The sequence below is a fragment of the Novosphingobium sp. FG90 genome (assembly GCF_057808725.1).
Genome location: NZ_JBMDIO010000002.1, coordinates 1 through 225,604, shown reverse-complemented (window position 1 = coordinate 225,604; position 225,604 = coordinate 1). Strand labels below are relative to the sequence as shown.

Genomic DNA, 225,604 nt, shown 5'->3' with positions numbered 1-225,604 from the left:
TTGCGGATCGCGCGCGGTCTTGAGGTCGCTGGCGAGGTTGGCGGTGCCGCTCTCGGCCGGCTTCTTCTCTTCCGACTTCGGAGCCTCTTCGACCTTCTCGGCGGCCTTAGGCGCTTCGACGGCGGAGGCATCCTCGCCCTCGCCTGCCAGCATCGCGATCACGGTGCCGACCTTCACGCCCTCGGTGCCTTCGGCAACGAGGATCTTGCCAACGGTGCCTTCGTCGATGGATTCGAATTCCATCGTCGCCTTGTCGGTCTCGATTTCAGCAAGGATGGTGCCCGAGGAAACCTCGTCGCCTTCCTTGACCAGCCACTTGGCCAGCTTGCCCTCTTCCATCGTCGGGGAGAGAGCGGGCATCTTCAGTTCGATCGCCATCTCAGTAGCTCTCCACCAGGACGTCGGTATACAGTTCGGGAGCGCTGGGCTCGGGCGAATTCTCGGCGAAGTCGGCGGATTCGGCGACCTGCGCGCGGATGCGCTTGTCGACTTCCTTGAGGCTTTCCTCGGTCACGCCCATGGCAATCAGTTCGGCCTTGGCGTGGTCGATCGGGTCGCGCTTTTCGCGCACGCCCTGGACTTCCTCGCGGCTGCGATACTTCGCAGGGTCCGACATCGAGTGGCCGCGATAGCGGTACGTGTTCAGTTCCATGAGAACCGGGCCGTTACCGGCGCGCACGTATTCCAACGCGATCTCGGCCGACTTGCGGACTTCGAGAACGTCCATGCCGTCCACCGACATGCCGGGGATGCGGAACGCGGTGCCGCGGCGGTGGAAGTGCGTCTCGGCCGAGCCGCGCTTGACCGCGGTGCCCATGGCGTAGCCGTTGTTTTCGATCACGAAGATGATCGGCAGCTTCCAGAGAGCCGCCATGTTGAAGCTCTCGTAGACCTGGCCCTGGTTGGCCGCGCCGTCGCCGAAGTAGGCCATCGCGACGCCGCCGTCTTCACGGTACTTGTGCGCGAACGCCAGACCCGCGCCGAGCGAGACCTGCGCGCCGACGATGCCGTGGCCGCCGTAGAAGCGGTGCTCCACGGAGAACATGTGCATCGAGCCGCCCTTGCCCTTCGAGATACCGGCTTCGCGGCCGGTCAGCTCGGCCATGATGACCTTGGGATCGATGCCGTAGGCGAGCATGTGGCCATGGTCGCGGTAACCGGTGATCACCGAGTCCTTGTCGTTGTCGAGCGCGGACTGCAGGCCCACGGCGACAGCTTCCTGGCCGATGTAGAGGTGGCAGAAGCCGCCGATCAGGCCGAGGCCGTAAAGCTGGCCGGCCTTTTCCTCGAAGCGGCGGATGAGCAGCATCTGCTCATAGAAATGCAGGAGCTCTTCCTTGGAAGGCTTGTAGCGCTTGTCCGCGTCCAGGGCTTCCTGGAGGCTGTGGAGCGCGAAATCCTCTTCTACGGCAGCGGTTTCGGCTACCGGGGTCTTTGCTTTGGGCAACGGGTGCTCCCCATCGTTGGTGCGATCGTTTCAGTCCGGGCGGTATAGGAAGGACGCAGCCAAAGCGAAAGCGAAGAGGCTCGAAAACGGCCTCCGAACGTGGACTTTTTTGCAACGAGGTTTGCAAAAAACGGCATAGCGACATCTCTCCAACGAGAGACAACGCGCAAAACCTCAGGGGAGTTGCATCACCATTTCGTCAGGACGCGCAACGTTCAGGTTGCTGCGAACGAGTTCGCCCGCCAAATCCGGATCCATCTTCCGAGGGTCGAGCAGCGCGACACGATTCTTGAGGTGATCGCGGTCACCCTTCAACTGCTCCAGCTGCGCTTCACGCTGTTCGAGTAGGTGCTGATTCTCACCCCAGGCGAGAAGACCGCTAGGCCCCGCGACGCACCACAGACCCATGAGAACGAGCAACGCAAGGGCAAGGCCCTTAACGAGACGCTCTTTGGCTATATTGGTATCCTGTCGCACGGTTCGCATATGTCGCTTGAATCACATGTGATTCGGGGTTGCAAGCCCAAACTCTAAAGGATTCCTGCGGTTTGCGACAGGTGGAGGAGAAGTGCCGGAAACGTGCTGGCAAAGTTTTCGTGTTGATAAGTTTTACGGAGCGTCAAGTGTGTTCAAGGCGACATTTGACGCAGGGGTTTACCACCCCTGCACCCGGTATACCGTCGAGGTCACGCGCGGCGCATCCTCATAAGCAACGGAGAGCCGGAAGACATATAGCCTGCGGCGCAGTCTGCGCTGACCCGGCTGCGCGCACAACGACGACAGTATGGGGGTCTGGGGCAATGGCCCCAGATTCCTTCTCTTGATCTTGTTCCGCTTTCTCGCCGACCCTGCTAGGCGCTCGCCCCATGTTGAGCATTCGCGATATCACCGTGCGCCTTGGCGGCCGCACCATCCTCGACGGCGCATCGGCCACGCTGCCGCAAAACGGCAAGATCGGTCTGATCGGCCGCAATGGTGCGGGCAAGTCAACACTGGTGAAGACCATCATCGGCGAACTCGATCCTGATGGCGGCTCGGTCGAGATGCCGCGCCGTTCGCGTCTCGGCTACATTGCGCAGGAGGCACCCAACGGCATCCGCACGCCGTTCGAGGCGGTGGTAGAGGCCGATACCGAGCGCACCGCACTGCTCGCCGAGGCCGAGACCTGCACTGACCCGAACCGCCTTGGCGACGTGCATGAACGCCTGATCGCGATCGACGCCTACACCGCGCCGGCCCGCGCCGCCCGTATTCTCGTCGGCCTCGGGTTCGACGAGGAGATGCAGGGGCGTCCGCTCGACAGTTTCTCGGGTGGCTGGAAGATGCGTGTGGCGCTGGCCGCGCTGCTGTTCTCCGAACCCGACGTCATGCTGCTCGACGAACCGTCGAACCACCTCGATCTCGAAGCGACGTTGTGGCTGGAGAACTTCCTCAAGAGTTACCCCAAGACGCTGTTGGTCATCAGCCACGAGCGCGACCTGCTCAACACCGTGGTCGATCACATCCTGCACCTGCAGCAGGGCAAGCTGACGCTCTATCCCGGCGACTACGACAGCTTCGAGCGCATCCGCGCAGAGCGTGCCGCTCAGGCCGCCGCTGCACGCGCCAATCAAGAAGCGCAGAAGAAGAAGCTGGCGGATTACGTCGCGCGCAACTCGGCGCGTGCCTCCACCGCAAAGCAGGCGCAGTCGCGCGCCAAGATGCTGGCGAAGATGCAGCCGATCGCGGCGATGGCCGAGGACAGCTCGCTCAGCTTCAACTTCCCCAGCCCTGATGAACTGCGCCCGCCGCTCATCACGCTCGATCTTGCGGCAGTCGGCTATGTCGAGGACAAGCCGATCCTCAAGCGCCTCAACCTGCGCATCGATCCCGAGGACCGCATCGCGCTGCTAGGCCGCAACGGCAACGGCAAGACCACGCTTGCGCGCCTGCTGGCACGGCAGCTGGAGCCGATGGAGGGCGAGATCAACTTCTCGCCCAAGATCCGCATCGGCTACTTCACGCAGTATCAGGTGGAGGAACTGCCGTCCGATTCCACGCCGCTCGAACTGATGACGCGGGCGATGGAGGGCAAGCCGCCGGTGGCAGTGCGCGGACAGCTCGGCCGCTTCGGCTTCTCGGGCGACCGCGCCACGGCGGAGACGCGCACGCTTTCGGGCGGCGAGCGCGCCCGCCTCGCGCTCGCTCTGGTGACGCGCGACGCACCGCACATGCTGATCCTCGACGAGCCGACCAACCACCTCGACGTCGATGCGCGTGAGGCGCTTGTGCAGGCGCTCAACGACTTCGAAGGCGCGGTGATCCTCGTCAGCCACGACCGCCACATGGTCGAACTGGCCGCCGACCGGCTGGTGCTGGTCGATGGCGGCACAGCGGCGAACTACGACGGCTCGATGGAGGACTACATCGACTTCGTGCTCGGCCGGAACCAGCCCAAGGCCGAGGTATCCACCAAGGTCGGGGATGCTCCTGCGAAGAAGTCCGGCGCCATCGCGCGCGAGGAGCTGAAGGCGCTGCGCAAGAAGGTAACCATTGCTGAAACCCGCATGAAGCGGGCTCAGGCGGAGGTGGACGCGCTGCTCGACGCGCTCGCCGATCCGGCTTCGGCCAAGGGCGACCTCAAGGGGCTGGCGATCGGCGCCCTGGGCCAGCGTCATGGTTCGGCCGCAGCGGCGCTCGAACTGGCCGAGACCGAATGGCTCGAAGTTCACGAAGAACTCGAGGCACTGATGGGGCGCGGAAAATGAGCGTCGCCTTCCGACGCGATGGCGATGAGGAACATCTCGAACCCAAGTTCGAAGTGCCGATCCCGCCGGGACCGAACCTCGTCACGGCGCATGGCCGGGAACTAATCCTCGGCAGGATCGCGGAGCTGGAAACGCAAGTCGGCTCACTGACCGAGGAGACCGCCCTCGCCTCTGCCAGCCGCGATCTGCGCTACTGGCGCGCCCGGCTCGATACGGCGCAAGTGCAGCCGGTGCCGGAAGGCGACATCGTCCGCTTCGGCAGCCGGGTACGCTTCATGCTCGGCGGAAAGGTGCGCGAGATCGTCATCGTCGGCCATGACGAGGCCGACCCTGCTCAGGACCGCCTCGCGTTTGCAGCCCCGCTGGCCAAAGCGCTGCTAGGTGCCGAGACAGGCGACTTCGTGGACTTCAACGGCCGCGAGGAAGCGATCGAGGTACTGGAAGTACGGGCGGCCTGAACCATCCCCCGGATAAAGTCCGGGACGATGGAAACTCAGCGAACCCAGTCCTTCTCGGGGATACCCAGCAGGCGCAGTACGCTCGTGAGATCACCGCGATCGATCCAGCCGTTCGAAGCCGCCCGCGCCTTGGGCTTGGCGTGGTAGGCAATGCCGTAAGTCGCCGCTTCCAGCATCGGAATGTCGTTGGCGCCATCGCCTGTCGCGAGGCTGGTGACGCCCTCGCCCACCGCTTCGAGTTCGGCCAGCAGCGTCGCCTTCTTCACCGACGAATCGACGATGCCGCCGATGAGGCCGCCGGTCAGCTTGCCGTCCGCCACCTCCAGGCGATTGCCCACCACGTGCTCGAACCCCAGCATCTCGGCAACCGGATCGGCGAAGTGATGGAAACCGCCAGTCACCAGCACGGTGCGGCAGCCCAGCTTCTTGAGAGTCTCGACCAGCACCTTGGCACCCGGCATAGGCTTGATGCGGGTGGCGAGGCATTCGTCGATGGCACTGGTGGACAGGCCCTCGAGCAGTCCGACACGCTCACGAAGGGCCTGCTCGAAATCGAGTTCGCCTTGCATGGCGCGTTCGGTGATCTCGGCGATACGCTCCTTGAGGCCCGCGAAGTCGCCGAGTTCGTCGATGCATTCCTGCCCGATCATGGTCGAATCCATGTCCGAGATGAACACGCGCGGCACCACCGGTTCGTCAGCGGTGACGAGGCCATCCGTCTTGCCGAAATGACCGTCGATCGCCGCGCGCAGGACTTCGGCGTCATCGTCGGGCGAATCGATCTGCATGGTCTGGCCACAGAAATCGAGCATCGCGGCATCCGCAATTCGTACACCGCCTTTCGCCATCTGCGCTTTCGCGGCTTCGAGACTGGTCGAAAGATGATCGGGTTCTGCTATCAGGCGGGCAATGAGCACTGCGAATTTCCTTGATACGCCATTCGATATTTCAGCCGGAGACCGGCCGCCGCTGGCGCTCATCGCAGGGCCGACCGCCAGCGGCAAGAGCGATTGTGCGGTGGCGCTGGCGCAAGAACTCGAACGCCGGGGCCGCCGCGCCGTGATCGTCAACGCCGACAGCTCGCAAGTCTACTGCGACCTGACGATCCTGAGCGCACGGCCGACACAGGAGGATATGGGCGGGATCGAACACCGCCTGTTCGGCGCCTGGGACGGCGCGCAAAGCTGCTCTGCCGCCGACTGGGCACGCGCCGCCACCACGGCCATCGGCGAAATCCATGCCGAGGGCGCAGTACCGATCCTGGTCGGAGGCACCGGGCTCTATATCCGCACCCTTCTCGATGGCATCGCACCGATCCCGATGATCGATCCCGAAATCCGCGAGGCGGTTCGCACCTTGCCCGTCGCAGAAGCTTATGCCGCACTCACGCTTGAGGATCCTGAACGTGCAGCCCGGCTTGCCCCCGCCGACACCACCCGTGTCGCTCGTGCATTGGAAGTGGTGCGCTCCACCGGCTACGGCCTCGCCCACTGGCAGGCCCGCACCGAAGGCGGGATCGCCGGCCGGGTGGCACTCCACCCCGCGATCCTGCTCCCCGAACGCGAATGGCTCTACGCACGCTGCGACCTGCGCTTTCAGCGGATGATCGAACGTTGTGCCCTCGCCGAAGTAGAAGCGCTGCTCGCCCGCGATCTTGACCCCGCTCTGGCGGTGATGCGGGCCATCGGCGTGCCGGAACTTGTGGGCGTGATCCGAGGCGAATGGCCGCTCGAAACAGCGATCGCGCGAGGGTCGCAGGCGACGCGCAATTACGCCAAGCGCCAATTTACTTGGCTGAGGCATCAACCTCCTATCGATTGGCATCGCGTTCAATTTGAAAATTTCAACACAAACACTGTAAATGATATTTTATTGCGTTTTCCGGGTTGACCTCACATATCCACATGCCTAGAGGCCGATCCTACCTGCTGATGGAAGTTATGCAGGGAGGAGAGGAGACGACCCGGTACGGCCAAGCCGTCGTGCCGGGTCGAATCATTAGGGAGGCAGCCGGAAATTCCGGCACTCCCCGGCAAAGCGAATTTGAGAAGGAATGTGTTGTGACTGAAGAGCGCAGCGGCGCGAGCATCCTGGTCGAAAGCCTGGTCAAGCAGGGGGTCGAGTTCGTATTCGGCTATCCCGGCGGTGCCGTGCTCCCGATCTACGACGCTCTCTTCGGTGACGAACGACTTAGGCACATTCTCGTCAGGCACGAGGCCGGCGCGGCACACGCAGCCGAAGGCTACGCCCGCTCGACCGGCAAGCCCGGCGTCGTGCTCGTCACGTCCGGGCCCGGCGCGACCAACGCAATCACCGGCATTGCCGATGCGTTTCTCGATTCGATTCCGCTCGTCGTCATTACCGGCCAGGTTCCTACCGCGCTGATCGGCTCGGATGCGTTTCAGGAAGCCGATACCGTCGGCATCTCGCGCCACTGCACCAAGCACAACTATCTGGTGAAGGACCCCGCGGACCTCGCCGCGATCGTCGACGAAGCGTTCCAGATCGCCACTACCGGCCGCCCAGGCCCGGTGCTGATCGACATCCCCAAGGACGTCCAGATCGCAATGGCCGCCTGGAACGACGGTCCGATCCAGCGCAAGCAGCGCTACAACCCACGCACCGAGGGTTCTTCGGACGAGATCTCGCGCGCAGTGCAGATGCTGGCGAATGCCAAGGCACCGGTCTTCTACACCGGCGGCGGCGTCATCAATTCCGGACCGCGCGCAACCGCACTGCTGCGCGAGCTTCAGGAGAAGACCGGCGCGCCCGTCACCTCGACACTGATGGGTCTTGGTGCCTTCCCGGCGGACCATGTCGACTGGCTCGGCATGCTGGGCATGCATGGCACGTTCGAAGCCAACATGGCGATGAACCAGGCGGACCTGATCGTCTGCGTGGGCGCCCGCTTCGACGACCGCGTGACCGGCCGCCTCGATGCCTTCGCGCCGAACTCGGAAAAGATTCACATCGACATCGATCGTGCCTCGATCAACAAGACGGTCCAGGTCGACCTGCCCATCATCGGCGATTGCGCGACCGTTCTCGACCAGATGCTGACCGAATGGGGCACGCGCAAGGGCCAGGACCTTTCCGGCTGGAAGGCCCGCGTCGATGGCTGGCGCGAGCGCAAGAGCCTCGCCTACCCGTCGAACGCGCAGGCGATCATGCCGCAGCTTGCGGTCGAACGCCTGTACGAACTGACCAAGTCCAAGGACCCGGTGATCTCCACCGAAGTCGGCCAGCACCAGATGTGGGCAGCGCAGTACTTCCCGTTCTTCAGCCCCAACAAGTGGCTGACCTCGGGCGGTCTGGGCACCATGGGCTACGGCCTGCCCGCCGCGATCGGCGCGCAGTGCGGCAACCCGGACAGCCTCGTCATCGACATCGCCGGCGACGCCTCGATCCAGATGAACATCCAGGAACTCGGCACCGCCACCCAGTACCGCCTGCCGGTGAAGATCTTCATCCTCAACAATGAGTGGATGGGCATGGTCCGCCAGTGGCAGGAGCTGACCTACGAGAGCCGCTATTCCAATTCGTACTCGGACAGCCTGCCCGACTTCGTGAAGCTGGCCGAAGCCTACGGCTGGAAGGGCATCCGCATCGAGAACGAAAGCGAACTTGATGCGGGCATTCAGGCTATGATCGACCATCCCGGCCCGGTCATCGTCGATTGCCTGGTCCACAAGGAAACCAACTGCTTCCCGATGATCCCCTCGGGCGCGGCGCATACCGACATGATCCTCTACGGCGACAGCGTCGCCGGCACGATGGACGACGAAGCCAAAGCGCTGGTCTGAGGACAAGAGACGAACCATGATGCACATCCAGCATGAAGCCGAGGAACGGCACGTCCTGACCGTCACGGTCGACAACGAGGCGGGCATTCTCGCCAAGATCGCCGGCCTGTTCACCGCACGCGGCTACAACATCGACAGCCTCACCGTGGCCGACATCACCGACAACCATGCGGTGAGCCGGATCACGATCGTGACGCACGGCCCGCGCAGCCAGATCGACCAGATCCACGCGCAGCTCGAGCGTCTGGTGCCGGTGCACAAGGTCGTCGATCTCACCGAAGTCGGCCCGCATGTGGCGCGCGAACTCGCGCTGGTGAAGGTTGCCGGCGTGGGCGAGAAGCGTGTCGAGGCGCTGCGTATCGCCGACGTGTTCCGCGCCCGCCCGGTCGATACCACGACCGAGAGCTTCATCTTCGAGATGACCGGCGCCCCGGACAAGATCGACAGCTTCGTGGCGCTGATGCGCGACCTCGGCCTCGTCGAGGTCGGCCGCACGGGCATCGTCGCCATGGCCCGCGGGCCTGAAGAAGCCTGAATTTCAATATTGCGTCGGCCCGTTCGGGCGGCGCTTGGACAATAACCGTCCCGGTCCGCCGGGATGACGGAAGGAAGAACGATGAAGGTCTATTACGACGCCGATTGCGACATCAACCTGATCGCCGAGAAGAACATCGCGATCCTGGGTTACGGCAGCCAGGGCCATGCCCATGCCCAGAACCTGCGCGATTCGGGCGTCAAGAACGTCGCCATCGCGCTGCGTGACGGTTCGGCCACCGCCAAGAAGGCCGAAGCCGCCGGCTTCAAGGTCATGTCGAACAAGGACGCGGCCGCATGGGCCGACGTCATCATGATCCTCGCTCCCGACGAGCATCAGGCCGCGATCTACGCCGCCGACATCCATGAGAACCTGAAGCCCGGCGCCGCGCTTGCCTTCGCCCACGGCCTCAACGTCCACTTCGGCCTGATCGAGCCGCGCACCGACATCGACGTGTTCCTGATCGCGCCGAAAGGCCCGGGCCACACCGTCCGCAGCGAATACCAGCGTGGCGGCGGCGTGCCCTGCCTGATCGCGATCCACCAGGACACCACCGGCAACGCGCAGGACATCGCCCTCGCCTACGCTTCGGGCGTCGGCGGCGGCCGTTCGGGCATTATCGAGACCAACTTCCGCGAGGAATGCGAAACCGACCTGTTCGGTGAGCAGGCCGTGCTCTGCGGCGGCGCCACCGCGCTGGTCCAGGCCGGCTTCGAGACGCTGGTGGAAGCCGGCTACGCTCCCGAGATGGCCTACTTCGAGTGCCTCCACGAGCTGAAGCTGATCGTTGACCTGATGTATGAAGGCGGCATCGCCAACATGCGCTACTCGATCTCGAACACCGCCGAATACGGCGACATCAAGACCGGTCCGCGCATCATCACCGAAGAGACCAAGAAGGAAATGAAGCGCGTTCTGGAAGACATCCAGTCGGGCCGCTTCGTGAAGGACTTCGTGCTCGACAACCGCGCCGGCCAGCCCGAGCTGAAGGCTTCGCGCCTTGCCGCCAAGCGTCACCCGATCGAGGAAACCGGCGCCAAGCTGCGCGCCATGATGCCCTGGATCGGCGCCAACGCCCTGGTCGACAAGACCAAGAACTAAGGTTCTAAAACAGATCCTTGCGGCGGGCGGGTGGTCGAAAGGCCGCCCGCCCGTTTTGCTTTGGCTCACCGTTTCCGCCGCGTCGGCGCATGGAAGTCCGGCGGCTTTCCCGCCACCCAGCGCACGAAGCGCGCGATCTCCTCCACCTCCAGCAATGCCGCGCTTTCCGGCTCCATCCGCGCCAATTGCGCATTCGTCAGAGCCGCATGGATGGTCCGGTGACAGATCGGATGGAGCGGCACCGTCTTGCGCCCTCCCCGGCTTTTCGGCACAGGATGATGCCATTCCACCTTGCGTCCCAGCGGCCTCGCGCAAAGCACAGCATGTGCGATCGCCATCGTCCACTTCGCCCTCCGGTGCAGCGCATTAGTAAGTTATCAAAGTTTCAACCTTAACACCGGCTTCATTAGGCATGGATCGCCCCCTTCCAAGGGCGGCGCTTGAGGTTGACGGTTTCATGACGGCATTCGGTCGGCGCAACGGCATCGGTGGTATCGGTCAGGGCGCGCGCCCCGCTTTCGGCGTGGCCAAGCCGCTCAAGAGCGGAGGCGACGTCGCCACAGCCATTCCCGGCTCGGCGCCCGTTCCCGGCGAACCGTTCCCCTCCATTCCCGGCGACTCGCTTGCCCCCTCGCGCGACGATGCCATGTCGCGGCTCGCCGACCGCGCCAATGCCGTCCACGCCGAGTCCGAGCAGAACGGCTTCGAAGCCTCGATCCACAAGATCAAGGAACAGGTCCTGCCGCGCCTGCTCGAGCGCGTCGATCCCGAAGCCGCCGCCACGCTGACCAAGGATGAACTGTCGGAGGAATTCCGCCCGATCATCATGGAAGTCCTCGCCGAACTGAAGATCACCTTCAACCGCCGCGAACAGTTCGCGCTGGAAAAGGTGCTGATCGACGAACTGCTCGGCTTCGGGCCGCTCGAAGAGCTTCTGAACGACCCCGACATTTCCGACATCATGGTCAACGGCCCCAACCAGACCTACATCGAAAAGAAGGGCCGCCTCCAACTCGCGCCGACCAAGTTCCGCGACGAGCAGCACCTGTTCCAGATCGCCCAGCGCATCGTGAACCAGGTCGGCCGCCGCGTCGACCAGACCACGCCGCTGGCCGACGCCCGCCTCAAGGACGGCAGCCGCGTCAACGTGATCGTGCCGCCGCTGTCGCTTCGCGGCACGGCCATCTCCATTCGTAAGTTCTCCGAAAAGCCGATCACCATCGACATGCTCAAGGACTTCGGTTCGATGAGCGAGAAGATGGCGACCGCGCTGAAAATCGCCGGCGCCTGCCGCATGAACATCGTCATCTCGGGCGGTACGGGCTCGGGCAAGACGACGATGCTCAACGCGCTGTCGAAGATGATCGACCCGGGCGAGCGCGTGCTGACGATCGAGGACGCGGCCGAACTTCGCCTGCAGCAGCCGCACTGGCTGCCGCTGGAAACCCGCCCGCCGAACCTCGAAGGCCAGGGCGCGATCACCATCGGCGACCTCGTCAAGAACGCCCTGCGTATGCGCCCCGACCGCATCATCCTGGGCGAAATCCGCGGCGCCGAGTGCTTCGACCTGCTCGCCGCCATGAACACCGGTCACGACGGTTCGATGTGCACGCTCCACGCCAACAGCCCGCGCGAATGCCTGGGCCGTATGGAGAACATGATCCTGATGGGCGACATCAAGATTCCCAAGGAAGCCATCAGCCGCCAGATCGCCGAGTCCGTCGACCTCATCGTGCAGGTGAAGCGCCTGCGCGACGGTTCGCGCCGCACCACCAACATCACCGAGGTGATCGGCATGGAAGGCGACGTCATCGTCACCCAGGAACTCTTCAAGTTCGAATATCTGGACGAGACCGACGACGGCAAGATCCTCGGCGAATTCCGCCCCTCGGGCCTGCGTCCCTACACGCTGGAGAAGGCCCGTCAGTTCGGCTTCGATCAGGCCTATCTCGAAGCCTGCCTGTGATCGCCTGAGCCCCGGCGGATCACGCCGGGGTTTACACGAAACGGGCAGTGAAACACCTGTCACCTTAGGTGCCCGGGCCATCGGTGCGCCCTGCCCGATCAAGCTGCGCGAGGAACGACAAAAGCCCGCGATTATCAGGCTTTAGTTCTGTCGCGACATGGCGACCGTAGTACATCCGCACCTTCAGCAGACCGAACCGCGCCCGTACCGCGCGCTCCTCTGGTGTGACCTTTCGTTTGACCGGCGGCTTGCCTGTCACCTTGTCCCAAGCGGCAGCGAAACTGCCCGCACCGGGCTTGCGACGAAGGCGATAGGCCGTCTCGCGCGAGAGGCCCACGCGCGCGGCCGCCTGCTCGACCGAGCCGGTCTCGGCCAGAGCGCCGAGAAACGCCGCCTGCCGCGCGGGCGTCCAGCCATCACGGCGCGGCCGGACGGGTACGGGCGCGAAAGCGGGGACGCGGATATGACGGGGGCGTGGCGGATGAGGTTTCATCCGCCAGTTTGAACCGGAATTTGGCGATGTAGGAAAGTGGCTCTTACACCATCATACTCACTCAAACCTCGTCATTGCGAGCACAGCGAAGCAATCCAGGGCGTTTTACGCGGCCCTGGATTGCTTCGCTGTGCTCGCAATGACGAATGGAAGGAGAGGCACCTGGGGGTTGTGCCTCTCCTCCCCTTCTCGCTTACTGCTTCTCAAAAGCCGCCGTGATCGCGATCTGCGTCTCATCGCTGACCAGCGGGGCGTACTTGGTGACGCCGAACTCGGTGCGCTTGATCGTGCCGACGGCGTTGAAGCCCAGCGTGTAGACCTTCTTCATCGGGTTGACGTTGGCCGCCTTGAAAGTCGCCTTCAGCGTCACCGGCTTGGTCACGCCATGCAGGGTCAGGTTGCCGGTCACGTCGGCGGTGCTCGCGCCGGTCTTCACCACCTTGGTCGAGACGAAGCGCATGGTCGGGTAAGTGGCGGCGTCGAACCAGTCCGCGCTCACCAGTTCCTCGTCGAGCGTCTTGTTTGTGGTGGAGACGGAGGCTACCGGCACCGAGACGTCGAGCTTGGCCGAGGCGAGGTTCCTGGGATCGAGCGACAGCGTGCCGGTCGCGCCCGGCAGCGTACCGTAGAACTCGCTGATGCCGAAGTGATCCACCGTGAAGCGCACCAGCGTGTGCGCGCTGTCGAGCGCATAGTTGCCCGCCTGCACGGCGGCAGGATCGGTATCGGCCTGCTGCGCGACGATCGGCGCGGCCACAACGAGAGACGCAGCGGCCAGCGCCGACGCAAGGTAACGGTTCATTCGAATTCTCCGAAGGGGAAAGCGGGAAGGATCAATGCTCGCGCGTTGATCTCATTGCCGATCCCTTGCGGCCAGCCCGATAAAATCGATCCACTTGTTCAGGTTTGTCGAACAAGCGAAGGATGGCTTCATCCGCCCAGCCACTCGCGCGCGGACAGCCCCAGCAGCAGAACGGCGGCGAACAGCGCGAAGAAAAAGATCGGCGTCCAGGGCATGAAGCCCACGCGCTCGATGTCCTTGCGGCGATGGCGCCGGTGGTCGCCCAGCCAGGCGATCACCGCGATCAGCGCGGCGAGGCTTCCGCAGATGGTCATCAAAACCCGAGAATCATCCATGCCCCGCCTTGCCCTCGCGCGAGGCGGAGTTAAAGCGCCGTTTCGTGACCGCAGCCTCCATCCGCAAAGACCGCCCGATGCTTGCCATCGCCCTGCGCCTCGCCGCGATGGTGATGCTCTCGACGATGTTCATGCTCGTAAAGCTCGCGGGCGAGGCGGGCGTTTCGCTCCCCGAACTGGTGTTCTGGCGGCAGGCCATGGCGGTGCCGATCATCCTCGGATGGCTTGCGGCTACCGGCGGGCTCGGCCTGCTGCGCACCCGCCGCATGAGCAGCCACGCCATGCGGGCCACGAGCGGCACGGCGGGGCTGTGCTGCAATATCGGCGCGGCCACCCTGTTGCCGCTGCCGGTAGGAACGACGCTGGGGTTCACGACACCGCTCTTCGCCGTGCTGATCACCGCGCTGGTGCTGCGCGACAAGGTCGGGCGATGGCGCTGGACGGCCGTGGTGCTCGGCTTCGTAGGCGTGCTGGTGATCGCGCAGCCGAGTGGCGAGCCGGTCCCGCCGCTGGGGCTGGCGGCAGGACTTGGCGCAGGCCTGATCGTCGCGATCGTCAGCTTCCAGATCCGTGACCTCTCGCGCACCGAGGCGCCGATCGCCTGCGTCTTCTGGTTCGCCTTCTACGGCTCGCTGTTCGCGGCGATCCTGCTCCCGTTCTACGGCACCGCGCATGGCGCCTACGAGTGGCTGCTACTCTTCGCGATCGGGCTGGCGGGGACGCTGGCGCAGTTCCTGATCACCTCGGCCCTGCGCTTCGGGCAGGTCGCAACGGTGGTGGTGATGGACTACACCGCGCTCATCTGGGCGACGCTCTACGGCTGGACGATCTGGGGCCATGTCCCCTCCGCCGCGATGGGACTGGGCGCTCCGATCATCGTCGCGGCGGGCCTGATCATCACCTCGCGCGAGCATTTCCTTGCGAAGCATGTCTCGCCCACATCGGCGATTGACGAGAGTGTGACGGAAGAGGCCGCGCGTCGGGAGAAGCGGGGAACCTGATCTGCCTACGTGTGTTCACCTCGATGCGCGGCGTGGCAAGCACCCGTCGCACCGAAAAAAGGAACACCAAAATGGTCAAGAAGCTCGTTCTCGCCCTCGTCGCAGGCGGCATCGTTTTCTCCGCCGCTGCCTGCAACACTGTAAAGGGTGCCGGCCGCGATGTGGAGTCGGTCGGCAAGGCCGGCGAAGACGCCATCAAGTAACGCGCTCTGCGGGCGGGCTCCAAGCCACCGACCGGAGCCTGCCTGCATCCGTCTCACGAACGCTTTTCCCGATCCGTTTCCTGCGCTAGTCGCAGTGGACAACGAAGGAACAAGCATTCGATGACCAGCAAGATTCTCGCCGCCATCATTCTTGGCGGCGTACTTTTCTCCACCACTGCCTGCAACACGGTCAAGGGCCTCGGCCGCGACATTGAGTCGGTCGGTCAGGCGGGATCGAACGCGATAAACTGAGCGCCTCAGGCGTCGAAGATGTGGTTCGCCACCATGTCACGCGCCCGCAGCCACAGCACGAGCCGTAGCGCGACTATCATGCCGAGCGCGAAGCCCAGCGTCGCGTCCATCATCAGAAGGGCATTGCCCACCGGATGACCTGACGCCTGCGTTCCGCCCCCCTGGAGACCACTGCCAGGCAGGATCACACGGCGCGCAATGAACACCGCGACGATCAGCAGGATCGCCAGCGGCGACTGGCGCATCATCACGCGCGCCTTCTCGCCCTCGCCGTCGATATGCAGGTGCATCAGCCGCGCCCGCTGCGCGCCGATCGCGCCGCCGACGACCACACCGGTCGCCAGGCATAGCCATCCGAGCCCGCTGGGTGGCATCCCCGCCAGAGCCAGCGACACCGCCAGCACCACGATCACCGGCATGATCCACAACAGGGGAAGGCGCAGCGGCCGGGCCTTCTTCATCCGCATCATGCGCAAGGCCATGATACCGACGAAAATCGCCAGCGGCAGATACGTGACGAGGCCGCGCCCACCTTCCCCCATATGCGTCAGCTTCCTCCGATTTCGCTCAGCGACGGCGTGCCCGGAACGCCCGGTTCACCCTGCCACACAAGCACAGGCTTGCGCGCGGCGAGCGTTTCGTCAAGCCGTCTGCGCGGCGCGAAGTGCGGCGCGGAGTGCAGGCTTTCGTCGCCCGCCTTGGCCCGCTCTGCCAGCGAACGCAGCGAGGCGATGAAGCGGTCGAGGCCCGCCTTGCTCTCGGTCTCGGTCGGCTCGACCAGCATCGCGCCCTTGACCACCAGCGGGAAGTAGACCGTCATCGGGTGGAAACCCTCGTCGATCAGCCCCTTGGCGATGTCGAGCGTCGAGAAGCCCTCGGCCAGCCCGGCGTCGCTGAACAGCGCCTCGTGCATGCACGGGCCGCTGTCCGCGAACGGAGCGGGGAGCAGATCCTCGCACGAACGCAGCACGTAGTTGGCGTTGAGCACCGCGTCCTCGGCGACCTGACGCAGACCGTCCGCGCCGTGGCTGAGGATGTAGGTCAGCGCGCGGGTGAACATGCCCATCTGGCCGTGGAAGGCGACCATGCGGCCGAACGCTTGCGCGTGGCCCTCACCCATGTTCTCTTCTTCGACGAGGTGGATCGAACCGTCGCTCCCGCGCGTCACGAAGGGCAGCGGAGCGAAGGGCGCCAGTGCTTCGGACAGCACCACCGGACCGGCACCAGGACCGCCACCGCCATGCGGGGTGGAGAAAGTCTTGTGCAGGTTGATGTGCATGGCATCGACGCCGAGGTCGCCCGGGCGCACCTTTCCGACGATGGCGTTGAAGTTCGCGCCGTCGCAGTAGACATAACCGCCCGCCGCGTGGACCGCATCGGCAATCTCGCGCATGTCGGGCTCGAACAGGCCGCAAGTGTTGGGGTTGGTGATCATCACGCCCGCGACGTTCGGGCCGAGCTTGGCCTTCAGCGCCGCCACGTCCACGCGACCCGCCGGGGTCGCGGGGATCGATTCCACCTTGAAGCCCGCGAAGGCGGCGGTGGCGGGGTTGGTGCCGTGGGCGCTTTCGGGCACCAGCACGACGTCGCGCGTCTCGCCGCGCGCGTCCAGAGCGGCGCGGATGCAGAGCAGACCGCACAATTCGCCATGCGCGCCCGCCTTGGGGCTCATCGCCACCGAGGCCATGCCGGTCAGCGTGATGAGCCAGTCGGCCAGTTGCTCGATGACCTCAAGCGCGCCCTGCACCGTCGTCTGCGGCTGCATCGGGTGCACGTCGGCGAAGCCCGGCAGGCGCGCCATCTTCTCGTTGAGGCGCGGGTTGTGCTTCATCGTGCACGAACCGAGCGGGAACGGCCCGAGGTCGATCGCGTAGTTCTGGCGCGACAGGCGGGTGTAGTGGCGCACCGTCTCCGGCTCGGTCAGGCCCGGCAGCGCGGGCGCGGACTTGCGCAGGAATTTGCCAAGGCCCGCAGCGGGGGCACGGCTAGGTTCATCGATATCGACGCCGCACTTGTCGGCGCTGCCCAGTTCAAAGCTCAGAGATTCTTCGAGCATCAGGCCATAATCACCTGAGGACGTTGCGAACTTTGCTTCGCCAGCCTCACCCATGGAGGGGCGCCAGCCGGATGCGTTGGGGGCGTTCATGCGCTCGCTCCTGCAAGAACGGCTTCCAGCGCGGTGGCGAAAGCCTCGATGTCTTCGTCGGTAGTGGTTTCGGTCGCGGCGACCAGCAGGCCGTTGTGAAGGCCGTCGGCGACCGGGAACAGGCGGCCCAGCGACACGCCGCCGAGCACCTGACGGTCCGCCAGTTCGCGCACCACTTCGCGCGCGTCGCGCGGCAGGATCACCGTCGCCTCGTTGAAGTAGGCGGTGTTGAGGATCGTGACGCCCGGAACCTTGGCCAGACGCTCGAAGGTCTGCTGCGCGCGGGCATGGTTCACGGCGGCGAGACGGGCCAGGCCCTCACCGCCCAGCAGGGTCAGGTGAATGCTGAAGGCCAGCGCACAAAGCCCTGAATTGGTGCAGATATTGCTCGTCGCCTTTTCGCGGCGGATATGCTGCTCGCGGGTCGAGAGGGTCAGCACGAAACCGCGCTTGCCCTCGGCATCGACGGTCTGGCCACAGAGGCGACCCGGCATCTGGCGCACGAACTTCTCGCGGCAGCCGAACAGGCCGAGGTACGGGCCGCCGAACTGCAGGCCGACGCCGATCGACTGGCCCTCGCCCACGACGATGTCCGCGCCCAGAGCGCCCGGCGCTTCGATCACGCCCAGCGCCACCGGCTCGGTGACGACGGCGATGACCAGCGCGCCCACAGCGTGCGCGGCTTCGGAGATCGCCGCGAGGTCGGGGATGCGGCCCATGACGTCGGGATACTGGACGACCACGCACGAAGTCGTCGCGTCGATCGCCGCGATCACGGCAGCGTCATCGGGATCGGCAGTCAGTTCGGGGGCGAGGCTGACGATGTTGTCCTTCGTGAACTTCGCCATCGTCCGCACGACTTCGCCGTAATGCGGGTGCAAACCGCCCGACAGGACACTGCGGCCCTTGCGGGTGATGCGCGCGGCCATCAGGATCGCTTCCCAGCACGCGGTCGAGCCGTCGTACATCGAGGCGTTGGCGATGTCGGTGCCGAACAGGCGCGCCACCTGCGTCTGGAACTCGAACAGCACCTGCAGCGTGCCCTGCGCGATTTCCGGCTGGTAGGGCGTGTAGGCGGTCAGGAACTCGCCGCGCTGGATCAGGTGATCGACCGAGGCCGGAACGTGGTGGCGATAGGCACCGGCGCCGAGGAAGAACGGCGCGGTCCCCGCGCTCAGGTTCTTGGCAGCGAGCGCGGACATGTGGCGCTCGACCGCCATTTCGCTGGCGTGAGCGGGCAGGCCCTCGATGGGACCGGCAAGCCGGGCCTCGGCGGGCACGTCGATGAACAGGTCATCGATCGTGGCGGCGCCGATGGTCTCCAGCATGGAGGCGCGGTCGGCCGGGGTCAGGGGAAGGTAGCGCATGAGGGCGTGTCTCTCATTCGGTGCTTTGCGGACGCTGCCGCAGCTTTTCCCTCCTGCGTCACCCTGAACTTGTTTCAGGGTCCATTTCGCCATTCACACGGTGGCCCGATCGGCGCGATGGACCCTGAAACGAGTTCAGGGTGACGAGGTGGGTGGGGCGAGGACAAAGCCTCGCCCCCTTACAATCACAGGCTGTCGACGTAGCTCTTGTACGCGGCCTCATCCATCAGCGCGCCGAGTTCGGCGGCGTCGGAGAGGGTCACGCGGAACAGCCAGCCACCGCTTTCGGCTTCGGTGTTCACCAGTTCGGGCTGGTCGGCCAGCGCTTCGTTGACGGCGGCGATGGTGCCCGAAACCGGGGTGTAGACGTCCGAGGCGGCCTTCACCGAGTCGACGACCGACACCGAATCGCCCTTGCCGACCGACGCGCCCTCAGCAGGCAGATCGACGAAGGTGATGTCGCCAAGCTGGCCCTGGGCATAGTCGGTGATGCCAACGGTGCCGAGGTCACCTTCGACCTCGATCCACTCATGGTCTTCGGAGAAATAGCGGGTCATGGAAAAGCTCCTCAGCGGTGATAGCGGTGTGGGACGAAGGGCATCGGCACGACCTTGGCGCCCAGCTTCTTGCCCCGCATCTCGATGGTAAGTGCAGTGCCCTCTTCAGTGAGGGCGGTGTCGACGTAAGCCATGGCGATCGGCTGCTGCAGCGAGGGTGAGAAACCACCCGAAGTCACTACGCCAACTTCCTGATCATCCTTGAAAACCTTGGCACCCTCACGCGCGGCCATGCGGCCCTCCAGCACGAAGCCGATGCGCTTGCGCGGCGTGCCCTCGGCGAAGTCCTTGAGGATGCGGTCCGAACCAGGGAAGCCGCCTTCGGTGCGGCGGCGCTTGTTGACCGCGAACTTGAGGTCGGCGTCGATCACGCTGGTTTCCGGCGACAGGTCGTGGCCATAGAGCGGCAGGCCCGCCTCCAGACGCAGGCTGTCGCGCGCACCGAGGCCGATGGGCTTCACCTCAGGCTCGCTGCAAAGCAGGTCGGCGACCATCGCGGCGGATTCGCCCGGAATGGCGATCTCGAAACCGTCCTCGCCGGTGTAGCCCGAACGGCTGATCCAGGCATCGACGCCGCCCAGCTTGAACGCGGCGCCCTTCATGAACTTGAGTTCGGACAGCGGCGTGTCACCCTCGACATGACGCTCCAGCGCAGCGAAGGCCTTCGGTCCCTGCAGCGCCAGCAAAGCGCTTTCATCGAGGTGGTTGAGCGTCACGTCATCCGGCAGCAGCTCGCGCAGGGTGCCGATATCGTCCCACTTGGTCGCGCCATTGACGACGAGGTAGAAGCCGGTCGCCCAGCGGGTCACCATCAGGTCGTCAAGGATGCCGCCGTCGTCGTCCAGCAGCAGCGAATAGCGCGGCGCGCCAACCTTCAGCGTCCCGAGATCGATGGGCAGCGCGGCTTCCACTGCGGCTTCGACCCCGGCGGTCACGCCCTCTTCGCTGGAGATGTAGACCTGGCCCATATGGCTGACGTCGAACAGACCCGCGCTCTCACGGGTCCAGAGGTGCTCGGCCATGATGCCCTCGTACTGGACGGGCATCCAGTAGCCGGCGAACTCGACCATGCGGCCGCCCTTCTCGCGATGCCAGGCATCGAGCGGGAGGGTCAGCGTGGCGATCTCTTCGACAAGATCGTCATCAGAAACAGGATATTCGCTCAAGACACGACTCCGCGAGCAGACATGGTACACCAATAAGGTGCCCCCTCTGTCACGGAAACCTGAGAGCTTCCCCCGCGTCATCCCCAAAGGGACGGGCCGGGTTACACCGTCGGCGGCCACGACCGGATGGGCGGGGCACTTTCCAGAGGCTCGCTGTCGACGCTGCGCGGTCCTTTTGCCTGAGAGATTCCGGGGCGGTTGCTCCTTCGGCGCCTCTTACCCGACGAATCGGTCCGAGGTCTCTCCCGCGCGTGTCAGCGAGTGAGCCGAGCCTTGGGTGACGGGCCGAAGTAAGTCAACGCAAGGTTTGGCCAATTCGGCAACTATTCCCCGGCAAGCCGATGTTGTCCGCAAGCTCAGCCCGCAGCCACCTTCAGCGCATCGTGTTCGTGAACATGGCGCCCCTCAGCCTGCTCCCGCACGAGGCCGAGGATCGCCCGCGCCACGTCACGTCCACGGATGGACCGAAACCGGCGCCACGAACCGTGCAGCACCAGCACATCGACGACCGGCGCGACCATCTGCCAGCCCGCTTCCATCGGACGGCGCTCGGCACGCTCGCCTCGCAGCAGGCTGGGGCGCAGCACATCGAGCCGCCGGAAGCCGATGCGGCCCAGCGCCTCTTCCGTCTCTCCTTTGACCGAGAGGTAGAAGTTGCGGCTTTCCCGATCCGCCTCGACGGAGGAGACCACGATCATGTGTTCGATCCCGGCTGCCTGCGCCGCCTCCGCGGTGAAGCGGACGAGGTCATGGTCTATCGCGCGGAACTGTTCCCGGCTGCCGGCCGCGGCGATGGTCGTTCCCAGCGCACAGACCAGTACGTTGGCCCGCGCCGCGCGGATCAGTTCCGGCCAGTCGATCGGCTCACCGACCAGCATCTCCATGCGCGCACCGGGCGGCAGCACCGCCTCGCGTCGCCCGACCCCGATGATGCGAACATCCTCGCGCCCGACCGCCTCCGCCATCAAGGCGGAGCCGACCAGCCCGGTCGCCCCGACCAGGCAGATCCGTGTCACCCCTCGCGTCACTTTCAGGCCCTACACATTGCTCAGGCCTTCGGGCGTGCGGCCATAGATCTCGGCATGGCGCGCGATAGCGAAGCGATCGGTCATGCCGGCGATGTAGTCGGCGATGTGGCGGCTGCGTGCAGGCTCGTAGCGCGGCATCGTATCGATCCAGCTCTCCTCCATCAGCACCGTCTCCTGCGAATAGGCAGAATAGAGTTCCGCCAGCAGCGCCCGCGCGCGCTTTGCCGTCTCGAGCTGTTCGGGGTGATAGTAGAGCTTGTCGTACATGAAGCGCTTGAAGGCGCGCTCCCCCTCGGCCATCTCGGGCGAGAACGCCACCAGCGCCCTGCCCGCATTGCGGACTTCACCGAGGCTGCCGATGCCGACGAGATTCTTCTGCGTCTGCGCGACGAGGTCGTTAACCATGACGCCGATCTGGCTGCGGATTAGTTCGGCAAGCTGGCGGTCGATTGGCACGCCCGGATAGCGGCGCTCCACCTCGTTCCAGTGATCGACGACGAACGGGTGCGCGAGCAGTTCGTCGAGATCGAGGAACCCCGCCCTCAGGCCATCGTCGATGTCGTGGTTGTCGTAGGCGATGTCATCCGACAGCGCGGCGACCTGCGCCTCCAGCGATGCATGGGTGCCAAGGTCGAGATTGTATGCCGCGTCGAGTTCAGCCAGCGCCCAGGTCGGTTCGGCCACCGGCCCATTGTGCTTGGCCAAGCCCTCCAGCGTTTCCCAGGTCAGGTTGAGGCCATCGTGCTCGCAGTACGGACTGTCGAGCCGCATCAGCGTGCGCAAGGTATGGGCATTATGGTCGAACCCACCGGCCTTGTGCAGCGCGGCGTCGAGCGCGTCCTCGCCCGCATGGCCGAACGGCGGATGGCCGATGTCGTGCGCCAGCGCCAGAGCCTCCGTCAAATCCTCGTCGAGACCGAGGATACGCGCGATGACGCGGGCGATCTGGGCCACTTCGAGGCTGTGAGTCAGGCGCACGCGATAGTGGTCGCCGTCGGGCGCGACGAACACCTGCGTCTTGTAGCGCAGGCGACGGAACGCGATCGAGTGGATGATCCGGTCGCGGTCGCGCTGGTAAGGGCTACGCGCGCCCCGGGCGATGCCGTTCTCGATCGAGAATTCGCGCCCGCGCGAACGGGACGGGTCGGAGGCGTAAGGAGCAAGTGTCAAACGGAACTCCGCGAGAAAGGCGACGACAGGACTGTCGCCGCGTGCCCTAGCGGGAGAGCCCGGTGCTGCACAAGAGCAGCGAAGTAGCCGTCACCTTGACCACGCGCCGATCATCGATTCTACCCGCGGCCTCGACCATCCCCTCCGGCGTGCGCGCCGCATCCTGCAGCGCGGTGAGCTTCTGGATTTGCCGCAGCGAGAGCTTGCGCACGAGGCGCTGCCCCATGCAAGCGGCCGCCCGGTCGCTGAGCCCCGCCGCGGCGAAGGCAGTACGCACGCGGTACTCGGCGTACCAATGGGCACCGAACCACGTGGCGATGCACAGGACGGCGATGAAGGCGGCGGTTTTGATGAGGCGGATCATGGGACGGGCGTTTACACCGTGGAAGGCCGTAGAGAAACACTCGCCGTGCCAGGAAGAAGCGGTCAGGGGGTTACCATCCCTGACTCCGTATGAGTCCAGGCCCCACTCATGCTGAGTTGTCGAAGCATAGAAGTCTCGCGCCACGTCTCGAAGCCTTCGACAGGCTCAGGCTGAGCGGTGTTCGGAGGTCTGATTTGGGTGGCAAACGAACCTGTCCCGATTGGGTTCGTCATCCTGAACTTGTTTCAGGATCCATCGGGCAGTTGGGGCCGTCGCTGGAAGGTCAGAACCGCTCGTCGATTTAGCCGCTCGTGAACTAAGCAATCGGCCGTCACCCTGAAACAAGTTCAGGGTGACGGCCGATTTGGGTGGAAAGTTACCGTTCATCCTCCCTGTTCCGAAGGAATGGGGAGGTGGCAGCCCGCAGGGCTGACGGAGGGGTTTTCTCCCCCTCCACCACTCGCTACGCGAGCGGTCCCCCTCCCCATCGCTGCGCGACAGGGAGGATAAGGCAAAGTCAGCAACGGGGCGTTAGCCGCCGCTCCCAGACTCCATCGCATCGCCAACGAACGATCCAGTCCTTACTCTGCCAGCGCCTTATTGATGTCCTCCACCATCTTCTTGGCGTCGGCGAGGAGCATCATGGTCTGGTCCATGTAGAACACGTCGTTATCGACGCCTGCATAACCCTGTCCACCCATCGAGCGCTTGATGAAGAAGATGGTCTTGGCCTTGTCGACGTCAAACACTGGCATACCGTAGATCGGGGAGGTCTTGTCGGTCTTTGCAGCCGGGTTCACCACGTCGTTGGCGCCGATGATGAAGGCGACGTCGCACTGCGCGAACTCGCCGTTTATGTCCTCAAGCTCGAAGACTTCGTCGTAGGGAACGTTCGCCTCGGCCAACAGGACGTTCATGTGGCCGGGCATGCGGCCTGCGACCGGGTGGATCGCGTACTTCACGCCGACGCCGTGCTTCTTGAGCTGGTCCGCCATCTCGCGCAGCACGTGCTGGGCTTGCGCCACCGCCATGCCGTAGCCGGGGATGATGATGACGTTCTCGGCCTCCTTCATGAGGAACGCCGCATCCTCGGCCGAGCCGCGCTTCCATGGGCGTTGCTCCCGCGCCTCACCGCCGCCCGCGCTTGCCTCCGCACCAAAGCCTCCGGCGATGACCGAAAGGAAACTGCGATTCATCGCCTTGCACATGATGTACGACAGGATCGCGCCCGATGAACCGACCAGAGCGCCGGTCACGATCATCGCGGTGTTGTGCAAGGTGAAGCCCATCGCCGCCGCCGCCCAGCCCGAATAGCTGTTGAGCATCGAGACGACGACCGGCATGTCCGCGCCGCCGATCGGGATGATCAGCAGGAAGCCGATCGCGAAGGCCAGCCCGACGATGATCCAAAACAGGGGGTTCTCCCCCGGTCCCGCCGCGCCGGAGTGCGCGAACAGCGCCGTCAGCACGAGAATCGCGCCCAGTGTACCCAGATTGATGACATGACGTGCGGGCAGCAGGATCGGCGACCCGCTCATGTTGCCGTTGAGCTTGGCGAAGGCGATCACCGATCCGGAGAACGTGATCGCACCGATGGCCACGCCCAGCGCCATTTCCACCCGGCTGACGGGCAGGATATTGCCATCGGCACCGAGGATGCCGAACGCCTCGGGATTGAGGAACGCGGCGGTGGCCACCAGCACGGCGGCGAGCCCGACCAGCGAGTGAAACGCGGCGACAAGCTGCGGCATGTCGGTCATCTTGATGCGCCGCGCGGTGGTGATGCCGATGACCGCACCGATCGCGATGGCGGCGAGAATCTCGGCCAGCGACGCGAAATCGGGATAGGACGTGTCCCACGAAGGCAGCGCCGCGTGCCCTGCGAGCGGGATCATCGGGACATGCGTCACCAGCGTGGTGACCACCGCGATGCCCATGCCGAGCATACCGTAGCGGTTGCCCCTGCGGCTGGTCGCGGGCGATGACAGCCCCCGCAACGCGAGGATGAAGCAGACCCCGGCGATCAGGTATGCGACCGCAACCCATGGACTGACCGCAGAATTGACGGAGTGCGCCTCCATCACTTGCGGTCCTTCTTCTTGTACATGGCCAGCATGCGTTCGGTCACGGCAAACCCGCCGAAGATGTTGACGCTGGCCAGCACGACCGCGCCCAGCCCCAGCCATTTCCCGATCGGCGACCCCGAAGCCGCACTCGCCACAAGCGCGCCCACTACGATCACCGAGGAGATGGCGTTGGTCACGGCCATCAGCGGCGTATGCAGCGCCGGCGTCACCGACCACACGACGTAGTAGCCCACAAAACAGGCCAGCACGAAGATCGAGAGGATCGAGACGAAATCCATGCTAGCTGCCCTGTTCCTGCAACCTGGCCTGCAATCTGGGATGCACGACCTGCCCACCGCGTGTCAGGCGAATGGCGTCGCCGATCTCCTCGTCGAGCACCGGCCCGCCCTGTTCCTTGTCCCAGAAGGCCGAGACGAAATTGAACAGGTTTCGTGCGTAGAGCGCCGATGCGTCCGCAGGCAGATGCGCGGGCGTGTTGGAATAGCCGATGATCCTGACCCCGTGCCGCTCAACCACCTGATCCGCGACGGTGCCCTCGACATTGCCGCCCTGCGGCGCGGCGAGGTCGAAGATCACGCTGCCCGGCTTCATCGAAGCGATCTGCGCGTCGGTAACCAGACGCGGCGCAGCGCGGCCGGGGATCAGCGCGGTGGTGATGACGATGTCCTGCCTGGCGATGTGGCTCGATACCAGTTCGGCCTGCGCGCGCTGGTATTCCTCGCTCATTTCGCCCGCATAGCCGCCCGAGCCCTCCCCTTCGATCCCGGCCACGCTCTCGACGAAGATCGGCTTGGCGCCGAGTGACTGGATCTGCTCTTTGGTGGCCGATCGCACGTCCGTCGCGGAAACCTGCGCGCCCAGCCTGCGCGCGGTGGCTATGGCCTGCAGGCCCGCAACGCCGACACCCATGACGAAGCACTTGGCCGCACTGATCGTGCCCGCCGCCGTCATCATCATCGGGAAGGCGCGACCATAGGCATCGGCCGCCGCGAGCACCGCCTTGTACCCGGCGAGGTTGGACTGGCTGGAAAGTACGTCCATCGACTGCGCCCGAGTGATGCGCGGCATGAACTCCATCGCCAGCGCCTCCAGCCCGACGGCGGCGTAGCCGTCAACGCGGGCACGCTGTCCGAAAGGATCGAGAATCGCGACGACCCATGCTCCGGCAGCCACATCGCCCAGCAGCGAGGGGTCAGGCCCCTGCACCGCGAAGACGATCTGCGCATCCGCAAGAACCGCATCCAGCGCGCCGACTTCTGCACCGGCCGAGCGATAATCCTCGTCGGAAATGCTCGCCGAAAGCCCTGCCCCGCTCTCCACCGCCACGGTCGCGCCAAGCGCCGAGAGCTTGCGAACCGTCTCAGGCGTCGCGGAAACCCGCGTTTCGCCCGGTGTGCGCTCCGCGAGGACCGCGATCCGTCGCTTGAGGGTCAAACCGGCGCCCCGCTCAGGAGGCGATCAGGCCGACGACCAGGGCGGTAATGACGATGATGACCCCGGTGCTCCAGGTCGCGGCCTTGATGAAGCCGTTGTAGGTCTCGGTAGCGGCCTTGATGTCGTTGCCCGAAGCCATTGTCTCTTTACCCCAAAACTGTTTGCTTTCCCGCAGACACTAACCGCGCTGCTCCCGCCGCTCAAGTACCAAGAAGGTCCATGGCGGCGTCACTAACCGATCATGAAGGTCCGCTTCCGCGCGATCCAACCGCAGCCTTAATCGGCTCTTTACCGGTTTGCCGTAAGTTCAAGTTCCAGAAAGCCAAGAGGCGACACGAAGCGACGACACCATGGCGGACCTTGACCAGCGCCTCCTCATGCTCATCGACGATGAGCCGGCCCAGAGCCGACTGATCTCGGCCCTCGCCTCGCGCGAGGGGTGGCGCACCCTGATCGTGCGCGATGCCGAGACGGCGATCGCCACGCTCGGCACCCGGCAGGGCATGCAGCTATCCGCCATCATCCTCGACCAGTGGGTGCCCGGCGACGACGCCTGCGCGCTGATTTCCGAGCTCAAGGCCCGCCGCCCGGCGCTGCCGATCCTGATGCTGACTGCCAGCACATCGCCGCTGCTGGCGGTGGAGGCGATGCGGGCCGGGGCAACCGATTATCTCGTCAAGCCCGTCGCGCCCGACCGGCTGATGCATGCCTTGCGCTCGGCGACGACCCGCGAGGCGCCACGCGACGAACTCGCGCCGCTGACCGAGAAGATGCCGTCCAATCCCGATTTCGAATCGATGATCGGCGCGGCGCCGAACTTCCGCAAGGCGCTCGCCGTCGCCGCCAAAGCCGCACGTGGCCACTCTCCAGTGCTGATCGAGGGCGAAAGCGGATCGGGCAAGGAAATGCTGATCCGCGCGATGCACGCAGCGAGCCCGCGCTCGCGCATGCCGCTCAGGATCATCAATATCGGCGGCGTGCCCGCCAATTCCATCGAGTCTGTCCTGTTCGGCCACGAAAAGGGCGCTTTCCCCGGCGCGTTCGACCGCCAGATCGGCGCTCTTCAGCATTGCGACGGCGCCACCCTTGCCCTCGACGAGATCGACCGCCTGCCCGAATCGGTGCAGGAGCGCCTGCTGGAGGCAGTGAAGAAGGGTGATTGTCGCCCTATAGGCGCCCGCCATTCGTTCCGTGTCGACGTGCGCCTGATCGCGGCGAGCAACCTCCCGCTGGCCGATCTGACCGACCAGGGGCACTTCATGCCCGAATTGCTGGCCGCCCTGTCTCCCACCAAAGTGCTGCTGCCGCCACTGCGCGAACGGACCGGCGACATTCCCGCCCTCACCCGCTTCTTCCTCGCCCGCATCGGCGAGCAGCCCGGGCTGCGTGAACTCGGAATCGCCGACGGCGCGCTCTCGTTGCTGGCCGCCTACGACTGGCCAGGCAACGTCCGCCAGTTGCAGGCGGTACTGTTTCGCGCCGCGGTATTCTGCGACGGGGATGCGCTCACCTCCGAAGATTTTCCGCAGCTCCTCAACATATTGGGCACAGGCTTATCCACAGCCCCGCAGATGCCGGAAAGCTCCGGCGTCATGCTCTACACTGCCGACGGCAACTTGCGGCCGCTGGACGAGATCGAGGCCGACGTCATCCGCCTCGCCATCGGCCTTTATCGAGGTCGCATGACTGAAGTGGCGCGTCGGCTCGGCATCGGACGCTCCACGCTCTACCGGAAGCTGTCCGAGCTGGGCATCGACAACGCCGCCTGACCCGTCCAGACTTCCCCGCACAATATCAGCCAAGGGGGAGAGATGGACGTGCAAACGGTGGAGCGCCTCGCTGCGATCGAGGCTATCAGGCAAGTGAAGGCCCGCTATTTTCGCGGTGTCGACGACCGGAACTCGGCACTCGTCCGTTCGATCCTCGCTGAAGACTGCCTGCTGGACTATCGCGGCTGCTGTACCGATCCTGCCAGCGGCGTCGACCACCTGCCCGCAATGAACAGGGTGATGGAAGGCCGCGCCAGCTGGCCTGACGCGCCGAAGTCTGACGGGCCACACATGATCACCATACATCAGGGCCACGACCCGGATATCAGCATAGAAAGCGACACCTCGGCCAGCGGCATCTGGGCCTTTACCGACCGATTGTTTCTGCCGCCGGGCGGTCCTTTTACCCGGCTTACCGGCTGGGGACGCTACCACGAGACTTACGTGCGGGACGACGAAGGCTGGAAGCTGCGTACAACCCGTATCGAACGACTCCGCGTCGAGGTCGCGTGACGGGCTTCGACGACAGGACGGCGCTCGTCACGGGCGCGGCATCCGGGATCGGTGCAGCCTGCGTGAAATGGCTGGCAGCGCAGGGCATCGGCCGGCTGGTGCTCGTCGATCTCGACGGGCCGGGGCTCGATGCGCTGACACCAAAGTGTCCCTGCACCAAGTTCGTCGGGAACGTCGCCGACCCCGCGCTCTGGCAGGAGGTCGCGGCGGCATGCGAAGGGCTCGAGCTTGCGGTGCTGAACGCGGGAGTTGCGGCATCCGGCTCGATCGTCGATCTGGATTTCGCGCAATGGCGACGGGTCATGAGCGCAAATCTCGATGGCATGGCGCTGTCGCTGCAATGTGCGATGCGTGCCATGGAAAGTGGCGGCAGCATCGTGCTCACCGCCTCGGTCAGCGGCGTTAAGGCAGAGCCGGGCACGGCCGCCTATGCCGCCAGCAAGGCCGGAGTGATCCAACTGGCAAAAGTCGCCGCAAAAGAAGGCGCCCCGCTCGGCATCCGGGTCAACGCCATCGCGCCGGGCGGGGTCGATACGCCGATCTGGGATCAGGTTCCGGCATTCTACGACCTTGCCCTGCAGCAGGGCAGCCGCGATGCGGCGATCTCCGCCATGGGCAAGATGGCGACGCCGCTGGGCCGTTACGCGCGAGCGGACGAAGTCGCCGCGCAAATCGGGTTCCTGCTGTCGGATGCCGCTGCGACGATCACCGGGACTGTGCTTGTCAGTGATGGCGGCTATTCGCTTTAAGGGTGCAGGGAAGCCCAGGAGAATAGTGCCAATGAAAAACGGGGCCGCACCGTCAGGCACGGCCCCGGCTTCTGTCCGGGAGGACTTTCCGAGAGTCAGAGGCCCTCGATCATGACCGACGGGATGCGATAGCCACGCTTCGCCATGGCCCTGGCATAAGTGCCGCGCTCGTGGCGCAGTTCGCTGCCATATTCCTCCCAGGCGTCGCGCTGGTCCTCGATGTCGCTGGCCTTGCGCAGATCGGTAGCCAGCTCCTTCTGGCTCTCGTTCACATTGGCGCGATAATTGAACCAGTGCTTGCCCTCGATGCCGCCGATCGGCGTCTGGATGATGCGGTTCTCCTCGACGCGGGCGACGCGCTCCTCGTACATCGCCGGCACGACAGCCATGGCCGAGACAGGAACGATGGCGAGCGCCACTGCAGCGGCGCGAATGATGGTGGTCTGCTTCATGGGTGAATCCCCTTTGTCGCTTTCCAGTGCGAAGCGGAATTGCCTCACGCTCGATGGGACAAACGGTCACAAATGCAATTTTCGTCAGCCGAAGGGACGAATTGAGCCTCCAACGGGACGTTTTGCAGTGCAGCGGCCCGTTGTGATGACGGGGTCACACAACGTCGCCCAGTCGTTCATCCGGCGGAAATCCGCAGTTCATCTGCGGTCCAGATTTGTAACGCTCAATCCGGCAATTGCGAGAAGTCGGTCAGCGCCGCATCGCGCAGGCCGCGCCAGACGCGGACCGCCTGCACCGTCTCGGGCACGTCATGGACCCGCAGGATGTGCGCACCGGCATCCATCGCCTTGACCGCCAGCGCCACCGAACCGCCAAGGCGCTGGTGCGCAGGAGCCTCGTTCGAGAGTGCTCCGATCATCCGTTTGCGACTGACACCGACCAGCAGCGGCTGGCCGAGCGCATGGAACAGCGGCAGCGCGTTGAACAGCGTGAGGTTCTCCGTCAGGCTGAGGCCGAAGCCGAAGCCGGGGTCGATAATGATCCGGTCAGCAGCAATGCCCGCCGCCACGCAGGCGTCACGGCGCGCCTCCAGCCAGTCGAACACGTCGAGCGCCACGTCGTCGAAGTCCGCGCCAGAGTGCAGGTCGTCCGCCTTGCCCGGCGCATGCATCAGCACCACCGGCACACCTGAGACGGCCGCGAGTTCGAGGCTACGGGGATCGTAGCGCAAGGCCGACACGTCGTTGATGATGTGCGCCCCGGCCGCCAGCGTCGCTTCCATCACGCCCGGACGGCGCGTGTCGACGCTGATCGCCGCCCCCATCGCCGCCAGACGCTCGACCATCGGGACGACGCGCTTCAGCTCGTCGCCTTCCCATACCGCAGCCGCGCCGGGCCGCGTGGATTCACCGCCGAGATCGATGATGGCCGCGCCCGCCTCGAGCATGGCCGAGGCATGGGCCGCCGCGACTTCGCGGTCGTCCATGAACTTGCCGCCATCGGAAAAACTGTCGGGCGTCATGTTGAGGATGCCCATGACCTGCGGCTGCTCGAGCCGGATCGTGCGCGCACCGCACTGGATCGGCGCATGGACCTTGCGCAAGTTGGCCCATTGCGCCTCGGCCACTGCACCAAGATCCGCCGGAAGCGCCGCCAGCGCGGCCGGCATTTGCGCGGCGGAAACCCGCTCGCGCGAGAGGACACGGCCACCTTCCCGCACGATAATGGCAAAGCGGCTCGCCCAGACCATTGCCCCGCCGAGACGGACAGCCTCGCCCTCCTCGCTCTGCGGGCTGTCGGCGAGGGCGATCGGGCGGATATAGAGCTTGCGGGTCATGACGGCGCCTTAGCGCGGGTTCGGCCGAGGCAGAACCAGTTTTCAGAGCAGGCTGAACCTGCCCCCGAAACTTCGTCATCCTGAAACGAGTTCAGGATGACGTCGGGATTAAACGCTGGCCGGCGCTAGCTTTCCGATCCGAGCGGCCACCGACTCCAGCCGCATCATGATCTCGCGGTCGCGCTCACGAGCAGCCGATTGTTCAGCCTGAAGCTTCTTCAGATGCTCAAGCAGGAGATTTTCGACGTTTTCGGTCATAGCCCGATAAATAGCATCAACCGTTTGCGTCCGCTACCTCACGGCTCCGTGGCGAGCAGGTAGAGTTGGCGGATCGCGTCGATCGGCTTGATCTGACCTTCGTGTTCCAGATGCCAGTACGTCCAGCCGTTGCACGACGGCGCACCCTGCAGGTCCTTGCCGACGCCATGGATCGAGCCGTTGACGTCGCCCGCCACCAAAGAGCCATCCGCACGCACGGTGGCAACATGGCGGCGCTTCTTGTCGAACAGTTCCGTACCGGGCTGGATCCAGCCGGTCTCGATCAGCGTGCCGAACGCCACCTTGGGCGCGGTGCGCTTGGACTGCATGGTCTTGAGCGCGCTCTCGTCGAGCGGCAGCGCCATCTCAATGCGCTCCAGCGCGGCTTCGCGGTAGTCGCTCTCGCGCTCGCAGCCGATCCACTCGCGGCCCAGGCGCTTGGCGACGGCGCCTGTGGTGCCGGTGCCGAAGAACGGGTCGAGCACGACGTCGCCCTTGTTGGTGGTCGCCAGCATCACGCGATAGAGCAGCGCCTCGGGCTTCTGGGTCGGATGGACCTTGCGGCCGCCCTTCTTCAAACGCTCGGCGCCGTTGCAGATCGGCAGCACCCAGTCGGAGCGCATCTGCAGCTCGTCATTGAGCGTCTTCATCGCACGATAGTTGAAGGTGTACTTCGACTTCTCGCCCATGCTCGCCCAGATCAGCGTCTCGTGCGCGTTGGTGAAGCGGGTGCCCTTGAAGTTGGGCATAGGGTTCGCCTTGCGCCACACGATGTCGTTGAGGATCCAGAACCCCATGTCCTGCATGATCGCGCCGAGGCGGAAGATGTTGTGGTAAGAACCGATCACCCACAGCGAACCCTCGGGCTTGAGCACGCGGCGCGCCTCGGTCAGCCAGTCGCGGGTGAACTGATCGTAAGTCGCGAAGCTGGAGAACTTGTCCCAGTCGTTCGTCACGGCATCGACATGGCTGCCGTCGGGACGCGCGAGGTCGCCGCCCAGCTGCAGGTTGTACGGCGGATCGGCGAAGACCATGTCCACGGAAGCGTCGGGAATGGTGCGCATCGCCTCGATGCAGTCACCCGTCAGGATGCGGCCGAGCGGAAGCAGCTCCTTCGGGGTAGGCGCAGGTGCCCGTGCCCGAATGCGTTCCTTGACCAAGATCTGACCCATGACTGCTCCGCTGAGATAAACTGTGGATATGGACCCTAAGTGATTCATCCGGGACTCGCCGTCAAGGCGCGACTCGTGGTGAATCCTCGTGATTCAGGTGTTCAGCGGAGAGGAACAAAACGAATCCTCCACCACATCTAGAGTCATCGCGAATCGGCATGACTCAAGATGTGGTGGGTGTGGCCATCGCGACTCGTGGATAACTTTTTGTCACATAAGGAAATCGCACAGTTCGGTTTTATGCAACAGCCATCCGATACGTTGCATTTGCAGCAATCACGCCAAGCGACCAAATGACCCTCGATGCTGCAGCGCAGCAAGTCCATTCATCGAAGGTCGCTACAATGTTTTCGCTTATCTCGCTCTATTTCTCGTACCGTCGCGACGTGCTCCTCGCCGAGCGCTATGTTGCCGGCGTCGCCGAGAAGGTTGCCCAGGAAACCGTTGCTCCGGCAGCAATCGAAATCGAAGCGCCGAAGCCCGAGACTCTCCCGCTCGCGGCCTAAAGCAGTATGAGTTGAGCCACTGGCGCGAAGCTGCGCCGATGGTGCGGGGTCGGTCCATGCTCCCGCAGCGCAGCAAGATGCTGCGGCGTGCCGTAACCGGCATTGCGCTCCCACCCGTAATGCGGATGCGCCAGCGCAAGTTCGCGCATCAGGCGGTCCCGATGCTCCTTGGCAATGATCGACGCCGCCGAGATGCATGGCTCGATCGCATCCCCGCCGACGATCGCGCGTGCATTCCAGCGCCATTCCTCGCGGCGGCCATGCGGCGTCATGTTGCCATCGACCAGCACCTCGCCCGGCTCTTCGCCCAGGATGGCGCATAGCGCCGCCACCGCGCGCGTCATCGCCAACATCGTCGCCCCGAAGATATTCAGGCGATCGATCTCCTCCACATCCACGACGCCGACTGCCCATTGGCATCGCCGCTTGATGGTTGCCTCCAGTTCGGAGCGACGGAGCGCGGACAGCTTCTTGGAATCATCCAGACCGGAGGGACGCGGCTTGCACAGCACGACTGCGCCTGCGACAACCGGCCCTGCAAGCGGGCCACGACCGGCCTCGTCGACACCGATCACGTAACGTTTCGTTGCCGAAGGCACGTTCGGGGAACTCGTGAAAGGTGCAAGCATTGGGCCTGGCATGTTCGCAAGACGTCTCCTTATCGCCCTATCGCCGCTGGCGATGACGCTCGCAAGCTGCGGTAACGCCAGTACCGGGGAAAAGGCACCTGCTGCCGAAACCGGAACGCCCTTCAAGGTTGAGACGCTAGCGCAGTTCGATGAACCATGGGCCATGGCCTTCGACCAAGGCACCGGAACGCTGGTCGTCACTGAAAAGAAGGGCACGATCCGCCTGCGCACGCCGGACGGCCGCATTGGCGAGGTCAAGGGCGCACCAAAGGTCGATTACGGCGGTCAGGGCGGCCTCGGCGACTTCATCTTCGCACCCGGGCAGACCGGCGCCACGTTCGACCGCCGGGTTGTGTATCTCAGCTGGGCAGAAGCCGGACCGCAAGATACGCGCGGCGCGGCCGTGGGCAAGGCGGACCTCGTTTGCGCCGCCCCCACCCAATGCGCGTTGCAGAACCTCAAGGTCATCTGGCGTCAGACTCCGAAGGTCGCAGGACGCGGCCACTATTCGCACCGGCTACGCTTTTCGCCCGACGGCAAGTACCTGTTCGTGGCATCCGGAGAGCGGCAGAAATTTACGCCCGCGCAGGATCTCGGCACTAATCTCGGCAAAGTCGTGCGCCTGCTGCCGGACGGTACACCGGCCCCTGGCAATCCCTTCGCCGGCAAACCCGCACCCACCAACCAGATCTGGTCCTATGGCCATCGCAACATCCTCGGCCTTGCGTTCGATGCCGAGGGCCGGTTGTGGGACCTTGAACACGGCCCGGCTGGCGGCGACGAGCTGAACCTCGTCACACCCGGCGCCAATTACGGTTGGCCGTTGGTGTCGGATGGCGACCATTACGATGGCCGTTCGATCCCGCGCAACGCGACGCGACCCGACTTCGCGCAGCCAGCGATCAGCTGGAATCCGGTGATCGCGCCGGGAGACTTCATCTTCTACAACGGCGATCTGTTCCCGGCATGGAAGGGGCAGGCGATCATCACCGGCCTTGTCGCCACCGGCCTTGTCCGCGTCTCGATCGACGGAAACAAGGGCACAGAGGAAGCCCGTTATCCGCTGGACAACCGCATTCGCGAAATTCGGCAAGCGCCGGACGGCTCGATCTGGCTGCTTGAGGATGGCGAGGGTCCCGACAGCGGGCACCTGCTCCGGCTCACCCCGTCGAACTGAAAACCCGAATTGAATCGACAAATCGGCGCGCCACTCCTATCGCGCGCGCGCCATGACCCAGACCCAGTCCAAAGCCGCCACCATCATTCCGCTCGACAACGTCGATCCCGCGCTCGTCGAGGACTTGCTCGACGCGGCCTTCGAGCCGGAGCGCCACAAGCGCACCGCCTACAAGGTCCGCGAAGGCACCGACTGGCTGCCCGCGCTCAGTTTCGCCGCGCTCGACGCCAGCGAGATGCTGGTCGGTACGATCCAGTGCTGGCCGGTCGCGCTCAACACGCCGGAAGGGCGCCCCGTCCCGATGATCATGGTCGGCCCGGTCGCCGTGATGCCCGGACATCAGGGCATGGGCTACGGTCAGGCACTGATGTCGACCAGCATGGCCAGCATCGACGACCGCGCGCCGCTGCCGCAGGTCATGATCGGCGATCCCGAATACTACGGCCGCTTCTGGGGCTTCTCCAACGAGGGCACCGAAGGCTGGGACCTGCCCGGCCCGTTCGAGCGCCACCGCCTGCTGGTGCGCTGCGCCAACATCGCGGTGCTCCCCGAGCGCGGCATGCTGGGACCGTGGCTGCGCTGAACGGGCGCTTGCCTTAGAGGGCTTCGACAAGCTCAGCCTGAGCGGACTTGAGAGTTTTACACTACCCCCGCTCACCCTGAGCTTGTCGAGGGGTCGCCACTGACCTTACCACACCGCGAACCACACTGGACCTTGGCGCGCGAAGCCCTATCTGGCATCGCGAACCGATGCCTTACGAACCGCCTCCCGAACTTGCCGAGCTGAACCTCGACGAAGTGGCCGCGCTTGTCGCCGCGCGCAAGCTCCCGCCGGTCGATCAGTGGTCGCCTGCCGAGACCGGCGACAGCGAGATGCGCATTGCCGCCGATGGCCGCTGGTTCCATCAGGATGGCGAAATCCGCCGCCCGGCCATGGTCCGCGCCTTCGCCTCGCTTCTGACCTGCGATGACCAGGGGCAGCACTGGCTCGTTACCCCCGCGCAAAAGCTCTCGATCCAAGTCGAGGACGCCGCGTTCATCGCCATCGACGTCAAGCACGAAGCCGACGCCCTTGTCTTCCGGCTCAACACCGACGACCTCGTCATCGCCGGGCCGGAACACCCGATTACCGCCGAAGGCGACGCCGAGACGCCGGCGCTCTACGTCGCGGTCCGGCACGGGACCCGCGCCCGCCTCAACCGCAGCACTTATGCGCAGCTGGCCGAGATCGCCCTGGAAAGCGACGATCTTTCCGTGACCAGCCAGAGTGCCCGATTCTGGCTGGTTCCGGCATGAGTGCGCTGTTCGATCAGGTGTCGTGTCGTCTCGAGGCGGGCCACGCCGCCACGCCGCCACGCCTGTGGAGCGATCCGCGCATCCACGACATCGCCAGCTTCAAACCCGCAGCCGTGCTTGTCGCCATCACCGAGCGTGAGCGACCGGGCATGCTGCTGCTGCACCGTCCCTCCACCATGCGCGCGCATCCCGGCCAGATCGCCTTTCCCGGCGGCCGCCTCGACCCCGGCGAAGACGCGGTCGAGGCCGCGCTTCGCGAAGCGAACGAGGAACTCGGCATCCAGCCCGGCGACGTGCGCGTCATCGGCACCAGCGACGTCTACCGTACCGGCAGCGGCTACGAGATCACCCCGGTCGTCGGCATCGTTCCACCCGACCTCGAAATTCGGCCCAACCCCGCCGAAGTAGCACAGTGGTTCGAAGTGCCGGTCGAGTTCGTCCTCGACCCCGCCAACCAAACGACCCGCAACGTCGAGTTCGAAGGCCGCCGCCACAGCTTCATCGAGATCGTCTGGAACGACAGCCGCCAGGACCACGTCATCTGGGGCGTCACCGGGGCGATCCTTCACAACCTCGCCGGTCGCCTGAACTGGCGCGAAAGATCCCCGAATGCCTGAAATTTTGCCAAAATCCCTAAGCGCCCCGTGGATGCACCGCGAAGACCTTGCCGGACTCGTCGCCGCGCTGGGAGAAGGCAATGCCCGCTATGTCGGCGGAGCCGTGCGCGACACGCTGCTGGGCCTGCCGGTCAAGGACATCGACATGGCCACGGTGCTCCTGCCCGAAGCGGTGATCGAGCGACTGAATGCCGCCGGCATCCGCAACGTCCCCACCGGCATCGAGCACGGCACCGTCACCGCCGTTCTCCCCCACGGCCCGGTGGAAATCACCACCCTGCGCCACGACGTTTCCACTGATGGCCGCCGCGCGACGGTCGCCTTCGCGCAGGACTGGCGAGAGGATGCGGCACGCCGGGACTTCACGATCAATGCGCTCTACGCCGATCCGCGCGGCGGCGAGGTCCACGACTGGTTCGACGGCCTCACCGACCTATCGGTCCGCCGCGTCCGCTTCATCGGCGACGCGCGCGAGCGGATCCGCGAGGATCACTTACGCATCTTGCGCTATTTCCGCTTTCAGGCCCGCTTCGGCTCCACGCCCGCAGATGCCGAGGCGGAAGCCGCCTGTTCGGAACTGGCCGCGACGCTCAAGGGCCTCTCGCGCGAGCGGGTGGGCATGGAGACGATGAACCTGCTGGGCCTCCCCAACCCGGCGCCGACGGTGCAGCGGATGCACGATCTCGGCGTACTGCAGGTCATCCTGCCCGAAGCCGATCCCGATGCCCTTGCCGCGCTTGTCGTGGCCGAGCGGGCGCAAGGCATCGCGCCCGAGGCGATCCGTCGGCTGGCCGCGCTGCTCCCCGCGCAACCGGCACTGGCGGAACAAGTCGCCGCGCGCTTTCGCCTCTCCACCACGCAAAAGAAGCGACTCGCCCTTGCCGCCGCGCGCGAAGAATCGCCTTCTGAACCGCGTGCTCTCGCCTATCGTCTCGGCCGCGATGCAGCGCTCGACCGGTTACTGATTGCCGGAGCCGACGTCTCCCCGCTCACGGGTTGGGACGTGCCGACGATGCCGCTCAAGGGCGGCCAGATCGTCGCGCGGGGGGTCGGCGCGGGGCCTGACGTGGCGCGCATCCTGCGCCGGGTCGAGGATCGCTGGATCGCCGAGGGATTCCCTGAGGGCGAGCGCATCGATGCCCTGCTCGACGAAGTGCTGGCGGAAGCGCGGGCGTGAACCTTCCCGATCTCATCGGCTTCCTGATCGGTCAGCCGCTGCTTTCGTTGACGATCGCGGCAATCCTGCTGGCGGTGGCAGCCGGGATGGTCGGCGCGGGCAATCCCCGCCTCGGGCGCGTGATGCGCAACTGCGCTTACCTCGGCCTGATCGCGGCGCTGCTGCTGACCGTGGCGGAACTGGCCGGACACAACGGACGGTCGGAAGCGGCGCTCTGGCTCGACGCCACCCGCCCGGCCGAGATAGTCGGAAAGGAAACCGTCATCGCCATGCGCGCCGACGGGCATTTCTGGGTGGAGGCGCAGGTGAACGGCGAGCCGGTCGAATTCCTGATCGATACCGGCGCGACGTACACCGGCATCTCGCAGCGCGTGGCCGAGCGGGTCGGCATCCAGCCCGATCCGGAAGATCGCGGCATGATCCTCGATACCGCCAACGGCTCGATCGTCGCGCGGCGGGGTACGGCCAATGTGGTGCGCTTCGGCGGCATCGAGGCGAATGCCCTGACAGTCGCCATCGGTCCCGACACCGAGGTCGACACCAACGTCATCGGCATGAACCTGTTGTCGCAGCTGGCCGCGTGGCGGGTCGAGGGTCGGCGGCTCATCCTGACGCCAAAGCCGAAGTGACAGTCAGCGTCGCGAAAGCCGCCGTGTGATAGAGCTGCCGCCATGGACATTGCCGAGATCCTGAAATTCCTTGCCGGGCAGCCCCTGCTGGCCCTCGCCTTTGCGGGCATCGTCGCGAGCATGGCCGGCGGAATGTTGCGGCCCCCGCTTCCGCTGCTGGGCGGCTTGCTGCGCGGGGTGGGAAATCTCGGCCTGCTCGCCGCGATGCTGCTGACGATCGCTCAGGTGACGCGCCTGACCACCGGTGCGGACTTCGCCCTTCCGCAGCTGGGCATTGAACGCCAGAGCCTCGCGGGCGGGGAGACGCGCGTGCCGATGCAGCCGGACGGCCACTTCTGGATCAGCGCCACGGTCAACGGCGTGAAGCGCGATTTCCTCGTCGATACCGGTGCCACGCTGACCGCGATCTCGCCCGCGACGGCGCAGGAGGCGGGGCTCAAGGCCAATCCGCTCAACCGCTCGGTGCTGATGCGCACGGCAAACGGGACGGTGGAAGCGCAACTGGCGGTGATCGACGAATTGAGAATGGGCAATGTCGTCGCGCGCGAGATCGATGCGGTGGTGGCGCCGGGGCTCGGCGACGCCAATGTCATCGGCATGAACCTGCTGTCGCGGCTTTCCAGCTGGCGAGTGGAGGGCAAGACGCTGATCCTGGTGCCGCATCACCCGCAGGATATGGAACAGAGCTGATTTGCGCATGCCTGCCGGGGCTTCGACAAGCTCAGCCTGAGCTTGTCGAAGCCCCGGCAGCATATACTACCCCTGGAACTTGTTGTCCCGCGGGAACCCGTTCGGCGGCAGCCGCCCGGCCGCACCGCGCGCGACCTTCCAGAGCGCCATGTCCTTTTCGGTGCGCGTGCGACCGCTCTCGCCGCCCATGGTCCACGAGAGGCCGTCCTCCAGCCTGAGCGTGGTTACGTCGGCCATGCCGCCATCGCGGTAGCGCTGGAGCGAGACCCCCTGCCCCTTGGCCATGACCGGCAGTTCCTCGAGGCTGAAGATCACCAGCTTGCGGTTGTCGCCAACCACCGCGACATGATCGTGCTCGGCGGGAATTTCGCGCACGACGGTCAGCGTGACGCCGGGCTTGGTGGACATGACCGCGCGGCCCTTGCGGGTTTCGGCGAGCAGTTCGTCCATCTCCGCCGCGAAACCGCGCCCGAGGTTGGAGGCGAGCAGCAGTTGCCCCTTCGCCTTGTACGGAATGGCCGCGACGATGTGGGCGTCGGCGTCGATATCGACCATCGTGCGGATCGGTTCACCGAAGCCGCGCGCGCCGGGTAGCTTGTCTGCGCCGAGCGTATAGAAGCGTCCGTTGTCCAGTGCGATCAGGATCTTGTCCGTCGTCTGCGCATGGAAGGCGAAGGCGGGGCCATCGCCTTCCTTGAACTTGAAGTCGCCATCCAGCGCCACATGGCCCCTGGCCGCCCGGATCCAGCCACGCGCGGAGAGGATCACCGTGACCGGCTCCTTCTCGATCATCGCATCCATGGAGAACTCAACGGTCTTGGTCGCCTGCGCGATCGTCGTGCGGCGGCGGCCGAGCACGGTGTCCTCGGCGTAGTCCTTGCGCAAGGTGGCAAGGTCGCGCTTGATGCGGGTGCGCTGGCGGGCTGGGCTTTCAAGCAGCTTGTTGAGGTCGTCCTGCTCCTTGAGCAGTTCCTCGTGCTCCTTGCGCAGTTCCATCTCCTCCAGCTTGCGCAAACTGCGCAGGCGCATGTTGAGAATGGCTTCGGCCTGGCGGTCGGTCAGTTCGAACTCGGCGATCATCACCGGCTTGGGCTCATCCTCGGTGCGGATGATCTCGATGATCCGGTCGAGATTGAGGTAAGCGATGATGTAGCCCGCCACCAGTTCGAGGCGCGAGGCGATCTTTTCCAGCCGGTGCCGGGTACGGCGCAGCAGGATGTCGATCTGGCTGTAGACCCACTCCGACAGCAGCAGCTTGAGCCCCAGAACGCCCGGTGTGCGGTGAGAATCCAGCACGTTGAGGTTGAGGCTGAACCGGCTTTCGAGGTCGGTCAGCTTGTAAAGGCTTTCCTTCAGCAATTCCGGGTCGACGTTGCGGCTCTTGGGGACGAGGACGAGGCGGATTTCCTCGTCGCTCTCGTCGCGAATGTCCTCGAGGATCGGCAGCTTGCGATCGCCGATCAGCGCGGCGATCTGCTCGATCAGCTTGCCCTTCGGCAGCATGTAGGGAATCTCGGTGACCACCAGTTGCCACTGGCCGGAGCCCAGCTTTTCGATGCCGGTCTCTTCCCACGCCCCGTCCGCACCGCGCCCGGTCGAGAAACGCGCTCGCACGCGAAAACCGCCCTTGCCGGTCTCGTAAGCGTGGCTGATCGCCTCGGGACTATCGACTACGAGACCGCCGGTCGCGAAGTCGGGGCCTTTGAAGACCTCCATCAACTGCGCGTGCTCGGCATGGGGATTGTCGATCAGCAGCAGCGTGGCGTCGATGATCTCAGCGACGTTGTGGCTGGGGATCGAGGTCGCCATGCCGACCGCGATGCCAGTGGCACCATTCGCCAGCAGGTTCGGGAAGATGCCGGGGAAGATGTCCGGCTCGCTCTCCTCACCATTGTAGGTCGGGATGAAATCGACGGTGCCCTCGTCCAGCCCCGCCATGAGCTGGATCGCGGTCTTGGTCAGGCGCGCTTCGGTGTAGCGGTAGGCCGCCGCGTTATCGCCGTCGATGTTGCCGAAGTTGCCCTGCCCCTGCACCAGCGGATAGCGCAGCGAGAAGTCCTGAGCGAGGCGCACCATAGCATCGTAGACCGAGGCGTCGCCATGCGGGTGGTACTTACCGATGACGTCGCCGACGACGCGAGCAGACTTCTTGTAGGCACTGGCCGGGTCCAGCTTGAGCTGGCGCATTGCCCAGAGGAGGCGGCGATGCACCGGCTTCAGGCCATCGCGCAGATCGGGCAGCGAGCGCGCGGTGATGGTGGACAGCGCGTATACAAGATAGCGCTCGGACAGCGCCGCATCGAAGGGCGCATCGACGATGGCGTCGAAAGGATCGGATTCGTCGTCTGTCGTGGTCACCATGGTGGCCGAACCCTAGCAGCGCCGGTGCCCACGCCAAAGCCGATTTCAGCCGTTTTCCAGAACTTGCGACTGCGATAGCCTCGATCGCGAATCGCGGGAGTTCCAAGAGGATGAAGATGCGTCGTTCGTTGCTGCTGCCGATCCTGCTCGCCACCACCGTTTCCGGCTGCGGGAGCGAACCCGCTTCCGAACAACAGGCGACCACAGTCGACATCCGCGAGGAGCCGCCGACACCCGCCCAGGCGGCCGGGGAAGGCAAGAAGTCTGAAGCCATCTCCGTCAGCGCACCGAACGCCCCGCGCATCGCCTATGTCTATGAATACGGATACCGCCTGCCCGCAGACCGCATAGCCGAAGTCCAGCGCAAGCAGGCCGACATGTGCGAGCGTCTGGGGCCGACGCAGTGCCAGATCCTCGACATGAAGCAGGGCAGCGCGGAGGGGAACTACGCTTCAGGCTCGCTGTCGCTGGCAGTCGCCGCGCCGCGTTCGCGCGCATTCGGCGCGGAACTGGGCCGGGTGGCGGGGAGTGCCGGTGGATCACAGGTTTCCGGCGGCATTTCCGGCGAAGACTTGTCGAAGCAGATGGTCGATACCGAGGCCCGCCTTCGCGCCCGCACCGTGCTGCGCGACCGGCTGATGGAAGTGCTCGCCACGCGCAAAGGCACCGTCGCCGAACTGGTCGAGGCCGAGCGCGGCGTCGCGCAAGTGAACGAGGAAATCGATCAGGCACAAAGCTGGTTGGCGGAAATGCAGAACCGCGTGAACTTCAGCCGCGTGAACCTGACTTACGAAGCCGGATCGCCCGCCAGCGGCGGTTTCCTCGCGCCGATCCGGGGCGCACTGGGCAACGTCGGCTCGGTACTGGGCACGATCGTCGCCATGCTTATCATGCTGGGCGCAGTAGCGATTCCGCTGGGTGTCGTCGGCCTCGCCATCCGCTGGGGCGTGCTGTACTGGCGGAGGCGCTCTCCGACCGAGTGACGCGGATCAGCCGATCTGCATGTCCCTGACGACGCCGGGGATGCGTACCGCGATACCGTTCAGCGCGTCGGTCAGCTGTATCTGACAGGACAGGCGGCTGGTGCGCGTCACCCCGGCGGCAAGGTCGAGCATGTCTTCCTCGTCATCCGAGGCGGGGATCAGCTTGTCGAACCAGTCGGGCGAAATGATCACGTGGCAGGTCGAGCAGGCCATCTGGCCCTCGCACGTTCCTTCGAGCGGCATCCCGGCGTTCTGAGCCACTTCCAGCAGGCGCGATCCCGGCTCGGCCTGCGCCGAGACCCGTGATCCGTCGATATTCACAAACAGGACGTCAACCAAGTCATACTCCCTGCGCCGCCGCAGCGGCATCTATTCTGGCGCAGGCATCCTCAATTTCCCTTGGGGTACTATATCGCCCGAATCCCAGACGGATAGAGCTTTTGGCGTCCCTATCCGAAAGACCCAGTGCCTGCAGTACGTGGCTTGGTCTACCCGATCCGCTGGCGCAGGCCGAGCCTGCCGAAAAGGCGAGGTCACGCAGGTCGGACATCAGCCGCGCGACGTCCAGACCGTCTAGGCGCACGTTGAGATTGCCGTGCCAGCGCTGCGTCACCGAGCCGTTAAGTGTCCATCGCGAAAGGATTTCCTTCGCCCGGTTCCACAGGCAGGCGACGTGAGCGGCGTCCTCCTCCATGCGTTCGCTGGCCAGCTTCGCGGCCGCGCCGAAGCCTGCGCAAAGCATCGGGCTCAGCGTTCCCGAGCGCAGTCCCTGCTCCTGCGCGCCGCCCCTGATCAGGGGTGCGAGGTCGAGCCCATCGCGCACCCACAGCGCCCCGATACCCTTCGGACCGTGGAACTTATGGGCACTCAACGCTACCATAGAGGCACCCAAGGGCACCCTGAGCTTGCCAACGCCCTGCACCGCATCACACAGGAACAGCGCACCGGCAGCCTGCGCACGCTCGGCGAGACGGTCGACCGGCTGGACGGTTCCGATCTCGTTGTTGACCTGCATGACAGCGACTAGATCGGCATTTCCGATTCCCGCCTCGCCATCGACGAGGCCCTCGCCATCGACCGGCAGCACCGTCAGGTCGGCATCGACATTGCGCGCCGTGTCGAGCACCGCTGCATGCTCGATCGCCGAGACCGCGAGGCGCCGCGCGCCGCTGCCGAGGATCGCGAGGTTGATCGCCTCGGTCGCGCCGGAGGTGAAGATCACTCGCCCGCCCGGCGGCATCAGCGCGGCGACTTGCGCGCGGGCGACCTCGACTGCGGCAGCGGCGGCGCGACCCGGCCGGTGGGGGCTATGCGGGTTGGCGAAGCCGCCCGCGCCGCGCTCCCACTCCGGCCCGGCGAGCCACGGCAGCATCGCCTCGCGCGCTTCCGGCGCGAGTGGGGTGGTCGCCTGATAGTCGAGGTAGATCATGCGTTCACCTCGGCCCAGGCTTGGGCGAAGGCGTCCAGTTCCTCCGGCGTCGTGTTCCAGCCCAGCGAGATGCGGACGGTGCGCTTCGCCGTATCCGCATCGATGCCAAAGCCCTGCAGCACCCGGCTCTGCTTGAGCGTGCCCGAGGAACAGGCGCTCCCGGCGGAGATCGCGAACCCCTTGGCATCCATGCGGATCAACATCGCCGTCGCGGAAATCTTCGGCGCGGCAACGGCAAAGATGTGCGAACACTCCAAGCCGGGCTGGATCACTTCGCCGTGATCGTAGAGCCGACTCTTGAAGTCGAAGCGCTGCTCCGCGCTGGTGGCCCAGCTTTCGATGCCTCCCGCTTCCAGCGCCGCTGCAAAGCCCAGCGCACCGGGCAGGTTCTCGGTCCCGGCGCGGTAGCCGCGCTCCTGACCGCCGCTGGGCTCGATGATCGCGAAGTCGCGGACCAGCAGCGCGCCGATGCCGATCGGGCCACCCAGCTTGTGCGCCGAAAGCACGATCATGTCGGCGTCGGGGAGAACCGCCTTCCCGGCAGACTGCGAGCAATCGGCAAGGAACAGTCCCCCGATCTCGCGCACCTGCTCTGCCAGCGGGTTGCCCGCATAAGGCAGCAGCACCGTTCCGGTTTCCGAATTGATCGACTGCACCGCCACCACTGCCCGTCCCGGCCGGGCGAGCGCCGCCGCAAGCGCATCGCCATCCACCTCGCCGCCGGTCACCGGCAACTCCTCGGCATCCGGCGCCGCGCGGAACACTGCGTCATGCTCCACCGCCGAGACGAGCCGCCGCTCCGCCTTGGCCCGGCCGAGGCCCAGCGCCAGCGCCTCGCTCGCGCCCGAAGTGAAGATCACCTCTCCCGGCCAGCCCAGTGCCGCCTTCACCCGCGCGCGGGCATCCTCCAGCGCCGCGCGGGCGGCGCGGCCCGCCGCGTGGGGGCTCGACGGATTGGCCCAGATCGCCGCTCCCTCCAGCCAGGCATCGCGGGCAGAGGGCATCATCGGCGTCGTCGCCGCATGGTCGAGATAGATGTTCGGGAGGGCCATTGCGTGCGACGTTGCTTGCGAAGTTGTTTTCGGGACGAATATTTCTATATAGCCAACCTTCCTCTTTTCCACTCCCGCGACGGATCGCTGCACAGGCGACTCGCGGGAGTTTCAACAAGTCAGGCCGCAAACACCCATGCCCGCAGTCATCTTCCCCGGTCCCGAAGGTCGTCTCGAAGGTCGTTTCCAGCCCGCAACGCGCCCGCGTGCGCCGGTGGCGATGATCCTCCACCCGCACCCGCAGGCGGGCGGCACGATGAACGACCGCATCACCCAGCACCTCTACAAGACCTTCGTGGCGCGCGGTTTCGCGACCCTGCGCTTCAACTTCCGCGGCGTCGGCCGCAGCCAGGGCAGCTTCGACAACGGCATCGGCGAACTGTCGGACGCAGCGGCGGCGCTCGACTGGGTGCAGTCGATCCACCCCGAAGCCTCGACCACCTGGATCGCGGGCTATTCGTTCGGCGCGCTGATCGGCATGCAGCTGCTGATGCGCCGTCCGGAGATTCGCGGATTCATCTCGGTGGCACCGCCCGCGAACATGTACGACTTCTCGTTCCTCGCGCCCTGCCCGGCCTCGGGCATCATCATCCAGGGCACCGGCGATACGGTCGTCACGCCCAACGCGGTGCAGAAGCTGGTCGACAAGCTGCGCACTCAGAAGCACATCACCATCCACCATGACGAAATCCCGCGCGCGAACCACTTCTTCGAGCACGAGACGCCGGAACTGATGCGCTCGGTCGACAACTACCTCGACATGCGCCTCGCGCCGGATTGCCCGATCAAGTGACGTGAGGCCGTTGGCGCCCGCAAAGCGGGCGCTTACGCTCTTGCGTCACCCTGAACCTGGTTCAGGGTCCATTGTGCCTGTTCTTCAGGTCTGTGAGTGAGGCACGATGGATGCTGAAACAAGTTCAGCATGACGATGATTTGTATAACAGGCGTCGGAGCATCACTCCGGCGCCTGTTCCTTTTTGGCCTCGCTCGACAGCGACCGGCCGTCGCGCCCCGGCAGCGTCCAGATCGCGATGTTGACGACCATCACCCCCGCCAGCACCAGCATAAGCGTCGCCTGCTTGCGATAGCCGCCGCGCCGCAACAACGCGATCGCTCCCAGCACGAGCGCGATGACGGTAAGCACGAGAAGCGAGAGCGCGATGTCCATGGTGCTGTCCTATAGCAAGATGGCGCGAAGGCGAACCGTGTAGGGAGGCGAATGGGGCCGCCCGTCTTTCCTTCTCTTCGTCACCCTGAACTCGTTTCAGGGTGACGGCGGCGTAACGGAAACGGGATTTACGATACTCCGGCGGCGAGTGGAAAGCCCCTCCCCGCTCAGCATGAGCGGCGTGCTCGAAACAATACCTCCGGTAGTTTGACACCCTTGAACCGCCTCGCCATCGTTCAGCTATGAACCACTCCCCCCACTCGATCTCCCGGCGCGGCACGCTCCAGATGCTCACCGCCGGAACCGCCGCCCTTGCCCTCCCGATGCGCGCGCTGGCGGCGACTTCGCCCAGTGCCGCCGCACTGCTCGACGAGATCGCGTGGAGCCTGCTCGACCACGTTCCTGAAACCGCCACCGGGCTCGGCGTCGATACCGGCGCTCATGCCGCCTTGCGTTCGCGCATGGAGGACCGCTCGCAGGCCGGGCGGGATGCCTATGCCGCCACCTTGCGCAAGGGCCTCGCCCGGATCGAGGCGTTCGACGCCAAGGGGCTCGACCACTCCACGCGCACCAGCCTCGCCGTCGTGAAAAGTGCGTTCGGCATCGCGCTGGAAGGCTTCGCGCTGCCTTATGGCGACGTCGCGGTGGGCGGCTGGCGCAACACGCCTTACGTCGTCATCCAGAACGTCGGCGCCTATCTCGACGCCCCGCGCTTCCTTGACGCCGACCATCCCGTCAACACGCCTGCCGACGCCGATGCGTGGATCGCACGCCTTGCACAGCTGGAAGACCAACTCGACGGCGAACGCGGCAGGATCGCTGATGCCGCCGCGAAGGGTCTGGTGCCGCCCGACTTCCTGCTCGACCGCGCCATCGCGCAGATGACCAGCACGATCGCCGACGCGCGCAAGGACGGCGGCAGCCTCGCCGCCTCGATCGCCGGGCGTACGGGCAAGATGAGCGGCACTTGGGCCACCGATGCCCGCCGCATCATCGCCGCCGACGTCGTACCTGCGCTGGAGCGCCAGCTTGCCGAACTCCAGCGCCAGCGCGGGCTCGCGAAAAGCGATCCCGGCATGCGCGAAAGGCCGCATGGGGCTGAATATTACGCCTGGGCACTGCGGGCGAGCACCACGACCCGCGTCCCGCCCGAGGAAGTCCATCAGCGCGGTCTGCAGGAACTTGCCGAACTGCACGCGCGGATGGACCCGATCCTCAAGTCACTCGGCTATACCACCGGCACCGTCGGCGCCCGGATGACCGCTCTCGGCGAAGACAAGCGCTTTATGTTCGCCGAGGGCGATCCCGGCCGCGGGGAAATCCTCGCCTTCATCCAGAAGCGCATCGACTGGATTCGCGCGCAGATGCCGCGCGCCTTCCGCGAACTCGTGCCCGGCAATGTCGAGGTGCGCCGCCTCCCTCTGTCGGAGGAACCCGGCGCCCCGACCGCTTATGGCGGCGCCGGCTCGAAGGACGGCACCGTGCCCGGCAAGATGTGGATCAACTTGCGCACCACCGACCTCCATCGCAAGTACGACCTGCCCACCCTCGTCCATCACGAGGCGATCCCCGGTCACGTCTGGCAGGGCGAATATGCCAACCGACTGCCGCTGATCCGCTCGATCCTGGCGTTCAACGCCTATTCCGAAGGCTGGGCGCTCTACGGCGAGCAGCTGGCCGACGAACTCGGCGCCTATGACGACGATCCGGTCGGGCGGCTCGGCTACCTGCAGTCGCTGGCGTTCCGTGCCTGCCGCATGGTGGTGGATACCGGGCTCCATGCGAAGGGCTGGAGCCGCGAGGAGGCGGTGCGTTTCTTCATGGAGAAGAACGGCAACAAGCGCGAGGAAGTGGTGAACGAGGTGGACCGCTACTGCTCATGGCCGGGTCAGGCCTGCGGCTACAAGATGGGCCACTCGCAGATCGTGGCGCAGCGAAAGCGCGCGCAGGATGCGCTGGGCGCCGCCTATGATCTGCGCGATTACGACCAGACGATCGTGGACGGTGGCAACGTCCCGCTCGACGTCCTGGCCCAGAACGTCAGCGAATATATCGCCGCGAAGAAGCGGTAAATACGGTGCCCTCCCGGAAGGAATCCGGGAGGGCTCGTGAGTTCACGACTTGCCGAACAGGCCCTTCGCCATGCCGGCGAGGTCGTCCATGACGCTGCCGTCGCCGTCCTTGTCGAAGAAGCTGGCCGCCTTGCCGGGGTCGGAGGCGATCGCGCTGGCGAACTGGGTCAGCGAACCCTCGCCGCCGATCTGGCTGATCAGCTGCTGGATCGTGCCGACGTCGAGCCCGCTGCGCTCCGCCGCGAGCTGCGCCGTGTCGCCGTCCTGCTGGTGCGCGATGCCGAGCGCGGCGATCGCCTTTTCCGCCACCGCCGGGTCGAGCCCCAGCTTGGTCGCGAGGTTGGTCACGTCCGCATGTTCACTGACCTGGCCGAGGATGCCGTCGAAAAGTCCCATGTGTCTCACTCCAATGATGGACCCGTTGAATATGGGACCACGGCGTGACGAACGGAAGGCATGAAATGTCCCCATTCGCCGCACCTGTCCCCGCACGCCTGCCTGCCCTTTCGCGGGGATAAGGTGCAAGGCACGCAATTGACGAATAGGGCAGCGGAGGATAGCGCTCCTAGTCACACTTGCGTATGGTTGGGGGCAGCCTGAGCCGGGGTGTATTCTGACGCTGTGGGCGCGAGAGCCCGACAAGGACTAACGCATGAGCCTGACGGCTGCCGCTGTCGCGGTGATGATAAGCTCGGTCGCCCCCGAGGCCGGTGTTCCGGCCACGACCCCGGTAACGACCGAAGCGACGACCGTTTCCCAGCCCGCCACGGATGCGGCCGCCGACGTACAGGCAGCGCCCGCGCAGCCCACGACTGACGCCGCTGCGCCCGCCGAGCAGGCTGACGCGCCTTCCGATCCCGCGCAGACCGGCAACGAAATCATCGTCATGCCGCGCAAGCCCCCGCCGCCGGGCGACCCGCTGGAGCGCATCAACGAAAAGTCGTTCCAGACCGTGCAGGCGGTCGACAAGGCCGTGCTCGAACCTGTCGCCAAGGTCTACAACAAGGGCCTGCCGCGTCCGGTCCGTCAGGGCCTGCGCAACTTCTTCTCGAACCTGACCGAGCCGGTCGTGTTCGTCGCCTACCTGCTGGAGCTGAAGCCCGGCAAGGCCGCCGAGACGGTGGGCCGCTTCGCGATCAACACCACGATCGGCGCGGCGGGCTTCATCGACATGGCCAAGCGCAAGCCGTTCAACCTGCCTTACCGCCCGAACGGCCTCGCAAACGTACTGGGCTATTACGGCGTCGGGCCGGGTCCGTATTTCTACCTGCCGATCGTCGGCCCAACGACGCTGCGCGACATCATCGGCGACACCGTCGACCGGGCGCTGCTGCCCGCCGTCGTGGGCTCGCCGTTCAACAAGCCCGAGGTCGTGATCCCCTCGACCATCCTCAGCCAGCTGGGCGAACGCGCCGCCTTCGACGACGAAATCCGCCGCATCCGCGAGGAAGAGAACCCCTACGCAGCCTATCGCGAACTCTACCTGCAACAGCGCAAGGCGGAGATCGAGGCGCTGCACGGCCGGGTCACGCCGGGCGTCGTGCCGGTCTATGGCCCCGGCATGAAGACGGCTGGCAAGGCGAAGTCTGCGGACCAGGCCGCACCGGAAACCCCGGCTGCCGAAGCGCCTGCTCCGGAGGCAAGGGTGCCGGAAGCCGCTGCTCCGACGACGACCACGCCGGAGGTTTCCGCACCTGCTCCGTCCATCGTGCCGGAACCCGTGCAGCCTTAGGCCCCAGCCTCGTCATTGCGAGCGTAGCGAAGCAATCCAGGGCGGCGTTCAACTGCCCTGGATTGCTTCGCTACGCTCGCAATGACGAACGGTGGGTTGACGCGCTTAGAATCAGATCGAGGCTTCGGCGTAAAAAGGCCCCGGAACCGCAGTTCCGGGGCCTTCTTCATGCATCACCGCCAGCCTCAGGCCGCGACGGGAGCCGCCTTGCGGACGCCCTCGTCGACATGCTCCTCGAACTGCTCGAAGTTGTCGATGAACTGCTTCACAAGCGTCTGCGCGGTCTTGTCGTACTCGGCGCCGTCCGCCCACGCACCGCGCGGGTCGAGCAGCTTGGTATCGACACCCGGCACTTCCACCGGAACCTCGAAGCCGAAGTTCGGGTCTTCGCGGAATTCCGCATCGTTGAGGCTGCCGTCGAGCGCAGCATTGAGCAGCGCGCGGGTCGCCTTGATCGGCATGCGCTTGATGCCTTCCATGGTCGCCTTGCCGCCCGACCAGCCGGTGTTCACCAGCCAGCACTTCACGCCGCCCTTGGCGATGCGCTCCTTGAGGAGATTGCCGTAGACCGAGGGATGACGCGGCATGAACGGCGCACCGAAGCACGTCGAGAACGTCGCTTCCGGCTCGGTTACGCCGATCTCGGTGCCCGCGACGCGCGCGGTGTAACCCGAGAGGAAGTGATACATCGCCTGATCGGGCGTCAGCCGCGCGATCGGAGGCAGCACGCCGTAAGCGTCGGCCGTGAGGAAGATCAGGTTCTGCGGCACCGGCCCGAGGTTCTTCTCCGAGCAGTTCGGAATGAAGTCGATCGGGTAGGAACCGCGGCTGTTCTCCGCCAGCGCATTGTCGTCGAGGTCGATCTTGCGGGTTACCGGGTCGATCACGACATTTTCCAGCACGGTGCCGAAGCGGCGGGTGGTGGCGTAGATTTCCGGCTCGGCCTCTTCGGACAGGCGGATCATCTTAGCATAGCAGCCGCCCTCGAAGTTGAACACGGCAGTGTCCGACCAGCCATGCTCGTCATCGCCGATCAGCGTGCGGCTAGCGTCGGCCGAAAGCGTGGTCTTTCCGGTACCCGAAAGTCCGAAGAACACAGCCGTATCGCCGTCCGGCCCGATGTTGGCCGAGCAGTGCATCGGCATCACGCCCTTCACCGGCAGCAGGTAGTTGAGGATGCCGAAGACCGACTTCTTCATCTCGCCCGCATAAGCGGTGCCGCCGATCAGGATCAGCTTCTCGGTGAAGTTCACCGCGATCACCGTCTCCGAACGCGAGCCGTGGCGCGCGGGATCGGCGCGGAAGCTCGGCAGGTCGATGATGGTGTATTCCGGTGCGAAGCCCTCCAGCTCCGTCGCGGTCGGACGCACCAGCAGCGTCTTGATGAACAGGTTGTGCCAGGCGAACTCGTTGATCACGCGAACGTTGACGCGGTGTTCCGGCTGCGAACCGCCGAACAGGTCGGCGACATAAAGCGTGTCCTTCTCACCCAGCGCCGCGAGGAAATCCTCTTTCAGCGCCGCGAAATGCTCGGGCGTCATCGGCACGTTGGTCTTGCCCCACCACACGGTGCTTTCCGTCTCGGCGTCCTTGACGATGAACTTGTCCTTCGCCGAGCGGCCGGTGTGCTTGCCGGTGGCGACGACGAAAGGACCGTCAGCCGAAAGCACGCCTTCCCCGTTCTTCACCGCATGCTCGACCAGAGGGGCCGTACCGAGGTTCGCGAAGATCTGGGCCTTCGTCTCTATGCCCTGTTTCGAGAGCGGATGGTTAAGGGTGGTCAATGTCATCTCCTCCAAAAGATGGCGTCGTTACGGGTATTCCCGCTGACGCTAAGTCGATTCCTGCGCAAGAATCGTGCCGCCGACTAAGCGGTGGTCTCTTTTCCGTCAAATTGACTTCAATTGGAACCATCAAGGGTTATTGGACCTTACATTTAATCTCCGCAGCACGAGAATTTGCCATGCGCAGGCAGAGCGGCTAGTCAGGCTCGCCCATGCAGCAGAAAGCACCGTCGCCGCGTCCATGGCCGATCCTTTGAACGCTCCTGCCGACGACACGCCGATGCTGCCGACCGCGGCCCCTGTCGCCACACCACGCCAGCAGACGATCGCGCTCGTCGATGACGACCGCAACATCCTCACCACGCTATCGATCAGCCTCCATGCAGAGGGGTTCGCCACGCGCGTCTACGCGGACGGCGAAACGGCGCTGAAGGCCCTGCTCGAGAACCCGCCCGACCTGGCGATCTTCGACGTGAAGATGCCGCGCATGGACGGCCTGGAACTGCTCAAGGTGTTACGCGCACAATCGTCGCTTCCGGTGATCTTCCTGACATCCAAGGACGAGGAGCCGGACGAGGCGCTGGGCCTTGCGATGGGTGCCGACGATTACATTGCCAAGCCCTTCAGCCAGCGCCTGCTGGTCGCCCGGATTCGAGCAATCCTGCGCCGCAGCGAACTGGCCAAGGCCGCGCCCGAGGAAGCCTCCGGCGCAGACATGCCCGAACCCGTCGTGCGCGGCAGGCTTGCGCTCGATCCGGCGCGCCATCAGGTCACCTGGGACGGCAAGCCCGTCTCGCTCACCGTCACCGAATTCCTGATCCTCGAGGCCATGGCCCTGCGCCCGGGCGTGGTAAAAAGCCGCAATCAGCTGATGGACGCCGCCTACAGCGACGACGTCTACGTGGATGACAGAACCATCGACAGCCACATCAAGCGCCTGCGCCGCAAGTTCCGCGCCGTCGATCCCGAATTCGGCGCGATCGACACGCTTTACGGCGCCGGCTATTCCTTCGCCGATGGCTGAGCGATCGCGCTCACGCCGGCGGCGTCCGGTGCGGCTGCTCCTGTCCTGGCGGGTATCGCTGACCGCGCGCATCCTTGCGGTCAACTTCATCGCGCTAGCCCTGCTCGCGGGCAGCCTTTTCTATATCGACAGCTACCGCAACGAACTGCTGGCCGAGCGCTATCGCCTCGCGAAGTCGGAAGCGGAGATCACCGCCGACGCACTTGCCGACGAAAACCCCGCCGGGCGTCTCGCGCTGATCGCCCGCATCGGTACCGAACAGGATTTGCGCCTGCGCCTGTTCGACACCAGCGGCGAACTGGCCGGCGACAGCTTCAAACTGGCTCCGCCGTCCTATCGCCTGATCGACCCGGCCTCCGAACCGTGGCTGCAGGATGCCGCGCGGATGCTCGACCGGGGAATGGACTTCATCCTCGGCGCCCCGGAAATCGCCGACTACCGCGACCCTGCCGACACCAGCGCGCGCGGCTGGCCCGAAGTGCGCGCGGCGCTGGTCGGCCGGGAAACCTGGATCAACCACAAGGCCGCGCCGGACCGAACCCCGGTCATCATCGCCGCCACCCCGGTCGGCACCGATGGCTCCGCGCTGCTGGTGACCCGCAACGCCCGCGACATCACCGAGAACGTGCGGATGGCGCGCCAGACCCTCGCGATCATCGTCGGCGGCGCGCTGGGCGTCTCGATCCTGCTCTCGCTGTTCCTCGCGCGCACCATCGTCGAGCCGCTGCGCAAGCTGGTGCGCGCCGCCGTGCGCGTGCGCCTCGGCCGCGACCGCAGCGTCATCGTCCCGCGCCTGCCCGACCGCCGCGACGAGATCGGCCTGCTCGCCCGCGCCATCTCCGACATGAGCGGCGCCCTGCGCCAGCGCATCGACGCGGTCGAGAGCTTCGCCGCCGACGTCGCGCACGAACTCAAGAACCCGCTGACCTCGCTGCGCAGCGCGCTTGAGACGCTTGAACGTGTCGATCAACCCGACTTGCGCCGCCAGCTCCTCGGCATCGCCCAGGACGACGTGCGCCGCATCGACTTTCTCGTCACCGAGATCGCCGACGCAAGCCGCATCGACGCCCAACTCAGCCGCACGACGTTCGAGCCCGTCGACATGGGCCGCCTCGTCCAGAACCTCGTCGCCGAACGCGACCAGCGCGGCGTCAACGGCTCCAGCCCGGTCATCGTGACGATCGAGGATGCGGAACTGACAGTCCCCGGCGACCCGCCGCGCCTCGAACGTGTACTGCAGAACCTCATCGACAATGCCGTGTCGTTCTCGCCCCCGGACGGCGCCATCGAGATCACCCTGTCGCAAGACGACAACCGCGTGAAGATCGCCGTCGCCGACCACGGCCCCGGCATCCCGGAAGGCTCGCGCGAGCGCGTGTTCGAACGCTTCCACTCCCTGCGCCCGTCGCGCGAGGAATTCGGCACCCACAGCGGCCTCGGCCTCGCCATCGCACGAACCATCGTGGAGGCCCACTTCGGCCGCCTCGTCGCCACCGACCGCACCGACGGCCAGCCCGGCGCACGGCTCGTCATCTCGTTGCCGCGCTGGGAGAACGAGGCATGAGCGCCCAGGCCCGCCAATCGACCTGCGTTGCCATCGGCAACCGCGCCGTGCTGATCGAAGGCGCTCCGGGCTCAGGCAAATCCAGCCTCGCACTGGCCCTGATAGATCGGGGCGCAATGCTGATCGGCGACGATTCCGTGATGCTCGAAGCCCGTGACGGGCGCTTGTTCGCCAGCCCCCACCCCCGCACGCGCAGCCTGCTGGAAGTCCGCAACCTCGGCCTGATCCCGCACGGCTGCATCGAAAATGTCCCGGTGGCCCTCGTCCTGCACCTCGACGACTCTGCCCCTCGCTACATCGAAAGTCCCGAGAGCATTACGATCAGCGGTATCGAGATGCCTCTCATCCGCCTTGCCCCGCACGACACGGTCCTCGCGATCAAGACGGAGCTTGCCCTGAAACACTACGGATTGCCCGGATAAAACCCCTCGCACGGCGGGGAAGACCTTTTGGCCCCTTCCCTTTCCCGGCGGCAGGGCGCAGATAGCGCTGATGGGGACCAAAGTGGGAAATCCGCAGCGCTTGCTGCTGGTTACGGGCATGCTGGGCGCGGGCAAGACGACGGCCTTGCGCGTGTTGGAAGACCTCGGCTGGGAAATCGTCGACAATTTCCCGGTCCGCATGCTCGAAGCGCTCATCGACGGCGCCCCCGAAGGCGATCCCACCCCGCTCGCCATCGGCTTCGATTCGCGCACGCGCGGCTTCGACCCCGAGCGCGTGATCGCGCAGGTGAAGAGCCTCAGCGAACGCCGCGACCTCGAAATCACGACGATGTTCCTCGACTGCTCCAGCAAGGAACTGGAACGCCGCTACAACGAAACACGCCGCCGCCATGCCCTTGCCGCCGATGCGCCGGTCTCCACTGGCATCCGGGCGGAGCGTGAATTGCTCGCCCCGCTGCGTCGCTGGGCCGACCTGCTGATCGAGACCACCGAGTTCACCTCGAACGACCTGCAGCGGACGATTCGCGAACGTTTCGCCGAGAGCACCACCGACGAACTCACCGTCACCGTCTCCAGCTTCGGCTTCTCGCGCGGGATGCCGCCTGTCGCCGATCTGGTCTTCGACATGCGCTTTCTCGACAACCCGCACTGGGATGCCGAACTGCGCCCGCAGACCGGACAGGACGCTCCGGTCGGCGATTATATCCGCAAGGACCCCGCATGGGACGAGGCCTTTGCCCGCATCCGCGACCTCATCCTGCTGCTGCTGCCCCGCTACCGGGCGCAGGGGAAAGCCTACGTGCACATTGCCTTCGGCTGCACCGGAGGGAAACATCGTTCGGTATTCACGGCAGAACAGATCGCAGCGGTCTTGCGTCAATCGGGATTTTCGCCCACATTGCTGCACCGCAACCTGGGCTCACGGGCGGCGGATCTTCTCGAAGGGGGTCTGCGGCGTGGAAAATAGAGACATGAACCGGGTGCGATTGCAGGAATTTCGGAGCGCACTCCCGGCATGATCGGCATGATTCTGGTTACTCACGGCAATCTCGCCGAGGAGTTCGTACACGCGATGGAACACGTCGTCGGCGATCAGGCCGATGTCGAGACCGTCTGTATCGGCCCGAACGACGACATGGAACGCCGCCGCTCCGAAATCGCCGACGCTATCGTGAAGGTGGACAGCGGCGAAGGCGTGATCATCCTGACCGACCTGTTCGGCGGCACGCCCTCCAACCTTGCGATCTCACTGATGCAGGCTGGCAAGGTCGAGGTGATCGCCGGTATCAACCTGCCGATGCTGATCCGCCTCGCCAAGGCGCGCGGGTGCATGCCGGTGCGCGAAGCGGTTGCCGCCGCGCGCGATGCAGGTCGCAACTACATCACGATCGCCAGCGAATATCTGGGGCAGGACGCATGATCGACTGCCGTGATTCTGTGCTGATCGTCAACAAGCGCGGCCTGCACGCCCGTGCCAGCGCGAAGTTCGTCGGCCATGTTGCCGATCTGCCCCCTGCGGTCTCCGTCACCGTCAGCAAGGACGGCATGTCAGCGGCGGGCGGCTCGATCCTCGGCCTCATGATGCTGGGCGCCGCCAAGGGCGACACCATCGAGATCGCCTGCTCGGGCGACGGTGCCGATACCGCACTCGCGGTGCTGGCGGGTCTGGTGCGCGACGGCTTCGGCGAAGAGTGAGCACGCAAGAGACGCCGGGCGGCATCGAGCGCCGCACAATCACCGGCTTTTCCAACCCCCTCGTCAAGTTCCTGCGCTCCCTGCGCGACAAGAAGCACCGCAAGCGCGAGAAGCGCTTTCTGGCCGAAGGGCTGCGCCTGCTGACCGACGCGCGGGAATGCGGCGTACTGCCCGAAATGCTGGTCATGGCCATTGGCCGCGACCCCCATCCGCTGCTCGACGCTCTTGAAACGGCGGTGGCCGCTGCCGGCGGCGAAATCGTCGAGATGGACGTGGAAATCCTCGCCAAAGTGACCGGTAAGGATAACCCGCAGGCCGTCGCGGGCGTCTTCACCGAATTCGACACGCGCCTCGCCAATCTCGACCGGGCAAGCTCGCCGATCTGGCTGGTGGCGCAGGCGCTGCGTGATCCGGGCAATCTGGGCACCATGCTGCGCACCGGCGACGCCGTGGGCGCGGGCGGGCTCATCCTGATCGACGATTGCGCCGACCCCTTTTCGGTCGAGGCCGTTAGGGCCAGCATGGGCGCGATCTTCACACAGAAACTCGCGATCGCACGCTGGGACGAATTCCAGGCCTGGCTGCGTGACGGCAGCGGCCAGCTCGTCGCGGCCTCGCTGCGCGATCCAACCGACTACCGGCAGGCGCCTTATACCGCGCCGTGCTTCCTTATGGTCGGCAACGAATCGCAGGGACTTCCGGCAGATTACGAGCAGGCCTGCGACCTTCGCGTAACCATTCCGATGCTGGGCCGCGCAGACAGTCTGAACGCCGCGGTCGCCGGCGCGGTTCTGGCTTATGAGGCCCTGGCCCACTTGCGCAGTTCCTGAGGCCCGGCGTTCATCCCATCCTCACCTGTCCGGCGTAAGACTGGGCAGGTCATGCGACGACTCGCGCTTTTTCTCTGCCCGGCGCTGCTGGCCGGATGCTCCGATGCCGGAGACGGCTCGCACCTTGCCAAACGCGGCCCAACGGCGGAAAGATGGGCAGGTACTCAGTGGCGCTTCGCCCTCATCGACGGACGCGGTCCGGAAAATGCGGGCGCCCAAGTGTCCTTCGAGGAAAAGCACATTATCGTGCAGGCCGGGTGCAACCGGCTTCAGGGACCATGGCGGCTGGATGCGGGCCGCCTGATCGCCGGGCCTTTTGACCAGATCGAAGCCGCGTGCCCGAATTCATCGTGGGAACAGGGCAATGCCGTGAGCGCCCTCCTCGCCGCAACCCCGCGTGTGACGATCGACGGCAATCGCATGATCCTGCAGTCGAGCGGCCATATGGCGGAACTGACACCCGCAGCCGATTGAGGCTCACCTCAGCGCCGACCCCGCCTCCACAACGGCTTACTCCGCTGCTTCGGCAGCTTCCTCGCTGCGATCCTCGATCTGCGCACCGACATCCGCATAACGCGGTGCCGCTTCGATGGAGGGCACGTCGTCGGAAATCTCGCGCTTGCCGATCTTGATGTGCTTTTCGCTGAGGCGACGGGCACGGCTCATCACATTGCCCTCATAAGTGCGGGCGAAGTCGTTGAAACTGTTTACCGCACGGCCCATGTGGACGCCGACCTTGGAGAGGTCGTCCTGCGTCTTCGCCAGGCTGTCGTAGAGATCGGCCCCCAGCTTGCCGATCTCCCGAGCCTCGCGAGCGAGCCCTTCCTGCTGCCAGACCTGCGCGATCGTGCGGGCAATGGCGACGAGGTTGGTCGGGCTCGCCAGGAGCACCTTGCGATCGAAGGCGAAGTCCCAGAGGCCCGAATCGTGGTCTAGGGCCGCTGCGATGAAGTGTTCGCCGGGCACGAACATGATGACGTAGTCCGGCGCATTCTCGAACTGGCTCTGGTAGCTCTTGGCGCCGAGTGTCTGGATGTGGTTGCGCATCGATGCCGCGTGCTGGCCCATGAAGGCCAGACGCCCCGCCTCGTCCTCGGCCTCGAAGGCGTCCTGATAGGCGTTGAGCGAGACCTTCGCGTCGATGACCAGTTGCTTGTTGCCGGGAATGCGCACGATCGCGTCGGGGCGCAGGCGACCATCCTCGGTGTTGATCGACTGTTCGGTCTCGAAATCGGTGTGCTCGGTCAACCCGCACTGTTCAAGCACGTTCTTGAGTTGCTGTTCGCCCCACCGGCCGCGCGCCTTGGGAGCATTACGCAGCGAATTGCCGAGCCGCACGGCCTCCGCACGCACCATTTCCTGCCCGACCCGCAGCGCCTCGATCTGACCGGTCAACTGGCCGAAGGCATCGACGCGCTTGGCCTCGAGCGATGCGACCTGCTCCTCGTAGCTCTTGAGACGCTGCCCGACCGGGGTGAGGATCGAATTGAGCCGTTCCGCGCTGGCTTTCTCGCTCTGCTCGAAACGTTCCCCCGCACGGCGCAGGAAGGCCTCCTGCGCGCCTGCCAGCACTTTCGCGCCGGCATTCTCGAACTCCTTGCGCAAGGCTTCCTGCGCTTCGAGCAGGAGGCGCTTCTGCTCGTCGAAGTTCGCGGATTTTTCACGCAGAGTGGAAAGTTCATCCGACAGGCTGCGCTGTTCGCGCAAAAGCCCATCCACCCGGGCCGCATTCTCGGCACGGGCCTTTTCCAGAGCCTGCGTCAGGTCTGTTCGGGTACGCTCCACAGCGGCAACGCCGTCATGGCGCAGGCGCTCGGTCAGGGCTTCATGATCGACACGCGCGCGCTCGAGCGCCTGTTCCAGAGCGTCCGCACGCCCGGCCCGCTCACGCGCGGCTTCGAGATCGGCGAAAGCCCTCAGGTAACGGGCATCGCCTTCGCGCGCCTCACGTTCCCGGGTTTCCGCTTGTGCGCGCCATTGCGCAATCGGGCGGGAACCGAAGAACCAGCCTGCTGCAAGGCCGATGACGAGGGCGAGAATCGTGGCGACGACAAGTTCCATTGCCCCAGCCTACCGGAACATTTCAGGAACTCCAGCCCTCGACGCGCATTTTCCACCGGGACGCGGAACGCCCTCGGAAAATCAGGCGGCCTTGCGCAGCTTTTCAAGCTTCTTGAGAGCCATCTGGCGCTTGAGGCGCGAGAGATGGTCGATGAAGAGGATGCCTTCGAGGTGGTCCATCTCATGCTGCAGGCAGATCGCCATCAGGCCATCCATCGCCTCTTCGTGCACGGCGCCGTCGAGGTCCTGCCAGCGGGCACGGATGGTCGAGGGACGTTCCACGTCCGCGAAGATCTCAGGCACCGAAAGGCAGCCTTCCTGATAGACGATATGGTCTTCGGAAGGATCGAGGATCTCGGGGTTGATGAAGATCCGCGGTTCCTTCTTCGTCGGCTGGTGCGTGTGGTGGTGGCCACCATGCGCAGTGCAGACTTCAGGCTCGGCGTCCTCGTCATCGGGCTGGAGGTCGATCACCAGCACGCGCAGCGGCACGCCGACCTGAATCGCCGCAAGACCGATGCCGGGGGCATCGTACATCGTCTCGAACATGTCCTCGACGAGCGTCCTGAGCTCATCGTCGAACTTTTCGACAGGGACGGACACCTGCTTGAGGCGCGGATCGGGAACTTCGAGGATTTCGCGGATAGCCATTTGCGCCAGATAATCGCGAAACCGCGATTTCGCAAGGATCAGGCGCCGATCAGAATAATCGCCCGCAACAACCGACTGAACAATCGGCTGAACAATCGCCTGGGCAACCGCGCAGCAATCGCTTCAGGCGACCGGGCGGCGCGCGCGTATGGCCTGCGCCAGCGTGCCCTCGTCCAGATAGTCGAGTTCGCCACCGACCGGCAGGCCGTGGGCAAGCTGCGTCACCCGGACGGGAAAACCTTCCAGACGCTCGGCGATGTAATGCGCGGTCGTCTGGCCTTCCAGAGTCGCGTTCATCGCAAGGAGGACTTCGTCGATCCCGCCTTCCCCGATCCGGCGCAGCAGACCGTCGATGGCGAGGTCTTCGGGACGAACGCCGTCCAGAGCCGAGAGGCGCCCGCCGAGCACATGGTATCGGCCGGTGAACAGCCGCGCGCGGTCGAGCGCCCAGAGGTCCGCGACTTCCTCGACAACGCAGATCGAGCGCGCATCGCGGCGCGCGTCGGCGCAGATGCCGCAAGGATCGGTGGTATCGACGTTGCCGCAAGTCCGACACTCGACCAGTGCCTCGCGCACGGCGTCGAGCGCCTCCAGAAGTTGCACCAGCGCGGTTTCGCGCCGCTTGATCAACCAGAGCACGGCACGGCGCGCCGAGCGCGGGCCGAGGCCGGGCAGGCGCGACAGGGCTGCGGTCAGCGTCTCGATCTCTTGCGATGCCATGGATCGGGAGATAGGGCCTGCGCCTGATCTTAGAAAGCCCGCTCAGGAGTTCCCCACATCATGCGTATCATCTTCATGGGAACGCCCGATTTTGCCGTCCCCGCACTGGTGGCGCTGGTCGAGGCGGGACACGAGGTCGTGGCCGCCTACACCCAGCCTCCGCGCCCCGGTGGACGGCGTGGCAAGGAGCTTACCCCTTCGCCGGTGCATCGCGAGGCACAGGCGCGCGGTATCGAAGTTCGCCATCCGGTGTCACTCAAGGGAGCGGACGAGCAGGCGGCCTTCGCCGCGCTGGACGCAGATGTGGCAGTCGTCGCGGCCTATGGGCTGATCCTGCCGCAGGCGGTGCTTGACGCACCGCGTCTCGGTTGCCTCAACATCCATGCCTCGATCCTGCCGCGCTGGCGCGGTGCCGCACCGATCCAGCGGGCGATCCTCGCCGGCGACCCGACGACCGGGATCACCATCATGCAGATGGAAGCCGGGCTCGACACCGGACCGATGCTGGCAACGCTGCGCACCACGATCAATCTGAAGACGGCCGGGGAACTGACCTGCGAACTTGCCGACAAGGGCGCGCGACTGCTGGTCGGAACGCTGCGCGACTTCGCCGTGCACCGCGCGGTGAAGCAGCCGGAGGACGGGGTGACTTACGCCCGCAAGATCGACAAGGTCGAAGCGCGACTCGAATTCACGGCCAGCGCAGTTGATGTGGAGCGACAGGTGCGCGCTTTCATGCCCGCACCCGGTGCATTCTTCGAACTGGACGGCGAACGCTACAAGGTGCTGGCCGCCCGGATCGTCGAGGGCAGTGTAACCGGAGAGCCGGGACGCACGCTGGACGACGCCCTGACGATCGCGTGCGGCGATCAGGCGCTTCAGGTCACGCGAATCCAGCGCGCGGGCAAGCCGGCCATGGACGTGGCGGACCTGCTTCGCGGGCGGCCGATCCCGGCAGACACGCAACTGGGCTGAGTTCAGACCTTCTCCGGCATCCGGCGCAGCGGCGGCGCTTCGTCAGCCCACCGGGCATGGCCTTCGCGCAACGTCGCGGCAGTTTTCTCCCACGCGCTGAGCGGCTTGTCCCTGACGCGGATGTTGAAGCGGTCGGTCGTGCGGAATTCGAGGACTTCCGCGCCTTCCGGCCCGGCAGTGTACGCATAGGGCACTTCGGCCCCGACGTAGAAGCCGTCACCCGCCGCCAGTGTCTCCGTGCCCATCCGGATCGAGCCGGCGACGATGTAATAGAGGCAATCGCAGTCGTGGCTGTGGAGCGGCAGCGGAAACCCGCTCTTCACCCATAACCGCGCCAGGCTCATATCCTCGCGGCGATAGGGAACGTCGGCATATTCCCCCCTCACCTGCATCGCCTCCATTAGCAGCGGCTGGGCGGCAGCAAGATTGGGCGTATCGCCTTCGTAAGTCATGCAATCGCACTCTTCCAGCGCGGGGGCATCGGCGCCGCGGAAGATCTGGAAGCGGGGCTCTTTCTTCTCGGCCATGACAGGCTCCTTTCCCGATCGACGGATGGTGCCACCGACATGACGGCGCGCCAAGTGCCTCAACACCATTGCACGCCGCCGCCAGTCCTGTATCGGCTGGGCGAAATGACCCGATTTGCGCTTACTCTCGAATTCGACGGCGGCCCGTTCATGGGGCTGCAGCGCCAGTCGCACGGCCCCTCTGTGCAGCAATCGGTTGAGGATGCCGCCTTCGCAGTCACCGGCGAGCGCGCCATCATGCACGCAGCCGGGCGCACCGATGCCGGAGTCCACGCGCTCGGAATGCGCGCGCATATCGATATCGCGAAGCCGTTCGAGGCGTACAAGCTGCTGGGAGCGCTCAACGACAGGCTGCGCCCCCATCCGATCGCGGTCCTGTCATGCGAGGTCGTCCCGGACGACTGGCACGCGCGCTTTTCCTGCGTCGGCCGCGCCTATATCTACCGCATCGCCAATCGCCGCGCGCCGCTCACGCTGGAGAAAGGCAAGGCTTGGATGGTGCCCAAACCGCTCGACGCGGAGGCGATGCACCATGCCGCGCAGACGCTTGTGGGGCTGCACGATTTCACCACGTTCCGCTCCACGCATTGCCAGTCGAGTTCTCCGCTCAAGACGCTCGATCGCCTAGAGGTGCGGCGCGAGGGCGACATGGTGCTGATCGAGGCCGAGGCGCGCAGCTTCCTGCACCATCAGGTCCGCTCGATGGTCGGCTGCCTCGCGCTCGTCGGCATGGGGCGGTGGAGCGAGGAGGACCTGCGCGAGGCGCTGGAGGCGCGCGACCGCAAGCGACTTGGCCTCAACGCCCCGCCGGACGGGCTCTACTTCGTCCGGGCGATATACCCGGACGAGTAAGCCTCAGGCAGTCTGGGCTTCGTAGACTTCGCGTTCCTTGCCGATCAGGATGTCGGCAAGGAACCAGTAGGCTTCGCCCCACGCAGCCAGCACTTCGTCAGTAGCAGCATCGCCCACGACGTCGCGGATCGCCGGCAAAAGCGCTTCGGCAACAAGCGGGTAGTGCTCAGGCCGGACGCCGGTTTCCACATGGCGCTGGACCATCCGCGCAACCACCGGCGTCAGGTTCTGCAGCTTGTCCACGTTCTGCGCATAGCCGAGGATCGCCGCCGCCAGCCGGCGCGGTTGCTCGCCCGATTCCTGCGCGGCCTGATCGAACAGTGCGCGCACCTCTTCATCGACGAACAGCCGCTCGTACATGCGGGTGGTGATCGCGACGCCGTGCTCCTGCAGCACGGATGCGGTGGCCTTGACGATTGCGATGGTCTGTTCGGAAAGCGGAGCTGCCATGGATCTCACCCTTTAAAGATGCATAATATCTACATCTATAGTGATGAGAGGTGCCGCGCAAACACAAAAAAGGGCGCGCTCATCGAGCACGCCCTTTTCAGATTCATGGAAAAATCGTGGTGCCGGATCAGGCCTTGGCGACGACGCTTTCCGGAAGATCCTGCCCGAAGACACGCTGGTAGTATTCGGCCACCAGCATCCGCTCGGTCTCGTCGCACTTGTTGAGGAACGAGAGACGGAACGCGAAACCGACGTCCTTGAAGATCGCCGCGTTCTGCGCCCAGGTGATGACCGTGCGCGGGCTCATCACCGTGGAAATGTCGCCGTTCATGAAGCCCTGGCGCGAGAAGTCCGCAACCTTGACCATGTTGGCGATCACCGACTTCTCGATCTGCGGCACCTTGGCGGCAACGATACCGGTCTCGGTCGCGGCGGGCAGGTAGTTGAGCGCCACGACGAGGTTCCAGCGGTCCATCTGGCCCTGGTTGATCTGCTGGGTGCCGTGATAGAGGCCCGAAGTATCGCCAAGACCCACGGTGTTGGCGGTCGCGAACAGGCGGAAGTGCTTGTCCGGGCGGATCACCCGGTTCTGGTCGAGGAGGGTCAGCTTGCCCTCGGTTTCGAGGATGCGCTGGATCACGAACATCACGTCCGGACGTCCCGCGTCGTATTCGTCGAACACCAGCGCGACCGGGTGCTGCAGCGCCCAGGGCAGCAGACCCTCGCGGAACTCGGTCACCTGCATGCCGCCGCGCAGGACGATGGCGTCGCGGCCGATCAGGTCGATGCGGCTGATGTGGGCGTCGAGGTTGATGCGGATGCACGGCCACTTGAGGCGCGCCGCGACCTGCTCGATGTGCGTCGACTTGCCGGTGCCGTGGTAGCCCTGCACCATGACGCGGCGGTTGTAGGCGAATCCCGCAAGGATCGCGAGCGTGGTGTCCGGATCGAACACGTAAGTCTCGTCAAGGTCGGGCACGCGCTCGTCGGCCACGGAGAAGGCTGGAACCTTCATGTCGATATCGATCCCGAAGGTCTCGCGCACGTCGAGTTCGATGTCGGGAGCGGCCAGCACGGTGGCGTCGCGATTCTCGGTCTGGATCTTGCTGTCAGTCATTGCAGGCACTCGCGTAAAGGAGGCGGCGCTGCATCGCAATAAGCTTTGGGCGACTTCGTGCGCTCAACTCGCGCATTTGGGAGGGAGGCTGAACAGATCGACGAAGCGCTGGACCAGCGACGCATCGCCCTCGATCCGCAGTGCCTGAACCTCTTCGCGCGGCCACTTGCCGTAGAATACCGCAAGGAATGGGAAGCCGCCCTCGGCCGCGAAGACCAGATCGGGTTCCACATCGCCGTCGCCGGACGGACGGATGGCCAGTTCGGCCTGCACCAACCGCCCGGTGAATTTCCTGAGCCCCACCTCGAAGCTCACCGTCAGCGCCAGATCGCCGATCCGCTCGGGATGGATCATCGTGCGCAACGAGAGCATCAGCGAGACTGGCGTGATCGGCAGCGTGGGGTCGTGGAGCGTCGAGCGCACCGCCCATCGCCCCAGTTCCTGCATCACCGGCTCCAGCGCCAGCCCCCATTCGGTGAGTCGATAGACCTGCACCGAAGCGGGCAGCGGCAACACTTCACGCGCGACGATGCCCGTCCCTTCGAGGCTCTCCAGCCGCTCGGTCAGAGTCTTGGCGCTCAGGCCCGGCAATTCGGCGCGGATCTCGGAGAAACGGCGCGGTCCGAGCATCATCTCGCGTATGATCGGTAGCGACCAGCGTTCGCCGATCAGTTCCATCGCGAAGGCCGCCCCGCAGGCATCGCCATACCAGCGGCCATGTGCGCGTTTCACACTGTCCGTCGTGCTTTCCGAACGTATGGTTTCTTTTTGTGACTTCATGGTTGCATTTAGTTACCACTAGGGTCAGGTTCGGGCAAGAGGCGATTCGCCCTTCTGAAGGAGAGAGCAGATGGCACGCATGATCTTCGTGAACCTCCCCGTCACCGATCTGGAGCGCTCCAAGGCGTTCTACACCGCGCTCGGCTTCACCAACGAGCCGCGCTTCACCGACGACACGGCGGCCTGCATGGTGTGGTCGGAAGCCATCTTCGTGATGATCCTGACGCACGACAAATGGCGCACCTTCACCGACCGCCCGATCCCCGACACCGGCTCCAGCGAAGTGGCGCTCTGCCTTGCATGTGAAAACAAGGAAGAGGCCGCAGAGATGAAGGCCAAGGCTGCGGCGGCAGGCGGCACGCCCGACATCAATCCGCCACAGGACTATGGCTTCATGGTCAGCCACGCCTTCACCGACCTCGACGGCCACGTCTGGGAGACGATGTGGATGGACCCTGCCGCCGCCTCGGGGGAAATGGAAATCCCAACCACGGCGTGACATAAGGAAACGGGAGAGGGAGAAGACGATGCCTATCGATCCGACCTCACAGATTGAAATCACCGCTTTCGAATGGGTGCCGTCCTTCGCGCAGGGGCAGGTACGCGACTTGCGCCCGCGCTGGGCCTGCGAGGAATACGCCTTGCCCTACAAGGTACGCCTGATCAGCGCGATCGAGCGTCCCGAATGGTACTATGACGACCAGCCTTGGGGGCAAGTGCCCTTCGTCCGTGACGGCAACGTGGGGATATTCGAAAGCGGCGCCACGCTGATCCATCTCGCCGAGAAGGCGGCCGCACTGCCTCCGACCGGCTCGCAGGAACGGGCAAAAGTCCTGAGCTGGCTGCTCGGCGCGTTCAACTCGATCGAGCCTTTCGTGATGGAGTTCGTCAACTGCACGTTTTTCTCGCGCAAGGAGGACTGGGCACCGCTGCGCCGCCCTTCCCTGACTGCCGCGCTGGAAGGCCGCCTCAAGCGCCTCGAGACGGCGCTGGGGGATAGCGAGTGGCTGGCCGGGGATTTCTCGATCGCGGACATAGCGATGGTGACGATCCTGCGCGCCATCCCTGACCCGACCGTGCTTGCGCCGACGCCCTCGCTCGCGGCGTATGTCGAGCGCGGCACGGCTCGCCCGGCGTTCCAGCGCGCGCTGGAAGCGCAACTCGCGCCATTCGCGGAGCACGATCCCAAGAATAAAGCCAAGGAAGGAGTCTGACATGACCTACGTTGAAGGTTTCGTGATCGCCGTCCCCAAGGCGAACAAGGACAAGTTCATCGCTCACGCCGAGATGGGCGACGCGGTCTTCATGGAGCACGGCGCCACCCGCGTCCTCGAATGCTGGCAGGACGACGTGCCCGAAGGCAAGCAGACTGACTTCTTCCGCGCGGTGGAATGCAAGGAGGACGAGGCGGTGGTTTTCTCTTGGATCGAATGGCCCGACAAGGCGACCCGCGAAAAGGGCATGGCGGCGGTCATGGACGCGATGAACACCGACCCGCGCATGGACCCGGAGAAGAACCCCATGCCCTTCGACGGCATGCGCATGATCTACGGTGGCTTCCAGCCCGTCGTCACGCTGGGAGGCTGAGCCATGGGCAACCCTGTAGGCAGCTTCATCTGGTATGAGCTGATGACCAGCGATTCCGACGCCGCATCCGCGTTCTACGGCAGCGTCGTCGGCTGGAAGATCGGCGCCAACGTCATGCCGCAAGCGGGCATGGACTACCGCATGATCGAGCGCATCGATGGCGGCGGCGCGGGCTGCGGCTATACCGGCGGCGTCTTCGCACTCGACGACGAGATGATCGGCCAGGGCGCGAAGCCCGGCTGGATGGGCTACATCTACGTTCCCGACGTCGATTCCAAAGTGGCCGAGATCACGGCCGAGGGCGGCTCCGTCCACGTCCCCGCGACGACCATGGAAGGCGTCGGCCGCTTCGCCATGGTGACCGATCCGCAGGGCGCGGCGTTCTACGTTATGACGCCGGAGCCGCCCGCCGACGATCCCGACGCCACCAGCGACGTGTTCAGCGTGGACAAGCCGCAGACGGTGCGCTGGAACGAACTCGTGACGCCGGACGACGATGCCGCGGTAGCCTTCTACACCAGGCACTTCGGTTGGACCCAGCAGGGTGCGATGCCGATGGGACCGCTCGGCGACTACCGTTTCCTCCAACTGGAGGACGTGCAGATCGGCGCGGTGATGAAGCAGGCCGATTTCATGCCGGTTCCGGGCTGGACCTACTACATCGGCGTGGACGATATTGACCGCGCGCTGACCGCAGTAAAAGACGGCGGCGGCAAGCCTATGGGCGATCCGCAGCAGATCCCCACCGGCGAATATACCGTCCACGCCTTCGATCCGCAGGGTGCCTACTTCGGCCTCGTCGGACCGCGCAGATAACCGGGCGGGCGGTGATTGACGCCGCCCATTCGTTCCATCAATGTTCCACCCTCATCTAAGGGAGAATCCCGATGGCCGACTACACCTTCTTCACCAACCCGATGTCGCGCGGACAGATCGCCCGCTGGGCGCTGCACGAGGCCGGGGCGGACTACGAACAGGTTCTCATCGACTGGAAGGACAAGCCCGCCGCGTTCCTAGACGCCAACCCGATGGCCAAGGTGCCGACGCTGATCCACCATGCCGACGACGGCGACCGGGTGATCACTGAAGCCGCCGCGATCTGCCTCTATCTCGCCGAGATGAACCCGGAAGCGCACCTGCTCCCCAACGACGGCGAGATGGCGGACTACTATCGCTGGACCTTCTTCGCCTCCGGCCCGATCGAGCAGGCGATCACCTCGCGCGCGCTCAAGTTCGAGCCGACCCCGCAGCAGGAGATGATGGCGGGCTGGGGCAGCTTCGAGCGCACCCTCGCCGCGATCGAGGAAAAGCTGGCCGAGGACGACTGGGTCTGCGGCACACGGTTCACTATGGCCGACGTCTATGTCGGCAGCGCGATCGACTGGGGCATGACCTTCGGCATCATCCCGCCGCTGCCCCCGCTCGTCGCCTATGCCGAACGCTGCCAGGAGCGCCCTGCCTACCGCACGGCCAAGGGCATCGACGGCAAGCTGATAGAGGAGATGAAGAAATGACGGCCAAGAACCGGATCTGCCTCTGGTACGACGGCACCGCCGAGGACGCCGCGAACTTCTACGCCACCGTATTCCCAGACACCCGCGTCGATTCCGTACAGCGTGCGCCAACGGACTATCCGGACGGGAAGGAAGGTAACGTCCTCGTCGTCGAGTTCACGGTGATGGGGATCGAGTGCATCGGCCTCAACGGCGGCCCGCAGTTCCCGCAGTCGGAGGCGTTCTCGTTCCAGGTCGCCACCGACACCCAGGAGGAGACCGACCGCTACTGGAACGCCATCGTCGGCAACCGCGGGGCGGAAAGCATGTGCGGCTGGTGCAAGGACAAGTGGGGCCTCAACTGGCAGATCACCCCGCGCGCGCTCACCGATGCCATGGCGAACCCTGATCGCGCCGCAGCCAAGCGGGCGATGGAAGCGATGATGACGATGCGCAAGATCGACATCGCCGCGATCGAGGCGGCGGCGAAAGGCTGATGCTAGCTCTCTACGGCCACCCCTTCTCGTCCTACACCTGGAAGGCGCAGATCGCTCTGCTGGGATCGGGGCTGGAGCATGAGTTCCGCATCGTCGACGGCGATCACCTCGATCACGGCAGGATCGTCGCCATGGCCGGACCAGCGGGCAAGTTCCCGGTCCTGCAGGACGGCCAGAACCTGATCTTCGAGGCGACCTCGATCATCGAGCACCTGCAACTGCATCATGTCGAACCGGATGTCTTGCTGCCCTCCGATGCCGAAGCGGCGATTGGCGTCAGGATGCTTGACCGGGTGTTCGACAATTACGTCATGGGCAACATGCAGGAGGTCGTGAACGAATACATTCGCGATGCCGCAAAGCCAGACATGACCCGCATCGGCGAAGCGCGCGAACGGCTGGAACGCAGTTACGCATGGCTTGAGGGCTGGCTTCAGTACTACCCGGCGCAAGGCCAAGTGACGCTGATCGAGTGCGCGGCCGCGCCTTCGCTGTTCTACGCCGACTGGGTGCATCCCGTCGCCGAGACATTCCCGCACCTGAAGGAATGGCGCGCCCATCTGCTCGCCCTGCCACCCGTCAGCGCCTGCGTCGAGGCCGCCCGCCCCTACCGCGCGTTCTTCCCTCTGGGCGCGCCTGACAGAGACTGAAAGGAGAGGATTGATGAGCAACGAACTGTCCGTCACGCGCCATATCGCCGCGCCGCCTGCTAAAGTTTGGGATGTCATGGTCAATCGCCAGAACGAATGGTGGTGCCCTACTCCATGGCGCGCTGAGGTCGACGAACAGGACAGGCGCCCCGGTGGCGTCTGCAAGATGACCATGTATGGTCCCGACGGCGAAGTCATGCCTCAGAACGGCATCTACCTCGCCTACGACGAGGGCCGTCGCTTCGTTTCCACAGATGCCATCGTGGACGATTGCCAGCCGAGCGGCCCCTTCATGATCGGCATCTGGGAAATCGCGCCCGAAGGCGAAGGGACTCGTTACACCGCCACCGCCCGCCACTGGAGCGCGGAAACCTGCAAGCAGCACGAGGACATGGGCTTTACCGATGGCTGGGGCGCATGCGCTGACCAGTTGGCGGCGATCTGCGAAGGCGAAGGCTGAGCCTGCATCGTCCCGGACCTGATCCGGGACGAAAGTTCTTACCCGAAAGCCGCCGCGTTTTTCAGCAACTGATACGCCTCGACCACACCCTGCAAGCGGGCGGCATGGCTGTGATCACCGCCGTTATGATCGGGGTGATACTGCCGCAGCAGTCGCGTGTACCGGAGACGCAGCGTCTTGCGGTCGATATCGCCATCCAGCCCGAGCAACTCCAGCGCCCGCCTTTCGTTCGGCGTGAACCGCGCATTCTCAGGTTTCAGATCGGCCTGCCGCCGCTTCACATGCGCCCGCGCCCGTGCCTGTATCGCCTCCAGCGGGTCGGAGAAGTTCGCCCAGTGCGGCGCGTTGTCCACGCCGGCATCGGGGCGAAACGCACGGTTCTGCGTCTCCCAACCGTAAAGCGGCGACTGGGCGCGCATGATCTCCTCGGCTTCCATGCCTTCGAAGTAATCGTAGCCCGAATTGAACTGGCGCACATGCTCGAGGCAGAACCAGCGGTAGTCGCCCGGCCCGTCAAATCCCGAGGGGCGACCGCCCGGTGCACGGAACTCACCTGCCTCCCGGCAACCCGGCCAGGTGCACTCGCGCCCCGTCGATTCGAACCTTCCATGAAATCTATGCTGTCTCACCGGCTTTCAGATGGGACATCGATCGCCTAAATGGAACCCCATGTCCGGACCACTCGAACAGGAAATGCGGCAGTTGCTGACCGCCGCCTTCGCCCCCACGTCGCTCGACGTCGTCAACGATTCCGCCAGCCACAGCGGCCACATGGGCGATGACGGCAGCGGCGAATCGCACTTCACGATCCTGATCGAGAGCCCGCAGTTCGCCGGTGTCTCGCGCTTGCAGCGCCAGCGACTGGTCAACGCGGCGCTGGGCGACATTCCCGGCAATCGCGTGCATGCGGTAGCCATCAAGGCCAGCGCGCCGGGGGAGTAAGCGCGCAAGCTCGTAGACATGCGCCCGTCATCCCAGCGAAGGCTGGGATGACGGGGTTTCGTTGGGATGACGGCGTTTTGCATCGCCGTTCACTCAGGGCAAACACCCCAGTTGCCCTTTCAGCGCCGCCCGACTAAGGCGCGCACCATGCCGACACCTTTGACTTTCGCCGTGCCCAAGGGCCGAATCCTCGACGAAGCGCTGCCGCTGATGGCGCGCGCCGGTGTGATTCCCGAGGCGGAATTCCATGACAAGAAGTCGCGCGCGCTCTCCTTCGCCTGTGAAAACAGCGACATGCGCCTCATTCGCGTGCGCGCTTTCGATGTGGCGACCTTCGTTGCGCATGGCGCCGCACAAGTCGGCATCGTCGGCTCTGACGTGGTGGAGGAGTTCGCCTACTCCGATCTCTACGCGCCCGTGGACCTGAACATCGGCCACTGCCGCCTCTCGGTCGCCGAAAAGGTGGGCGAAACCGGCGGCACGCTGCCATCGCACCTGCGCATCGCCAGCAAGTACCCCAACCTCACCCGCCGCCACTTCGAGAAGCTGGGCGTGCAAGCAGAGGTGGTGAAGCTGAACGGCGCGATGGAACTGGCCCCCTGCCTCGGCCTGTCGAGCCGGATCGTCGACCTCGTCTCCACCGGCCGCACGCTCAAGGAGAACGGGCTCGTCGAAACGAGCCGCATTCTCGACATTTCCGCGCGCCTGATCGTCAATCGCGCCGCCCTCAAGACCGACGAGCGCGTTGCCGCGCTGGTCGAGGCGTTCCGCGCGCTGGTTGCCGGGAAGGAAGCTGCCTGATGCTGCGCCTGTCCAGCACGGACGCCGGTTTCGCGGAGGCCTTCACGCGCGTCGTCTCCGACCGCCGCGAGAGCGCGGTGGACGTGGCCGCTGACGTCGCCGCGATCCTCCGGGACGTGCGCAAGCGTGGTGATGCCGCATTGGCTGAACTCACCACGAAATTTGACGGCCACGATCTCGACCAGACTGGCTGGAACGTCGATGCCGCTACCTGCAAGGCCGCCTTCGACGCGCTCGCCCCTAATCTTCGCTCGGCGCTGGAACTCGCGGCGGAGCGCATCCGCGCCTATCACACCGCGCAGCTGCCCGAGAATCGTGACTACACCGACGCCGCCGGTGTGCGCCTTGGCGCGACATGGAACGCGGTGGACGCGGCCGGCCTCTACGTTCCCGGCGGGCGAGCGGCCTATCCGTCCTCGCTGCTGATGAACGCGATACCCGCCAAGGTTGCGGGCGTGGAGCGTCTGGTCGTCGTCACCCCAACACCCAAGGGCGAGGTCAATCCGCTCGTCCTCGCCGCCGCGCACCTTGCGGGCGTGGACGAAGTGTGGCGCGTGGGCGGTGCCCATGCTGTCGGCGCGCTGGCCTATGGCACCGACCGCATCGCCCCCGTCGATGTCGTGACCGGCCCCGGCAATGCCTGGGTGGCCGAGGCCAAGCGCCAGCTCTACGGCGTGGTCGGCATCGACATGGTGGCGGGACCGAGCGAAATCCTCGTCATCGCCGATGCGAGGAACGAGCCGCGCCGCATCGCCGCCGACCTGCTCAGCCAGGCCGAGCACGATCCGACCTCGCAGTCGATCCTGATCACCGACGACGCGGCTTATGCCGACGCCGTAGCCGAAGCAGTCGAACTTGAACTCGGCGCGCTCGCCACCGAGAAGACCGCGCGCGAAAGCTGGAACGTCAACGGCGTCATCATCGACGTCGCCAGCTTCGACGAAGCCCCCGCCCTCGCCAATGCGCTGGCGGCCGAACATGTCGAGATCGCCACCGACGATCCCGAAAGCCTGATGCGTCGGATCCGCCACGCCGGTTCGGTGTTCCTCGGCCGCATGACCCCCGAGGCGGTCGGCGATTACGTCGCAGGGCCGAACCACGTGCTGCCTACCGGGCGCCGGGCGCGGTTCTCCTCGGGGCTATCCGTCCTCGATTTCATGAAGCGCACCAGCTTCATCCAGCTCGACGCTGCGGCGCTGGAGGCCGTCGGCCCCGCCGCCGTCGCCCTTGCCGAAGCCGAAGGGCTTCCCGCGCACGCGCGCTCCATTTCCGTAAGGCTGAACTCATGAGCAATTCCAAGCAGAAGCGCGCCGCCGCGCGCCTCGCCGCCGTCCAGGCACTGTACCAGTTCGACATGGAGGGCACCCCGATGGCCTCCCTGCTCGACGAATTCCACCGCCACCGCCTTGGCATGGAGATCGACGAGGCGCAGTTCGCGCAGGCCGAAGTCGCGTTCTTCGACGACGTCGTGAAGGGCACCATTGCCCGCCGCGACGAGATCGACGAACTGCTCGCCTCCAAGCTGACCGAGGGCTGGTCGCTTGGCCGTCTCGACAAGACGATGCTGCAGATCATGCGCGCGGGCGCCTACGAACTGCTGGCCCGCGCCGACATTCCTACCGGCGCCGCGATCAGCGAGTACCTCGACGTGTGCCACGCCTTCTTCGACCCGCGCGAGGCGAAGTTCCTCAACGGCGTGCTCGATTCGGTGGCGAAGTCGGTCCGCTAAAGCGTTTTCTAATCAGATGGGATCATCCTGATGACTCGGAAAACGCAACCGACAAGTAACGCAGGCATGATCCCCGGATGACCGGCGAGCATGCCTTCATCCACGCCCTGCGCGCGATCGCCACTGATCCGGCCGCGCGCAGGTTGGCAGACGACGCAGCCGTGCTCCAGATCGGTGGGGAGGCGCTGGTCCTCACGATGGATACCGTTGTCGAGGGCGTCCATTACCTGCCCGGCGATCCGCCGGCGGACATCGCGTGGAAGCTGGTGGCGGTAAACGTCTCCGACCTTTCCGCCAAGGGCGCGACGCCGGTCGGTTGCCTCTATTCGCACGCGCTGGGTGATGCCGGGTGGGACACCGCGTTCCTCGCCGGGCTGGACGAGGCCTGCCGCCGCTTCGCCATCCCGCTGTTGGGCGGCGACACCGTGCGCATGCCCGATGGCGCAGCCCGCAGCTTTTCCCTCACCGCTCTCGGCACCGGGCAAAAGCATTACCCCGTGCCCTCGCGTAGCGCCGCAAAGCCCGGCGACCGGGTGTGGGTGAGCGGGACCATCGGTGACGCCGGACTTGGCCTTGCTGCCGCACTGGGTCGGCTTGAAGGCCCGGAAGCCGCCATCTCGGCGCTTCTCGCACGCTATCGGCGCCCCTCGCCCGAGCCCCTGCTCGGCGAGGCGCTTGCTCCGCTGGTCCGTGCAATGATGGATGTCTCCGACGGGCTACTCGTGGACGCCTCGCGCATGGCCGAGGCGAGCGGTGTGGGCATTGCACTCGACGCCGCGGCCGTGCCCCTTTCCCCAGCACTGGTCGCCATTGCCGGGAAAACGGTAGACGCGCGAATGGCCGCGATGACGGCCGGGGACGACTACGAACTGCTGTTTACCGCACCACCAGAGCATACCGCGCGCATCCTCGAAGCAGCCAGCGCGCTGGACCGGCAGGTCACGCCGATCGGCTCGGTGAACGATGGGTCTGGCCTGTCCCTGTCGCTTGATGGCAGGCTGCTGCCGCTGCCCGAGCGCCTCGGCTACCAGCACTAAGCTGGCAGCTGCCCCCTTCAAGATTGCAAGCGGTACGGAGTCATCCCCGCTTGCCACCTATTCGGCTTGTCTATAGCCCTAGTCGTCGCGAGCGGGAAAACCCGCCGCTACAACATATTGGGAAGGGGACGTCTTCGTGGATCCAGTCACGATTTCAATAGTCCTGGGGCTTCTTGCCATCATTTATGGCATCATCACCAGTCGCCAGGTGCTCAGTTCTCCCGCAGGCTCCGAAAAGATGCAGGAGATTGCCGCCGCCATTCAGGAGGGGGCGCAAGCCTACCTGAAGAGGCAGTATTCCACCATCGCCGTGGTCGGCGTGATCGTCGCGGTCATCCTCGCCTTCACGCTCGGGGCCATTTCTGCCACCGGTTTCGTGATCGGCGCGATCCTGTCGGGCCTGGCCGGGTTCATCGGGATGAACATCTCGGTACGCGCGAACGTCCGTACCGCCGCAGCCGCGCAGAAAGGTCTGCAGGACGGCCTGACGCTGGCGTTCCGCGCGGGTGCCATCACCGGCATGCTGGTGGCCGGTCTCGCGCTGCTCGCGATCGCGGTGTTCTACTGGTATCTTACCGGCCCCGCCGGACATACCGTGGGCGCAGAGGACCGCACCGTGGTCGAGGCGCTGACCGCCCTCGCCTTCGGCGCCTCGCTGATCTCGATCTTCGCGCGTCTGGGCGGTGGCATCTTCACCAAGGCGGCAGACGTCGGCGCCGATCTGGTCGGCAAGGTGGAAGCCGGCATTCCCGAGGACGATCCCCGCAACCCCGCCGTCATCGCCGACAACGTGGGCGACAATGTCGGCGACTGCGCCGGCATGGCTGCCGATCTATTCGAGACTTACGTAGTAACGGTCGGCGCGACGATGGTGCTGACCGCACTGCTGCTCAAGGGTACAGACAGCCTATCCATGATGATGGCCCTGCCGCTGCTCATTGGCGGCGTCTGCATCGTCACCTCGATCATAGGCACATACTTCGTGCGTCTCGGCGGTTCGAAGAACATCATGGGGGCCATGTACAAGGGCTTCCTGGTGACAGCGGTGCTGTCGATCCCGGCGATCTGGTGGGCCGTCTCCCATGCCCTCGGCGATATGAAGGCCGTCATCCCGGGGGCCGACTTCAACGGGCGCACACTGTTCTACTGCGCGCTCGTCGGTCTGGCCATCACCGGACTAATCATCTGGATCACCGAATACTATACCGGGACCGATTACCGTCCGGTCCGCTCGATCGCCAAGGCTTCCGTCACCGGGCACGGGACCAACGTGATCCAGGGCCTCGCGATCAGTCTCGAGGCGACGGCGCTCCCGACCATCGTGATCGTCGCGGGCATCATCATCGCCTACCAGCTGGCAGGACTGCTGGGGATCGCCTATGCCGCCACCGCGATGCTGGCGCTGGCCGGCATGGTCGTGGCGCTGGACGCCTATGGTCCGGTGACCGACAATGCAGGCGGCATCGCCGAGATGGCAGGCCTCGACGACGCGGTGCGCGAAAAGACCGATGCGCTCGACGCCGTGGGAAACACCACTAAGGCCGTCACCAAGGGGTATGCCATCGGCTCGGCCGGCCTCGCCGCGCTGGTGCTGTTCGCGGCGTACACCACCGACTTGCGTGAGTTCTTCCCCTTGCTGGACGTCGATTTCAGCCTGGAGAACCCATACGTCATCGTCGGACTGCTGCTCGGCGCACTGTTGCCATACCTGTTCGGCGCGATGGGCATGACCGCCGTGGGCCGCGCCGCAGGCGATGTGGTCGTCGACGTGCGCGAACAGTTCCGCGAGAAACCGGGCATCATGACTTACGCGGAAAAGCCCGATTACGCGCGCACGGTCGATCTCGTCACCAAGGCGGCAATCAAGGAAATGATCGTGCCTTCGCTGCTGCCCGTGCTCGCACCGATCGTCGTCTACTACCTGATCGGCTGGGTCGCCGGGCCGGAGAACGGCTTTGCGGCGCTCGGGGCACTGCTGCTGGGCGTGATCGTCAGCGGGCTCTTCGTGGCGCTGTCGATGACTTCTGGCGGCGGTGCATGGGACAACGCCAAGAAGTTCATCGAGGACGGCAATCACGGCGGCAAGGGGTCGGAAGCGCACAAGGCCGCCGTCACCGGCGACACCGTGGGTGATCCCTACAAGGACACCGCCGGGCCTGCCGTGAACCCGATGATCAAGATCACCAACATCGTCGCGCTGCTGCTGCTTGCTGCAATGGCTGCGGGATAAAGGGGCGAGCGCCGTGCGGGTCACGATCCCGTACGGCGCCAGGCCGTTAGCGTTTCCTTGATTTCTGCCCGCTAGGCCAAGCCACGAACGCGAAACGTTCCGGAAACAGGGATTCGCTCTGCAAGTGGCTGGCGAGGCACACCGCAAATACGCTTCCTCGGCGCTCGTCGCCGATGATGTCGCTGCGTGCTCGCCGTCGGGCGACCTCGTGGCCCTGCCCTGGCGTGCTCTGGAGAGCGAGGTCGATGCCTGGGATCGGCTCGCGCGCAATGCCAGCGAGCCCAACCCTTTTTTCGAAAGCTGGTATCTTCTCCCGTCGCTGCGCCACCTTCCCGAAACGGAGAGCGTAACCATCCTGCGATACGAGCAGGACGGCCGACTGGCGGGGCTTCTGCCGGTCGTCCACTCCCCCCGCTACTATCGCTGGCCGGTTCCGCAACTGTCGAGCTGGCTGCACGCCAACTGCTTTTGCGGCGTGCCGCTGGTCGCGACAGGCGCAGAAGTGCCATTCTGGCAGGCCGTGCTGCGCTGGGCGGATGCACGGCCGGGTTCGGCGCTGTTCATGCACTTGCGCGGCATGATCCTGGACGGCCCGCTGCACGCCGCTCTGGAAGCCGTGGCAGCCCAGGACGGGCGACAGGTCGAGACAGTCCACCGCGAGGCCCGTGCGATGCTCGCCTCCGACCAGTCGCCGGATGCGTATCTGGAAGGCGCCCTGTCAGGCAAGAAGCGCAAGGAACTGCGGCGTCAGGCCAATCGCCTGGCGGAGGAAGGCGCTCTGAACTTCGAGCACCGCACCGACGAAGGGGACGTGGCGCAGTGGTGCGCTGATTTCCTGGCGCTGGAAGCGGCGGGCTGGAAAGGCCAGGCGCGCTCTGCCCTGGCAAGTTCCGAAGCGACGGAGCGCATGTTCCAGGAAAGTCTGGAAGGCGCCTCCGCGCGGGGAAGACTCGAACGGCTGTCCCTCATGCTGGATGGACGTCCCATCGCGATGCTCGCCACGTTTCTCACCGCGCCGGGCGCCTATTCATACAAGACCGCGTTCGACGAGACCTATGCGCGCTTTTCGCCGGGCGTGCTGCTCCAGCGCGAGAACCTTGCCATGCTGGATCGTCCCGATATCGCCTGGACCGACAGCTGCGCCAGCGCCGATCACCCGATGATCGACCACCTCTGGCGCGAGCGCCGGGGGATCGGGCGGCTCTCCATCGCCATCGGCGGGCGTCTGCGCCGCGCCGCCTTCCGTCAGTTCGTGCGCGCGGAAACCGCACGCCATCCCGCCGGACACAAACCATGATCGCGCCTGCTCCACTCCACCCCGGCTCTGTGTTTTCGACTGCCTCGCGCGGCGTTTTCGCATCGAACTACCCGGAAACCCCGCATAAACTGCTTCACGCCCTTGGCGCGCATCCGCTCATGGAACTGGAGGCTCTCGCCCGGTTGGCGGAGGGGCTTCCTGCTGCCTCGGTCGAATACAATGCCAGCGACCAGCCCATCGGCCTCGAAGGCAAGCCCGCCCCAACCGGCATTCCAATCGGCGAAACCATCCGCCACATCGAGACGACCCGCTCGTGGGCCGTGCTCAAGAACGTCGAACAGGACCCCGCTTATGCGGCCCTGCTCGCCGCGCTTCTGCAGGAAATCCGGCCGGCCATCGAAGCGCGCACCGGCCGCATGCTCAAGACGCAGGCCTTCGTCTTCGTGACCAGCGCCGGAGGTGTCACGCCCTATCACTTCGACCCCGAACACAACATCCTGATGCAAGTACGCGGGTGCAAGGTGATGACGCAGTTCCCTGCGGGCGACCCTAGCTTCGCACCGGACGAGGTGCACGAAACCTACCACACCGGCGGCGGCCGCGAGTTGAAATGGCGTGACGACATGCTCCAGGGTGGTCGTGAGTACCCGTTAGGGCCGGGTGAGGCGCTTTACGTGCCGGTGATGGCTCCGCATTTCGTCCGCAACGGATCGGAACCATCCGTCTCTCTCTCGATAACCTGGCGGTCGGAATGGAGCTTTGCGGAAGCCGACGCGCGGGCGTTCAACGGGTTGCTGCGTCGCTGTGGCCTGAAGCCCACCGCACCGGGCCGCTGGCCGACAAGGAACCACATGAAGGCGACAGGCTGGCGCATCGCCCGCAAGCTGGGGTTGTGAACCCCCGCCATCGTTCCCTCCGATCACTGTAGCGAAAATCGCCGGTTTATTATTGCGATCAATTCGCATTAACACGGGTGTCTGAAAGGACCGCCCGATGACCCGCGATTTCGCCAAGACCTTCAGCTTCCTGTCCCTGCACTTGATGGTGGGCTTCGCAGTCGCCTATCTTGTTACCGGATCGGTCAAGATGGCGGGCGGGATCGCGTTGATCGAACCCATGGTGAACGCAGTAGTGTTCTTCTTTCACGAGCGTGCATGGCAAGGCGGCGCATCTTTCACCGGCATACTGACGCACCGCCACGCTGCCGGCTGACAAAGTTCAAAAGCGTCGGGTCGTTTCCTTGCGCAAGTCATGAACCCGCCCGCCGCGATGCTCGATCACCGGGCTGAAATTCTCCGGCTCATTGACGAGATCGTCGAATAGCGCGCGATAGTGGATCATCGCCCGGCGCAATTCCTCTGTCCCCGCCTCGCCGCGCGCATGGCTGGCGGCGATGTGATGGCCGGTACGATAATGCGCGACGACCTCTCCATGATCGACCGACAGGTCCTCGTAGCGCTGGTCGAAATCCGCCACCGGATAGCCGCGGGCGTTCATCACGTCGGCAAGCAGCACATCGGCCCGTTGTACCGCTCCGGCAGGGTCATCTACGAACTGGGCTTGCACCTCCAGCCAGGCGCGGACGAAGACCTCGCGCTGTGCGGGCTGCAAAGCGTGAATATCGAAACCCTCGACGCGCTTCCGGCGCTCGTCGAGTACGGTCTCGGCCTTGTGCGTACTGCCTGACTGATCAACGGTACGATCGTACTCGTCACCAAAGCGATCGCGCAGGCGGGCCGAATGGCGCCTGCGCATGACCGTTACCGCCATGCCGGCAATGATGGCCAGCACGACAAGCCCGGTGGCTATGGCGAGCGGACTAAGTGTAACCACGTTGAATCTCCCGTTTCCCACCTCCGTCCTACGGAAACTTGAACCGGGGAGATGACCTTCAGTTGCGCGGTCCGCCGCAGGTGACGCGCCGGTCGTCTTTTTCGGTCAGCCGTTCGGGTGATAGAAATCGTAGATCGTCTGCGCGACCGCGACGCTGACGCCCGGCGCGCGGCGCAGGTCGTCCAGGCTTGCCGCGCGCACCTTGCTCGCGGTGCCAAAGTGCAGCAGCAGCGCGCGCTTGCGGGCCGGGCCGATACCGGGAATCTCGTCCAGCGGGCTGGCGGTGATCGCGCGGCTGCGCTTGGCGCGGTGGGCGCCGATGACGAAGCGATGGACCTCGTCGCGCAGGCGCTGGAGGTGGAACAGCACCGGCGAGTTCACCGGCAGCATCTTCTCGCGCCCGTCAGGGAAGTGGAACACCTCGCGCCCCTCGCGCCCGTGATGCGGCCCCTTGGCGATGGCGATGAGGTTGACGTCCTCGATGCCGAGTTCCTCCAGCGCGTCCTTCACCGCGTTCATCTGGCCCTTGCCGCCGTCGATCAGGACGAGATCGGGCCAGGTGCCGCCGGTGCGCTCGGGGTCTTCCTCCTGCACGCGGCCGAAGCGGCGGGTCATGACCTCGCGCATCATCGCGTAGTCGTCGTCGGTCTGCGCGGACTTGATGTTGAACTTGCGGTACTGGCTGGTCTGGAAGCCCTCCGGCCCCGCCACTACCATCGCGCCCAGCGCCTTGGTGCCCGAGATATGGCTGTTGTCGTAGACTTCCACCCGCTGCGGCAGGTCCGGCAGTTCGAGGAAGTCGGCCATCTCGCGCCAGACTTTCGCCTGCGTGCCGCGCTCGGCCTGGCGGCGGTCGAGCGCTTCCACCGCGTTGCGCGTGGCCTGCATCATCAGGTTACGGCGGTTGCCGCGCTGGGGGACGGAGATCTCCACCTTGCCGCCCGCGCTCTCGCGCAGGGCTTCGGCGATGAGGTCGGCCTCGGGCAGTTCGCGGTCTACCAGGATGCAGCGTGCGGGCGGCACTTCCTCGTAGAACTGCGCGAGGAACGCCTGCATCACCTCTTCCTCGCTCAGCCCCTCGGTGTGGGTCGGGAAGAAGGCGCGGTGGCCCCAGTTCTGGCCGCCGCGGATGAAGAAGGCCTGCACGCCGACCTGCCCGCTCTTGCTGGCCATCGCGAAGATGTCGGCATTGTCGAGCCCTTCCGCGTTGATCGCCTGGCTGCCCTGGATGAAGGTCGCCGCGCGCAGGCGGTCGCGCAGCATCGCCGCGCGCTCGAAGTCGAGGTCGGCGGCGGCTTCGGCCATCTGCGCCTCGATCTTGCGCTGCACCGCGTTGGACTTGCCGCCGAGGAAGTCCTTCGCTTCCTGCACCAGCTCCTTGTAGCCCGCCTCGTCGATGCGATCGACGCAAGGGGCCGAGCAGCGCTTGATCTGGTAGAGCAGGCAAGGCCGGTCGCGCCGGGCGAAGAAGCTGTCGGTGCAGCTGCGCAGCAGGAACAGCTTCTGCAGCGCGTTGATCGTGGTGTTCACCGAACCAGCGCTGGCGAAGGGGCCATAGTAATTGCCCTTCATCCGCCGCGCGCCGCGATGCTTCATGATGCGCGGGAACTCGTGGTCGGTGCGCAGCAGGATGAAAGGGAACGACTTGTCGTCACGCAAAAGCACGTTGTACGCGGGCCGGAAGCGCTTGATGAGCTGCGCTTCCAGCAGCAGCGCCTCGGCTTCCGAATTGGTCGTGACGATCGTCATCGAGCGCGTCTGGCTGACCATGCGCTGCAGGCGGCCGGGCAGGCGCTCCCACTGGGTGTAGTTGGCGACGCGGTTCCTCAGCACCCGCGCCTTTCCGACATAGAGCACGTCGCCGCGCGCGTCCTGCATGCGGTAAACGCCGGGCTTAGCGGGCAGCGTGCGCACCGTATCGCGGATGACCTCCACGCCCGCCTGCAGGTCGGGCTGGTCGGAACCGCGCACGGTGTAGGTCGCCCGCTCCTCATTGAAGCGTTCGAGCTGGTTGGGCTGCTCAGGAGTACCGGCTGGTGTTCTCGCCATTTTCGGCAGATAGGACATGAGTGACCGGATCGGTAGTCCCCGACCCGGCCCTATCCGCAGGATCAGAACATCTTGCGGAAATCGATCCCCAGCACGCGGCCCTGCGGCTCGCGATAGGCGCGCTGGTAGGCAATCGGGGTGCTCCCGTTCTGATCGGTAACCTTCTGGCGCGAATCCAGCAGGTTGTCCGCTCGCAGCGAAAGGCGCGATCCCTTGAGGAACGGCATCTTGGCGACGAGGTCCTCATTGCGGCCAAGATCCGCGAACAGCCGCAGCGACACGTCGAACGTGCTGCCGAACCGCAAGTCCTGACTCCCCGGAGCGCCCGAACCATCGACGCGCGCCGGGGCGTTCCATTCGGCCTTCAGGCGCAGACCGTAGCCGTTCTTGAACAGACCGCCCTCCGCCTCGATCGTGTGGCGCGGCGTGCCGCCCGCTGTGGCGGAATCGCCGCCGAGCTGATCCAGTACCGGCACGCCCGGCGCGATGAGGATCGTGTCGGTAAAGCGCCAGGTATGATAGACGGAGAGGTTCCAGCGGCTGCCGTTGCGACCACCCGGAGGGCCGAAGCCGCCGCCTCCTCCCGGACTGCCCATACCACCCGGACCACGACCGCCCTGCTCCGAGCGCGTACCGCCCGCACCACCTGCCCCGGCATTGGACGCCATCGGCGGTGGACCACCGAATGCGCCCGGCGGTGGGAACATGGGCTGCTCGCCTTCGGCGCGGGTCGTGCCGGGGGCTGGCGTCGGCGCGTTGCAGAACCGTTCGCGCAGTTCAGCCAGCCTGGCCGGATCGACCTTGCCGTCGGCACCCATGATACGCTCGCGCATACGGTCCGGCAGGCTCGCGACGTCGGGCGGACCGCTGCCGCCTGCACAGAGCGCCGTGCGGATGCGTTCGAAACGCTCCGGATCCATCGGCCCACGGCCGCCGCCCGCACCGGGCGTAGCGCCCGGTCCATCGGCGGAACAGGCCCGCTGCCTGAACTCGGCCAGCTTGGCCGCGTCGATCTTGCCGTCGGCGCCGGAGAGGCGATTGCGCAGCCCTTCGGGCAACGTCGCCGGATCGGGATCGCCGGCACCCGGCGCGCAGAGTTTCTCGCGGATCGCGGCAAAGCGCGAAGGATCGAAGTTGGGTCGTCCCGACTGGCCTGTCGCCTGGCCTGTCGCCTGCCCCCCCGCCTGTCCGCCATCGAGCACCTGGCCTCCCGCCATGGGACCGTTGGGGCCGGTGACCGACTGTACCGGCGCAGCGCTCATCCGCGCCGAGCCCCCTTCCGTTCCGCCTCTACCCGACGAAGCGGACGAACCGCCCAGGCTACCCGAAATGTTGAAGCCCCACCGCATCGACGAGGACTTCACTTCGTCGAACGTCACCGCACGCCGGTCTATGCGCGTCAGGTTGCCGTCCGCATCGCGCGTCACGCGGTCGGGGAAGGCATCCTCGATCGCCGAGGTCAGCAGCGGGAACGACTGCGTGACGTCGCTCGACCGGTTGCGGAAATATTCGACGATGAGGTTCGATCGCTGCAGGAACGGCAATTTCCACTGAGCCGAGATCTTCCAGTCGCGCTGGGTTTCCTTCTTGAGATCCGGATTGCCGCCGGTCACCGTGGTGACGAGCGCCGTGCGCGAATTGGTGAAGTCGTAGACCGCGACGTTGTACGTCTCGACGCTCGGAGCGGCGAGCTGCGTCAGCTTCGGCGCGGCCTGATCGACGATATAGCTGGCCTGCAGCATCAGAGTGCTGGTGGGCGACCAGGTCACGCCCGCGCTCCAGTCCTTGAGCGTGCCGAAGTCCGACAGGTGATCGAGCCCGCCGCTGAAGTTCAAGGTAATGTCGCCCACCGCGCCGAGGAAGTCCTCGCCCTTGCTGGTCAACGGCAGCGCGAGGTTGACGCCCCCCAGCACGTCGCCGCGCCTGAGCGTCACGTCGCCCACCGTGGTGCGCGTATCCTCGCTCATGGAGCGGTCGTAGTCGTAGCCCGCCTTCACGGTCAGGTTCGCCTCGCCCGCAGGCATGCGGAAGGGCTTGCCGGAAAGCGTGACGAGGTTCGACAGGGTCAGCTGGCGCGTCGTCGCCACGTCCACTCCGGCGCCTGGCACATCGGGCAAGGCCCCGGTGATGGAAAGCGCCCCGGAAGCGACCTCGGCCTGCAGGTCGCCGTACTGCGCCTCGCCGCGGCGGCGATCCACGCGGGTATTGTTGTCGGTATAAGTCGCATTGGCGGTGGCGCTCAGTTGCCACTCGCCGACCATCGTGCTGTAGCCCAGCCCCCCCTCGAAAGTATCGGTGATCGAGCGATTGGTCAGGGGGTCGGGCAGCGTACGGCGCAGTTCCTGGCCGTCGTAAGTCAGCGGAACGGTATCGAGCCCGGATAGCGACAGCGTGTTCGAGCGCGTATAGCCGCCCGTCACGGTGATCGCGCCGGCCAGGCCCTTTTCGCCCAGCCCTTGCGTCATCGTGCCTTCAAGCGTCAGTTCGTGGTCCTGCGCGGCAAGACTGCGGTAGCGGGCCGGATCGGGATCGCCCGCGACCTGGGAGACGCGGGATGCGTCCTGCGTCACGCCGCGCTCGGCTTCCGTCAGCATGCCCGTATTGTCGAGCTTGCCGTTGATGTTGTAGCGGCGCGGCCCGGCGATCTTGAACAGGCCGCCTTCCAGCTCGTAATTGTCGTAGCCGCCGCGCGTCGGACGATTGTACTCGCCCGACGTCGTCACCGCCTGGAACTGATCCTTGAGGATGATGTTCACGACGCGCTGGTTGGCCGAATAGCCAAAGCGCAACGCCACTTCCTCAGGCAATACTTCCACCCGGCGGATCGCCTCTGGCGGGATGCCGCGCATCTCGCGGAAGCTGGAGATGCGCTGGCCGTTGAGCAGCATGACCGGACGCCCGTCCCCACGCCCGCGACCACTTCCGGTCTGGGGGGAGATCGCGTCGAGCAGTTCCTCGATCGAACTTACGCCGTAGGAGGCGATGTCGGTCTCGTCAAAGACCTCGATGGGCTGCTGAGGCACGTCGATCGAGCCGATGACACGCGGCGCCGTGACGAGAATCTCGTTGCCGTGAACTTCCAGAGGATCGTCCGGATCCTTGTCATCATCCTTGATGACCGGCGCATTCGGTGCGTCGGCCGCCCCTTCCGCTGCCGACGCGAGCGTGGGCATGGCGAGGCACGCCACAAGGCTGATCAATGGTAAGGAACGCAAGTGCAGTCTCCGCCAACGTGCAATTGTGAAATAGTGATGTGTTCCTTCCCCTCCCGCGCTATTGCCTTGGCCTCTGGCGGACCACAAGCAGCGGCGCGGTATCATTTTGTCGCAACCGTCTTGCGCGGCGATGAACCGGTAACCTGAGCCATTGCCCGGATGATCGCGAAGGGCTTGCCGACGACACGCCTGGCGCTCCACTGGAGGCAATGCGGCCACACGATTGGCAAAAATGCCGCCAAGGCTTCCATTTTCGCGGAGTCGTGGCTATGTCGCGCCCCGATGACAAACCAGAACAACGGAAACTGATCGCCGATGGCGAAAGAAGAACTCCTCGAAATGCGCGGCCGCGTGGTCGAACTTCTCCCCAACGCGATGTTCCGCGTCGAGCTGGAGAACGGCCACGAGATCCTTGGCCACACCGCAGGCAAGATGCGCAAGAACCGCATTCGCGTGCTGGTAGGCGACGAAGTGCTCTGCGAGCTGACCCCCTACGACCTCACCAAGGGTCGCATCACCTACCGCTTCATGCCGGGCCGTGGCGGTCCGGGCCAGTTCGGGTCCTGACCTGAACATGGTGGATTCGTCGGCGGGGCATGAGCCCCCTCGACTCATTCTCGCCTCCGCAAGTCCGCGACGCCGCGAACTGCTCTCTCGCATCGGGATGAGCGATTTCGCGGTGGAGGCTGCAGATATCGACGAAACCCCGCACCCCCGCGAGGTGCCGCGCGAGTACGCACGGCGCATGGCTCGGGAAAAGGCGCTTGCGCTGGCGGTTGGCGATGCCCCGGGGGCCACTTTCGTTCTCGCTGGAGATACAGTCGTCGCCTGCGGCCGCCGCGTGCTGCCCAAGGCCGAGGACGAGAAGACCGCGCGGAAATGCCTCTCCCTGTTGTCAGGCCGACGCCACCGCGTACTTTCCGCGATCGCCCTTCGCGGGCCGGACGGCAGGCTGCACGAGCGGCTGAGCGAAACCGTTGTCCGCTTCAAGCAACTCTCCGAAGACGAGACCGAAGCCTACATCGCCGGCGGTGAGTGGGAAGGCAAGGCAGGCGGCTATGCCATCCAGGGCAGTGCCGAAGGACTGATCGCGTGGATTTCCGGCAGCCACTCAGGCGTGGTCGGGCTCCCCCTGTTCGAGACGCGCGCGCTGCTGAAAGGCGCCGGCTTCCCCCTTGGCTGAATGGCTGATCGAGGACGGGATCGGCGAAGCCCGCGCGATTCTCGTCGAGAACGGCCACGTACTTGCCGCCAGACTGCACTGGCCGGGGCCGCTCGCCGCCGGCGAAGTTGCCGACGCCGTGCTCGTATCGCGCCGCGCCGGCTCCGCGCGCGGGACCGTCCGTTTCGATTCGGGTGAGGAAGCCCTTGTCGATGGCCTCCCCAGGTCCGCAAGTGAAGGCGCGCGCCAGCGGGTGATCGTCACCCGTGCCGCAATGGCAGAGACAGGCCGCCACAAGCTCGCCCAAGCGCGCGCGAGCGATCTTGCACCCCGGCCTGCGCCAAGCCTTGCCGAAGCGCTGCGCGTAGACGGGTTGCCGGTCAGGAAAGTGCGCCGCTTCCCCGACGACCCGTGGCCCGAAATCGTGGCCGAAGCGCTGGATGGCGTGATCGCGTTCGACGGTGGTTCACTGGTAGTCACTCCGACCCCCGCGATGACACTGATCGACATCGACGGCACGCTCCCCCTCGCCGCGCTCGCGCTCGCGTCCGTGCCCGCGATCGCAGATGCGGTCGGACGACTCGACCTTGCCGGGTCGATCGGCATCGATTTCCCCTCGCTGGAGCGAAAGGAAGACCGCCGCGCGGTGGATGAAGCGCTGGCCGGTGCGCTAGACCACTGGCCCCACCAGCGCACGGCGATGAACGGCTTCGGCTTCGTCCAGCTCGTCGCGCGGCTGGAACGCCCCTCGATCCCGCAGCGTGTGCGCGCCGCGCCGGCTGCCGCCGCCGCGCGCCTGCTGCTGCGAAGCGCGGAGGGCGTCATGGAACCGGGCGCATTGCTGCTGACGGCCCACCCTGCCGTTCGCGCCGCGACCACCGAACCATGGCTCTCCGAACTTGCAAGGCGCACCGGGCGCACGATCCGCTGGACCGAAAGCCGCGCGCTTGCACCGACGGCGGGATTCGCGCAGGCGGTGCCGCTATGACCCTTTCCGAACGCAAATGCCCCATCTGTCGCAAGCCGCGCGTCGCCGAGCACGCACCGTTCTGCTCCAAGCGCTGCCGCGACCGCGATCTCCTGCAATGGCTTGAAGACGGCTACGCACTGCCCGGCCAGCCCCACGATCCCGAGGACTTCGTCGGGCAGGAAAAAAACAATCCACAGGACGATTGAAATTTCTTCGTCATTTAGGACTTGCCAAGGTCGGCCACCTTCTTCATAGGCCCGCCCACACCGCTCGCCGGTCTCTTCCAGAGGCCGCCGCCGAACGAGTGCCCGAGTAGCTCAGTTGGTAGAGCATGCGACTGAAAATCGCAGTGTCGGTGGTTCGAATCCGCCCTCGGGCACCATTTCTTCCAGAAGTGGCGCAAACCCTACCGTTCCGTCGCAAAGCTCTGTCTCGAACGGTCGTTGCTACACTGAACTGCTACACACTCCCCCCCAGATTGCCGCGCTCAACCCAGTAGGGAAGCCATATGAAGGCGGTCGAGGCTGCTACACAAAACTGCTACACAGACTGCCGGTTGGTCTGATCATTCGCGACCGTCGATTTTATTATCGTCGTCGAGTGCCAGCGGATGTTCGCGAGCGAATCGGTCGCTCAGAAATTTGGCAATCCCTGCGCACAGACAGCTTGGAAGCCGCCCTTCGACGGCTACCAAGAATTGTAGGCCAGATTGAGTCGACCTTTGAAAGCGCGCGGCGAGGCTTAGGCCTCCCATGGGACGAGATGCTGCTGATTGGCGGCCAGAGCGCCTTTCTAAAGCGAAATAGCGATGGGATTGACATCGCCCCCGTAAAAAGTCCTGAGCCGCCCCTGCTGACGCTTGGAGAGGCCTACGACCGATATCTTTCCGATCCTACCCAGCCGTGGTCCCCTCGAACTCGGGAATCGTATGAGACTGGGCGACGGACTGCTGTCGCGGTGATCGGGGCGAACGTCGCAATCTCCGCCTTGTCGCGCGCCCAATGTCGCGAGTATATTGACGTTCTGCGCTTCTTACCGCGCAATGCCTCGAAGCGATTCCCTCGACTCAGCTTACGTGAAGCGGCGAACCTCGGTCGGTCCAATGACGAGGCTGACCTGATCAGCGCGGCGAACGCAAACGCGCTCCTGACCGCCTTTTCCATTTTCCTGAACTGGGCGGTGAACGAAGAGCTTATCGCAAAGAATCCGCTGAGAGGACTCCGCCTGCCGGATCGCACCTCGAAGAAGGAAAAGCGTTCATCGTTTTCGACCAACCAACTCCGCACCATCTTTGCTGCACCATTGTATGTCGGCTGCCTCGACGGTGAACGCGGCTATGCCGTTCCGGGCGACGCCCGCCCCCAAAATGCCCGGTATTGGATACCGCTCATCGGTTTGCACACCGGCATGCGCCTTAACGAAATATGCCAATTGGATGTGACCGACGTTCGCTGCGTCGAAAGCATTTGGTGTTTCACCGTTTCTGAAGCGTCAGAATCGGGCGCGAAGGACAAGGGGCTTAAGACAAGAGCCAGCGAGCGCGTGGTCCCCCTGCATCAAAACTTGATTGAACTTGGTTTCTTGAAGTTCGTCGCCGACCGGAAACATTTCGGGCATTCGAAACTCTTCTATGAGATTGCGCCCGGACCGAAAGGAATTCGCGCTGTTGCATTCTCCAAATGGTTCACTCAATTTCTCCGCAAATGCGGCGCGGACCGCCCCCGGACGTGTTACCATTCGTTCCGCCACAATTTCAGGGATGCGCTTCGCAGCGCAAAAGTGCCTCATGACATCTCGCTCGCTCTAGGCGGCTGGAGTGGCGGTTCTGGAAGCCGAAATTCGTCGGAAAACTACGGCAATGGATACGCCGCGCCAACATTGCAGGCTGCAATAGACGCGAAAATCAGATGATAAATATATTGAACGTTCTGCCTGACGTTGGGTTGGAGATTTAATCTTGGTGTAGTGAACGCTATTCCGAGCGAGGCTCTCTATGTCAGGCAGGGCATAGAGAGCCTTTTTTGTGAAACCAATATTTTCTTTTTACTATTCTGCTCGAAATACCGAAGTTCTGCTAGGGCAAATGTCTTTTCAGGAATGTGGCGAGATTCTGGAAGAATTCTCTCACAAGACGGTGCTCCGGAACGACAAACTCGATCACGTCGGGCTAACGCCAGCCTATGTCGATGGCACACGCGCCAACGGCAATGTTCGGCAGGTCTTCGGTATTTGTGCCGACGTGGACATTGGTCCCACCGATCCTCGATATCGGACCTTCCATCAGATGACCGCTTGGCTTCGGGGCGAAGGTTTTGAATTCACGGCCTTTACGACAACGAAATGTCGGAAATCCCACCATCGGTACCGGATCATTCTTCCCTACGAATGCCCAATTGAGCCCCAGCATCATCTGGCGGCGTGGCTAGCTGTGAACGACAAACTCGGCGGCGTCATTGATGCAGGCACGAAGGACCCGGCACGGCTCTCGTTCTTCCCGGCGCAATGGGACGGGGATTACGAGTGTCCGCGAACTCGCACGCTGACGATATTCAATGACGGCTTCAATGCATTTGAAATGAGCGAAGGGGCTCCGGTCCTGAGCGCCTCGGAGTTGCAGGACCTTCGTGTTGACGTGACCCCGCCGCCAAAAGCGCGCGCTATTGTCCGGAAGAGTGCAAGCGCGCTCCCTGCGGTCCGTATCGCAACGCCTGACATTGACTTCGCGCCAAGCTTTCAGGCCGTTCTCGCCGATTGGGATCGTAGTCCCTTTCTCACGGATCGCATCCGCGCGATTGCCGACACGGAGGGGCAGCGGGACTATCGCTTCCTCTGTGCCGTAGCGGTCCGGGCAGCATCACGCTCAATGCCGGTTACCGAAGATATCCTCGTCGAACTCGGGGAAACGTTTTCATATCGCGCCCTACTTCGACCTCCACCGGCAGACCTGCGCAGACAGGCGCGCAATGCCCTCGAATTCGCGGCTCTCAACGCCGCCGATCCGCGCCATCCGGAGGATGGCCTGCGCCAGACAGATTCTGGTGATCTCAACCCACGTTAGGATTTGAATGAATTATGATGAACGAAATTTTCGCCCTTTATGCCGACACGGCCAAGGACAAACTTAACCTCCACGAGGTTTTCAAACTGCTCGAAACTGACCAAAAACCAATAATTCTTCGAAACTGGGCGGCCTCCAAAGGCTTCTCGGATCGCGAATTTGAGCGCGCTGTCCGCTCTTTCGCGCAGGTCGAAGCTTTGGGTGTGAAAGCCCGGAACCCAGAGGAATTCGTGCGGGCCTTCATCGCGAAGAAGAAGATTGCGATGGATTTCGATGGCATGCTGAGCGTCCCCGCCGCCGGGCTGGCCACCGACTATACGGTCGCAAACCTGATCAATGACATCATCTCCACCAACTATACCCTCGACGCCGGATTCAAGGAATCGGCGCTCAGGATTGAGGTGGAACGCTGGGCAAAGGCTGAGCGGGATCGTGTGTTGAACGATGTCTGGGCGGTGATCGATGCCCCGGACGCGCCGCGATACGAAGAAGAATGGCTAGCCTTTGCTACCGCGATGCTCGATCAGTCCGACGAGGATGCGACGCCTTGCTACGTCGTCGGTGCATGGAAGTCGCTGATCTGGCAGACAAAACGTAAGATGAAGGGACTGCCCGTCTATGACCACCTCATGCTCGTGCTCTATGGTGGACAGGGCGCGGGCAAGTCGGAAGCCGTCAAGCGCTTCCTTGCACCGCTTGCGGGTTGTGTAACTGCTACGAATTTCGCAGAGGCCATGGACGGAAGGCATATCGATCTCTGGGCATCGCCAATCCTGTTTTTCGACGAAATGGAAAAAGCCGGGAAGAGTGACATGGATGCGATCAAGAACGCGATCACTGCCGACAAGCGCACGGCGCGTGTATTCCATTCCCAGCGCGCAGCGACATTCCGTGTGATGACCACCTTTATCGGCACGATGAATGGCCGTCTCGGCGATAAAATTCGCGACGCTACTGGCTTGCGCCGCTTCGCCCCTATGCCGGTCCAGAACAAGTCCCCCGAGCATCCGACGGGGTGTGACCACGATGTCATCAACTCGACGGATTTCGTAGCATTGTGGCGGTCTGTGCGTGCCGACGATCCTCATCCTTTGCCGCTCAGCGCCCCGACGTTGAAGGCGATGCAAGAGCGAGAGCGCGAGATTACGCCGCTTGAATACTGGGTAAGGCACTTCGACGGATGGCACCTTGGCAGCGCAGGAAAGGTCGGAGCGAAAGTTCTGCTGGAAGACTACCACGCCACGACGGAAGACCTGTTTCCCAACCACGCTAGGCTGAATGTCATTTCGTTCGGCAGGGCCTTGGCGGAATTCGTTGGCAGGCCCGGCAGCCCGTTTGTGCGGAAATCGGACGGTAGGGGTGGCACCGTCTACCATTTGGCCGAGCGTCAGGATGTTGAAGAGGCGCGGGGTCTGGATACCGGGCAACGTTTGGCTTCGATTTTGTCGGTTCGCCGGGCGGCCTGATCAATGGCTGGGAGCCACACGATGGTTTCCAGCCATCTTCCGATCATCGATATGTGTAGCATTCATGCACCGGATATGGTGACCTTCTGACGGTTGCATGGCGGCTGTGCCGCCGTACCCTCTTCTGTCATGGCCGGGGCACGATGGGGTGAACGTCGTATCTGTCCTTGATCCTGCGCCATCTTGATCGACCCCGCGTGGGAGGTTGGGAGATCGAAAAGACGTTTTCGCCTCATTCGAGAACGCAGTTTCATTTTCCTTTTTTGAAGAGAAGTATCTTCCAACCTCCCACCGACCCCGGATTTCTGCGGGTTTCAGCGTGGGAGATGGGCAGCGGACTGGCGGGAGATGTGGGAGATAATCCTCTGCTAGCGCCCCGAGCCCTTTGCTGAATTCAATTCCACCAGCATTCCCCGGAAACGTACCTTGCCATTTCAGGTATTTCCCTCCGTTGATCCCGATGGCCCCGTACATCGTCACGGGCGAAGGATTCTGGAAACAATATCAAATACTTGTTTCCATCCCTTGGTCGTGAGAATCTCGTCCCGGATAGGTAACCTTAGGCAGCACAATCGACGATACGGAAATACCGTCTCGACCGGGTCGGTTTTTCAATTTCAAAGCGGTCAGCGGCCACGGTCTAGTTCTATACGAGACGGAGGAGACAGGTTTGGGGAAGATTCTCGGATACGCGCGCATCTCGACATCGGATGGGCAGGACATCGCGTCGCAGAAGGCCGCGCTGGAGAAGCTGGGTGCCGTCGTCGTCTTCGCCGACATCGGCAACGGATCGAGCCTCACTGGTCGCGATCAATTGGAAGCGGCCCTCCGCCTTCTCGAACCCGGCGACGAACTTCTCGCGTTGCATCCTGACCGGCTGGCTCGTGACACGGGTGACCTTCTCACCATCGCAAAACGTGTCATCGAGCGCGGAGCCATCCTTCGGGTCAATGACCCTGCGATCCGCTTCGACGGCACCGATATGCTCGCTGAAATCACGCTAATCTTGTTTGGTATGATCAGTTCCGTGGAGAAGCATTTTATCCGTGCCCGCCAGCGCCGGGGCATCGAAGCCGCAAAATTGAAAGGCGTCTACCGTGGCCGCCCCGCCACCATCGATCCGGCCCGCATTCGTGAACTCAAGGAACAAGGGCTTGGGGCAACCCAAATCGCGAAAACCATGAACATCGGCAGGGCATCGGTCTACCGCGTTCTCGCCGCCTGACCTCAGAGCAGCACGAGCACCGTTGTGGAATTGAAATCACAGCGGTGAAGCGGAAGGCTCAAGGACTTCCAGCCACCGCAAAAACTCATCAGCCGTCATTCTCCTGCCCGGCTGGGCGGCTGCATGGAGAATATCGTCGATCAGTTCGGCAGGGACGTCACCCGAGCACAACGGGCAGCCACAGTCGTCGTCCATGCTCGTCGCTCCGCCGTTCTACAGGATTGCGCAATAGCACAGGATGGCCGCGCTGAACTGACGAGATCGGCGTCCTCGTGACCCTCGACCTTTGCCCCATCATACCAACCAGAACATGGAAGCATCATGACCGACGACGTATCGGACATCGACCACATCATCGACCGAATCCGGGCAGCACACGATGCCGGGACCACGCTTGATGAGATCAGCGCTCGGCTCGCGCCCTTCATCGGCGAAGATGCCTCAAGCCCAGCCTTCCCGCCGAATCCGCCCTCGGGCACCATTTCCTTTCCTTTGGTGTCGCACCCGAAATTGAACGCATTACCGGTTCCAGAGGCGAATTCCGTCTCATTCTGCCGGATTGTCATTCGACTTTGATCTTTAGTCGCAAATTGTCGCATCCGCGAAATGGACGCTTGCTCGCGCACCGTTTTGCTGAATAGGACAATGCGACATCCAACAAGGCGTGCGACTTGAACAGCTTCCCCTCTTATGCCCTTCGCCGGCCCTCCGGTTGGCGCTGGCCGCTCCTGCCTGTTGCTGCCCTCGCGCTTGCCGGAGTGTCGCTTGCGGCATGCTCCGGCGGACCGTCAAAGGGGCAGCAGCAGCGCACTGCCGAAGTCGGCTATGTTGTCGCGCAGACCAGCAACGTACCCCTCTCGGCAACGCTCAGCGGCCGTACTGTCGCCTTCGAAACGTCCGAGGTGCGCCCGCAGGTGACCGGCGTGATCAAGCGTCGCTTCTTTACCGAGGGCAGCACGGTCAAGGCAGGGCAACCGCTGTTCGAGATCGATCCCAGCCTCTACCGCGCAGCGGTCAACCAGGCGCAGGCGAACCTCTCCAGCGCACGCGCCACGGCGGACGCTGCGTCGGTCAAGGCTGAGCGCTATCGCCCGCTTGCCGACATGGAAGCGATCGCCAAGCAGGATTACACGGACGCGCTTGCCGCATCGCGCACGGCCAAGGCCGCGATCGCGCAGAACGCCGCCGCGCTCGATACGGCGAAGATCAACCTTCGCTTCACCACCGTTCCCGCGCCGATCAGCGGCAAGATCGGGCGCCAGTTGTTCACCGTCGGCGCGCTCGTCAGCGCCACACAGGCCGATCCCCTCGCGGTGATCCAGCGCATGGACCCCATCTACGTCGACATGCAGCAGTCCGCCGCCGAGCTGACCTCGCTGCGTCGCCGGCTTGCCGCAGGGGGTGTCACCCCCGGCAGCACCGAGGTCCACCTCATGCTCGACGGCGGCACCCGCTATCCGCAGGCGGGCATCGTGCAGTTCTCGGAAGTCACGGTCGACCAGACCACCGGCACCGTCACCTTGCGCGCCCGCTTCCCGAACCCGGACGGCCTTCTGCTGCCCGGCATGTTCGTGACGGCAATGTTCGACCAGGCATCGGACCCCAATGCGTTCCTGATCCCGCAGAACGCGGTCCAGCGCGACTTCGACGGCAGCGCCTACGTGATGCTGGTCGGCGCCGACAACAAGGCCGAGCGCCGCAAGGTCACCGCAGACCGCACGTACAATGAGTACGCGGTCGTGACCGGCGGGCTGAAGAAAGGCGACAAGGTCATCACGCAAGGGCTCAACGGTCTGCGTCAGGGCGCACCGATCAAGCCGGTCGTGAGCACGGCGCCTCAGAAGGTCGAGCCGCGCAAGGAAGGCCAGGGTGCGGGAACCGGCGCAGAGGCAGGCCAATCCGGCCACAAGCGCGGCTGACGGTTCATGTCCCGCATCTTCATCGATCGCCCGATCTTCGCCTGGGTTCTGGCGATCATCGTGATGCTCGCCGGTCTCGGCGCGCTGAACTTCCTGCCGAACGAGCAATACCCGGACATCGCGCCCACGCAGGTGAACATCCGCGCCACTTATCAGGGCGCGTCGGCACAGACCATCGAGAACTCGGTGACTCAGATCATCGAGCAGCAGCTGACGGGCATCGACGGCCTGCTCTACTTCAGTTCCGAGTCTAGCAACCGCGGCCAGGCGACCATCAGCGCCACATTCGCCAAGGGCACCGACCCCGACATCGCGCAGGTGCAGGTCCAGAACAAGGTCCAGTCGGCGATCCCGCGTCTGCCGCAAACCGTGCAGGCACGCGGCGTCACCGTGACCAAGTCCAACGCCGACCAGTTGCTGCTGGTGGCGGTCTACGACGAGACAGACCAGCGTTCCAACCAGGACGTGTCGGACTATCTCGCCTCGAACATCCAGGACCCGCTCTCGCGCGTTCAGGGCGTGGGCGACGTCAACGTGTTCGGCGCGCCGCACGCGATGCGTATCTGGCTGGACCCGCGCAAGCTTGCCGCCGTGGCGCTCATGCCCAGTGACGTGACCTCGGCGATTACCGCCCAGAACACCGAAGTCGCGGCGGGCGAGATCGGCGGCACGCCTGCGGTCGACGACCAGGCGATCAACGCCGTCGTCACCGCGGGTTCACGCCTGCAGACCGCCGACCAGTTCCGCGCCATCGTGCTCAAGACCAACCCGGACGGTTCGGTCGTCACCATCGGCGACGTTGCGCGGGTGGAGATCGGCGCGGACAGCTACACCTCGGTCAGCCGCGTCAACGGCCACCCCGGCGCGGGCATCTCGATCTCGCTGGCGCCCGGCGCCGATGCCCTGCGCACGGCAGAAGCCGTCAAGGCCAAGATGCAGGACCTCGCGGCGGAGATGCCGGACGGCCTGAAGTACATCTACGGCAGCGACTCCACGACGTTCATCAAGCTGTCGGTCGAAGAGGTCGAGAAGGCTCTGTTCGAGGCGATCATCCTCGTCGTCATCGTCATGTTCGTGTTCCTGCAGAGCTGGCGCGCCACGCTGATCCCCGCGATCGCGGTGCCGGTGGTGCTGCTGGGCACGTTCGCGGTGTTCTACGTGATGGGCTTCTCCATCAACACGATGACACTGTTCGGGCTGGTGCTGGCTATCGGCCTGCTGGTCGATGACGCCATCGTCGTGGTCGAGAACGTCGAGCGCCTGCTGGAAGAAAACCCCGGCATGTCCCCGCGCGACGCCACCATCAAGTCTATGGAGGAAATCCAGGTCGCGCTGGTGGCCATCGCGCTGGTGCTTTCGGCGGTATTCCTGCCGATGGCGTTCTTCGGCGGCTCCACGGGCGTGATCTACCGCCAGTTCTCGCTGACGATCGTGACCGCAATGGTGCTTTCGGTACTGGTGGCACTGATCCTCAGCCCGGCGCTGACGGCGACGCTGCTCAAGGCCAAGAAGCCTCATGGCGAGGAAGACCACGAGCCGACCTGGATCGAACGCCATCTGCCCTGGCTCGCGCGTGGTTGGGAGAAGTTCCACACCTGGTTCAACCGCAGCTTCGAGCGTGTCACCGATGCCTACGTGCGCAAGGTGGACGTCGTGGTCGCACACAAGTGGCGCTGGCTCGCGCTGTTCGCGGTCACCTGCATCGGCACTCTCCTGCTGTTCCAGCGGCTGCCGACCGGCTTTTTGCCGAACGAGGACCAGGGCAACATCATGGTCCAGTGGCGTCTGCCCGCAGGCACTCCGCGCTCGCGCACAGAGGAAGTGCAGCGCGAGATCGAGAAGTATTTCACGACTTACGAGAAGCACAACGTCGCGGGCATGTTCTCGGTGGCAGGCGGCGGTCGCGGCGCCTCGGGCCAGAACAGCGGACAGGGCTTCATCAACCTGACCGACTGGTCGCAGCGCACCGACTCCAGGGATGGCGCCGACGCCATCGTCCAGCGCGCCAGCGCCGCGTTCCGCAGCCTTCGCGACGCGCAGGTCTTCGTGCTGGTGCCGGGCGCCGTTCGCGGCCTCGGTGATTCGGCGGGCTTCACGATGGAGTTGCAGAACGCCAGCGGCCTGTCCGACGACAAGTTCATGGCCGCTCGCGAAAAGCTGCTCGCCGCCGCTGGCGCGAATGACCAGTTGTCGGGCGTGCGCCTGAGCAACCTCCCGGACGTCTCGACCCTCAAGATCAACACCGACATCCGCGCGCTCACCGCGTTCGGGCTGACGCCCGGCAACGTCAACTCCACGCTTTCAACGGCCTGGGGCGGTACCTACGTCAACGACTTCATCGACAAGGGCCGCGTCAAGCGCGTCTTCGTACAGGGTGATGCACAGTTCCGCTCGCGCCCGGAGGACCTGGCGCAATGGTTCGTGCGCGGCTCTAACGGGCAAATGGCGCCCTTCTCTTCGTTCTCGACGATCGGATGGTCGACGGCGCCGAGTTCCACCTCGCGCTTCAACGGCCTGCCCGCTTATGAATTCTCGGGCAATGCCGGTTCCGGCGTCAGCTCGGGTACGGCGATGAACGTGATGGAGCAACTTGCTGCCGACATTCCCGGCGTTAGCGTCGCATGGGCGGGATCGTCGTATCAGGAGCGGTTGTCGTCCGGGCAAGGCCCGATCCTCTACGCACTGTCGCTGCTCGTCGTGTTCCTGTGCCTTGCGGCACTTTACGAGAGCTGGTCGATCCCGGTCGCGGTGATCCTCGTCATCCCGCTCGGCCTGCTGGGCGCAATCGCCTTCGTCACGCTGCGCGGGTTGGAGAACGACGTGTACCTGCAGATCGGCCTGCTCACAACGATGGGCCTCGCCGCCAAGAACGCGATCCTGATGATCGAATTCGCCGAGCAGGCGGAACGGCAAGGCAAGCGCGTCATCGACGCCGCGCTGGAGGCCGCCAAGATCCGCCTGCGCCCGATCCTGATGACCAGCTTCGCGTTCATCTTCGGCGTGCTGCCGCTTGCCATCGCCACCGGTGCGGGTGCCAACAGCCGCGTCGCCATCGGCACGGCAGTGGTCGGCGGGATGCTCACCGCAACGATCCTCGCGATCTTCTACATCCCGCTGTTCTTCGTGCTCGTGCGTCGCAGCGTGCGTGACGGCCTTGCCGCAGCGCGTGAGAAGCTGCAGCAACGCCGAGAACGCTCGGGAGACCCGGCATGAAGCACATGAGCATCCGGCTGATGGCGGGCGCCCTGCCTGCCCTGGCACTCGGCGCATGTTCGCTGGCCCCCAAATACGTCCAGCCCGACCTGCCGGTCCCAACGTCGTGGCCGGTGGGTGACGCTTACCTGCAGCAGAGCGAGGCTTCGCTGCCGGTCGTGTCCTACAAGGACATCTTCCGCGATCCTCGCCTGCAGGCGCTCGTCGAAGAAGCGCTGGCCAACAACCGCGACTTGCGCGTGGCGGCCGCAAACGTCGCGGCGGCACGGGCGCAAGTGCGCGTTACGCGGGCGAACCAGTTCCCGGCGGTCGGTGTCACCGGCTCGGCGACCGATAGCGAGACGGGCGGGGGCTTCGGCCTCAACGGAATGAGCTATGCCTTGCGGGGTGGCATCTCCAGCTTCGAGCTGGACCTGTTCGGCAAGCTTGCCAACGCCACCCAGTCAGACCGCGATACCGCACTTGCGACGGAAGCGGGCGCGCGGACGGTAAGGTTGGGCCTGGTCGCCGATCTTGCGCAGGCATGGGCGACTTACGCGGCCGACACCGATCTGCTCAAAGTAGCACAGGGCACGGCCGCCAACGCCAGGGACAGCGTTCGGCTTTCCACTGCGCGCCTCAAGGGCGGCGTCGCCCCGCGCACTGAATTGCGGCAGGCCGAACAGGTTCTCGAAACCGCCAATGGCGACGTCGCCGCGCAGACCGCCGCCCTCGCTCAGGACATCAACGCGATCCGCCTTCTCGTCGGCGCAGAGTTCGATCGCGCGCTGCTTCCGGCCGGGATGGACGAGGTCAACGCCGCACTGGGTGAAGTCCCCGCCGGTCTCTCGACACAAGTCCTGCTGCGCCGCCCGGACGTGGTCCAGGCCGAATACCAGCTGCGCGCCGCCAATGCCGACATCGGTGTGGCCCGGGCACAACTGTTCCCCTCGATCTCGCTGAGCGCGCTGATCGGCTTCGCCAGTCAGTCGCTGTCGAGCCTATTCGACACCGCCTCGCGCACCACGACGCTGGGCGCGGACGGCAGCTGGTCGATCTTCAACGCGGGTGGCCGCAAAGCGAACGTCGAAGTGACCAAGGCCCAGCGCGACGCGGCGCTGGCAACTTACGAAAAGGCGATCCAGACCGCGTTCCGGGAGACGGCGGACGCCCTTGCCGACCAGGGCACTCTTGCCGAGCGGCTGCGCGCCGCAACCGCCTTCACCAGCGCCGCGCAGGATACCGCGACGCTCACCGAGGCGACGTATCGCCGGGGCATCGTCGGCTCGCTCGACAACCTCGACGCCCAGCGCAGCCTCTATTCCGCGCGACAGGCGGAGATCGCCGTGCGTCTGGCGCAGGCGGGCAACCGGATCGCGCTTTATCGCGTACTCGGTGGCGATCAGTCGACGGCGGCGACAGCGGGGCCGGCAACTCAGCCGTAAAGCGGGACGATCTGCGGCAGTTCGACGGTGGTGCGGATACCGGGCGCAGCCGCACAGACCGCTGGAATGGCGTTGATCGGCCGGTGCGCAGTCAGGCCGGGTGTGTAGGCGGCGTAGTCCTCCTCCGCGACCGGGAAGGTGATATCCACCTTGACCGGCGTGTCGCCCTCGGTGCTGATCCGCCATCCGGACTCGCGCAAGTCCCACTCGTGCTCGATGTCGGTGGTGACGTACCAGTTCGCGCGGAAGCGCAATACCGGGCGGCCTTTATGCTTGCAGGTGATGGTGGTGCGCATTGCGCCGACGGTGCCGGCGGGCACCCTACCCGCCGCTATGTCGAGATCGCGGCGCGTCGCGGATAGTTCGCCGATCGCCTCTATATCGTCGCATGGTAACCCCATGGCCTCGGCGACTTGCGATAGCGAGCTGCCGAAATCCCCCTTGAGATGCTCGGCCCGGCGCTGGTCGAAGGGCGCCATCGTCGCGGCGAAGCCCATGATGTGAAACAGCATGTCAGGCGAATTGCGGCTCGACACGTCGGCATATTCGTCGATCGTTAGCAGGCCATGTTCGCGCTGTAGCGAAAGCAGCGGGATCGCCAGCGCCTCCGTGACGAAACCGGGACTCGAACCGGTGGAATGGATCGACGTACCGCCAGCGGCACAGGCCTCCTCGATGCGGCCGCGTCTTCCGGCATCCATGAGCGGCGGGTAATGGAAGTCGCCGCGCGTCGTCACCACGTTCTTGCCCGAAGCAAGGAGCGCGCACAGAGCGTCCCAGTCGGTCCCCTGCGGCATGAACAAGACGCAGTCGGCATCGAGAGCGACGATCTCCTCCAGCGAATTCGTTGCCTTGATGCCGGTTTCCGCAAGACCGCAGAGTTCGCCCGCGTCCTTGCCGACCTTCTCCGGCGAACTGACCCACAGGCCCACCAGTTCCATCCGGGGATGCTCTATGACCATGCGCAAGGCGCGGCTGCCGACGTTACCCGTCGCCCACTGGACGACACGCCAGGTCCTGTTTGCATCTTGCGACATCGATCTCTCCCTTGTGCTGCGTTCAGCCTGAAACCGGCAGGTCAGCAACAGTCGCGGCAGACGGCAATTCCCATCAGGGAACGCCCCCGGCTCAGAACTGCACGCCCAGTTCCACGCCGTAAGTAACCGGCTTGCTCCAGTTCGCGCCGATGCCGAAGCTCGAATACTGCGCCTGCGTGAGGTATCGGCTGTTGGTGACGTTGTCCCCGAAGACCGCCACGTGGAACCTGTCGCCCGGCGCGCTCCATTGCGCCCGAAGGGCCAGGGTTTCATAGCCGCCCTGCTTGAACTGGACACCCGAGGGGCCGAAGAAGAAACTCGACGAATAGAACAGGTTGCCCGACAGCGCGAGTTCTCCGCCCGCCAGATCGGTTTCGTAGCGTGCGCCGACAAATCCGGTGAACTCGGGCGTGCGCTGCATCGTCACGTCTTCCAGAGTGGTGGGAACGACGACGAAGCTGATCCCGTTGGCAGCGCAGGTCGCGGCGGTTTCCTCGCCCAGTTCTGAGCAGCGCACATAGACCGGCGCATTGTTGAACCGCTTGTAGCGCGCATGAACGTAAGAGGCGCCGGCGTTGATCTGGAACGCGGGTGTGCGTTGATAGTGCAACGCGCCCTCCAACCCGTAGATTTCCGAGGTCGCAGCGTTGATGATCTCCGCTGTTCCGGTGCGGTAGATCGACACCTGCAGGTTCTTGTAGTCGTAGTAGAATGCGGCAGCCTCGAACGAGAGACCGCGATCCTCGTATTTGAAGCCCACTTCGTAGGCATTGATGTCCTCGGGCTTTACCCGGTTGCAGGTGTAGTTCGTGTCCGGAATCTGGCACGATCCACCGACGTCCGAAATCGCCGCCTTGTAGCCTTTCGTGAACGAGGCGTAGATGCTCGTCCGGTCGGTCGGCTTGTAGCGCAGCACCACGCGCGGCGTCAGCTTGTTGTTCGAGATGTTCGGCACCGGCATCTCGGTGAGAGCGAATTGCTGGTTCCAGTAGGCATCGACGATCTTGTCGATCGAATAGCGCGCACCGGCGGTCACGAAGAACTGCGGCGTGATCTCGTAGGTGGCGTCGAGAAAGGCGGCGTAGCTCTTGACCGTGGTGCTCGACCCGCCGAGCCGGATGCGCTGGTCGGGGGCGTTGCCGCCATTGTTGATGTAAGTGATGTAAGTGTCGGTGTTCTGGAAATAGAACAGGCCCGCAGTCCACTGCAGCTTCGGTCCCGCCTTCGACGTGAGCAGGAGTTCCTGGCTCCAGGTCTCGTTGAGGTTGGGCAGGCCGAGTTGGAAAAGATCGAGCCCCGAATAGTCGAGGTCCTGCGACATCAGCGAATTCTCGCTGCGATACTGGCTGTAGGAAGTCAGGTCCGCGAAACCGAGATCCGCGCGGACCGTTCCCTGCACTACGTCGGTGTTGGAGCGGAAGACTTCCGGCACCGAGCCGCTGGCGATGCGGTTCTTGGCCGTGGTGTAAGTCCCCGGCACTCCGCCGAACGGCGCGCCAAGCCCGAAGTCCGAAGTGTCGAGACTGGAGGCCAGCATCGTCGAGGGATCATCGACCTGCCCGTGCTTGTAGCGCAGCAGGACGTCGACCGTATCGGTGAGTTCCGCCTTCAGACCAAGACGGAACGACCAGTTCTCGTAGTCGCCGACGCGCCGGTCGTCGTTGGAGATGTCGCGTTGCCAGCCGTCTCCTCGGCGGTATTGCCCTTCGAGGGTCAGCGCCACGCGATCGGATATGACGTAGTTCGCGAAGGCCTCGGCCTTGGCCTCGTTGTAGCGGCCGTAAGTCACGCGCCCCTCGAACGCATTGCCCGACGTCGAGGGCTCGCGGGTCGTCACGAGGATCGCGCCGCCGGTGGTGTTACGACCGAACAGCGTGCCCTGCGGCCCCTTGAGCACCTGGATCGAACTGACGCTGATGAGGTCGAAGTCGGCCGCCAGCGGGTTGGGCGAGTAGAACCCGTCGATATAGATGCCGACGTTGCCACCGCCGCCTGAAGTCGTCACCGCCGTGCCGATGCCGCGAATGGTGGGTTGAAAGAATCCACCCGCGAAGTCGAAGCGCAGGGCCGGAGTGACCTTGCCGATATCGGCAAGCTGCTGGACGCTGGCGGTCTTTAGCGCGTCGCTCGAAAGGTTGGTGATCGAAATCGGCACATCGACCTGCGCCTCCGCGCGGCGCTGTGCGGTAACGATGATCGCGCCCTCGTCAGCCGTGGCGGCCTCTTGCGCGCCCTGCGCATGCGCTGAAATCGGCGTCAGCATCGCCAATGCGAACACGGACGTGCAAGCCCCTGCTATCTTCACGGTATCCCTCCCAACTGCTTTTGCAGCGAGGCTACACGAGGCCGTCACGCGATCCAGTGATGGACCGAGATCCAGCTTATATATCGCGCTGGCAGATTTCACGCGGCATCAGGTTCCCGGCGTGATGTAGCCGATCGTCTCCTGTCGCGGATCGAAGGACTCCGCCTTCCAGCGCACCGAACCGAAGGGCCTTTCGAGAAGACGACGCACCCGGCGACCGTGATTGCCGCGGTTGAAGCCGTCCGCCTGGGCCTGGATATCGAAATCGCTCTGGGTGTAGCGGCCGCGCATGCGCAGGTAGTCTCCCCAGGTAGGGCAGTGGTATCGCTCGGTCCAGAGGGCCGGATTCTCGATATCGCGCGAGATCGTCCAGTCGAAGCCGCCGTTGCGCTTGCGCACTTTCTGCATCTTCATCATGACTTCGTAGAACTCCCGGGCCTGGTCGGGATCGACGTCGTATTCGACCTCGACGACCAGCGGCCCGGACCGCAAGGTCAGCGGCAATGCGGCTGAGGGCTCATGGCCGATCTCGACCGAATCCATATCGGCCTCGGGATCCTCCCGGATTGGCAATATCGTACCGAGGAGCGCGGTCGCGGCAACGGCGATGCCCGAGGCCACCAGCGCGAAGGCCACGTCATGCCGCGCGGCGACCACGCCCCAGCCCCATGCGCCGATGCCGATCCCCGCTGTGATCGCCGAGGAGAACAGTGACAGCGCCCGCGCCGTCACCCATCGCGGGGCCGACAGTTGCACCGTCACGTTCAGCATCGCGATAGTCAGGATATTGCCCGCGCCCACCAAAAGAAACGCAAGGCAGGTTACCGTGAGCGAGTGACTGAACCCGATCGCCACCAACGCCACCCCGCTCATGATCGCGAACAGCCTCACCGCCCACTCGGTAGAGATCATCGCCCGAATCTGGCTGACGAACAGCGCACCGCCTACCGCGCCCACGCCCTGAGCGCCAAGCAGGATGCCGAACGTTGCAGCATTTCCATGCAGCAAATCCTTTGCGATCAAGGGGGCAAGCGCGGAAGCCGTGGCCGTGCTCAGTCCGAAACCCAGTACCCGAAGCAGGGCCGTGCGTACTGCAGGCGCATGCAGCGCATAACGTGCGCCGGTCAGGATCGCCCGATCTATCCGTTCGGGCGGCAGCCGCGAAGGCACATGTGTCCGCCGCCACAAGAAGAACGCCGTCAGCAGTGGCAGGTAGAGCAGCGAGGTCATGCCGAACACGACCTTCACGCCGTAGAGCACCACGATCAGGCCGCCCAATGCGGGACCGAAGCTGCGCGCGACATTGTAGCTGATGGTCCCCAGCGCTACGGCGGCAGGCAGGTGAGAGCGCGAAACCTGCTCCGGGATCGATGCCTGCCACGATGGCGAGAACAGCGCCACGCCCGCGCCGATCAGGATGCAGAACGCCAGCAGCAGCCAGGGCGTCGTCAGTCCCGCAAAGGTCACCGCCGCGAGCACCGCGGCGCTGACGGCGCTGAAAGTGAGGCCGGCCATGGCGATCCGGCGGCGGTCGAACATGTCGGCGATGGCGCCGGCCGGAAGCGTCACCAGCATCAGCGGGATCATCATTGCCGTCTGCACCAGCGCGACCATGCTCGGCGAATTGCTCAGCCGCGTCATCTCCCACTGGGCGCCGACACCGAGGAACAGTTGACCGAAGTTGGAGAACAGGCTGGCCGTCCAGATATTGCGGAACGTATGTTCGCGAAGCGGTGCGAAAGCGCCGCCTGCCTCCTCATCCTGCGCCGTCGCCATGGCTGCCCATCCCCTGTCGTTATGTCTGTCCGCCGATGTTGGACGCACCGACGCAGCCGTCAACCTGCCCATCGCGAAGACGATCCATTGACGCAAGCGAACACGATTCCGACATACTAACCATAGTCAGCAATCGCTGCGGCGATAGCGCCCGCTACCTAGATTGCAAATCGGGCAGCAGGCCCGCATCACGCGAAAAACCGCGCTTTGCTGCGCGAAGGAACGCGAGGAGACCTGTCTTGACCGAGGCCTATATCATCGACGCCGTGCGCACCCCTCGCGGGATCGGCAAGATGGGCAAGGGCGCGCTGTCGCAGATGCATCCCGAACATCTTTCGGCAACGGTCCTCGCCGCGCTCAAGGATCGCAACGGGCTCGAAACCGCGGACGTCGACGACGTGATCTGGGGCGTCTCGGCCGCACTGGGCCTGCAGGCGGGCGATATCGGGCGCATGGCGGCACTGGACGCCGGTTACGACGTGAAGGCGGGCGGCGTCACCCTCAACCGCTTCTGCGGATCGAGCCTCACCGCCACCAGCCTCTCGGCGGCGATGATCAAGTCAGGCATGGCCGACCTCATGGTAGCCGGCGGGATGGACATGCTGTCCTACGCCAACATGTACGGCATGAAGATTCGCGAGGCGGGTGTCGGCAGCGCCGGCATGGGGGCAGGCAATCCGCGCCTGCAGGCCAGGCACCCGCAGTCGAACCAGGGCGTCTGCGCCGACGCCATCGCCGCGATGGAAGGTATCACCCGCGAGGAACTCGAAGCGCTCGGCGTCGAAAGCCAGCGCCGGGCGGCCGTCGCCCTGGCGGAAGGGCGTTTCGACAAGTCCACGATCGTCGTGAAGGACGACGAGGGCAATGTCATCCTTGACCACGAGGAATACCCGCGTCCAGAAACCACCGCCGAAAGCCTCGCCCAGCTCAAGCCGGCTTTCGAGATGTTCCTGAACATGCCGTCTGCACCCGGCGGCAAGACTTACGGCGAATTGATCAACCAGGTGTATCCCGAGGTCGACATCAAGCCGATCCATCACGTCGGCATCTCCTCGGGCGTGGTCGATGGGGCCTCGGCGATCCTGCTGGCGTCGAAGGACTACGCAGAGGCACATGGCCTGAAGCCGCGTGCCCGTATCGTCGCAATGGCGGAGACGGGCGACTGCCCCACCCTCATGCTCAACGGCCCGGTACCCGCGGCCCGCAAGGTGCTCGACAAGGCGGGGCTCACTGCCGACGATATCGACGTCTTCGAAGTGAACGAGGCATTCGCCGTCGTCGTCGAGAAGTTCATCCGCGACCTTGACCTCGACCGCGCCAAGGTCAATCCCAATGGCGGGTCGATCGCGCTCGGCCACCCGATCGGCGGCACCGGTGCCATGCTGATCGGCACTGCTCTCGACGAACTCGAGCGCACCGGCGGGCGTTACGGTCTCATCACGATGTGCGCGGCGGGCGGCATGGCCCCGGCCATAATCATCGAGCGCGTCTGACGGCGCAGTACAAGGAGCACCTAGTGGCGACCGAAGCCGACGAAAAGCCAATGGGAACGATCAGCAACCCCTTCAACATGCGTGACGAAAGCCCAACGCGGCAGGTCGGGCTGCGCATGACCATCGTGTCGCGGCTCCAGCGCAACAATTTCGACCGCAAGGTCGCCGCGCTCAACGTGACGCGCTCGCAGTGGGCGATGATTGCGATCGTGGCGCGCTATCCCGGCTCGACGCAGCGGACTGTCGCGGAATACCTGGAGATGTCGGAAGCATCCGCCGGTCGCCTGATCGACCGCCTCTGCGCAGAGGGGCTGCTGGAACGTCGCGACCGCCGCGACGACCGCCGTGCCCGCGCCGTGTACCTGACGGAACAGGCCCAACCGCTCCTCGAGAAACTCGGCACCATCGCGACTGAGAGCGAGCAGAAGATGTTTGCCGGTTTCTCCGAGGAAGAGGTCGATACCCTGCTCGATTTCATGACGCGCATCTACGAGAACGTCAGCCGGGGCTGAGGGCCTTTTACCACCCTGCTTCGTCGAGCAACCGGAACGACCTGCCATCATCCCAAAAAAAGAGGGCGACGCCATCCGGCGCCGCCCTCTTCTTCTTGAGAGTATCGCGAAAACTTACTTCGCGGCAGCAAGTTCCTTCTTCGACATCGAAGTGGTGACCTTGCCACCGGCGTCGCTGAGGCTCGAGGCCGGAACGGTCACGAGACGACCGTTGAGGATGACCTGCGGATTGCCGTCGGCAGTGACGCGATAGATCGGGGCAATGCGGTAGCCGTCGGCGGCATAGAGCATCTTACCGGCGTTGACCGAGACGGCACCGGCAGCGGCTTCCTCGGTGGCTTCGCGGACCTGGGTGGTCTCGGCGAAGGCAACGGCGGGGACCGAAGCGATGGCGGCGACAGCGACGAGCGTGGCGAACTTCTTCATGGCGTTTCTCCGAAAACTGCGAACCTGAACGGTCGGATTTATTTACTTACTAAGCTGGGTTAGTATTTTTTGAACACTCGGTCAATTGCGAAATTCGCATCTGAAAAAGCACTTTGAGCAACATCATCGCCTCTGCGGCATCTCGCCCGCCCAGCCCTTGCCCGTCATCAGAAACCATTGAAAAGCGGGGGCTTGCAGGCATGATCGTCGGCACGATGGGCCACCCGGTTGATCCCTCCCGGCTTTGCGCGCACACCGGAACTACAGGCGCAAACGGCGGAAAACCGGGGCGTCAGACAGAAAATCACGGGGATTGGCAGCAGATGTCGACAAAGGTCATGCAGGGCGTCCGCGTCCTCGAAGTGGCGCAGTTCACCTTCACGCCGGCGGCGGGCGCCGTCCTTGCCGACTGGGGCGCGGACGTGATCAAGATCGAGCATCCAGTGCGGGGCGACACCCAGCGCGGCTTCCTCAACATGGGCGGCGTCACGCTCGACCCGCTGCGTCACACGCTGTTCGAACACCCCAATCGCGGCAAGCGCAGTGTCGGCATCGACCTGTCCACGCCTGAAGGCCAGGAAGTGCTCTACGAACTGGCGAAGCAGTGCGACGTGTTCCTGACCAACTACCTCCCGCAGGTGCGCCAGAAGAACAAATTCGACGTCGAGCACATCCGCGCCGTCAATCCGAACATCATCTATGCACGCGGCTCGGCGCTCGGGAACAAGGGGCCGGAGCGCGAGGTCGGCGGCTTCGATGGCACCTGCTTCTGGTCGCGCAGCGGCATCGCCTATTCGATGACCCCCGAGGAACTGCCGGGACCGATTTCTCAGGGCATCCCGGCGTTCGGCGATTCCATCGGCGGCATGTTCATCGCCGGCGGTATCTCCGCCGCGCTGTTCCACCGCGAAAAGACCGGCGAGGCGGTAGAACTGGACGTCTCGCTTCTGAGCACCGCCGCCTGGGCTTCGGGCGCAGTGATCGCGCAGGTGGCCGAGACCGGGGTGCTGACGCGCAACCCGATGCCCGGCACCGGCGGCGCGGCGCGCAACCCGTTCATGGGCAATTACCAGACGAGCGACAACGGCACGATCAACTTGTGCACGATCTCGCCCACCGGCCACATTCGCAGCCTGTTCGAGCACCTCGGCGTGCCTGAAGCGGCCGACGATCCGCGTTTCTCCGAACCGCGCGCGCTGTTCGAGAACGCCGGCGCCGCCAGCGACATCCTCATCAAGGCCTTCGGTGCGCAACCCTTCGAATACTGGCGCCAGCACCTCAAGACGTTCTCGGGCCAGTGGGCACCGATCCAGAGCTTCCACGAACTGCTGACCGACGAGCAGGCCCTTGCCAACGACATGATCGTCGAGGTCGAAGGCGCTGACGGCGGCGCCCCGCTCAAGCTGGTGCGCGGCCCCGTGCAGTGGAACGGCGAGGCGGTGGAAACCACCCGTTCGCCGCAGGCCTCGGAACACACCGAGATCGTGCTCATGGAAATGGGCGTCGAATGGGACCGGATCGAGGAATGGAAGGCCAAGGGCGCGATTGCCTGAACGCCCTTCGACGATACTGCACCGGCACTTGGCCATGCGCCGCCTTGAACGGGGCATGGCCGAAGACATAAGTTCAGATGGTGCCACCAGCGCGAAACGCGCCCGTCGAGACAAGACGCACACAAGAGGACAAGGAACGCGAAATGAGACCTGGAACCCGCCTGAAGAGCGCAGCCTGCGACACCGAGGTCATGGTGATCCGTGCGGCCGACGGGCAGATCGAATGCGGCGGTGCGCCGATGGCTGAAACAAAGCCTGCCGAGGCAGCCCCCCTCGCTGCCGACTTCTCGGCCGGAACGCTGATGGGCAAGCGCTACGTCGATGCCGCCGGTCAGTACGAACTGCTTTGCGTGAAGCCCGGCAAGGGCTCGCTATCTGTCGATGGGCAGGCGCTCGTCGTCAAGGACGCCAAGCCGCTCCCCGCCTCGGACTGATACGCAAGGTAACCGGCGCTCCGATGAACATCGCTCTTCTTCTCGAAATGGCGGCCGAGGCCGCGCCCGACCGCGTCGGCCTCGTCTGCGACGGCAAGCGCTGGACTTATGGCGACCTCCTCGCCGCCGCGCGCGGCGCGTTCTCGATCATCCAGGACAGCGGCGCCGAATATGTCGCGCTCCTCGACGAAAGCAGCGAAGCGGCGGTGATCGCGGTCTTCGGCGCGGCGTTAGCCGGAGTGCCCTACTGCCCGCTCAATTACCGCCTGCCCGACGCCGACCTTGCCGCGCTACTGGGGCGCATCGCCCCGGCCCTCGTCATCGGCGACGAAGAGCGCGTTACGCGCATAGCAGGGGGTCAGGGCCATACGATCCTTTCGCGCGAGGAATTCACCCTCAAGGCGCAGGAAACCGTCCCTGCCGACGATGCGCGCGAATACGATCCGGGTGAGGGCGTGGCGATCCAGCTGTTCACCAGCGGCACCACGGCCGCGCCCAAGGCGGCGATCCTGCGCCATTCCAACCTGCTTGGCTATATCCTGGGCACCGTCGAGTTCGCGAGTGCCGACGAGGCCGACGCCGCACTGGTGGTCGTGCCGCCCTATCACATCGCAGGCATCTCGGCGCTGCTGTCCTCGATCTATGCCCAGCGCAAGATCGTCATGCTGCCCGCATTCTCGCCCGAGGGCTGGCTGGGCCTCGTCGAGGCGGAGGCGATCACCAACGCCTTCGTCGTGCCGACCATGCTGGCCCGCATCGTCGATGCCATGGACAAAGAGGCTGCAGATGGAGGCGCATTCATCCGGACCGCATCCTTGCGCGCCATCGCCTACGGCGGCGGCAAGATGCCGCTGGAGGTCATCCACAAGGCTCTCGAACGTTTCCCGGCGGCGGGTTTCACCAACGCCTATGGCCTGACCGAAACGAGTTCCACCATCGCCCTGCTCGGCCCCGACGATCACCGCGAGGCGCTCGCCTCCGAAGATCCGAAAGTTCGCGCCCGCCTGACCTCGCTCGGCAAGCCGATCCCGACGGTCGAGATCGAAATCCGGGGCGAAGGCGGCGAAGTCCTGCCACTCGGCGAGGCTGGCGAGATCTACGTGCGCGGCGAGCAGGTCTCCGGTGAGTACAAGGAAAAGAGCGCGCTCGATGCAGAAGGCTGGTTCCCCACGCGCGACGCCGGCTACATGGACGAGGACGGCTACCTGTTCCTTTCCGGCCGCGCCGACGACGTGATCGTGCGTGGCGGCGAGAACATGTCGCCGGGCGAGATCGAGGACGTGCTGCTCACGCACCCCGCCATCGCCGATGCCTGTGCTTGCGCAATCCCCTCGGTCGAATGGGGAGAGGCGGTAGGCATTGCCATCGTCACGCGCGACGGCTTCGAGGCTCCGGCAGAAGCCGAACTGAAGGACCTCGTCCGTTCACGCCTGCGCTCCTCGCGCGTACCGGAGAAAGTCGCCTTCTTGGCAGAGCTTCCCTACAACGAAATGGGCAAGCTGCTGCGCCGCAAGGTGAAGGAAGTCCTTGCCGGCTGACCACCTTCGCCCCGTTCTTGCGATCCCGCTGGCGCGGTGGGCAGACCGGCAGTTGCAGGCCATGACGACCGGGCATGGCCTGCCCCGGATCGATGGCGCGACGTTGATGGGCGAACGCGGGGCGAACGGCGGCTACACGATCACGGGCACGACTTCGGCCGGGCTGGGCGGCAGCAGGCTCATGCCTGCGCGTGACGGCGAATGGTTTGCGCTCACCCTGATCCGCGAGGTGGACCGCGAGCTGTTACCCGCGCTGTTCGGCGATGCTGCGATCGATACGGGCAACTGGGAGGCGATTGCTGCAGCCGTGCTGCGCCATGACGCCAGGGACCTCGTGCAGACCGGGCGCACGCTCGGTCTACCCGTCGCCCGTGTCGATGAAACTCCGGCATCGCCCGCAATCGATGTCATGTTGCGCGGCGAACACCGCTACAGGGCGGAGGCGCATCGGCCACTAGTATTGGATCTCTCCGCGATATGGGCCGGACCACTGGCGGGCCACCTGTTCTGGCAGGCAGGCATGGAAGTTCTGAAAGTCGAAAGCCTCACCCGCCCGGACCTGATCCGGCGTGACGATCCGGAGACCTTCGACCGGATCAACCAGGGCAAGGCCAGCCTCCTCGTCGACTTCGCCGACGATGCGCAGAAGGCGGCGCTTGTGGCACTGATACGGCGGGCGGACATCGTTATCGAATCCTCGCGACCACGCGCATTGCGGCATCTCGGTATCGATGCCGAAGCGCTGGTGCGCAAGACGCCCGGGCTGGTCTGGCTGTCTATCACCGGCCACGGAGGAAGCGGAGATCCCGCCGACTGGGTGGGCATCGGCAACGACTGCGGCGTGGCGGGCGGCCTGACCCGCGCAATGGCCGATGCAGGTGGCGGTATCGGCTACGTGGGCGACGCCATTGCCGACCCCCTCACCGGCATCGTCGCCGCGCGCGAAGGGCTTTCCGCCTGGCGCAGCGGCGTGGCCCAGCGGATCGGCCTGTCGATGAGCGCGATCTGCGCCATGGCACTCGCCGAGGAACGGGCGCATGATCGCGCGATGATCGACGCAGAACTATGCGCATGGGGACAGGCGATCGGCGCCCCCTTCCCTGCAGTGAGCCTGCGCCCACTGACCGCGCCGGTACGACCGATCGGCGCCGACACGGCGCACTATCTCGGTTCCTTCGCACGATGCTGATCCGGAATGCGGAGATATGGAGCACCCGGCGCGGCGACGTGCGGATCGAAGGCGCGCGGATTACATCGATCGGCACCCTGGTTCCCCGCTCCGGCGAGCAGGTCATCGACGCGCGAGGCGGATTGCTGCTGCCGGGGCTGCACGATCACCACATTCATCTTGCAGCGCTTGCCGCACAGCAATCCTCGATCTCCTGCGGGCCGCCCAATGTCGTGACTTCGGCCCAATTGGCGCAGGCCCTGCAGTCGCCCGGCACGGGATGGCTGCGCGGCGTCGGCTTCCACGAAAGCGTTCTCGACGGCGTGCTGCCCGATGCCGCGATGCTGGACGGCATAATCGCCGATCGTCCACTGCGCATGCAGCATCGCACCGGGCGAATGTGGCTGCTCAACTCGCGTGCGCTGGAAGAACTGCTCACGATCGCGGATGCGCCGCCGGGGCTGGAAAGGGAAGGCGGACGCTTCACCGGCCGCCTGTTCGAAGAGGACGCATGGCTTAGCCGCACGCTCGGAGGCACACTTCCCGATTTCGCGCAGACCAGCGCCCGGCTCGCCCGCTGCGGCGTTACCGGCATAACCGACATGTCACCGCGCAACGACCCCGGCGTGGCTCGACATTTCGCGCAGCAACGCGCTGACGGACGGCTCCTGCAGTCGTCGATGCTGGCCGGCGGCATTGCGCTGGCGGAACGTCTGCCTTCCGGATGCACTCTCGGCCCGCTCAAGCTGCATCTCCACGAGAACGCCTTGCCCGACTTCGACGAGGCTGTCGCTCTTGTGCGTTCCGGACATGCCCAGAACCGCGCGGTCGCGGTTCATTGCGTGACCGAGGTGGAACTGGTCTTCGCACTCGCCGTGCTCGAAGAAGCAGGCAGCGTCCGCGGCGACCGGATCGAACATGTGTCCGTGGCCTCTCCCGATCTCGTCTCACGCATGTGCGATCTCGGCCTGTCGGCCTGCGTCCAGCCCCACTTCATTGCCGAACGTGGCGACCGCTATCTGGCTGACGTCGACCCAAGGCATCGTCCGGACCTCTATCGCCTGCGCAGCCTCGCCACCGCAGGCCTGCCTCTCGCCGGAGGGAGCGACGCGCCTTATGGCGATGCCGATCCATGGAAATCCATCGCCGCCGCCGTCAACCGCCGCACTCCGAGCGGCGCAGTGATCGGCCCTGACGAACGACTGACGCCGGAAGCGGCTCTGGCGCTCTATCTTGCGGACCCGGCCGACTTCTCACGCCAACGCGCCGTTTCGGTAGGCGCCATGGCCGACTTGTGCCTCATGGACCGCCCATGGTCCGAAGTTCGCGCCCGCCTCGACAGGAGCGACGTAAGAATGGTGATCGCAGGCGGAAACCTAGTCCACCAGCGCATCGACGAGCCCCCACTCGAGCGCCTTCTGCGCGCTGATGCGTCGGCCTGACAGCACCATCAGGGCGGTCCGCTGACGCCCGATACGGCGAGTGAGCGAGACGCAACCTCCGGCGCCGGGAATGATTCCCATCATCAGTTCCGGCAGCTGGAACCACGAGCGGCGCGTTGCGGTGATTCGCGATGCGAACGCCGCCAGTTCGAGTCCCGACCCTACGCAGGCACCGTCGATCTCCGCCACGAAGCGATCGGCGCAGCGCAGCGCCTCGTTGGCGGGCAGCGTGCGACGCCGGATGGCATGCGCCGTCGCCGGGTCGAGGGTCGTGCCGAACTCATCAAGATCGGCGCCGAGGCTGAAGCAGCGCCCTGTCCCACGCAGCGTGACCGAGGTGATCGTGGTGTCTAGGTTCGCCAGCGCAAAAGCCTCATGCAGCGCATCACGCATCGGCCGGTCGATCGCATTGCCTGCATCCGGGCGGTCGAGCGTCACCGTCACGGCATCGCCTTCGCGGGTCAGCAGAACGGCACCCGGCGCGCGTCGGTCCGCCGCCCGCACCCGCCCGGCCTGCCATTCGCGGTGCTCGCTGCTTCCCTGCAACGCCGCGTAGGCCAGCGACTCGGCCACGAGGCCATCTTCCAAACTCAGCGAAGGCAGCAGGCGCAGCAGTTGTACCAGAGTCGCCGCAGCGATCGGGCGGGCTTCGACCGCTTTGCGGATTTGTCTCACGTCAAAGCCAGCCTCGACAAAAGTATCCAACTTTACCAAGGTTTCGTGCCGCTTTCCCGTCGCGATCACGGGCCAGGGCGGCAGGCTCAGATGGTCGAAGTCAGGTGACAAGCTATCACCGTCGATGAACGTTATCGGCTCGGCCAGCGCGGATCCGCCAGAGACAAGGTCAGTCGCAGGAACGGTCAAACCGCTTAGTCCCAGCCTCTTCATACAACTCCTGCGTGATTCTCGATCGTCCCGTACAGGCATGAACCGCCCTGAATGCATTGACCAGCCCCCCGCCGCCCGACACGGTTTAGCGACCTTTTCCACACGGCGAACTCGGCTTGACCGGCGGAAAACCGTACTCGCCTCTCTTTCGATGTTCGTATACGAAAACGATGCTTGATGAACAGCGTTGTTGATGCTAACCAAAGTCAGCAAAAAACGAGAATGACTCAGTTATCTGGGATACGACTCGGGGATTGAGGCAAGCTCGACGCTAACGATCGAGTTCATCAACCACGCGAGAGGGAAGGAGAGAGACCTCATGGCTGGCAAGGCAACGTCATCGAACAAGGCAAAGATCGCACGCCGCGTGATCGAGGTACTGGAGTACTTCGACGACGCACACCGCGAAGCGACCGTCATGGACATCGTGCGTCGGTACAACCGGCCGCAGTCGAGCACCTCGGAACTGCTTTCGAGCCTCGTCGAGCTGGGTCTGCTGCACAAGGATCCCTACTCGCGCGCCTACAGCCTTACCCCTCGCGCGGCGCTGATCGGCACTTCCGGCCAGCCCGAGCTGGTGCGTGACGGCCGCATCGTGCGCCTGATGGACCGCCTCGTCGCGCAGACCGGGCTTTCGGTGGCGCTGCACTCGATGGTCGGGCTCGACGCCCAGATCGTGAACTGGCGCCACGGCCCGCGCGCACCTGCCGCCACCCGCGAACTGGCCGGCGGCGTCAAGGAACCGCTGGCCCGCAGCGCACCGGGCTGGTTGATGCTGTCCACCGTCACCCGTCAACGCTGCGAAGGGATGGTGCGCCGCCTCAACGCCGAAGCGGCCGAGCAGGACAAGTTCGCATTCTCGGAAATGATGTCCCGCATCGATGCCTGCCGCGATCCTCGCCACCTGTTCGGACCGGCCGGCTTCGCCACCGGCGCCGATGCGCTGAGCGGCCTCGTCCCGCGCCAGCCCGAGGGGCACCCACTGGTCGTCAGCATCGTCTACGGCAAGGATGACAAGGTGAACCCCGAAGCGCTGTTCCAGTGCCTGAGCGACGCCATGCGCGCCTGCCTGCCGGATCCGGTGGCCCAGCATCACCAGTCGACGGTCGAGCAGTTCTCGCACGCCGCCTGATCCACAACGATCCCAACGGGAAAAGGCCTCGCGAGATACCTCGCGGGGCCTTTTCTTTGTGCGCTGTCCGAACGTCCCGGGTGTGCTCCGGGACGTCTACTTCCGCGCGCTTACGGCTGCCTCATGCCTCCTGCCCGGCCATGCGGCCGAGGCGGTCGGAATCCTCGTGGCGCATGAACATCTTCATGATGTCGCCAGAGGTTACCGGACGCACATCGCCTTCCTCCAGCGGCCGCTCGCCAAGCGAGGACTTCGGCGTGACATCCACGCCCTCGGCCGCCGCCCTGGCGCGCAGTGCGCCGACGGTGAGGTCGGCCTTGGCATGGTGCCTGAACGGATCGAAGCGGAACCAGCGCATCGCATTGCCGTGCGTGATCTTGTCGATCTGCGCGTCCGTCAGGTGGTTGATCGTGGGCCACAGCCTCTCCGGCACTTCCGGCCAGAGCGTATCCGAGTGCGGATAGTCACACTCGTAGGCAATGTTGTCCTCACCGATGAAGCCGATGTTCTGCAGGCCGAAGGCGTCGTCGATGAAGCAATTCAGGAAGTGGCGCCTGAACATCTCGCTCGGCTTCAGGTCCTGAAAGCGCGAATGCGTCCAGTACTTGTGACGCGAGTTGGAAAAGTCCGCCCGTTCGGTGAAGTAGGGCACCCAGCCGATCGAGCCCTCCGACAGCGCGATGCGCATGTCCGGATACTCGTGCAGCGCCTCCAGTTGCAGCCAGTCCGACGCGGCATAGGCGATCGTCATCGGCATCGTCGAGATCCACGCCTCGATCGGGGTTTCCATCGAGGCGTGGGGCGCCGGATTGCCTCCGCCGATGTGGATGCAGATCGTCATGTCGAGTTCGGCGATCGCCTTGTAGAACGGCTTCCAGTATGCGTTGTGGATGCTGGGCAGGCCCTGGCAGGTCGGGTTCTCGCTGATCGATACGGTATGACAGCCCTTGGCGCTGACCCGCTTCAGTTCGGCGATCGTCGCGTCCATGTTCCATGTCGGCAGGATGGCGCAGGGGATGAAGCGTCCCGGATGCGCGCCGCACCATTCGTCGATGTGCCAGTCGTTGTAGGCGCTGACGTGCTTCACCGCGAGGTCGCGGTCCGGTACCCGGTGCAGGCGCCCTCCGGCGAAGTCGAACACCGAACCGAAGTTGAGCGAAGCCGCAACGCCGTTGACGTCCATGTCTTTCACGCGCTCGTCCACCATGTAGACGCCGTCACGCAGTTGGTCGAGTGAAGTGGGCTCCATGCCGTATTCCTCGAAGGGGCGCCCGACCACGGCATTGAGCGCAACCGAAGCGAAGCTCTGTCCCTGATAGACCCAGACGTCCTTGCCGTTCTCGTCCTTGACCATCTTCGGCGCGGATTCGAGCAGTGCACCGGACAAGTGGTTCTGGAACATGTCGGGCGGTTCGCTGATGTGGTCATCGACGCTGATGATGACCATGTCGTTCATTTCCATCTCTCGTCTCCCGTGAGTGCGTTCGCCGGTGCTTCGTCCCGCTTGTCTTTTGCCGGCGAGACTATCGTTCCCACGCCCCACTAGCCACACGCGCGCCCGAGCCATCGCTTGCACGATAGGCGCTCCCACACGGGGGTCCGCATCGTGCCCGCGATTGCCGCCGGGGCTGGATTGAACGCCCTTCCAACCTGTGTTCAGGACCAATGGTGAAGGAAAACGATAAGCTCCGGGAAAGCCTGCCATGAACTTCGATCTCACTGACGAACAGGAAATGATGCGCGACACCTTCGCGCGCTTTCTCGACGAGCATTCCAGCACCGTGCGCGTTCGCAAGGCGCAGGAGAGCGACGGCTTCGATGCGGCGCTGTGGAGCGGTCTGGCCGAACTCGGCGCCTTCGCCATGCGCGTGCCGGAGGATGCGGGCGGCATGGACCTGGGCCTGTTCGACGCGGCGCTGCTGATGGAAGAGGCCGGGCGCACGCTCGTCTCCGGCCCGCTGGCCGAAACGCTGGTGGCGGCGCGCCTGCTCGGCCAGCTTGGCGGCCAGGACGGCCTCCTCGAAGCAGCCATCGGCGGCGAGGCGGTCGTGACGATCGCCATGCACGATGCTGCGCAGCGATCGAAGCAGTGGGTAGCCGGCGGAGCGGTGGCGAAGGCGGTCGTCGCGCGGCGCGGCCCGGACATCGTGCTGGTCACGCCGGCGGGTGCGAAGGCCGAGCCCAACCTCGCCACCACGCCGATCGCAGAGATCGATCTTGAGGCAGGCGAGACGATCGTGCTTGCCTCCGGCGAGGAAGCGCTCGCCCTGTTCGCCGCCGCGCTGGAGGAGTGGAAGCTCTATATGGCGGTCGCGCTCTCCGGCATCGGTCGGCAGGCGCTGCAGATGGCGGCCGTCTATGCGGGTGAGCGCAAGGCGTTCGGCCAGCTCATCGGCACCTTCCAGGGCATCTCGCACCCCCTCGCCGACCTGCTGTGCGACATCGACGGCGCGAAGTTCCTCGCATGGAAGGCGATCCGCGACATCTACGACAACGCCGACGAGGCCGCCGCAACGATCTCGCTCGCCTACTGGTACGCCTGCGACGCCGCGGCACGATCTGTGGCGCAGGGCCTGCACACTTTCGGCGGCTACGGCTTGTCGAACGAGTACGACGTCCACCTCTACAACCTGCGCGCAAAGGCATGGCCGCTGGTCGCAGGTGATCCCGCACTGGCGCTGGAGGAGGCCGGGCGCCGCCTCTATGCGGGGGAGACGGTCGCCCTGCCCGCCTCGGGCGACGTGCCGCTCGACTTCGACCTGGGGGACGAAGCCCGGCAAGTCTGCGGCGAGATCGCCGAACTGTTCGCCACCAAGGTCACGGCCGAGCAGAAGGCGAAATTCCACTACTCCTGGGAAGGCTACGTGCCCGAGGTCCACAAGATGCTGGCCGAGCATAACCTGCTGTTCCCCGGCCTGCCCGAGCATCTCTCCGGCCGCAACATCACTCCTTACGCACGCATTGCCGCGATGGGCGAGATGGAGCGACAGGGCTACAATACGCCGGGCGCCAATGTCGCGGCGATGGTGGCGATGATGATCGACAAGTACGGGTCGGACGAACTCAAGGCCGAGGTTCTGCCCAGGATCGTCGGCGGCGACGTGTTGTGCTCGCTGGGCTATTCAGAGCCTTCGTGCGGCTCGGACGTCTTCGCTGCACAGTGCAAGGCGACGCAGCTGGAAGACGGCTCCTGGCGCATCGACGGCACAAAGATGTGGACCAGCGGCGCGAACCTTTCGAGCTATGTGCTGATGCTCACGCGCACCAACCCCGACGTAGCGAAACACAAGGGCCTGACGATGTTCATCGTCCCCCTCAAGACCGAGGGCGTGACGGTGCAGGCCGTCCACACCTTCCAGGACGAGCGCACCAACATTACCTTCTACGATGGCGTGGTGATCCCCGATGCCTGGCGCCTCGGCGAGATCGACGGCGGCACCAAGACGATGAGCGCAGCGCTGGAACTGGAGCACGGCGGCGGATTTTCCAAGGTCATGAAGGCGATGATCGAGGCGGCCGAAGAAGTAACCCGCGAACTCGGCATCGACGGCGAGGTGCGCACCCAGTGCCGCCTTGCCCGCAGCGTGGCGCACTTGTGGATTTCGGACATGCTGACGTACCGCGCGCAGTGGTCCAGCATCGAGAAGAAGCCGAACCACGCCTTTGGGCCGATGTCGAAGATGTACTCCTCCGAGAAGTTCCTCAGCGACAGCCGGGACCTGCTCGATCTGACCGCGCCGCTCTCACTTTCCAAGCGCGAGGGGGCAGTCGCGCTGCTCAACCAGTGTTACCGTCACGCGGCGGGCACGACGATCTACGGCGGCACCAGCGAAGTGCACCGCTCGATGGTCGCCGAACGCGGACTCGGTCTGCCGCGGACGCGGGGGTGACCCTTCGACAAGCTCATAGTGAGCGGAGGCAGTGCAGGAAACTCCTCCGCTCAGGCTGAGTTTGCCGAAGCCACTGCAGGCCAACGCCAAGATCCAAAAGGACAAAAAAATGACCGAAGACGCACCGCACCTGCTGACCGAGGAAGTCGACGGCATTCTCGTGGCGACGCTCAACCGGCCGGACAAGCTCAACGCCATCAGCCGCGAGATGATGGACCTGCTCACCGAAGCAGTGCTGCGGCTACGCGAGCGGGCGGACCTCAAGGTCATGCTGATCCGCTCGGCCGGGCGTTACTTCAGTTCGGGGGCGGACTTGCGCGGCGGCAACCGCAACATCGCGTCGGAAGCGAACGTGGCGGCGAACTCCGCCAGCAAGGTGCGCGAGAACCACCGCCTCAACCTCAACAACATGCAGCAGCTCTGGGACGAGATGGAGCACGTCGAGAAGCCCATCGTCGCAGCGCATCACGCCATGTGCGTGGGCGGCGGGCTGGAGATGAGCCTTTCGTGCGATTTCCGCCTTGCGGCGAAGAGCGCGGCCTATGCCTTCCCGGAAGGGTTGTTCGGCGTTCTGCCCGCATCGGGCGGAGTCTCGCGGCTGACGCGGATCTGCGGCCCGCACTGGGCGCGCTGGCTGATCATGGCCAACAAGCCCGCCAGCGCCGACATGGCCTTCACCATGGGGCTCGTCCATCAGGTCTACGAGGACGCGGAGTTCGAGGCGGAGGTGATGGACTTCTGTCGGCACCTGGCAAAGCAGAACGGCGAGCAGATGGGCGCTGCCAAGGTGGCGATCGAACTCTGCGCCGAAGTCGGTCGCGATTCCGCGCGCCATGTCGAGCGCATGGCGAACAGCGGGCTGATGCTGAACCCCGACTACATCAAGGGCATGGAAGCCTACCTCAAGGGCGTAGGCGGCAAAGGCAAGTAAGGCCAGGTCCTCCCCCGGCGGGGGAGGATTTATCGGCGCGCATCGCTGATCGCGAATTCCATCAGCCTTGCCCCCGGCACCAGATAGCGATCCTCGCTCAGTTCCGGCTCGATGCCGACGAGCTTGCGCAGTTCACGGTCGGTCACCAGTGTCACTGAACGCTCGATACCGATCATCACCATCGTCGCCATCGAAGTATGTGGTCCGAGACCGACCGGCTCGTCGCTCATCTGCCGCACCAGCAGCGCGATGATCGGACGGCTGCTGCGGATACGATGCGCCATCATGCGCCCGTCCTGCTGGTCAGCCAGCGCATTGCGCAAGTGCAGCAGCCGCGAATGCCTTGCCCAGAAACCATGGTAGGCACGCACGAAGGCATAGCAGCGCGCGTAAAGTTCCTCGTCCGGCCAGCGCTCACGCACCAGCGAGAGGTAATCATCCTCCGCCGTCGCCATGACCGGGTCGAGCACCGCCAGCAGCAGTTCGGTCATGTCGGTGAAGTAATTGTATACCGAGGTCATGCCCAGCGACGCCCCACGCGCCACGCGGGCGAGCGTCACCGGCTCCTCCGAATCCTCGATCAGTTCGATTGCCGCAGCCAGGATACGCTCGCGCGTTACCCTGCCCTTGCGGCCGAGGCGCTGCCCGTTGAGGTTGTGGCTGACCGCCGCGCAGGCCGTGGCAACTGCCGCCGCAAGTGCCGGCGGCAGTGTCGCAAGGTGCTCCGTCTCTGCAACCTCTCCGGGCATCGCGCCTCAGGCGGCTTCCACTTGCCCGACCGGCCAGGCGAGCAGCTTGACGTCGGTAAATTCCTCGATGCCTTCGACGCCCCATTCGCGGCCCATGCCGCTGGCCTTGAAGCCCCCGAAGGGGATGTCGCCGGCGATGCACATGCCGTTGTTCACGCTCATCGAGCCGGTGCGCACCTTGCGCGCGATGTTGATCGCGCGGTCGTGGCTGCCCGAGACGCCGCCCGAAAGTCCGTAGGAACTTTCGTTGGCGATGCGGATGGCATCCTCATCGTCCTCGTAGGGAATGACAACCAGAACGGGGCCGAATATCTCTTCCTGAGCGATGCGCATGTCATTGGTAACGTCCACGAAGCAGGTCGGCTCCACGAAATATCCGCCGCCCTTGTCCGGGCGGATGTTGCCGCCTGCAAGCAGGGTCGCGCCTTCCTGCTGGCCGAGGTCGATGTAGCTCTTCACACGCTCCATCTGCCGCTTCGACACGACCGGCCCCATGATGTGCGCCGGGTTTTCGACATCGCCCCAGTTGTCGCCGAAGTTGCCGTAGGCACCCTTGAGAATGGCCTTGGCCTCCTCGTAGCGGCTGCGGGGCACCAGCAGGCGCGAATGGACGGCGCAGCCCTGCCCGGCGTGGAAGACCAGCATGGTCATGCCCACGTCCATCGCGAAGTTGGGCGCATCGTCGAGCACAATCTTGGCCGACTTGCCGCCCAGTTCGAGGAACACCCGCTTCAGCGTCGGCGCGCCCTGCTCCATGATGCGCTTGCCGACGCCGGTGGAACCGGTGAACGAGATCAGGTCGACACGCGGATCGGTAACCAGCATCTCGCCTGCCAGCGCCGCGTCGGCGCCGAACACGACATTGATGACGCCATCCGGGAAGCCTGCCTCGGCTGCCAGCTCACCGAAGATCGCGCCCATGCCCGGAGTATCCGGCGCCGGCTTGAGGATCACCGTGCAACCGGCCAGCAGCGCTGCCACGACCTTGCCGATGTTGACGTAGAGCGGCACGTTCCACGGCGTGATGGCGCCGACGACGCCCACCGCCTCGCGCACGCCGAGGCGCTTGTGGATCATGCCGAAAGCCGGTTTCTCACCGTAGTCCTTCTCCCACTCGAGCTTGTCGAACACGGCCATGTAATCGTCCCAGCCGTCGATCGCCATGCCGACATGGGCGCGGCCCACGGCGCCCTGCGCCGCTCCGGCCTCATGGATCGCCAGTTGTGCCAGGCGGGGGCGTTCACGCTCGAACAGTTCGCGATACTTCTTGACCAAGGCGACGCGCTTTTCGACGTTGGTGGACCAGTCGGTCTCGTCGAAGGCGCGGCGGGCGGCGGCGATCGCTTCGTTCACGTCGGCGGCAGTGGCGTCAGCCGCCTTGCCGACGGGCTCGCCGGTCCATGGGCTGATAACGTCGAAAGTAGCGCCTCCGGTGGCATCGCGCAGCTTGCCGTCGATATAGAGCCGGGCTTCGGGAAGAGTGGTCATGTCATGTCCTTCAAGAGAGGGTCAGGCCCGGATGGTCAGATCTTGCGCGCGCCGATCGAGACGTGGCTGACGCGCACGTCTGGCGGCAGGTCGATCACCGCGCGGAACACGGAAGTGGGCGACGCGGAATGCGAAACCGGCCGCGCGCGCAGGTCCAGCCCGTTCTTCGCGCAGCCCATGTGGAACCGCATGGCGGCATCGCGGTCCCAGTTCGGCGAGGACTTGCCGTCATCGTACATCGGCCCGGCGCGCAGCAGGGCGACGCGGATCCCGGATTCCTCCAGTTCCGCCTCCAGCGCGGTTGTGAACATCTCCAGCCCCGCCTTGCTCGACTGGTAGAGCGAGAGCATCACGAACGGCACAGCGACGGACTCGCTGCCCACGTTGATGATCAGGCCGCCGCTCTCCATCATCGGGATCGCCGCACGGCAGCAGTAGATCGGCCCCTTGAGATTGGTGTTCAGGATGCTGTCGATCTGCTCGTCGGTCGCCTCGGCCACGGTGAATGGCTCGTAGATTCCGGCATTGTTGATCAGGACATCGATCTTCGGATGCGTCTCGGCGATCTGCGCGAAGGCGGTGCTTACCGAGCCCGCATCAGCGACGTCGCATTCGATCGCCAGGGCCGGCCCGCCCAGTTCGTCCGCAAGGGCCTGCACCTTGGACAAGGTGCGGCCGAGCAGGATCACGGTTTCACCCTCACTGGCGAAACGCTGCGCCAGAGCCTTGCCGAGGCCTGCTCCGGCACCTGTGATGACGATGGTCTTGCCCACGCTTCCTCCGCTCCCTTCGCCGCCCGCTACATGCAGGTCGGCTGCTTCGGAGAGTACCATAGCGGCTCGCTCTGGCCCCGCCTATCGCCGGACGACGCGCCCCAGCGATTACATCAGAGTGATGGCGCCCGGCTGCCGATGTCGGAACCGGGCCGCTCGATCTCGAGGATCAGCCGCGTCAGCACCTGCTCGGCGATTCTCCACCCTCCGGGCGTGCGCACGCAAGTCTCGTGATAGTGGCCATAGCCGGTGAGCGCGAAGTCGTCCTTGATGACCCGGTCCTGCATCGCCCATACTACTTGCGCCCGGTCGCCGAAGATGGCGATCTCGGGCGAATGGATCTGGTGCGCGGTCCGGGCATTCGCCAGCGCCTCGCTGACCTGCGCGACGAAACGGTCGCGGCCCTGCTCCCGGATGCCGCCGCTGGCTGTCGTGTCGAGCACGCAGTCCTCGGTGAAAAGCTGTTTCCAGCCCTCCCAGTCCTTCGTGTCGAGCAGGCGACAATAGGCGGCCTTGAGGTTGCAGAGGGCGAGCCAGTCGGCGAAGTCGGGCTCGCCCACCGCTCAGGCGTCCGCCAGCCGTTCCGCTGCCAGCTTGCGCAGTTCGGCGGTCTTGATCTTGGCGCTGCCGGTAGTCTTGAGATCGTCCTCGGCGACGAAGAGGATGCGGCGGGGCAGCTTGTAGCTGGCCAGCTTCTCCTTCGCGAAATCGCGGATCGCCTCGGGACTGGGGCTGGTTCCCTCGACCGGCACGATGCACGAGACCACGAGTTCGCCCAGCAGTTCGTCGGGCACGCCCACCGTCTGCGAGACCTTCACTTCCGGATGCGCGCGGATGACCTCGTCGATCTCCAGCGGGGAAACGTTCGCGCCGCCGGTCTTGATGATATCGTTGAGGCGGCCTTCCCAGAACAGGCGGCCCTCTGCGTCCACATAGCCCCCGTCTGCAGTGCGCAGGAAACCGTCGCCGTCGGTCGAATCGCCCAGCGGGATGCCGAGGTAGCCGAGCATCACCGTCGCCCCCTTCACCGCGATCTCCCCGCGTTCACCCAGCGGCATGGTCGCGCCGGTGAGCGGATCGACGATCTTGATCGTGGAGCCCGCCGTCGGGATCCCGTGGGACTTGCCCGCGACAGCCTCGGGCGTGCCGGCGGGGAAGACCGTGATGAGCGTGAATGTCTCGGTATTGCCGTAAGCCTGTCCGGGCTCGCGCCAGGTGGTCGATACGGTGGGCTGGCGGGCGATCGGCATGTTCGCATCGACGTAGACCAGCGACGACAGGTCGACGTCGCGATAGTTCGGCGCGGCCTCCAGCTGCGGCCACTGATGCGGCCAGGCGAGCGCCATGTTGGCCCGCTCCGCCGCCATGAGGTCAAGTGCCTCGGCCGCGTCGAACCAGCGCTGCAATACCAGCGTGCCTCCGCGCGACAGCGTGCCGCCGAGCGCCGATGCGAAGTTGCCCGACCAGAAGAAGCCGTTCGCCGACCACGTCCGGGCAGGCAGGTCGTCACGGATGGCGTACCACTGCGGCCAGCGCCAGAGCTGCAGGCACACGCCGCGGTGGGCGCTGAGAATACCCTTGGCCTTGCCGGTCGAGCCCGAGGAGAACAGCAGGATGCCGGGGTCCGACGGCGCCACCGCATCGCTCGCCGCAAGGACGAGGTCTTCGGCCACGTTGCGGCCGCGCGCGGCAAAGGCTGCGAAACCCTCGATCATGCCGAAGGCCTCTTCGCCGTCGATCATCGCGGCGTAGCGCAGGAACGGGAACTTGCGCGAAGCGAGCGTGCCGGGCTCGGCGGTCAGGACCTCGGGCTCCAGCCCGGCCAGCATTTCGGCGAAGTCCTTCCTGAGCACCGAGCGATCCAGCAGCAGCACCGATACGCCCGAGGCCTTGAGCACCACTTCCAGTTCGGCAGGCGTGAAGAACGTGCTGATCGGCGTAGCCACGCAGCCCGCAAGCGCCGCGCCGAAGACGGCGGACAGGAACTCCGGCCGGTTGGTCATCAGCACACCGACGCGCGTGCCCTTCCCCGTGCCCAGCGCGATGAGCGACTTCGCCACCTCCAGCGAGCGGGCGTAGAGATCGTCATAAGTCCAGCGCACGGCTTCACCATCAAGGTGGATCACCGCCGCCTCGCGCGGGCCATAGCGTCCGGCGATTTCGCGCACGTAGCCGCCCAGCGTGAGCGCGCCTATGCCCTGCTCTTCGCCGAGCGGAATGCCGTGGACCACGGAGAGACCGTCCACCACCTTGACCGAACCCGTCATGCCATCCTCTTCGTTATGGTGAAGCGGCGGACTCGCGGCCCGCCGCCTTTCACGGTCAAGCGTTCACGTCGACGATGAAGCGGCCCTTGACCTCGCCCGACATGAACTTCTTCGCCGCTTCCACCGCGTCGCCGAGGCCGATGGTCTGGCCGATGGTGTCGAGCGCGGCAGGGTCGAGATCCTTCGCCAGACGGTCCCATGCCTTCAGACGCTTAGCCTTAGGCGCCATGACGCTGTCGATGCCGAGCAGTGCCACGCCGCGCAGGATGAAGGGCATCACGGTCGCGGGAAGGTCCGCGCCCTGCGCCAGCCCGCAGGCGGCAACCGCGCCGCCGTACTTCGTCTGCGCGCAGGCATTGGCGAGGGTGAAGCTGCCCGCCGTGTCGACCACGCCCGCCCAGCGCTCCTTCTGGAGCGGCTTGCCCTTTTCGGAGAGTTCAGCGCGGTCGATGATCGTCTCAGCGCCGAGGGCCTTGAGATAGTCCGCCTCGCCCGGCTTGCCGGTGAGCGCGGCGACCGAATAGCCCAGCTTCTTGAGGATCGCGATGGCAACCGAACCTACACCGCCGGTCGCGCCGGTGACCAGCACCTCGCCCTGATCCGGGGTCACGCCCCAGTCCACCAGCGCATCGACGCAAAGGGCGGCGGTGTAACCCGCCGTGCCGATCGCCATCGCCTGCGCCGGAGTGAAGGCCGAAGGCAGCGGCACCAGCCAGTCGCCCTTGAGCCGCGCCTTCTGCGCCAGGCCGCCCCAGTGGACTTCACCAACGCCCCAGCCATTCAGGACGACGGTGTCGCCGGCCTTCCAGTCGCCGTGGCTGCTCTCGGTCACGGTGCCGACGAGGTCGATGCCGGGCACCATCGGGAACTTGCGCACGACCGGCGAGGCGCCGGTGATCGCCAGGCCGTCCTTGAAGTTGAGCGTCGAGAAGGCGACGTCGATGGTCACATCGCCTTCGGGCAGCGCGCTTTCGTCGAGCTGCTGAAGGCCGACGGCCTGGCCCTGTTCGGTCTTGTCGATGACGATGGCGGAAAACATCTCTGGCGAACTCCCTCTTCGGCCCGATACGGGGTCGAACTCGCCTGCCGTGCTGACGGGTTCGGACCCCATGCGTCAATGCCGGTGGGACATGGCATCGCGGAGGCGAAATGGAAGTGGCTCGCCGAGGGGGCTTCGACAAGCTCAGCCTGAGCGGGAATTGAGAGATTTACGCTACGTCAGCTCACCCTGAGCTTGTCGAAGGGTCAGGCACGGCCTGTCGAAGCCCCCTCGCGCTGACCTCGACCGCGAGACTACGCAGCCCCATCTTCCGCCGCCAGCCGCGCCGCCACTTCGGGAAAGCGCGAGGCGTTCATCGAGCCGTACATCGAGAGGCGCAATATCTCGTGGCTGAAGCGCTTGGTCAGCGCGTTGCGCTCCTCCTCGTTCGCGGCATGGGAGCGCGCGAAAATCGGCCAGAAGAACACGCCTGCAAGGTTCATCACCGAGAAGACTTCGGCATCGATCCCCGGCATCGCCAGCCTGGTATCGGCGAAACGCTGGAGCGATCCCGCATACTCACGCCAGAAGGGATCCTGACTGGGATCCGGCGAGGCCAGCACCTGCTGCAGCCAGACGCGGCAGATCTCAGGGTTCTCCATGGCGAAATCGCACAGGCGGTCGGTCAGCGCGGCGGTATCGACTTCCTCGACGCGGCGGTCGCCGATCGTCTCGGGATCGCCGAACACGGCACGGAACAACTTGTCGGAGACCCATTCGATCGTCGCCTCGATCAGCTTCTCGCGCGTTTCGAAATGCTGGTAGGCCGTGCCGCGATTGACGGCCGCAAGATGCGCCACCGCAGACAAGCTGACCCCCTCAAGCCCGTCCTTTGCAAGAAGATTGCTGGCTGCCTCGAGGATCGTCTCGCGCGTTGCGATCGGGTCCCTGACCCTGCGCCTGGTCCTCGCTTCCATGTCTGCCCCTGATTACCCGGAAAAGGGGGCGGCTATAGCGGGGGCGTCACTGAACAGCAATGTTGACCGGGATGTGATCCGCAATCGATCGCAAGATGCCGTGGGGGCGGTTTAACGTCAAAGCAATGTCTGCGTCAGACCGCCCGTCATCCCAGCGAAGGCTGGGACCGCTGGCGGCCTGACGAGAGCTTGCGTCGAGGCTTCGGCGAATGACGCTGCGGCCTGACGCAAGCTTGCACGATGGTCACAGCAGTCCCAGCTTTCGCTGAGATGACGACGCATTGGGCGAATGACGGGGCCGCGCTCAAACCAGCGCCGCGACCTCGCGCAGCACCATCTCGGCATGTTCCTTCCGGCAGATCAGCAGGTCGGGCATGTAGACGTCGCTCTGGTTGTAGACGAGCGGCGAACCGTCGATCCGCGAGACGTGCAGCCCCCAGCCGAGCGCCACGGCGGCCGGCGCGCAGCTGTCCCACTCGTACTGCCCGCCCGAGTGCAGGTAGATGTCCGCCTGCCCCAGCACGATCGCCATCGCCTTGGCCCCGGCCGAACCCATCGGCACCAGTTCCGCGCCGATCGTCTCGGCAACGCTGGTGGCCTCCTTAGCAGGGCGAGTGCGGCTGACGACCATGCGCAGCTTTTCCGGCGCGGGCGGAACCTCGCCCGGCTGGTCTGAGCGCAGCACGAGGTCTGCTCCCGGCAGCGCCACCGCGCCCAGCACCGGCACGCCGTCCACCGCAAGGCCGACATGGACCGCCCAGTCCGCGCGCTCCTCGCCATACTCGCGGGTGCCGTCCACCGGATCGACGATCCACACGCGGCTCATGGAAAGGCGCTCGGCGTTATCCTTCTCCTCTTCGGAGAGCAGACCGTCATCCGGGCGCTGTTCGCGCAAGGCGTGGCAGAGGAACTGGTTGGCGGTCTGGTCGCCCGCCTTGCCCAGCGCCTTGCCCCCGAACAGGCCGGAGCCGCGCACGCTGAGGAGGATCTTGCCCGCCTCATCCGCCAGCTTCGCTGCGAGATCGCCGTCGGTATAGGCCATCAGGCGTCTCCCAGCAGGGTGTTGACGATGAGTTCAGCGGCTTCCTCCGGCGAGATCACTGTCGTGTCGATCCGCACCTCGGGATTGCGCGGCGCCTCGTAAGGGCTGTCGATGCCGGTGAAGTTCTTCAGTTCACCGGAACGCGCCTTCTTGTAGAGGCCCTTGACGTCGCGCGCCTCGGCGACCTTCAGCGGGGTGTCGATGAACACCTCGATGAACTCGCCCTCGGGCAGCATCGCGCGCACCATCTCGCGGTCCGCCTGGAACGGCGAGATGAACGCGGTGATGACGATGAGCCCCGCGTCGGTCATCAGCTTCGAGACCTCGCCCACGCGGCGGATGTTCTCGATGCGGTCGGCCTCGGTGAAGCCCAGATCCTTGTTCAGACCGTGGCGCACGTTGTCGCCGTCGAGCAGGAACGTGTGCCGGTTCATCCGGTGCAGTTTCTTCTCGACCATGTTGGCGATCGTGGACTTGCCCGAGCCCGAAAGACCGGTGAACCACAGCACGGCGGGCTTCTGGTTCTTGAGGCCCGCGTGCTGCTTGCGGTCGATGTCGACGGCCTGCCAGTGGACGTTCTGCGAACGGCGCAGCGAGAAGTTGAGCATGCCCGCCGCGACGGTGGCATTGGTCATCTTGTCGATCAGGATGAAGCCGCCGAGCGTGCGGTTATCGGCATAAGGCTCGAAGACGACCTGCTTGTCGGTGGTCAGTTCCGCCACGCCGATGGCATTGAGGTCCAGCGTCTTCGCTGCCATGTGCTCCATGGTGTTGACGTTGACGGTGTACTTGGGCTCGGCCACGGTCGCGGAGACTTGCTGCGTGCCCAGCTTGAGCCAGTAGGCGCGACCGGGGATCAGTGCCTCGTCGGCGAGCCATACGATCGTCGATTCGAACTGGTCGGCGGTCTGCGGCGGATTGTCGGCGACCGAGATGACCGAGCCGCGCGAGCAGTCGATTTCATCTTCGAAACACACCGTAACCGACTGGCCAGCAACGGCTTCGTCGAGATCGCCGTCATAGGTAACGACGCGGGTGATCGCGCTGGTCTTGCCCGAGGGCAGGACGCGGATCTTGTCGCCCGGCTTGACGCTGCCCGTCGCGATGAGGCCCGAGAAGCCGCGGAAGTCGAGGTTGGGACGGTTCACCCACTGCACCGGCAGGCGGAACGGCTTGTCGGCATCGACCGAGGAGAGAACCTCGACGGTTTCGAGGTGCTCCACCAGCGTCGGCCCCTTGTACCAGGGGGTATTGGCGGAAGGCGTGGTGATGTTGTCGCCCTTGAAGCCGGAGATCGGCATCGCGGTGAAGCTGTCGATACCGATCGACCTGGCGAACTCGGCGTAGTCCTTGACGATGCCGTCGAACACGGCCTGGTCATAGTCGACGAGGTCCATCTTGTTCACCGCCAGGACGATGTTCTTGATGCCGATCAGGTGGCAAAGATACGAATGGCGGCGCGTCTGCACCAGCACGCCCTTGCGCGCATCGATCAGGATCACCGCGAGGTCGGCGGTAGAGGCGCCGGTCACCATGTTGCGGGTGTACTGTTCATGTCCCGGGCAGTCGGCGACGATGAACTTGCGCTTCTCGGTGTTGAAGAAGCGGTAGGCCACGTCGATGGTGATGCCCTGCTCGCGCTCGGCGGCGAGGCCGTCGACGAGGAGCGCGAAGTCGATCTCCTGCCCCTGCGTGCCCACCTTCTTGGAGTCGGCGGTGAGCGCGTCGAGCTGGTCCTCGAAGATCATCTTCGAATCGTAGAGCAAGCGCCCGATCAGGGTGGACTTGCCATCGTCGACGCTGCCGCAGGTGATGAAGCGCAGCATCGTCTTGTGCTCGTGCTGGACGAGGTAGGCGTCGATGTCCTCGGCGATGAGCTTGTCGGTGACGTAGACGGCCTCCTTGGCGACCGCTTCCTTGGTGTCGATATCGGCCATCAGAAGTACCCCTGCTGCTTCTTCACTTCCATGCCGGCGCCGCCGGCGTCCTTGTCGATGGCGCGGCCCTGCCGCTCGCTGGTCGTGGTGAGCAGGGTTTCCTGGATCACCTCGGGCAGCGTCTTCGCCTCGCTCTCCACTGCACCCGTCAGCGGGTAGCAGCCGAGCGTGCGGAAGCGGATCGAGCGCTCGACCGGAACCTCGCCGTCCTTGAGCGGGAAGCGTTCGTCATCGACCATCAGCAGCATGCCGTCGCGCTCCACGGTGGGGCGCTTGTCCGCGAAATAGAGCGGGACGATGGGGATGTCGTTGAGGTGGATGTACTGCCAGATATCCAGCTCGGTCCAGTTGGAGATCGGGAACACGCGGATCGATTCCCCGCGCGCCTTGCGGGCATTGTAGAGGTTCCACAGTTCCGGACGCTGGTTCTTCGGGTCCCAGCCGTGCGAGGAGGTGCGGAACGAGAAGATGCGCTCCTTGGCGCGGCTCTTCTCCTCGTCGCGGCGGGCGCCGCCGAAAGCCGCGTCGAAGCCGTACTTGTCGAGCGCCTGCTTCAGACCTTCGGTCTTCCACATGTCGGTGTGGAGCGCGCCGTGGTCGAAGGGATTGATGCCTTTCTCGGCCGCTTCCGGGTTCTGGTAGACTAGCAGCTCCATACCGCTGTCGCGCGCCATCTTGTCGCGCAGCTCGTACATCGCCTTGAATTTCCACGTGGTATCGACGTGGAGAAGCGGGAACGGCGGCGGCGAGGGATAGAACGCCTTGCGCGCAAGGTGCAGCATCACCGCGCTGTCCTTGCCCACGGAATAGAGCATCACCGGCTTCTCGGCCTCGGCGACGACTTCGCGGATGATGTGGATGGCTTCGGCCTCGAGTCTGTCGAGGTGCGTCAGGGTCTTCATCAGGATCTCTGGTCCTTTGGCCTTCGCAGGGTCGCCCTCTTGTTGGGCTCGAATCGCTCTTTGCAAGGATGACAAATCGCAGAACCTCCCATATGGGAGGGAGGTATGGCTCTGACATCCAACGACGAGACAGATTTGCTGCTGCCGCTGATAGCGGGGATTGGCGACAAGGCGCAGTTTGCCGAGTTTCTCGAGCGCCTGCGTCGCCGGAGCGATGCCGAGTACGTCAGCATCGTGATGAAGCAGGGCGACGGCCCGCATGCCCAGATCACCGACTTCCACGCCGGACGCGACTTACGCAGCGAGGCGCGCGAACTCGATCCGTTCGAGATGCATGCGCTGGAGCGCCTGCACTACGACCAGCTGCGCCCGGGCCGCGTCTACAGCGTCGGCGAGTTCGTGGACCACGATCCCGTCTTCCGGGCGGAGCGCCTGGCCAAGATGGCACGCCTCGGCATCGCCGACGAGCGGGTGGTGCGCCTGCCGCGTGTGATGGAAACGGATGCATGGCTGATCCTTGCCCGCGCAAAGCCGTGCGAGGCGGCGGACAGCGCCCTGCTCTCCGCACTCTCACCTTATGTCGAGGCCGCCCTGCGCAGTTACGTGACGCTGGAGGAACACCGCATCCGTGCCAGCGTCAGCGCGCAGGGCATGGCTCGCAGTGCAACGGCGTGGATGGTGTTCGACCGCGAGGCGCGGCTATTGGCCATAGACCCGCGCCTCGATGCGTGGATGCGCGGGAATCTTGGCTATACGCCGCGCGTGGGCGAGCGCCTGCGCGATCTGGGCGTCCATGCGGAGCGTGAACTGGGCGGGGCGGCTATGCTGTTCGCCTCGTCGACGCCGCCCCCACCGCGTGCGGTGATGCTGCATGAGGATCCTCGGCTGGAAGCGCTGCTGACAGCCACCAGCGACATGCCGCGCCCCTCGATGCTGGCGCTGTGCCGACTGCCCAATGCAAGAACGCCGGCCAGCGTGGAGCGCCTCACCCACCTCTTCGACCTGCCCCCGCGCGAGGCGCAGCTGGCGATCGCGCTGAACGAGGGACAGTCTATCGCCGAAGCGGCTGAAAGCATGGGCCTGACGCTGGAAACGACGCGCAACTATTCCAAGCGCCTCTACGCCAAGCTGGGCGTGCGCGGGCAGGCGGAACTGGTGCGGCTGGTCAGCGACAGCGTGGCGGTGATGGGATAGCCGGTCGACCCCACAGCGCCTCGGCCCCCGCCAGCCCCTGCTCGCCGCGCCCGCCCAGTTCGGCAGTCAGCAGCTTGAGGCGATAGGTCCACAAGTGCAGCGGATGCTCCAGCGTCATGCCCATGCCGCCAAGGAACTGGTGATAGTCGTAGCACACCCGCTTCGCCGCCTCCTGCGCGTGCAGCAGGACCAGCGCAGCGTCGCCGGGGTCGCCGGTCCCGGCCGCACGCAGGGCCAGCCAGTAGACGCTGTTGGTCACCACCTGATCCTCGGCCAACCGATGCCGCATCCCCTGGAACGTGGCGAGCGGACGGCCGAACTGCTTGCGGTCCGACACGTATGTCACGGCGCTGGCCAGCGCCGCGCCCAGCAGCCCCGCCGCTTCAGCCGCGACCGCGACGCGCCATGCGCGCAGCACTTCGCCAGGTTCGACCTCATGCGCGGTAAGATCGGCGGGAAGGTCTGTCAGGAAGGCGACCGGATAGCCGTAGAGCGTGTCCTCCTGCGCCGGTGCGATCCGGCTTTCGTCCGCCGTGAAGCTGCGCACTCCCGATGCGCCCACGATCACCACGGTCGCACCCGGCCGCAGGAAGCGTACCGGACCGCCGCTGCGACCCTCCTCTACGAGACACAGCGGGCGCGGCAGGTCCGGATCGATCAGCGGGCGTACCATGGCCGATACCGCCGCCTCCACCGCGAAGGGCAGACGCGCCAGTTTCTCGACCACCAGCGCGGCGGTGACGGGGCCGAGTTCCTCGACCGCCATCACGTCGAGGAAGCCGTTCTCGACCAGCGCGGCGTCGAGTTCCGCGCTCTCCGGCGCCAGCGATACGTCATGCAACGGTACACTCGCGTAAGGCCGCGCGAGACTGTCGATGAAGTCGAGGACCTGCCGCTGGTCCTCATTGAGAGACAGATGCATCAGCGCGGCTCCCGCGGCAATTCCAGCACGTCGCTGGCGATGATGTTGAGCTGGATTTCCGCCGACCCCGCCGCCACGCCCGCGACGATGCCGCGCTGGTGATGCATCTTGAGGTAGGGCGAGGCACCCGCGAGCGCTTCGGGCAGGAATTCGACCACGAATTCGCACACCGCCCGCTCGGCCATGACGGTGGCGTAGCGCGCGGAACTGGATTCCGCACCGATCGCGAGGCCGTCGACGCGCTTCTGGACGACGGCATAGTTGGCCGTGCCCGCCGCCTCGCACAGTGCCGCGCAGCGCGCCGCCTCGATCCGCACGTAGTCGCGCGCAAAGCGACCCTGCTCCTGCAGCATCGCCACCGCCCGGTCCAGCGCGGCGCGCGCCAGCGTGAAGCGCGGGATGCCGAGGCGCTCGTTGCGCAGCGAGTAGGCGACGATCTCCCATGCCTGCCCTTCCTCGCCGAAGCGGGCGGTTTCAGGCACGGTCACATCGTCGAAGAAGACTTCATGGATGTCGCCTTCGCCGATCAGCGAGGGAATCTGGCGCACGGTAATGCCGGGCGTATCCATCGGCACCAGGATGATGGTGATGCCCTTCTTGCGGTCATCACTGGTGCGTGTGAGCAGGAAGCAGGTGTCGGCGAGACCCGCATAGCTGGTCCAGATCTTCTGGCCGTTAATGACGTAACTGCCGTCCGTCAGCGTCGCCCGCGTGCGCAAAGAGGCGAGGTCGGAACCCGCGTCAGGCTCGGAAAAGCCCTGGCACCACAGCGATTCACCGCGCGTGATCGGCTCCAGATAGCGCGCCTTCTGCTCCGGCGTGCCATACTTCTCCAGCGTCGGGCCGATCCAGTTGACGTTCATGTACTGCCCGCCGCGCGGCTCGCCGGCGATCCACATCTCTTCGGAGAGGATCTGCTGCTCCCACGGGCCGAGGCCCTCGCCGCCCATCTCGACCGGCCAGTGCGGGAAGAGGATGCCCGCTTCCGCCAGCTTCACGCAGAATTCGCGCGCGAAGGCGGTCAGTGCCGGAGACGCGGGGCCGTGCTCGGAGAACCTCTCCCAGTCGTCGGGCAGGTTGGCGTGCAGGAAGTCCCGGATCTTGTGCCGGAACGCATCCTGCTCGGCGGTCCATTCGAATTGCATCGGGGCGGCGCCCTCCTCTCAGCGCTTCGTTAGGCGCAAGGACGGCCGCGCTACAACAGGAGGCTCGCCGCAATCGCGGGTGCGATTGCCTGCCGCGACCGCCTACCCGCGCACCGCGCCCACAGCTTCGGGCGAGACGTAGCGCGTGGTCGAAATCCCCCCGTCCACCGCGATTGTCTGGCCGTTGACGAAGCCGGCTTCGTCCGAAGCGAGGAAGGCAACCATGTTGCCGACGTCGGCCGCGGTGCAGTCCCGCTGGAGCGGCGTCAGTTCGTGGTTGGTGCGGCGGAAGGCGTCGAGGTTCCAGAACGCCTCCGTCATCTCGGTACGCACCACGGTTGGAGCGATGTAGTTGGAGCGGATGCCGCGCGGACCATATTCCGCCGCGAGCGTCCGCATGAGACCGATCTGGCCCGCCTTGACGGTCGAGTAGGCCCCTCCGCCGGGCGTGCCGTAGATGCCCCAGGTCGATCCGATGAAGAGGATCGACCCGCCTGCGCCACCCATCCGCGCCAGGGCCTCGCGGCAAAGACGGAACGGCGCCCGCAGGGAAATGGCCAGCACTTCGTCCAGCATCGCGTCCGTGGTCTGGTCGACCGGGCCGAAGTTGAACGATCCCGCGTTGTTGACCAGCATGTCCAAACGGCCGAACCTCTCCATCGCCCGCGCCACGATCCGCGCAGGAGCGTCCTCGGCCGTGGCGTCGATGGCGATGAAGTCGAATTCGACCATGCCTTCGAGCGCCGTCTTCAGGGCCGAGAGCTTCTGCCCGTTACGGCCGGTGCCAAGCACTTTCACGCCGCGTGCGCCCAGCGCCCGGACGATCGCCTCGCCGATGCCACCGGCTGCTCCGGTGACGATCGCTACCTTGCCGTTCATCTGGATTGCCTCCCGCTCAAACCGTGGCCGGCGCGCGTACCGAGGCCGTGGTCCGCCGGTTGGCGGACCTCTCGGCGATGTCGTTGGCCGCAATATAGCCAAAAGTCATGCCCGGCCCGATGGTCGCGCCCGCCCCCGGATAGGTGTCGCCAAAAGGCGTCCCCGCATTGTTGCCCGCCGCATAGAGGCCCGGGATCGGATCACCCGCCGCGTCGAGCACACGCGCCCGCGCATCGCACCTCAGACCACCCTTGGTGCCGAGGTCCCCGTTGTTGATCGGCACCGCATAGAACGGCGCGGTATCGATCGGGCCGAGGTTCGGGTTGGGCGCCGAGGCCGGGTCGCCGAACATCCGGTCATAAGCGTTCATGCCCCGCCCGAACTCGGGGTCCACGCCTGTCTTCGCATAGGCGTTCATGTTCGCCACCGTCCGCTGCACCATCTCGATCGGCAGATGGATCTTCGCCGCCAGAGCCGCGATCGTATCGGCACGGAAGACGTAGTGGTCCCACCAGTCGGCGGGCACCTTGCGCGCGGGCGTGTGGACCGTGGGCATGAGCCCGCCGGCGCTGAACTTGCGGCGGAACTTGGCGTCGAAGATCAGCCAGCACGGCATGTTGGCCCCGGTCTTGAGGTGATCGCGCACCATCGCCTGCCCGAACTGGTCGTAGCCGCAGGCTTCGTCCACGAAGCGCAGGCCCTTGCGGTTAACCACCACGCTCCATGGGCGGCCCACGTCGAACGCGGCCTGATGGATCTCGTGGAAGTTGGAGGCACCCTTCATTGGCAGGGTCATCGTGGGAATCCACCAGCCCTGCGTGGTATGCTCCGTGTCGGCGCCGATGCGCTCGGCGGCGATCAGCGCCTCGCCGCGATTGCCATCCTCGGGCGTCGAGGAATGCCGCGTCAGTCCGGGGACCGGGTAAAAGCGGTCACGCAGTTCCTGGTTCCACTCGAACCCGCCCGCCGCCAGGACGACACCGTAGCGTGCCTCTATCGCATAAGTGCGCCCGAAGTTGGACGCTTCCACGCCCGTCACCTGCCCGCGCTCATCGACCAGCAGGCGCTCCAGCCTGGTCTCCAGCCTGAGTTCGACACCGCGCGCGAAGACCTGCTCGTAAGTCGCCCCCATCAGCGCCGCGCCTTGCGTAAAGCGCCTGTCGCGGTGCGAGACCTTGCGGGTGCTCCGGTCTAGCCAGTAGCGCCCGATCATCCTGCCCGCGACGGTGCGCCAGCCTTTCGACTGCATCATCAGCGCGAATGTCTCGGTCAGGTCCATGGCGTAGCGACCGAACAGCTTGAAGCGGTTGTACTGCTCGCGCATCAGCGCATAGCGCCCATCGCCAAGGCGACGCCCGTCGAAAGTCGGGACGATTACCGAGCGGTCGGCGCGTGCGCCCGCACTGTCGGGAAAGTAGTCCGGCCAGGCCGCCGCCGCGACCTGGACTCCGGTGCCTTTCAGATAGCGCAACATGTTCGGGGCCTCATCGACGAAGGCCTCCAGCCTCTCGCGGTCGACCGGCACGCCGATCGTCGCATCGAGGTATTCGAGCGCGCTTTCACGACTGTCTCCCGCATCGCCTTCAAGGCGGTGATTCGGTATCCACATCACCCCGCCCGAGGTCGCCGAAGTGCCGCCGAACTTGTGCGCCTTCTCGATGACCAGCACTTTCAGGCCGTGGTCCGCGCTGCGCAGTGCCGCCATGGCACCGGCTGCTCCCGATCCGACCACCACGACGTCGAAGCTCTCGGCAAATCGCACCCGACATTTCTCCCGCTTTTGCCTTTGGCTCCTGGCCCGACTTTGCAGCCTTATCGCGTCGGCGGCTTGTGCTGGAAATGACCGGCGGGGTACTGCGGGTTGCTTGGCCCTGCTCTGGCCCTTGCGTCCCGGCGCAAGGCGCAGCAGGCCGACAGCGAGAGATGTGAAAGGACAAGGGTGAGCGAGAAGGTATTCGTCGCGGTGGCGAAACTCGAAGAGGTTCCGCAGGGCGGCAAGAAAGTGGTCGAGGTGAACGGGGTCAGCGTGCTCCTCGTCGGCGCGCGGGACCAGGTGTTCGCGGTGCGCAACTTGTGCAGCCACGCCTACGAGACGCTGGAATGCGGCCGCGTGCGCGCGGGGTGGATCTCCTGCCCGGTGCACGGTGCGCGTTTCGATCTCGAAACCGGGAGGCCGATCAACCCGCCCGCCTCGATGCCGATCGATACTTATGAGGTGCGGATCGAGGGCGACGTGATCGAGGTGGCGATCTAGGCCCCGATATCGCCCGCGCGTACCGCCGATTGTGGACGCGCCGCCGCCGCCCGTGCTTGGACGGTGGCCATGACCGATACGCCCGATCTCGACGCACTGCGCAGGCAAGTGCGCGCCTTCCTCGCCGCCGAGGCGCCGACCGGCTGGCGCGATGCGAGCCGCACGCAGGACGACTTCGTCCGCACCCAGCGCGACTGGTTCGCACGGCTGGTTTCGGCCGGCTATGCCATCCCGCACTGGCCTGCGGTGTTCCCCGGCGGCGGCCGCAGCCTTGCCGAACAGAAGGTGATCTACGAGGAACTGGCGAAGGCCGAATGCCCGCGCCTGCTGCTATCGTTCGTATCGACCTACCACGCCTTCGCGACGCTCCACGAATGCGCGAGCCGGGAACAGCAGGACCGTTACCTGCCGCGCATCCTCGAAGGCGAGACCTGGTGCCAGGGCTTCTCCGAGCCCGGAGCCGGATCGGACCTCGCCGCGATCAAGACGCGGGCAGAGCGCAAGGGCGATGTCTATGTCGTCAACGGCCAGAAGGTCTGGTCCACGATGGCCCAGTTCGCGGACAAGTGCCTGCTGCTGGTGCGTACCTCATCCGAAGGCCCCAAGCAGGCGGGCATCACGTACCTGCTGATGGACATGAAGACGCCCGGTGTCTCCGTCCGCCCGATCCACCAGATCCAGGGGGACGAGGAGTTCGCCGAGATCTTCCTCGACAACGTGCAAATCCCAGTCTCCGAGCGCGTCGGCGAGGAAGGCAAGGGCTGGGCCGTGGCGCAGGCGACGCTCGCCTCCGAGCGCGGGCTGACGCTGATGGAACTGTCCTACCGGATGCGCGGCGCCCTCTCGCGCGTCGCTGCGCTGATCCGCGAGCATGGACATGCGGATGATCGCGGGTGCCTGCGCGACTTCGGCGAACTGGTGACGCAAGTGGACGCCGTCTGCGCGATCGCCGACCAGTTCCTCGACAACAGGATCAAGGGCATTGAGCGCATCGGCGACGCCTCGATCGTCAAGAACAGCTACAGCCGGGCGCTTCGGGCCTATGCCAAGCTCGGTTTGCGGCTCGGCGGGATGGACGAGCAGTACGTCGCGCCGATCACCTTCGGCGACCTCAACACCGGCAACTGGATGGCGGATTACATGAACTCCTACGCCTGGACCATCGCCGGAGGCAGCGAGGAAGTGCAGCGCAACATCATCGCCGAACGCATGCTCGACATGCCGCGTGAGCCGAAAGCGTGGGTGGCCTGACATGATCGAGCTCAACGAACTTACCGACGCCGCTCAAAAGGCTTTCCCCGCAGGCATCCTCTCCCCGGGGCGCGACGAAAGCTGGAGCCTCGTCGCCGAGATGGGCTGGCTGATGGTGCGCCTGCCCGAAGAGGACGGCGGCCTCGGCCTTGATCGGGAGGCTTCCGCCGCAATCCATTTCGAGATGGGCCGCGTGCTGGCGACGACGCCCCTGATCCCGGCGCAACTGGGCCTGCAGGCCGTTCTGGCGAGCGAGATTGCCACGCGCACCGAGTGGCTGGAACGGCTGGCGGGCGGAGAATATGCCCCCCTGCACCTGCTCCCCGCGAAACTGGAGACGGCATCGGACGGCACGCTTTCGGGCGTGGTCGGCGGGGTGTTCGATGCGGGCATGGCGGTGGCGATCGTGGCGAAGCTGCCCGGCGGCTATGCCCTCGTGCCGATCGATGCGCCGGGCGTCTCGATCGTAGAGCGCGCGATCTGGGACCCCAGCCGGCGCCTGTTCGACCTCGTGCTGGATGGATACGCGCCCGATCCGGCACTCATGCTCACTGACGCGGACGGCGCCGCGGCGCTGCACGACGCGCTGGCGCCCGAAGCGCACCTTGCCATCGCGGCCGACTGCCTCGGTGCCGCGAATGCAGCATTGGAACTCACTATCGAGTACATGAAGATGCGCCGCCAGTTCGACCGGCCGATCGCCATGTTCCAGGCCCTGAAGCACCGCGCCGCCGATATGAAGGCACGCATTGCCGTGGCCGAGGCGCTCTTGTGGAACCGGGTGCGCGACGATGCTGCAACCCTCGTCCAGTGCGGCGCGACGAAGACGCTCGCGGCCGAGGCCTTCGCGTTCGTCACCGAAGAGGCGATCCAGCTCCACGGCGGCATTGGGCTGACCGAGGAGCATCCGATTCACCGCTTCATGAAGCGCGCGATGCTGAACCTGCAGCTTTGCGGATCGCCCGACCTGTGGAACGAGAAGACGGGTCGGGAAGCGCTGGGCTGACCCTTCGGCAAGCTCAGGATGAGCGGAAGCAGAGTAACCTCTCAAACCCGCTCAGGCCGAGCTTGTCGAAGCCTCCACCTTCTACGCAACGCCCTGCCCCGCTGCTCGTTGTGCCGGGCATGGCCAAGACTTCCGGACACATCCGCGAGAACATCGTCCTCTACGGGGCGCTAGCGGCGAACATGGGCATCGCCGTCGCCAAGTTCGTGGCGGCGGGGATCGGCGGCTCGTCCGCCATGGCCACCGAGGGTGTCCATTCGCTTGTCGACAGCGGCAACCAGATCCTGCTTCTCTACGGTCAGAAGCAGGGCAAGCGCGCGCCCGATGCCGCGCATCCCTTCGGCTACGGACGCGAGCTGTATTTCTGGGCCTTCGTCGTCGCCATCCTGATCTTCGCAGGCGGCGCGGGCATTTCCATCTATGAAGGCATCGCCCATATCCGCACGCCCCGCGCCGTGGAGGACCCGACCCTCAGCTACATCGTGCTGGCCGTCGCCTTCCTCATGGAAGGCGCATCCTGGGCCATCGCGGTCAAGGAGTTCAACCAGGGTCGCGCCGGGCAGAGCTGGTGGCAGGCGATCCGTCGATCCAAGGACCCGCCGGGATTCATCGTGCTGTTCGAGGACAGCGCGGCGCTCATCGGGCTCGCGATAGCGGCGCTCGGCATATGGGCCGCCGGATATTTTGCCGAGCCGCGCCTCGATGGTGCGGCATCGGTGCTGATCGGCCTGGTGCTGGCGGCGGTGGCAGTGCTGCTCGCGCGCGAAGCGAAGGGCCTGCTGATCGGCGAAGCCGCCGACCCGGCACTGATCGCCCAGTTGCGCGCAGTCATGGAAGGCAACCCGCATATCACCTCGGTCAACCACGTGCGTACCGTCCACACCGGACCGGACGCGGTATTCGTGGCGATCAGCGCGGACTTTGCCGACGACCTGCCGATGGGTGAAGCCGAGACGCTGATCGAGGAACTCGAGACGCGAATGAAGGCGCTCTCCCCGAAGATCACGTCGATCTACATCAGGCCGGAAAAGCGCGAAGAGGCGGTTTTGGGATAAGCAGGCACCCTGCCCTCTCCCGCAAGCGGGAGGGGGACGAGAGCATTTCGTGCTGCCCTCCCGCTTTCGGGAGGGCAGAGAGGCTTCAGATCGCCATCAGTCGCTTGGCTTCCGCCACGATCTCCGGCGGCTGCACGAGATAGGCATCTTCCAGCTTCTTTGCGAAAGGCACCGCGCAATACGGCGCGCCAAGGCGGCCGACCGGCGCCTTGAGCTTGCCGAACAGCACTTCCTGCGCGGTCGCGGCGATCTCCGCACCGGGGCCGAAGTTGCGGCCCGCTTCGTGAACCACCAGCAGGCGCCCGGTCTTCTCAGCCGATGCCAGCACGGTCTCCTTGTCCCACGGCGAGATCGTGCGCAAGTCCACCACTTCGACCGAAACGCCCGCAGCCGTCAGTTCCTCGACCGCCTGCATCACCGTGAACATCATCTGCCCATAGGAGACGATGGTGAGGTCGGTGCCCGGCATCACCACGTTGGCCTTGCCAAGCGGGATCGGCCCCTGGTTCACCGGCACGTCCATCGGCACGAACAGGGTCTTGCCGCTCTCGATGATGATGACCGGATCGGGATCCTGGATCGCCGAGAGATAGAGCCCCTTCATGTCCGCCGGGGTCCAGGGGATCACCACCTTGATGCCCGCGGTATGCGCGAACCAGGCCTCGTAGAAGTCGGCGTGCTGACCGGCAGTCTGGTTGCCCGCGCCAGTCAGGGTACGGATAACCAGCGGCACCTGGCTCTGCCCGCCCGACATGAAGCGCAGCTTGGCGGCGTGGTTCACGATCATGTCCATGGCGACGGTCGTGAAGTTCATCAGCATGATCTCGGCCACCGGCTTGTAGCCTGCCATCGCCGCGCCGATCGCCGCCCCCATGATCGCCTGTTCGGAAATCGGGGTGGAGCGCACCCGCAAGGTGCCGAACTTGCTCGACAGGCCGCGCGTGACGCCGACGACGCCGCCGCCCTCGTTGTCGGCGATGTCCTCGCCCAGCACGAGGACCTTGGGATCGGCCTCCATCGCCTCGAACAGCGCGGCGTTGATGGCCTGAAGGCCGTTCATCTTCACCGTCTCGATGACGGGGGCTTCGAGAGTGTCAGTGCTCATGCCGGAATCTCCTCGGCAAAGACGTCGCGGCGCAGTTCGTCGTCGGACGGGAATTCGCAGGCCATTGCGTATTCGATGGCGTCGTTGACCTCGGCCTCGATCTTCGCGGTGAGTTCGTCGAGCTGCTGCGCGGTGGCGACACCGTCGTCGATCAGCTTCTGGCGGAAGCGCGGCAGCGGATCGGCCTCGATCGCGGCGGCCTTTTCCTCCTTGGTCATGTAGGCGTCGTTGTCGCCGAAGACGTGGCCCATGAAACGGAAGGTCTTGCACTCCAGCAGGGTCGGCCCCTCACCGGCGCGGGCGCGCTCGATAGCGGCGTGGGCGTGGGCGTAGACATCGAGCGGGTCGTTGCCGTCCACCGTATAACCGGGCATGCCGTAGCCGATCGCGCGCTTGGCGATGAAGTCCACCGAAGTCCCGTTCTCATACCGAGTGTGCTCGGCGAAGCCGTTGTTCTGGCACACGAAGATCACCGGCAGCTTCCAGACGGAGGCAAGGTTCAGCGCTTCGTGGAAGGCACCGATGTTGGTCGCGCCGTCACCGAAATAGGCGACGGTGACCTGCTTGGTCCCGTCGAGCAGCGCCGCCCAGCCGAAGCCGTTGGCGATCGGCATCGAGGAGCCGACGATGCCCGTCGTCACCATCACGCCCGTTTCCGGGTGCGTCAGGTGCATCGGGCCGCCCTTGCCCTTGCAGGTGCCGTCGACGCGGCCGCAGATCTCCGCCCACAAGGGACGCAGCGGCATGTCCTTGGCGACCATGTCGTGAATGCCGCGATAGATCGTGCAGATCTTGTCGTCGTCGTTCAGCAGCACCGAGATGCCCGAGGGAATGCACTCCTGCCCGCGTGCCGAATAGTACGGCGCGGTGATGCGCCCGCGGCGGATCTGCTGGCGGGTGAGATCATCGTTGCGCTCGATGCGGATCATCCGGCGATAGATGTCGAGCTGCGTGGCGGCGTCGGGCGTCGCCCGGTTCTGTAGCGTGTCGCTCATGGTTCCTCTCTCGGACAGCTCGCGGCTGCTGGGATGTTTGAACATTGGTTCAGGGCAGGCCCCGCTGGCAAGGACGGGCGAACCGCCCCTGCGGTATCTGCGTTTCAGGACACTTGATTGCCGATGCCGGCCGCGTGCTTGGCCGCGATCCAGCCGAAGGTCATCGACGGGCCGACGCTCGCCCCGGCGCCGGGATAGACCCGGCCCATCGGCGAGGCGGTGGTGACACCGCAGGCATAGAGCCCCTCGATCACCGAACCGTCCTCGCGCAGCACGCGCGAATCGCAGTCACACACGACGCCGCCGTAAGTCCCGACGTCGCCCGGATAGACCGGGAAGGCGTAGAACGGCGCCTTGTCGATCGTGCCCATCGTCTGATTGGGGCCGTCCTTGAAGAACGGATCGCCAAGGAAGTTGTCGTAAGCCCGCTCGCCGCGCTGGAAATCCTCGTCGCGGCCGCCGCGCACGAAGCCGTTCCAGCGCGCGACCGTGGTTTCCAGCGCGCCGGGCGGCACGCCGATGACCTCGGCCAGTTCGCCCACCGTGCCGGCCTTGCGCATCCAGCCGGAGGCGAGCCACTTGGCCATGTTCTTCTTTGCCGTGCCCTTACCGGCGACGGCATATTCGTCCATGTACTGCTGGTCGAGGATCGCCCAGCTCGGCACCGCAGGAACGGTGCGGTTGCGCACCAGCATCGTCTCGCAGAACGCCTCGTAGGAGCCGCCCTCGTTCATGTAGCGCAGGCCCGACTGGTCGACCTGGATCGCGTGGGGCTTGGCGGTGGTGCTCTGGGTGCCGGGCTTGACGTAGTCGGTGTCCCAGCCGGGCGCGTCGGTCATCTGGAAGCCGACCATCTGGTCCATCTGCGCCAGCACCGCGCCCTTCGCAGCGAGTTCGCGGTGCATGTCGCCGGTATCGGTCTCGATGCCGTTGGACCACTTCGACTGCGTGCCCGGCATATAGGTGTCGCGCATCGCCTGGTTCATCGAGAACCCGCCCGCGTTCATCAGGATGCCCAGCCGCGCGCCGACGCGCCAGGGCTGGCCGTCTTTCTCGGTAAGGACGCCCACGGCCTTTGCACCATCCATGATGACTTCACGGACCGGGGATTTCACGCGAATCTGCGCCGCCTGCTTGTCCAGCACGGCCTTCAGCATCCGGCCCTGCAGCGCCGCACCGGCCGTCACCCAGTGCTTGCCGGTGAGCTTGCCCGCGACGAACTTGAAGGCGATCTTGATGAAGGTCCGCTTCAGCTCCCACGAATGCTTCATGAAAGGCAGCTTCATGCCATCGTCCAGCTTCACCGGCACTTCGAGGAAGCCCTTGCGCAGTTTGGCCGCCCATTCCTTGCCCAGTTCGTTCTTGTCGAAGGGCAGCGCGGTGACGGTGCGGCTGGTCTTCATGCCCCCGGGAAGTTCATCGTAATAGTCGGGCCAGAAGCGGGAGCCGCGCTCCATCCTGACCCCTTGCGAGACGATGAAGTCCAGCATCCGGGGCGCCTCGACCGCGTAAGTACGGCGGCGCGCGGGACTGGTGCCCGGGGATTGCGCATCGTCGGGCACAACCGCATCGAGGTACTGGCACGCCCGTTCCAGGCTGTCCTCTCCGGGGTCCATGAAGCGGTTGCCCGGAATCCACATGACGCCGCCCGACTTGGCAGTCGTGCCGCCGACCCATTCGGCCTTCTCGAGGATGACGACCGTCTTGCCCGCCTGCTTCATCAACAGCGCCGAGGCCATCGAGCCCGCGCCGCTGCCCACGACCACCCAGTCGAAAGTCTCGTCGAACTGCGTCATCGTGCCGTTACCTCTCCACCGGGCCGCGCTGCTGCGCATGCGTTCAGCCCGGTAGATCGAACTTCGCCCGCTTTGGCAACGCGAGGGGCGAAGGTTTCGCCGGAGCGAAGGGTTTGGGCAAAATCACGTTTTCGCATGGCCCTCGATACCGTCCGGCCTATGACGCTGGAGGGAAGAGGAGACCTGCCGACATGACCGATACCGCGCCCGCGCTGCCCCGACTGGCCACGATCGCGATGGCCCGCGAAGGACGGCTGCTGCGCATCACGCTCAATCGGCCGGAGGCGCTGAACGCGGTGAACCTGCAGCTTCACGACGATCTGGCCGAAGCGATGTGGTTCGCGCAGGTCGATACCGGCTCGGACGTCGTGGTGCTGACCGGCGCGGGCCGCGCCTTCTCGGCCGGCGGTGACCTCGACCATATCGAGAACAATGCGCGCAACCCCCACCTTTTCGACCACGAGACGCGCGTGGCCAAGCGCATCGTCTCCACCCTGCTCGACATCGACAAGCCGGTGGTATGCCGGATGAACGGCCACGCCGTCGGCCTCGGCGCGACGCTGGCGCTGCTGTGCGACGTGATCTTCGCGGCCGAGGGCGCGAAGATCGGCGACCCGCACGTCGGCCTCGGCCTCGTCGCGGGGGACGGCGGCGCGGTGATCTGGGCGCAGCGGATCGGCCTGACGCGGGCCAAGGAGTACCTGCTGACCGGCGACCTGCTCACCGCGAACAAGGCGGCGGAGATCGGGCTGGTGAACCACTGCGTTCCGGCAGACGGACTCGACGCGGCGGTCGATGCGTTCTGCGCTAAGCTGCTGGCAGGCGCGATGGTTGCGATCCGCGCGACCAAGATCCTCACCAACCTAGAAATCAAGCGGCTGGCGACGGCGCTGATGGATGCCGGGATCGCCTATGAAAGCGTATCGGTCCGCAGCGCCGACCATCTGGAGGGTATCCAGGCGCTCAAGGAGAAGCGGCCGCCGAAGTTCACGGGGCGCTGAATCTCTTACTTCGTCATTGCGAGCGCAGCGAAACAATCCAGGGCGGTCTGACGCCGCTATGGATTGCTTCGCTGCGCTCGCAATGACGAGGAAGGGTTATCCCGGCACCACTCGCTCACCATGCTCGGTGAACAGCGCGGTATAGCAGGTGCCGAAGTCCTGCGCGTCGCTCTGCGTCAGTTCGCCCGCCTTCGATGCCGCGCCGACCGCGGCAAGGAAAGCCATCGGATCATCGGCTTCGACGTCGTAGATCGCGAGGAATTCGTTGGGATCCTCGCCCATCAGCCGCGCCGCCAGCTTGTAGCGCTGCGCCCCCGCCATACCGAACTTGTTGACCAGTTCTGGCAGGTGCCTGGTATCGTACCATTCATGATATTCCGCCTCGCGACCGGGCTGCGGGCGAGTGAGCGCGACGAGCTTCATTTTCATGGGCATTCCTCTTTTCCAGACGTCCCCGGCGCGCAGGATCGGCGAGCGCCGAGACCAATGCAAGCAAGCACTATCTAGCGCGGCGAACCATCGCTCCCCCGTCCTTTTCCTGCCTTGTCCGGGGGCGTCTACTGCAGCAGGTTGCTCGCCACCGGATACTGCGCAGGATAGTCGGCGAAGGGTTCCGCAGACGGCGCCGCAACGGTTTCCCCGGTTCCGCTCTCGCCGCGATATTCGCGCGGGTTGGCGCCGAAGACGCGCTTGAACATGCGGCTGAAATGCGCCGGGCTCTTGAAACCGACGCCATAGGCGATCTCGCTGATCGAGATGTCGCGCGGATCGGAACTGGACAGCCAGGCCTTCGCCTTGGCCAGCCGCTGTTCCCACACCAGTTCCGAGAACGACGTGTCGCGCAGCCGCAGCAGGAACGAGAGATAGCGCGGCGATATGCCGCAGCCCCTGGCCACCATCGCGGTCGAGAGCTGCGGGTCGGAAAGGTGCACTTCGATGAAGCGCAGCACGTCCTCCAGCCGCCGCTCGGCGATGGACTGGCGCGGCGGCGCCATGTCCTCGCTGGCGCGGATGGCGTTGCCGATCAGGCCGAGGGCGGTATCGACCAGCAAGCGCGCCGACGCCTCGCCGATGCGGCCGTCGTCGACGAACACCTCGGTCAGCAGCGTTTCGGCCAGGGCGAGTTCGGCCCGCTCCATCGCCATGAACAATCCGGTGCTGAAGTCCTGCCGCACGAAGCCGCGCAGGATATGGGTAGGCACGGTGACGTGCAGCACTTCGTGCATCCCGTCGCCACCGGTGCGACACTCCATGAAGAAGGGCGACATCGAGCGGGTGATGATGAAGTCCCCCGCGCGCGCCACCTTGCCGCCGCACTGGTTCGATACGGCAAGCTCGCCGCGCTTCACGAACCACAGGATCGACAGGTCGGTCGCATCCTCGCGGATATGCTGGCGCGAACGGCGGAAGAACAGGTTAGCCGCCGAACGCTGGCGGATGATCGAGATCGCGCCCACTGCCTTGCGCTCCGAGCGCACGTCGATGGTGGTCGAACCATCCTCTATCCAGAAATCGCCGTGATAGTATTCCTGGCCGCGAGCGCCGCGGAACATGGTCTGGCAATCGCGGTAGTTGCGCTTGTCGAACGAGAACAAAGTCTCTGCCATGGCTCTCTCCCAATGGCGGGACCGAGGCGCTTCTGTCGGCGTCGGCGTTCCCACCCGTGCTGCCGCCGGCTCTTTGCCGGTCGGATCTGGCACCATTCGTATCACCTGAAGGCAATGCTACTCGACAATGCGCGCAAATCGATCCGCATTGCGCGCATTGTAGATGGCATCGCCGGGGCGTTTGTTTGAAGTCCCGCTCGCGGCGGATCCGGCTGCATCGGTGCGTACCCTCGTGAAGATGCCCATTCGCGCATTTTCCGGACAAGCCTCACCCCTTGCGGCCTTCCTTCGACAGCCGCCATTCGGGCGGGTAATTCAGGTCGTGGTTCTTCACGACCCTGCCGATTCCCTGCTCGAACGTGCCGTTCTTGCCCAGGTTGACGTCGTCGGCGCCATCGTCCTGCATGAGCGGCAACATGCCTTCCAGCCAGCCGGTAAGCAGGCTGCCCATGTACTCGCCGCGATACTGCTTGTAGGCCTCGATGAAGGTCTTCTGCGCCACCACGACGTCCGTCGGGCGCGTGATTGAACAGGCGTGGGCGTACTTGGCCGTCTCCGCCTCCAGTCGATCGCGCGGGACGACGGCGTTCACGAAGTTGCAGTGGAACATCTCGTCGGCGGTGAAGGGGCGGCCGGTGAACAGCATTTCGGAAAAGCGGCGCAGCCCCACCATCTCCAGCCACTGCCACATGCGCGGCCCCCAACCGGCATAGCGGAACGAGGGATGGCCGAAAAGCGCATCGTCCGAAGAGACGATGATGTCCGCGTCGGCGCACTGATAGAAATGCCACCCGTAGCAATAGCCTTTCGCCTCGACGATGGAGATCTTCTTGAACTCCTGCAGCGGCCGGTTGCCGGAGCGGGCCTTGGCATAGAAGTCGGTGAGGCCGTGCAGGTAGCGATAGGAACCCGGCGGGGGGTACTTCACGTCGCCGTCCCCGTCCCCGCCCTCGATTTCCATGTCGACCAGGAAACCGTCGCCCGGCTTGGGATTGAGGTAGAGGTCGCCGTGCTCGTCCAGGTCGCCGCCGCTGCCCAGGTTGTCGCCCTCGCCCCGGATCACCAGCACCTTCACGTCGTCGTCGATGTTGGCGCGGAACACCAGTTCGCCGAACCGCGCGCGCATCCCGATGGTCGCGGTGTTGTGCTTGTCGATCCGGCTGAAGGTGATCGTGGCGATCTTCGTCGCCTTGTCCTTTTCATAGCGGATGTGCGGGTCGGCCGCCTGCTTGTGATCGGCGATGGTCTTCATGGCTGTGCTCTCCCGCCCGTTCGTGCTTGCCCGTCTGCTGCCACAGGCAAGCGGGAGGGGATTGGCATTACGCGCAAGGCTCTCGATACTGGACGCCGGACAGGACGAATGCGTCCGCCCCAACGAGGGAGCAGGGGCCATGGGCCAGGAAAGTTTCTTCAGCCTCGACGGACCGCTCGACGTCACGCCCGCCGGCGGACAAGTACGGGCGGCGAACTTCGCGGGGCTGGCCGGCCTGGCGCGCAGCCACGGCCGCGACGCGCGCGGCATCGTCGAGCGACACGGGATGGAAGCCCGGGTTCTGATCGACCCGGAGAGCCTCATCGCGCCGCAACAGATGGCCGATACCTTCGAGTATTGCAGCACCCTGTTCGACGACCCGCTGTTCGGCCTGCACATCGCGCAAAGCCAGGACCCCGAGGTGTTCGGCTGCGTCACCGCGCTGTGCCGCTCCGCGCCGACGGTCCGTGCGGGGATTCGCTGCCTCATCGACTTCCTGCCGGTGGTCCACGCGCCCGACTGCGAGGTCGTGCTGATCGAGGGGCGCGAGACCGCCGAACTGACCTGGCTGGTCAACACCGACATCGGCGTCAACGACCAGGCGCACTACCAGGCCGCGATGCTCAACGTGAAGCTGCTGCAGGCGATCGGCGGCCCGGGCTTCAAGCCGAGTTGGGTGAGCCTGTCCGCCGATCCGCGCTCCACCGACCTGCCGGAACTGGAAAAGACCCTCGGCTGCCGGGTGCGGAGCCGGGCCAACCGCAATTCGGTGGTGTTCCCGGTCCGCTCGCTGGAACAGGCGGTGCCGAGCGCGAACAGGCTGCTCTACCGCCTGCTCGGCTCCTATCTGCAGCGGGTGAAATCGGCGCAGGGCCAGTCGATCATCGACAAGGTCGAAAGCTATGTTCGCGGCGCGCTGGCGACGGGTTCGTGCGCGATCGAACGCTGCGCCGAGAAGACCGGCATGTCCGTGCGCACCCTGCAGTCACGGCTGGCGGCGGAAGGGGCCAGGTTTTCCGAACTGGTGGAGAAGCAGCGCGAAACCCTGGCCAAGGCGTACCTTGCCGAAGGACGCCTCTCGCTCGACGAGATCGCCGATCGCCTCGGCTATGGCGAGCAGACCAGCTTCGGCCGCGCCTTCAAGCGCTGGACGGGCCTGACGCCGCAGCAATTCAGGTCGGGTTGCTGAGGCGATCGGGGTGATCGTCGTCCCGGATCAGGTCCGGAACGACGTCCCTCATTCCAGATTACTCCATGACCAGCACCACCCGGCCCGCAGGCCTGCCCGAGAAGGCCGCGTCCATGGCGGCGGCGTAGTCCTCAAGGGCAAACCGCTGCGCGATCGCGGGGGAGAACACGCCCTCGCCCGCCAGTTCCATCACCTTGCGCCGCATGGCTTCCGCCTCGACCGGACGCCTGAGCGCATGATCGCGCATCTGCACGCCGACGAGGCTCGCGGACTTGAGCAGCGGCAGGTTCGTGCGCAGCGCCGCGATCCCGGCGGTGAAGCCGATGACGAGGTGCCGCCCGTCGTAGCCGAGATTGCGAAACGCCGGCTCGGTCGCCTCGCCGCCGACAGGATCGAAGACGATGTCGACAGGCTTGCCGCCGTTCGCCGCGACGACCTGTTCGCGCCAGTCCTGCGCGCCCGTGGTGACGACCGCGTCCGCGCCGCCGGCCAGCGCTGCCGCCTGCTTGCGCTCGCTCGATGCCGAGGCGATCACCCTGAGCCCCAGGTGCCTGCCAACCTGGATCGCCGCATAGCCGGTCCCTCCCGCCGCGCCGAGCACCAGCAGCGTCTCTCCCGGCTGCGCCCGCCCGCGATCGGCCAGCGCGTAGTAGGCAGTCTGGTAGTTCACCGCGAAGACGGCGGCCTGTTCGAAGCTCATCGCCTCCGGGATTTTCGCCATGTTCGCGGCATTGAACAGGTTGGCCTCCGCAAAGAGACCGCCCAGCCCGCCGCAGAACACGCGGTCACCGGGGGCGAGGTGCGTCACGCCCGGCCCCACCGCCTCGACCACGCCCGACGCCTCGCTTCCGGGGATGAAGGGCAGCGGCGGCTTGAACTGGTAATGGCCCATCGCCGTCAGCACATCGACGTAGGAAACCCCCGCCGCCTTGATGGCGACGCGCACCTGACCCTCGCCGGGAGCGCCGGGATCGAACGCTTCGAGGGCATAGCTCTCCGGCGGCCCGAAGGCGCGGCCGATGACCGCCCGCGCGCTCAATGCTGCCCCCCATCGCAGCGCACGATCGAGCCCGTCACGTTGACCGAAGCAGGACTTGCAAGGAACAGCGCGGCGGTGACGATCTCCTCCGGCTCCGCCGCATGCCCGCGCGGGATCGGGATCGGCCCCTGCCCCTTGTCGGGCCATGCCTCGACGATGTCGGTGCGGAATGCGCCCGGTGAAAGCGTGTTGACCCGCACGTGCGGCGCATATTCCCACGCCAGCGAGCGGCTCATCGCATTGAGCGCCGCCTTGGACGAGCCGTAGGTCACCACCTGCGGCAGCGGCATCATCGAGCCCGAGGAGGTCACGTTGATGATGCAGCCCCCCGGCCCGCCCGCCTCGGCGCGGTCGAACATGCGCTTGCCCACCAGCGTCGAGAGCCGGAACGGCCCCTTGAAGTTGAGGTTGAGAACCGAATCGAACAGCTTCTCGCTGACTTCGTGGCTGGGCATGCGCGGGCTCATCCCCGCATTGTTCACAAGGATATCCACAGCCCCGAAGGCGGCATAAGCCTCCTCCACCAGCCGCTCGCACTCGTCCCAGCGACCGACGTGGGCGCTGATCGCGATCGCCTTGCGGCCAAGGGCGCGCATTTCCTCGCAGACCGCCTCGCAGACATCGAGCTTGCGACTGGCAACGATGATGTCGGCCCCGCGCTCGGCAAAGGCGCGGACCATCTGGTAGCCCAGCCCGCGCGAACCGCCGGTGACGAGCGCGACCTTGCCGGTGAAATCGAACAGCGGGTCCATCTCAGGCACCTCTCGCGTTCGGATAGCGTTCCAGCGCCTTCTCCGTGCGCGTCGGGATGTGTTCGGAGGGGAACAGCCCTTCCGCCGGTTTCACCCGCTTGAGATAGGCGCGCGCCAGTTGCGAGCGGTGCGCGTCGGTCGGTCCGTCCGCGAAGGCCAGCGCCATGTTGCCGCCGTACCACTTGGCCAGCGGCATATCGAGCGAGATGCCCAGCGATCCATGCACCTCCAGCGCCCGCCCGACGACGTTCGCATAGACCGAGGCCATCGCCACCTTGCACATGCCGATGTGCTTGCGCGCCGCGCCGTGCTTCAGGCGGCCCGCCTCGATCTCGTCGATCAGCCATGCGGTCTTGAGCACCAGCAGGCGGAACTGCTCCAGTTCGATCACGGAGTCCGCGATCTTGGCTTGCACCAGTTGGTGATCGCCCAGCATCGCGCCCTTGGTCCGGCGCGAGACGGCGCGTTCCAGCATCATGTCGAGCGCGCGGTTGCACATGCCCACCGTGCGCATGGCATGGTGGATACGCCCGCCGCCCAGCCGCGCCTGCGCCACCTTGAACCCCTCGCCCGGCCCCCCGAGCATATGGTCGAGCGGCACCCGGACCCGGTTGTAGCGGATGTGCGCGTGATGCCCGTTCTCCGGATCGAAGTCCCCGGCGATGGCGACGTTGCGCAGGATCTCGATCCCCGGCGTGTCGGCGGGGACGACGAACATGCTCATCCGTTCGGTCAGCGGCGCATCAGGATCGGTGACCGCGATGACCAGCAGGAAGCTGGCGAACCGGGCATTGGAGGAGAACCACTTCTCGCCCTCGATCACCCATTCGTCGCCCTCCTGCACGGCGCGGCATGTGAAGACGTCGGGGTCGGCGCCGCCCTGCGGCTCGGTCATCGAGAAGCACGAGACGATCTCGCCGGCCATCAGCGGGCCAAGATACTTCTGCTTCTGCTCCGCCGTGCCGAACAGGGCGAGGATTTCGGCATTGCCGGTATCGGGCGCGGCGGTGCCGAAGACGGTCGGCGCCCAGGTGGAGCGGCCGATGATCTCATTCATCAGCGCCAGCTTGACTTGTCCGTAACCCGGCCCGCCCAGATGCGGACCGAGGTGGCAGGCCCAGAGCCCCTGCGCCTTCACCTGTTCCTGCAGCGGCTTCAGGTGCCGCCGCGCCGCCGCATATGAAGGATCGAACTGCGCGCCCTGTTCGGGGAACAGCAGGTCCATCGTCTCGCACTCGTCGCGCACGAAACGGTCCATCCAGTCGAGTTTGACCTGGAATTCGGGGTCCGTCGAAAAATCGATCATCGTTCTCTCCCATTCCTCCCCCTGCGGGGGAGGGGGACCATGCGCAGCATGGTGGAGGGGCACGTGCGGGATTGCGTGCGCGCTCGGCGGCAGGCGATCCGGCGCGTGCCCCTCCACCACTCTTCGAGTGGTCCCCCTCCCCGTACCGGGGAGGAATTCACTGCATTCTCGCCACTTGCGCGGCGGTATCGCGGAAGCACTGCTCGACGATGCGCGCGAAGAAGCGCCCCGTCTCCTTCGGCAGAATCCCCGCCTCGGCCTGCGCCACCTTGTATTCGAGCAGGCACCCCGACTTGAATTTCGAGAGCACCGAGAACCATTCGAAGTCGCGAATGTCACGCCCGGTGCCCGCGCAGTAATAGCGCGCCAGTTCTTGCTTCGTCGGGAAGTTGGCCGGGTTGTTGAGCGCGGTCGGGAACTCCCTGCCCGGATCGTCCTCGTCGCGCATGCCGCCGGTGAACCAGCCCATGTCGATCATCGGATCGCCGATGGTGGACAGTTCCCAGTCGATCATCGCCGCCAGCCGCGCCGGAGGTCCATGACGGAACATCATGTTGGGCGTGCCGACGTCGCCATGGATGATCCCGCGCACTTCGGGCGGCATTCGAGCATTGCGCAGCCAGTCCTCGGTCTCGGCATAGCCTTCGAGCACCCGGCCCTCGTAACCGTAGCGTTCCTTGTAGGACGCCACCTGGCCCGCCCAGCGATCGACCTGCCGCTCCAGAAACCGGCCTGGCTTTCCGTAGTCCCCAAGTCCGATCGCCTCGTGATCGACGTTGGCGAGCGCGATCAGCCCATCGACGATGGCGAAGGGGATGCCGTATTCGCAAGGCATCGTATCGAAGGGCGGTTCGTTGTGAATTTTCTCGCCGCGAAGGTTGGGCGCCCAGCCCTCGACTTTCTCCATGACGTAGAACGGCGCGCCGACCACGCTATCCTCCGCGCAGGACCCGTAGCACACCGGATGGGGCACCTGGGTGCCATTGAGTGCCGTCAGAATGCGCGCCTCGCGCAAAACACCCTTCTCTGCGCCCGGCGGCGGCACGGCGGGCGGCCGGCGCATGACCATCGGCTTTTCGCCCCGGTCGAGCGTCAGTACGACGTTCGAGGTGCCCCCCGAAAGCACCGCAGTGCGCAGCGGCCCCTTGCCCAGTTCGGGCACGAAGGCGTCCAGCCATTCGGTCAGCGGCCCGACTGGGGCCAGCCGGTCGAGATCGGCGTCCATCATCCTCTCCTCAGCGAGCGCGGAAATGCGCCTCTATCTGCCTGCGCACCGCGCGCAGCGCGGCCGTCGCGGCCGCGACTTCCTCGGAATCGAGCACCAGCTGCGCGGCCAGTGCATCGGCGCGCGCGTCGATCTGACGCTTGAGCGCGGCACCCTTCGCGGTCGGACGCAGCAGCATGGCGCGCTTGTGTGCGGGATTTTCGAACGTCTCGACCAGCCCGGCATCGCGCAGGGCATTGGCAGCGCGCTGCACCAGCTGGCGCGCATGACCCATCGAGCGGCCGATCTGCGCGACGGTCGGGGCGTCTTGCGCCTCCACCACCGCGGTGAGCACCATGTGCTCGCTGTCGTTGAGCGCGCATCCCGCCCGCGCCTCGCCGAAGACGCTGCGCAGGCGGCCGTTCAGGCGGATGGTCTCATCGACCAGTCCTACCAGCGGATGACGCGACTCAGATACTCCCGTTTCCATGGAAACGGGGTGTCATGTTGACACGATCGTGTCATTTCTTTGGAGGCGCGGCCTCGTCAAGCATCGCCCTGGCGACATGGAGGAACGCCGCCGTGTCGGTCTGGGCGGAAGGGATCGCCTTGCGGAACGTCGCGAAGCCGTGGATCAGACCCTTTCCCTCGAAGTAGGCGGTCGGCACCCCGGCCTCGACCAGCTTGGCGGCATAGGCGCGGCCCTGATCCCGCAGCGGATCGAGCCCCGCCGTCACCAGCACCGTCGGCGGCAGGCCCGCCAGATCGCCGAGGATCGGCGAGGTGCGCGGGCTCTTGGGATCGGCCGCATAGTGCTCGGTGAAGCTCGCCATGCTCTTCGCGTCGAGCATGTAGCCTTCCGCGAACAGCTTTGACGAGGGATAGAGCTTGCCGAAATCGGTCGCCGGATAGATCGGGATCTGCATCACCACCGGCGCGGCCGCAGGCTTGTCACGCAGGGCAGCCGCCGTGATCAGCGTCAGATTGCCGCCCGCGCTGTCGCCGCTGAGGATCAGGCCGGTGAACTCCCGCCCGAAGGCCTTGCCGTTGGCCGCCACCCAGCGCGCCGCCGCCTCGCCGTCGTCAGGCGCGGCGGGCCAGGGGTTCTCGGGCGCGAGGCGGTACTCGACCGAGACCACCGGCAGGTCCAGTTGCCGCGCGATCTCTGCCGCGAGACCGGCATGGGTATCGATGCTGCCAAGGACGTAGCCGCCGCCGTGATAGAACACCACGACCGGCCCGGGACCACGCTCGGGGCGTGGATCGAACAGGCGCAGCGCCATCGGCCCGCCGGGTCCCGGCATCGTCACGTCCTTCGTCGTCACATTGCCGATGGGAAGATCCTGCTGCGCCATCGCCGCCAGCGCGGCGGGCGGCAGCTTGTGGATCTGCATCAGCAGTTCGCGCGTGAAAGGCGGGTTGGGCTTGGCGTAGAACGCCTTGAGATAGGCCGCGACGTCCGGGCGGACATCGGGCGCGGCGCTCGTTTCCTGCGCCGCTGGAACCGCCTGTCCGGACGCGACCGGCGCCGTTGCCAGCATCAGGGCCATGACACCGCAGCCTGCGAGGCTGCGCATACCCGCCATTCTCTTCATCGACTTCCCCTCCTGTTCGGCCGGCGGCGCATGTCCCGTCCGGCCAGGCGGGGTCAGTATACCCCGCCCTGCTCTTCCGCAAAGTTGCCCATGTCACCGGCCGCTGCCGCCGCATTCGCATCGCGCGCGTCGCGGGCGCTGCGGATCGAGGCCACCAGCGCATCGCGGCGACGGGTGAATTCGTCCTCCGCCGTGTACTGGCGCGGTTCGGTGTCGGGCTTGAACGCTTCCCAGATTACCGAGGCTTTCGGCTCGTCGGTGGGCTCCACGCCCATGACGCGCTTGCCGGTCACGCGGTCGATGCGGACCATGCGGATTCCCTGCGGCGCGACGAACGGCTGGTGCGACCAGCGGCCCGGAGTCGCCAGCACCACGTCCTTGAATATCGGCGCGGCGATGCGGCCGCCCTGCGCGTACCCGCCCAGCGAGCGAGGCGTGTCGTAGCCGATATAGACGCCGCCGACGTAGTCCTGATTGCCGCCCATGAACCACACGTCGGTCGGGCCGTTGGTGGTGCCGGTCTTGCCGAACATCGGCAGCTTGAGGTCGCGCAGGCGCTCCGCCGTGCCGCGCGTGACGACGCCTTCGAGCATGTGCACGGTCTGGTACGCCGTCGGCGCGTCCATCACCTGCTTGCCGACGCGCTGGATGCGCGGCATCGGCTTGCCGTCCCACTGCGCCATGTTGCAGGTGTTGCAGGTGCCCTTGTCGGCCCGCCAAATGACCTTGCCATTGCGATCCTGCACGTAATCGATCACCGAGCCGGAGAACTGCACGCCGTTGTTGGCCAGCGCCGCGTAGGCGTTGATCATGCGTCCCACCGTCGTCTCGCCCGCGCCGAGCGCGAACGAGAGGTACTTCTGGTAGTCGCCGATGCCCATGTTGTGAAACGTGCGGGTGACCTTGGCCATGCCAACGTCATTGGCGATGCGCACCGTCATCAGGTTGCGCGACTGTTCGAGGCCCCAGCGCAGCGTGTGGCTGCCCGAACCGCCCGCGCCGCCGAAGTTGCGGAAGCACTTGTTGCCCAGCCCCGCGCCCTGGAACACGCAGAACGTGCCGTCGAGCACTTGCGTCGCGGGCGTCATGCCGTTCTGCAGCGCCGTCGCATAAACGAAGGGCTTGATGGTCGAGCCGGGCTGGCGTTCGGCCTGCGTCGCGCGGTTGAAGCTGTCGATCCCGGAATCGAAGCCACCCTGCATGGCAAGGATGCGGCCGGAACCGGGCTGCTCGATGATCATGCCGCCCGAGACCTCGGGAATGCCGCGAAGCGCCCAGGTGCTGCCGCCCACCGGCTGCGCCGCGACGAGATCGCCGACCTTGGCCTTGTCGGAAATGCCGGTCAGCGTGGACACATTGCCGTCGGAGAAACCGATCCGCCCGGTGCTGCCCGACATGTCGAGGATGACGCCGACGCGCCAGTCCTTGTAGTCGATCGTCTTGTTGGCGACGACGAGCTGGCTCTGCCAGTTCTCAAGGTCGTTCAGATGCGCGATCGGGTGCACGAAGCCGCGATTGCCGTGGTAGAGCAGCAGCCCCTTGCGCAGCGCATCGCGCACCGCGACCTGCATCGCCGGATCCAGCGAAGTACGAACCCACAGGCCTCCCGCATAGACGCTGTTCGGACCGTCCTCGGCTTTTTCGCCGTACTTGCCGATCAGGCGGCGGCGCACTTCCTCCAGGAAGTAGCCGTTCGACGGCTCGTAGGTGCTGGTGCGCTGGGTGACGAGGCCGAGCGGTTCGGCCTTGGCAGCGGCGGCGGCCTGAGGCGTCGCCCAGCCGTTGCGCACCATCTGGTCGAGCACCCAGTTGCGGCGCTCGATCGCGCGGTCCTCGTTCTTCTTGCGGCCATAGACTTCCGGCGCACGCGGCAGGATCGCGAGGAACGCGCTCTGGCTGAGCGACAGGTCCTCGACGTCCTTGTCGAAATAGGCGCGCGAAGCGGCCTGCACGCCGAACGAGCGGCGACCGAGCGGGATCTCGTTGAGGTAGAGTTCTAGGATCTGCTGCTTGGTCAGCACGCCCTCGATACGGCGGGCGACGATCATTTCCTTGAGCTTGCGCGTCACGGAATATTCGTCGCCGATCAGGATGTTCTTGGCGACCTGCTGGGTGATCGTTGAGCCGCCCTTGGCGCGCACGCCCGATCCGTACTTGGTGACATAGTCCACCACCGCGCCCGCAAGGCCGCCGATATCGACGCCGCCGTGCGTCCAGAACGTGCGGTCCTCGGCCGAGAGGAAGGCGTTGACCAGCGGCCGGGGGAAATCGACGAAGCGCAACTGCACGCGCCGCTCACGGGCGTAGGAATAGACGATCTCGCCGTCTATCCCGCGCACCATCGTCGGCAGCGGGGGCTGGTATTCCAGCAACTTGTTGGCATCCGGCAGATCGTGGGCAAGGAACACCCAGAACGCGGCGATACCGGCGAAACCCGCCATGCACAGGTAGCCGAACCGGCGCATCCACTTGCGTTCGCGCCACATCTTGCGCAGCGCTGCGAGGCGCCCCGGCCCATCGCGGCGGATGCGGTAGGTCGCGTCTTCGGGCGGCTGTTCGCCGGGATCAATCGCGTCGGTCATTGCGTGCGCCCTCTAGCACGGCGTTTCGGCGCAAGGCCAGATAGCTTGCGACGAGAGCCTGCAATCAGGCACCCGCATTCCTCGCGAAATAAGCGCGGATCGCCTTTGCACCGGCCTCGGCGAGCACATCCTGCCCCTGCCTGGAGCCCAGCGTTTTCGCGTCTTCGGGGTTGTTGATATAGCCCGTCTCGAACAGGATCGAGGGCATGTCGGGCGCCTTGAGCACCGCCAGCGCGGCGGTCTCGGGCCGATCGCGGTGCATGCCGACGCCCGCGTCGCCCAGTTCGCGCAGCAGCAGCGTCGCGACCTGTGTGGAGCGCGCCTGCGCCCCGCGCTGCGAGAGATCGAGCAGGATCGCGCCCACTTCCGCGCTGGTCTTCGACAGCTTGATGCCGTTCACCCGGTCGGCGCCGTTCTCGCGCTCGGCGAAGCGCTCGGCGGCCTGGCTCGATCCTTTTTCCGAAAGGACATAGACACTTGCCCCGCGCGCCGAATCGGCTTCGGCACTGTCGGCGTGGATCGAGACGAACAAGTCCGCATTCAGTCGGCGCGCAATGTCCGGACGATCGGCCAGCGCGATGAAGCGGTCGGTGTCGCGTGTAAGCGCCACGCGCAGGCCGCCACCCGCCAGCAGCTTGTCCCGTAGTGCGAGCGCGATCTGCAACGCGACGGTCTTTTCCTTGAGCGCGTCCCCGCCCGCACCGGGATCGAAACCGCCGTGCCCCGCGTCGATCACCACCAGCGGGCGGCTGGCATCGGGCGGCCCGTCCACGCGCGGCAGGTCGATCGGCGCATTCACGCCCGGCAGGTCGAAGCGGATGACGTAGTCGTAGGCCCCGGCCCGCGTCGGCCATGCTCCGCTCACCGCGAACGCGGCGGCGAGCACCGCCAGCGGCGCAACGAAGACGAGGATCAACTGCAAGGTGCGCGACATTTGCGCCAAGGACTAAGCCGCGTTTGGCGGACGGGCAATCCTGCGCCCCCGCGCTTTCCCACAGGCTGATCAGCCGTTTTCATGCGCGGAATTCCAACAGGTCAAGCAACTTGCCGTCTTGCGTCATGAATGCTAGGCCAGCAGAACCGAGGCGAGGAATGCGCGTCGGTCCTCGCAATCCGGCAATACCATACCCATATGGCGCCGGACGGGACCGGCAGAGCCAGACGCAAGCCTCGGTCCAGGGAGCCGGAAATAATCCTTTTTCCGGAGCGCCTTATCAGGTTGAAGCGAGCCATGAGAAGCCAGTTGCCGCCTTGCCATTCGACGCCCGAAAGGGCGCGGGCGGCGTGGTCGCAACTTTCCGCGCGTTCGAATACGCCGCGCGATCTTCCGCTCGCCAAAGCATGTACTGCCCCGGCAGTCTTTAATTTCGTCGCGCATGGAGCGCTGGATTGCTCCACCATTGCGCCAAATCTCGCCCTCGCAGTCTGGAACGCCGCCCAAAGTGGCCGCGTCGTGATTCTGCGGGGCGCATCCGCCTACAGTGAACATACGCGCATCCGCCAGGCTGATCCGGCCCGGCGTCGACGCGCTCGGAGAATACCAAATGGCAACCCGCATGCTGATCGATGCGCGCCACCCGGAAGAAACGCGGGTGGCGGTCGTCAAGGGAAACCGCATTGAAGAGTTCGACTTCGAGTCGACCGAACGCAAGCAGATCAAGGGCAACATCTACCTCGCGAAGGTGACGCGCGTGGAGCCTTCGCTCCAGGCCGCGTTCGTGGATTTCGGCGGCAACCGCCACGGCTTCCTCGCCTTCAGCGAAATCCACCCTGACTACTACCAGATCCCCAAGGAGGACCGCGAGGCCCTGCTGGCGGAAGAAGCCGCCCATGCCGAGGAAGAAGCCGCCCTGCGCGCTTCGGAAGGCGACGATGAGGACGAGGACGGCGACTACAACGATGATGGCGGCCTGACCGAAGTCGACACTTCGGAGAAGGACCAGGTCGCCACGATCGAGGACGGTTCGGTCGAGAACCCGTTCCACGAAGGCGATGAAGGCGAGCACGGCGACGAGGAGTCGGAAGGCAACGGTGAAGGCAATGGCCGCCGCGGCCGTGGCCGTCGCCGTCAGGGTGGCCGTCCCTCGGGCCGTTCGAAGGAAGCTGACGACCTGCGCGCCAAGCGCATGGCGCTGCGCCGCCGCTACAAGATCCAGGACGTCATCCAGCGCCGCCAGGTGCTGCTCGTCCAGGTCGTCAAGGAAGAGCGCGGCAACAAGGGCGCGGCCCTCACCACCTACCTCAGCCTCGCGGGTCGCTACTGCGTGCTCATGCCGAATTCGAGCCACGGCGGCGGCATCAGCCGCAAGATCAGCTCGGCTTCGGACCGCAAGCGCCTGAAGTCGATCATCGCCGAACTCGACCTGCCCCGCTCGATGGGCTGCATCGTGCGCACGGCGGGCCTCCAGCGCACCAAGACCGAGATCAAGCGCGACTTCGACTACCTCGCCCGCCTGTGGGACGAACTGCGCGAACAGACGATGCGTTCGGCCGCGCCGGCGCTGATCCACTCGGACAGCGACCTCATCAAGCGCGCCATCCGCGACATCTACAACCGCGACATCGAGGAAGTGATCGTCGAGGGCGAGGCCGGCTACCACGCCGCCAAGGACTTCATGAAGCTCCTGATGCCCAGCCACGGCCGCAAGGTTAAGCCTTACGCCGACCCCGTTCCGCTGTTCCAGCGCTTCGGCGCCGAGGACCAGCTGACCGCGATGTACGACCCCGTCGTGCAGCTGCGTTCGGGCGGCTACATCGTCATCAACCCGACCGAAGCACTGGTTTCGATCGACATCAACTCGGGCCGCGCCACCAAGGAGCACGGGATCGAGCAGACGGCGGTTGCCACCAACCTCGAAGCGGCGGCGGAAATCGCCCGCCAGCTGCGCCTGCGCGACATGGCCGGCCTCGTCGTGATCGACTTCATCGACATGGAGTACGGCTCGAACGTCCGCAAGGTCGAGAAGGCCATGAAGGAAGCGCTCAAGAACGACCGCGCGCGCATCCAGGTTGGCCGCATTTCCAGCTTCGGCCTGATGGAAATGAGCCGCCAGCGCCTGCGCACCGGCGTTCTGGAAGCGACCACGCGCTCGTGCCCGCACTGCGACGGCACCGGCCTCGTCCGCACCGCCAGCTCGGCGGGTCTGTCGGCGCTGCGTCTGATCGAGGACGAAGCGGCCAAGGGCAAGGGCATCGTCGTGTCGCTGTTCGCCTCGACCGAGGCGGCCGTGTACCTTCTCAACGCCAAGCGCACCGATCTGGCCGACATCGAGGAACGCTACGGTGTCACCGTCGAAGTCATCCCCGAGGGTGAGAACGAAGGCGCCAAGATGCGCGTCATGTCTTCGGGTCCGCGCAACGAGTTCGTGCCCCGCTTCGAACCCATCGCCGAGGACGTCGAGGACGACTTCGTCGAGGACGAGTACGAGGACGAAGAACTGGAGGCCGAAGAAGCCGCCGAGCGTGGCGAGCGCACCGAGGCTTCGGAAGGCGATGGCGAAGGCCGCCGCAGCAAGCGCCGCAAGCGCCGCCGTGGCCGCAACCGCGATCGCCGCGAGGATGACGCTGCCGAAACCGCAGAGACCGAAGGCTCGGTCGAAGCCGCTGAGGCTTCCGACGAAGGCGAAGAGGACGGCGACGAAGCCGGTGAAGCCGAAGCCACGGTGGAAGGTGACGACACCAATGCGCCCAAGAAGCGCCGCCGTCGCGGTGGTCGCCGTCGTCGCGGTCGTCGCGGTGAAGGTGAGGCTGAAAACGGTGCCGAGGGCGAAGACGCCGTGATCGGCGCCGAAGGCCTCGAACTGGCTGCCGAAGAGGCTGCACTGCCGGTCGCCGATGGCGGCATCAGCGCCGAGCCGATCGTCCCGGCCGAACCGGTCGCCGAAGAGGCGCCTGCCAAGCCCAAGCGCACTCGCCGCAAGAAGGCGGACGTCGAAGCCGAAGCCGTCGTCGAAGCGTCCGAGCCGGTCGCCGAGGAAGCGCCTGCCAAGCCCAAGCGCACCCGTCGCAAGAAGGCGGACGTCGAAGCCGAAGCCGTCGTCGAAGCGCCCGCAGCGCCGGAACCGGTCGCCGAGGAAGCGCCTGCCAAGCCCAAGCGCACCCGCCGCAAGAAGGCGGACGCCGAGGCCGAAGCTGCTCCGGCTCCTGAGCCGATCGCTGAAGAGGCACCGGCCAAGCCCAAGCGCACCCGCCGCAAGAAGGCGGATGTCGAGGCCGAAACTGCTCCGGCTCCCGAGCCGGTCGCAGAGGTGGAACCCGTCGCCGAGACCGCATCGGCAAATGACGACGCCGCTCCGGCTCCGCGCCGTGGCTGGTGGCAGCGCACCTTCGGCGAGTAATCGCCGACGGCCCTGACACAAGGGTCTGAGAAATGCAGACGCCGCGCGCGATCCGAAAGGGTCACGCGCGGCGTCTTTGCGTTGAGGCGCCTTTCCCGCACCTTCGTCATTGCGAGCGCAGCGAAGCAATCCAGGGCGGCTCAAGACTGCCCTGGATTGCTTCGCTGCGCTCGCAATGACGAGACATGAAGGCCCGAAACCACCCTGCCCTATGACATGTCGGAGTGGCCCCCATTCCCCGCCGAAACTTACAGTGCCCCGGCAAAGACCGAGCGGACAGTGACGGCCTCCCGCGCCGATCCTGCCGCAGCCGAACGGCCTGTTGGGAGACGGACTGAATGACACAAGACGTGAACTGGGATCTCGAGGCCGACGTCGTCGTGCTCGGATCGGGCGGCGCCGCCATGACGGCAGCGATCGCCGCGCATGACTTCGGCGCGAAGGACGTGGTGATCCTCGAAAAGACCGGCATGGTCGGCGGCACCACCGCGATGTCGGGCGGCATGCTGTGGATTCCCGGCAACCACCACCAGATCGAGGCGGGTATTTCCGAGGACGACGAGGATGTCGTCGCCTATCTCGACTCACTGGCCCCCGGCGCGCTCGATCCCGATACACTGATGGCGTTCATGGAAACCGGGCCGGAAATGATCCGCTATCTTGCGGACAAGACCCCGGTGCGCTTCCACGCCTACGCCGATTTCCCCGATTACCAGCCCTACATGCCCGGCGCCAAGCCCGACGGCGGCCGCTCGCTCGACAACGATGCCTTCTCGTTCGAGCGGCTCGGCAAGTGGGCGACCCGCGTGAACCCGACCAAGATGGCCTACCCGGTGCGCGGCAGCCTGATGGAAGCGATCAACGGCACGCTGGACGAAGCGACGCTCGCCGAGCGCGAGGCCGGCGACTATCGTGGTCTGGGTCAGGCACTGGCAGGATCGCTGTTCCTGGCGGTGATCGATCGCGGCATTCCCGTCGAGTTCGAGAAGCGCGCGCGCAAGCTCGTGAAAGATGGCGACCGGGTAATCGGCGTCGTTGCCGAGGATGCCAATGGCCGCGATTACCGCGTGCGTGCGCGGCGCGGCGTGGTTATCGCCACCGGCGGTTTCGAATGGAACGAAACGCTGGTGAAGACCTTCCTGCGCGGCCCCCTCACAGGCCCGGTCAGCGTGCCCGAGAACGAGGGCGACGGTCTGCTCATGGCGATCGAAGCGGGCGCCCAGCTCGGCAACATGCAGCACGCCTTCTGGCAACAGAGCGTGCTGGAATTCCAGCCCCAGCACCGCGCTGCCAAGCCCAACTACCTGCTCGGCTCGGACGAACGCGCGCGCCCCGGCGCGATCCTCGTCAACCGCGCGGGCAAGCGTTTCGTGAACGAGGCCGCCAACTACAACGCGATGGGCAAGGCGCTCCATGCCTTCGACGCGGGCACGCACGCCTACGCCAACCTGCCGTACTGGCTCATCATCGACCAGCGCTATCGAGCCAAGTACCAGACCTTCAACACCCCGCCGGGCGGCCCGGTCCCTTCGTTCATGATGCAGGCCGACACGCTGGAGGAACTGGCGGAAAAGGCCGGGATCGACCCGCAGGGCCTCGCTGCCACGGTCGCGCGCTTCAACGATCTGGTCCGCAAGGGCCACGACGACGATTTCAATCGCGGCGACAATACCTACGACAACTTCTACATGTGGGGCGATGCGGAGTTCGAGCCGCCTTACCGCACGCTCGGCGTGATCGATCAGGGGCCGTTCTTCGCGGTGAAGATGGAAGCCGGCGCGCTCGGTACCGCCGGTGGTCCGAAGACCAACGCCGATGCGCAAGTGCTCGACTGGAGCGGCAATCCGATCCAGGGCCTCTACGCGGCGGGCAACGTCATGTCGGCAGTGCTGGGCGAGGCCTACGGCGGCGCAGGCGGGACGCTCGGGCCGGGCATGACCTTCGGCTATATCGCAGGCAAGCACCTCGGCACGCATCTGCCGAACCACTGATCCCGGCTTTCCTACAGGAGCATGGGCGGGGTACTTTTCCGCCCATGCTTTTCTGCGTTCTCACTCTTTTATTTGCGATCCGACGGACCGCTTTCCGGCTGACGGCTTTTCGTCACAAGGTGACAGGTCCGACCTGCAAGGTGACACCTTGGGATCGCAAGGTGACACCTAAGGTGACACATCGGCGCCACAAGGTTACACCCAAGGTGACACATTTCAGCCCGGAAATGGCGGATTTGCGTGGCATGGCCTTGAACAGACCGCACAAGGTGACACCTTTTCCCTCTGGACCGTGTAAACCGTGTAAACCTCGACGCCCGCGACTTTCGCAACGGCACTTGCGCGTCATGCGCCCGCAGGATCCGCTGCAGCGCCGATATCGGTGCATTTCCCGATATTCCACCGCTCACCTCTCCATAGTCACCTCTTGCCCTATGCGGACGAATCGCTAGAGGGGGACCACAAAGCGGTTCATGCCGCACTGCAAGATCACGGGGATTCTACCATGGCGACCTTCACCCTCCCGGCGAACAGCAAGATCAGCAAGCGTGGCAACGTCCACAAGGCTGAGGGCGCCACCAAGGTCAAGAAGTTCACCGTCTACCGCTACGACCCGGACTCGGGCGAGAACCCGCGCTACGACCAGTTCGAGATCGATCTCGACCAGTGCGGCCCGATGGTCCTCGACGCGATCATCAAGATCAAGAACGAGATCGACCCCTCGCTGACGTTCCGCCGCTCGTGCCGCGAAGGCATCTGCGGCTCGTGCGCGATGAACATGAACGGCAAGAACGGCCTCGCCTGCACCACCGCGATCGAGGACCTCAAGGGTGACATCCGCATCACCCCGCTGCCGCACATGGACGTGATCAAGGACCTCGTTCCCGACTTCACGCACTTCTACGCGCAGTACGCCTCGATCCGCCCCTGGCTGCAGACCGTCTCGACCACCCCGTCGGGCAAGGAGCGCCTGCAGAGCCCCGAACAGCGCGAGAAGCTGGACGGCCTCTACGAGTGCATCCTGTGCGCCTGCTGCTCGACCTCGTGCCCGAGCTACTGGTGGAATTCGGACAAGTTCCTCGGCCCGGCGATCCTGCTGCAGGCCTACCGCTGGCTGGCCGACAGCCGCGACGAGATGACCGGCGAGCGTCTGGACGAACTGGAAGATCCCTTCCGTCTCTACCGCTGCCACACCATCATGAACTGCGCCAACGTGTGCCCCAAGGGCCTCTCGCCCGCGCGCGCCATCGCCGAAATCAAGAAGATGCAGGCCGAGCGCCAGGTCTGAGCCTTCGGGCCGCGACCGGTATCCCTTCCCGTGGCGCAGGGCAGTACATTCATCCATGAGCCGGACCCGGAGTTCCCTGGCTGGCGCACATGGAAGCTGAACGAAGGTTCGCGCTTCAACTCGCAGGGCCTCGGACGCATGATCGTCCGCCGCGAAGGTGAACGCGGCGCCCGCCTTCGCCTGGTCGAGGCGGGACTAAAGCACAGCAATGTGCTCGACGCAGTCCACGGCGGCGTCACCCTGGCTCTGATCGACGTCGGTATGTTCGCGGCGATGTACACCGTGCTCGGCGAAGACGCCGTGGGCGCGGTGACACTGGAACTCAGCAACCAGTTTATCGGCGCAGGTCGCATCGGCGACCCGCTCGACGTCGTGGCAGAGATCATGAAGGAAACCCGCCGCCTCGTCTTCGTGCGCGGTACGGTGGAACAGGGCGACCATCTGGTCGCCAGCTTCATGGGCACCCTGCGCAAGCCGAGTGCCCCCAAATGAGCGCGATGCTCGAACGCTATGAAGCGCTGGTCGCGACCGGCGAACTGCGCTCAGACCCGGAACAGGCCGCCGCAGCCGAGCGGTTGAACCGCCTCCAGCGCGAATTCTACAAGTCATCGTCCTCGACCGGCCTGTTCGGCAAGCTACTCGGCAAGAAGGCTGCAGCGCCGCGCGGCGTCTATATGTGGGGCGGCGTCGGACGCGGCAAGTCGATGCTGATGGACCTCTTCGTCCAGACGCTCGATATTCCCGGCAAGCGCCGCGTGCATTTCCACGCCTTCATGCTCGAGGTCCACGCTCTTCTGCGCGACGAGCGCAAGAAGGAAACCGGCGACCCGATCCCGCCGGTCGCCGCGGCCATTGCCCGCAATGTCCGCTGCCTCGCCTTCGACGAGATGGTCGTCAACAACTCGGCCGATGCGATGATCATGAGCCGGCTGTTCACGCACCTGATCACGAACGAGGGCGTCACGATCGTGACCACCTCGAACCGTGCCCCTTCCGAACTCTACAAGGACGGGCTGAACCGCGAGCATTTCCTGCCGTTCATCGGACTGATCGAGCAGGAACTCGACGTCCTGACGCTCAACGGCCCCACCGACTACCGCATGCAACGCCTCGGCGGCATGGCGACCTGGCATGAGCCACTGGGCGAGCCCGCCACCGAAGCCGCACGCGAGGCTTTCTATCGCCTTACCGACTATCCCCCGGAAGACAGCGAACATGTCCCATCCGCGGATATCGACGTCGGCGGCGGCCGGATGCTCCACGTCCCCAAAAGCCTCAAGGGTGTGGGCGTTTTCAGCTTCAAGCGCCTTTGCGGCGAAGCTCGCGGTGCGGCGGACTATCTCGCCATCGCACGCGCCTACCATACGGTGATCCTCGTCGGCATCCCGAAGATGGGGCCGGACCGCAGAAATGAGGCAGCGCGCTTCGTTACGCTGATAGACGCGCTCTACGAGAACAAGGTCAAGCTGATCGCAGCCGCTGATGCGGCTCCTGAAGATTTGTATGAATCCGGGACTGGACGGTTCGAATTCGACCGCACGATCAGTCGCCTTAATGAAATGCAAAGCGCCGATTACCTCGCGCTCGGACATGGTGAAGACTGAACTTCGTTAACGAGTCCCGAATCGGGATGCGATTCGCGGTGCCGAAGTCGCATAGTTCAATGTGACCGCATTTAGTACGTTAAGCGATTGGTTAACGCTTAACAGCGATTGGCACGAAAACCTGACGCCATTACCATTCACGTTTCTAAGAACACATCCGCCAGATAAAGAAAAAGCGCTTTCCAAAAGACAGGAGTTCTTCTGGAAAGCGCTTCTTTTTACTGCGGTAATCCAAACAGTTAAGTTTGGATTAGTAGGTGAACAGCATCAATTAGATGCCGCCGCCCCACCAACCACCGCCCCAGATGTCCTTGTTCATCATCATTCCCCATGTGAACGACCGCATCGCTGCGGCCGTTCACATGGATAATAGTTAGTTAACGATGCATCAAGAAATTTTTAACCAATGAGACGCGCCCTCCGGCCGGAGACGAAGTCCAGGAAATCCCGGAATGGGACAGGACGGCTTACGTGATAGCCCTGAACCAGGTCACAATGGAGACCTGACAGCATCTCAAGAACCTTCGCTGTCTCGACGCCTTCGGCTACGACGACGCGGTCCAGCGAGTGCGCCATTTCGATGATCGACTGGACCAGCAACAGATCTTCCTTGCTGCCTTCCATCGACGACACGAATGTCTTGTCGATCTTCACTTCGCTTGCAGGCAGATAGCGAAGATAGTCGATCGTCGCGTTACCGGTGCCGAAATCGTCGATCGAGAGGCGCAGACCGGACTGAACCAGGCGCTGAAGCATCTGGAACGTCTTGGAACTGCGGTCGAGACGATCGGTCTCGGTAATTTCAAGGATCAGGCGGTTAGGTGACAGACCGTGCGCTGCGAGAATTTCGGCGATCATTCCAGGCAAACCCGGATTGCGCAGGAGTTGGGCCGAAATGTTGACGGACATCGTCATCTCGTAACCATGGCGTTCCAGTTCGACAGCGACTCTCACCGCGTCGTTGATGACGAAACGGGTGATGCGCTCGATCCGGTGAAATTCCTCGGCGATGCGGATGAACTTGTCCGGGCTGATTGGCCCGCGTTCGGGATGAGTCCAGCGAACAAGCGCCTCTGCACCGCTTATGCGATTCGACCGCAGGCCAAGCTTGGGCTGGTAGGCAACCCACACTTCACCGTTGTCGATCGCCCGATCCAGCGAAGTCAGCAGCGAGATTTCCCACTGCGCCTCATGCTTGCGGGCGTCGTGCTGATAGACCAGTTCGTCATTTCGCACGGCTTCTTCCGCAGCCTGCATCGCGCTGGCGACACGGCCCGAAAGCGGGCGATCGAAATCGGAGTCGATGCCGCAGTTGAACGACAGGTCGATGTCGATACCGCCAACCTGGATGCCGTTCTGGACGATCCTGTGCAGACCTTCGAGGTTCTCGAAGAGGTCAAACGTGCTGCGGATAGACGAAAGCCAGACGAACATTCCGCCTTCGTGATAGATCAGGACGCTCTCGTCGCTGATGCGGATACGCCGCACGATCTCCTTCGCGAGTTGCGCCTCGACATGCTCGGCGAAGCTGCCGATAATTCCGCCGTAGTTGCGGATCTTCAGCGCGACGAGAATGCGCGTCGACAGGTCAGGCGAATTGCGCAGGGCTTGAACGCTGGGCAGGCCCGAGCCGGCGTTCGTCTCGCCAGCTTCCTCTACTCGATCGAGGTTTCTCATGCGAATGACCGCCACCACCGCAACCGAAAGGGCGGGAATGACCTCCACCTGAACACTGACAAGGTCGAGCAGGAAAGGCACGGCTCCCAGCACCCCGATCAAGGCGGTAAAGCGATATACGTCCAGCACTCGCCCACGACCAAGCCCCGACACAACGACGAGCAGTATGAGAAGGAATGGCGCGAACCAGCCGTAATCGCGAGGTGTGCCCTCCTTCAGAGTTTCAGCTCCAAGAACGTGGAAGAACCCTCCCGGAGCGTTGAGATTTTGCCCTGGAATCTTGTGGATGTCGTTCAGGCTGACCGCAGCAGGTGCTATCACAACATTCTTGCCGCGAACCTTCGATGCATCGAAGTTATCGTGCATTACGTCAATGTAGCTAAGGACCGGTATTGATCTGACCGATATCGAAAAATCGGGAAAATACAGATCATCGGAATTGTTCGTTATTCCGGCGAGTTGAGCCGACAGCGATGGAATCCGGCCTATGGCGCTGTCCGAAGAGTAAGGGAGTTGCACACTGAGATTAAGTGGCCGGTGACGAACCAAGATCGATACCGGCACCGCATATTCGCGAAATTCCTTGAGCGGCAAAGCTCCGGCATAGTTGCCTTTGCCGACATCGTCCCCAGGCGTAACGCCCAGGAAAACGCGGCCCTTATACTGCTTGAGAACGTCAACAAGCTTCTGATCGTCATCGGCACGCCCGCGCTTGGCAAACGATCGAGCGAAATACACATTTCTCGCGCCTGCGGCGAAGAGCTTCTTCAGCGCATCCGCATCGTTTCCGTGAGTAACATCGACCGAGCCAACTTCGTCGAGCGTCCGCTCATCCTGCTGGATCACGACGACTTTCTGATCGGCATTGCGGGTACGCATGGACCAGCGAATATTCCGCATGCCGTCCTCAAGCGGCAGACCAAGGCCACTGATGCCCATGGCGAGACCCGTCAGCGCTGCCCAGAACACAATCCGGACACGCGGTCTTTTCCAGAAATCGCGAAGCTGCCCCCACATCCCGGTCATGGCCTTCCCCCTGCCCGCATCGTGAGGTCGCTTCGGGCGCAGGTCACCAGCGCGGAAGGCTTCCGCTCTGAATACTGGTGATGGCGACCGAATCTGTTCATTCATGCCCTGCAAATGAGGCTCTGGTGGGCATGAGCTATCGCAAAGGTACTAAGAAACTGTGTAGTTAATGGCGTGGCTGGCCCGAAACGCGGAATTCTCCGGCAAAGCGCAGTCAGCGGACCGATTAATTGACACCCAGCGAGGTAAATGCCTTGTCAAGCATGAGCATCTGCCAGAGCAATCGGGAATTATCCGAGGTTCCCGATATATGCGCATCGACAAGGCCGAGGAGGCGCCGCTGGTCAAACCAGCCGGTGCGCGCCAGGGCCGCCCCTCCGGCGATGTCGCGCGCCGTTTCGGCGAGCGGACCACGAAACCATTGCGCGATCGGCGTGACGAAGCCCTGTTTGGGCCGATAAAGCACATCATCGGGCAGATAGCGCCGCATCGCCCGCTTCATCAGCCACTTGCCCTGCCCGCCCTGCACGCGCATCCGCTCCGGCAGGCTCGCCGCGAATTCGATCAGGCGGTGATCGAGCAGCGGCTCGCGCACCTCTAGGCTGACCGACATGCTCGTGCGATCAACCTTGGTGAGAATGTCGCCCGGCAGCCAGACCTTGAGGTCAGCATACTGGGCACGATCGAGCCCCGAACGGGCGGGCGCCCCGCGCATCAGCGCGAGCACCGGATCCTCGGCGCGGTAATCGCCGCGCAGGCGGCGGAACTCGTCGGAATAGAGAGGGTCGCGCAATTCGGGCGGCAGGAACGCCATCGAGCGCGCGTAGCCCTGCGCGGAATCTCCCGCCAGCGCAAGAAGCGTGGATTTCGCGCGCAACGGCCGCGGAGCCCAATCCGCCTTCGGATAGACCTTGCCGAGCGCTCCGAACACCGGCCCACGCAGCGATTGCGGCAGCAAAGCCCTGACCTTGTCCTCGCCGGCCTGGAATACATGCCGGCGATAACCTCCGAGCGCCTCGTCGGCGCCATCGCCCGACAGCGCGACCGTGACCGATTCACGCGCCAGTTGGCAGACCCGCCAGGTCGGGAGGGCAGAGGCGTCGGCAAAAGGCTCGTCGAACATGCCTGCCAGCCGGTCGATGGCGGCAAAATCGTCGGGGGAAACGATCCGCGAAGCGTGGTTCGTGCCGAAGCGCTGCGCGACCTTCGTCGCATAGGCGCTTTCGTCCAGCCCGGCGACATCGAAGCCGATCGAGCAGGTGCGTACCGGGTTGCCGCTCGCCTCGGCCATGAAAGCGACGACGCTGGAACTGTCGACGCCGCCTGACAGGAACGCCCCCAAGGGCACGTCGGCCACCATGCGAGACGACACCGCCTGGCGCATGAGGTGTACCAATTCCGCCTCCAGATCGGCAGGCTTGCCCTTGCGCCGTTCAGCAAAGGAGACATCCCACCACTGCGCCGGGCGCGGCATTTGCGCTCCGTGACGCAGTAGCAGCGAGTGCCCCGCCGGCAGCTTGGAGACGCCCTTCAGGATGGCGCGATCGTCAGGGACATAGCCCCAGGTCAGATAGTCCTCGACGGCCAGCGGGTCGATCTCCCGCCGCAACAGCGGATGAGCGGTCAGGGCCTTGAGTTCGGAACCGAAGGCCAGGCTGCCATCGCTCAACTGCGCATAATACAACGGTTTCACGCCCAGCCGATCGCGAGCGAGGAACAGCGTGCGGGCGTCCAGGTCGTAGATCGCGAAGGCGAACATGCCGAACAGCCGCGTCACGCAATCCGGCCCCCAGCGCCGCCACGCCGCCAGAATTACCTCGCTGTCGCCGTCGGTTCGAAAGTGCTCCCCGGCCGCCTTCAACTCATGCCGCAGTTCGCGGTAGTTGTAGATCTCGCCATTGAAGACGAGCATCGCGCGGCCATCGGGGGAGGCCATCGGTTGCGGCGAACCCGCGAGGTCGATGATCGACAGGCGACGATGCCCCAGGGCAACGCCCGGCGCCGTCCATACACCCTGCCCGTCCGGCCCACGATGCGCGATGGCGTCGCACATAGCCTCGACCCGGGCGCGATCGACCGGCTTGGGCGTTTCCAGATGATAGATTCCAGCGATCCCGCACATCGTCGCTCGACCTACCTGACCTGAGCGATACCGTCCATCCAGCGCGCAAGCGGTCCGGTGGAGGCGCGGAAGGAAGCGATCGACTGCTCGGCCGTCCCACGCGGCATGTCTTCGGCGGAAAGGATCAGCATGGTCGTAGGCTCCGCGCGGAACAGCAGATGATCGGCGATCACCGCGAGCTTCAGCCGGGCATTGCTCCCGCTCAAAAGGCCGCCCTGACGATACCACGTCATCGCAAACCGCTCGACACGGCCGTTGCCGAGGAGGCGTTCGCCCTTCCCTCCTTCGAGGGAGTGCGCGGGTGCCTGCCACGCCCACGCGCTCGCGGGGACGAGCGCGCCCTGGCCGAAGCCGCCGGCCTCTCGCCCTTCGCCCTGACTGGCATAGAGCGCGACGAAGACGTCGACCTGATGGCCCTTGCCATCACGATAGCGGCCAAGGAGGCGATGATCGGACCCTTGAGCGCGCGGTTCCCACCAGATCGCCGGAGCGTAGTCCACGCGCGTCCATCCCTCCACGACCGGAAGGTCGATACGCGCGGGCATCGGCGCGGCGATGGTATCCGCCGCCAGCGCCCAGCATCGCGCTGCGATCAGCACAAGCGCGAACCCGACCAACGCTGCGGTGCCGGAGAAGGCAAGACGCTCCAGACGGCCCAGCCAGGCGGCATTCTCGATGGCGACAAGGTCGACCACCGCCGCATTCAGGGGCCGGTCGAAGAACCGCCAGGCGCAGGCGATCACCAGCGCCAGCACGATCGCGAAGAAGAACCAGCCGTAGACGATATGGTCGAAGCCCGCCGCCGCCTCGATACCGAAAATCTGGGCGGCATAGATCGTGCCCCATGCACGGACGCCATTCGCCAGGATCGGCACGGCCACGCAGGTCAGCAGCATCGCCGCGCGGCGGCGCCAGCTCAGAAAGCAGACATTGGCCGCAAGCACGCCGAATGCGACCATGGCGATGAGGAACTTCACGCCCGAACATGCCTCGGCGACCTCGAACAGACCTGCCGGCGTGTTGATGAAGACGCCGTCGATCTCGGCGGGAATGCCGCTGAGGTGCGTCAGGGCGATGGTGATCTCGGCCGTGATCGTCTGCAGGACGTTGACAAGTTCCTCGCCTACAGGGACCAGGAAGACGAGATAACCGAGCGGGAACACCAGCGCCGCACTGATCCTGACGCCCAGGAGCAGGGGTACGCAGGCCCCTAGCATGGCCACGGCTCCCGCTTGTCGGGCAAGGTCCAAGCCCGACATCGCGCCCAGCAGCCACAGGAACGCCGCGCCGGAAAGCAGAATCAGGCCCGGCCACCAAGGTCGGGGCGCAAGCTGCTCCAGTTGCGGCCAGCGCTGCCAGACCAGCCAGCCGAGGATCACCGGGATCAGCAGGACATGGTTGTAGGTGGAAATGTCCCACCACTGCCGCGCCATCGCAGCCCAGTCTCCCGCAAAGCCGGCCAGCAGTACCAGCCACGCCGCACCGAGGCGCAGGAGTGCGCGGCACCACTGCGGCGAAAGAGCGCGCCAAGCACGGGCGTGCCCGGCGGTGGATGCGGATGCCATCTCACGCGACATCCGTAAGCGCCTCGCTCCGGGTTCCGAGATATTCGGGAAGGCGCGCCAGCGCGGCCTCCCAACTGGCATTGCCGACGATCCACGTCCGGGCAGCAGCCCCCATCAGTTTCGCGGCCTCGCGCGCGCACGTGAGGTCGACGACGGCCTGCGCCATCGCCGCATCCCCGTCGCGTATCGCGAAGTCCCGCCCGTCAAGCGCGTCGATGCCGGTCGCGGCGCCGGGGGAAAGAACCACGGGCAGGCTCATCGCCATCGCTTCAAGCACCTTGTTCTGCACACCGCGCGCGATTTCGAGCGGCACCAGCGCGACATCCGCAGCGGCGAGCCACGGCCGAATATCGTCCACCCTGCCCCAGACTTCGACGCCGTCCCGTCCCGAGCGGTCCCGTAGCATCGGCGGCGGATTGCGGCCAACGATATGCAGCGTGGCGTCGGGACAAGTCTGGCGCACGAGGGGTAACACGCGATCGATGGCGCGCGTGACGGCCTCGATGTTGGGTGCGTAGTCCATCTGTCCGGTGAAGACGATGCGCGGCGCGCCCTTCGCCATCATGCGCGGTTCCGGGCGTACTGCTTCGGGGTTGAAATATGCAGCATCAAGGCCATTGCCCATTGCCCGCACGCGGCCATGCTCACCGGTACGCTCTGCATGGCTGTCGCTGCTGCTATCACGAGGGCTTTTATTGACGAGGCGCGAACGCAGGAGGCCCACTTCGGCTCCGCTGATGAGCAGCGTGACGGAGGCACCCGCGCATATCCTCGCCTCTTCCTGACGCAGCAGGCGGCCTTCGCGCCGCTCCATCCATGATCGAAAGCCCCTTCCCTTCGCGGCATAGGCTTCGAACTTGGCGGAATCGACGTCCACCAGATCAGCAACGACGCGGCCATGGAAGTCACCCGGCACGTACTGCGCCATCTGACCGGAGAAGACATAGACGGTATCGATGTCCCGCTCGGCAAGCAGATCGTACACATAGGCTGCGAGGTGCTTGTCGTGAAACGCGGTAAGGCTGATCGGACGGCCGCTGGCCAGCGCCTGTATTCCGGCGACCGGTAGCGACTTGGAGCGCTTGACCAGGCAATAGCTTGCGGCGAGGTTCGCCAGGTCCGGTTCGAACGCACGATCCTGCTCGTCGTCGCAGAACGTCGCCACATGAACCGGAGCCAGTGCGGCCAGCGCCTTGAGCACGTGATGGGAGCGGATCTTGTCACCGCGATCCGGCGGGAACGGGATGCGGTGCGACAGGAACAGGATTTCGCCCATCAACCGATACCACGTGCGATCAGGGGGCCGAGGCGATTGGCCACGGCGAGAGGCAAGCGCTGCCACAGCTTGATCTGGAGCGAGAGTTTGCCGCTCGTCGGGTCGGCATCGCGCCTGGCACTCCCCGGGGCCGTCCAGGTCGCATACGTCAGCGGCTCCGGCTCGAAGCCCCAGTTGCGCTTGAAATGATAGGCCCCGCTGTCCGTTTTCGAGCGGCCGAAGTCGAACATCGTGCAGCCACGCCGCCGGGCATGGAGCATGAGTTCGTAATACATCCGGTCGTTGGCCCGAAGGCGCCGGGCCTCCCAGGTGCCGCCGCCCCAGTACGGCATAACGGCACCCCGGTGATAGACGCTGATGACGCTCGCCACCGGCACGCCCTGATGGCGCACGGTCAGGATGTCCGCATCATCGCCGAAACCGTCGATCACCGCGTCGAGCAGCGCTCGGGGGAAGACAGGCGTGCCGAGATTACGATAGCTCTCGCAGAAGACCGCGTAATGCGCGGCACGGTCCGCTTCGGAGGTGCCGACCTCGATTGTCAGGTCGATGCCGAGCGAGCGGCGCACTTCGGCGCGCTGCTTGCGCGGAATATCGAGCAGTTGCGCATCGTCGTCCGCTGCGAGCGGACGGGCGAAGTTGGCGTGCGAGCGGGTCTTGAGTGTCCAGCCCTCACCCGCCGGGGGGAGCACCCCGCCGCGCAGTTCGATCGTTGGACAGGTGAGCCGCAGCGCCAGTTCCTCGACGGCAGCGAATATCGCCGCTGTATCGGCCTCCTCGGTCGCCAGCAGCCCGCCACCGACCGCGAAACCGGTGGAGGCCAGCAGACGGCCGAAAACCGGCGAATGGATGGCGTCGAGCGGCAGGAAAGCGACGATCTCGTCTGCCTTCTCCTGCACCAGAGCCAGCGCGCAGTTGCCGGTCGCCTTCGCTACTGAAACGAACCATTTGGGCCGGTGGAACGGCGTCCCCTGCGGATGGCGCGCAACGAAACCCTCCAGCCGCGCAATCTCCCCCGGATCAGCCAGATCGACGAGGCGGACTTGTGCAGGCAGGGGCACGAACGGCGCGTTCATGCGGCAAATGCCAGCGGTTCGGCGCGCAAGGCTTCGCGCGCGGCGAGTTCGTCCATACGACCCCAGCGGAATTCACCAACCAGCCGCTGCAGCTTGTCCGCCATCACCGACAGGTTCGTGTAGTGCCGGAACCGCGAGCGCAGCGACGCCCCTTCGACGCGGGGCTGGCCGGGGTCGATCTCCCAAGGGTGGAAGTAGAACACCGCCGGGCGCCGGTCGTCACGGTTCACCTGCCGGATCGCCCAACGCGAAAAACCGTAGGGAAGGACTCGGAAAAACCCGCCGCCGCCAGCCGCCAGCCGCCGTCCGGCAAACTGCGCGGTGGTCACCGGAATCTCGATCAAATCGGCGTCGGCGATGGGCCGGAACGCAAAGCGCGGAGCCTCGCGCCAGCCATAGTGGTCGTGCGCGATCGGCGCCACGCTTGAGCTATAAGCATAGCCCTGCTCCGCCAGCACCTCGAAGGCCCAGGGCGTGCGGGCATCGATGGAGAAGCTGGGCGCGCGGTAGCCCTTCACCGTCTGACCCGAGGCGTCCTCGATCACCTTGCTGGCACGATCTATGTCGGCGGCGAAGGCTTCCTTGCCGAGACGGAACACCCGCTCGTGGTCCCAGCCATGGCTGGCGACCTCATGGCCCTCGTCAGCGATGCGGCGCATCAGGACGGGATGGCGCTCCGCAACCCAGCCAAGGGTGAAGAACGTGCCCTTCACCCCCGCATCGGCGAACAGCCGCAGGATTGCGTCGCAGTTACGCTCGACGCGCGTGGCCAGCGAGTTCCAGTTCTCCCGGTCGATCACCTTCTCGAAGGCGCCGACCTGGAACCAGTCCTCGACATCGACCGAAAGGCCGTTGATCGGCACCGACATAGGGTCAAACGTCCCTTCAGGCGACCTGACGCTGGCCGTCGCCGCTCTCGATCCACTCGATCAGCATGGTGAGCGTGTGGCGCAGCGTCCGCTCGGTCTCGCCAAGGCGGGACTCCAGCTTGTCAGAGCGGGCGATGGCGTCCGCCAGTTGCTGCTCCAATGTCGCGAACTGCTCGCCCTGTGCTTGTCGTGCCGAGGCTTCGCGCTCTTCGGCGGCAGCCGAGAGTTCCGCGATCGCCGAGTGCAATTCGCCGATCTGCGCATCACGCCCGGTCAAGGCTGCCTCGATCAGCGCATTGGCACCGGCCTCGTCGAGATGCTGACGATTGGCGAGCGCCGTTTCGATGAGCGCGGTCGCACCCGCCGTATCCAATGCTTCGCGATCGGCCAGTGCCGACTCGATCAGTGCCATGACAGCAGAGGTATCGATCGCCTGCGCCGGTGCACTCGCAAAAGCCTCGGCGACCAACGGCTGCGGCACCGCAACTTCAGGCTCCGCGACCTTGGTGACAACCGCCAGCGCGCCATCATCGTTCATCTCGTCGAGCACCTGCTCAAGCATGGATGCATCGAGATGCTCGCGGCGGTCCACCGCGCCCAGCAGAAGCAGACGGTTGACGATCTGGTTGATACGGCGCGGAATGCCCCCGGTCGCCTCGTGGATGGCCGGGAACAGCGCCGCATCGAAGCTCGGGTTGCCCTTCCAGCCGACGCAACCGAGGCGGTGTTCGACGTAAGGCTGGACCTCGCGCACGTGCATCGGGCCGAGGTGATGCGTGGCGATCACGCGCTGGCGCAACTGTTCGAGCTGGCTGCTCTCCAGAAGCGTCTCGCGAAACTCGGGCTGGCCGAGCAGCAGCGTCTGCAGCAGCGGGTGCGAACCCAGCTGGAAGTTGGAGAGCATGCGCAGCTCCTCCAGCGCGCTGACCGAGAGGTTCTGCGCCTCGTCAACAATCAGCAGGCAGCGGCGTCCTGCGCGCGCTTCCTCGTGGAAGAACGCCTCCAGCGTGCCGAGTGCGGATGCCTTGTCATGGCCCTGCACCGGCAGCCCGAACGACTGCGCGACGACGTGGACGATCTCCTCGCCGTCGAGCGCGCTGGTCACCACGTTGGCGGCAGTCATGCGCGCCGGGTCGATGGTCGCCATCAGGTAGGCGACGAGCGTGGATTTGCCCGCACCGACCTCGCCGGTGATGACCACGAAGCCCTCGCCCTGCGCGAGGCCGTAGCCAAGGTAGGACAGTGCCTTCCTGTGCGTGCTGCTCTCGAAATAGAACGCCGGGTCGGGGGTCAGCTGGAAAGGCCTGGCGTCGAGCCCGTAGAAGTCGTCGAACATCGGGTTTCTCTCCTCAGAAGGTATAGCGCAGACCCGCGAGCGCCGAGGCGGTCCACAGGTCGTCGATGGAGGGGGTATCGTACTTCGCCCCGTCGATGCCGACAGCGAGCGTACCACGCAGACGCGGCGCAAACATCTTGTAGTAGCTGGCCGAAGCGCCGTAGCCGGCGACGTCCCCGGTCAGCGGATCGTTGCTGCTGATCCAGTTGGCATAGACGTTGGCCGACCAGCCCGCGTCGCGGCCCAGATCACCGCCGACATAGGCCGCCAGCCACCAGTTCTCGTCCAGCACGCCATTGGCAGAGGCGAGGACGGTGTTTCGCGCGGCGATGTACTTGCGGCGGTCGTAGCCTGCGCCGATCCCTGCGCTCAGACGGCCGAACTTCATCGAGTAGTTCGCCGCCACGCCCCGCGCCCGGAAAGTGGACGAGCGGACCGAGCCAAGCACCCCGGACAGGCAGTTGCCACCCTCCAGCGAGGCGACGCAGCCGCGCAGTTCGCCGGTGATGGGGTCGCGCACGACCTCGAAGTCATCCGGCAACTGGTCGAGCGCGCGGTTGACCTGTCCGCCGAAGCCCGAGACATTGTCGTAGACCGCGATATTGAACTGGCTGCGGTCGCTCGGCGCATAGGCCAGCGTGCCGCCGAAGCTGGTCGAGCCGTAGCGGCGGCCGATATGCGCCGATAATGAAGTGCGGCGGCTCGGACGCCACATGACGGCGGCGTCCCAGATGAGGCCGCTGACGTCATAGGCCATCTCACGCGGCGAGGATTTGTCGGTGACATAGCGGCCATCGGATCCGACCACCGGCAGGCCGTTCGCATCGCGCACGGCGTCGCGGCTGGAAATCTCGACATCCTCGTAGCCGATCGCCCCGACCACCTGCACGGTCCGGCTCACAGGCACGGTGACCATCGCGCGGGCCTGCATGTCGCGGGCACGCTGGTCGAGGTTGGAGATGTCCTCCTGATAGAAGCTGCCGCCAACGCCCACGCCCACCGGCAGCACCGTGTCGGGCGCGAAACCCGCCTGCACGTCCGCCGACTGGACGACGCTCTTGTCGAAGACATCGGCCGCAGCGCCGGTCTGGAGATCGCGCGAAGCGTTCGACTGCTCGACCTTAGTGAAGCCGGCGCGGTAGTTGGCGCCCACGTCGAGATCGCCGATTCGCCGGGTCACGGAAGGTCCGCCATAGACCGAATAGACCGTCGACTTGCCATTGCCCGAAAGCGGTCCGGCTGCCAGCGCCGATCCACCGTTTTCGACGTTGACCTGCGATGCGAGCGCACCGGCCTCGATCGTCACGCCGGGGACGACAGTGGCATAGCCGCGCACGACGCCGCTGATCGCGTCGCCGTCGCCCGCCTTCCTGCCCCAGCCGAACTGGCGCTGATAGCGCACCGATGCCGAAGCGCCGTTATTGCGTCCCTGGATCGAGGCATCCACGCCGACCGCAACCTGGGTATAGGTCAGCACGTCGTCGCCCGGCGAAATCTCGGCAGTGACGATCTGGTCGACTTCGATGTAGGGCGCGATGTCGATGCGCTTGCCGCCCTGCCCCTGGCCCTTCGCATCGCGAATTGAAGCGCGGTCGGACTTGCCGGGGGCTGCATCGGACGCGCCGTCCCCGCCCATTCCGGAACCGGCGCTACCCATGCCGCCACCGTAGCCAGTCGACTGAGCATGAGCCACCGGCAGCGCAAAGGCGAGCGCCGCCAGCGCGGCCATGCCCGATGCCTGCTTCATGCGGGTCATCCCTTGTATCCGTAATAGGAGCCGAAGCGGCGACCGCTTGGGCTGAACTGGGCCGCATTGAGCAGCAGCTGGACGTTGGGGCACGCTCCCAGCAGAGAGATCGCATCGTCGAGCGCGCCGCGCCCGGTCTTGTCCGCACGCACGATCACGACCGTCTGGCCGACATACTTGGCAAGCTCCGCCGCCGGGGATGCCGCCAGCGCGGGGGGCGAATCGAAGATCACCATCCGGTTCGGCGCACCCTGCGTCAGCCGGTCGAGAATGCGCGCGGTGCGCGAGCTGGACAGGTATTCACTGTCATGCGCGGTAGTATCGCCGGCGGGCATTACCCAAAGTCCGGGAATGTCCGTACCCAGCACGCAGTCAGCCGGGTCGATCGACTCGTCCATCAACGCATCCATCAGTCCTGGACCGCCGGGCAGGCCAAGCGCAGAAAGCACCGAAGGCTTGGCGAAGTCGGCATCGACGAGCAGGACCTCGCTCTCCTTCTCCGCCGCAATCGACAGCGCGAGGTTGAGTGCACAATAGGTCTTGCCCTCACCCGGATGCGGCGAGGATATCAGTACCCGCTGCGCCATCGGCCCGGCCTTCTGGCGCCGCAGGTCAACGGCCTGGACCAGCAGCTGACGCTTGACGATGCGGAACTCTTCGAGAAGTTCGGTGACGGTGCCTTCGGGCACGATCAGCCCCTGCTCGCGCAGATGCTCGCGATCGACGGGATGCGCGGTATCGTTGAAGCGCGCAGGCTCGGGCGCCGGTTCCACGACAGGCTGAGGAGCCGGAGCGGGAACAACGGCTTCTGGTGCAGGCGCCGGACGAGCGGGAACAGCCGCAGGCTCCGGCCTTGCAGGCGCGCGCCTCGCAGGCCGTTCCGGAAATGCCACCGGCTTCGCGATCAGCGTATTGAAGTCGAAGCGACCATTGGCACGCTCGAACAGCGATTCGCCTTCCGGTTCGTCGGGCTGGTTGGGCACGGGGATCTTGCGATGATCGGTCATGTCAGTCCCCTTACGCCACCATGCCGCGCTGGATGAACTCGGCGGCGAGCAGCACCACGAACAGCCCGCAGAGCGCGGCCGTCCCGGCATAGAAATACTTGAGCCGCTTGGCCCTCAGCGCCCGCGCCCGGTCCGTCAGGCTCTGCGAGATCGCGCCCAGCACCGGCAGGCCGGTCGCCTTCTCCAGCCCCGCAGTGGTGGCGAAGACCGAGCGCACCCGGCTCAGCGCGAAAGCTGCGGCGCATCCGCCCGCGAAGCCCACGATCAGCACGCCCAGCAGAAGTACCGGACGGTTCGGAGCGACCGGCGTGCGCGGGCTCGTCGGCGGATCGACGACCTGGAACTTCACCGCTTCGCGCTCGGTCTTCACCTCGCCGCGCAGGCGCAGTTCCTCGCGGTCCTGCAGGAGCTTGTCGTACTGCTGGCGAAGCACGTCGTAGTCGCGGTTGATGCGCTGCGCCTCGGTCGCGAGTTCGGGATCGGAGATGGCAGAGGCAGTCAGCGAGGCCAGATCAGACTGCGTGGCCGCCTTGCGCGACTGCAGCGCCTGTACGCTCGCCTGCCGCTCGGCGCGGATCGACTGGAGCGAGGAATAGGCCGGATTGATCGTGCCGCCACCGCTCGCCGCTTCCTGCGCAGCCGGAGCGCGCAAAGCAGCGACCTGGTTCTTGGCCGCGATCACGTCGGGGTGATTCTCGGTGAGGCCACGCGCCCGCATCGCCGCGAGATCGGCCTGTGCGCGCGCCAGCGAGGACTGCGCCCCGCCATCCGCCGCGCCGCCCGCGATCGTGCGCGGCGTGCCAGCGAGCTGCCCGTCGATCGCCGCCAGCGCACTCTGCGCAGCCGAAAGGTCGGCCTCTATGTCACGCAGCGTGGCGCGCGAAGTCTCCAGGCGCTGCGCCACGGCCGCGCCGCCGAGCGCCATTTCCGGATGCTGCGCTTCGAAGGCAGTCCGCTTGGTTTCGGCCGATTCGAGTTCGCGTTCGCGTGCCCGCAGTTGCTGGTTCACGAATTCCAGCGTCTCGACCATGTCTCCGCGATCGCCGGAGAGGTTCTCCTCACGGAAGATGTCGATCAGCTTCTGTGCGACGCTCTGGGCCAGCTTGGCGTTCTCGGCATCGGAGAAGGAACTGTCGTTGGCGGTCGCGGTGATCTCGAAGAGGTTGTCCTCCTGGCTCACCACCTTGACGTTCTTGCCCAGCTTGAGAACCGCAGCTTCCATTGCCTTGGGGTTCTCGATGGTATCGCCCAGACGGGTGGCACGGACGACCTTTTCGAGATTCACGGCGCTCGTCAGGGTCTGGCGGATACGCTCGATATCGCGCTTCTTGTCGGCCACGCCGATGCCGACCTGTTCGGCCAGTGCGTCGTCGAGCTGGATGAAGATGCGCGCGCGCGATTCGTAGCTGTTCGGGATCAGCGCAACGACCAGCCAGCCTGCCAGACAGATCGCCCAGGCAACGGCAAGCGCGATCCAGCGGCGGTGCCAGATGCTGTGCAACCCGGCGAGCAGTTCTTCGTAGAGCGAATCCATCTTAGAACATGCTTTCCGGGATGATGATCACGTCGCCGGGCGCGAGCATGACGTTCGCCTTGCTGTCCCCCTTCCTGAGCAGGTCGCCGAGGCGCAGCTTGTATTCCTGCTGCTTGCCCGCCGTCTTGTCGAAGCGGATCAGGCGCGCGCTGTTGCCCGAAGCATATTCGGAGAGCCCCCCCACCGCGATCATCGCGTCGAGCACCGTCATGTTGGCGCGATACGGGATCGAGGCCGGTTTTCCGGTGGCGCCGACGATACGGATCTGCTGGCTGAACGTGCCGGAAAACCCGTCGACGATGACCGAAACCAGCGGATCCTCGATATACTGCGACAACTGCAGCCGGATGTCCTCGGCCAGCATCGAGGGCGTCTTGCCCACGGCCGGCATGTCGGTGATCAGCGGCGTGGTGATGCGGCCGTCGGGGCGGACCTGGACTTTCGCACCCAGTTCCGGATTGCGCCACACGAAGACGGTCAACTGGTCGAGCGGGCCGATGATGTATTCCTCGCCCGGCCCTTCCTGCATCGATACGAAGGATGCGGGCGGCAGTTCCCTGGCAGGCCCGCCGGAGCCGGCGCATCCGGTCAGGGCGACGCTGGCAAGCGCGGTAGCGGCCAGAAGTCGGGCTGGAAGATGCACCATGAACAATCCTCGTCTTGCGCCCGGCCTGTCCCTACGCGGCATGCTCGCAGGTCAGGCTTGGCAGAATTCAGCCCCCGTATCGGTGCAAACGGTGAATATTGCGTTAGCCTTGCAAGGCTAATTCCGCGGTGGTCCCAAATCGGGACGCGAGTATCGCGCGAGGGTTAACGCACGATCAGACCAGCATTTCCTTCGCCGGCCCTTGCCCCAGGAAATGCGCCGGGCTGGCGCTGGCGCCATAGGCCCCGGCGCAGAACACCGCGATCAGGTCGTCCACATCGGCGCGAGGGAAACCGCCCTTGTCGGCCAGTTTATCGAGCGGCGTGCAGAGGCATCCCACGATCGAGGCTTCCTCCTCCACTTCGGCACCGAAGCGGGTGGCGATCGCCGAAGGGTAATTGCGCCGCACGACGGTCCCGAAATTGCCCGAAGCCGCCAGCTGGTGATGCAGCCCGCCATCGGTGACGAGGAAGACTTCGCCATGGCTGATCTTGCGATCGACGACGCGCGCAATGTAGACGCCCGCCTCGCCAACGAGATAGCGGCCGAGTTCGATGCAGAACTGTGTATCGCGCAGCACCTCCGGCAGCGCGTCCAGACTGGCGGCCAGCCGCTCGCCGACCAGCGAAAGGTCGAGCGGGGTGTCGCCCGGGAAGTACGGGATGCCCAGCCCGCCGCCCAGATTGCAATGCGGCAGCGCCGTTCCGCTGTCCTTCGCCAGCCTTGCAGCCAGCGCCAGCGCCTGCCCTTGCGTCTCGGCGATCGCCTCGGCGTCGAGCGCCTGACTTCCTGCGAAAATGTGAAATCCGTGCCACTCGGCGCCGCTGGCGACGACTTCGCGCACCAGCGCCGGTACCCGTTCTGCATCCACGCCGAACGGCTTGGCGCCGCCGCCCATCTTCATCCCGGACCCCTTGAGGTCGAAGTCCGGATTGACACGGATGGCAAGGCGCGGAGCAATCCCCAGCCGGTCGCCGATGGCGATGGCGCGGGCTGCTTCACCCTCGGACTCCAGATTGAGCGTCACGGCGGCGACGATCGCAGCTTCCAATTCGGCGTCGCGCTTGCCCGGCCCGGCGAAGCTCACGTCGCGCAGGGGCAGGCCCGCATCGCGGACGATTTCAAGCTCTCCTCCCGAAGCGATGTCGAACCCGTCGACCAGCCCCGCCATCAGCGCCAGCAGGGGCCGGAACGGGTTGGCCTTGACCGCGTAATGCAGGGCAACACGCCCGGGCAGCGCCGAGCGCAATGCGGCCACACGTCGACGGACAAGGTCGCCGCTATAAAGGAACAACGGTGTCGATCCGGCCTCCTGGACCCAATGGGTGACGGATCGACCGCCTACGGCAAGCGCGCCGTTGATAGCTTCGTATCCTCCGGGGATCGGTCCCAGCGCCTTCATGCGACGATCCCACGCGCGATCTCGGCGGCAAGACCGGTACGATCGAGCTTTCCATTCGGGCTGACCGGCATCGTCTCGCGCCAGTGAATGACTTTCGGTTGCATGAAGTTTGGAAGTTCCTGCATAAGTTTACGTGGCAGTTCTTCGACTGCATCTGAAATTTCGGACGCCGCCCTCACCACCAGATGCACGGCCTGCCCTAGTCGCTCATCCGGCACGCCCAAGGCGACCGCCTCGGCGACGAGCCCGGTTGCGAGCGCGGCTTCCTCGACCTCCTGAGGGGAAATGCGATTGCCTGCGCTCTTGATCATCGCATCGCGGCGACCGACGAAATACAGCAGACCGTCCGCCTCACGCCTCACCCGGTCCCCCGACCAGACGGCGATTCCGCCATATCGCGAGGCGGCAGGCGCTGGCTTGTAGCGCTCGGCGGTCCGGCCGGGATCCTGCCAGTACCCTTGCCCCACCAGTGGCCCGCAATGGACCAGTTCTCCCTCTTCCCCATCCTCAGATATATCGCCCAAGTCATTGATAACAAGTATCTCGGCGTGGGGAATGGCCTTACCCATGGATGTGGGGTGCGTATCGACGAGATCGGGGTCCAGATACGTCGAACGGAACGCTTCGGTGAGGCCGTACATCGGGAACAGTCGGGCCTGAGGGAACAGCGCCCTGAGCCGCCTGACGAGGTCCACGGTCAAAGCCCCGCCGCTGTTGGTCAGGCGTCTCAGGCGCGATGCCGTTTGCGCCGGCCAGTCCATCTCGGTGACCTGCACCCAGAGCGGGGGCACAGCGGCCAGTGTTGTGATGCCATGTTTCTCGACCGCCTTCACCAGATCGCGCGGCATCAGGTAGTCGAGCGGGATCACGCAGCCCCCCACATACCACGTCGAGAGCAACTGGTTCTGCCCATAGTCGAACGACAGCGGCAGCACCGCCAGCGTCCGATCGTCCCGCGCGAGACCGAGATAGTCAGCAACACTTTCGGCCCCGAGCCACATGTTCGCGTGGCTCAGCATGACCCCCTTCGGACGCCCCGTGGATCCGCTGGTGTATAAGATGGCCGCCAGGTCATCGGGATCGGCCTCGGAAGGCAGCATGTCCCCGTCGAGTTCGGCCGCGGTCGAAAGTGCCTCTGCCTCCCCCAACTGCCGACAATGCGCGGGAACGTCGTTAGCTTCCAGCGTGTTGAGCCGGGTCGGCGTTCCGATCAACAGCACGGCACCGCTGTCCGAAAGGATATGCGCGACCTGCGCATGTTTGAGCAGCGGATTGACCGGAACATGCACCAGCCCCGCCCGAGCCGCCGCCAGCGGCATTAGGCAGGTAAGCTCCCCTTTGGCCGCCCACGTCGCCACCCGCGCGCCTCGCTCGGGAACTTCACGAGCCAGCCAGGCGGCGAGACGGGAGACACGCCTTCTTAAATCCTTCCAGCTAAGCACGCCTTCGCGCAAAACCAGCGCGTCATCCGAATCGGCTCCCCGCAGTGCGAGGTGATCGAGCGGCAGGATCGGATTTTCGGCGCTATCGGACACGGGATCAGACGTTGTGCCGAGCGTTGTTGGGCCGGACATGAAAAGGAAAGGCTCCGCAAGGGGTACGTGGCAAGGTTGCAGATCGACTATCACTCCGATCTTAAGGAAGTGCAATCGGATGAAGCGCTTGCGTGGCTGCTCTCCGACGCGCAGCAGCATGCACCATTCGATCGGCTGGCCTGGTGGCAGGATCTTGTCGACTTCTGCGGCATCCTGCCGATACTTGCGGTGGCGAAATCGGCCGATGGCGTGGCGATTCTGCCGCTCTGCAGGCGCGGCGGCCAGCTTTCGGCGTTGGCGAACTGGTACACTTTCCGGTTCCGACCGATCCTCAGCGGCGAAGCTCCCCTGCAAGCCCTGGCCCGCGATCTGGCCCGCCGGGCGCATCGCGTGACGCTTCACGGATTGCCGGAAGAGGACGGGAGCATGTCCGCTCTCTCTTGTGCATTCAGGGCGGCCGGATGGCTGGTCCGAAACGAAATCTGCGACACCAACCGGGTGCTTCCAGTCATGGGCCGCAGCTTCGATGACTATCTCGCGGACCGCCCTGGAAAGCTGCGCACGACCCTCAAGCGCAAGTCAGGCAAGGTCACGACCCGGGTGCTCACCCGCTTCGACGCGGAAGCCTGGAACCAGTACGAGGCAATCTACGCCGAGAGCTGGAAGCCCGAGGAAGGCTCGCCCGCATTCCTGCGCGCTTTTGCCGAAGCCGAAGGCGCAGCCGGTCGCCTGCGCCTTGCCCTGGCCCACGCTGCCGATGCGCCCGAAAGCCCCGCTATTGCAGCTCAGATGTGGACGGTGGAAGGCGGCACCGCGTTCATCCACAAGCTCGCCCACCGGGAGGCCGCAAAACCGCTTTCTCCCGGCTCCGTGCTGACGGCCGCGCTGATGCGCCATGTGATCGCGATCGACCACGTGGGCCTCGTCGATTTCGGCACCGGCGACGATCCCTACAAGCAGGACTGGATGGAAACCCAGCGCCCCCGCTACCGGCTCGACATGTTCCGCCCCTTCGATCCGCGCAATTGGGCTTCTCTTGGCAGGATCGGTCTGCGCTCACTTGCCGCAAGTGCGAAGCGCGGCTAGAGGGCGCCGTCAAGAATGACAGATTGCCGAGGGGCCATGCCAGACCAAACCGACCTGCTGCTGCGCCGCATCCTGACGGATGTGCTTGGGCTCAAGCCGGGTCAGGCCGATGCGTTCGATGATGACACGGGCCTGTTCGGGCACCTTCCCGAGCTGGATTCAATGGCTGTGGCCGGGCTGCTGACCGAACTTGAGGATCGCCTCGACATCATCATCGAGGACGACGAAATCGAAGGCGAGATGCTGGAGACTTACGGCGGTCTGCTCACTTTCGTAGAGGCGAAGCGCGGCGCCTGATGGTTCCGGCAAGCTGGCCCTGCCCGCTGCCCGGCGGCGGAACCAGCGAGGAATTCGCACTGTCCTGCGATGCGGATCGCAGGCGTCGCCTGCTGATCGTCCCGGCCCTCTTCGATGAAGGCAACAAGCTGCGCCGCTTTGCCGTGGAGGTCATGCGGCGACTGAACGCCACCGGGATCGACTGTTTCCTGCCCGATCTGCCGGGCTGCAACGAGAGCCTGCAGCCCCTGCACATCCAGGAACCGGCCGACTGGCTGGATGCGATGACCGCTGCCGCGCGGTTCTTCGGCGCAACGCATGTGCTGGGCATTCGCGGCGGTTGCCTCTTTACGCCCAAGCCTTTTCCCGCCTTCCACTATGCGCCTGTCAAGGCCGCGGCGATACTGCGGCAGATGATGCGCGCACGTATCCTGTCGTCGCGGGAAGCCGGCCAGGAAGAAAACCGCGAGGCGCTTGCCGAAAATGCATCTATGCAGGGGATAACCCTTGCAGGATATGAACTTGGCGCCGATTTTTACCGTCATTTCGAGCCGATGATAGCGGATGAAACCGCCATCATCATCAGTCAGGACGAAATCGGCGGCAGCGGTCTGTGGTTGCGCGCGGAGCCCGACGAGAACCCGGCCCAGGCCGATGCGCTGGCAGCGATCCTCGCAGGCGCGCTGCGGCAATGACCCGGCGACACCTGACTTTCGACTGCTCCGGCAATCGCCTCGCGGCTACCTTGGACGATGCGCCGGAGGCCTCTGCGCTTCTGCTGGTCTCAGGCGGCAATGAAGTGCGAGCGGGCGCATGGAACGGGCAGGCTCGCTTCGCCGCCCGTATCGCCGCGCAGGGATTTCCCGTTCTGCGCTTCGACCGGCGCGGCGTCGGTGACAGCGAAGGGGAAAACCTGGGCTTTCGGAAAAGCGCTGCCGACATCACTGCCGCACTGGAAATCTTGCGCGCTCAGGCATCTCAGGTCCGGCGTGTCATCGGCCTCGGTAACTGCGACGCCGCCAGTGCGCTTATGCTTGCAAAAGGCGCCGGGCTTGACGCGCTGGTGCTGTCTAATCCGTGGACCATCGAGGACTGCAAAGAAGAAGCCCCTGCCGAGATGGTACGCGATCACTACCGGCGACGGCTCGCCGACCCCGCAGCAATCAGGCGCCTGCTGACCGGCAAGGTGTCCCTGGTCAAGCTGGCGCGCAGTCTCGTTGCCGCCGCCCGACCTGCGCCTTCGACCCCAACCGGCCTTGCTGTCGAAATGGCCCGGGGCATCGCCGGTTTCGCAGGCCCGGTCCGTTTCCTGGTTGCTGGGCGCGATCGCACCGGACTCGCTTTCCTGTCGCGCTGGGACAAGGCGGACGACCGTATCCGGGTCTGCGCCGTCGCCAGTCACAGCTACGTCGAGCCGGATGCACAGGACTGGTTCTTCGCGCAGGTCCTGGAAGTGCTGCGCGATAGATAGCTCTCAGGCGCGCGCCAGAGCGTGAGCCAGTTCCTCGCGTATCTGCAAAAGTCTATGGAAGAAATTATCGTCGGGCGCCTCTGCCCCAGCGCTGATTTCCGGCGCCGGATTACTTTGCATTTCGGAAGGCGACTTCTCGCTTATCGCTTTGGCGGCCCCTCGCAAGGTATACCCTTCGCGATGAACCAGGCGATCGATCTCGCGGATCAGCGCCACGTCTTCCGGACGATAGTATCGCCGGTTCCCGCTGCGCTTGATCGGCTGGAGCGACGCGAACTGCTCTTCCCAATAGCGAAGGACATGAGGACGGATCGCGAGAGCCTTGGCCACCTCGCCTATAGTCCGCAGCGCCTGAGGCTCCTTCCCATCGTCGAACAACGGGCCATCCTCGAAAAGCGTCGCCTTTGCGGGCGCACCGGGTCCTGAAACGTCCATACCTGCCTTTTCCCGACGGAGCTTTTCCGTCAATCTGCGGCGATACGGTCCTTCAGCATCTGACTGGCGCGAAAAGTCATGACGCGCCGGGGCGTGATCGGCACTTCCACGCCCGTCTTGGGATTGCGACCGATGCGCTCACCCTTGTCGCGCAGCAGAAACGTGCCGAAGCCCGAGATTTTGACGTTCTCGCCGTCGCTGAGGGCCGTGCACATGTGCTGCAGGATCGCTTCCACCATGGCAAGCGACTCCGCACGGGATATGCCCAGCTTGCGATGAATGGCCTCCGCGATTTCAGCCCTGGTCAAAGTATCCGTAGAGCGCATCAATCCCGCATCCCCATAGTGCGCCAATGGAGCGGATAATATTAGAAACAGGGAAGAAATCAACGGTGCGTCCAATATTGAACGCAACCGGAGCGGAGCAGTCGTCCGTCAGACGCGAATTAGGCTCGCACCCCACGTAAATCCGCCACCCATGGCCTCCAGCATGACCAGATCGCCCTGCTTGATACGCCCGTCACGCACAGCAACATCGAGCGCGAGTGGCACCGAGGCAGCAGAAGTGTTGGCATGCTGGCCCACCGTCATGACCACCTTTTCAGGCGCCAGGTCGAGCTTCTTTGCCGTCGCATCAAGGATGCGGGCATTGGCCTGATGCGGCACCAGCCAGTCGATGTCCGACGTGGAAAGACCAGCCTCTTCAATCACTTCGCGCAGAACCTCGGCGAGATTCACAACGGCGTGACGGAAGACCTCACGACCCTTCATGCGCAGTTTGCCGACCGTTCCCGTGGTCGACGGACCACCGTCGACGAAGAGCAACTGGTTGTGTGTGCCGTCTGCATGAAGCCGGGTCGCCAGGATTCCCCGGGGAGTTTCCCCCACCTGTTCTTGCGCCTCCAGTACGACCGCGCCCGCGCCGTCGCCGAACAGCACGCAAGTCGTGCGATCTTCCCAGTCGAGAATGCGGCTGAAAGTCTCCGCGCCGATGACCAGCGCGCGCCTGGCCATGCCTGTACGCAGCATCGAATCGGCCACGCCCACGGCGTAAAGGAAGCCCGAGCACACCGCCGCGACGTCGAAGGCGATTCCGCCCGCACGGCAGCCAAGCTGCTTCTGGACGATGGTGGCGCTTGCGGGGAATGTCTGGTCGGGCGTCGCCGTCGCCAGCACGATCAGGTCGATCGAGTCGGCATCGATGCCCGCAGCTTCGATCGCCTTGCGTCCTGCTTCGGTGGCGAGGCTGGACGTCGTCTCGTCGGCTTCGGCGATGTGACGGTTGGAGATGCCGGTACGTTCGACGATCCATTCGTCGCTGGTATCGACCCGCTCTGCCAGCTCGGCATTGCTGACGGCATTGCGCGGCAGCGCGGAGCCAGTTCCGATCAGTACCGACCGAATCATCAGGCGCGCTCTTCCTGTACGCCGGTCAGGCCCTTAGGCATGCGCCAGGTCGACCCTCCCAGACGGGCTAGGTCGGCAGAGATACGCTCGGTCACGTTTTCCTCCAGGAGCCGGGCGGTGACCGCCACGGCATTGGCCACGCCTGCAGCATTGGCGCTGCCGTGGCTCTTCACGACAATGCCGTTGAGGCCAAGGAAGACCGCGCCATTGTGATTGTTGGGATCGAGGTGGTGCTTGAGCAAATCGGTCGCCGGCTTCGAGATCAGGAAACCGATCTTCGAACGCAGCGAACTGCTGAAGCCGCGGCGCAGCAGGTCCGCGACGAAGCGGGCCGTGCCTTCCACCGCTTTTAGGGCGACGTTGCCGGTAAAACCGTCGGTCACGACCACATCGACGTCGCCGCGGCAGATCTTGTCCGCCTCGGTGAAGCCGTCGAAGGACATCGCAAGGTTTTCGGCCGCGCCCTTGAGCACGGCGGCTGCATCGCGCAGTTCCTCGGTGCCCTTGGTTTCTTCGGTGCCGATGTTGAGCAGACGCACACGCGGTTCGGCGCGGCCAGTGGCCACGCGCGAATAAGCCGCGCCCATGATCGCGAACTGGACCAGGTTGCGGCTGTCGCACTCGGTATTGGCACCGAGGTCCAGCATGATGACATCGTTGTCGCCCAGCGTCGGCAGCAGGGCCGCCAGTGCGGGACGATCGATGCCGGGCATCGTGCGCAGCGTCAGCTTGGAGATCGCCATCAGCGCGCCGGTATTGCCGCCGCTGACGGCCGCTCCGGCATGGCCGAGCTTCACCGCTTCGATCGCGCGCCCCATGGACGTGCCCTTGGCCCGACGAAGCGCCTGGCTGGGCTTGTCCTCACCGCTGATCACGCCATCGGTGTGCAGGATTTCGGAGCTGGCCCGCAAGTTCGGATGATTCTCGAGAGCGGCCTTGATCCGCACCTCGTCACCGACGAGCAGGAACTTGAAACGGTCATGACGGCGGCGCGCAAGCGCGGCGCCTTCGATCATGACGCGCACGCCCTCGTCGCCGCCCATCGCATCAATAGCGATACGCGGCAAACTCATGGGGCTTTCTCCGAAATACGTCGTAGGATCTAAGTCTTAGACTTCGACCGCGACGATTTCACGACCGTTGTAGTGGCCGCAAGAATTGCACAGGTTGTGCGGGCGCTTCAGTTCGCCGCAGTTGCCGCATTCGTGGAATGCTTCAACCTTCAGCGCGTCATGGCTGCGGCGCATGCCCCGGCGGGAGGGCGAAGTCTTTCTTTTAGGGACAGCCATTTCGGCACCTGTTCCTGCAAATACGTGTCTGTCAAAAAGGCCGCCGGTGACCGGGTAGGGACACGGCGGCTTGCGAAGGCGCGCCTATAACCCATTTCACGCGAGTTGCAACCCGTTACTCCCTCCACCATCAAGCCGTCACCAATCGGGAGTACGCCTATATGATTCTGCAGACCACCCTCAGCATGTCCGCCGCAGCAGCCGTCGTCGCCTTCTGGCTGGCGGTGCGTACCGGCAAGGCGCGCATGGCGGCGAAGGTGTGGCACGGAGACGGCGAGAATCCCCTGCTTCTGCGCCGTATGCGTGCCCAGGCGAACTATGGCGAGAGCGCGCCTTTCGTACTGATGCTGGTTGCCGCTATCGAGCTTTCGGGCAAGGGTGGACAATGGCTTGCGATCGTCGGCGCGGTCTATCTGCTCGCGCGTATCGCTCACGGCATCGGCATGGACAAGGCCGAGAAATCTCCCCTGCGCGCTGCAGGATTCATTATCTCGGTGCTGACGTTGCTGGGACTCGCGGTGATGGCGGTACTGATCGCGACCGGGCGATGCTAGGCAGGTAGCCCGCGGTTGATCGCCTCGTCGCTGACGTAGGGATTCGTCAGGCGCTCCTGCCCGAACGTGCTCACCGGACCATGGCCGGGGACGAAAGTGACGTCGTCCCCAAGCGGCCAGAGCTTCTGCGTGATCGAGTGCAGCAGATCGTCGAGATTGCCGCGCGGGAAGTCCCAGCGGCCAATGCCGTTCTGGAACAATACGTCGCCGACCATGGCGAACTTGCTGGGCTCGTGATGGAAGATGACGTGGCCGGGCGTGTGCCCCGGGCAATGAACGACGTCGAGTTCCAGTTCGCCCACAGTGACCTTGTCGCCGTCTTCGAGCCAGCGGTCCGGCTCGAAGGTGTGCGCTTCCATGTTCCAGCGCGGACCGTCTTCATCGAGCTGCGCGATCCAGAAGCGGTCTTCCTCCTGCGGCCCCTCTATCGGCACGCCAAGTTCCCTGGCCAGCACGCCGGCCTGCCCGCAGTGGTCGAGATGGCCGTGCGTGACGAGGATCTTCTCGAGCGTCACGCCGGTCTTCTCCAGCGCCTGCTTCAGCTTGTGCAGGTCACCGCCGGGATCGACCAGCGCGCCCTTCATCGTGGCGGTGCACCACAGGAGCGAGCAGTTCTGCTGGAGCTGCGTGACGGGAATGATCCCCACGCGCATCTGTTGTTCGGTACCTTGCGTCATGCCCTTGGAAATGGCCGCAGAGCGTCGCGAATGCAACCGGGCTAGATGCGCCCGCCTTTCCAGACCACCCGCCCGATAACCTCGACGTCGCGGGCACCGCATTCGACCGGCGGATAGGCGTGATTGTCGCTGATCAGGACGACCAGCCCCGACCGCGAGACGTCGATGCGCTTCACCAGCAGGCTGTCGCCCAGCCGAACGACGTGAATGCCGTCTCGCAAGGCGCGGATCGTGCGATCGACAAGGATTTCATCGCCGTCCCGAAGCGTCGGCTCCATCGAATCGCCGCTCACCACGATCGTGGAGAGATTTTCCGGCTGCAGGCCCATCGACCGCAGCCAGCGCCCGGAGAAGCGGATGGTGTCCACCACCTGCTCCCTTTCGGCCGTCGTCCCCGGCCCTGCCGATGCCCCCAGCGCCAGGCGCGGAACGTCGATCCAGCTGCGTCGGCGGGATTGCTCCGGAATGGCGTAGGAAATTTCCTTCGATTGTCCCAGTTCCGCCTCGTTCACTCCGAAGAACCGTGCAAGCATCCCCCGATCATGCTCCTCCAGCTTGCGCGGGCTGCCCTTGCGGATGAATTGCTGCAGATATGCAGGATTTTTGCCCAGCATGGCCGAGAGCCGGGACAAGCTCACGCGCCGCTCCTCGGCGAGTTCCAGCAGGCGCAGACGGGTCGGGTCACTTACCATTTTGTAATCCGTATCCGTAGGAAATTTCCTAGACATGTAGGATTTAGAACGGAACAAAATAAAAACATCAAGCGAATTCCTACACGAAAGGACCAGACCGGATGCTCCTGCGCGATATCGAGCGCTTTCTACGCAAGACCGACATGCCCTGGACCAGATTCGGCCGCCTTGCCGCGCAGGACCCGCGCTTCGTGGCGGACCTGCGCAATGGCCGGGTGCCGCGCGGCGACACCGCCGCGCGAGTCGAGCGGTTCATGCAGACCTACCTTACCGGCGCCGGGGAGAACCGCCATGCAATCTGAACTCATGCAGGAACTGCAGCAGTCTTTCGTTCCTGCAAAGGCTCCGACACGCGGTCCGTGGTTACGCCTGCTGTCCGAAGTGCTCGGTCTCGCCGGCCCCGCTGCGGAGTTCCTGAGCCATTCCGAACGGGACTGGGCGAGCGCGACGTTCTCCGGCGCTCGGCACACCATCGCGCTGGCATTCGAAGGCGCAGACGCGGTGGCGCGGGGCGAAGCCTTCATCACCGCCCTGCCCGACCACGAATTCACTGTCCCGCGCCATCTCGTAGCCGATGTCGCTGTCGCGTCGACCGAACAGCGGCAAGACCCGCCGCACATGGTCATCCATGTCGAAGCACTGGTGCTGGTGGATTGCTGAAGCCCCACTCCTCCCCGTTGCGCAGCAATGGGGAGGGGGACCGCCGATGCAGTCGGTGGTGGAGGGGTAGCGCGCTCAAAGCCCCTCCGTCAGTCGCTGCCCGACTGCCATCTCCCCATCGTTACGCGACAGGGAGGGTGAGTACATTCAAAGCGCCCGCGAGAGTTCCTTGATCTCGGTATTCAGGATGCGGTCGTTCTCGGAATAATCGACCGGGCAGTCGATCAGGTGCACGCCGGGCGTATCGCGGCAATGCGCGAGCAGTTCCTTGAGGTGCGCAGCGCTCTCCACGCGATAGCCATTGGCGCCGTAACTCTGCGCATACTGCACGAAGTCCGGATTGCCGTAATTCAGCCCGAAGTCCGCGAAGCCCATGTTGGCCTGCTTCCAGCGGATCATGCCGTAGGCGTTATCATTCAGGATCAGCACCGTCAGGTTGAGGCCGAGGCGAACCGCAGTCTCCATCTCCTGACTGTTCATCATGAACCCGCCGTCGCCGCAGACGGCGAAGACCTTGCGCTCGGGATAGACCATCGCACTCGCCATCGCCGAGGGCAGCCCCGCGCCCATCGTCGCCAGCGCGTTGTCGAGCAGCACCGTGTTGGGCTTGACCGCGCAGTAGCCGCGCGCGAACCACAGCTTGTAGACGCCGTTGTCGAGACAGACGATCGCATCATCGGGCAGCGCATCGCGCACCTGCTGCACGGCATGGGGCGGGAAGATCGGGAAGCGCTCGTCCGCCGCCAGCTTCGCGGTGTGCTCGACCTCGGCGGCGCGGAAGCGCAGCATCGAATCGAAGTTCCACTTGGAGGAAGGCGTGATCGCCTCCTTGATCTGCCACATGGCGTTGGCGATATCGCCGATCACTTCGATGTGCGGGAAGTAGACCGGGTCCACTTCGGCCGTCTTGGTCGAGATGTGGATGACCATGCGGTCATCGCGGGTGCCGTCATTGTGCATGAAGAACGGCGGCTTCTCGATCACGTCATGGCCGATGTTGACGATGCAGTCGGCATCCTCGATCGCGCGGTGCACGAAGTCGCCCGAGGACAATGCTGCACAGCCGAGAAACTTGGGATGGCGCTCGTCGATCACGCCCTTGCCGAGCTGGGTGGTGAGGAACGGGATGCCCGTCTTCTCGACGAACTCGCCCAGCATCTTGCTGGTCATCTTGCGGTTCGCGCCTGCGCCGATCACCAGAACCGGGCGCTTCGCCGTCTGCAGGGCATCGACGGCCTGAGCAATCGACTTCACGTCCGCAGTCGGGCGCCGCACGATCGAGCGCGGAACGGGCCGCGAATCGGTGTGCTCGTCGGCAATGTCTTCCGGCAGTTCGATATGCGTCGCGCCGGGCTTTTCCTCCTCGGCGATGCGAAATGCTTCGCGCACACGGCTCGGGATATTGTCCGAGGACGCCATCTGGTGCGCATACTTGGTAATCGGCTGCATCATCGAGACGACATCGAGAATCTGGAAGCGGCCCTGCTTCGATTTCTTGATCGGCTTCTGGCCGGTGATCATCAGCATCGGCATCCCGCCCAGCGTCGCATACGCAGCGGCGGTGACGAAATTCGTCGCGCCCGGCCCCAGCGTCGAGAGGCAGACACCCGCCTTGCCCGTGTGGCGCCCGTAAGTAGCGGCCATGAAGCCCGCGCCCTGCTCGTGCCGCGTCAGGATCAGTTTGATCTGCTTCGAGCGCGACAGCGAATCCAGAAAATCGAGGTTTTCCTCGCCCGGCACGCCGAAGATGTACTCGACGCCTTCCTGCTCGAGACATTCGATGAACAGGTCCGATGCCTTGCGCTTGTCGCTCTCGGCCATGATCCAGCTTTCCCTCTTCCTGCCGCCGGTCCCTGATGCCCGGCCGTCTTGATCGAGGCTGATACGCGATTCGGCTCCGGACCGTCCCTGATGAATTAATCAGCCTCGCCGTAGAAAATATCAGGCGCGGGCAAGCAGAGCTAGTAACCCTGCGCAAGATCGACCTGATGCGCCAGCGGCTCTCCGCGCCGGTAACGCCCGAGGTTGTCGAGGAACCGCGCAGAGCCGCGCGCGAACAGCGCATCCTGCGCGCGGCCGGACAAGTGCATGGAGATATGCACGTTCTCGCGCGACCACAGCGGATGGTCGGAGGGCAGCGGCTCGGGCGTCGTCACGTCGAGGAACGCGCCGCCCAGATGCCCCGAATCGATCGCGGCAAGCAGCGCGTCCTGGTCGATTACCGTCCCGCGCGCGAAGTTCAGCAGGATCGCGCCCGGCTTCATCGCCGCGAACTGCTCCGCACCGAACATGCCGGTGGTCTGCGGAGTGGAGGGGACGATCAGGATTACCCAGTCGAACCGGCCGAGCGCGCCCCGCCACTCGTCCTGCCCGAGTTCACCCTCGCCCGGCGTGCGGCGCGCGGCGGTGACTTTGGCGCCGAATACGCGCAGCATCTCGGCGATGCGCGCGCCGATCTCGCCCGCACCGATCACCAGCACCTCGCTGCCCAGCAACTCGCGCTTGCCCGGCGGTTCGCGGAGCCATTCGCGGCGATCCTGCGCCCGCACGACTTCGCGCCAGCCCTTGGCCATCGTCAGCATGCCCATGAGCGCGTATTCGGACACCGTCTGCGCATGGATGCCCGCACCGTTGGTCAGCGTGACGCCGCGCTCCCGGAAAAGGTCAAGCGGCAGCCAGTCCACGCCCGAGGACATGGCGCAGTACCACTTGAGGCCGGTCATCAGGGGAAGCGCCTCGCGCGCCCTGGGCGGCGGGATCATGTCGAGCCATGCCACTTCGGCGCGCGGCGCAAGGGCCATGAGTTGATCGGCATCCTCGAACCACAGCGGTTCGACGCCTTCGGGCAGCTTGCCCTCCAGCCATGGGCGCGAGTTGGCATTGATCAGGGCGACGGTCATGGGCAACTTCCGAATCCGGGCAACTACAATAGCTTGCCAGCCTCGGAGCATCGCCACGCGAAGACAAGGGCGGCTTTGGCATCCGCCCTTGCGTTCAAGGCAACAATCAGGCCAGCTTCCATTCCCAGCCGAGCGGATCGCCGTCCATCACTTCGACACCCTTGGCGACGAGTTCATCACGCAGGGCGTCGGAGGCGGCGAAATCCTTGTCGGCGCGGGCCTGCTTGCGAGCGGCCAGGACGCCCTCGATCTCCGCCTCGGTGATCTCGGCGGTCTTCGGACGCAGCCGCAAGTCGGCGCGCGAGGTGCCAAACAGGTCGAGGCCGAGCACCGCATCCATCTTCTCGACCACGGCGCGCTTGGCGGCGGCATCGACCTTCTTGGCTGCCAGCACCTCTTCCAGCGCGGTCAGAGCGATCGCGGTGTTGAGGTCCTCGCCGATCGCCTTCTCGAACGTTTCGAGCATCGGCGCGAGCTTGGGGTGCGAGGGTTCGCCCGCTTCCACGTCGGCCAGGCGCTCGGCAACGATGATCATGCGCTTGAGGCGCACCAGCGCGGCGGCAAGGCCCTCCCAGCTGAATTCCAGCTCGCTGCGGTAATGCGCCTGCAGGCACATCATGCGATAGCCGAGCGGGTGGCACCCCTTGTCGATCAACAGTTGCAATCGCAGGAATTCACCTGAGGACTTGCTCATCTTGCCCGAACGTTCGACAAGAAAATTGTTGTGCATCCACATCTTAGCGCCGGAATTTGCGGGTACGTCGAGGCCGTTAGTGCAGCAGAAGGCCTGGTTCTGCGCGATCTCGTTGGGGTGATGGATTTCGCGGTGGTCGATGCCGCCAGTGTGGATGTCGAACGGGAAGCCAAGCAGGTCGCCGCTCATTACCGAGCATTCCAGATGCCAGCCCGGCGCGCCTTTGCCCCAGGGTGAATCCCATTCCATCTGGCGCTTCTCGCCCGCAGGCGTCTTGCGCCAGATCGCGAAGTCGGCGGCGTTGCGCTTGCCCTCGACAGCCTCGATGCGCCCCTCCCCCTCGTCCGTGACGGCGCGGGCGAGTCGGCCGTAATCGGCGACGGTGGAGACGTCGAAATAGAGGCCGCTTTCCAATTCATAACAATGTGTTGGCGCGATCTTCTCGGCGAATTCGATCATTTGCGGCACGTAGTCGGTGGCGATCGACCACTTCGCCGGCTGGCGGATGTTGAGCGCCTTGATGTCGGCCCAATACGCCTGCGTGTAATGCTCCGCGATGTCCCATATGGACTGGGACTGAGTCCGCGCCATCTTCTCCATCTTGTCCTCGCCCGCATCGGCATCATCGGTGAGGTGGCCGACGTCGGTGATGTTGATGACGTGGGTGAGCTTGTAACCCTTGTGGCTCAGCGTCCGGCCCAGAATGTCCGCGAAAACATAGGCGCGCATGTTGCCGATATGCGGGTAGTTGTAGACCGTCGGCCCGCAGGTATAGACCCGCGCCTCGCCCGGGTGGACGGGCTCGAACGTTTCGAGCTTGCGGGTCAGGCTGTTGAACAGCGTCAACTGGGATGCGTCGGTCATGCCTTGCCGAATAGGCGGCGGCTCGCGTCAGTCAAGCCGCCGTCAACGCCTCACTCTTCCTCGAACAACCCCGCGAGCTGCTCGATCATCGTGCCGCCAAGCTGTTCCGCATCCATGATCGTCACCGCGCGGCGGTAGTAGCGGGTCACGTCGTGGCCGATGCCGATCGCGACAAGCTGCACCGGGGACTTGCTCTCGATCCATTCGATCACGCGGCGCAGGTGCGCTTCCAGATAGCCCGCCGAGTTCACCGAGAGGGTCGAATCGTCCACCGGCGCGCCGTCGGAGATCACCATCAGGATGCGGCGGTCTTCCTGACGCGCCAGCATGCGATTGTGCGCCCAGAGCAGCGCCTCGCCGTCGATGTTCTCCTTGAGAAGCCCCTCGCGCATCATCAGGCCGAGGTTCTTCTTGGCGCGGCGCCACGGCTCGTCGGCCTTCTTGTAGACGATGTGGCGCAAGTCGTTGAGGCGGCCCGGATGCGCGGGCTTGCCGTTCGCCAGCCAGCTTTCGCGGCTCTGCCCGCCCTTCCACGCGCGGGTGGTGAAGCCGAGGATCTCCACCTTCACGCCGCAGCGCTCCAGCGTGCGCGCCAGCACGTCGGCGCTGATCGCCGCGATCGAGATCGGGCGTCCGCGCATCGAACCGGAATTGTCGAGCAGCAGGGTGACGACGGTGTCCTTGAATTCGACGTCCCGCTCGATCTTGTAGGACAGCGACTGCCCCGGCGAAACGACCACGCGGGCGAGGCGCGCCGCATCGAGCAGGCCTTCTTCCTGGTCGAAGTCCCACGAGCGGTTCTGCTGCGCCATCAGGCGGCGCTGCAGGCGGTTGGCAAGGCGCGTCACCACGCCCTGCAAGCCCTTGAGCTGCGCATCGAGATAGGCGCGCAGGCGGGTCAGCTCCTCCTCGTCACAGAGGTCCGAGGCGCCGACGACTTCGTCGAACTGGGTGGTGTATTCCTTGTAGTCGAAGCTGTCGGGAATGTCGGTCCAGGGGCGGTTGGGGCGGACGGGGAGCATGCCCTCCTCACCTTCCTGGCCCTCTTCGCCTTCGTCCATGTCGTCGGAGGTTTCGCCTTCAGCCTCGCTCTCGCCCTCGTCGTCGCCCTGCGAGGGTTCGGCGGCCATTTCGGCGGGCTGCTGGTCCTGGCCCTGCTCGCCGCCTTCCTCCTGCTCCTCGGTCTCCTCCTCGCCGTCCATGTCTTCCATGTCGGTGGGTTCCTGCGGCACTTCCTCCGCGCGGGTGAGTTCGAGGTGCTGCAGCATGTCGAGCGACAGGCTCTGGAACGCCTTCTGGTCGTGCAGCGAATTCGCCAGCGCATCGAAGTCGGCGGTCGCCTTGCGCTCGATCCACTTGCGGACCATGTCGACGCCGGGGCGCGCGATCTCGGGAATTTCCTGACCGGTCAGGCGCTCGCGCAGCAGCAGCGCAAGGGCTGCGGGGACCGGTACGGCGTCGGGCGTGTCGGCTCGGGCGATCGGATCGGACGTGATGCGCGTCAGCAGCGCGGCATCGAGATTGTCGCGCATGCCGTCATAGGCATTGGCGCCCAGCGCCTCGTAGCGCACCGTCTCCACCGCATCGAACGCGGCGCGCGCGGTCGGCTCGGCCGGGGCATTGCGCATGTGCAGCCTGTCGTCGTGATGCCGCAGCTTGAGCGCGAAGCTGTCGGCGAAGCCGCGCGCCTGCATCGCGGCGGCGCGCGGCAGGCTGCGGCCGGGCATCGGCACGCGGAAGGTGTTGCCGGTGGAACTGGGCGCGTCGGCGGTCCAGTTCACTTCGACCTCCGCCTCCTGCGCGATGGCGCGCGAGGCTCCGGTGAGGACGGACTTGAAGCGATCGGTTGGGGATTCGTCGGACATTGCCCGAGGTGCCTAGCGCATTGGCGCGGCGGGCTCAAATGGGCGATGTGAGAGGGGGCTGCGCATTTCGTCATTGCGAGCGTAGCGAAGCAATGACGAGGAATGTGTTTGCCGCCGGGGCTTCGACAAGCTCAGCCTGAGCGGAGTGAGAAGTTATTTCACCAACCCCGCTCACCCTGAGCTTGTCGAAGGGTGTCTAGCGCAACCTCAGATCGACTGGCCGGTCTTCGCCCAGTCGGCCATGAAGCCTTCGATGCCCTTGTCGGTCAGGACATGCTTGACCAGGCCCTTGATGACGGCGGGCGGCGCGGTCATCACGTCGGCGCCGATGCGGGCCGCTTCGAGGACATGGATGCCGTGGCGTACCGAGGCGACCAGGATTTCGGTCGCGAAGTTGTAGTTGTCGTAGATGATGCGGATGTCGCTGATCAGCGCCATGCCGTCGAAGCCGTTGTCGTCGTGACGGCCGACGAAAGGCGACACGAAGGTCGCGCCGGCCTTGGCGGCGAGCAGCGCCTGGTTGGCCGAGAAGCACAGCGTCACGTTGACCATGGTGCCTTCGCCGGTCAGCGCCTTGCAGGTCTTGAGGCCGTCGATGGTGAGCGGCACCTTGATGCAGACGTTGTCGGCGATCTTGCGCAGGATTTCGGCCTCGCGCATCATCCCCGCGTGATCGAGCGCGACGACTTCGGCGCTGACGGGGCCGGTAGTCAGCTTGCAGATCTCGGCGGTGACTTCCATGAAATCACGGCCCGACTTGGCGATCAGCGACGGGTTGGTGGTGACGCCGTCGAGCAGGCCGGTGTCGGCCAGTTCCTTGATGTCGGCGATTTCGGCGGTGTCGGCGAAGAACTTCATGGCGTGCGTATCCCTGCGGCGCCGCGATGGGGGCGGCGATTCTGGGCGCCCCTATAGGGAATGCACGACACCGGGGCCAGCCTGTCAGCGTATGACGTCGGGGGCTTCGACAAGCTCAGCCTGAGCGGGATTGAAAAACCTGCTCTCAAAACCGCTCAGGTTGAGCTTGTCGAAGCCCCCGCGCCGCAGCGCCTACATCCCCCTGGCCAGCTTCAATGCCGCGATCAGTGCGGCATCGTTGGTGCTCTGCGGATCCCTGCGGATATCCGCTTCCTGCGCGCCGATCTCGTACCAGATCGCATTGTCCGCCTCAAGCGCGAGGGCATGCGCCGCGTCCGCCATGTTCACGCCGGTCAGCGCGTTGACGGCGGTATTGAGGATCGGATCCTCGGCCATGCGCATCACCCGGTCGAGTTCGGGGATCATCGCATTGACGAGGCCGGAACCCATCGACTGGCGCAGGAACGTCGTCGCCGAAGTATCACCGCCCCGCAGCAAGGCCAGCGCATCGGTCACCGTCAGCGAGCGCACCGCATCGTAGACGATCGGCGCCGCGACGCGGGCTCCGTCCTCGGCGATGCGGTTGAGTTCGCGCTGGAGCTTTTCCTTGAACAGCGGCGAGCGGAATATCTTCTGCGCTACCGATCCCGGACGGCCGAACAGCACCGGCATGTTGATGCGGGCGACCTGGCTGTCCCAGAAACCGTCGGGCTGTGTCAGCCGCGCGAAGGCGCGCTGGCTGGAGAGCATCAGCAGATTCTCGATGATGTCGGTGTAACTGGGCCGCCCCATCGTCGTGCAACCCGGCAGCGCCAGCACGCCCGTCGCCAGAAATCCGGCCAGAACCGCCCGTCTGTGAAGTGGCTGTCCTACTGCCTGCATGCTCGATCCCCCATTCATCTGCGCGTACTCCTTCACGACCCCGTTTGCCCGCGCCTATATGAACGCAGATGCAACGTGTCCGACTCCTCGTCTTCAACGCCGCCCTTGGCGTCCTCGACTATCGCGTGCCCGAGGGGATGGCGATCGAATTCGGATCGATCGTCGTCGCGCCCCTCGGTCCGCGACAGGTGCTGGGCATCGTCTGGGAACCGGAACGCCTGAACGCACAGGAAGTGCCTGAAAGCAAACTGAGACCTTTGCTCGGCGTGATGCCCGCGCCGCCGATCGCGGCGAGGCTGCGGCGCCTGATCGAATGGACCGCCGATTACTACTGCGCGCCGCTGTCGTCAGTGGCGCGCATGGCGCTGGGCAGCATGTCGGCGCTGCGCGGCGGCGGCACGACCACCGAATACCGGCTGACCGGTGAGGAACCCGCGCGCCTGACGCCCCAGCGCGCCTCAGCGCTCGATGCACTGCAGGGCGAGCAAGGCTCGATCCGCGAACTGGCGGAACTCGCCAGCGTATCGGAGGGCGTGCTGCGCGGCATGGTCGGCGCGGGACTGCTGGAGGCGGTGACGGTCGATCTCGACCGGCCCTATCCCCCTGCTCGTCCGGAATTCGCCGAGCCGAAGCTCAACGACATCCAGCAGGACGCCGCTGACATTTTCGTCGAGGCGGTCAAGGAAAAGAAGTTCGCCCCCTTCCTGCTCGACGGCGTCACCGGCTCGGGCAAGACCGAGTGCTATTTCGAGGCGGTCGCCGAAGCGATACGCATGGAGCGGCAGGTTTTGGTGCTGCTCCCGGAGATCGCGCTGACGGAAAATTTCCTGCGCCGTTTCGAGCATCGCTTCGGGGTGCCGCCGGTGCTGTGGCACTCCTCCCTGAAGTCCAGCGAGAGGCGCCGTGCGTGGCGTGCGGTATCGTTGGGTGCCGCTAAGGTCATCGTGGGTGCCCGCTCTGCGCTGTTCCTGCCTTACGCGAATCTGGGCCTGATCGTCGTCGATGAGGCGCACGAAATCTCGTTCAAGCAGGACGACGGGGTGCGCTACAACGCCCGCGACGTGGCCGTGATGCGCGCGAAATTCGAGGGAATTCCGATAGTTCTGGCCAGCGCCACCCCGGCGCTGGAATCGATGCAACTGGCCGAAGCCGGGGTCTATCGCAAGATCGACCTGCCCTCGCGCTTCGGCGGCGCGACATTGCCCGCGATCAACATCCTCGACTTGCGCGAACAGGCCCCCGAACGCGGCCGCTGGATCGCGCCGAAGCTGGTCGAGGCGATGAAGGACCGGCTGGCCAAGGGCGAGCAGTCGCTGCTGTTCCTCAACCGCCGGGGCTATGCGCCGCTGACGCTGTGCCGCAACTGCGGCTACCGCTTCCAGTGCCCCAACTGCACCGCATGGCTGGTAGAACACAGGTTTTCCAAGAGGTTAGCCTGCCACCACTGCGGCCACGAGACACCCGTGCCCGAAGCCTGCCCCGAATGCGGCACCGGCGACTGCCTCGTCGCCTGCGGCCCGGGGGTGGAGCGCATCGCCGACGAAGTGGCGGAAATCCTGCCCGAAGCGCGCACCGCGCTGGTCACCTCGGACACCATGAACACCCCCGCCGCGATCGGCGAATTCGTGGCGATGGCGGAAAACAAGGCGATCGACGTCATCATCGGCACCCAGCTGGTGACCAAGGGCTACCACTTCCCCGACCTGACGCTGGTGGGTGTTGTGGACGCCGACCTCGGCCTCGAAGGCGGGGATTTGCGAGCCGGTGAAAGGACTTATCAGCAGATCGCCCAAGTCGCCGGACGCGCCGGACGCGGCGAGAAGCCCGGCGAAGTCCTCATCCAGACCCGTCACCCCGAAGCCTCGGTGATCGCCGCGCTGGCCAACGGCGACCGCGACGCCTTCTACGCCGCCGAAACCGAGGCCCGCCGCGACGCCGGAGCCCCGCCCTTCGGTCGCTGGGCCGCGATCATCGTCAGTTCGGAGGACCAGGCCGAAGCCCTCGCCGCCGCCCGCGCGATCGGCGGAACCGCGCCGAACCTGCCCGATATGCTGGTGCTCGGCCCTGCTCCCGCGCCGCTGTCCCTGCTGCGCGGCCGCCACCGCTTCCGCCTGCTGATCAACGCAAGGCGCTCGGCGGAACTGCAGAAAACCTTGCGCGAATGGCTCGACCCGCTCGAGTTTCCACGCGGGGTGCGCGTGAACATCGACATCGACCCCTACTCGTTCGTCTAACCCCGCTTCCAGCGCGGCGGCATGAACTCCCCCTTGCGGTAGGCGTATCGCAGCAGGGCCACGCCCACGATCGTCGCCACCACCAGCGCCACGCCGGAGGCTTCGAGCCCGAACGCCCCGCCGGTCAGGAGTTCAGGCCCGCTGAGGCGCGTCTCCACCAGCCCGCGCGGCGTCCCTCCCCCGGAAACGGGGATCGACCAGATCCACCCCTGCGTGAAGTTCCAGCCCATGTGCAGCCCGATCGGCGCCCATAGTCGCCGCGTTACAACATAGGCCGCGCCCAGCAGGATCCCCGCCTCGCAGGCGATGGCGAAGGCGGCAAACAAGCTGGCGCCGGGATTCATGAGATGGGCGAATCCGAAGAATGCGGACGTCAGCGCCAGCGCCGCCCATGTTCCGAAAACTGCCTCGAGCTGGCGCTGGATGACGCCGCGGAACACGGCCTCCTCCACCATACCGCTATAGAATGCGATCCCGAACCAGACCCACAAGTCGCCCGTGCCTCGCAGCCCGACGATCGAAAGCCCTCCAAGCAGTGCGACCGCTCCCACGACAAGGCTTAACAGGATCACGCCGCCCAGCACACCCGCAGCCAGCTCCCCTCCGGCGCGCCCGGCCCGGACGCCATCGCGCGGCTCCCGCACGATCCAGCGCTGGAAGGCATGATAAGCCAGCAGTCCGCAAATCCCGACAAGCAAGCCCGAGAGCGCCCGCAGCGGCGAGGAACGATCGATATGAAGCGCATTGATGGCGATGCCCGGCAGGATCGCGCCAAGAGCGACCAGAACCACGCCGATCGGCAGAAGCACCAGTGGATGCGCAAGAAAGCGGCGAAACGGCTCCCGTTTGCCGCGTTCCTGCCCTGCTTCATCGATAGCGTTTGTCATACCGGCCCCCGCTCCTGCACCGAGGCTTGAAGCGGAAGTTTCGATGACTGTCGAGCAGAAGCCGGAAGTCGGTGTCCCTTCGCTGCCCCACAATTGGAACTTCCCATTTCATCCGCGCAGCTGGTGAACCGGATAACATGGCAAAGTGTCCGCCCTGCGGCGACGAGCGACATTCCGCCAACGGGTCCGCACTGCGCGATGCGGTCCAGAACGACATATCGCATCGGCGGTTCGCCGCGAAAGGACGGCGCCTCAACTCGAGCCATCGCATAACGGCCAGCATCGCTGCGCCGTCTGCATCGTCCAGAGTAACGCTGCAAAGAAGCACCGATCGGCATCAACGGCCATGCACCGAGGCATCCTTTCGCCCAAGTTCTCCGGCTGTCGGCCGTAATACAACTGGCAGCACGGGCCGGGCCAGACCCTCGATTCGATGGGTCGTCGGAATACTCCGCAGCGAATTCGTGCCCGACATTGCACACCGCATCGCAAGGAGGCTTCCCGCCGCTTGCTTTTAAACTGTTTACCTGTCCTTTGTCCCCAGGGCCAAAGGGGCACCTTGCGTTGTAACGGTATCGTCGCTATGCGCGCCCCGTCAGCGGGCTGGGGGAGCACGCGCTGTTGTTGCGTCCCCGACCCGAACCCACCTGCGATGTAAGGATAGGACAGGCGTGGAGAATTCCGGAGGCATCAAGGCCAGCTTGCAGGGACGCTACGCTTCGGCGTTGTTCGATCTCGCGAGCGAGAACGGCTCGGTTTCGGCCGTTGAGAACGACCTCGACAACCTCGGCCAGGCCCTGCGCGAGAGCGACGAGCTTGCCGCGCTGATTCGCAATCCGCAAATCAGCCGCGATGCCGCCGCCAAGGCGATCGAAGCGGTCGCGGGCGTGCTCGGCACCTCGCCGCTCACCAAGAACTTCCTCGGCGTTCTGGCAGGCAATCGCCGCCTGTCGGCCCTGCCCGAGATCATCCGCGCCTTTGCCAGCATCGCCGCCGCCCAGCGCGGCGAAGCGACGGCCGAAGTCGCATCCGCCCACGCGCTTTCCGACGAACAGGTCGAACAGCTTCGCCAGAAGCTGGAAGTGCGTGAGGGTCGCAAGGTCAAGATCAAGACCAGCGTCGATCCGGAACTGCTTGGCGGCCTCGTCGTCACCATCGGTTCCAAGCGCATCGACAGCTCGATCCGCACCCGTCTCAATTCGCTCGCCCAGGCCATGAAGGGCTAAGAAAGGCAGAACAATGGATATCCGCGCAGCAGAAATCTCGAAGGTCATCAAGGACCAGATCGCCAGCTTCGGCACCGAAGCCCAGGTTTCGGAAGTCGGTTCGGTTCTGTCGGTCGGTGACGGCATCGCCCGCATCCACGGCCTCGACAACTGCCAGGCCGGCGAGATGGTCGAATTCTCGAACGGCGTGCAGGGCATGGCCCTCAACCTCGAAGCCGACAACGTCGGCGTCGTGATCTTCGGCTCGGACGCCGAGATCAAGGAAGGCGACAGCGTCAAGCGCACCGGCACCATCGTCGACGTTCCCGTCGGCAAGGGCCTGCTCGGCCGCGTGGTCGATGCGCTCGGCAACCCGATCGACGGCAAGGGCCCGATCATTGCCGACAAGCGCGCCCGCGTCGAATCGAAGGCTCCGGGCATCATCCCGCGCAAGTCGGTGCACGAACCCGTGCAGACCGGCCTGAAGGCGATCGACGCGCTCGTCCCCGTCGGCCGTGGCCAGCGCGAGCTGATCATCGGTGACCGCCAGACCGGCAAGACCGCCGTCGCCATCGACACCTTCATCAACCAGAAGGAAGCGAACCAGGGCGACGACGAGGGCAAGAAGCTCTACTGCATCTACGTCGCCGTCGGCCAGAAGCGCTCGACCGTCGCCCAGATCGTGCGTCAGCTCGAAGAGAACGGCGCGATGGAATACTCCATCGTCGTCGCCGCGACCGCTTCGGAGCCGGCTCCGCTGCAGTACCTCGCGCCCTACACCGGCGCCGCGATGGGCGAATTCTTCCGCGACAACGGCATGCACGCCGTCATCGTGTACGACGACCTTTCCAAGCAGGCCGTCGCCTACCGCCAGATGTCGCTCCTTCTGCGCCGTCCGCCGGGCCGCGAAGCCTACCCCGGCGACGTGTTCTATCTCCACAGCCGCCTGCTGGAGCGCGCTGCGAAGCTGAACGACGAGAACGGCGCCGGTTCGCTGACCGCCCTTCCCGTCATCGAGACGCAGGCCGGCGACGTTTCGGCTTACATCCCGACCAACGTGATTTCGATCACCGACGGCCAGATCTTCCTTGAAACCGGCCTGTTCTACCAAGGCATCCGTCCGGCCATCAACGTGGGTCTGTCGGTGTCGCGCGTGGGCGGTTCGGCCCAGACCAAGGCGATGAAGAAGGTCGCCGGTTCGATCAAGCTGGAGCTGGCGCAGTACCGCGAAATGGCGGCATTCGCCCAGTTCGGTTCGGACCTCGACGCCTCGACCCAGAAGCTGCTCAACCGCGGTGCGCGCCTGACCGAACTGCTCAAGCAGAAGCAGTTCTCGCCGCTCGCCTTCGAAGAGCAGACCGTGTCGATCTTCGCCGGCACCAACGGCTACCTCGACGCCCTGCCGGTCTCGAAGGTCACCGAGTACGAGGCCGAGATGCTCAGCTACATGCACTCGGAACATGCCGACGTGCTGGCGCTGATCCGCTCGACCAAGGACTTCGGCGACGAAGCCAAGAGCAAGACCAAGGCCGCGCTCGACGCCTTCGCCAAGCAGTTCGCTTAAGTTAAACCGTCATCCCGGCGAAAGCCGGGACCGGTGGCGGTCTTGAAGCAGCCTTCCTGAAAGGCCCCGCCTAAAGACCGCCACCGGTCCCGGATCAAGTCCGGGACGACGCAACGAGGAACAACGAGTGGCTTCGCTCAAGGAACTCAAAGGCCGCATCAACTCGGTCAAGTCGACCCAGAAGATCACCAAGGCCAAGCAGATGGTCGCCGCGGCCAAGCTGCGCAAGGCGCAGGCCGCCGCCGAAGACGCTCGCCCCTATGCGAGCCGTCTGGCCGAAGTGATGGGATCGCTCGCCTCGAAGATCACCGTCTCCGAGAACAGTCCCAAGCTGCTCGCCGGAACCGGCAGCGACAAGGTTCACCTGCTTGTCGTCGCGAACTCGGACAAGGGCCTGTGCGGCGCGTTCAACTCGAACATCGTCAAGGCCGCTCTCGCCAAGGCGCGTGATCTGCAGGCGCAGGGCAAGACCGTGCTGTTCTACCTCGTGGGCCGCAAGGGCCGCGCGGTGATCCGCCGCGAACACCCGAACCAGATTGCCCACATGTTCGACACCTCGGACGTGCGTAACCCCGGTTACGACGAAGCCGAGCGCGTCGCCGACGAACTCGTCGCGATGTACGAGGCGGGCAAGTTCGACGTGGCGCACCTGTTCTACTCGAAGTTCCGTTCGGCGCTGCTGCAGGAACCGACCGACCAGCAGATCATCCCGGTCCCGGCCCCCAAGGCCGTTGCCCAGACCGCCGATGCCGTCACCGAATACGAGCCCGATGAGGAGGAAATCCTCGCCGCCCTGCTCCCGCGCTACCTGAAGACCCAGCTCTTCGGCGCGCTGCTGGAGAACGCCGCGTCCGAACAGGGCGCGTCGATGACGGCGATGGACAACGCCACGCGCAACGCGGGCGACCTCATCAAGAAGCTGACGATCGTCTACAACCGCACCCGTCAGGCTGCGATCACCACCGAACTCGTCGAAATCATCGCGGGCGCGGAAGCGCTCTAAGTCATCGCAGGCAAGGAAACCGAAATGGCCACTGCACCCGTGCTCAACCTCACCACTACCGGCAAGATCAGCCAGGTCATCGGCGCCGTCGTCGACGTGACCTTCGAAGGCGAACTGCCCGCCATCCTCTCCGCGCTGGAGACCGAGAACAACGGCCAGAAGCTGGTTCTCGAAGTCGCCCAGCACCTCGGCGAGAACACCGTGCGCACCATCGCGATGGACGGCACCGACGGTCTGACCCGCGGTCAGGCAGTCGCCAACACCGGCAAGCAGATCTCGGTGCCGGTCGGCCCCAAGACCCTCGGCCGCATCATGAACGTCGTCGGCGACCCGATCGACGAGCGCGGCCCGATCGGTTCGGACATGTTCGCCCCGATCCACGCCGAGGCTCCCGCCTTCATCGACCAGTCGACCGAAGCCTCGATCCTCGTCACCGGCATCAAGGTCATCGACCTTCTCGCTCCCTACGCCAAGGGCGGCAAGATCGGCCTGTTCGGCGGCGCGGGCGTTGGCAAGACGGTTCTCATCCAGGAACTGATCAACAACATCGCCAAGGGCCACGGCGGCGTCTCGGTCTTCGCGGGCGTCGGTGAGCGCACCCGTGAAGGCAACGACCTCTACCACGAGTTCCTCGACGCCGGCGTCATCGCCAAGGACGCCGAAGGCAACGCCACCTCGGACGGTTCCAAGGTCGCCCTCGTTTTCGGCCAGATGAACGAGCCCCCGGGCGCCCGCGCCCGCGTCGCTCTCTCGGGTCTGACCATGGCCGAGTACTTCCGCGACCAGGAAGGCCAGGACGTCCTGTTCTTCGTCGACAACATCTTCCGCTTCACGCAGGCGGGCGCTGAGGTGTCGGCTCTCCTTGGCCGTATTCCTTCGGCCGTGGGCTACCAGCCGACCCTGTCGACCGACATGGGCGCGCTGCAGGAACGCATCACCTCGACCACCAAGGGTTCGATCACCTCGGTCCAGGCGATCTACGTTCCCGCGGACGACCTTACCGACCCGGCACCGGCCGCATCGTTCGCGCACCTTGACGCGACGACCACGCTGAACCGCGCCATCTCGGAGCTGGGCATCTACCCGGCCGTCGACCCGCTCGACTCGACCTCGCGCGTTCTCGAGCCCCGCATCGTCGGTGCCGAGCACTACCAGACCGCCCGCCGCGTTCAGGAAACCCTGCAGAAGTACAAGTCGCTGCAGGACATCATCGCGATCCTGGGCATGGACGAGCTGTCGGAAGAGGACAAGATCACGGTCGCCCGCGCCCGCAAGATCCAGAAGTTCCTCTCGCAGCCGTTCCACGTTGCGGAAGTCTTCACCGGCATCTCGGGCAAGTTCGTCCAGCTGGAAGACACCGTGAAGTCGTTCAAGGCTGTCGTCGACGGTGAGTACGACCACCTGCCGGAAGCCGCGTTCTACATGGTCGGCGGCATCGACGAAGCGGTCGAGAAGGCCAAGAAGCTGGCGGCGGACGCCTGAGATGCCCCTGCACTTCGAACTCGTCACGCCTGCGAAGCTGGTCCGTTCCGAGGACGTCCACATGGTGGTCGTCCCCGGCACCGAAGGCGAGTTCGGCGTGCTGGCGGGCCACGCGCCCTTCATGTCGACGATCGCCGACGGCGCGCTGAAGGTCTACAGGACCGAGAACGGCGCGCCTGAGGAAATCCGCATCACCGGCGGCTTCGCCGAAGTGGGTGACGCGGGCCTGACCGTGCTCGCCGAGCACGTCGAAGGCTGATCTTCGCAGATAAGCAAAAGCAAAGGGCGTCGCCGGGAAACCGGCGGCGCCCTTTGCGTTTGCTCCACGCACCCCGCTCATCCTGAGCTTGTCGAAGGATGGGAGGCACAGCGCCACGCCTCAGGAGGCTTCGACAAGCTCAGCCTGAGCGGGGTTGGAAGCTGGGTTTTATCGCCCCACCTTGCGAAACGTCCACTGCACCGGCTCGCTGCCAGCATTCGCCAAATGGTAAGACTTTCTTGACTATGAAGCCCCGTGAATTTGCGGGGATTTCGATGGCGGGCATGATGATGGAGGCACCGGATGCCGGACGCGCGGGACGCCTTGCGCGCATCGTCGCCGACAGCCGCCTTGCCCAGTTCGCCTGCCTGCTCGCCTTTGCCGCCCTCATCCGCTGCCCGGCATGGGGCGAGTGGAATTTCGGCATCGACGACCAGTTCTACGCCCTCGTCGGCGAGCGGCTGTCCAAGGGCGATCTGCTCTACGTCGATATCTGGGATCGCAAGGGGCCGCTGCTCTACCTGATCTTCACGGCGATCGCTTTCGTCTCGCCAACGATGCTGGCCTACCAGCTGGTGGCCACGTTCTCGGCGGCGCTTGGAGCTTACGGCGTCAACCGCATCGCCCGGATGATCGCGACGCCGGGCAGCGCGATGCTCGCGGCCCTCTCCTACCTCGCGCTGCTCAGCCGCTTCGAGGGCGATAACCTGGAAGCGGGAGTCTTCTTCAACACGCTGATCATCGCCGCGGCATGGCTGCTCGTCTCGCGCTTCGATCGCCTGCGCGAAGGGCGCATCGATGCAGGATTGCTGGCGGGCTTCCTCTGTGCCGGAATGGCCATCGCGATCAAGCAGACGGTAGCGCTGGAAGGCGCGCTGTTCGGGCTGACGGCGATCCTGTTGCTCGCCCGGAGCGGCCGATCCGTCATCGGCGTCGCCTGGAGAGCCGGGCTGCTGGCGCTCGCAGGTAGCCTGCCGATGCTGGCGACCGGGCTGTTCTACTGGATGGACGGGCATTTCGCAGACTTGTGGAACGCGATGGCCACCTCGAACTTCGCGCGCGGCTATGCCGACCCGGCTATCCGGGTGCAGCGGATCTTCACGATGGCGGGGATGCTGGGCATCCCGATGGTCTTCGCCGCGATCGGGCTCCACGCGCTGCACCGGCAGCCGGAGCACCGCCCCGTAGCGCGGCTGATCGCGCTCTGGGCATTCGTCGCGCTGGCGCTGATATTCTCGTTCCCCAACATCTACGTGCATTACGCACAGTCCGCGCTGGCCCCGCTGGCGATCCTGTGCGCCGGGTACTTCGCCCATCGCCGTCCGGTCTGGCCGGGTCTTGTCGCGGTGATCGGTCTGAGCCTTGCCCTGTCCGGCACGTTCCACCTGCACGACCGCTGGCGTGCCCGGCCCGCTGCCGCAGCGCTGGTCGGCTACGTCGATAAGGAGACGCCGCAGAAGCGCCTCCTCGTATGGGGCGCCCCGAACTACCTCTATGCGAAGATCGGCGCTGATCCGGTGAGCCCGCTCGCCTTCTCGCCGCATCTCTACGAGGGCCGCGAATGGACCGGGCTGGACGAACGGCGCGAAGTCCGCCGCATCCTTGCCGCCCGGCCCGAGACGGTCGTGGCGCAGACACCGCTGCCCTCCTCGCCGCTCAACGAGGCGACGGTGTCGATGGTCGATGCCTATACCCGCACCTGCCGCAAGCAGCGCCGTTTCACGATCTACGATCATAACGGCGAACAGGTGCATACGGTGTTCTCTGCCTGCGCCGGATAGCGCGTTGCGTCCTCGTTCAGCTTCGCTAGGCTAGCGCGCCGGGAAAGGAGAGCACCCATGTCCCCCAAAGCCTTCATCGCCCCTGTAGCCATGGCCATGACGCTGGCCGCCTGCGCCGCGCAGACCCCGCCTGAAGCCGCCCCGCCCGCTGCTGCGGAAGCCGAACCGACCTGCGGCGCCGATCAGTTCGCCAGCTACGTCGGCCAGCAGGCCACCGACGCGACGATCGCGGCCATCCAGTCGAAGCGCGGCGACAAGCCGATCCGCGTGATCAAACCCGGCATGGCGGTAACGATGGATTACCGCGCCGAACGTCTCAACGTCGATGTCGACGAGAGCGGCGCGATCAAACGCTTCTACTGCTCCTGATCCCGGCGCAACATTCGGCAAGCCCACCTCGGCGACGGAAAGCGAAATTGCGCCGCCGTCGTCGCATTGCCTCTTTACACGGCGCGCGCGCGTGCCCATAGGCGAAGGCATGACCCTTCTGCTCGGCCTTACCCTGCGACTTATCCGCCCTTGGGCGTGAAGTAGTGCGTCGGCCTGCGGCGCGCTCGGCGCTCAAGGGGACCTGAACCGACATTGCCTGCAGACGAATTACCGAGCGAGAATACCCCATGACCATGCTGAAAGACCCTTCGGTCAAGTATCGCCCCTTCCCGCAGATCGACCTGCCGAACCGCCAGTGGCCCTCGCAGGTCATCACCAAGGCGCCCCGCTGGCTCTCCACCGACCTGCGTGACGGCAACCAGGCGCTGATCGACCCGATGGGCGTGGAAAAGAAGAGCCGCTTCTTCGACCTGCTGGTGAAGGTCGGCCTCAAGGAAATCGAGGTCGGCTTCCCGAGCGCGGGCGCGACCGAGTTCGACTTCATCCGTGGCCTCGTCGATCAGAATCGCATCCCCGAGGATGTGCTGGTGCAGGTGCTGACCCAGTCGCGCGCAGACCTGATCGAGCGCACCTTCGAGAGCCTGGTCGGCGTGCATGCGGGCATCGTCCACCTCTACAACGCCGTCTCGCCGCTGTGGCGCAACGTCGTGTTCGGCATGGAGCGCCACGAGATTCGCGGCATCGCGGAAACCGGCGCCAAAATCCTGCGCGATCAGGCGGCGAAGTACCCGCAGACCAAGTGGCACTTCGAATACTCGCCGGAGACGTTCTCGACCGCCGAACTCGATTTCTCGATCGAGTGCTGCGAGGCGGTGATGGAAATCCTGAAGCCCACGCCTGAGAACCCGATCATCCTCAACCTGCCCGCAACGGTAGAGGCTGCGACGCCGAACATCTACGCGGACCAGATCGAGTACTTCTGCCGCAACCTGCCCAACCGCGATGCGGCAGTGATCTCGCTGCACACGCACAACGATCGCGGCACCGGCGTCGCGGCGGCGGAACTGGGCCTGATGGCGGGCGCGGACCGCGTCGAGGGCTGCCTGTTCGGCAATGGCGAGCGCACCGGCAACTGCTGCCTCGTGACCGTGGCAATGAACATGTACACGCAAGGCGTGAACCCGGAACTGGACTTCTCGGACATCGACGAAGTGATCCAGACGGTCGAATACTGCAACCAGTTGAAGGTCGCCGAGCGTCACCCCTACGGCGGCGAACTGGTGTTCACCGCGTTCTCGGGCTCGCACCAGGACGCGATCAAGAAGGGTTTCGCCGCGCAGGAGAAGCGCAACGACCAGATCTGGTCGGTGCCCTACCTGCCGATTGACCCCGCCGATCTGGGGCGCAGCTATGAGGCGGTGATCCGCGTCAACTCGCAGTCCGGCAAGGGCGGCTTCGCCTGGGTGATCGAGCAGGACCAGGGCCTCAAGCTGCCCAAGCGGATGCAGGCGCACTTCTCCAAGCACGTTCAGGAACTGGCCGATGAACTCGGCCGCGAACTGCAGGCTGGCGACATCTGGGATGTGTTCCAGAAGGCCTATCGCCTGAACGGCGAGCAGCGCTTCCAGCTGATCGACTGGGATGAGGCCAAGGGTCTGGACAACACCCGCGTCTTCGCCGGCAAGATCGGCGTGGAGGGCAAGGAGCAGTCGGTGTCCGGCAAGGGCAACGGCCTGATCTCGTCCGTCACCGCGACGCTGGCCGAGAGCTTCGGCGTGCAGCTGGACGTCAAGGACTATGCCGAGCACTCGATGGGCAAGAGCACGGATGCACGCGCCGCCGCCTACGTCGAATGCGCCCTGCCCGACGGTCGCACCGTATGGGGCGTGGGCATCGACGAGGACGTCGCCACCGCCAGCGTGCGCGCCGTTCTGAGTGCTGCCAACGCGGCCTGATCCGTTTTCGGCATCCGGTTCAGAAAAGGCCCGGCCGGCAACGGTCGGGCCTTTTTCGTGAATTCGAAAAAAGCATCTCCATTAACGAGAGGGAAGTTGCAGCCGCTATGGCGGCAAACCGCGTTGCCCCCTTTTGCGTGTCCTGCGGGCAGCATTGCGCAACTGCAGAACCCCCGAAAACCGGTCTTGCGTAAGCTTACGCGGTCCGCACACCGGATTTTCAAAGCCGCAGCCCGGATTTCATGACGGCGGCTTCGGCCCGTTTCACAAGCATCGGCACAAACGATCGACACGGCTCCGTCTATCCGCGGCGTCCGTCTCCAACAGGCTTAACGCCTTGCCTACGGAGTATTTTACGGAGGCAACACCATGTCGATCAATTCATCGCGATCCTTCCGGCAAGCCCTCATGGGCGCGGCGGCGATCCCTCTTCTGCTGCTGGGCGCCTGTGCCGATGGAAACGGCTTCAATCCCGGCTCCGGCGTGACGCCCACACCTACACCGGGACCGACGCCCACACCGAGCCCCACCCCGACCCCGGCACCAACCCCGACGCCTTCCCCGACCCCGACCCCGACGCCGACCCCCACGACCACCAGCTACACCGGTTCGGCCGTCGGAGTAGCCATTGGCGGCACTTCGATCCTCGGGCCGAGCGGCTCGGGCACACTGGTCGAGGTCAACGTGGCGCCGCCCGCCGCAGGGCAGTCCACCAGCGGCCTCGCCGTCGATGTTCTCAGCGGCGACGGCAAGGCCATAGCGGTTACGCTGCCGACCACACCGCAGGCGACCCAGGAAGCGCTGGCCCCGGTTGGCGCCATTGCCGGAGCGCTGCTGGGGCCTCAGGTCGGCTCCACCGTCAACAGCGTCACGGATGGACTTTCGCCGACCGTGGCCGTGGTCACCTCGACGGTCAGTCAGGTGACCAATCCATTGCTGGGCACGGTCGATGGAGTGCTGGCGCCGGTACTGGGCCAAGGGGGACTGCTTGCCCCGGTGTCCGGCCAGCTTGGCGGTCTGGTCGATGGCCTGACCGGCGCGTTGCCGGGCGGCGGCTCCGGCCCGGCACCCACATACACCGGGCCGCTCGTCGGTCTGGATCTGGGCGACAATGCGCTGACCGGCCCGAGCACGAGCGGCACGCTCATCGGCGCCAATGTCCTGTCCGAGGATCCCGGCCTCGTCTCGGGAACCCTGCTCACGGCCGACGTGCTGTCGGACGGCAAGGTTGTCGATGTCACCTTGCCGACTACGGCCGACGGCGTGGCGCAGGGACTTGCGCCGGTGGGCAACATCGCCGGTGCCTTGCTGGGCGAGCAAGTCGGCAGCGGTGTCTCGCAGCTGACCACCGGGCTTTCACCGGTCGTGGCCCCGGTGACGGGTGTGGTGAGCACCGTCGCCTCACCGGTGCTCGACGCCCTGAACGGCGCCGTCGGCCCGGTGGCGGGGAGCATCGGTGGCGATGGCGCAGGCTCGGCCCTCGCGCCGGTCAGCGGGCTCCTCACCGGACTGCTCGGCGGAGTCACCGGCGGGGCCGGATCGGGCGATGTCCTGGCGCCCGTCACGGGGCTGGTGAACGGTGTCGTCGGCACGCTCAACGTCAGCCTGAGCGGCACCCTGACCGGAACCGTCAGCGGAGGATTGCTGGGCGGAACCACAGGCTCGGGCGGCGGCGCGCTGGCCCCCGTCACCGGACTGCTCGGCGGATTGACGGGAGGGAGCACCGGCAATTGAGATGAAGGTCCGCGTGTCCTTCCGCTCTGTTGCCCTCCCCCAGGGAGGACACGCTGCGACCCTGCTGCGGTGACGCGACGGGGGGAGGAGGCGGCCCATGCCGGGGCCGCCTCCTTTCGCGTCACTTCTTCTTGGGCAGTTCGATCTCGGCCACGCCCATGCACATCTTGACGCCCTTCTGGTTCTGCATGAGGTGCTTCACCTGAACCAGATGGCGCCCTTCCTCGTCGACCATCTTGTCGACCACTTCGGCGGTCTGGATGGTGACGTCGCCGCTCAGGGCAGGTCCGCGATAATTGGCGGTCGAGTGCACCACCATGCCCCATTCGCCCGCCCAGCCGGCAAGATAGTCGGTCACCCACGCCCCCATCGAGGCGCCATAGCCGTAGGCGCGCGGCATGCCGATCTTGCGCGCATACTTGGGGAACAGGTGCCCGCGTGACGGGCCGTAGTACGCGCCGTCGGTCAGTTCGGGATTGATCCGCTCCATCACCGGGTCGTTCTCATGACCCGCCATTTCCTTGGTAAAGCCAAGAGCCTCCAGGTCGATCGTGCGGCGATCGAGGGTGCCCCATACCGTGAACAGGTACGAGCGCCATTCGGTCGTGAAACTGGCCACCGTATGCGGCCCGAAGACACGCTCGGGAAGCTGGTCGCCGACGTTCACGTCATCCCACCAGCGTTCGCCGTGGCCCAGATCGTGCAGCATCTTGATCCAGCCGAACTTGCGCTCCTCCAGCTTCTCGATCTCGGCGTCCGTCCATTCCGGCTCCTCGAACTCCGAGGTATCGACGCGCGCGCCGCCTGCCGCCGCGCGGTAGCGGATGGCGGTCGAACGCTGCTTGGCGATCAGTTCGCCGTGCTGGTTGCGGTAATAGTTGTCACCGCGCTGGAAGCAGGTCGGGCCGAACCCGGTGTCCTTGACGCTGTAATCGTAGGGAATGCGCTCGTTGGTGATGGTATCGCCGCCGAACACGCGCGGACCGTAGTGCCAGAACTCATCGCCGCCGAACAGCAGGTGCGATTCGGCGATGCCGCCCATGCAGGAGGACGACGTGCCGTGGCTGTCGTCCATCACGATCGGGAAGCTCTGCGGAGCAACCAGCTTGCCCCAGCGGCTCGCCGCCGCATAGGCCGGGTCGTAATGGGCGAGATTGGGGTAGTGCATCGCCTGGACCCAGCGGCGAATATCGTTGTTGCCCAGCGGTTCGCGGATCGGCGAACTGTCGATGACGGTGCCGAGATACTGGTCGATGTCCGAACAATCGAACGTGGCTTCCCCGATATCCGACATGGTGTGCTCCTTCTCCGCTTGCAACTTCTTAATCGACAATGGTGTCTATTTCAGTCGTCCGGGAAGGTCACGCCCGCCCCCGACGGAAACGCGGGGGCGGTATGGCGGTCTTTGCTCGACACCATGCGCGGAGCGGATTATGCGGTTATTTAATCGAACGATTAAATAACGGAGACGAGATGCCCCTTTCCGCGCCGCTGTCTGCGCTGCCCCAAGCCCTGCGCCTCCCGGTGATCGCGGCGCCGATGTTCATCGTCTCCAACCCGGAGCTGGTCATTGCACAAGTGCGCAGCGGGATCGTCGGCAGCTTCCCGGCGCTCAATGCCCGGCCCGCCAGCCAACTCGACGAATGGCTTCACCGCATCACCGAGGAAACCCGCGGATGCGCCGCGCCCTTCGCGGTCAATCTCATCGTCCACCGGACCAACACGCGGCTGGAGGAAGACCTTGCGGTGCTGGAGAAGTGGAAGGTGCCGCTGGTCATCACCTCACTCGGCGCCAACGTGGAGGTCAACGCTGCGGTGCACGGCTGGGGCGGCATGGTGCTGCACGACGTGATCGACGACATGTTCGCCCGCAAGGCCGTCGAAAAGGGCGCGGACGGGCTGATCGCCGTGGCGGCCGGAGCTGGCGGTCATGCCGGGCCGCAGTCGCCGTTCGCGCTGATGCAGGAGATCCGCAGCTGGTTCGAAGGCCCGGTGGCGCTTTCGGGGGCAATCGCGAACGGTCGCTCGATCCTGGCGGCACAGGCGATGGGCGCGGACTTCGCCTATATCGGCACGCCTTGGATCGCCACGACCGAAGCCAATGCGGATGAGGCTTACAAGCAGGCGATCGTCGATGGCCATGCCGCTGACATCGTGAACTCCAGCCTATTCACCGGCGTCCACGGCAATTACCTGCGCCCCTCGATCGTCGCAGCGGGCATGGACCCGGACAATCTTCCGCATGGCGACAAGAGCCAGATGGACTTCGGCTCCGGCGGCAACACTGCGGCGAAGGCGTGGAAGGACATCTGGGGCTCCGGACAGGGAATCGGTGCCATTCGCACCGTCGAAACCGTGGCAGACCGGGTGGAACGTCTCGCAGCGCAGTATCAGTCGGCGAAAGACGAACTGCGCGCCCGTGCCGGCATCGCCTGAACCAGCGGCGCGGTGACGACGCGCGTGGAGCCCCACAGCGCATCGACCATGGCGTCGAGTTCGGTGAAGTCGACATGGATACCCAGCGGATCGCTGCGGTTCAATTTCAACCGCCGCCGTTGCCCGTCCAGCAGGTAGCGTCGCAAGGCGCGCTGCAGCAGATCAAGCCGCATGTGCGCCTGTATGGCGGCGCCTTGTGGATCCTTGTCGCGCATTGCCGCCCAACTGCTCTCGATCTGCCCCACCCGCTCGACGACAAGCTGGCTATAGAGCCGATGCGGTCCGCGATGCAGCGGCAACCCCATGCGCAGCGCCGCCAACTCGTCGCAAGGGAGCAGCAGGCCGTTCTCGCGAAAGTCCTCGAAGCGATGGCGATGGCCACCGATACTCTCCAGCATCCGCAGGAAAGCCGATTGCCCAAGCAACTGGCGCGGCAGCAGGTGATGGCGCTGCAGGCCGGGATCGTAGCCGGGTGCGTCGCTGCGATTGACGGCGCGGAAGGAGAGGTATTGCCTGAGTGCGCTCAGCCCTCGTCCTCACGCCACGCCAGCACGAGCTTGCCCACCTGCGAAGGCTCCAGCAGCAGCGCCTGTCCACCGGCGTCGATCCTGAGGGGTTCCACGATGCGCCCCCGGCGCACGAGTTGGTCGATCACCCTGACCGCGAGTTTCGCCGCATCCGTCGCGGCCTCCCCGCTCTGCCCTTCAAGCTGCATTTCCTGCCCCGTGAAATGGGAGAGGCCCCGGGTGACGAGGCTGCCATCCTCCGCCTGCAGGAGCGCCGTCAGACCAAGCGCCGGGAAGGCGCCGCCGTCCAACCAGTTGAGCACGCTGCGGCAGAAGTAACGCGGCTCCATCCAGGTCTGCGCTGGCCCCCAGCCGACCGCGCGCACCGGCAGTTCGAGCGCGAGGTTTGCCGCCAGGCCCATCATCGTGCGCAGAACCGGCTGCAACCCAGCGCCGGAAATGATGTGCCCCGAAGGCACGAGTTCAACCGCCTCGCCTTCGCCCGGCACCCCATCCTCGCCGAAGCCGAAATGCTGCTGCGCCTGCGTCATCCGGCCGGGAGCCACCGGTTCGAGCCCGATCAGATCGAAGGTCAGCCCGCTCGCCAGCAGTTCGAGCCATCCCGCTTCGGGAGCCGGACGATGACTGACACTGGCAGGCAATCCCGCTTCCGCAGCAGCCGCGACAAGTCGGGCCACGGTATCGGCGTCGGGCCGTGTGCCGGGATCGAAGGACAGGCACAGCCCTGTGGTGCTGTCGGCTCCCTGCGGCATCGGGCGAATAGGCACCATTTCAAGCGTAGCGTCGAGTCCATTCGGCACTGTGCAAAGCCCTCCTCAGAAAATCCCCAGGTGCAGCCCTTCGGCCATCGCAGCACCTAGATCGCGGCAGGCGTCCAGCCGGTCCTGCGGCACATGCTTTTCGGCAAGTATCGCCTCGGGCGTCTGGGCGCCGAGGTTGACGATCATCGGATCCGCCACGCGCCGCAGACGCCAGCCGGTGACGATGCGATCGATCTGCGCCTGCGCTCCGCGCCCATCGGACCCGGCGGCGATCGCAGTCGCATAGGCCCTGCCTTCCACGCGCCCCAGCAGCGGATAGTAGCAGCGGTCAAACATCTCCTTCATAATGCCCGTCATCGCGCCCAGATTCTCCGGACAGACGAAGGCGTAGCCCGAAGCCGCCACCAAGTCCTCGGGAGATGCATCCGAAGCGGCGATCAGGCGCGCACTTACGCCCGCACCGTCATGCAGCGCCTCGGCCATGGCGCGCGCTGCGCCGGTACGGCTGTGCCAGATAATAGCGAGCAGAGAATCAACAGCCTTTGTTGCCTGCGCCCATCATACCCCCAAGCCCGCCGAGCATGCCACCCAGTCCCTTCTTTTTCGGCTTGCATTCAGGCTGCTGCGCCCTGTCCTGCCCTTGATCTGGCCCCTCATAGTCCCGAGCGCTCATGCCCATGGCGCCCATTTCCATGCCGTTGGCCTGCATCCAGCTCGTCGTCGAGCGGTGACGGATACGGGCGGTCCATTCCGGCTTCCACGCGACCTTCGGGTCCGCCGGGCGCGGTGGATAGGCGAAGCTCTCCTGCGGACCGAATGCCGTCAGCGTGCCCACGCGAAAGTCGGGGGACGCTGCCAGGACTTCGGCCGGGATGACGCAACTCGTGCTCGCGGGAGCCATCACGGTTCCGGTTTTCACCAGCGATGCGGCCTGGTCCGGCGTGATCCAGTCCATCAGCCCCCCACCGAACTGCTTGTCGGCGCTGCTGGTCCACATCACAACGTCGCCATTGGCGTCTCCGTTCGGTCCCTGCTTGCCGCCGGTCAGGAAGGCCAGCCAGGCCGTTGCACCGGGGATACCCGTCCAGCTCAGACGCGATGCCCCGCTCGGGAGCGTCGCCGTGCGCGAAGTGATGGGCGCCATGAAATCCTTTGCGAGCGTGAAGTTTATCTCCGGCGCATACGTGCTCACCACCTTGTGCGCGCCGATCAGCGAACTGTCCGTCTTGACGAACTTGCGGTCGTCCGCCGGCCATCGGGCAAAGCTGCGCGAATTGTTCTGGGTCGGCCCCCAGTCGCGCACCACGGCCGAACCGGGCATGCCGGGAGGCATCTGTCCCGCCGAGATCTTCGCGAAGTCCAGCACGACCGGCTGCCCCTTGGGCGCATGCTCGCCGCAACCCCAGAAGATCAGCAAACGCCCCTTGGGCTTCTCGGGCAGAAGGTCCGGCGCTGCCTGCTCACTCGCTGGAGCAACCAGCGCCACAGACTTGCCGAGCTTGGCCGCCGGCGGCACGAAATGGTCGGCCTTGGCCTTACCGCCAGTCGGCGCCTGCTGAGAACCCAGGCGCAGGTAGAGTTCGTGTTGCACGTTCCCGCCTCCACCTCCCATCATCATGCTCATCGCAGCGCCCATTCCACCGCCGGAGCCGCCTCCCATGCCGCCGAATCCGGATACCGTACCGGCCCGCATGTCGTAGCGCGCAACCGGCGCGGCATCGCTTGCCGCCACGACGACGACCGGACCTGCCGCCAAAGCCGATGAAATCAAAGAAAACCTGAGGACATTACTCCACGTCATCATGCATTCTCCTACCCATTGATTACGTTTTACTTGCGAGAGGAATGGCGGACCAACGACAAATGCCGTCACGAAATGCGGGGATCGACGAAACCCTTCCACTTCCCGTCGAAGGACGGCTGGGCTAACGCCAGCTTCATGGAATCACGATCCGCCTGTGTCTTCGGGATCGACCGCTCGCTGACCGGCAAAGCCTGGCGCTGGCGCGGCGGCAACATGGACCTCTCCGACAGCTTCGGCAGAGGCCCGGCCGGTCTCGAAGACGATATCGTCACCCAGCTCCTGCTCTCGCGCGGCGTAGCGCGCGAGGATCTTGAGCGCCATCGCAATCCCAGCCTGCGCGCGTTCCTGCCCGACCCTTCAGCTTTCCGCGACATGGATGCTGCGGCGGAGCGACTGGCGCAGGCGGTCATGACGGACGAGACCGTAACCGTCTACGGCGACTACGACGTCGATGGAGCGACCAGCGCGGCGCTGCTGATCCTGCTCCTGCGCGCGCTCGGGCACCAGGCTCGCTACTATATTCCCGACCGCCTGCTCGAAGGCTATGGCCCCTCGGGTGAGGCGCTGGTGAAGATCGCCGGCGAAGGCTCCAGCCTGATCGTCACCGTCGATTGCGGGGCGATGGCGCACGAAGCGCTCGACATGGCGCACGAAGCAGGGGTCGACGTGATCGTCGTCGATCATCACAAGTGCTCACCGGTGCTGCCCCGCGCCACCGCGCTGGTGAACCCCAACCGGCTGGACGAAGACGACCTGGCCGCATCCCACGGCCATCTCGCCGCCGTTGGCGTCGCTTTCCTGCTCGCCGTCGCGACCGTGCGCACGCTGCGCAGGCGTGGCTACTTCGAAAGCCGCCGCGAGCCTGACCTATTCGCCCTGCTCGACCTCGTCGCGCTCGGCACCGTGGCGGACGTAGCCGCGCTGCACGGCCTCAATCGCGCTCTCGTGGCGCAAGGGCTGAAGGTCATGGCCAAGCGCGACAACATCGGCATGTCGGCCCTGATAGATGCCAGCCGCCTGGGCCGGGCGCCGACCTGCAGCGACCTCGGCTTCGCACTGGGGCCGCGCATCAACGCCGGCGGGCGCGTGGGCGAATCGACCCTCGGGGTGCGCCTCCTCACCACCACCGACGCCGACGAAGCGCGCGACATCGCGGCACAACTCTCCCGCCTCAACGACGAGCGCCGTGCCATCGAGCAGGCCGTTCAGGAAATGGCCGAAGCTCAGATCGAACGGCAGCACAACCGCGCCGTCATCGTCTGCGCAGGCGAAGGCTGGCACCCCGGGGTGATCGGCATCGTCGCCGGTCGCATCAAGGAGAAGACCGGCAAGCCTGCCCTCGTCATCGCGCTCGGCGCGGATGATGCGGGTAACGGCAAGGGATCGGGCCGCTCGATCCCTGGCGTGGACCTCGGCGCCGCGATCATCGCCGCGCGTGAGGCCGGACTGCTTCAGGCCGGTGGCGGACATGCCATGGCCTGTGGCCTCACCATCGCGCCTGACAAGCTGGAAGCCCTGTCGGAATGGCTGGATGACCGTCTCGCCGCCGATGTATCGCTCGCCAGCGCCAACCGCCACATGCTGCTCGATCTGGCGCTGACGCCCGGGGGCCTTGTCCCCTCGCTGGTGGAGACTCTGGAAAGCGCCGGCCCTTACGGCATGGGCTGGCCCGGCCCGCGCGTGGCAGTCGGCCCGGTGCGCATCGTCAAGGCGGATGTGGTGGGCGCCGACCACCTGCGGCTGATAGTCTCCGGCCCCGACGGCGGGCGCTTCAAGGCGATGGCCTTCCGCAGCGCCGAAACCGACATGGGCCAGGCCCTCCTTCACGCCGCGCAGGGCCGCAAGCTGTGGCTGGCAGGGCGTGCCAGGATCGACGACTGGGGCAGCCGTCCAGCGGCCGAACTTCACCTCGACGACGCGGCATTCTGCGATTGAAACGAAAGGTTCAAAAAAGTTTCCAGTTAAGGGTTGACCACCCTTGGACCCGCGTTTAGAGGGCCGGTCCTGCCTCCGGCGCAACCCGGTTTGGCCCCTTCGTCTAGCGGTCTAGGACGCGGCCCTTTCACGGCTGAAACACGGGTTCGATTCCCGTAGGGGTCACCATCGGTTTTGCCGGGAGGTGATATGTAAATGGCTTCACGGCCCCTTCGTCTAGCGGTTAGGACGCGGCCCTCTCACGGCTGAAACACGAGTTCGATTCTCGTAGGGGTCACCATTTATAGGCCGATAAGGCCAATTCAAGATGGCCTCATGGCCCCTTCGTCTAGCGGTCTAGGACGCGGCCCTTTCACGGCTGAAACACGGGT

The 225,604-nt window shown here is 65.2% G+C and carries 216 protein-coding genes, 3 tRNA genes, 1 pseudogene and 2 riboswitches (1 of these 222 cut by a window edge); of the genes and pseudogenes, 110 read left to right on the top strand and 110 right to left on the bottom strand.

Translation table 11 applies throughout. The features are described 5' to 3' along the window. The 3 genes from ACODRZ_RS02725 to ACODRZ_RS02715 all read right to left on the bottom strand — a co-directional run. Window positions 1-378 carry the 5' end (the start) of a pyruvate dehydrogenase complex E1 component subunit beta gene (locus ACODRZ_RS02725; protein ID WP_488971005.1) on the bottom strand. It extends 999 nt beyond the left edge of the window, so only the first 378 of its 1,377 coding nucleotides appear in the window; it begins with the start codon at window positions 376-378; the stop codon falls past the left edge of the window. Between the two features lies 1 nt (window position 379). After that, on the bottom strand, window positions 380-1,447 hold the full coding sequence (gene pdhA / locus ACODRZ_RS02720) for a pyruvate dehydrogenase (acetyl-transferring) E1 component subunit alpha (RefSeq protein WP_488971006.1): 1,068 nt from the start codon (window positions 1,445-1,447) through the stop codon (window positions 380-382). 174 nt (window positions 1,448-1,621) lie between these two features. Further along, on the bottom strand, window positions 1,622-1,933 hold the full coding sequence (locus ACODRZ_RS02715) for an FtsB family cell division protein (protein ID WP_488971007.1): 312 nt from the start codon (window positions 1,931-1,933) through the stop codon (window positions 1,622-1,624). A 380-nt stretch (window positions 1,934-2,313) separates the two neighbouring features. Here ACODRZ_RS02715 and ACODRZ_RS02710 point away from each other — a divergent pair, with 380 nt between their 5' ends. Next, window positions 2,314-4,194 (top strand): ABC-F family ATP-binding cassette domain-containing protein, encoded by a 1,881-nt coding sequence (locus ACODRZ_RS02710; protein WP_488971008.1) that lies wholly within the window; start codon window positions 2,314-2,316, stop codon window positions 4,192-4,194. After that, on the top strand, window positions 4,191-4,652 hold the full coding sequence (locus tag ACODRZ_RS02705; RefSeq protein WP_488971009.1) for a GreA/GreB family elongation factor: 462 nt from the start codon (window positions 4,191-4,193) through the stop codon (window positions 4,650-4,652). The genes ACODRZ_RS02710 and ACODRZ_RS02705 overlap by 4 nt, the downstream gene beginning before the upstream one ends. 35 nt (window positions 4,653-4,687) lie before the next feature. Here ACODRZ_RS02705 and serB read toward each other — a convergent pair whose 3' ends face one another. Continuing rightward, window positions 4,688-5,569: a phosphoserine phosphatase SerB gene (gene serB, locus ACODRZ_RS02700; protein ID WP_488971010.1), complete on the bottom strand. Its 882-nt coding sequence runs from the start codon at window positions 5,567-5,569 to the stop codon at window positions 4,688-4,690. Here serB and miaA point away from each other — a divergent pair. The 4 genes from miaA to ilvC all read left to right on the top strand — a co-directional run bounded on the left by miaA (window position 5,562) and on the right by ilvC (window position 10,091). Continuing rightward, entirely contained in the window at window positions 5,562-6,542 is a 981-nt protein-coding gene (gene miaA / locus ACODRZ_RS02695) for a tRNA (adenosine(37)-N6)-dimethylallyltransferase MiaA (protein WP_488971011.1), read from the top strand. The two genes, serB and miaA, sit on opposite strands and share 8 nt — an antisense overlap. A 170-nt stretch (window positions 6,543-6,712) precedes the next feature. Continuing rightward, window positions 6,713-8,455 carry a biosynthetic-type acetolactate synthase large subunit gene (ilvB, locus tag ACODRZ_RS02690; RefSeq protein ID WP_488971012.1) on the top strand — a complete coding sequence of 581 codons (1,743 nt, stop codon included), beginning with the start codon at window positions 6,713-6,715 and terminating at the stop codon, window positions 8,453-8,455. 16 nt (window positions 8,456-8,471) lie between these two features. Beyond that, window positions 8,472-8,990: an acetolactate synthase small subunit gene (gene ilvN, locus ACODRZ_RS02685; RefSeq protein ID WP_488971013.1), complete on the top strand. Its 519-nt coding sequence runs from the start codon at window positions 8,472-8,474 to the stop codon at window positions 8,988-8,990. Window positions 8,991-9,071: 81 nt separating this feature from the next. Next, window positions 9,072-10,091 (top strand): ketol-acid reductoisomerase, encoded by a 1,020-nt coding sequence (ilvC, locus tag ACODRZ_RS02680; RefSeq protein WP_008833476.1) that lies wholly within the window; start codon window positions 9,072-9,074, stop codon window positions 10,089-10,091. A gap of 65 nt (window positions 10,092-10,156) precedes the next feature. Here ilvC and ACODRZ_RS02675 read toward each other — a convergent pair whose 3' ends face one another. Continuing rightward, the gene (locus ACODRZ_RS02675) at window positions 10,157-10,429 is read right to left on the bottom strand and encodes an HNH endonuclease (RefSeq protein WP_488971014.1); all 273 of its coding nucleotides are present in this window, start codon (window positions 10,427-10,429) and stop codon (window positions 10,157-10,159) included. 119 nt (window positions 10,430-10,548) lie between these two features. On the opposite strand from ACODRZ_RS02675, the gene ACODRZ_RS02670 reads away from it, so the two are divergent. Then, complete coding sequence (locus tag ACODRZ_RS02670; protein ID WP_488971015.1) at window positions 10,549-12,057, top strand: TadA family conjugal transfer-associated ATPase; 1,509 nt, start codon at window positions 10,549-10,551, stop codon at window positions 12,055-12,057. A 64-nt stretch (window positions 12,058-12,121) separates the two neighbouring features. On the opposite strand, the gene ACODRZ_RS02665 is transcribed toward ACODRZ_RS02670, so the two are convergent. The 3 genes from ACODRZ_RS02665 to ACODRZ_RS02655 all read right to left on the bottom strand — a co-directional run bounded on the left by ACODRZ_RS02665 (window position 12,122) and on the right by ACODRZ_RS02655 (window position 13,666). Beyond that, a complete protein-coding gene (locus tag ACODRZ_RS02665; RefSeq protein WP_488971016.1) occupies window positions 12,122-12,550 on the bottom strand; it encodes a helix-turn-helix domain-containing protein in 429 nt (142 codons plus the stop codon). A gap of 193 nt (window positions 12,551-12,743) precedes the next feature. Beyond that, entirely contained in the window at window positions 12,744-13,352 is a 609-nt protein-coding gene (locus tag ACODRZ_RS02660; RefSeq protein WP_488971017.1) for a YceI family protein, read from the bottom strand. 128 nt (window positions 13,353-13,480) lie between these two features. Beyond that, window positions 13,481-13,666, bottom strand: a complete 186-nt coding sequence (locus tag ACODRZ_RS02655; protein WP_488971018.1) for a hypothetical protein — start codon at window positions 13,664-13,666, stop codon at window positions 13,481-13,483. Between the two features lie 65 nt (window positions 13,667-13,731). On the opposite strand from ACODRZ_RS02655, the gene ACODRZ_RS02650 reads away from it, so the two are divergent. The 3 genes from ACODRZ_RS02650 to ACODRZ_RS02640 all read left to right on the top strand — a co-directional run bounded on the left by ACODRZ_RS02650 (window position 13,732) and on the right by ACODRZ_RS02640 (window position 15,143). Beyond that, entirely contained in the window at window positions 13,732-14,688 is a 957-nt protein-coding gene (locus ACODRZ_RS02650) for a DMT family transporter (protein WP_488986162.1), read from the top strand. Between the two features lie 71 nt (window positions 14,689-14,759). After that, window positions 14,760-14,891 (top strand): entericidin A/B family lipoprotein, encoded by a 132-nt coding sequence (locus ACODRZ_RS02645; RefSeq protein ID WP_008833469.1) that lies wholly within the window; start codon window positions 14,760-14,762, stop codon window positions 14,889-14,891. A gap of 120 nt (window positions 14,892-15,011) precedes the next feature. Then, a complete protein-coding gene (locus tag ACODRZ_RS02640) occupies window positions 15,012-15,143 on the top strand; it encodes an entericidin A/B family lipoprotein (RefSeq protein WP_488971019.1) in 132 nt (43 codons plus the stop codon). 5 nt (window positions 15,144-15,148) lie between these two features. Here the strand turns inward: ACODRZ_RS02640 and ACODRZ_RS02635 are convergent, their stop codons facing one another. From ACODRZ_RS02635 to ACODRZ_RS02580, 12 genes are all read right to left on the bottom strand, one after another. Next, window positions 15,149-15,685, bottom strand: coding sequence for a CcdC protein domain-containing protein (locus ACODRZ_RS02635; RefSeq protein ID WP_488971020.1), 537 nt, complete (start codon window positions 15,683-15,685; stop codon window positions 15,149-15,151). Between the two features lie 5 nt (window positions 15,686-15,690). After that, a complete protein-coding gene (gcvPB, locus tag ACODRZ_RS02630) occupies window positions 15,691-17,289 on the bottom strand; it encodes an aminomethyl-transferring glycine dehydrogenase subunit GcvPB (RefSeq protein ID WP_488971021.1) in 1,599 nt (532 codons plus the stop codon). Continuing rightward, window positions 17,286-18,656 carry an aminomethyl-transferring glycine dehydrogenase subunit GcvPA gene (gcvPA, locus tag ACODRZ_RS02625; RefSeq protein WP_488971022.1) on the bottom strand — a complete coding sequence of 457 codons (1,371 nt, stop codon included), beginning with the start codon at window positions 18,654-18,656 and terminating at the stop codon, window positions 17,286-17,288. Before gcvPA ends, gcvPB begins: the two co-directional genes overlap by 4 nt. A gap of 185 nt (window positions 18,657-18,841) precedes the next feature. Then, on the bottom strand, window positions 18,842-19,213 hold the full coding sequence (gene gcvH, locus ACODRZ_RS02620) for a glycine cleavage system protein GcvH (RefSeq protein WP_488971023.1): 372 nt from the start codon (window positions 19,211-19,213) through the stop codon (window positions 18,842-18,844). Between the two features lie 11 nt (window positions 19,214-19,224). Then, the gene (gcvT, locus tag ACODRZ_RS02615; RefSeq protein WP_488971024.1) at window positions 19,225-20,379 is read right to left on the bottom strand and encodes a glycine cleavage system aminomethyltransferase GcvT; all 1,155 of its coding nucleotides are present in this window, start codon (window positions 20,377-20,379) and stop codon (window positions 19,225-19,227) included. A 36-nt stretch (window positions 20,380-20,415) separates the two neighbouring features. Beyond that, window positions 20,416-20,535: riboswitch (glycine riboswitch) on the bottom strand. A 1-nt stretch (window position 20,536) separates the two neighbouring features. Then, window positions 20,537-20,637, bottom strand: a riboswitch (glycine riboswitch). 98 nt (window positions 20,638-20,735) lie between these two features. Continuing rightward, complete coding sequence (locus ACODRZ_RS02610) at window positions 20,736-21,395, bottom strand: NAD(P)H-binding protein (RefSeq protein WP_488971025.1); 660 nt, start codon at window positions 21,393-21,395, stop codon at window positions 20,736-20,738. A gap of 21 nt (window positions 21,396-21,416) precedes the next feature. Next, entirely contained in the window at window positions 21,417-22,577 is a 1,161-nt protein-coding gene (locus ACODRZ_RS02605) for a deoxyguanosinetriphosphate triphosphohydrolase (protein WP_488971026.1), read from the bottom strand. Window positions 22,578-22,623: 46 nt separating this feature from the next. Beyond that, window positions 22,624-22,941, bottom strand: a complete 318-nt coding sequence (locus ACODRZ_RS02600) for a hypothetical protein (protein WP_488971027.1) — start codon at window positions 22,939-22,941, stop codon at window positions 22,624-22,626. A gap of 581 nt (window positions 22,942-23,522) precedes the next feature. Continuing rightward, entirely contained in the window at window positions 23,523-25,022 is a 1,500-nt protein-coding gene (locus ACODRZ_RS02595) for an NAD(P)(+) transhydrogenase (Re/Si-specific) subunit beta (RefSeq protein ID WP_488971028.1), read from the bottom strand. Next, window positions 25,022-25,306, bottom strand: a complete 285-nt coding sequence (locus ACODRZ_RS02590; protein WP_008829440.1) for an NAD(P) transhydrogenase subunit alpha part 2 — start codon at window positions 25,304-25,306, stop codon at window positions 25,022-25,024. Before ACODRZ_RS02590 ends, ACODRZ_RS02595 begins: the two co-directional genes overlap by 1 nt. A 1-nt stretch (window position 25,307) precedes the next feature. Further along, window positions 25,308-26,462, bottom strand: coding sequence for an NAD(P) transhydrogenase subunit alpha (locus tag ACODRZ_RS02585; RefSeq protein WP_488971029.1), 1,155 nt, complete (start codon window positions 26,460-26,462; stop codon window positions 25,308-25,310). 13 nt (window positions 26,463-26,475) lie between these two features. Continuing rightward, entirely contained in the window at window positions 26,476-26,601 is a 126-nt protein-coding gene (locus ACODRZ_RS02580; protein WP_488971030.1) for an aa3-type cytochrome c oxidase subunit IV, read from the bottom strand. A gap of 211 nt (window positions 26,602-26,812) precedes the next feature. Here ACODRZ_RS02580 and ACODRZ_RS02575 point away from each other — a divergent pair, with 211 nt between their 5' ends. From ACODRZ_RS02575 to ACODRZ_RS02565, 3 genes are read left to right on the top strand one after another with little or no spacing between them, the layout of a single operon-like run. Next, on the top strand, window positions 26,813-28,231 hold the full coding sequence (locus ACODRZ_RS02575; protein ID WP_488971031.1) for a sigma-54-dependent transcriptional regulator: 1,419 nt from the start codon (window positions 26,813-26,815) through the stop codon (window positions 28,229-28,231). A gap of 42 nt (window positions 28,232-28,273) precedes the next feature. After that, window positions 28,274-28,744: a nuclear transport factor 2 family protein gene (locus ACODRZ_RS02570; protein WP_488971032.1), complete on the top strand. Its 471-nt coding sequence runs from the start codon at window positions 28,274-28,276 to the stop codon at window positions 28,742-28,744. Then, entirely contained in the window at window positions 28,741-29,493 is a 753-nt protein-coding gene (locus ACODRZ_RS02565) for an SDR family NAD(P)-dependent oxidoreductase (protein ID WP_488971033.1), read from the top strand. The genes ACODRZ_RS02570 and ACODRZ_RS02565 overlap by 4 nt, the downstream gene beginning before the upstream one ends. 95 nt (window positions 29,494-29,588) lie before the next feature. Here the strand turns inward: ACODRZ_RS02565 and ACODRZ_RS02560 are convergent, their stop codons facing one another. From ACODRZ_RS02560 to ACODRZ_RS02545, 4 genes are all read right to left on the bottom strand, one after another. Further along, on the bottom strand, window positions 29,589-29,945 hold the full coding sequence (locus tag ACODRZ_RS02560; RefSeq protein WP_488971034.1) for a hypothetical protein: 357 nt from the start codon (window positions 29,943-29,945) through the stop codon (window positions 29,589-29,591). 224 nt (window positions 29,946-30,169) lie between these two features. Continuing rightward, window positions 30,170-31,282, bottom strand: a complete 1,113-nt coding sequence (folP, locus tag ACODRZ_RS02555) for a dihydropteroate synthase (protein WP_488971035.1) — start codon at window positions 31,280-31,282, stop codon at window positions 30,170-30,172. Window positions 31,283-31,390: 108 nt separating this feature from the next. Continuing rightward, window positions 31,391-31,540, bottom strand: coding sequence for a hypothetical protein (locus ACODRZ_RS02550; RefSeq protein WP_488971036.1), 150 nt, complete (start codon window positions 31,538-31,540; stop codon window positions 31,391-31,393). Window positions 31,541-31,578: 38 nt separating this feature from the next. Further along, window positions 31,579-32,712 (bottom strand): site-specific DNA-methyltransferase, encoded by a 1,134-nt coding sequence (locus tag ACODRZ_RS02545; protein WP_488971037.1) that lies wholly within the window; start codon window positions 32,710-32,712, stop codon window positions 31,579-31,581. A 293-nt stretch (window positions 32,713-33,005) separates the two neighbouring features. Here ACODRZ_RS02545 and ACODRZ_RS02540 point away from each other — a divergent pair, with 293 nt between their 5' ends. Next, window positions 33,006-33,218, top strand: coding sequence for a hypothetical protein (locus ACODRZ_RS02540; protein ID WP_488971038.1), 213 nt, complete (start codon window positions 33,006-33,008; stop codon window positions 33,216-33,218). On the opposite strand, the gene rnhB is transcribed toward ACODRZ_RS02540, so the two are convergent. Beyond that, window positions 33,215-33,847 (bottom strand): ribonuclease HII, encoded by a 633-nt coding sequence (rnhB, locus tag ACODRZ_RS02535; RefSeq protein ID WP_488971039.1) that lies wholly within the window; start codon window positions 33,845-33,847, stop codon window positions 33,215-33,217. The genes ACODRZ_RS02540 and rnhB overlap by 4 nt on opposite strands. A 10-nt stretch (window positions 33,848-33,857) precedes the next feature. On the opposite strand from rnhB, the gene ACODRZ_RS02530 reads away from it, so the two are divergent. The 7 genes from ACODRZ_RS02530 to ACODRZ_RS02500 all read left to right on the top strand — a co-directional run bounded on the left by ACODRZ_RS02530 (window position 33,858) and on the right by ACODRZ_RS02500 (window position 39,433). Further along, on the top strand, window positions 33,858-35,024 hold the full coding sequence (locus tag ACODRZ_RS02530) for a PQQ-dependent sugar dehydrogenase (RefSeq protein WP_488971040.1): 1,167 nt from the start codon (window positions 33,858-33,860) through the stop codon (window positions 35,022-35,024). A 52-nt stretch (window positions 35,025-35,076) separates the two neighbouring features. Continuing rightward, window positions 35,077-35,607 carry a GNAT family N-acetyltransferase gene (locus tag ACODRZ_RS02525; RefSeq protein WP_488971041.1) on the top strand — a complete coding sequence of 177 codons (531 nt, stop codon included), beginning with the start codon at window positions 35,077-35,079 and terminating at the stop codon, window positions 35,605-35,607. 167 nt (window positions 35,608-35,774) lie between these two features. Further along, on the top strand, window positions 35,775-36,320 hold the full coding sequence (locus tag ACODRZ_RS02520) for a DUF1285 domain-containing protein (RefSeq protein ID WP_488971042.1): 546 nt from the start codon (window positions 35,775-35,777) through the stop codon (window positions 36,318-36,320). Continuing rightward, window positions 36,317-36,937, top strand: coding sequence for a CoA pyrophosphatase (locus tag ACODRZ_RS02515; RefSeq protein ID WP_488971043.1), 621 nt, complete (start codon window positions 36,317-36,319; stop codon window positions 36,935-36,937). The genes ACODRZ_RS02520 and ACODRZ_RS02515 overlap by 4 nt, the downstream gene beginning before the upstream one ends. A gap of 31 nt (window positions 36,938-36,968) precedes the next feature. Continuing rightward, entirely contained in the window at window positions 36,969-38,114 is a 1,146-nt protein-coding gene (locus ACODRZ_RS02510; protein ID WP_488971044.1) for a CCA tRNA nucleotidyltransferase, read from the top strand. Beyond that, complete coding sequence (locus ACODRZ_RS02505; protein ID WP_488971045.1) at window positions 38,111-38,743, top strand: retropepsin-like aspartic protease family protein; 633 nt, start codon at window positions 38,111-38,113, stop codon at window positions 38,741-38,743. Before ACODRZ_RS02510 ends, ACODRZ_RS02505 begins: the two co-directional genes overlap by 4 nt. 42 nt (window positions 38,744-38,785) lie before the next feature. Continuing rightward, complete coding sequence (locus ACODRZ_RS02500) at window positions 38,786-39,433, top strand: retropepsin-like aspartic protease family protein (protein WP_488971046.1); 648 nt, start codon at window positions 38,786-38,788, stop codon at window positions 39,431-39,433. 66 nt (window positions 39,434-39,499) lie between these two features. Here the strand turns inward: ACODRZ_RS02500 and parC are convergent, their stop codons facing one another. After that, window positions 39,500-41,794, bottom strand: a complete 2,295-nt coding sequence (parC, locus tag ACODRZ_RS02495) for a DNA topoisomerase IV subunit A (protein WP_488970752.1) — start codon at window positions 41,792-41,794, stop codon at window positions 39,500-39,502. Between the two features lie 116 nt (window positions 41,795-41,910). Here parC and ACODRZ_RS02490 point away from each other — a divergent pair, with 116 nt between their 5' ends. Beyond that, window positions 41,911-42,777: a DUF4349 domain-containing protein gene (locus ACODRZ_RS02490; protein ID WP_488986161.1), complete on the top strand. Its 867-nt coding sequence runs from the start codon at window positions 41,911-41,913 to the stop codon at window positions 42,775-42,777. A gap of 6 nt (window positions 42,778-42,783) precedes the next feature. Here the strand turns inward: ACODRZ_RS02490 and ACODRZ_RS02485 are convergent, their stop codons facing one another. From ACODRZ_RS02485 to ACODRZ_RS02475, 3 genes are read right to left on the bottom strand one after another with little or no spacing between them, the layout of a single operon-like run. After that, window positions 42,784-43,116 carry a 2Fe-2S iron-sulfur cluster-binding protein gene (locus tag ACODRZ_RS02485; protein WP_271183415.1) on the bottom strand — a complete coding sequence of 111 codons (333 nt, stop codon included), beginning with the start codon at window positions 43,114-43,116 and terminating at the stop codon, window positions 42,784-42,786. A gap of 1 nt (window position 43,117) precedes the next feature. Further along, complete coding sequence (locus tag ACODRZ_RS02480) at window positions 43,118-44,206, bottom strand: cysteine desulfurase family protein (RefSeq protein ID WP_488970754.1); 1,089 nt, start codon at window positions 44,204-44,206, stop codon at window positions 43,118-43,120. Then, the gene (locus ACODRZ_RS02475) at window positions 44,203-45,258 is read right to left on the bottom strand and encodes a cysteine desulfurase family protein (RefSeq protein WP_488970755.1); all 1,056 of its coding nucleotides are present in this window, start codon (window positions 45,256-45,258) and stop codon (window positions 44,203-44,205) included. Before ACODRZ_RS02475 ends, ACODRZ_RS02480 begins: the two co-directional genes overlap by 4 nt. A 136-nt stretch (window positions 45,259-45,394) precedes the next feature. Between ACODRZ_RS02475 and ACODRZ_RS02470 the strand changes: the two genes are divergently transcribed. Beyond that, window positions 45,395-46,051, top strand: coding sequence for an alpha/beta hydrolase (locus tag ACODRZ_RS02470; protein ID WP_103095607.1), 657 nt, complete (start codon window positions 45,395-45,397; stop codon window positions 46,049-46,051). Between the two features lie 162 nt (window positions 46,052-46,213). Here the strand turns inward: ACODRZ_RS02470 and ACODRZ_RS02465 are convergent, their stop codons facing one another. Continuing rightward, a complete protein-coding gene (locus ACODRZ_RS02465; protein ID WP_488970756.1) occupies window positions 46,214-46,426 on the bottom strand; it encodes a hypothetical protein in 213 nt (70 codons plus the stop codon). Between the two features lie 242 nt (window positions 46,427-46,668). Here ACODRZ_RS02465 and ACODRZ_RS02460 point away from each other — a divergent pair, with 242 nt between their 5' ends. After that, complete coding sequence (locus ACODRZ_RS02460; RefSeq protein WP_488970757.1) at window positions 46,669-48,498, top strand: DUF885 domain-containing protein; 1,830 nt, start codon at window positions 46,669-46,671, stop codon at window positions 48,496-48,498. Window positions 48,499-48,540: 42 nt separating this feature from the next. Here the strand turns inward: ACODRZ_RS02460 and ACODRZ_RS02455 are convergent, their stop codons facing one another. Next, window positions 48,541-48,894: a hypothetical protein gene (locus ACODRZ_RS02455; RefSeq protein WP_008829463.1), complete on the bottom strand. Its 354-nt coding sequence runs from the start codon at window positions 48,892-48,894 to the stop codon at window positions 48,541-48,543. Between the two features lie 256 nt (window positions 48,895-49,150). On the opposite strand from ACODRZ_RS02455, the gene ACODRZ_RS02450 reads away from it, so the two are divergent. After that, complete coding sequence (locus ACODRZ_RS02450) at window positions 49,151-50,230, top strand: MlaA family lipoprotein (protein ID WP_488970758.1); 1,080 nt, start codon at window positions 49,151-49,153, stop codon at window positions 50,228-50,230. Window positions 50,231-50,415: 185 nt separating this feature from the next. Here ACODRZ_RS02450 and ACODRZ_RS02445 read toward each other — a convergent pair whose 3' ends face one another. After that, the gene (locus ACODRZ_RS02445) at window positions 50,416-52,020 is read right to left on the bottom strand and encodes a phosphoenolpyruvate carboxykinase (protein ID WP_488970759.1); all 1,605 of its coding nucleotides are present in this window, start codon (window positions 52,018-52,020) and stop codon (window positions 50,416-50,418) included. Window positions 52,021-52,294: 274 nt separating this feature from the next. Here ACODRZ_RS02445 and ACODRZ_RS02440 point away from each other — a divergent pair, with 274 nt between their 5' ends. From ACODRZ_RS02440 to ACODRZ_RS02405, 8 genes are all read left to right on the top strand, one after another. Beyond that, window positions 52,295-53,038: a response regulator gene (locus tag ACODRZ_RS02440; protein WP_488970901.1), complete on the top strand. Its 744-nt coding sequence runs from the start codon at window positions 52,295-52,297 to the stop codon at window positions 53,036-53,038. After that, window positions 53,031-54,602: a sensor histidine kinase gene (locus ACODRZ_RS02435; protein WP_488970760.1), complete on the top strand. Its 1,572-nt coding sequence runs from the start codon at window positions 53,031-53,033 to the stop codon at window positions 54,600-54,602. Before ACODRZ_RS02440 ends, ACODRZ_RS02435 begins: the two co-directional genes overlap by 8 nt. Further along, window positions 54,599-55,024: an HPr kinase/phosphorylase gene (locus ACODRZ_RS02430; RefSeq protein WP_488970761.1), complete on the top strand. Its 426-nt coding sequence runs from the start codon at window positions 54,599-54,601 to the stop codon at window positions 55,022-55,024. Before ACODRZ_RS02435 ends, ACODRZ_RS02430 begins: the two co-directional genes overlap by 4 nt. A 70-nt stretch (window positions 55,025-55,094) precedes the next feature. After that, window positions 55,095-56,012 (top strand): RNase adapter RapZ, encoded by a 918-nt coding sequence (rapZ, locus tag ACODRZ_RS02425; RefSeq protein WP_488970762.1) that lies wholly within the window; start codon window positions 55,095-55,097, stop codon window positions 56,010-56,012. A gap of 48 nt (window positions 56,013-56,060) precedes the next feature. Continuing rightward, the gene (locus ACODRZ_RS02420) at window positions 56,061-56,465 is read left to right on the top strand and encodes a PTS sugar transporter subunit IIA (RefSeq protein WP_103095616.1); all 405 of its coding nucleotides are present in this window, start codon (window positions 56,061-56,063) and stop codon (window positions 56,463-56,465) included. Continuing rightward, complete coding sequence (locus ACODRZ_RS02415) at window positions 56,462-56,740, top strand: HPr family phosphocarrier protein (RefSeq protein ID WP_488970763.1); 279 nt, start codon at window positions 56,462-56,464, stop codon at window positions 56,738-56,740. The genes ACODRZ_RS02420 and ACODRZ_RS02415 overlap by 4 nt, the downstream gene beginning before the upstream one ends. After that, window positions 56,737-57,570, top strand: coding sequence for a TrmH family RNA methyltransferase (locus ACODRZ_RS02410; protein ID WP_488970764.1), 834 nt, complete (start codon window positions 56,737-56,739; stop codon window positions 57,568-57,570). The genes ACODRZ_RS02415 and ACODRZ_RS02410 overlap by 4 nt, the downstream gene beginning before the upstream one ends. Before the next feature lie 51 nt (window positions 57,571-57,621). Beyond that, window positions 57,622-58,044: an META domain-containing protein gene (locus ACODRZ_RS02405; RefSeq protein ID WP_488970765.1), complete on the top strand. Its 423-nt coding sequence runs from the start codon at window positions 57,622-57,624 to the stop codon at window positions 58,042-58,044. A gap of 36 nt (window positions 58,045-58,080) precedes the next feature. Here the strand turns inward: ACODRZ_RS02405 and ACODRZ_RS02400 are convergent, their stop codons facing one another. The 3 genes from ACODRZ_RS02400 to recR form a co-directional block, all read right to left on the bottom strand. Further along, window positions 58,081-59,631 carry a DNA recombination protein RmuC gene (locus tag ACODRZ_RS02400; RefSeq protein WP_488970766.1) on the bottom strand — a complete coding sequence of 517 codons (1,551 nt, stop codon included), beginning with the start codon at window positions 59,629-59,631 and terminating at the stop codon, window positions 58,081-58,083. Between the two features lie 81 nt (window positions 59,632-59,712). Continuing rightward, window positions 59,713-60,282: a peptide deformylase gene (gene def, locus ACODRZ_RS02395; RefSeq protein ID WP_488970767.1), complete on the bottom strand. Its 570-nt coding sequence runs from the start codon at window positions 60,280-60,282 to the stop codon at window positions 59,713-59,715. A 123-nt stretch (window positions 60,283-60,405) separates the two neighbouring features. Further along, window positions 60,406-61,002: a recombination mediator RecR gene (recR, locus tag ACODRZ_RS02390; protein ID WP_488970768.1), complete on the bottom strand. Its 597-nt coding sequence runs from the start codon at window positions 61,000-61,002 to the stop codon at window positions 60,406-60,408. 60 nt (window positions 61,003-61,062) lie between these two features. Between recR and fmt the strand changes: the two genes are divergently transcribed. Then, complete coding sequence (gene fmt / locus ACODRZ_RS02385) at window positions 61,063-61,977, top strand: methionyl-tRNA formyltransferase (protein ID WP_488970769.1); 915 nt, start codon at window positions 61,063-61,065, stop codon at window positions 61,975-61,977. A 2-nt stretch (window positions 61,978-61,979) separates the two neighbouring features. Here the strand turns inward: fmt and ACODRZ_RS02380 are convergent, their stop codons facing one another. Beyond that, window positions 61,980-62,504 carry a cupin domain-containing protein gene (locus ACODRZ_RS02380; RefSeq protein ID WP_488970770.1) on the bottom strand — a complete coding sequence of 175 codons (525 nt, stop codon included), beginning with the start codon at window positions 62,502-62,504 and terminating at the stop codon, window positions 61,980-61,982. A 105-nt stretch (window positions 62,505-62,609) separates the two neighbouring features. Between ACODRZ_RS02380 and truA the strand changes: the two genes are divergently transcribed. After that, complete coding sequence (truA, locus tag ACODRZ_RS02375; RefSeq protein ID WP_488970771.1) at window positions 62,610-63,356, top strand: tRNA pseudouridine(38-40) synthase TruA; 747 nt, start codon at window positions 62,610-62,612, stop codon at window positions 63,354-63,356. Between the two features lie 3 nt (window positions 63,357-63,359). On the opposite strand, the gene ACODRZ_RS02370 is transcribed toward truA, so the two are convergent. The 3 genes from ACODRZ_RS02370 to ACODRZ_RS02360 form a co-directional block, all read right to left on the bottom strand. Continuing rightward, on the bottom strand, window positions 63,360-63,806 hold the full coding sequence (locus tag ACODRZ_RS02370; RefSeq protein WP_488970772.1) for a globin domain-containing protein: 447 nt from the start codon (window positions 63,804-63,806) through the stop codon (window positions 63,360-63,362). Window positions 63,807-63,933: 127 nt separating this feature from the next. Then, complete coding sequence (cobS, locus tag ACODRZ_RS02365) at window positions 63,934-64,923, bottom strand: cobaltochelatase subunit CobS (protein ID WP_488970773.1); 990 nt, start codon at window positions 64,921-64,923, stop codon at window positions 63,934-63,936. A gap of 63 nt (window positions 64,924-64,986) precedes the next feature. Next, the gene (locus ACODRZ_RS02360) at window positions 64,987-65,703 is read right to left on the bottom strand and encodes a winged helix-turn-helix transcriptional regulator (RefSeq protein ID WP_488970774.1); all 717 of its coding nucleotides are present in this window, start codon (window positions 65,701-65,703) and stop codon (window positions 64,987-64,989) included. A 70-nt stretch (window positions 65,704-65,773) separates the two neighbouring features. Here ACODRZ_RS02360 and ACODRZ_RS02355 point away from each other — a divergent pair, with 70 nt between their 5' ends. The 8 genes from ACODRZ_RS02355 to ACODRZ_RS02320 all read left to right on the top strand — a co-directional run bounded on the left by ACODRZ_RS02355 (window position 65,774) and on the right by ACODRZ_RS02320 (window position 70,390). After that, window positions 65,774-66,202 (top strand): VOC family protein, encoded by a 429-nt coding sequence (locus ACODRZ_RS02355; RefSeq protein WP_488970775.1) that lies wholly within the window; start codon window positions 65,774-65,776, stop codon window positions 66,200-66,202. A 28-nt stretch (window positions 66,203-66,230) separates the two neighbouring features. Further along, window positions 66,231-66,917, top strand: coding sequence for a glutathione S-transferase family protein (locus ACODRZ_RS02350; protein ID WP_488970776.1), 687 nt, complete (start codon window positions 66,231-66,233; stop codon window positions 66,915-66,917). Between the two features lies 1 nt (window position 66,918). Then, complete coding sequence (locus ACODRZ_RS02345; RefSeq protein WP_008829484.1) at window positions 66,919-67,290, top strand: DUF1428 domain-containing protein; 372 nt, start codon at window positions 66,919-66,921, stop codon at window positions 67,288-67,290. 3 nt (window positions 67,291-67,293) lie between these two features. Continuing rightward, window positions 67,294-68,106 carry a VOC family protein gene (locus tag ACODRZ_RS02340; RefSeq protein ID WP_488970777.1) on the top strand — a complete coding sequence of 271 codons (813 nt, stop codon included), beginning with the start codon at window positions 67,294-67,296 and terminating at the stop codon, window positions 68,104-68,106. Between the two features lie 71 nt (window positions 68,107-68,177). After that, the gene (locus ACODRZ_RS02335; RefSeq protein WP_488970778.1) at window positions 68,178-68,804 is read left to right on the top strand and encodes a glutathione S-transferase family protein; all 627 of its coding nucleotides are present in this window, start codon (window positions 68,178-68,180) and stop codon (window positions 68,802-68,804) included. Then, window positions 68,801-69,280, top strand: a complete 480-nt coding sequence (locus ACODRZ_RS02330) for a VOC family protein (RefSeq protein ID WP_488970779.1) — start codon at window positions 68,801-68,803, stop codon at window positions 69,278-69,280. Before ACODRZ_RS02335 ends, ACODRZ_RS02330 begins: the two co-directional genes overlap by 4 nt. After that, window positions 69,280-69,930, top strand: a complete 651-nt coding sequence (locus ACODRZ_RS02325) for a glutathione S-transferase family protein (protein ID WP_488970780.1) — start codon at window positions 69,280-69,282, stop codon at window positions 69,928-69,930. Before ACODRZ_RS02330 ends, ACODRZ_RS02325 begins: the two co-directional genes overlap by 1 nt. 13 nt (window positions 69,931-69,943) lie before the next feature. Continuing rightward, a complete protein-coding gene (locus tag ACODRZ_RS02320) occupies window positions 69,944-70,390 on the top strand; it encodes an SRPBCC family protein (RefSeq protein ID WP_488970781.1) in 447 nt (148 codons plus the stop codon). A gap of 38 nt (window positions 70,391-70,428) precedes the next feature. On the opposite strand, the gene ACODRZ_RS02315 is transcribed toward ACODRZ_RS02320, so the two are convergent. After that, entirely contained in the window at window positions 70,429-70,866 is a 438-nt protein-coding gene (locus ACODRZ_RS02315; protein ID WP_488970782.1) for a DnaJ domain-containing protein, read from the bottom strand. Window positions 70,867-71,059: 193 nt separating this feature from the next. Between ACODRZ_RS02315 and ACODRZ_RS02310 the strand changes: the two genes are divergently transcribed. From ACODRZ_RS02310 to ACODRZ_RS02270, 9 genes are all read left to right on the top strand, one after another. Further along, entirely contained in the window at window positions 71,060-71,332 is a 273-nt protein-coding gene (locus ACODRZ_RS02310) for a BolA family protein (protein ID WP_488970783.1), read from the top strand. Between the two features lie 147 nt (window positions 71,333-71,479). Then, complete coding sequence (gene hisG / locus ACODRZ_RS02305) at window positions 71,480-72,133, top strand: ATP phosphoribosyltransferase (RefSeq protein ID WP_488970784.1); 654 nt, start codon at window positions 71,480-71,482, stop codon at window positions 72,131-72,133. Further along, window positions 72,133-73,422: a histidinol dehydrogenase gene (hisD, locus tag ACODRZ_RS02300; RefSeq protein ID WP_488970785.1), complete on the top strand. Its 1,290-nt coding sequence runs from the start codon at window positions 72,133-72,135 to the stop codon at window positions 73,420-73,422. Before hisG ends, hisD begins: the two co-directional genes overlap by 1 nt. Then, window positions 73,419-73,862, top strand: a complete 444-nt coding sequence (gene nusB, locus ACODRZ_RS02295; protein WP_488970786.1) for a transcription antitermination factor NusB — start codon at window positions 73,419-73,421, stop codon at window positions 73,860-73,862. Before hisD ends, nusB begins: the two co-directional genes overlap by 4 nt. Before the next feature lie 77 nt (window positions 73,863-73,939). Then, the gene (thiL, locus tag ACODRZ_RS02290) at window positions 73,940-74,899 is read left to right on the top strand and encodes a thiamine-phosphate kinase (protein ID WP_488970787.1); all 960 of its coding nucleotides are present in this window, start codon (window positions 73,940-73,942) and stop codon (window positions 74,897-74,899) included. Between the two features lie 136 nt (window positions 74,900-75,035). Beyond that, on the top strand, window positions 75,036-77,129 hold the full coding sequence (locus ACODRZ_RS02285) for a sodium-translocating pyrophosphatase (RefSeq protein WP_488970788.1): 2,094 nt from the start codon (window positions 75,036-75,038) through the stop codon (window positions 77,127-77,129). 124 nt (window positions 77,130-77,253) lie between these two features. Beyond that, entirely contained in the window at window positions 77,254-78,426 is a 1,173-nt protein-coding gene (locus ACODRZ_RS02280; protein ID WP_488970789.1) for a GNAT family N-acetyltransferase, read from the top strand. Then, the gene (locus tag ACODRZ_RS02275) at window positions 78,423-79,283 is read left to right on the top strand and encodes a transcriptional regulator (protein WP_488970790.1); all 861 of its coding nucleotides are present in this window, start codon (window positions 78,423-78,425) and stop codon (window positions 79,281-79,283) included. Before ACODRZ_RS02280 ends, ACODRZ_RS02275 begins: the two co-directional genes overlap by 4 nt. Window positions 79,284-79,380: 97 nt before the next feature. After that, on the top strand, window positions 79,381-79,599 hold the full coding sequence (locus tag ACODRZ_RS02270) for a DUF2061 domain-containing protein (RefSeq protein ID WP_488970791.1): 219 nt from the start codon (window positions 79,381-79,383) through the stop codon (window positions 79,597-79,599). Between the two features lie 6 nt (window positions 79,600-79,605). On the opposite strand, the gene ACODRZ_RS02265 is transcribed toward ACODRZ_RS02270, so the two are convergent. The 3 genes from ACODRZ_RS02265 to ACODRZ_RS02255 form a co-directional block, all read right to left on the bottom strand. Then, window positions 79,606-80,220 carry a hypothetical protein gene (locus ACODRZ_RS02265; protein ID WP_488970792.1) on the bottom strand — a complete coding sequence of 205 codons (615 nt, stop codon included), beginning with the start codon at window positions 80,218-80,220 and terminating at the stop codon, window positions 79,606-79,608. Between the two features lie 105 nt (window positions 80,221-80,325). Beyond that, a complete protein-coding gene (uvrC, locus tag ACODRZ_RS02260; protein ID WP_488970793.1) occupies window positions 80,326-82,269 on the bottom strand; it encodes an excinuclease ABC subunit UvrC in 1,944 nt (647 codons plus the stop codon). 62 nt (window positions 82,270-82,331) lie between these two features. Further along, the gene (locus tag ACODRZ_RS02255; RefSeq protein ID WP_488970794.1) at window positions 82,332-85,442 is read right to left on the bottom strand and encodes a TonB-dependent receptor; all 3,111 of its coding nucleotides are present in this window, start codon (window positions 85,440-85,442) and stop codon (window positions 82,332-82,334) included. A 357-nt stretch (window positions 85,443-85,799) separates the two neighbouring features. On the opposite strand from ACODRZ_RS02255, the gene infA reads away from it, so the two are divergent. From infA to ACODRZ_RS02205, 10 genes and pseudogenes are all read left to right on the top strand, one after another. Next, window positions 85,800-86,051, top strand: a complete 252-nt coding sequence (infA, locus tag ACODRZ_RS02250; RefSeq protein ID WP_008832182.1) for a translation initiation factor IF-1 — start codon at window positions 85,800-85,802, stop codon at window positions 86,049-86,051. Window positions 86,052-86,058: 7 nt separating this feature from the next. After that, a complete protein-coding gene (locus ACODRZ_RS02245; RefSeq protein ID WP_488970795.1) occupies window positions 86,059-86,667 on the top strand; it encodes a Maf family protein in 609 nt (202 codons plus the stop codon). Continuing rightward, window positions 86,660-87,634 carry a ribonuclease gene (locus ACODRZ_RS02240; protein ID WP_488970796.1) on the top strand — a complete coding sequence of 325 codons (975 nt, stop codon included), beginning with the start codon at window positions 86,660-86,662 and terminating at the stop codon, window positions 87,632-87,634. The genes ACODRZ_RS02245 and ACODRZ_RS02240 overlap by 8 nt, the downstream gene beginning before the upstream one ends. After that, the gene (locus ACODRZ_RS02235) at window positions 87,631-87,822 is read left to right on the top strand and encodes a DNA gyrase inhibitor YacG (RefSeq protein WP_488970797.1); all 192 of its coding nucleotides are present in this window, start codon (window positions 87,631-87,633) and stop codon (window positions 87,820-87,822) included. Before ACODRZ_RS02240 ends, ACODRZ_RS02235 begins: the two co-directional genes overlap by 4 nt. A gap of 100 nt (window positions 87,823-87,922) precedes the next feature. Next, window positions 87,923-87,998, top strand: a tRNA-Phe gene (locus ACODRZ_RS02230). Next, a pseudogene (locus ACODRZ_RS02225) lies at window positions 87,998-88,342 on the top strand (DUF6538 domain-containing protein); the annotation flags it as partial. The gene ACODRZ_RS02230 and the pseudogene ACODRZ_RS02225, both read left to right, overlap by 1 nt. Before the next feature lie 36 nt (window positions 88,343-88,378). Beyond that, window positions 88,379-89,527: a site-specific integrase gene (locus ACODRZ_RS02220; protein ID WP_488970798.1), complete on the top strand. Its 1,149-nt coding sequence runs from the start codon at window positions 88,379-88,381 to the stop codon at window positions 89,525-89,527. A 172-nt stretch (window positions 89,528-89,699) separates the two neighbouring features. Beyond that, window positions 89,700-90,674 (top strand): hypothetical protein, encoded by a 975-nt coding sequence (locus ACODRZ_RS02215; protein WP_488970799.1) that lies wholly within the window; start codon window positions 89,700-89,702, stop codon window positions 90,672-90,674. 17 nt (window positions 90,675-90,691) lie between these two features. Continuing rightward, window positions 90,692-92,140: a VapE domain-containing protein gene (locus tag ACODRZ_RS02210; protein ID WP_488970800.1), complete on the top strand. Its 1,449-nt coding sequence runs from the start codon at window positions 90,692-90,694 to the stop codon at window positions 92,138-92,140. Window positions 92,141-92,810: 670 nt separating this feature from the next. Continuing rightward, window positions 92,811-93,365, top strand: coding sequence for a recombinase family protein (locus tag ACODRZ_RS02205; RefSeq protein ID WP_488970801.1), 555 nt, complete (start codon window positions 92,811-92,813; stop codon window positions 93,363-93,365). A 36-nt stretch (window positions 93,366-93,401) separates the two neighbouring features. Here the strand turns inward: ACODRZ_RS02205 and ACODRZ_RS02200 are convergent, their stop codons facing one another. Next, entirely contained in the window at window positions 93,402-93,560 is a 159-nt protein-coding gene (locus ACODRZ_RS02200) for a hypothetical protein (RefSeq protein WP_488970802.1), read from the bottom strand. Window positions 93,561-93,686: 126 nt separating this feature from the next. Between ACODRZ_RS02200 and ACODRZ_RS02195 the strand changes: the two genes are divergently transcribed. The 4 genes from ACODRZ_RS02195 to ACODRZ_RS02180 all read left to right on the top strand — a co-directional run bounded on the left by ACODRZ_RS02195 (window position 93,687) and on the right by ACODRZ_RS02180 (window position 99,921). Further along, window positions 93,687-93,941 carry a hypothetical protein gene (locus ACODRZ_RS02195; RefSeq protein ID WP_488970803.1) on the top strand — a complete coding sequence of 85 codons (255 nt, stop codon included), beginning with the start codon at window positions 93,687-93,689 and terminating at the stop codon, window positions 93,939-93,941. A 95-nt stretch (window positions 93,942-94,036) separates the two neighbouring features. After that, a complete protein-coding gene (locus ACODRZ_RS02190) occupies window positions 94,037-95,284 on the top strand; it encodes an efflux RND transporter periplasmic adaptor subunit (protein WP_488970804.1) in 1,248 nt (415 codons plus the stop codon). A gap of 6 nt (window positions 95,285-95,290) precedes the next feature. After that, window positions 95,291-98,497, top strand: a complete 3,207-nt coding sequence (locus ACODRZ_RS02185; RefSeq protein ID WP_488970805.1) for a multidrug efflux RND transporter permease subunit — start codon at window positions 95,291-95,293, stop codon at window positions 98,495-98,497. Next, window positions 98,494-99,921 carry an efflux transporter outer membrane subunit gene (locus tag ACODRZ_RS02180; protein ID WP_488970806.1) on the top strand — a complete coding sequence of 476 codons (1,428 nt, stop codon included), beginning with the start codon at window positions 98,494-98,496 and terminating at the stop codon, window positions 99,919-99,921. The genes ACODRZ_RS02185 and ACODRZ_RS02180 overlap by 4 nt, the downstream gene beginning before the upstream one ends. Here ACODRZ_RS02180 and ACODRZ_RS02175 read toward each other — a convergent pair. The 3 genes from ACODRZ_RS02175 to ACODRZ_RS02165 form a co-directional block, all read right to left on the bottom strand. Continuing rightward, window positions 99,912-100,958 carry an NAD(P)H-dependent amine dehydrogenase family protein gene (locus ACODRZ_RS02175; RefSeq protein ID WP_488970807.1) on the bottom strand — a complete coding sequence of 349 codons (1,047 nt, stop codon included), beginning with the start codon at window positions 100,956-100,958 and terminating at the stop codon, window positions 99,912-99,914. The two genes, ACODRZ_RS02180 and ACODRZ_RS02175, sit on opposite strands and share 10 nt — an antisense overlap. 91 nt (window positions 100,959-101,049) lie before the next feature. Next, entirely contained in the window at window positions 101,050-103,263 is a 2,214-nt protein-coding gene (locus tag ACODRZ_RS02170; RefSeq protein WP_488970808.1) for a TonB-dependent receptor, read from the bottom strand. 108 nt (window positions 103,264-103,371) lie between these two features. Continuing rightward, a complete protein-coding gene (locus ACODRZ_RS02165) occupies window positions 103,372-105,039 on the bottom strand; it encodes an MFS transporter (RefSeq protein ID WP_488970809.1) in 1,668 nt (555 codons plus the stop codon). A gap of 239 nt (window positions 105,040-105,278) precedes the next feature. Between ACODRZ_RS02165 and ACODRZ_RS02160 the strand changes: the two genes are divergently transcribed. Further along, a complete protein-coding gene (locus ACODRZ_RS02160; RefSeq protein ID WP_488970810.1) occupies window positions 105,279-106,532 on the top strand; it encodes an acetyl-CoA C-acetyltransferase in 1,254 nt (417 codons plus the stop codon). 23 nt (window positions 106,533-106,555) lie between these two features. Then, window positions 106,556-107,044: a MarR family winged helix-turn-helix transcriptional regulator gene (locus tag ACODRZ_RS02155; protein ID WP_271183458.1), complete on the top strand. Its 489-nt coding sequence runs from the start codon at window positions 106,556-106,558 to the stop codon at window positions 107,042-107,044. A gap of 114 nt (window positions 107,045-107,158) precedes the next feature. Here ACODRZ_RS02155 and ACODRZ_RS02150 read toward each other — a convergent pair whose 3' ends face one another. Next, on the bottom strand, window positions 107,159-107,470 hold the full coding sequence (locus ACODRZ_RS02150; protein WP_488970811.1) for a hypothetical protein: 312 nt from the start codon (window positions 107,468-107,470) through the stop codon (window positions 107,159-107,161). Between the two features lie 323 nt (window positions 107,471-107,793). Here ACODRZ_RS02150 and ACODRZ_RS02145 point away from each other — a divergent pair, with 323 nt between their 5' ends. The 5 genes from ACODRZ_RS02145 to ACODRZ_RS02125 all read left to right on the top strand — a co-directional run bounded on the left by ACODRZ_RS02145 (window position 107,794) and on the right by ACODRZ_RS02125 (window position 113,605). Next, a complete protein-coding gene (locus ACODRZ_RS02145) occupies window positions 107,794-109,023 on the top strand; it encodes a CaiB/BaiF CoA transferase family protein (protein WP_488970812.1) in 1,230 nt (409 codons plus the stop codon). 143 nt (window positions 109,024-109,166) lie between these two features. Then, window positions 109,167-109,457, top strand: a complete 291-nt coding sequence (locus tag ACODRZ_RS02140; protein WP_488970813.1) for a hypothetical protein — start codon at window positions 109,167-109,169, stop codon at window positions 109,455-109,457. 23 nt (window positions 109,458-109,480) lie between these two features. Further along, entirely contained in the window at window positions 109,481-110,995 is a 1,515-nt protein-coding gene (locus tag ACODRZ_RS02135) for a class I adenylate-forming enzyme family protein (protein WP_488970814.1), read from the top strand. Beyond that, on the top strand, window positions 110,985-112,184 hold the full coding sequence (locus tag ACODRZ_RS02130; RefSeq protein WP_488970815.1) for a CoA transferase: 1,200 nt from the start codon (window positions 110,985-110,987) through the stop codon (window positions 112,182-112,184). Before ACODRZ_RS02135 ends, ACODRZ_RS02130 begins: the two co-directional genes overlap by 11 nt. After that, a complete protein-coding gene (locus ACODRZ_RS02125) occupies window positions 112,178-113,605 on the top strand; it encodes an amidohydrolase family protein (protein ID WP_488970816.1) in 1,428 nt (475 codons plus the stop codon). The genes ACODRZ_RS02130 and ACODRZ_RS02125 overlap by 7 nt, the downstream gene beginning before the upstream one ends. Here the strand turns inward: ACODRZ_RS02125 and ACODRZ_RS02120 are convergent. After that, the gene (locus tag ACODRZ_RS02120; RefSeq protein WP_488970817.1) at window positions 113,540-114,493 is read right to left on the bottom strand and encodes an enoyl-CoA hydratase/isomerase family protein; all 954 of its coding nucleotides are present in this window, start codon (window positions 114,491-114,493) and stop codon (window positions 113,540-113,542) included. The two genes, ACODRZ_RS02125 and ACODRZ_RS02120, sit on opposite strands and share 66 nt — an antisense overlap. A gap of 319 nt (window positions 114,494-114,812) precedes the next feature. On the opposite strand from ACODRZ_RS02120, the gene ACODRZ_RS02115 reads away from it, so the two are divergent. Continuing rightward, window positions 114,813-115,625 (top strand): helix-turn-helix domain-containing protein, encoded by an 813-nt coding sequence (locus ACODRZ_RS02115; protein ID WP_488970818.1) that lies wholly within the window; start codon window positions 114,813-114,815, stop codon window positions 115,623-115,625. Window positions 115,626-115,746: 121 nt separating this feature from the next. Here the strand turns inward: ACODRZ_RS02115 and ACODRZ_RS02110 are convergent, their stop codons facing one another. Beyond that, window positions 115,747-117,087: an amidohydrolase family protein gene (locus ACODRZ_RS02110; RefSeq protein WP_488970819.1), complete on the bottom strand. Its 1,341-nt coding sequence runs from the start codon at window positions 117,085-117,087 to the stop codon at window positions 115,747-115,749. A 241-nt stretch (window positions 117,088-117,328) separates the two neighbouring features. Between ACODRZ_RS02110 and ACODRZ_RS02105 the strand changes: the two genes are divergently transcribed. Together ACODRZ_RS02105 and ACODRZ_RS02100 are read left to right on the top strand one after the other, a co-directional pair. After that, a complete protein-coding gene (locus tag ACODRZ_RS02105; RefSeq protein WP_488970820.1) occupies window positions 117,329-119,515 on the top strand; it encodes an acyl-CoA dehydrogenase family protein in 2,187 nt (728 codons plus the stop codon). Window positions 119,516-119,624: 109 nt separating this feature from the next. Continuing rightward, a complete protein-coding gene (locus tag ACODRZ_RS02100) occupies window positions 119,625-120,446 on the top strand; it encodes an enoyl-CoA hydratase/isomerase family protein (protein ID WP_488970821.1) in 822 nt (273 codons plus the stop codon). A 29-nt stretch (window positions 120,447-120,475) separates the two neighbouring features. Here ACODRZ_RS02100 and ACODRZ_RS02095 read toward each other — a convergent pair whose 3' ends face one another. The 10 genes from ACODRZ_RS02095 to cysD all read right to left on the bottom strand — a co-directional run bounded on the left by ACODRZ_RS02095 (window position 120,476) and on the right by cysD (window position 131,560). Continuing rightward, window positions 120,476-121,195 carry a TetR/AcrR family transcriptional regulator gene (locus ACODRZ_RS02095; protein ID WP_488970822.1) on the bottom strand — a complete coding sequence of 240 codons (720 nt, stop codon included), beginning with the start codon at window positions 121,193-121,195 and terminating at the stop codon, window positions 120,476-120,478. Between the two features lie 6 nt (window positions 121,196-121,201). After that, complete coding sequence (locus ACODRZ_RS02090) at window positions 121,202-122,683, bottom strand: aldehyde dehydrogenase family protein (protein WP_488970823.1); 1,482 nt, start codon at window positions 122,681-122,683, stop codon at window positions 121,202-121,204. 35 nt (window positions 122,684-122,718) lie between these two features. Continuing rightward, the gene (locus ACODRZ_RS02085) at window positions 122,719-123,516 is read right to left on the bottom strand and encodes an SDR family oxidoreductase (protein ID WP_488970824.1); all 798 of its coding nucleotides are present in this window, start codon (window positions 123,514-123,516) and stop codon (window positions 122,719-122,721) included. Between the two features lie 53 nt (window positions 123,517-123,569). After that, the gene (locus ACODRZ_RS02080; protein ID WP_488970825.1) at window positions 123,570-124,016 is read right to left on the bottom strand and encodes a nuclear transport factor 2 family protein; all 447 of its coding nucleotides are present in this window, start codon (window positions 124,014-124,016) and stop codon (window positions 123,570-123,572) included. Between the two features lie 3 nt (window positions 124,017-124,019). Next, window positions 124,020-125,723: a class I adenylate-forming enzyme family protein gene (locus ACODRZ_RS02075; RefSeq protein ID WP_488970826.1), complete on the bottom strand. Its 1,704-nt coding sequence runs from the start codon at window positions 125,721-125,723 to the stop codon at window positions 124,020-124,022. Window positions 125,724-125,778: 55 nt separating this feature from the next. After that, a complete protein-coding gene (gene acuI, locus ACODRZ_RS02070; RefSeq protein WP_488970827.1) occupies window positions 125,779-126,762 on the bottom strand; it encodes an acrylyl-CoA reductase (NADPH) in 984 nt (327 codons plus the stop codon). Window positions 126,763-127,016: 254 nt separating this feature from the next. Further along, complete coding sequence (locus ACODRZ_RS02065; protein ID WP_488970828.1) at window positions 127,017-127,679, bottom strand: TetR/AcrR family transcriptional regulator; 663 nt, start codon at window positions 127,677-127,679, stop codon at window positions 127,017-127,019. Window positions 127,680-127,983: 304 nt separating this feature from the next. Continuing rightward, on the bottom strand, window positions 127,984-128,721 hold the full coding sequence (locus tag ACODRZ_RS02060; RefSeq protein ID WP_488970829.1) for a 3'(2'),5'-bisphosphate nucleotidase CysQ: 738 nt from the start codon (window positions 128,719-128,721) through the stop codon (window positions 127,984-127,986). Next, complete coding sequence (gene cysN / locus ACODRZ_RS02055) at window positions 128,721-130,658, bottom strand: sulfate adenylyltransferase subunit CysN (RefSeq protein ID WP_488970830.1); 1,938 nt, start codon at window positions 130,656-130,658, stop codon at window positions 128,721-128,723. The genes ACODRZ_RS02060 and cysN overlap by 1 nt, the downstream gene beginning before the upstream one ends. Further along, window positions 130,658-131,560 (bottom strand): sulfate adenylyltransferase subunit CysD, encoded by a 903-nt coding sequence (gene cysD, locus ACODRZ_RS02050; RefSeq protein WP_285018571.1) that lies wholly within the window; start codon window positions 131,558-131,560, stop codon window positions 130,658-130,660. The genes cysN and cysD overlap by 1 nt, the downstream gene beginning before the upstream one ends. A 105-nt stretch (window positions 131,561-131,665) precedes the next feature. Between cysD and ACODRZ_RS02045 the strand changes: the two genes are divergently transcribed. Next, window positions 131,666-132,754, top strand: coding sequence for a helix-turn-helix transcriptional regulator (locus ACODRZ_RS02045; RefSeq protein WP_488970831.1), 1,089 nt, complete (start codon window positions 131,666-131,668; stop codon window positions 132,752-132,754). Here the strand turns inward: ACODRZ_RS02045 and ACODRZ_RS02040 are convergent. From ACODRZ_RS02040 to ACODRZ_RS02025, 4 genes are all read right to left on the bottom strand, one after another. Then, window positions 132,726-133,676 carry an acyl-CoA dehydrogenase family protein gene (locus ACODRZ_RS02040; protein WP_488970832.1) on the bottom strand — a complete coding sequence of 317 codons (951 nt, stop codon included), beginning with the start codon at window positions 133,674-133,676 and terminating at the stop codon, window positions 132,726-132,728. The two genes, ACODRZ_RS02045 and ACODRZ_RS02040, sit on opposite strands and share 29 nt — an antisense overlap. Then, window positions 133,676-134,821: an acyl-CoA dehydrogenase family protein gene (locus ACODRZ_RS02035; RefSeq protein WP_488970833.1), complete on the bottom strand. Its 1,146-nt coding sequence runs from the start codon at window positions 134,819-134,821 to the stop codon at window positions 133,676-133,678. The genes ACODRZ_RS02040 and ACODRZ_RS02035 overlap by 1 nt, the downstream gene beginning before the upstream one ends. A 102-nt stretch (window positions 134,822-134,923) precedes the next feature. Beyond that, window positions 134,924-135,700: an SDR family NAD(P)-dependent oxidoreductase gene (locus ACODRZ_RS02030; protein ID WP_488970834.1), complete on the bottom strand. Its 777-nt coding sequence runs from the start codon at window positions 135,698-135,700 to the stop codon at window positions 134,924-134,926. A gap of 16 nt (window positions 135,701-135,716) precedes the next feature. After that, window positions 135,717-137,462: an FAD-dependent oxidoreductase gene (locus ACODRZ_RS02025; protein WP_488970835.1), complete on the bottom strand. Its 1,746-nt coding sequence runs from the start codon at window positions 137,460-137,462 to the stop codon at window positions 135,717-135,719. A 177-nt stretch (window positions 137,463-137,639) separates the two neighbouring features. On the opposite strand from ACODRZ_RS02025, the gene ACODRZ_RS02020 reads away from it, so the two are divergent. The 4 genes from ACODRZ_RS02020 (at window position 137,640) to ACODRZ_RS02005 (ending at window position 141,266) form a co-directional block, all read left to right on the top strand. Beyond that, a complete protein-coding gene (locus ACODRZ_RS02020) occupies window positions 137,640-137,954 on the top strand; it encodes a Rieske (2Fe-2S) protein (RefSeq protein WP_488970836.1) in 315 nt (104 codons plus the stop codon). Between the two features lie 69 nt (window positions 137,955-138,023). Further along, window positions 138,024-139,205: an acyl-CoA dehydrogenase family protein gene (locus ACODRZ_RS02015; protein WP_488970837.1), complete on the top strand. Its 1,182-nt coding sequence runs from the start codon at window positions 138,024-138,026 to the stop codon at window positions 139,203-139,205. A gap of 1 nt (window position 139,206) precedes the next feature. After that, window positions 139,207-140,211 carry an acyl-CoA dehydrogenase family protein gene (locus ACODRZ_RS02010; protein ID WP_488970838.1) on the top strand — a complete coding sequence of 335 codons (1,005 nt, stop codon included), beginning with the start codon at window positions 139,207-139,209 and terminating at the stop codon, window positions 140,209-140,211. 119 nt (window positions 140,212-140,330) lie between these two features. After that, complete coding sequence (locus tag ACODRZ_RS02005) at window positions 140,331-141,266, top strand: cation diffusion facilitator family transporter (protein ID WP_488970839.1); 936 nt, start codon at window positions 140,331-140,333, stop codon at window positions 141,264-141,266. 85 nt (window positions 141,267-141,351) lie between these two features. Here the strand turns inward: ACODRZ_RS02005 and ACODRZ_RS02000 are convergent, their stop codons facing one another. The 3 genes from ACODRZ_RS02000 to ACODRZ_RS01990 form a co-directional block, all read right to left on the bottom strand. Beyond that, window positions 141,352-142,371, bottom strand: a complete 1,020-nt coding sequence (locus tag ACODRZ_RS02000; protein ID WP_488970840.1) for an alpha-ketoacid dehydrogenase subunit beta — start codon at window positions 142,369-142,371, stop codon at window positions 141,352-141,354. Further along, entirely contained in the window at window positions 142,368-143,366 is a 999-nt protein-coding gene (locus ACODRZ_RS01995; RefSeq protein WP_488970841.1) for a thiamine pyrophosphate-dependent dehydrogenase E1 component subunit alpha, read from the bottom strand. Before ACODRZ_RS01995 ends, ACODRZ_RS02000 begins: the two co-directional genes overlap by 4 nt. 104 nt (window positions 143,367-143,470) lie before the next feature. After that, window positions 143,471-145,162 carry an FAD-binding protein gene (locus tag ACODRZ_RS01990; RefSeq protein WP_488970902.1) on the bottom strand — a complete coding sequence of 564 codons (1,692 nt, stop codon included), beginning with the start codon at window positions 145,160-145,162 and terminating at the stop codon, window positions 143,471-143,473. A gap of 191 nt (window positions 145,163-145,353) precedes the next feature. Between ACODRZ_RS01990 and ACODRZ_RS01985 the strand changes: the two genes are divergently transcribed. Beyond that, on the top strand, window positions 145,354-146,163 hold the full coding sequence (locus ACODRZ_RS01985) for an enoyl-CoA hydratase/isomerase family protein (protein ID WP_488970842.1): 810 nt from the start codon (window positions 145,354-145,356) through the stop codon (window positions 146,161-146,163). Between the two features lie 96 nt (window positions 146,164-146,259). On the opposite strand, the gene ACODRZ_RS01980 is transcribed toward ACODRZ_RS01985, so the two are convergent. The 3 genes from ACODRZ_RS01980 to ACODRZ_RS01970 form a co-directional block, all read right to left on the bottom strand. Next, on the bottom strand, window positions 146,260-146,592 hold the full coding sequence (locus ACODRZ_RS01980; RefSeq protein WP_488970843.1) for a hypothetical protein: 333 nt from the start codon (window positions 146,590-146,592) through the stop codon (window positions 146,260-146,262). Between the two features lie 128 nt (window positions 146,593-146,720). Further along, the gene (locus ACODRZ_RS01975) at window positions 146,721-147,770 is read right to left on the bottom strand and encodes a helix-turn-helix domain-containing protein (protein ID WP_488970844.1); all 1,050 of its coding nucleotides are present in this window, start codon (window positions 147,768-147,770) and stop codon (window positions 146,721-146,723) included. Between the two features lie 268 nt (window positions 147,771-148,038). Further along, on the bottom strand, window positions 148,039-149,022 hold the full coding sequence (locus ACODRZ_RS01970) for an enoyl-CoA hydratase/isomerase family protein (protein ID WP_488970845.1): 984 nt from the start codon (window positions 149,020-149,022) through the stop codon (window positions 148,039-148,041). A 139-nt stretch (window positions 149,023-149,161) separates the two neighbouring features. Between ACODRZ_RS01970 and ACODRZ_RS01965 the strand changes: the two genes are divergently transcribed. Continuing rightward, window positions 149,162-150,211, top strand: coding sequence for an AraC family transcriptional regulator (locus ACODRZ_RS01965; protein WP_488970846.1), 1,050 nt, complete (start codon window positions 149,162-149,164; stop codon window positions 150,209-150,211). Between the two features lie 58 nt (window positions 150,212-150,269). Here ACODRZ_RS01965 and ACODRZ_RS01960 read toward each other — a convergent pair whose 3' ends face one another. From ACODRZ_RS01960 to ACODRZ_RS01925, 8 genes are all read right to left on the bottom strand, one after another. After that, a complete protein-coding gene (locus ACODRZ_RS01960) occupies window positions 150,270-151,250 on the bottom strand; it encodes an NADPH:quinone oxidoreductase family protein (RefSeq protein ID WP_488970847.1) in 981 nt (326 codons plus the stop codon). Continuing rightward, the gene (locus ACODRZ_RS01955; RefSeq protein ID WP_488970848.1) at window positions 151,247-152,002 is read right to left on the bottom strand and encodes an SDR family NAD(P)-dependent oxidoreductase; all 756 of its coding nucleotides are present in this window, start codon (window positions 152,000-152,002) and stop codon (window positions 151,247-151,249) included. The genes ACODRZ_RS01960 and ACODRZ_RS01955 overlap by 4 nt, the downstream gene beginning before the upstream one ends. A gap of 1 nt (window position 152,003) precedes the next feature. Then, window positions 152,004-153,308, bottom strand: coding sequence for an acyl-CoA dehydrogenase family protein (locus ACODRZ_RS01950; RefSeq protein WP_488970849.1), 1,305 nt, complete (start codon window positions 153,306-153,308; stop codon window positions 152,004-152,006). A gap of 157 nt (window positions 153,309-153,465) precedes the next feature. Beyond that, window positions 153,466-154,533, bottom strand: coding sequence for a phosphotransferase family protein (locus ACODRZ_RS01945; RefSeq protein WP_488970850.1), 1,068 nt, complete (start codon window positions 154,531-154,533; stop codon window positions 153,466-153,468). Window positions 154,534-154,543: 10 nt separating this feature from the next. Next, on the bottom strand, window positions 154,544-155,002 hold the full coding sequence (locus ACODRZ_RS01940) for a MarR family winged helix-turn-helix transcriptional regulator (RefSeq protein WP_488970851.1): 459 nt from the start codon (window positions 155,000-155,002) through the stop codon (window positions 154,544-154,546). 31 nt (window positions 155,003-155,033) lie between these two features. Further along, window positions 155,034-156,098 carry an alpha/beta hydrolase gene (locus tag ACODRZ_RS01935; RefSeq protein WP_488970903.1) on the bottom strand — a complete coding sequence of 355 codons (1,065 nt, stop codon included), beginning with the start codon at window positions 156,096-156,098 and terminating at the stop codon, window positions 155,034-155,036. A gap of 62 nt (window positions 156,099-156,160) precedes the next feature. Beyond that, a complete protein-coding gene (locus tag ACODRZ_RS01930) occupies window positions 156,161-158,689 on the bottom strand; it encodes a penicillin-binding protein 1A (protein ID WP_488970852.1) in 2,529 nt (842 codons plus the stop codon). A 64-nt stretch (window positions 158,690-158,753) separates the two neighbouring features. Beyond that, window positions 158,754-159,623: an N-acetylmuramoyl-L-alanine amidase family protein gene (locus ACODRZ_RS01925; protein WP_488970853.1), complete on the bottom strand. Its 870-nt coding sequence runs from the start codon at window positions 159,621-159,623 to the stop codon at window positions 158,754-158,756. 610 nt (window positions 159,624-160,233) lie between these two features. Between ACODRZ_RS01925 and ACODRZ_RS01920 the strand changes: the two genes are divergently transcribed. From ACODRZ_RS01920 to ACODRZ_RS01895, 6 genes are all read left to right on the top strand, one after another. Next, complete coding sequence (locus ACODRZ_RS01920) at window positions 160,234-163,026, top strand: Rne/Rng family ribonuclease (RefSeq protein WP_488970854.1); 2,793 nt, start codon at window positions 160,234-160,236, stop codon at window positions 163,024-163,026. Between the two features lie 338 nt (window positions 163,027-163,364). After that, window positions 163,365-165,017, top strand: coding sequence for an FAD-binding protein (locus tag ACODRZ_RS01915; RefSeq protein ID WP_488970855.1), 1,653 nt, complete (start codon window positions 163,365-163,367; stop codon window positions 165,015-165,017). Between the two features lie 505 nt (window positions 165,018-165,522). After that, a complete protein-coding gene (locus ACODRZ_RS01910) occupies window positions 165,523-166,305 on the top strand; it encodes a succinate dehydrogenase iron-sulfur subunit (RefSeq protein WP_488970856.1) in 783 nt (260 codons plus the stop codon). A gap of 30 nt (window positions 166,306-166,335) precedes the next feature. Continuing rightward, complete coding sequence (locus tag ACODRZ_RS01905) at window positions 166,336-166,797, top strand: PaaI family thioesterase (protein ID WP_488970857.1); 462 nt, start codon at window positions 166,336-166,338, stop codon at window positions 166,795-166,797. Further along, a complete protein-coding gene (zapE, locus tag ACODRZ_RS01900) occupies window positions 166,794-167,909 on the top strand; it encodes a cell division protein ZapE (RefSeq protein ID WP_488970858.1) in 1,116 nt (371 codons plus the stop codon). Before ACODRZ_RS01905 ends, zapE begins: the two co-directional genes overlap by 4 nt. A 61-nt stretch (window positions 167,910-167,970) precedes the next feature. Further along, on the top strand, window positions 167,971-168,279 hold the full coding sequence (locus ACODRZ_RS01895) for a hypothetical protein (RefSeq protein ID WP_488986160.1): 309 nt from the start codon (window positions 167,971-167,973) through the stop codon (window positions 168,277-168,279). A gap of 29 nt (window positions 168,280-168,308) precedes the next feature. Here the strand turns inward: ACODRZ_RS01895 and ACODRZ_RS01890 are convergent, their stop codons facing one another. The 13 genes from ACODRZ_RS01890 to ACODRZ_RS01830 form a co-directional block, all read right to left on the bottom strand. Continuing rightward, a complete protein-coding gene (locus ACODRZ_RS01890) occupies window positions 168,309-170,612 on the bottom strand; it encodes an EAL domain-containing protein (protein WP_488970859.1) in 2,304 nt (767 codons plus the stop codon). 226 nt (window positions 170,613-170,838) lie between these two features. Then, window positions 170,839-172,734: an XrtA/PEP-CTERM system amidotransferase gene (locus ACODRZ_RS01885; protein WP_488970860.1), complete on the bottom strand. Its 1,896-nt coding sequence runs from the start codon at window positions 172,732-172,734 to the stop codon at window positions 170,839-170,841. Window positions 172,735-172,745: 11 nt separating this feature from the next. Continuing rightward, complete coding sequence (gene xrtA, locus ACODRZ_RS01880) at window positions 172,746-174,299, bottom strand: exosortase A (protein WP_488970861.1); 1,554 nt, start codon at window positions 174,297-174,299, stop codon at window positions 172,746-172,748. A gap of 1 nt (window position 174,300) precedes the next feature. Then, entirely contained in the window at window positions 174,301-175,575 is a 1,275-nt protein-coding gene (locus tag ACODRZ_RS01875; protein ID WP_488970862.1) for a TIGR03087 family PEP-CTERM/XrtA system glycosyltransferase, read from the bottom strand. Continuing rightward, window positions 175,575-176,651, bottom strand: a complete 1,077-nt coding sequence (locus ACODRZ_RS01870) for a FemAB family XrtA/PEP-CTERM system-associated protein (protein ID WP_488970863.1) — start codon at window positions 176,649-176,651, stop codon at window positions 175,575-175,577. Before ACODRZ_RS01870 ends, ACODRZ_RS01875 begins: the two co-directional genes overlap by 1 nt. Further along, the gene (locus ACODRZ_RS01865; protein ID WP_488970864.1) at window positions 176,648-177,520 is read right to left on the bottom strand and encodes an XrtA system polysaccharide deacetylase; all 873 of its coding nucleotides are present in this window, start codon (window positions 177,518-177,520) and stop codon (window positions 176,648-176,650) included. Before ACODRZ_RS01865 ends, ACODRZ_RS01870 begins: the two co-directional genes overlap by 4 nt. A gap of 16 nt (window positions 177,521-177,536) precedes the next feature. Further along, window positions 177,537-178,856, bottom strand: coding sequence for an XrtA/PEP-CTERM system-associated ATPase (locus tag ACODRZ_RS01860; protein ID WP_488970865.1), 1,320 nt, complete (start codon window positions 178,854-178,856; stop codon window positions 177,537-177,539). A gap of 13 nt (window positions 178,857-178,869) precedes the next feature. Then, window positions 178,870-180,612, bottom strand: a complete 1,743-nt coding sequence (locus ACODRZ_RS01855; RefSeq protein ID WP_488970866.1) for a preprotein translocase subunit YajC — start codon at window positions 180,610-180,612, stop codon at window positions 178,870-178,872. Further along, window positions 180,609-181,610, bottom strand: coding sequence for a P-loop NTPase family protein (locus ACODRZ_RS01850; RefSeq protein WP_488970867.1), 1,002 nt, complete (start codon window positions 181,608-181,610; stop codon window positions 180,609-180,611). Before ACODRZ_RS01850 ends, ACODRZ_RS01855 begins: the two co-directional genes overlap by 4 nt. 10 nt (window positions 181,611-181,620) lie before the next feature. Beyond that, a complete protein-coding gene (locus ACODRZ_RS01845) occupies window positions 181,621-183,144 on the bottom strand; it encodes an XrtA system polysaccharide chain length determinant (RefSeq protein WP_488970868.1) in 1,524 nt (507 codons plus the stop codon). A 1-nt stretch (window position 183,145) separates the two neighbouring features. Beyond that, window positions 183,146-183,790: an XrtA/PEP-CTERM system exopolysaccharide export protein gene (locus ACODRZ_RS01840; RefSeq protein WP_488970869.1), complete on the bottom strand. Its 645-nt coding sequence runs from the start codon at window positions 183,788-183,790 to the stop codon at window positions 183,146-183,148. Between the two features lie 175 nt (window positions 183,791-183,965). Next, window positions 183,966-185,192, bottom strand: a complete 1,227-nt coding sequence (locus ACODRZ_RS01835; RefSeq protein ID WP_488970870.1) for a pyridoxal-dependent decarboxylase, exosortase A system-associated — start codon at window positions 185,190-185,192, stop codon at window positions 183,966-183,968. Continuing rightward, complete coding sequence (locus tag ACODRZ_RS01830) at window positions 185,189-186,766, bottom strand: acyl-CoA ligase (AMP-forming), exosortase A system-associated (RefSeq protein ID WP_488970871.1); 1,578 nt, start codon at window positions 186,764-186,766, stop codon at window positions 185,189-185,191. Before ACODRZ_RS01830 ends, ACODRZ_RS01835 begins: the two co-directional genes overlap by 4 nt. 27 nt (window positions 186,767-186,793) lie before the next feature. On the opposite strand from ACODRZ_RS01830, the gene ACODRZ_RS01825 reads away from it, so the two are divergent. From ACODRZ_RS01825 to ACODRZ_RS01810, 4 genes are read left to right on the top strand one after another with little or no spacing between them, the layout of a single operon-like run. Then, entirely contained in the window at window positions 186,794-187,813 is a 1,020-nt protein-coding gene (locus ACODRZ_RS01825; RefSeq protein WP_488970872.1) for a GNAT family N-acetyltransferase, read from the top strand. Between the two features lie 36 nt (window positions 187,814-187,849). Further along, window positions 187,850-188,110, top strand: a complete 261-nt coding sequence (locus ACODRZ_RS01820; protein WP_488970873.1) for a phosphopantetheine-binding protein — start codon at window positions 187,850-187,852, stop codon at window positions 188,108-188,110. Beyond that, window positions 188,110-188,784 (top strand): alpha/beta hydrolase family protein, encoded by a 675-nt coding sequence (locus tag ACODRZ_RS01815; protein ID WP_488986159.1) that lies wholly within the window; start codon window positions 188,110-188,112, stop codon window positions 188,782-188,784. Before ACODRZ_RS01820 ends, ACODRZ_RS01815 begins: the two co-directional genes overlap by 1 nt. Next, a complete protein-coding gene (locus tag ACODRZ_RS01810; protein WP_488970875.1) occupies window positions 188,781-189,560 on the top strand; it encodes a hydrolase 1, exosortase A system-associated in 780 nt (259 codons plus the stop codon). Before ACODRZ_RS01815 ends, ACODRZ_RS01810 begins: the two co-directional genes overlap by 4 nt. Before the next feature lie 3 nt (window positions 189,561-189,563). On the opposite strand, the gene ACODRZ_RS01805 is transcribed toward ACODRZ_RS01810, so the two are convergent. From ACODRZ_RS01805 to rpmF, 5 genes are all read right to left on the bottom strand, one after another. Further along, a complete protein-coding gene (locus tag ACODRZ_RS01805) occupies window positions 189,564-189,995 on the bottom strand; it encodes a MerR family transcriptional regulator (protein ID WP_488970904.1) in 432 nt (143 codons plus the stop codon). Window positions 189,996-190,024: 29 nt separating this feature from the next. After that, the gene (locus ACODRZ_RS01800; RefSeq protein WP_488970905.1) at window positions 190,025-190,321 is read right to left on the bottom strand and encodes an integration host factor subunit alpha; all 297 of its coding nucleotides are present in this window, start codon (window positions 190,319-190,321) and stop codon (window positions 190,025-190,027) included. Window positions 190,322-190,429: 108 nt separating this feature from the next. Then, window positions 190,430-191,401, bottom strand: a complete 972-nt coding sequence (locus ACODRZ_RS01795; protein ID WP_488970876.1) for a beta-ketoacyl-ACP synthase III — start codon at window positions 191,399-191,401, stop codon at window positions 190,430-190,432. Then, window positions 191,401-192,474, bottom strand: a complete 1,074-nt coding sequence (gene plsX, locus ACODRZ_RS01790) for a phosphate acyltransferase PlsX (RefSeq protein WP_008829421.1) — start codon at window positions 192,472-192,474, stop codon at window positions 191,401-191,403. The genes ACODRZ_RS01795 and plsX overlap by 1 nt, the downstream gene beginning before the upstream one ends. A gap of 36 nt (window positions 192,475-192,510) precedes the next feature. Continuing rightward, on the bottom strand, window positions 192,511-192,690 hold the full coding sequence (rpmF, locus tag ACODRZ_RS01785) for a 50S ribosomal protein L32 (protein WP_008829420.1): 180 nt from the start codon (window positions 192,688-192,690) through the stop codon (window positions 192,511-192,513). A 161-nt stretch (window positions 192,691-192,851) separates the two neighbouring features. On the opposite strand from rpmF, the gene ACODRZ_RS01780 reads away from it, so the two are divergent. Then, entirely contained in the window at window positions 192,852-193,244 is a 393-nt protein-coding gene (locus ACODRZ_RS01780) for an MAPEG family protein (RefSeq protein ID WP_488970877.1), read from the top strand. On the opposite strand, the gene ACODRZ_RS01775 is transcribed toward ACODRZ_RS01780, so the two are convergent. Next, window positions 193,241-193,897, bottom strand: a complete 657-nt coding sequence (locus tag ACODRZ_RS01775; protein WP_488986164.1) for an MBL fold metallo-hydrolase — start codon at window positions 193,895-193,897, stop codon at window positions 193,241-193,243. The two genes, ACODRZ_RS01780 and ACODRZ_RS01775, sit on opposite strands and share 4 nt — an antisense overlap. 65 nt (window positions 193,898-193,962) lie before the next feature. Continuing rightward, window positions 193,963-194,613 (bottom strand): S24 family peptidase, encoded by a 651-nt coding sequence (locus ACODRZ_RS01770; RefSeq protein ID WP_488970879.1) that lies wholly within the window; start codon window positions 194,611-194,613, stop codon window positions 193,963-193,965. Between the two features lie 101 nt (window positions 194,614-194,714). Here ACODRZ_RS01770 and ACODRZ_RS01765 point away from each other — a divergent pair, with 101 nt between their 5' ends. Both ACODRZ_RS01765 and ACODRZ_RS01760 read left to right on the top strand, forming a co-directional pair. Further along, window positions 194,715-194,915, top strand: coding sequence for a hypothetical protein (locus tag ACODRZ_RS01765; protein ID WP_488970880.1), 201 nt, complete (start codon window positions 194,715-194,717; stop codon window positions 194,913-194,915). Next, window positions 194,905-195,273: a hypothetical protein gene (locus tag ACODRZ_RS01760; protein WP_488970881.1), complete on the top strand. Its 369-nt coding sequence runs from the start codon at window positions 194,905-194,907 to the stop codon at window positions 195,271-195,273. The genes ACODRZ_RS01765 and ACODRZ_RS01760 overlap by 11 nt, the downstream gene beginning before the upstream one ends. Window positions 195,274-195,420: 147 nt before the next feature. Here the strand turns inward: ACODRZ_RS01760 and ACODRZ_RS01755 are convergent, their stop codons facing one another. The 6 genes from ACODRZ_RS01755 to ACODRZ_RS01730 all read right to left on the bottom strand — a co-directional run bounded on the left by ACODRZ_RS01755 (window position 195,421) and on the right by ACODRZ_RS01730 (window position 203,336). After that, entirely contained in the window at window positions 195,421-197,094 is a 1,674-nt protein-coding gene (locus ACODRZ_RS01755; protein ID WP_488970882.1) for an acetolactate synthase large subunit, read from the bottom strand. Between the two features lie 140 nt (window positions 197,095-197,234). After that, window positions 197,235-198,173 (bottom strand): D-2-hydroxyacid dehydrogenase, encoded by a 939-nt coding sequence (locus ACODRZ_RS01750; protein WP_488970883.1) that lies wholly within the window; start codon window positions 198,171-198,173, stop codon window positions 197,235-197,237. Window positions 198,174-198,279: 106 nt separating this feature from the next. Next, a complete protein-coding gene (gene cysS, locus ACODRZ_RS01745; protein WP_488970884.1) occupies window positions 198,280-199,731 on the bottom strand; it encodes a cysteine--tRNA ligase in 1,452 nt (483 codons plus the stop codon). 50 nt (window positions 199,732-199,781) lie between these two features. Next, window positions 199,782-201,596, bottom strand: coding sequence for a cobaltochelatase subunit CobT (cobT, locus tag ACODRZ_RS01740; RefSeq protein ID WP_488970885.1), 1,815 nt, complete (start codon window positions 201,594-201,596; stop codon window positions 199,782-199,784). Window positions 201,597-201,803: 207 nt separating this feature from the next. Further along, window positions 201,804-202,454 (bottom strand): fructose-6-phosphate aldolase, encoded by a 651-nt coding sequence (gene fsa, locus ACODRZ_RS01735; RefSeq protein ID WP_330701896.1) that lies wholly within the window; start codon window positions 202,452-202,454, stop codon window positions 201,804-201,806. 192 nt (window positions 202,455-202,646) lie between these two features. Next, window positions 202,647-203,336, bottom strand: a complete 690-nt coding sequence (locus ACODRZ_RS01730) for a DUF4197 domain-containing protein (protein ID WP_488970886.1) — start codon at window positions 203,334-203,336, stop codon at window positions 202,647-202,649. 68 nt (window positions 203,337-203,404) lie between these two features. Here ACODRZ_RS01730 and ACODRZ_RS01725 point away from each other — a divergent pair, with 68 nt between their 5' ends. After that, on the top strand, window positions 203,405-205,570 hold the full coding sequence (locus tag ACODRZ_RS01725; RefSeq protein ID WP_488970887.1) for a primosomal protein N': 2,166 nt from the start codon (window positions 203,405-203,407) through the stop codon (window positions 205,568-205,570). Here the strand turns inward: ACODRZ_RS01725 and ACODRZ_RS01720 are convergent. Next, complete coding sequence (locus ACODRZ_RS01720) at window positions 205,567-206,457, bottom strand: CPBP family intramembrane glutamic endopeptidase (RefSeq protein ID WP_488970888.1); 891 nt, start codon at window positions 206,455-206,457, stop codon at window positions 205,567-205,569. The genes ACODRZ_RS01725 and ACODRZ_RS01720 overlap by 4 nt on opposite strands. Before the next feature lie 671 nt (window positions 206,458-207,128). Here ACODRZ_RS01720 and ACODRZ_RS01715 point away from each other — a divergent pair. The 9 genes from ACODRZ_RS01715 to ACODRZ_RS01675 all read left to right on the top strand — a co-directional run bounded on the left by ACODRZ_RS01715 (window position 207,129) and on the right by ACODRZ_RS01675 (window position 217,770). Further along, window positions 207,129-207,683, top strand: coding sequence for a F0F1 ATP synthase subunit delta (locus ACODRZ_RS01715; RefSeq protein ID WP_008830032.1), 555 nt, complete (start codon window positions 207,129-207,131; stop codon window positions 207,681-207,683). Window positions 207,684-207,696: 13 nt separating this feature from the next. After that, on the top strand, window positions 207,697-209,226 hold the full coding sequence (atpA, locus tag ACODRZ_RS01710; protein WP_330701902.1) for a F0F1 ATP synthase subunit alpha: 1,530 nt from the start codon (window positions 207,697-207,699) through the stop codon (window positions 209,224-209,226). 127 nt (window positions 209,227-209,353) lie between these two features. Beyond that, complete coding sequence (locus ACODRZ_RS01705; protein WP_488970889.1) at window positions 209,354-210,229, top strand: F0F1 ATP synthase subunit gamma; 876 nt, start codon at window positions 209,354-209,356, stop codon at window positions 210,227-210,229. Between the two features lie 24 nt (window positions 210,230-210,253). Beyond that, entirely contained in the window at window positions 210,254-211,711 is a 1,458-nt protein-coding gene (gene atpD, locus ACODRZ_RS01700; protein WP_488970890.1) for a F0F1 ATP synthase subunit beta, read from the top strand. Between the two features lies 1 nt (window position 211,712). Then, complete coding sequence (locus tag ACODRZ_RS01695; protein ID WP_103095732.1) at window positions 211,713-211,970, top strand: ATP synthase F1 subunit epsilon; 258 nt, start codon at window positions 211,713-211,715, stop codon at window positions 211,968-211,970. A gap of 245 nt (window positions 211,971-212,215) precedes the next feature. Beyond that, the gene (locus tag ACODRZ_RS01690; protein WP_488970891.1) at window positions 212,216-213,751 is read left to right on the top strand and encodes a hypothetical protein; all 1,536 of its coding nucleotides are present in this window, start codon (window positions 212,216-212,218) and stop codon (window positions 213,749-213,751) included. Window positions 213,752-213,808: 57 nt separating this feature from the next. Then, complete coding sequence (locus ACODRZ_RS01685) at window positions 213,809-214,120, top strand: I78 family peptidase inhibitor (RefSeq protein ID WP_488970892.1); 312 nt, start codon at window positions 213,809-213,811, stop codon at window positions 214,118-214,120. Window positions 214,121-214,368: 248 nt separating this feature from the next. After that, on the top strand, window positions 214,369-216,036 hold the full coding sequence (gene leuA / locus ACODRZ_RS01680; protein ID WP_488970893.1) for a 2-isopropylmalate synthase: 1,668 nt from the start codon (window positions 214,369-214,371) through the stop codon (window positions 216,034-216,036). Window positions 216,037-216,405: 369 nt separating this feature from the next. Further along, complete coding sequence (locus tag ACODRZ_RS01675) at window positions 216,406-217,770, top strand: hypothetical protein (RefSeq protein ID WP_488970894.1); 1,365 nt, start codon at window positions 216,406-216,408, stop codon at window positions 217,768-217,770. 121 nt (window positions 217,771-217,891) lie between these two features. Here ACODRZ_RS01675 and ACODRZ_RS01670 read toward each other — a convergent pair whose 3' ends face one another. Beyond that, entirely contained in the window at window positions 217,892-219,064 is a 1,173-nt protein-coding gene (locus ACODRZ_RS01670) for an FAS1-like dehydratase domain-containing protein (protein ID WP_488970895.1), read from the bottom strand. Between the two features lie 179 nt (window positions 219,065-219,243). Here ACODRZ_RS01670 and ACODRZ_RS01665 point away from each other — a divergent pair, with 179 nt between their 5' ends. After that, window positions 219,244-220,206, top strand: a complete 963-nt coding sequence (locus tag ACODRZ_RS01665; RefSeq protein ID WP_488970896.1) for an NAD(P)H-dependent flavin oxidoreductase — start codon at window positions 219,244-219,246, stop codon at window positions 220,204-220,206. On the opposite strand, the gene ACODRZ_RS01660 is transcribed toward ACODRZ_RS01665, so the two are convergent. The 4 genes from ACODRZ_RS01660 to ACODRZ_RS01645 are packed head-to-tail and all read right to left on the bottom strand — an operon-like array spanning window position 220,161 to window position 223,298. Continuing rightward, window positions 220,161-220,733: an AHH domain-containing protein gene (locus ACODRZ_RS01660; protein WP_488970906.1), complete on the bottom strand. Its 573-nt coding sequence runs from the start codon at window positions 220,731-220,733 to the stop codon at window positions 220,161-220,163. The two genes, ACODRZ_RS01665 and ACODRZ_RS01660, sit on opposite strands and share 46 nt — an antisense overlap. Further along, entirely contained in the window at window positions 220,730-221,533 is an 804-nt protein-coding gene (locus ACODRZ_RS01655) for a hypothetical protein (RefSeq protein WP_488970897.1), read from the bottom strand. Before ACODRZ_RS01655 ends, ACODRZ_RS01660 begins: the two co-directional genes overlap by 4 nt. A 15-nt stretch (window positions 221,534-221,548) precedes the next feature. Next, window positions 221,549-221,977: a flavodoxin family protein gene (locus tag ACODRZ_RS01650; protein ID WP_488970898.1), complete on the bottom strand. Its 429-nt coding sequence runs from the start codon at window positions 221,975-221,977 to the stop codon at window positions 221,549-221,551. Window positions 221,978-222,026: 49 nt separating this feature from the next. Continuing rightward, entirely contained in the window at window positions 222,027-223,298 is a 1,272-nt protein-coding gene (locus ACODRZ_RS01645) for a hypothetical protein (protein ID WP_488986158.1), read from the bottom strand. A 135-nt stretch (window positions 223,299-223,433) separates the two neighbouring features. Here ACODRZ_RS01645 and recJ point away from each other — a divergent pair, with 135 nt between their 5' ends. The 3 genes from recJ (at window position 223,434) to ACODRZ_RS01630 (ending at window position 225,513) form a co-directional block, all read left to right on the top strand. After that, window positions 223,434-225,233: a single-stranded-DNA-specific exonuclease RecJ gene (gene recJ, locus ACODRZ_RS01640; protein WP_488970900.1), complete on the top strand. Its 1,800-nt coding sequence runs from the start codon at window positions 223,434-223,436 to the stop codon at window positions 225,231-225,233. Between the two features lie 92 nt (window positions 225,234-225,325). Beyond that, window positions 225,326-225,401: transfer RNA gene (locus ACODRZ_RS01635), tRNA-Glu, on the top strand. Between the two features lie 37 nt (window positions 225,402-225,438). Then, window positions 225,439-225,513, top strand: a tRNA-Glu gene (locus ACODRZ_RS01630). The last annotated feature ends 91 nt before the right edge of the window (window positions 225,514-225,604 follow it).

Bases quoted from the DNA above. Each gene is read 5' to 3' on its own strand.
- ACODRZ_RS02715 (WP_488971007.1), bottom strand. From the start codon at position 1,933: ATGCGAACCGTGCGACAGGATACCAATATAGCCAAAGAGCGTCTCGTT.
- ACODRZ_RS02710 (WP_488971008.1), top strand. From the start codon at position 2,314: ATGTTGAGCATTCGCGATATCACCGTGCGCCTTGGCGGCCGCACCATC.
- ACODRZ_RS02705 (WP_488971009.1), top strand. From the start codon at position 4,191: ATGAGCGTCGCCTTCCGACGCGATGGCGATGAGGAACATCTCGAACCC.
- miaA (WP_488971011.1), top strand. From the start codon at position 5,562: ATGAGCACTGCGAATTTCCTTGATACGCCATTCGATATTTCAGCCGGA.
- ilvN (WP_488971013.1), top strand. From the start codon at position 8,472: ATGATGCACATCCAGCATGAAGCCGAGGAACGGCACGTCCTGACCGTC.
- ilvC (WP_008833476.1), top strand. From the start codon at position 9,072: ATGAAGGTCTATTACGACGCCGATTGCGACATCAACCTGATCGCCGAG.
- ACODRZ_RS02675 (WP_488971014.1), bottom strand. From the start codon at position 10,429: ATGGCGATCGCACATGCTGTGCTTTGCGCGAGGCCGCTGGGACGCAAG.
- ACODRZ_RS02670 (WP_488971015.1), top strand. From the start codon at position 10,549: ATGACGGCATTCGGTCGGCGCAACGGCATCGGTGGTATCGGTCAGGGC.
- ACODRZ_RS02665 (WP_488971016.1), bottom strand. From the start codon at position 12,550: ATGAAACCTCATCCGCCACGCCCCCGTCATATCCGCGTCCCCGCTTTC.
- ACODRZ_RS02660 (WP_488971017.1), bottom strand. From the start codon at position 13,352: ATGAACCGTTACCTTGCGTCGGCGCTGGCCGCTGCGTCTCTCGTTGTG.
- ACODRZ_RS02655 (WP_488971018.1), bottom strand. From the start codon at position 13,666: ATGACCATCTGCGGAAGCCTCGCCGCGCTGATCGCGGTGATCGCCTGG.
- ACODRZ_RS02645 (WP_008833469.1), top strand. From the start codon at position 14,760: ATGGTCAAGAAGCTCGTTCTCGCCCTCGTCGCAGGCGGCATCGTTTTC.
- ACODRZ_RS02640 (WP_488971019.1), top strand. From the start codon at position 15,012: ATGACCAGCAAGATTCTCGCCGCCATCATTCTTGGCGGCGTACTTTTC.
- ACODRZ_RS02635 (WP_488971020.1), bottom strand. From the start codon at position 15,685: ATGGGGGAAGGTGGGCGCGGCCTCGTCACGTATCTGCCGCTGGCGATT.
- gcvPB (WP_488971021.1), bottom strand. From the start codon at position 17,289: ATGAACGCCCCCAACGCATCCGGCTGGCGCCCCTCCATGGGTGAGGCT.
- gcvPA (WP_488971022.1), bottom strand. From the start codon at position 18,656: ATGCGCTACCTTCCCCTGACCCCGGCCGACCGCGCCTCCATGCTGGAG.
- gcvH (WP_488971023.1), bottom strand. From the start codon at position 19,213: ATGACCCGCTATTTCTCCGAAGACCATGAGTGGATCGAGGTCGAAGGT.
- ACODRZ_RS02600 (WP_488971027.1), bottom strand. From the start codon at position 22,941: ATGATCCGCCTCATCAAAACCGCCGCCTTCATCGCCGTCCTGTGCATC.
- ACODRZ_RS02595 (WP_488971028.1), bottom strand. From the start codon at position 25,022: ATGGAGGCGCACTCCGTCAATTCTGCGGTCAGTCCATGGGTTGCGGTC.
- ACODRZ_RS02590 (WP_008829440.1), bottom strand. From the start codon at position 25,306: ATGGATTTCGTCTCGATCCTCTCGATCTTCGTGCTGGCCTGTTTTGTG.
- ACODRZ_RS02580 (WP_488971030.1), bottom strand. From the start codon at position 26,601: ATGGCTTCGGGCAACGACATCAAGGCCGCTACCGAGACCTACAACGGC.
- ACODRZ_RS02575 (WP_488971031.1), top strand. From the start codon at position 26,813: ATGGCGGACCTTGACCAGCGCCTCCTCATGCTCATCGACGATGAGCCG.
- ACODRZ_RS02570 (WP_488971032.1), top strand. From the start codon at position 28,274: ATGGACGTGCAAACGGTGGAGCGCCTCGCTGCGATCGAGGCTATCAGG.
- ACODRZ_RS02560 (WP_488971034.1), bottom strand. From the start codon at position 29,945: ATGAAGCAGACCACCATCATTCGCGCCGCTGCAGTGGCGCTCGCCATC.
- folP (WP_488971035.1), bottom strand. From the start codon at position 31,282: ATGACCCGCAAGCTCTATATCCGCCCGATCGCCCTCGCCGACAGCCCG.
- ACODRZ_RS02550 (WP_488971036.1), bottom strand. From the start codon at position 31,540: ATGACCGAAAACGTCGAAAATCTCCTGCTTGAGCATCTGAAGAAGCTT.
- ACODRZ_RS02545 (WP_488971037.1), bottom strand. From the start codon at position 32,712: ATGGGTCAGATCTTGGTCAAGGAACGCATTCGGGCACGGGCACCTGCG.
- ACODRZ_RS02540 (WP_488971038.1), top strand. From the start codon at position 33,006: ATGACCCTCGATGCTGCAGCGCAGCAAGTCCATTCATCGAAGGTCGCT.
- rnhB (WP_488971039.1), bottom strand. From the start codon at position 33,847: ATGCTTGCACCTTTCACGAGTTCCCCGAACGTGCCTTCGGCAACGAAA.
- ACODRZ_RS02530 (WP_488971040.1), top strand. From the start codon at position 33,858: ATGTTCGCAAGACGTCTCCTTATCGCCCTATCGCCGCTGGCGATGACG.
- ACODRZ_RS02525 (WP_488971041.1), top strand. From the start codon at position 35,077: ATGACCCAGACCCAGTCCAAAGCCGCCACCATCATTCCGCTCGACAAC.
- ACODRZ_RS02520 (WP_488971042.1), top strand. From the start codon at position 35,775: ATGCCTTACGAACCGCCTCCCGAACTTGCCGAGCTGAACCTCGACGAA.
- ACODRZ_RS02515 (WP_488971043.1), top strand. From the start codon at position 36,317: ATGAGTGCGCTGTTCGATCAGGTGTCGTGTCGTCTCGAGGCGGGCCAC.
- ACODRZ_RS02510 (WP_488971044.1), top strand. From the start codon at position 36,969: ATGCACCGCGAAGACCTTGCCGGACTCGTCGCCGCGCTGGGAGAAGGC.
- ACODRZ_RS02500 (WP_488971046.1), top strand. From the start codon at position 38,786: ATGGACATTGCCGAGATCCTGAAATTCCTTGCCGGGCAGCCCCTGCTG.
- parC (WP_488970752.1), bottom strand. From the start codon at position 41,794: ATGGTGACCACGACAGACGACGAATCCGATCCTTTCGACGCCATCGTC.
- ACODRZ_RS02490 (WP_488986161.1), top strand. From the start codon at position 41,911: ATGCGTCGTTCGTTGCTGCTGCCGATCCTGCTCGCCACCACCGTTTCC.
- ACODRZ_RS02480 (WP_488970754.1), bottom strand. From the start codon at position 44,206: ATGATCTACCTCGACTATCAGGCGACCACCCCACTCGCGCCGGAAGCG.
- ACODRZ_RS02475 (WP_488970755.1), bottom strand. From the start codon at position 45,258: ATGGCCCTCCCGAACATCTATCTCGACCATGCGGCGACGACGCCGATG.
- ACODRZ_RS02470 (WP_103095607.1), top strand. From the start codon at position 45,395: ATGCCCGCAGTCATCTTCCCCGGTCCCGAAGGTCGTCTCGAAGGTCGT.
- ACODRZ_RS02465 (WP_488970756.1), bottom strand. From the start codon at position 46,426: ATGGACATCGCGCTCTCGCTTCTCGTGCTTACCGTCATCGCGCTCGTG.
- ACODRZ_RS02460 (WP_488970757.1), top strand. From the start codon at position 46,669: ATGAACCACTCCCCCCACTCGATCTCCCGGCGCGGCACGCTCCAGATG.
- ACODRZ_RS02455 (WP_008829463.1), bottom strand. From the start codon at position 48,894: ATGGGACTTTTCGACGGCATCCTCGGCCAGGTCAGTGAACATGCGGAC.
- ACODRZ_RS02450 (WP_488970758.1), top strand. From the start codon at position 49,151: ATGAGCCTGACGGCTGCCGCTGTCGCGGTGATGATAAGCTCGGTCGCC.
- ACODRZ_RS02445 (WP_488970759.1), bottom strand. From the start codon at position 52,020: ATGACATTGACCACCCTTAACCATCCGCTCTCGAAACAGGGCATAGAG.
- ACODRZ_RS02440 (WP_488970901.1), top strand. From the start codon at position 52,295: ATGCTGCCGACCGCGGCCCCTGTCGCCACACCACGCCAGCAGACGATC.
- ACODRZ_RS02435 (WP_488970760.1), top strand. From the start codon at position 53,031: ATGGCTGAGCGATCGCGCTCACGCCGGCGGCGTCCGGTGCGGCTGCTC.
- ACODRZ_RS02430 (WP_488970761.1), top strand. From the start codon at position 54,599: ATGAGCGCCCAGGCCCGCCAATCGACCTGCGTTGCCATCGGCAACCGC.
- rapZ (WP_488970762.1), top strand. From the start codon at position 55,095: ATGGGGACCAAAGTGGGAAATCCGCAGCGCTTGCTGCTGGTTACGGGC.
- ACODRZ_RS02420 (WP_103095616.1), top strand. From the start codon at position 56,061: ATGATCGGCATGATTCTGGTTACTCACGGCAATCTCGCCGAGGAGTTC.
- ACODRZ_RS02415 (WP_488970763.1), top strand. From the start codon at position 56,462: ATGATCGACTGCCGTGATTCTGTGCTGATCGTCAACAAGCGCGGCCTG.
- ACODRZ_RS02405 (WP_488970765.1), top strand. From the start codon at position 57,622: ATGCGACGACTCGCGCTTTTTCTCTGCCCGGCGCTGCTGGCCGGATGC.
- ACODRZ_RS02400 (WP_488970766.1), bottom strand. From the start codon at position 59,631: ATGGAACTTGTCGTCGCCACGATTCTCGCCCTCGTCATCGGCCTTGCA.
- def (WP_488970767.1), bottom strand. From the start codon at position 60,282: ATGGCTATCCGCGAAATCCTCGAAGTTCCCGATCCGCGCCTCAAGCAG.
- recR (WP_488970768.1), bottom strand. From the start codon at position 61,002: ATGGCATCGCAAGAGATCGAGACGCTGACCGCAGCCCTGTCGCGCCTG.
- fmt (WP_488970769.1), top strand. From the start codon at position 61,063: ATGCGTATCATCTTCATGGGAACGCCCGATTTTGCCGTCCCCGCACTG.
- ACODRZ_RS02380 (WP_488970770.1), bottom strand. From the start codon at position 62,504: ATGGCCGAGAAGAAAGAGCCCCGCTTCCAGATCTTCCGCGGCGCCGAT.
- truA (WP_488970771.1), top strand. From the start codon at position 62,610: ATGACCCGATTTGCGCTTACTCTCGAATTCGACGGCGGCCCGTTCATG.
- ACODRZ_RS02370 (WP_488970772.1), bottom strand. From the start codon at position 63,806: ATGGCAGCTCCGCTTTCCGAACAGACCATCGCAATCGTCAAGGCCACC.
- cobS (WP_488970773.1), bottom strand. From the start codon at position 64,923: ATGACTGACAGCAAGATCCAGACCGAGAATCGCGACGCCACCGTGCTG.
- ACODRZ_RS02360 (WP_488970774.1), bottom strand. From the start codon at position 65,703: ATGAAGTCACAAAAAGAAACCATACGTTCGGAAAGCACGACGGACAGT.
- ACODRZ_RS02355 (WP_488970775.1), top strand. From the start codon at position 65,774: ATGGCACGCATGATCTTCGTGAACCTCCCCGTCACCGATCTGGAGCGC.
- ACODRZ_RS02350 (WP_488970776.1), top strand. From the start codon at position 66,231: ATGCCTATCGATCCGACCTCACAGATTGAAATCACCGCTTTCGAATGG.
- ACODRZ_RS02345 (WP_008829484.1), top strand. From the start codon at position 66,919: ATGACCTACGTTGAAGGTTTCGTGATCGCCGTCCCCAAGGCGAACAAG.
- ACODRZ_RS02340 (WP_488970777.1), top strand. From the start codon at position 67,294: ATGGGCAACCCTGTAGGCAGCTTCATCTGGTATGAGCTGATGACCAGC.
- ACODRZ_RS02335 (WP_488970778.1), top strand. From the start codon at position 68,178: ATGGCCGACTACACCTTCTTCACCAACCCGATGTCGCGCGGACAGATC.
- ACODRZ_RS02330 (WP_488970779.1), top strand. From the start codon at position 68,801: ATGACGGCCAAGAACCGGATCTGCCTCTGGTACGACGGCACCGCCGAG.
- ACODRZ_RS02325 (WP_488970780.1), top strand. From the start codon at position 69,280: ATGCTAGCTCTCTACGGCCACCCCTTCTCGTCCTACACCTGGAAGGCG.
- ACODRZ_RS02320 (WP_488970781.1), top strand. From the start codon at position 69,944: ATGAGCAACGAACTGTCCGTCACGCGCCATATCGCCGCGCCGCCTGCT.
- ACODRZ_RS02310 (WP_488970783.1), top strand. From the start codon at position 71,060: ATGTCCGGACCACTCGAACAGGAAATGCGGCAGTTGCTGACCGCCGCC.
- hisG (WP_488970784.1), top strand. From the start codon at position 71,480: ATGCCGACACCTTTGACTTTCGCCGTGCCCAAGGGCCGAATCCTCGAC.
- hisD (WP_488970785.1), top strand. From the start codon at position 72,133: ATGCTGCGCCTGTCCAGCACGGACGCCGGTTTCGCGGAGGCCTTCACG.
- nusB (WP_488970786.1), top strand. From the start codon at position 73,419: ATGAGCAATTCCAAGCAGAAGCGCGCCGCCGCGCGCCTCGCCGCCGTC.
- thiL (WP_488970787.1), top strand. From the start codon at position 73,940: ATGACCGGCGAGCATGCCTTCATCCACGCCCTGCGCGCGATCGCCACT.
- ACODRZ_RS02275 (WP_488970790.1), top strand. From the start codon at position 78,423: ATGATCGCGCCTGCTCCACTCCACCCCGGCTCTGTGTTTTCGACTGCC.
- ACODRZ_RS02270 (WP_488970791.1), top strand. From the start codon at position 79,381: ATGACCCGCGATTTCGCCAAGACCTTCAGCTTCCTGTCCCTGCACTTG.
- uvrC (WP_488970793.1), bottom strand. From the start codon at position 82,269: ATGGCGAGAACACCAGCCGGTACTCCTGAGCAGCCCAACCAGCTCGAA.
- ACODRZ_RS02255 (WP_488970794.1), bottom strand. From the start codon at position 85,442: ATGCCCACGCTCGCGTCGGCAGCGGAAGGGGCGGCCGACGCACCGAAT.
- infA (WP_008832182.1), top strand. From the start codon at position 85,800: ATGGCGAAAGAAGAACTCCTCGAAATGCGCGGCCGCGTGGTCGAACTT.
- ACODRZ_RS02245 (WP_488970795.1), top strand. From the start codon at position 86,059: ATGGTGGATTCGTCGGCGGGGCATGAGCCCCCTCGACTCATTCTCGCC.
- ACODRZ_RS02235 (WP_488970797.1), top strand. From the start codon at position 87,631: ATGACCCTTTCCGAACGCAAATGCCCCATCTGTCGCAAGCCGCGCGTC.
- ACODRZ_RS02220 (WP_488970798.1), top strand. From the start codon at position 88,379: ATGCTGCTGATTGGCGGCCAGAGCGCCTTTCTAAAGCGAAATAGCGAT.
- ACODRZ_RS02215 (WP_488970799.1), top strand. From the start codon at position 89,700: ATGTCTTTTCAGGAATGTGGCGAGATTCTGGAAGAATTCTCTCACAAG.
- ACODRZ_RS02210 (WP_488970800.1), top strand. From the start codon at position 90,692: ATGAACGAAATTTTCGCCCTTTATGCCGACACGGCCAAGGACAAACTT.
- ACODRZ_RS02200 (WP_488970802.1), bottom strand. From the start codon at position 93,560: ATGGACGACGACTGTGGCTGCCCGTTGTGCTCGGGTGACGTCCCTGCC.
- ACODRZ_RS02195 (WP_488970803.1), top strand. From the start codon at position 93,687: ATGACCGACGACGTATCGGACATCGACCACATCATCGACCGAATCCGG.
- ACODRZ_RS02185 (WP_488970805.1), top strand. From the start codon at position 95,291: ATGTCCCGCATCTTCATCGATCGCCCGATCTTCGCCTGGGTTCTGGCG.
- ACODRZ_RS02180 (WP_488970806.1), top strand. From the start codon at position 98,494: ATGAAGCACATGAGCATCCGGCTGATGGCGGGCGCCCTGCCTGCCCTG.
- ACODRZ_RS02175 (WP_488970807.1), bottom strand. From the start codon at position 100,958: ATGTCGCAAGATGCAAACAGGACCTGGCGTGTCGTCCAGTGGGCGACG.
- ACODRZ_RS02165 (WP_488970809.1), bottom strand. From the start codon at position 105,039: ATGGCGACGGCGCAGGATGAGGAGGCAGGCGGCGCTTTCGCACCGCTT.
- ACODRZ_RS02150 (WP_488970811.1), bottom strand. From the start codon at position 107,470: ATGAAGAAGTTCGCCACGCTCGTCGCTGTCGCCGCCATCGCTTCGGTC.
- ACODRZ_RS02145 (WP_488970812.1), top strand. From the start codon at position 107,794: ATGTCGACAAAGGTCATGCAGGGCGTCCGCGTCCTCGAAGTGGCGCAG.
- ACODRZ_RS02140 (WP_488970813.1), top strand. From the start codon at position 109,167: ATGAGACCTGGAACCCGCCTGAAGAGCGCAGCCTGCGACACCGAGGTC.
- ACODRZ_RS02135 (WP_488970814.1), top strand. From the start codon at position 109,481: ATGAACATCGCTCTTCTTCTCGAAATGGCGGCCGAGGCCGCGCCCGAC.
- ACODRZ_RS02125 (WP_488970816.1), top strand. From the start codon at position 112,178: ATGCTGATCCGGAATGCGGAGATATGGAGCACCCGGCGCGGCGACGTG.
- ACODRZ_RS02120 (WP_488970817.1), bottom strand. From the start codon at position 114,493: ATGAAGAGGCTGGGACTAAGCGGTTTGACCGTTCCTGCGACTGACCTT.
- ACODRZ_RS02115 (WP_488970818.1), top strand. From the start codon at position 114,813: ATGGCTGGCAAGGCAACGTCATCGAACAAGGCAAAGATCGCACGCCGC.
- ACODRZ_RS02110 (WP_488970819.1), bottom strand. From the start codon at position 117,087: ATGGAAATGAACGACATGGTCATCATCAGCGTCGATGACCACATCAGC.
- ACODRZ_RS02105 (WP_488970820.1), top strand. From the start codon at position 117,329: ATGAACTTCGATCTCACTGACGAACAGGAAATGATGCGCGACACCTTC.
- ACODRZ_RS02100 (WP_488970821.1), top strand. From the start codon at position 119,625: ATGACCGAAGACGCACCGCACCTGCTGACCGAGGAAGTCGACGGCATT.
- ACODRZ_RS02095 (WP_488970822.1), bottom strand. From the start codon at position 121,195: ATGCCCGGAGAGGTTGCAGAGACGGAGCACCTTGCGACACTGCCGCCG.
- ACODRZ_RS02090 (WP_488970823.1), bottom strand. From the start codon at position 122,683: ATGACCACTCTTCCCGAAGCCCGGCTCTATATCGACGGCAAGCTGCGC.
- ACODRZ_RS02085 (WP_488970824.1), bottom strand. From the start codon at position 123,516: ATGGTACTCTCCGAAGCAGCCGACCTGCATGTAGCGGGCGGCGAAGGG.
- ACODRZ_RS02075 (WP_488970826.1), bottom strand. From the start codon at position 125,723: ATGACGGGTTCGGTCAAGGTGGTGGACGGTCTCTCCGTGGTCCACGGC.
- acuI (WP_488970827.1), bottom strand. From the start codon at position 126,762: ATGTTTTCCGCCATCGTCATCGACAAGACCGAACAGGGCCAGGCCGTC.
- ACODRZ_RS02065 (WP_488970828.1), bottom strand. From the start codon at position 127,679: ATGGAAGCGAGGACCAGGCGCAGGGTCAGGGACCCGATCGCAACGCGC.
- ACODRZ_RS02060 (WP_488970829.1), bottom strand. From the start codon at position 128,721: ATGGCCTATACCGACGGCGATCTCGCAGCGAAGCTGGCGGATGAGGCG.
- cysN (WP_488970830.1), bottom strand. From the start codon at position 130,658: ATGGCCGATATCGACACCAAGGAAGCGGTCGCCAAGGAGGCCGTCTAC.
- cysD (WP_285018571.1), bottom strand. From the start codon at position 131,560: ATGAAGACCCTGACGCACCTCGACAGACTCGAGGCCGAAGCCATCCAC.
- ACODRZ_RS02045 (WP_488970831.1), top strand. From the start codon at position 131,666: ATGGCTCTGACATCCAACGACGAGACAGATTTGCTGCTGCCGCTGATA.
- ACODRZ_RS02040 (WP_488970832.1), bottom strand. From the start codon at position 133,676: ATGCATCTGTCTCTCAATGAGGACCAGCGGCAGGTCCTCGACTTCATC.
- ACODRZ_RS02035 (WP_488970833.1), bottom strand. From the start codon at position 134,821: ATGCAATTCGAATGGACCGCCGAGCAGGATGCGTTCCGGCACAAGATC.
- ACODRZ_RS02030 (WP_488970834.1), bottom strand. From the start codon at position 135,700: ATGAACGGCAAGGTAGCGATCGTCACCGGAGCAGCCGGTGGCATCGGC.
- ACODRZ_RS02015 (WP_488970837.1), top strand. From the start codon at position 138,024: ATGACCGATACGCCCGATCTCGACGCACTGCGCAGGCAAGTGCGCGCC.
- ACODRZ_RS02010 (WP_488970838.1), top strand. From the start codon at position 139,207: ATGATCGAGCTCAACGAACTTACCGACGCCGCTCAAAAGGCTTTCCCC.
- ACODRZ_RS02005 (WP_488970839.1), top strand. From the start codon at position 140,331: ATGGCCAAGACTTCCGGACACATCCGCGAGAACATCGTCCTCTACGGG.
- ACODRZ_RS02000 (WP_488970840.1), bottom strand. From the start codon at position 142,371: ATGAGCACTGACACTCTCGAAGCCCCCGTCATCGAGACGGTGAAGATG.
- ACODRZ_RS01995 (WP_488970841.1), bottom strand. From the start codon at position 143,366: ATGAGCGACACGCTACAGAACCGGGCGACGCCCGACGCCGCCACGCAG.
- ACODRZ_RS01990 (WP_488970902.1), bottom strand. From the start codon at position 145,162: ATGACGCAGTTCGACGAGACTTTCGACTGGGTGGTCGTGGGCAGCGGC.
- ACODRZ_RS01985 (WP_488970842.1), top strand. From the start codon at position 145,354: ATGACCGATACCGCGCCCGCGCTGCCCCGACTGGCCACGATCGCGATG.
- ACODRZ_RS01980 (WP_488970843.1), bottom strand. From the start codon at position 146,592: ATGAAAATGAAGCTCGTCGCGCTCACTCGCCCGCAGCCCGGTCGCGAG.
- ACODRZ_RS01975 (WP_488970844.1), bottom strand. From the start codon at position 147,770: ATGGCAGAGACTTTGTTCTCGTTCGACAAGCGCAACTACCGCGATTGC.
- ACODRZ_RS01970 (WP_488970845.1), bottom strand. From the start codon at position 149,022: ATGAAGACCATCGCCGATCACAAGCAGGCGGCCGACCCGCACATCCGC.
- ACODRZ_RS01965 (WP_488970846.1), top strand. From the start codon at position 149,162: ATGGGCCAGGAAAGTTTCTTCAGCCTCGACGGACCGCTCGACGTCACG.
- ACODRZ_RS01955 (WP_488970848.1), bottom strand. From the start codon at position 152,002: ATGGACCCGCTGTTCGATTTCACCGGCAAGGTCGCGCTCGTCACCGGC.
- ACODRZ_RS01950 (WP_488970849.1), bottom strand. From the start codon at position 153,308: ATGATCGATTTTTCGACGGACCCCGAATTCCAGGTCAAACTCGACTGG.
- ACODRZ_RS01945 (WP_488970850.1), bottom strand. From the start codon at position 154,533: ATGGACGCCGATCTCGACCGGCTGGCCCCAGTCGGGCCGCTGACCGAA.
- ACODRZ_RS01940 (WP_488970851.1), bottom strand. From the start codon at position 155,002: ATGGAAACGGGAGTATCTGAGTCGCGTCATCCGCTGGTAGGACTGGTC.
- ACODRZ_RS01935 (WP_488970903.1), bottom strand. From the start codon at position 156,098: ATGGCGGGTATGCGCAGCCTCGCAGGCTGCGGTGTCATGGCCCTGATG.
- ACODRZ_RS01930 (WP_488970852.1), bottom strand. From the start codon at position 158,689: ATGACCGACGCGATTGATCCCGGCGAACAGCCGCCCGAAGACGCGACC.
- ACODRZ_RS01925 (WP_488970853.1), bottom strand. From the start codon at position 159,623: ATGTCGCGCACCTTGCAGTTGATCCTCGTCTTCGTTGCGCCGCTGGCG.
- ACODRZ_RS01920 (WP_488970854.1), top strand. From the start codon at position 160,234: ATGGCAACCCGCATGCTGATCGATGCGCGCCACCCGGAAGAAACGCGG.
- ACODRZ_RS01915 (WP_488970855.1), top strand. From the start codon at position 163,365: ATGACACAAGACGTGAACTGGGATCTCGAGGCCGACGTCGTCGTGCTC.
- ACODRZ_RS01910 (WP_488970856.1), top strand. From the start codon at position 165,523: ATGGCGACCTTCACCCTCCCGGCGAACAGCAAGATCAGCAAGCGTGGC.
- zapE (WP_488970858.1), top strand. From the start codon at position 166,794: ATGAGCGCGATGCTCGAACGCTATGAAGCGCTGGTCGCGACCGGCGAA.
- ACODRZ_RS01890 (WP_488970859.1), bottom strand. From the start codon at position 170,612: ATGACCGGGATGTGGGGGCAGCTTCGCGATTTCTGGAAAAGACCGCGT.
- ACODRZ_RS01885 (WP_488970860.1), bottom strand. From the start codon at position 172,734: ATGTGCGGGATCGCTGGAATCTATCATCTGGAAACGCCCAAGCCGGTC.
- xrtA (WP_488970861.1), bottom strand. From the start codon at position 174,299: ATGGCATCCGCATCCACCGCCGGGCACGCCCGTGCTTGGCGCGCTCTT.
- ACODRZ_RS01875 (WP_488970862.1), bottom strand. From the start codon at position 175,575: ATGGGCGAAATCCTGTTCCTGTCGCACCGCATCCCGTTCCCGCCGGAT.
- ACODRZ_RS01870 (WP_488970863.1), bottom strand. From the start codon at position 176,651: ATGAACGCGCCGTTCGTGCCCCTGCCTGCACAAGTCCGCCTCGTCGAT.
- ACODRZ_RS01865 (WP_488970864.1), bottom strand. From the start codon at position 177,520: ATGTCGGTGCCGATCAACGGCCTTTCGGTCGATGTCGAGGACTGGTTC.
- ACODRZ_RS01860 (WP_488970865.1), bottom strand. From the start codon at position 178,856: ATGTTCGACGACTTCTACGGGCTCGACGCCAGGCCTTTCCAGCTGACC.
- ACODRZ_RS01855 (WP_488970866.1), bottom strand. From the start codon at position 180,612: ATGACCCGCATGAAGCAGGCATCGGGCATGGCCGCGCTGGCGGCGCTC.
- ACODRZ_RS01850 (WP_488970867.1), bottom strand. From the start codon at position 181,610: ATGACCGATCATCGCAAGATCCCCGTGCCCAACCAGCCCGACGAACCG.
- ACODRZ_RS01845 (WP_488970868.1), bottom strand. From the start codon at position 183,144: ATGGATTCGCTCTACGAAGAACTGCTCGCCGGGTTGCACAGCATCTGG.
- ACODRZ_RS01840 (WP_488970869.1), bottom strand. From the start codon at position 183,790: ATGGTGCATCTTCCAGCCCGACTTCTGGCCGCTACCGCGCTTGCCAGC.
- ACODRZ_RS01835 (WP_488970870.1), bottom strand. From the start codon at position 185,192: ATGAAGGCGCTGGGACCGATCCCCGGAGGATACGAAGCTATCAACGGC.
- ACODRZ_RS01830 (WP_488970871.1), bottom strand. From the start codon at position 186,766: ATGTCCGGCCCAACAACGCTCGGCACAACGTCTGATCCCGTGTCCGAT.
- ACODRZ_RS01820 (WP_488970873.1), top strand. From the start codon at position 187,850: ATGCCAGACCAAACCGACCTGCTGCTGCGCCGCATCCTGACGGATGTG.
- ACODRZ_RS01815 (WP_488986159.1), top strand. From the start codon at position 188,110: ATGGTTCCGGCAAGCTGGCCCTGCCCGCTGCCCGGCGGCGGAACCAGC.
- ACODRZ_RS01810 (WP_488970875.1), top strand. From the start codon at position 188,781: ATGACCCGGCGACACCTGACTTTCGACTGCTCCGGCAATCGCCTCGCG.
- ACODRZ_RS01805 (WP_488970904.1), bottom strand. From the start codon at position 189,995: ATGGACGTTTCAGGACCCGGTGCGCCCGCAAAGGCGACGCTTTTCGAG.
- ACODRZ_RS01800 (WP_488970905.1), bottom strand. From the start codon at position 190,321: ATGCGCTCTACGGATACTTTGACCAGGGCTGAAATCGCGGAGGCCATT.
- ACODRZ_RS01795 (WP_488970876.1), bottom strand. From the start codon at position 191,401: ATGATTCGGTCGGTACTGATCGGAACTGGCTCCGCGCTGCCGCGCAAT.
- plsX (WP_008829421.1), bottom strand. From the start codon at position 192,474: ATGAGTTTGCCGCGTATCGCTATTGATGCGATGGGCGGCGACGAGGGC.
- rpmF (WP_008829420.1), bottom strand. From the start codon at position 192,690: ATGGCTGTCCCTAAAAGAAAGACTTCGCCCTCCCGCCGGGGCATGCGC.
- ACODRZ_RS01780 (WP_488970877.1), top strand. From the start codon at position 192,852: ATGATTCTGCAGACCACCCTCAGCATGTCCGCCGCAGCAGCCGTCGTC.
- ACODRZ_RS01775 (WP_488986164.1), bottom strand. From the start codon at position 193,897: ATGCGCGTGGGGATCATTCCCGTCACGCAGCTCCAGCAGAACTGCTCG.
- ACODRZ_RS01770 (WP_488970879.1), bottom strand. From the start codon at position 194,613: ATGGTAAGTGACCCGACCCGTCTGCGCCTGCTGGAACTCGCCGAGGAG.
- ACODRZ_RS01765 (WP_488970880.1), top strand. From the start codon at position 194,715: ATGCTCCTGCGCGATATCGAGCGCTTTCTACGCAAGACCGACATGCCC.
- ACODRZ_RS01760 (WP_488970881.1), top strand. From the start codon at position 194,905: ATGCAATCTGAACTCATGCAGGAACTGCAGCAGTCTTTCGTTCCTGCA.
- ACODRZ_RS01755 (WP_488970882.1), bottom strand. From the start codon at position 197,094: ATGGCCGAGAGCGACAAGCGCAAGGCATCGGACCTGTTCATCGAATGT.
- ACODRZ_RS01750 (WP_488970883.1), bottom strand. From the start codon at position 198,173: ATGACCGTCGCCCTGATCAATGCCAACTCGCGCCCATGGCTGGAGGGC.
- cysS (WP_488970884.1), bottom strand. From the start codon at position 199,731: ATGACCGACGCATCCCAGTTGACGCTGTTCAACAGCCTGACCCGCAAG.
- cobT (WP_488970885.1), bottom strand. From the start codon at position 201,596: ATGTCCGACGAATCCCCAACCGATCGCTTCAAGTCCGTCCTCACCGGA.
- fsa (WP_330701896.1), bottom strand. From the start codon at position 202,454: ATGAAGTTCTTCGCCGACACCGCCGAAATCGCCGACATCAAGGAACTG.
- ACODRZ_RS01730 (WP_488970886.1), bottom strand. From the start codon at position 203,336: ATGCAGGCAGTAGGACAGCCACTTCACAGACGGGCGGTTCTGGCCGGA.
- ACODRZ_RS01725 (WP_488970887.1), top strand. From the start codon at position 203,405: ATGCAACGTGTCCGACTCCTCGTCTTCAACGCCGCCCTTGGCGTCCTC.
- ACODRZ_RS01720 (WP_488970888.1), bottom strand. From the start codon at position 206,457: ATGACAAACGCTATCGATGAAGCAGGGCAGGAACGCGGCAAACGGGAG.
- atpA (WP_330701902.1), top strand. From the start codon at position 207,697: ATGGATATCCGCGCAGCAGAAATCTCGAAGGTCATCAAGGACCAGATC.
- atpD (WP_488970890.1), top strand. From the start codon at position 210,254: ATGGCCACTGCACCCGTGCTCAACCTCACCACTACCGGCAAGATCAGC.
- ACODRZ_RS01695 (WP_103095732.1), top strand. From the start codon at position 211,713: ATGCCCCTGCACTTCGAACTCGTCACGCCTGCGAAGCTGGTCCGTTCC.
- ACODRZ_RS01690 (WP_488970891.1), top strand. From the start codon at position 212,216: ATGAAGCCCCGTGAATTTGCGGGGATTTCGATGGCGGGCATGATGATG.
- ACODRZ_RS01685 (WP_488970892.1), top strand. From the start codon at position 213,809: ATGTCCCCCAAAGCCTTCATCGCCCCTGTAGCCATGGCCATGACGCTG.
- leuA (WP_488970893.1), top strand. From the start codon at position 214,369: ATGACCATGCTGAAAGACCCTTCGGTCAAGTATCGCCCCTTCCCGCAG.
- ACODRZ_RS01675 (WP_488970894.1), top strand. From the start codon at position 216,406: ATGTCGATCAATTCATCGCGATCCTTCCGGCAAGCCCTCATGGGCGCG.
- ACODRZ_RS01670 (WP_488970895.1), bottom strand. From the start codon at position 219,064: ATGTCGGATATCGGGGAAGCCACGTTCGATTGTTCGGACATCGACCAG.
- ACODRZ_RS01665 (WP_488970896.1), top strand. From the start codon at position 219,244: ATGCCCCTTTCCGCGCCGCTGTCTGCGCTGCCCCAAGCCCTGCGCCTC.
- ACODRZ_RS01650 (WP_488970898.1), bottom strand. From the start codon at position 221,977: ATGGCCGAGGCGCTGCATGACGGTGCGGGCGTAAGTGCGCGCCTGATC.
- ACODRZ_RS01645 (WP_488986158.1), bottom strand. From the start codon at position 223,298: ATGATGACGTGGAGTAATGTCCTCAGGTTTTCTTTGATTTCATCGGCT.
- recJ (WP_488970900.1), top strand. From the start codon at position 223,434: ATGGAATCACGATCCGCCTGTGTCTTCGGGATCGACCGCTCGCTGACC.